Annotated in this window: 141 protein-coding genes and 5 pseudogenes (1 of these 146 running past the window's edge); 85 read left to right on the top strand and 61 right to left on the bottom strand. The window is 70.8% G+C overall.

The window, feature by feature from the left end; translation table 11 throughout:
• Nucleotides 1–190 precede the first annotated feature (190 nt).
• Nucleotides 191–1,585: a prolyl oligopeptidase family serine peptidase gene (locus tag OG734_RS42720; RefSeq protein WP_330292748.1), complete on the bottom strand. Its 1,395-nt coding sequence runs from the start codon at nucleotides 1,583–1,585 to the stop codon at nucleotides 191–193.
• Between the two features lie 175 nt (nucleotides 1,586–1,760).
• Nucleotides 1,761–3,206 (bottom strand): CitMHS family transporter, encoded by a 1,446-nt coding sequence (locus tag OG734_RS42715; protein WP_330292747.1) that lies wholly within the window; start codon nucleotides 3,204–3,206, stop codon nucleotides 1,761–1,763.
• A 183-nt stretch (nucleotides 3,207–3,389) separates the two neighbouring features.
• Here OG734_RS42715 and OG734_RS42710 point away from each other — a divergent pair, with 183 nt between their 5' ends.
• The 3 genes from OG734_RS42710 (at nucleotide 3,390) to OG734_RS42700 (ending at nucleotide 6,656) form a co-directional block, all read left to right on the top strand.
• Nucleotides 3,390–4,316 (top strand): LysR family transcriptional regulator, encoded by a 927-nt coding sequence (locus OG734_RS42710; protein WP_330292746.1) that lies wholly within the window; start codon nucleotides 3,390–3,392, stop codon nucleotides 4,314–4,316.
• A 140-nt stretch (nucleotides 4,317–4,456) separates the two neighbouring features.
• Nucleotides 4,457–5,674 (top strand): CaiB/BaiF CoA transferase family protein, encoded by a 1,218-nt coding sequence (locus OG734_RS42705; protein ID WP_330292745.1) that lies wholly within the window; start codon nucleotides 4,457–4,459, stop codon nucleotides 5,672–5,674.
• A gap of 40 nt (nucleotides 5,675–5,714) precedes the next feature.
• A complete protein-coding gene (locus OG734_RS42700; RefSeq protein WP_330292744.1) occupies nucleotides 5,715–6,656 on the top strand; it encodes an HpcH/HpaI aldolase/citrate lyase family protein in 942 nt (313 codons plus the stop codon).
• Nucleotides 6,657–6,894: 238 nt separating this feature from the next.
• Here OG734_RS42700 and OG734_RS42695 read toward each other — a convergent pair whose 3' ends face one another.
• The 3 genes from OG734_RS42695 to OG734_RS42685 all read right to left on the bottom strand — a co-directional run bounded on the left by OG734_RS42695 (nucleotide 6,895) and on the right by OG734_RS42685 (nucleotide 11,409).
• Nucleotides 6,895–8,199: a cellulose binding domain-containing protein gene (locus tag OG734_RS42695; RefSeq protein ID WP_443065023.1), complete on the bottom strand. Its 1,305-nt coding sequence runs from the start codon at nucleotides 8,197–8,199 to the stop codon at nucleotides 6,895–6,897.
• Nucleotides 8,200–8,252: 53 nt separating this feature from the next.
• On the bottom strand, nucleotides 8,253–9,683 hold the full coding sequence (locus OG734_RS42690) for a glycoside hydrolase family 43 protein (RefSeq protein WP_330293995.1): 1,431 nt from the start codon (nucleotides 9,681–9,683) through the stop codon (nucleotides 8,253–8,255).
• A 64-nt stretch (nucleotides 9,684–9,747) separates the two neighbouring features.
• Nucleotides 9,748–11,409 carry a glycoside hydrolase family 27 protein gene (locus tag OG734_RS42685; RefSeq protein ID WP_443065022.1) on the bottom strand — a complete coding sequence of 554 codons (1,662 nt, stop codon included), beginning with the start codon at nucleotides 11,407–11,409 and terminating at the stop codon, nucleotides 9,748–9,750.
• Nucleotides 11,410–11,864: 455 nt separating this feature from the next.
• Here OG734_RS42685 and OG734_RS42680 point away from each other — a divergent pair, with 455 nt between their 5' ends.
• From OG734_RS42680 to OG734_RS42670, 3 genes are all read left to right on the top strand, one after another.
• On the top strand, nucleotides 11,865–13,499 hold the full coding sequence (locus OG734_RS42680; RefSeq protein WP_330293994.1) for a glycoside hydrolase family 43 protein: 1,635 nt from the start codon (nucleotides 11,865–11,867) through the stop codon (nucleotides 13,497–13,499).
• Between the two features lie 53 nt (nucleotides 13,500–13,552).
• Entirely contained in the window at nucleotides 13,553–15,586 is a 2,034-nt protein-coding gene (locus OG734_RS42675) for a non-reducing end alpha-L-arabinofuranosidase family hydrolase (RefSeq protein ID WP_330292741.1), read from the top strand.
• 96 nt (nucleotides 15,587–15,682) lie between these two features.
• Nucleotides 15,683–16,648: a glycoside hydrolase family 6 protein gene (locus OG734_RS42670; protein ID WP_330292740.1), complete on the top strand. Its 966-nt coding sequence runs from the start codon at nucleotides 15,683–15,685 to the stop codon at nucleotides 16,646–16,648.
• 34 nt (nucleotides 16,649–16,682) lie between these two features.
• On the opposite strand, the gene OG734_RS42665 is transcribed toward OG734_RS42670, so the two are convergent.
• The 7 genes and pseudogenes from OG734_RS42665 to OG734_RS42635 all read right to left on the bottom strand — a co-directional run bounded on the left by OG734_RS42665 (nucleotide 16,683) and on the right by OG734_RS42635 (nucleotide 22,656).
• Nucleotides 16,683–16,958 (bottom strand): hypothetical protein, encoded by a 276-nt coding sequence (locus OG734_RS42665; RefSeq protein ID WP_330292739.1) that lies wholly within the window; start codon nucleotides 16,956–16,958, stop codon nucleotides 16,683–16,685.
• A complete protein-coding gene (locus tag OG734_RS42660; RefSeq protein ID WP_330292738.1) occupies nucleotides 16,955–17,773 on the bottom strand; it encodes a phytanoyl-CoA dioxygenase family protein in 819 nt (272 codons plus the stop codon). The genes OG734_RS42665 and OG734_RS42660 overlap by 4 nt, the downstream gene beginning before the upstream one ends.
• A gap of 147 nt (nucleotides 17,774–17,920) precedes the next feature.
• Entirely contained in the window at nucleotides 17,921–20,611 is a 2,691-nt protein-coding gene (locus tag OG734_RS42655) for an RICIN domain-containing protein (protein WP_330292737.1), read from the bottom strand.
• Between the two features lie 209 nt (nucleotides 20,612–20,820).
• Nucleotides 20,821–21,093 (bottom strand): annotated as a pseudogene (locus OG734_RS42650) (non-reducing end alpha-L-arabinofuranosidase family hydrolase); the annotation flags it as partial.
• 122 nt (nucleotides 21,094–21,215) lie between these two features.
• A pseudogene (locus OG734_RS42645) lies at nucleotides 21,216–21,344 on the bottom strand (non-reducing end alpha-L-arabinofuranosidase family hydrolase); the annotation flags it as partial.
• A gap of 86 nt (nucleotides 21,345–21,430) precedes the next feature.
• Nucleotides 21,431–21,994, bottom strand: a complete 564-nt coding sequence (locus OG734_RS42640) for an MBL fold metallo-hydrolase (protein WP_330292736.1) — start codon at nucleotides 21,992–21,994, stop codon at nucleotides 21,431–21,433.
• 47 nt (nucleotides 21,995–22,041) lie between these two features.
• Entirely contained in the window at nucleotides 22,042–22,656 is a 615-nt protein-coding gene (locus OG734_RS42635) for a TetR/AcrR family transcriptional regulator (RefSeq protein ID WP_330292735.1), read from the bottom strand.
• 168 nt (nucleotides 22,657–22,824) lie between these two features.
• On the opposite strand from OG734_RS42635, the gene OG734_RS42630 reads away from it, so the two are divergent.
• Both OG734_RS42630 and OG734_RS42625 read left to right on the top strand, forming a co-directional pair.
• Nucleotides 22,825–24,510 (top strand): amidohydrolase, encoded by a 1,686-nt coding sequence (locus tag OG734_RS42630; protein ID WP_330292734.1) that lies wholly within the window; start codon nucleotides 22,825–22,827, stop codon nucleotides 24,508–24,510.
• Between the two features lie 83 nt (nucleotides 24,511–24,593).
• Complete coding sequence (locus tag OG734_RS42625) at nucleotides 24,594–26,081, top strand: APC family permease (RefSeq protein WP_330292733.1); 1,488 nt, start codon at nucleotides 24,594–24,596, stop codon at nucleotides 26,079–26,081.
• A gap of 839 nt (nucleotides 26,082–26,920) precedes the next feature.
• Here the strand turns inward: OG734_RS42625 and OG734_RS42620 are convergent.
• The 11 genes from OG734_RS42620 to OG734_RS42570 all read right to left on the bottom strand — a co-directional run bounded on the left by OG734_RS42620 (nucleotide 26,921) and on the right by OG734_RS42570 (nucleotide 37,834).
• Nucleotides 26,921–27,637 (bottom strand): FadR/GntR family transcriptional regulator, encoded by a 717-nt coding sequence (locus OG734_RS42620; RefSeq protein ID WP_330292732.1) that lies wholly within the window; start codon nucleotides 27,635–27,637, stop codon nucleotides 26,921–26,923.
• Complete coding sequence (locus OG734_RS42615) at nucleotides 27,600–28,640, bottom strand: aldo/keto reductase (protein ID WP_330292731.1); 1,041 nt, start codon at nucleotides 28,638–28,640, stop codon at nucleotides 27,600–27,602. Before OG734_RS42615 ends, OG734_RS42620 begins: the two co-directional genes overlap by 38 nt.
• A gap of 36 nt (nucleotides 28,641–28,676) precedes the next feature.
• Nucleotides 28,677–29,714, bottom strand: coding sequence for a sugar kinase (locus OG734_RS42610; protein WP_330292730.1), 1,038 nt, complete (start codon nucleotides 29,712–29,714; stop codon nucleotides 28,677–28,679).
• On the bottom strand, nucleotides 29,711–30,343 hold the full coding sequence (locus OG734_RS42605; protein ID WP_330292729.1) for a bifunctional 4-hydroxy-2-oxoglutarate aldolase/2-dehydro-3-deoxy-phosphogluconate aldolase: 633 nt from the start codon (nucleotides 30,341–30,343) through the stop codon (nucleotides 29,711–29,713). Before OG734_RS42605 ends, OG734_RS42610 begins: the two co-directional genes overlap by 4 nt.
• A complete protein-coding gene (locus OG734_RS42600) occupies nucleotides 30,340–31,101 on the bottom strand; it encodes an SDR family oxidoreductase (RefSeq protein ID WP_330292728.1) in 762 nt (253 codons plus the stop codon). Before OG734_RS42600 ends, OG734_RS42605 begins: the two co-directional genes overlap by 4 nt.
• Complete coding sequence (locus OG734_RS42595) at nucleotides 31,098–32,213, bottom strand: zinc-dependent alcohol dehydrogenase (protein ID WP_330292727.1); 1,116 nt, start codon at nucleotides 32,211–32,213, stop codon at nucleotides 31,098–31,100. The genes OG734_RS42600 and OG734_RS42595 overlap by 4 nt, the downstream gene beginning before the upstream one ends.
• Entirely contained in the window at nucleotides 32,210–32,647 is a 438-nt protein-coding gene (locus tag OG734_RS42590; protein ID WP_330292726.1) for an RbsD/FucU domain-containing protein, read from the bottom strand. Before OG734_RS42590 ends, OG734_RS42595 begins: the two co-directional genes overlap by 4 nt.
• A gap of 54 nt (nucleotides 32,648–32,701) precedes the next feature.
• On the bottom strand, nucleotides 32,702–34,036 hold the full coding sequence (locus tag OG734_RS42585) for an L-fuconate dehydratase (protein WP_330292725.1): 1,335 nt from the start codon (nucleotides 34,034–34,036) through the stop codon (nucleotides 32,702–32,704).
• A 95-nt stretch (nucleotides 34,037–34,131) separates the two neighbouring features.
• Complete coding sequence (locus tag OG734_RS42580; protein ID WP_330292724.1) at nucleotides 34,132–35,175, bottom strand: ABC transporter permease; 1,044 nt, start codon at nucleotides 35,173–35,175, stop codon at nucleotides 34,132–34,134.
• Nucleotides 35,168–36,730 carry a sugar ABC transporter ATP-binding protein gene (locus tag OG734_RS42575; protein ID WP_330292723.1) on the bottom strand — a complete coding sequence of 521 codons (1,563 nt, stop codon included), beginning with the start codon at nucleotides 36,728–36,730 and terminating at the stop codon, nucleotides 35,168–35,170. Before OG734_RS42575 ends, OG734_RS42580 begins: the two co-directional genes overlap by 8 nt.
• 45 nt (nucleotides 36,731–36,775) lie before the next feature.
• Nucleotides 36,776–37,834, bottom strand: coding sequence for a sugar ABC transporter substrate-binding protein (locus OG734_RS42570; protein ID WP_330292722.1), 1,059 nt, complete (start codon nucleotides 37,832–37,834; stop codon nucleotides 36,776–36,778).
• A 422-nt stretch (nucleotides 37,835–38,256) separates the two neighbouring features.
• Here OG734_RS42570 and OG734_RS42565 point away from each other — a divergent pair, with 422 nt between their 5' ends.
• The 3 genes from OG734_RS42565 (at nucleotide 38,257) to OG734_RS42555 (ending at nucleotide 44,987) form a co-directional block, all read left to right on the top strand.
• The gene (locus OG734_RS42565) at nucleotides 38,257–40,488 is read left to right on the top strand and encodes an alpha-L-fucosidase (protein ID WP_330292721.1); all 2,232 of its coding nucleotides are present in this window, start codon (nucleotides 38,257–38,259) and stop codon (nucleotides 40,486–40,488) included.
• 149 nt (nucleotides 40,489–40,637) lie between these two features.
• Nucleotides 40,638–42,197, top strand: coding sequence for an RICIN domain-containing protein (locus tag OG734_RS42560; RefSeq protein WP_330292720.1), 1,560 nt, complete (start codon nucleotides 40,638–40,640; stop codon nucleotides 42,195–42,197).
• A 324-nt stretch (nucleotides 42,198–42,521) separates the two neighbouring features.
• Nucleotides 42,522–44,987, top strand: coding sequence for a SpoIIE family protein phosphatase (locus OG734_RS42555; RefSeq protein WP_330292719.1), 2,466 nt, complete (start codon nucleotides 42,522–42,524; stop codon nucleotides 44,985–44,987).
• Nucleotides 44,988–45,038: 51 nt separating this feature from the next.
• On the opposite strand, the gene trpC is transcribed toward OG734_RS42555, so the two are convergent.
• Both trpC and OG734_RS42545 read right to left on the bottom strand, forming a co-directional pair.
• Nucleotides 45,039–45,824, bottom strand: coding sequence for an indole-3-glycerol phosphate synthase TrpC (gene trpC, locus OG734_RS42550; RefSeq protein WP_330292718.1), 786 nt, complete (start codon nucleotides 45,822–45,824; stop codon nucleotides 45,039–45,041).
• Nucleotides 45,821–45,970 (bottom strand): hypothetical protein, encoded by a 150-nt coding sequence (locus OG734_RS42545; RefSeq protein ID WP_330292717.1) that lies wholly within the window; start codon nucleotides 45,968–45,970, stop codon nucleotides 45,821–45,823. The genes trpC and OG734_RS42545 overlap by 4 nt, the downstream gene beginning before the upstream one ends.
• A gap of 19 nt (nucleotides 45,971–45,989) precedes the next feature.
• Between OG734_RS42545 and OG734_RS48180 the strand changes: the two are divergent.
• Together OG734_RS48180 and OG734_RS42540 are read left to right on the top strand one after the other, a co-directional pair.
• A pseudogene (locus OG734_RS48180) lies at nucleotides 45,990–46,097 on the top strand (LysR family transcriptional regulator); the annotation flags it as partial.
• Nucleotides 46,071–46,283, top strand: a pseudogene (locus OG734_RS42540) (isocitrate/isopropylmalate family dehydrogenase); the annotation flags it as partial. The pseudogenes OG734_RS48180 and OG734_RS42540, both read left to right, overlap by 27 nt.
• A 90-nt stretch (nucleotides 46,284–46,373) precedes the next feature.
• Here OG734_RS42540 and OG734_RS42535 read toward each other — a convergent pair.
• Nucleotides 46,374–47,996, bottom strand: coding sequence for a PucR family transcriptional regulator (locus OG734_RS42535; protein WP_330292715.1), 1,623 nt, complete (start codon nucleotides 47,994–47,996; stop codon nucleotides 46,374–46,376).
• Nucleotides 47,997–48,275: 279 nt separating this feature from the next.
• On the opposite strand from OG734_RS42535, the gene solA reads away from it, so the two are divergent.
• The 9 genes from solA (at nucleotide 48,276) to OG734_RS42490 (ending at nucleotide 58,113) form a co-directional block, all read left to right on the top strand.
• Nucleotides 48,276–49,412 (top strand): N-methyl-L-tryptophan oxidase, encoded by a 1,137-nt coding sequence (gene solA, locus OG734_RS42530; protein WP_330292714.1) that lies wholly within the window; start codon nucleotides 48,276–48,278, stop codon nucleotides 49,410–49,412.
• 117 nt (nucleotides 49,413–49,529) lie between these two features.
• Nucleotides 49,530–50,204: a haloacid dehalogenase type II gene (locus OG734_RS42525; RefSeq protein ID WP_330292713.1), complete on the top strand. Its 675-nt coding sequence runs from the start codon at nucleotides 49,530–49,532 to the stop codon at nucleotides 50,202–50,204.
• A 115-nt stretch (nucleotides 50,205–50,319) separates the two neighbouring features.
• Nucleotides 50,320–51,417, top strand: a complete 1,098-nt coding sequence (locus OG734_RS42520; protein WP_330292712.1) for a polyamine ABC transporter substrate-binding protein — start codon at nucleotides 50,320–50,322, stop codon at nucleotides 51,415–51,417.
• 13 nt (nucleotides 51,418–51,430) lie between these two features.
• Entirely contained in the window at nucleotides 51,431–52,576 is a 1,146-nt protein-coding gene (locus OG734_RS42515; protein ID WP_330293993.1) for an ABC transporter ATP-binding protein, read from the top strand.
• Nucleotides 52,577–52,579: 3 nt separating this feature from the next.
• Nucleotides 52,580–53,482 carry an ABC transporter permease gene (locus tag OG734_RS42510; RefSeq protein ID WP_330292711.1) on the top strand — a complete coding sequence of 301 codons (903 nt, stop codon included), beginning with the start codon at nucleotides 52,580–52,582 and terminating at the stop codon, nucleotides 53,480–53,482.
• A complete protein-coding gene (locus OG734_RS42505; protein WP_330292710.1) occupies nucleotides 53,479–54,318 on the top strand; it encodes an ABC transporter permease in 840 nt (279 codons plus the stop codon). The genes OG734_RS42510 and OG734_RS42505 overlap by 4 nt, the downstream gene beginning before the upstream one ends.
• A gap of 32 nt (nucleotides 54,319–54,350) precedes the next feature.
• A complete protein-coding gene (locus tag OG734_RS42500) occupies nucleotides 54,351–55,631 on the top strand; it encodes an NAD(P)/FAD-dependent oxidoreductase (protein ID WP_330292709.1) in 1,281 nt (426 codons plus the stop codon).
• Nucleotides 55,632–55,676: 45 nt separating this feature from the next.
• Nucleotides 55,677–57,128 carry an NAD-dependent succinate-semialdehyde dehydrogenase gene (locus tag OG734_RS42495; RefSeq protein ID WP_330292708.1) on the top strand — a complete coding sequence of 484 codons (1,452 nt, stop codon included), beginning with the start codon at nucleotides 55,677–55,679 and terminating at the stop codon, nucleotides 57,126–57,128.
• 1 nt (nucleotide 57,129) lies between these two features.
• Nucleotides 57,130–58,113, top strand: coding sequence for a D-2-hydroxyacid dehydrogenase (locus tag OG734_RS42490; RefSeq protein ID WP_330292707.1), 984 nt, complete (start codon nucleotides 57,130–57,132; stop codon nucleotides 58,111–58,113).
• A gap of 1 nt (nucleotide 58,114) precedes the next feature.
• Here the strand turns inward: OG734_RS42490 and OG734_RS42485 are convergent.
• Nucleotides 58,115–58,303, bottom strand: a pseudogene (locus OG734_RS42485) (aldehyde dehydrogenase family protein); the annotation flags it as partial.
• A 594-nt stretch (nucleotides 58,304–58,897) separates the two neighbouring features.
• Between OG734_RS42485 and OG734_RS42480 the strand changes: the two are divergent.
• The 3 genes from OG734_RS42480 (at nucleotide 58,898) to OG734_RS42470 (ending at nucleotide 64,645) form a co-directional block, all read left to right on the top strand.
• Nucleotides 58,898–60,883, top strand: a complete 1,986-nt coding sequence (locus OG734_RS42480) for a beta-galactosidase (protein WP_330292706.1) — start codon at nucleotides 58,898–58,900, stop codon at nucleotides 60,881–60,883.
• 62 nt (nucleotides 60,884–60,945) lie between these two features.
• Nucleotides 60,946–63,087 (top strand): glycoside hydrolase family 36 protein, encoded by a 2,142-nt coding sequence (locus OG734_RS42475; RefSeq protein ID WP_330292705.1) that lies wholly within the window; start codon nucleotides 60,946–60,948, stop codon nucleotides 63,085–63,087.
• A gap of 43 nt (nucleotides 63,088–63,130) precedes the next feature.
• Nucleotides 63,131–64,645, top strand: a complete 1,515-nt coding sequence (locus OG734_RS42470; protein WP_330292704.1) for a glycoside hydrolase family 43 protein — start codon at nucleotides 63,131–63,133, stop codon at nucleotides 64,643–64,645.
• Between the two features lie 333 nt (nucleotides 64,646–64,978).
• Here the strand turns inward: OG734_RS42470 and OG734_RS42465 are convergent, their stop codons facing one another.
• The 3 genes from OG734_RS42465 to OG734_RS42455 all read right to left on the bottom strand — a co-directional run bounded on the left by OG734_RS42465 (nucleotide 64,979) and on the right by OG734_RS42455 (nucleotide 67,698).
• A complete protein-coding gene (locus OG734_RS42465) occupies nucleotides 64,979–66,619 on the bottom strand; it encodes a serine hydrolase (protein ID WP_330292703.1) in 1,641 nt (546 codons plus the stop codon).
• 72 nt (nucleotides 66,620–66,691) lie between these two features.
• Entirely contained in the window at nucleotides 66,692–67,369 is a 678-nt protein-coding gene (locus OG734_RS42460) for a flavodoxin (RefSeq protein WP_330292702.1), read from the bottom strand.
• A gap of 92 nt (nucleotides 67,370–67,461) precedes the next feature.
• Nucleotides 67,462–67,698, bottom strand: a complete 237-nt coding sequence (locus OG734_RS42455; RefSeq protein ID WP_330292701.1) for a hypothetical protein — start codon at nucleotides 67,696–67,698, stop codon at nucleotides 67,462–67,464.
• A gap of 402 nt (nucleotides 67,699–68,100) precedes the next feature.
• Here OG734_RS42455 and OG734_RS42450 point away from each other — a divergent pair, with 402 nt between their 5' ends.
• On the top strand, nucleotides 68,101–70,047 hold the full coding sequence (locus OG734_RS42450) for a glycoside hydrolase family 5 protein (protein ID WP_330293992.1): 1,947 nt from the start codon (nucleotides 68,101–68,103) through the stop codon (nucleotides 70,045–70,047).
• Between the two features lie 25 nt (nucleotides 70,048–70,072).
• Here the strand turns inward: OG734_RS42450 and OG734_RS42445 are convergent, their stop codons facing one another.
• Together OG734_RS42445 and OG734_RS42440 are read right to left on the bottom strand one after the other, a co-directional pair.
• The gene (locus OG734_RS42445) at nucleotides 70,073–71,401 is read right to left on the bottom strand and encodes an MFS transporter (RefSeq protein WP_330292700.1); all 1,329 of its coding nucleotides are present in this window, start codon (nucleotides 71,399–71,401) and stop codon (nucleotides 70,073–70,075) included.
• Between the two features lie 281 nt (nucleotides 71,402–71,682).
• Nucleotides 71,683–72,900, bottom strand: a complete 1,218-nt coding sequence (locus OG734_RS42440) for an acyl-CoA dehydrogenase family protein (protein ID WP_330292699.1) — start codon at nucleotides 72,898–72,900, stop codon at nucleotides 71,683–71,685.
• Between the two features lie 153 nt (nucleotides 72,901–73,053).
• On the opposite strand from OG734_RS42440, the gene OG734_RS42435 reads away from it, so the two are divergent.
• The 7 genes from OG734_RS42435 (at nucleotide 73,054) to OG734_RS42405 (ending at nucleotide 80,595) form a co-directional block, all read left to right on the top strand.
• Nucleotides 73,054–73,842 (top strand): enoyl-CoA hydratase/isomerase family protein, encoded by a 789-nt coding sequence (locus OG734_RS42435; RefSeq protein ID WP_330292698.1) that lies wholly within the window; start codon nucleotides 73,054–73,056, stop codon nucleotides 73,840–73,842.
• A 71-nt stretch (nucleotides 73,843–73,913) separates the two neighbouring features.
• Nucleotides 73,914–74,546, top strand: coding sequence for a hypothetical protein (locus tag OG734_RS42430; RefSeq protein ID WP_330292697.1), 633 nt, complete (start codon nucleotides 73,914–73,916; stop codon nucleotides 74,544–74,546).
• A complete protein-coding gene (locus OG734_RS42425; RefSeq protein WP_330292696.1) occupies nucleotides 74,543–77,143 on the top strand; it encodes a putative PEP-binding protein in 2,601 nt (866 codons plus the stop codon). The genes OG734_RS42430 and OG734_RS42425 overlap by 4 nt, the downstream gene beginning before the upstream one ends.
• Complete coding sequence (locus OG734_RS42420; RefSeq protein WP_330292695.1) at nucleotides 77,140–78,258, top strand: acyl-CoA dehydrogenase family protein; 1,119 nt, start codon at nucleotides 77,140–77,142, stop codon at nucleotides 78,256–78,258. The genes OG734_RS42425 and OG734_RS42420 overlap by 4 nt, the downstream gene beginning before the upstream one ends.
• A 20-nt stretch (nucleotides 78,259–78,278) precedes the next feature.
• On the top strand, nucleotides 78,279–78,722 hold the full coding sequence (locus OG734_RS42415; RefSeq protein WP_330292694.1) for a Zn-ribbon domain-containing OB-fold protein: 444 nt from the start codon (nucleotides 78,279–78,281) through the stop codon (nucleotides 78,720–78,722).
• The gene (locus OG734_RS42410; protein WP_330292693.1) at nucleotides 78,719–79,873 is read left to right on the top strand and encodes a thiolase family protein; all 1,155 of its coding nucleotides are present in this window, start codon (nucleotides 78,719–78,721) and stop codon (nucleotides 79,871–79,873) included. Before OG734_RS42415 ends, OG734_RS42410 begins: the two co-directional genes overlap by 4 nt.
• A 17-nt stretch (nucleotides 79,874–79,890) precedes the next feature.
• A complete protein-coding gene (locus tag OG734_RS42405; RefSeq protein ID WP_330292692.1) occupies nucleotides 79,891–80,595 on the top strand; it encodes an SDR family NAD(P)-dependent oxidoreductase in 705 nt (234 codons plus the stop codon).
• Between the two features lie 6 nt (nucleotides 80,596–80,601).
• Here the strand turns inward: OG734_RS42405 and OG734_RS42400 are convergent, their stop codons facing one another.
• On the bottom strand, nucleotides 80,602–81,285 hold the full coding sequence (locus tag OG734_RS42400; RefSeq protein WP_330292691.1) for a TetR/AcrR family transcriptional regulator: 684 nt from the start codon (nucleotides 81,283–81,285) through the stop codon (nucleotides 80,602–80,604).
• A 141-nt stretch (nucleotides 81,286–81,426) separates the two neighbouring features.
• Here OG734_RS42400 and OG734_RS42395 point away from each other — a divergent pair, with 141 nt between their 5' ends.
• The gene (locus OG734_RS42395; protein WP_330292690.1) at nucleotides 81,427–82,041 is read left to right on the top strand and encodes a TetR/AcrR family transcriptional regulator; all 615 of its coding nucleotides are present in this window, start codon (nucleotides 81,427–81,429) and stop codon (nucleotides 82,039–82,041) included.
• A 28-nt stretch (nucleotides 82,042–82,069) separates the two neighbouring features.
• Here the strand turns inward: OG734_RS42395 and OG734_RS42390 are convergent, their stop codons facing one another.
• From OG734_RS42390 to OG734_RS42375, 4 genes are all read right to left on the bottom strand, one after another.
• Entirely contained in the window at nucleotides 82,070–83,800 is a 1,731-nt protein-coding gene (locus OG734_RS42390) for a 2-oxo acid dehydrogenase subunit E2 (protein WP_330292689.1), read from the bottom strand.
• Entirely contained in the window at nucleotides 83,797–84,822 is a 1,026-nt protein-coding gene (locus OG734_RS42385; protein ID WP_330292688.1) for an alpha-ketoacid dehydrogenase subunit beta, read from the bottom strand. The genes OG734_RS42390 and OG734_RS42385 overlap by 4 nt, the downstream gene beginning before the upstream one ends.
• Before the next feature lie 5 nt (nucleotides 84,823–84,827).
• Nucleotides 84,828–85,844 (bottom strand): thiamine pyrophosphate-dependent dehydrogenase E1 component subunit alpha, encoded by a 1,017-nt coding sequence (locus tag OG734_RS42380; protein WP_330292687.1) that lies wholly within the window; start codon nucleotides 85,842–85,844, stop codon nucleotides 84,828–84,830.
• A 96-nt stretch (nucleotides 85,845–85,940) separates the two neighbouring features.
• Complete coding sequence (locus OG734_RS42375) at nucleotides 85,941–86,396, bottom strand: VOC family protein (RefSeq protein ID WP_330292686.1); 456 nt, start codon at nucleotides 86,394–86,396, stop codon at nucleotides 85,941–85,943.
• Between the two features lie 155 nt (nucleotides 86,397–86,551).
• Between OG734_RS42375 and OG734_RS42370 the strand changes: the two genes are divergently transcribed.
• The 4 genes from OG734_RS42370 (at nucleotide 86,552) to OG734_RS42355 (ending at nucleotide 90,872) form a co-directional block, all read left to right on the top strand.
• Nucleotides 86,552–87,868 carry an aromatic ring-hydroxylating oxygenase subunit alpha gene (locus tag OG734_RS42370; RefSeq protein ID WP_330292685.1) on the top strand — a complete coding sequence of 439 codons (1,317 nt, stop codon included), beginning with the start codon at nucleotides 86,552–86,554 and terminating at the stop codon, nucleotides 87,866–87,868.
• On the top strand, nucleotides 87,865–88,689 hold the full coding sequence (locus tag OG734_RS42365; RefSeq protein WP_330292684.1) for an SDR family NAD(P)-dependent oxidoreductase: 825 nt from the start codon (nucleotides 87,865–87,867) through the stop codon (nucleotides 88,687–88,689). Before OG734_RS42370 ends, OG734_RS42365 begins: the two co-directional genes overlap by 4 nt.
• Before the next feature lie 52 nt (nucleotides 88,690–88,741).
• Nucleotides 88,742–90,478, top strand: a complete 1,737-nt coding sequence (locus OG734_RS42360) for a PEP-utilizing enzyme (RefSeq protein ID WP_330292683.1) — start codon at nucleotides 88,742–88,744, stop codon at nucleotides 90,476–90,478.
• Nucleotides 90,479–90,557: 79 nt separating this feature from the next.
• Nucleotides 90,558–90,872, top strand: a complete 315-nt coding sequence (locus OG734_RS42355; protein ID WP_330292682.1) for a putative quinol monooxygenase — start codon at nucleotides 90,558–90,560, stop codon at nucleotides 90,870–90,872.
• Nucleotides 90,873–90,940: 68 nt separating this feature from the next.
• On the opposite strand, the gene OG734_RS42350 is transcribed toward OG734_RS42355, so the two are convergent.
• The 4 genes from OG734_RS42350 to OG734_RS42335 are packed head-to-tail and all read right to left on the bottom strand — an operon-like array spanning nucleotide 90,941 to nucleotide 93,917.
• Entirely contained in the window at nucleotides 90,941–91,969 is a 1,029-nt protein-coding gene (locus OG734_RS42350; RefSeq protein ID WP_330292681.1) for an NADP-dependent oxidoreductase, read from the bottom strand.
• A 4-nt stretch (nucleotides 91,970–91,973) separates the two neighbouring features.
• Nucleotides 91,974–92,189, bottom strand: coding sequence for a transposase (locus OG734_RS42345; RefSeq protein ID WP_330292680.1), 216 nt, complete (start codon nucleotides 92,187–92,189; stop codon nucleotides 91,974–91,976).
• 7 nt (nucleotides 92,190–92,196) lie between these two features.
• Nucleotides 92,197–92,499 carry a 2Fe-2S iron-sulfur cluster-binding protein gene (locus OG734_RS42340; RefSeq protein ID WP_330292679.1) on the bottom strand — a complete coding sequence of 101 codons (303 nt, stop codon included), beginning with the start codon at nucleotides 92,497–92,499 and terminating at the stop codon, nucleotides 92,197–92,199.
• 8 nt (nucleotides 92,500–92,507) lie between these two features.
• The gene (locus OG734_RS42335) at nucleotides 92,508–93,917 is read right to left on the bottom strand and encodes an aromatic ring-hydroxylating oxygenase subunit alpha (RefSeq protein WP_330292678.1); all 1,410 of its coding nucleotides are present in this window, start codon (nucleotides 93,915–93,917) and stop codon (nucleotides 92,508–92,510) included.
• 374 nt (nucleotides 93,918–94,291) lie between these two features.
• On the opposite strand from OG734_RS42335, the gene OG734_RS42330 reads away from it, so the two are divergent.
• The 4 genes from OG734_RS42330 to OG734_RS42315 are packed head-to-tail and all read left to right on the top strand — an operon-like array spanning nucleotide 94,292 to nucleotide 99,149.
• Nucleotides 94,292–95,434, top strand: coding sequence for a substrate-binding domain-containing protein (locus OG734_RS42330; RefSeq protein WP_330292677.1), 1,143 nt, complete (start codon nucleotides 94,292–94,294; stop codon nucleotides 95,432–95,434).
• Nucleotides 95,431–96,960 (top strand): sugar ABC transporter ATP-binding protein, encoded by a 1,530-nt coding sequence (locus OG734_RS42325; RefSeq protein ID WP_330292676.1) that lies wholly within the window; start codon nucleotides 95,431–95,433, stop codon nucleotides 96,958–96,960. The genes OG734_RS42330 and OG734_RS42325 overlap by 4 nt, the downstream gene beginning before the upstream one ends.
• 27 nt (nucleotides 96,961–96,987) lie before the next feature.
• Nucleotides 96,988–98,106: an ABC transporter permease gene (locus OG734_RS42320; RefSeq protein WP_330292675.1), complete on the top strand. Its 1,119-nt coding sequence runs from the start codon at nucleotides 96,988–96,990 to the stop codon at nucleotides 98,104–98,106.
• A 2-nt stretch (nucleotides 98,107–98,108) separates the two neighbouring features.
• On the top strand, nucleotides 98,109–99,149 hold the full coding sequence (locus tag OG734_RS42315; RefSeq protein ID WP_330292674.1) for an NAD(P)-dependent alcohol dehydrogenase: 1,041 nt from the start codon (nucleotides 98,109–98,111) through the stop codon (nucleotides 99,147–99,149).
• Between the two features lie 58 nt (nucleotides 99,150–99,207).
• Here OG734_RS42315 and OG734_RS42310 read toward each other — a convergent pair whose 3' ends face one another.
• The 3 genes from OG734_RS42310 to OG734_RS42300 all read right to left on the bottom strand — a co-directional run bounded on the left by OG734_RS42310 (nucleotide 99,208) and on the right by OG734_RS42300 (nucleotide 102,087).
• Nucleotides 99,208–100,005 carry a ThuA domain-containing protein gene (locus tag OG734_RS42310; protein WP_330292673.1) on the bottom strand — a complete coding sequence of 266 codons (798 nt, stop codon included), beginning with the start codon at nucleotides 100,003–100,005 and terminating at the stop codon, nucleotides 99,208–99,210.
• 3 nt (nucleotides 100,006–100,008) lie between these two features.
• Nucleotides 100,009–100,773 carry an SDR family NAD(P)-dependent oxidoreductase gene (locus tag OG734_RS42305; RefSeq protein ID WP_330292672.1) on the bottom strand — a complete coding sequence of 255 codons (765 nt, stop codon included), beginning with the start codon at nucleotides 100,771–100,773 and terminating at the stop codon, nucleotides 100,009–100,011.
• A gap of 69 nt (nucleotides 100,774–100,842) precedes the next feature.
• Nucleotides 100,843–102,087: an acyl-CoA dehydrogenase family protein gene (locus OG734_RS42300; protein WP_330292671.1), complete on the bottom strand. Its 1,245-nt coding sequence runs from the start codon at nucleotides 102,085–102,087 to the stop codon at nucleotides 100,843–100,845.
• Nucleotides 102,088–102,281: 194 nt separating this feature from the next.
• Here OG734_RS42300 and OG734_RS42295 point away from each other — a divergent pair, with 194 nt between their 5' ends.
• The 4 genes from OG734_RS42295 to OG734_RS42280 all read left to right on the top strand — a co-directional run bounded on the left by OG734_RS42295 (nucleotide 102,282) and on the right by OG734_RS42280 (nucleotide 106,730).
• Nucleotides 102,282–103,820: an AMP-binding protein gene (locus OG734_RS42295; protein WP_330292670.1), complete on the top strand. Its 1,539-nt coding sequence runs from the start codon at nucleotides 102,282–102,284 to the stop codon at nucleotides 103,818–103,820.
• Between the two features lie 70 nt (nucleotides 103,821–103,890).
• Entirely contained in the window at nucleotides 103,891–104,505 is a 615-nt protein-coding gene (locus OG734_RS42290; RefSeq protein WP_330292669.1) for a histidine phosphatase family protein, read from the top strand.
• Nucleotides 104,506–104,539: 34 nt separating this feature from the next.
• Nucleotides 104,540–105,730, top strand: a complete 1,191-nt coding sequence (locus OG734_RS42285) for an acetyl-CoA C-acyltransferase (protein WP_330292668.1) — start codon at nucleotides 104,540–104,542, stop codon at nucleotides 105,728–105,730.
• A 19-nt stretch (nucleotides 105,731–105,749) separates the two neighbouring features.
• On the top strand, nucleotides 105,750–106,730 hold the full coding sequence (locus OG734_RS42280) for a PDR/VanB family oxidoreductase (protein ID WP_330292667.1): 981 nt from the start codon (nucleotides 105,750–105,752) through the stop codon (nucleotides 106,728–106,730).
• Between the two features lie 52 nt (nucleotides 106,731–106,782).
• Here the strand turns inward: OG734_RS42280 and fabD are convergent, their stop codons facing one another.
• The 4 genes from fabD to OG734_RS42260 form a co-directional block, all read right to left on the bottom strand.
• Nucleotides 106,783–110,094, bottom strand: coding sequence for an ACP S-malonyltransferase (gene fabD / locus OG734_RS42275; RefSeq protein WP_330292666.1), 3,312 nt, complete (start codon nucleotides 110,092–110,094; stop codon nucleotides 106,783–106,785).
• A 5-nt stretch (nucleotides 110,095–110,099) separates the two neighbouring features.
• On the bottom strand, nucleotides 110,100–128,312 hold the full coding sequence (locus OG734_RS42270; protein ID WP_330292665.1) for an amino acid adenylation domain-containing protein: 18,213 nt from the start codon (nucleotides 128,310–128,312) through the stop codon (nucleotides 110,100–110,102).
• Between the two features lie 85 nt (nucleotides 128,313–128,397).
• On the bottom strand, nucleotides 128,398–137,601 hold the full coding sequence (locus tag OG734_RS42265; RefSeq protein ID WP_330292664.1) for an amino acid adenylation domain-containing protein: 9,204 nt from the start codon (nucleotides 137,599–137,601) through the stop codon (nucleotides 128,398–128,400).
• Between the two features lie 15 nt (nucleotides 137,602–137,616).
• Nucleotides 137,617–146,265: an SDR family NAD(P)-dependent oxidoreductase gene (locus OG734_RS42260; protein ID WP_330292663.1), complete on the bottom strand. Its 8,649-nt coding sequence runs from the start codon at nucleotides 146,263–146,265 to the stop codon at nucleotides 137,617–137,619.
• Between the two features lie 460 nt (nucleotides 146,266–146,725).
• On the opposite strand from OG734_RS42260, the gene OG734_RS42255 reads away from it, so the two are divergent.
• Nucleotides 146,726–147,487, top strand: a complete 762-nt coding sequence (locus tag OG734_RS42255) for a thioesterase II family protein (protein ID WP_443065020.1) — start codon at nucleotides 146,726–146,728, stop codon at nucleotides 147,485–147,487.
• A 281-nt stretch (nucleotides 147,488–147,768) separates the two neighbouring features.
• On the opposite strand, the gene OG734_RS42250 is transcribed toward OG734_RS42255, so the two are convergent.
• A complete protein-coding gene (locus OG734_RS42250) occupies nucleotides 147,769–165,318 on the bottom strand; it encodes an SDR family NAD(P)-dependent oxidoreductase (protein WP_330292661.1) in 17,550 nt (5,849 codons plus the stop codon).
• Nucleotides 165,319–165,674: 356 nt separating this feature from the next.
• Between OG734_RS42250 and OG734_RS42245 the strand changes: the two genes are divergently transcribed.
• From OG734_RS42245 to OG734_RS42190, 12 genes are all read left to right on the top strand, one after another.
• Nucleotides 165,675–167,306, top strand: a complete 1,632-nt coding sequence (locus OG734_RS42245) for an MFS transporter (protein ID WP_330293991.1) — start codon at nucleotides 165,675–165,677, stop codon at nucleotides 167,304–167,306.
• Between the two features lie 235 nt (nucleotides 167,307–167,541).
• The gene (locus OG734_RS42240) at nucleotides 167,542–168,513 is read left to right on the top strand and encodes an Lrp/AsnC family transcriptional regulator (RefSeq protein ID WP_330292660.1); all 972 of its coding nucleotides are present in this window, start codon (nucleotides 167,542–167,544) and stop codon (nucleotides 168,511–168,513) included.
• A 127-nt stretch (nucleotides 168,514–168,640) separates the two neighbouring features.
• The gene (locus OG734_RS42235; RefSeq protein WP_330292659.1) at nucleotides 168,641–169,576 is read left to right on the top strand and encodes a metal ABC transporter solute-binding protein, Zn/Mn family; all 936 of its coding nucleotides are present in this window, start codon (nucleotides 168,641–168,643) and stop codon (nucleotides 169,574–169,576) included.
• Between the two features lie 74 nt (nucleotides 169,577–169,650).
• Complete coding sequence (locus OG734_RS42230) at nucleotides 169,651–170,469, top strand: metal ABC transporter ATP-binding protein (protein ID WP_330293990.1); 819 nt, start codon at nucleotides 169,651–169,653, stop codon at nucleotides 170,467–170,469.
• Nucleotides 170,466–171,362 carry a metal ABC transporter permease gene (locus tag OG734_RS42225; protein ID WP_330292658.1) on the top strand — a complete coding sequence of 299 codons (897 nt, stop codon included), beginning with the start codon at nucleotides 170,466–170,468 and terminating at the stop codon, nucleotides 171,360–171,362. The genes OG734_RS42230 and OG734_RS42225 overlap by 4 nt, the downstream gene beginning before the upstream one ends.
• 140 nt (nucleotides 171,363–171,502) lie before the next feature.
• Nucleotides 171,503–173,065 carry an acyl-CoA carboxylase subunit beta gene (locus OG734_RS42220; protein WP_330293989.1) on the top strand — a complete coding sequence of 521 codons (1,563 nt, stop codon included), beginning with the start codon at nucleotides 171,503–171,505 and terminating at the stop codon, nucleotides 173,063–173,065.
• A gap of 102 nt (nucleotides 173,066–173,167) precedes the next feature.
• Complete coding sequence (locus OG734_RS42215; RefSeq protein WP_330292657.1) at nucleotides 173,168–174,913, top strand: fatty acyl-AMP ligase; 1,746 nt, start codon at nucleotides 173,168–173,170, stop codon at nucleotides 174,911–174,913.
• On the top strand, nucleotides 174,910–178,908 hold the full coding sequence (locus tag OG734_RS42210) for a type I polyketide synthase (protein WP_330292656.1): 3,999 nt from the start codon (nucleotides 174,910–174,912) through the stop codon (nucleotides 178,906–178,908). The genes OG734_RS42215 and OG734_RS42210 overlap by 4 nt, the downstream gene beginning before the upstream one ends.
• A 21-nt stretch (nucleotides 178,909–178,929) precedes the next feature.
• Nucleotides 178,930–179,871 (top strand): alpha/beta hydrolase, encoded by a 942-nt coding sequence (locus OG734_RS42205; protein ID WP_330292655.1) that lies wholly within the window; start codon nucleotides 178,930–178,932, stop codon nucleotides 179,869–179,871.
• A gap of 122 nt (nucleotides 179,872–179,993) precedes the next feature.
• Nucleotides 179,994–181,232: a PucR family transcriptional regulator gene (locus OG734_RS42200; RefSeq protein WP_330292654.1), complete on the top strand. Its 1,239-nt coding sequence runs from the start codon at nucleotides 179,994–179,996 to the stop codon at nucleotides 181,230–181,232.
• An 82-nt stretch (nucleotides 181,233–181,314) separates the two neighbouring features.
• Nucleotides 181,315–181,968: a cutinase family protein gene (locus OG734_RS42195; RefSeq protein WP_330292653.1), complete on the top strand. Its 654-nt coding sequence runs from the start codon at nucleotides 181,315–181,317 to the stop codon at nucleotides 181,966–181,968.
• Nucleotides 181,969–182,070: 102 nt separating this feature from the next.
• Nucleotides 182,071–183,285, top strand: a complete 1,215-nt coding sequence (locus OG734_RS42190) for an IS30 family transposase (RefSeq protein WP_330287939.1) — start codon at nucleotides 182,071–182,073, stop codon at nucleotides 183,283–183,285.
• A gap of 83 nt (nucleotides 183,286–183,368) precedes the next feature.
• On the opposite strand, the gene OG734_RS42185 is transcribed toward OG734_RS42190, so the two are convergent.
• Together OG734_RS42185 and OG734_RS42180 are read right to left on the bottom strand one after the other, a co-directional pair.
• Nucleotides 183,369–185,102 carry a hypothetical protein gene (locus tag OG734_RS42185; RefSeq protein WP_330292652.1) on the bottom strand — a complete coding sequence of 578 codons (1,734 nt, stop codon included), beginning with the start codon at nucleotides 185,100–185,102 and terminating at the stop codon, nucleotides 183,369–183,371.
• A gap of 102 nt (nucleotides 185,103–185,204) precedes the next feature.
• Nucleotides 185,205–185,819: a hypothetical protein gene (locus OG734_RS42180; protein ID WP_330292651.1), complete on the bottom strand. Its 615-nt coding sequence runs from the start codon at nucleotides 185,817–185,819 to the stop codon at nucleotides 185,205–185,207.
• A 250-nt stretch (nucleotides 185,820–186,069) separates the two neighbouring features.
• Here OG734_RS42180 and OG734_RS42175 point away from each other — a divergent pair, with 250 nt between their 5' ends.
• Complete coding sequence (locus OG734_RS42175; protein ID WP_330292650.1) at nucleotides 186,070–189,267, top strand: glycoside hydrolase; 3,198 nt, start codon at nucleotides 186,070–186,072, stop codon at nucleotides 189,265–189,267.
• Between the two features lie 50 nt (nucleotides 189,268–189,317).
• Here OG734_RS42175 and OG734_RS42170 read toward each other — a convergent pair whose 3' ends face one another.
• From OG734_RS42170 to OG734_RS42150, 5 genes are all read right to left on the bottom strand, one after another.
• Nucleotides 189,318–191,477, bottom strand: coding sequence for a beta-L-arabinofuranosidase domain-containing protein (locus OG734_RS42170; RefSeq protein ID WP_330292649.1), 2,160 nt, complete (start codon nucleotides 191,475–191,477; stop codon nucleotides 189,318–189,320).
• Nucleotides 191,478–191,528: 51 nt separating this feature from the next.
• Entirely contained in the window at nucleotides 191,529–193,493 is a 1,965-nt protein-coding gene (locus OG734_RS42165) for a glycoside hydrolase family 127 protein (protein WP_330292648.1), read from the bottom strand.
• Nucleotides 193,494–193,518: 25 nt separating this feature from the next.
• Complete coding sequence (locus OG734_RS42160) at nucleotides 193,519–194,340, bottom strand: carbohydrate ABC transporter permease (protein ID WP_330293988.1); 822 nt, start codon at nucleotides 194,338–194,340, stop codon at nucleotides 193,519–193,521.
• A 14-nt stretch (nucleotides 194,341–194,354) separates the two neighbouring features.
• Nucleotides 194,355–195,317, bottom strand: coding sequence for a carbohydrate ABC transporter permease (locus OG734_RS42155; protein ID WP_330292647.1), 963 nt, complete (start codon nucleotides 195,315–195,317; stop codon nucleotides 194,355–194,357).
• 104 nt (nucleotides 195,318–195,421) lie between these two features.
• A complete protein-coding gene (locus OG734_RS42150; protein WP_330292646.1) occupies nucleotides 195,422–196,759 on the bottom strand; it encodes an ABC transporter substrate-binding protein in 1,338 nt (445 codons plus the stop codon).
• A 228-nt stretch (nucleotides 196,760–196,987) separates the two neighbouring features.
• On the opposite strand from OG734_RS42150, the gene OG734_RS42145 reads away from it, so the two are divergent.
• The 3 genes from OG734_RS42145 to OG734_RS42135 all read left to right on the top strand — a co-directional run bounded on the left by OG734_RS42145 (nucleotide 196,988) and on the right by OG734_RS42135 (nucleotide 203,005).
• Complete coding sequence (locus tag OG734_RS42145) at nucleotides 196,988–198,016, top strand: LacI family DNA-binding transcriptional regulator (RefSeq protein WP_330292645.1); 1,029 nt, start codon at nucleotides 196,988–196,990, stop codon at nucleotides 198,014–198,016.
• A 174-nt stretch (nucleotides 198,017–198,190) separates the two neighbouring features.
• The gene (locus OG734_RS42140) at nucleotides 198,191–201,490 is read left to right on the top strand and encodes a discoidin domain-containing protein (RefSeq protein WP_330292644.1); all 3,300 of its coding nucleotides are present in this window, start codon (nucleotides 198,191–198,193) and stop codon (nucleotides 201,488–201,490) included.
• A gap of 15 nt (nucleotides 201,491–201,505) precedes the next feature.
• Nucleotides 201,506–203,005: a family 43 glycosylhydrolase gene (locus OG734_RS42135; RefSeq protein ID WP_330292643.1), complete on the top strand. Its 1,500-nt coding sequence runs from the start codon at nucleotides 201,506–201,508 to the stop codon at nucleotides 203,003–203,005.
• On the opposite strand, the gene OG734_RS42130 is transcribed toward OG734_RS42135, so the two are convergent.
• The 4 genes from OG734_RS42130 to OG734_RS42115 all read right to left on the bottom strand — a co-directional run bounded on the left by OG734_RS42130 (nucleotide 202,977) and on the right by OG734_RS42115 (nucleotide 207,599).
• Nucleotides 202,977–204,116 (bottom strand): PP2C family protein-serine/threonine phosphatase, encoded by a 1,140-nt coding sequence (locus tag OG734_RS42130; RefSeq protein ID WP_330293987.1) that lies wholly within the window; start codon nucleotides 204,114–204,116, stop codon nucleotides 202,977–202,979. The genes OG734_RS42135 and OG734_RS42130 overlap by 29 nt on opposite strands.
• A gap of 169 nt (nucleotides 204,117–204,285) precedes the next feature.
• Nucleotides 204,286–205,044 carry an IclR family transcriptional regulator gene (locus tag OG734_RS42125; protein WP_330292642.1) on the bottom strand — a complete coding sequence of 253 codons (759 nt, stop codon included), beginning with the start codon at nucleotides 205,042–205,044 and terminating at the stop codon, nucleotides 204,286–204,288.
• A gap of 73 nt (nucleotides 205,045–205,117) precedes the next feature.
• Nucleotides 205,118–206,671: a phenylacetic acid degradation bifunctional protein PaaZ gene (gene paaZ, locus OG734_RS42120; protein WP_330292641.1), complete on the bottom strand. Its 1,554-nt coding sequence runs from the start codon at nucleotides 206,669–206,671 to the stop codon at nucleotides 205,118–205,120.
• Nucleotides 206,672–206,738: 67 nt separating this feature from the next.
• Nucleotides 206,739–207,599: a VOC family protein gene (locus OG734_RS42115; RefSeq protein WP_330292640.1), complete on the bottom strand. Its 861-nt coding sequence runs from the start codon at nucleotides 207,597–207,599 to the stop codon at nucleotides 206,739–206,741.
• 80 nt (nucleotides 207,600–207,679) lie between these two features.
• On the opposite strand from OG734_RS42115, the gene OG734_RS42110 reads away from it, so the two are divergent.
• From OG734_RS42110 to OG734_RS42055, 12 genes are all read left to right on the top strand, one after another.
• The gene (locus OG734_RS42110) at nucleotides 207,680–208,261 is read left to right on the top strand and encodes a carboxymuconolactone decarboxylase family protein (RefSeq protein ID WP_330292639.1); all 582 of its coding nucleotides are present in this window, start codon (nucleotides 207,680–207,682) and stop codon (nucleotides 208,259–208,261) included.
• Entirely contained in the window at nucleotides 208,258–209,106 is an 849-nt protein-coding gene (locus OG734_RS42105; protein WP_330292638.1) for a fumarylacetoacetate hydrolase family protein, read from the top strand. Before OG734_RS42110 ends, OG734_RS42105 begins: the two co-directional genes overlap by 4 nt.
• Nucleotides 209,107–209,142: 36 nt before the next feature.
• Nucleotides 209,143–209,688, top strand: a complete 546-nt coding sequence (locus OG734_RS42100) for a MarR family winged helix-turn-helix transcriptional regulator (RefSeq protein WP_330292637.1) — start codon at nucleotides 209,143–209,145, stop codon at nucleotides 209,686–209,688.
• A gap of 144 nt (nucleotides 209,689–209,832) precedes the next feature.
• Complete coding sequence (locus tag OG734_RS42095; RefSeq protein ID WP_330292636.1) at nucleotides 209,833–210,363, top strand: cupin domain-containing protein; 531 nt, start codon at nucleotides 209,833–209,835, stop codon at nucleotides 210,361–210,363.
• Nucleotides 210,360–211,559 carry a cytochrome P450 gene (locus OG734_RS42090; RefSeq protein WP_330292635.1) on the top strand — a complete coding sequence of 400 codons (1,200 nt, stop codon included), beginning with the start codon at nucleotides 210,360–210,362 and terminating at the stop codon, nucleotides 211,557–211,559. The genes OG734_RS42095 and OG734_RS42090 overlap by 4 nt, the downstream gene beginning before the upstream one ends.
• Nucleotides 211,560–211,600: 41 nt before the next feature.
• Nucleotides 211,601–211,924 (top strand): 2Fe-2S iron-sulfur cluster-binding protein, encoded by a 324-nt coding sequence (locus tag OG734_RS42085; protein WP_330292634.1) that lies wholly within the window; start codon nucleotides 211,601–211,603, stop codon nucleotides 211,922–211,924.
• A complete protein-coding gene (locus OG734_RS42080) occupies nucleotides 211,921–213,198 on the top strand; it encodes an NAD(P)/FAD-dependent oxidoreductase (protein WP_330292633.1) in 1,278 nt (425 codons plus the stop codon). The genes OG734_RS42085 and OG734_RS42080 overlap by 4 nt, the downstream gene beginning before the upstream one ends.
• Nucleotides 213,195–213,494, top strand: a complete 300-nt coding sequence (locus OG734_RS42075; RefSeq protein WP_330292632.1) for a hypothetical protein — start codon at nucleotides 213,195–213,197, stop codon at nucleotides 213,492–213,494. Before OG734_RS42080 ends, OG734_RS42075 begins: the two co-directional genes overlap by 4 nt.
• Entirely contained in the window at nucleotides 213,491–214,981 is a 1,491-nt protein-coding gene (locus OG734_RS42070; protein WP_330292631.1) for a class I adenylate-forming enzyme family protein, read from the top strand. Before OG734_RS42075 ends, OG734_RS42070 begins: the two co-directional genes overlap by 4 nt.
• Nucleotides 214,982–215,117: 136 nt before the next feature.
• Nucleotides 215,118–216,236 (top strand): alcohol dehydrogenase catalytic domain-containing protein, encoded by a 1,119-nt coding sequence (locus OG734_RS42065; RefSeq protein ID WP_330292630.1) that lies wholly within the window; start codon nucleotides 215,118–215,120, stop codon nucleotides 216,234–216,236.
• 106 nt (nucleotides 216,237–216,342) lie between these two features.
• The gene (locus OG734_RS42060) at nucleotides 216,343–217,533 is read left to right on the top strand and encodes an acyl-CoA dehydrogenase family protein (protein ID WP_330292629.1); all 1,191 of its coding nucleotides are present in this window, start codon (nucleotides 216,343–216,345) and stop codon (nucleotides 217,531–217,533) included.
• Nucleotides 217,534–217,622: 89 nt separating this feature from the next.
• Nucleotides 217,623–217,853, top strand: coding sequence for a hypothetical protein (locus OG734_RS42055; RefSeq protein ID WP_330292628.1), 231 nt, complete (start codon nucleotides 217,623–217,625; stop codon nucleotides 217,851–217,853).
• Between the two features lie 171 nt (nucleotides 217,854–218,024).
• On the opposite strand, the gene OG734_RS42050 is transcribed toward OG734_RS42055, so the two are convergent.
• Nucleotides 218,025–219,056, bottom strand: a complete 1,032-nt coding sequence (locus OG734_RS42050; RefSeq protein WP_330293986.1) for a LacI family DNA-binding transcriptional regulator — start codon at nucleotides 219,054–219,056, stop codon at nucleotides 218,025–218,027.
• Between the two features lie 231 nt (nucleotides 219,057–219,287).
• On the opposite strand from OG734_RS42050, the gene OG734_RS42045 reads away from it, so the two are divergent.
• From OG734_RS42045 to OG734_RS42000, 10 genes are all read left to right on the top strand, one after another.
• Nucleotides 219,288–220,307: a sugar ABC transporter substrate-binding protein gene (locus tag OG734_RS42045; protein WP_330292627.1), complete on the top strand. Its 1,020-nt coding sequence runs from the start codon at nucleotides 219,288–219,290 to the stop codon at nucleotides 220,305–220,307.
• Between the two features lie 5 nt (nucleotides 220,308–220,312).
• Nucleotides 220,313–221,386, top strand: a complete 1,074-nt coding sequence (locus tag OG734_RS42040) for an ABC transporter permease (protein WP_330292626.1) — start codon at nucleotides 220,313–220,315, stop codon at nucleotides 221,384–221,386.
• A gap of 4 nt (nucleotides 221,387–221,390) precedes the next feature.
• Nucleotides 221,391–222,320, top strand: a complete 930-nt coding sequence (locus tag OG734_RS42035; protein ID WP_330286283.1) for an ATP-binding cassette domain-containing protein — start codon at nucleotides 221,391–221,393, stop codon at nucleotides 222,318–222,320.
• A gap of 52 nt (nucleotides 222,321–222,372) precedes the next feature.
• Nucleotides 222,373–223,230, top strand: coding sequence for a sugar phosphate isomerase/epimerase family protein (locus OG734_RS42030; protein WP_330292625.1), 858 nt, complete (start codon nucleotides 222,373–222,375; stop codon nucleotides 223,228–223,230).
• A 193-nt stretch (nucleotides 223,231–223,423) separates the two neighbouring features.
• On the top strand, nucleotides 223,424–224,398 hold the full coding sequence (iolC, locus tag OG734_RS42025; protein ID WP_330292624.1) for a 5-dehydro-2-deoxygluconokinase: 975 nt from the start codon (nucleotides 223,424–223,426) through the stop codon (nucleotides 224,396–224,398).
• Nucleotides 224,399–224,402: 4 nt separating this feature from the next.
• Nucleotides 224,403–225,275, top strand: coding sequence for a Cgl0159 family (beta/alpha)8-fold protein (locus OG734_RS42020; protein WP_330292623.1), 873 nt, complete (start codon nucleotides 224,403–224,405; stop codon nucleotides 225,273–225,275).
• Nucleotides 225,272–226,168: a 5-deoxy-glucuronate isomerase gene (gene iolB, locus OG734_RS42015; RefSeq protein WP_330292622.1), complete on the top strand. Its 897-nt coding sequence runs from the start codon at nucleotides 225,272–225,274 to the stop codon at nucleotides 226,166–226,168. The genes OG734_RS42020 and iolB overlap by 4 nt, the downstream gene beginning before the upstream one ends.
• Nucleotides 226,168–228,051, top strand: a complete 1,884-nt coding sequence (iolD, locus tag OG734_RS42010) for a 3D-(3,5/4)-trihydroxycyclohexane-1,2-dione acylhydrolase (decyclizing) (RefSeq protein ID WP_330292621.1) — start codon at nucleotides 226,168–226,170, stop codon at nucleotides 228,049–228,051. The genes iolB and iolD overlap by 1 nt, the downstream gene beginning before the upstream one ends.
• 12 nt (nucleotides 228,052–228,063) lie before the next feature.
• Nucleotides 228,064–229,560, top strand: coding sequence for a CoA-acylating methylmalonate-semialdehyde dehydrogenase (locus OG734_RS42005; RefSeq protein WP_330292620.1), 1,497 nt, complete (start codon nucleotides 228,064–228,066; stop codon nucleotides 229,558–229,560).
• 36 nt (nucleotides 229,561–229,596) lie between these two features.
• On the top strand, nucleotides 229,597–230,686 hold the 5' portion of the coding sequence (locus OG734_RS42000) for a Gfo/Idh/MocA family protein (protein ID WP_330292619.1). Its footprint extends 107 nt past the window's final position; the window shows 1,090 of its 1,197 coding nt (coding positions 1–1,090); the start codon lies at nucleotides 229,597–229,599; its stop codon lies off the right edge, out of view.

The following is a 230,686-nucleotide window of genomic DNA, read 5'->3' as shown; positions in this document are numbered from 1 at the left end:
GGATCGGGTCCGTAACGGCATGGCCGGGTGAGTCGAACGACTTGATGGACGCATTGCGTTACCTCCGGATAGCGGGGAGAGCGCGGTAACCGGACAGCGGGGTGCGCCGGCGCTGTGAGAACTGCCGGATTCGCCGGTAGGTGGTCTCTCACAGTGCGGAAGGAAAAGGAAGGGGTGCCGCGTGCGGCGGCTACCGGGACTGATCGAAGAGCCAGTCGATGACCACGTCGTTCTCATACGTCTGGGCCCACGCGAGGTGTGGGTTCACCGGCGTCGTTCCGGGCGTGTAGCTCGTGAACAGTACGTGACTGCGCGTGGCCCGGGCCTGCCGTAGGAGCGCCCGGGACCGGGCCTCGAACTGCGCCTTCGGCAGATCGTTGGCCCACTCCCCACGAGTGACCCGGACGCCGGCGGTCTCCAGCGCGTTCATCAGTGTCCAGGTGCCCGGCTTGCCGAACCGGCCCTCCCGGTAGGGGACGATCGGGTCGTCGACGGAGTGGTCGGCCCACATCGGGATGTGCGTGATCCTGTCCATGGTGGCCGCGTCGCCCCAGCCGGCCGTGGGCAGGGCGGCCGCGAACACGTCGGGGCACTTCGCCAGCAGGCTGTAGATACCGCGTCCGCCCGAGGACAGGCCCACAAGATAGAGCCGGGCTGTGTCCACGTTCCGGGAGTGGTCGCTCACGAAGGTGTCGATGAGTTCGATCAGCGCGGCCTGGACCCTGGCGTCGGTCCAGTCCGTGCCGTCGGATCCGTCCATGGGACGGGGTAAGGGAATCTGCGGAGAGAGGACGAACGCGGGGTCGCGGCGCTGTCGTTCCGGTTTGGCGAACGTGACCGCGATCCGGTTGGAGGTGAGCTGGGTCATGTTGTTGTCCGCGACTTCGCCACCGCCGTGCAGGGTGACGACGAGTGGGTACCGCTTGCGCGTCTGCGGTTTCCGTACGAATCCCTCGGGCCGGTACAGCCGGAAGTCCAGTTCGAAACCTGCGGAGTCAGTGAAGGAGCCGGCGGCGAAGTCGTCGACCACGGGAGTGATGACGTCATCGTTCCGGCTCGCGAACGGACCAGCCCTGAGCACTGGTTCGCCTGCCGGGGTGTGCACATCCGCCACCTGTCTGACGGAGTAGGCGCGGTCGAGCGGAAGGGGGTCGGTGCCCGCGGCCCGCGCGTTGGAGTCGTTCGGGTCGAGTTCGATGATCAGGTGGTCCCCCGGCCGTCCGGGGTGAGATCGGTCGTCCACTTCGGCGGTGGCGCTGGAGTAGACCCGGGTCACCGTGCGAGCCGCTGTCTGCCCGCCCACAGTGGCCTTCACCTGGAAGGCCGAGGGCGGGATCACCCCGCCGCGCAGGTCAATGGGATGCGCGTACTGGAGGGCGACCGCTGTCACCAGCCAGTTGTTCCTCGGCGTCACCCGCGTGACGAGGTCCGTTCGCAGGACCGGATTGCGCCCGAAGGCCGTTTGTCGTCCTGGGGATGCGGCTGTCGTGGTGTCGGCTGCCGAGGCGGTTGCCGTGCTCACGGCCGGCGCCGCGACCGCACCTGCTGTGACTGCGAGCGCCGTACGTCTGGTGATCCGTCTCATGCGTCCTCGTCTCGGTCTTGTGGGGCACCCGGACCGGGTGCCTGGTGTGTGTGGAGGTGATCGCCCTGCTCCGAACTCCCGGAAGCGGGCGGCACGTTGGAGGTCCGAGCGGCATGTGCGGTGGCTGCCGGGAGCCCACGGCCGGCGGGGTCTCCGCTCAGGCCCGGGTCACCGGTCACAGGGGGAACGCACCGGTCAGCAGGGCGCCGACGGTCATGACCAGGGTGGTGGCGAAGGCCCAGCGGAAGATGAAGCGCTGGTGTTCGCCGAGCGACACACCGCTCATGCCGACCAGGATGAACGTGGACGCGGTGAGCGGACTGAGCGGGAACCCCGTTGTCATCTGGCCGAGAATGGCGGCCCTGGCGACCTCGGCCGGGTCCGTGCCGAAGCCCTGTGCGGTCTCGGCGAGTACGGGCAGTACGCCGAAGTAGTAGGCGTCCGGCGTGAAGACCAGGCTCAGCGGCATACCGGTGACAGCCACCGCGACGGGCAGGTGCGAGCCGAAGGAGTCGGGAACGACGGAGACGAGCGCCTCGGCCATCTCGTCGATCATCCTGGTGCCGGTGAGGATCCCGGTGAGGACGCCGGCCGCGAAGATCATCGTGGTGACCAGGACCACGCTCTTGGCGTGCTTGTCGAGCAGCGCCTGTTGCTGTTCCCAGGTGGGGTGGTTGACCAGCACCGCGATCGCGAACCCGAGGACGAACAGCACCGGAAGCGGCAGCACTTCCTGGATCAGGCAGACCACGAGAGCGATGGTGAGCAGGAGATTGAAGATGCTCAACCAGGTCCGCGGCAGCGGCGGGATCCGGACGGTACCGGGCCCGTCCCCAGGAGCCCGGAGGGCCTGAAGCTCCCCGTCAGCCGTCACGGGAGTGGCGTGCCGCATCGACTCGGGTTCCGTGGTCGCCGTGACCGTCGCCGAAGCGGCGGGTTCACGGTCGTCGCGCTCCTCCTCATCCTCGCCCTCGCGCACGTCCCTGGCCGGACCCTGCGGAGACAGCGCGGCAAGACGGTTGCGCTCCCGGCGGCCGAGCAGGTAGGAGGCCACCAGCACCCAGGCGACGCCGAGGCCCATCGCGGGCAGCACGGGGTTGAAGACCTCGGAACTGTCCAGCTTCAGTGCCGCCATGGCTCGTACCGTCGGGCCACCCCAGGGGACCATGTTCATCACGCCCGCGCCCAGGCAGACCACTCCGGACAGCACCAGAGGGTTCATACCGAGCCTCTTGTAGACCGGCAGCAGCGCGGAGACGGTGATGAGGAAGGTGGAGGCACCGTCTCCGTCCAGGGCCACACACAGCGTGAGGACGGCTGTGGCGACGGTGATCCGCAACGGGTCGCCACGCGCCACGCGCAACAGGCCGCGGATCAGGGGGTCGAAGAGCCCGGCGTCCACCATCAGGCTGAAGTACAGGACCGCGAAGGCGATCATGATGCCGGTGGGGGCCACCTTGGACAGCCCACCGAGAATCAGCTCGCCCAGATCGCCCGCGAAACCGCCGATGAGTGCCGCCAGCACCGGAAGCAGGATCAGAGCGACCAGTACCGAGGCGCGTTTGGTCATGGTGAGCAGCAGGAGGACAGCGATCGTGGCGAAGCCCAGGGCTGCCAGCATGGCGGCGCTCGCTTTCTCGGGGACGGCCCTCGGCGGCGGTGGACGGGGCTGGGCGGGGGAGGCAGACCGAGGTGTTACGCGAGAGTTTCGAAGCACCGGCGGATCGGTGTCCAGCATCAAACCGAGATCTGTCCATGCGTTAAGCGCATCAATCCAAGCGGGGGCGCTCTATGCTCGTCGGCCATGGAGGCCACCACCTTGCGTCAACTGGCGGCGTATACGGCCGTAGCACGGGCCGCGAGCTTCACCGCGGCCGCAGCGGAGATGCACGTGTCCCAGTCCTCGCTCAGCCGCGCGGTCGCGGATCTGGAGCGACACCTAGGCGTCCAGCTCCTGGAACGGGACACCCGCAACGTGCAGTTGACCGCGGCGGGCGTCGAGGCCCTGCGTGTCGCCGAACAGATCGTCAACGCTCACCGGGCGGGCATGAAGGAGCTCAGGCGATACCTGCTCGGCGAGTCGGGAACGGTCGCCGTGGCCACTCTTCCCTCCGTCGCCGCGGTGCTCCTGCCGCGGGTGATCTCCGACTTCCGTGAGCGGCGGCCACAGGTGGCGGTACGACTCCTCGACGGCCTGGAGCGGTCGGTACTGGACCGGGTCCTGACCGGCGACGCCGATTTCGCGATCACCACCGTCGGTAACCCGCCGGACCAGTTGGAGCACCGCCCCCTGGTCAGGGACCGCTTCGTCGCGGTGCTCCCGGAAGGCCATCCGCTCGCCGACCGCCACGAGATCACCTGGGACGACCTGGCTCGTCAGCCGTTCCTGGCCGTCGGGCGCGACTCGAGCGTGCGCCGGCTCACCGACGCGGCGTTCGCCCAGATCGACGCGCACGCGCCACCGGCGGCCGAGGCGGGCAGTATCGCGACCGTGGGGGGACTGGTGACCGCCGGCCTCGGGGTGTCGGCGATGCCCGCCCTCGTGCTCCCGCTGATGGGTGCCGGACCCGTCGTCTGCCGTCCTCTGGTGGACCCCGTGGTGCACCGGCGCCTGGACGTCGCGCTGCGCGCTCGCCGAACGCTCCCGACCGTGACGGAGCGGTTCCTGGAGACGCTCGAAGAGTTCCGCCTCCAGGCGCGTCCACTTCCGCCCGGGGTTACGTGGGCCTGAGGCCGCGTACCGTGCCGACCTTCCTCTATTCATGCGTTTTTCGCATTGATTGATGGCTGTCTGTTGCTCGACAGGCATTTCTGCGCTCCGGCAGTCTGAAGACAACGGCGACGGAAACGGCAGGGCAAGGGAGCTCAGCGGTGTCGGATGACGAGCGGAACACCACCGGAAGCGGGCAGTTGCACGGGCTGAGAGTGGTCGAGTTCGCCCATGTGGTGGCCGGTCCGCTGGCGGGCTCGATGCTCGCCGACCAAGGGGCTGACGTCGTACACGTGGAACCCCCCGGCGCCGGAGACGCGGCCCGCGCCATGGGGCCCCAACGTGACGGTGTTCCCCTGTGGTTCAAGGTCGCCGGCCGCAACAAACGCTCGGTCACCCTCGATCTGCACCACGAGGCCGGCCGACTCGTCGCCCACCGGCTCGTCGCCTGGGCGGATGTCGTCATCGTCACCCTGCGCGCGGGACGCCTGCGCAGCTGGGGACTCGACTGGGACTCCGTGCACCGGATCAACCCCCGGGCCGTGCTGCTGCAGATCTCCGGCTTCGGCGCCACCTCGTCACAGGCGGACGCCCCCGGATTCGGCAAGGTGGGTGAGGCGCGCAGCGGAGTCGTCCACCTGACCGGCTTTCCCGACGGCCCGCCCGTGCACACCGGCTTCTCGCACGGCGACGCCGTGACCGGCCTGATGGGCGCCTACGCCGTCCTCGCCGCCCTCCACCGCCGCGACCACGACCCCGGGTTCGACGGCGAGTGGATCGACCTCGCTCTCTTCGAGTCCCTGTTCCGTCTGGTCGAGTGGCAGGTCATCGTCCACGACCAGTTGGGACGAGTACCCGAACGCTCCGGCAACCAGTTGGCGGTCGCCCCGGGGGCCGTGATCAACACCTACCGCTCCCGCGACGGCGAGTGGATCACGGTGACCTCCGCGACGCTGCGATCGGTCCGCAACATCGCCCGCCTGCTGGGGCTCCCCGAGGAGGAGTTCACCACGGCTCAGCAACAGCACGACCGACGCGAGCAGTTGGACGAGAAGCTGCGGCACTGGGTGGCGGAGCGCGTCACTGGCGAGTGCCTGGAGGAGTTCGCCCGTGCCGAAGTCGTGGCCTCACGGGTGTTCGACGCAGCGGACATCGCCGCCGACCCCGTGTACGCCGAACGCGAGGACATCGTCACCGTCGACGACCCCGATCTCGGTCCGGTGCGTATGCAGGCGGTGATCCCGCATTTCCGGCAGCGCCCCGGGCGGATCTGGCGGACAGGGCCCGCTCTCGGGCAGGACAACCACTTGGTCTACGGGCAGTGGCTCGGACTCAGCGCGGACGAGCTGGCCGACCTGGAGAAGAGCGATGTCATCTAGGGATTCTTCGACGAGCCCTGCCGAAGTGGCCGCGGGAGCGATGGACCGGCCCCAGCTGCGTTCCCTGCTCTTCGTCCCCGGCACCAGAACCGACTGGCTGCCCAAGGCCCGGGCGGCGGGCGCCGACGCGGCCATCCTCGACCTGGAGGACGCGGTGCCCGCCTCCGGCAAGCTCGCCGCCCGTGCACAGGTGGCCGACGCCGTCGCACAGGCCGCCGCGCCACCCGAGCAGGCGGGACGGATGGCGCTGTTCGTCCGGGTCAACCCGCTGGACGACTGGGCTGGAGCCGAGGAACTGCGGGCGGTCGTACGGCCCGGGCTCGCCGGTGTCGTCCTCCCCAAGGTCCGCTCCGCCCAGGACGTGCGGCTTGCCGACCGGTTGCTGGGCTGGTGCGAACAGGAACAGGACCTGCCGCCGGGACGGGTCGCTTTGGTTCCTCTGCTGGAGACGGCGCGCGGCCTGCGCGAGGCCTACGACATCGCCCAAGCCGCCTCGCGTATCGCCTACTTGGGCGCTCTCAGCGCCCCCGGCGGCGACGTGGAACGCACCGTCGGCTACCGCTGGAGCCCTGAGGGAACCGAAACGGTGGCACTGCGCGCCCGCGTTCTGCTGGACGCCAGGGCAGCCGGAGTGCCGTGCCCGGTCAGCGGACTGTGGACGCGCATCGGCGACCTGCCGGGATTGCGCGCCTTCGCCGAACAGAATCGTTCCCTCGGCTACGAGGGCATGATGGCGATCCACCCTTCCCATGTCCCCGTGATCAACGAGGTGTTCTCTCCCGGCTCCGCCGAACTCGCCCGCTGCGCAGAGCTGATCGCGGCAGTCGAAGCGGCGCAGAAAGAAGGGACGGGCGCCGTGACTTTCCACGGTGAGATGGTCGACGAGGCCATGGCACGTACGGCCCGCCTTGTGCTCGAACGGCAAGGGGCGCAGGTTCGCGTGGCCCGTACGAGTTCCTCGTCGAAGCCGCGGACCCGCTAGGTTCAGCGTCCCCTGACGGACACTCACCCTCGCCCGGCATGAGCCGGTGGACGGGCCAAGGGCCCGCCCTCCGGTGCATTCAGCCGATCTTGGTCCAGAGCGGTGGCCGTCCACTGCTGCGGGGAGCCGTCGTTCTGCGTCCACTGGACGACGGAGTTGCCCCCGGCAGTGGTGTTCCCGTTGTTGCTCGGCTACGACGCGGCGGAGAGCGCCAGGTCGGGCTTCGACGGACCGTGGGTCACTTCGGCGCGCTCACCGTCATGGCGCAGGCCGTGCCGTTGAGGGTGTAGGAGCTCGGCGGAGCGGTGTTGCCGGTGTGGGTCGCCTGGAATCCGATGTCGACGGACGCGCCTGGAGCGATCGTTGCGTTGTGGGCGACGTTCCTGGCCGTCACCTGGCCGGCGGCGGGCGAGTAGTCCGCGTTCCAGCCGGAGGTGACGGTCTGGCCGGCGGGCAGGGTGAAGACGAGGGACCAGCCGTCGATCGCGGTGGTGCCGGTGTTGGCGATGGTGATGTTCGACGTCAGGCCGGTGTTCCAGGTGCTGACGGCGGCGGCGACCCGGCAGGTCGCCGTCCCCGGCGACGGGTCGGAGGTCTGGAACTGTGTGAAGAACTTCCACACCTCCGCCGGCAGCCAGGTCCTGGATCCGCTGTCACCTGCGGCCCCGTCCTGCGGAGCGGCGATGTGTCCTTCGTCGAAGGCGGCCCAGGCGACCGGGTGCCCGGCCGAGCAGCCCGAGTAGGTGGTGACCCGGTGCGTCAGGCTGCCCTGGGCCGGCTCCGGCGGGTTCTGGGCGGTGCAGCCGTTGTTCCTGACGAATCTGTCCCGCAACGACCGTCCGCCGGAGATGCCGAGGACGTTGTCCCTGAGGCCGTGCACCCCGAGGTAGGCGATGGGCTGGGTGCCGCCACTGCATCCGCTGAGCTGCCCGCCGCTCTGGACCGCGACCGCGCGGAAGACCGTCGCCCGGGAACAGGCGAGTGCGTACGACATGGCGGCGCCGTAGCTGAATCCCAGGGCGAAGCGCTGTGTCGTGTCGACGCACAGGTCCGTCTCGATGCGCCTGAGTATGTCGTCGACGAGGGTGACGTCCTCCCCACCGGCATTGGCCCAGCCGTTGTTGAGGCCTTGGGGTGCGACGAAGATGGTGCTGTTGTTCGCCAGTCGCTGGAGCCCGTAGTAGGCCCAGGTGCCCGTCTCCACGGTGCGGCCGGTGGCGACGTCGGTGGAGGTGCCGCCCAGCCAGTGGAGCCCGAGGACCAGCCGGTACGCGTGGTTGCGGTCATAGCCGTCCGGGACCCGCAGGATGAAGGTCCGGCTCTTGCCGCCGCTCTGGATCGTGTACGTTCCGCTCGTCAGGGCGGGGGCCTTGCCGCATCCCGCGGTCGGGGCAGCGGCGTCGGCGCGCGCGGTGACCGTGTCGGGGGACGTGAGCAACGCGTCCGCGCCGTGAGCGCTGCTGCCCAGTGCCGTTCCCCCCGTGGTCAGGCCGAGCAGTACCGCCAGCACGGCGCCCCATAAGGGAAATCTTGTCCCTCTCATGTCAAATTCCCTTTCTCTGTCGGATCATCGCCATGTGCAGACAGGGGCCCGGGTCACCGTCGTGCGGTCACAGCGCCGACGGGGGTGAACTGCCACCAGTTCATGTTGAGCAGATAGCCACTGCCGCCGGTGAACCGAAGGTGGAGGTCCTGGGTCCCCGTGGCGCCGCTGACCGGACAGGTCACCGTCGTCCAGGCCTGCCAGCCACCGGTGTTCGGCACACCGCACCGCCCCGCGACCGGCCCGCTCGGACCGCCCAGGCGCACTTCGACGGTGCCGCCGCCATTGGCCGAGGCGACGCGTGCGGCGAAGGATGAGGCACCGGCCCCGAAGGCCACGCCCTTGACCTTGATGGAGTCGCCGTTGTCGATCCAGCCGACGTTCATTCCGCCTTCGCCGGCCGGTTCGGTCTCGATCCCGGAACCCCAGGCGATCGTCTCGGCTTCCTGGCGTACGTACGGATCGAGCGTGCCGGCCTGCGGAGCACCCGTGCTCGTCATGGTGATCGTGGGGATGGTGCCGTCGGCGTTGTAGGCGAACCTCTCCACCGCGACGGAACGGGTGTAGCCGCCTCCGCCCGCGAGCGCGCCGTTGTGGTAGAAGAAGTACGAATTGCCCTTGAAGTCCACGACCCCCGGGTGGTTGGTGAAGCTGCCGCCCTGTGTGGGCATGACCGTTCCCCGGTAGGTCCACGGGCCGGTCGGACCGGGGGCCGTGGAGTAGGCGATGAACTCCGAGCAGCACTTGGCCGCGAACACCAGGTAGTACAGGCCGCCCCGTTTGTAGACCCACGGCCCTTCCTCGAACAGCGTCGGGCGGTTGGCGTCGCCGGTACGGGTGCCGAACCCCGCGGTGGTGAGCGGAATCCTGGTGGGGCTGCCCGAGTAGGAGGTCATGTCGGTGTTCAGCTTGACGTACCACAGGTTCGGGTTGCCCCAGTACAGGTAGGCCTGGCCGTCGTCGTCGATGAAGACGGTCGGGTCGAACTCGCCGTTCTCCACCAGCGGGTGGCCGAGGGCGTCCCGGAACGGTCCGGTGGGGCTGTCCGACACCGCCACGCCGATTGCCATCCGGCCGGTCGCCCGGGTCTTCACCGGCACGTACCAGTAGAACTTGCCGCCCCGTTGGACGGCCTGGCCCGCCCACGCGTCGGCGGACGCCCAACTGAAGGTGGCCAGGCTGAGCGGCGAGCCGTGGTCGGTCCAGTTGACCATGTCGGCGGAGGACCACACCCGCCAGTCCTTCATGGTGAAGTAGGTGGAGCCGTCCTCGTCGTGTCCGGTGTAGAGGTAGACGCGCCCGTTGTACACCAGCGGGGCCGGGTCGGCGGTGTAGACGTGCTGCACGATCGGGTTGTCGGCCCTGGCCGCCGTGGGCTGCACAGCGGCGGGGACGACGGCGAACGCCAGCACGAGGGCCACGGTCCAGGCGATCGCCCGGGCGAGCCTCGTGCCGGTGGCGGGTGAGGTCCGGACCGGGATCATCATCGCCTCCGTGAGGTCGTGGCCGACGGGTGATCGCCGCCGGTCGGAGAGGAACCCGACTGCCTCACGACCGGCTCCACTTCTGGCCTGCCCGGCCGTCGCAGGCCCACAGGACCAGCGGGGTGCCGTTGGCGGTGCCGGCCCGGTCGACGTCGAGGCACAGCCCGGCGTGGACGTTGCGGATCGACCCGTCGGAGCCGACGGTCCACTTCTGGTTGTCCTGGCCGTTGCAGGACCAGGTGATGACCCGGGTGCCGTTGGCTGTGCCCTGGTTGTAGGCGTCCAGGCACTTGTCGCCGAACACGCGGATCTCGCCGCCGGCCCATGTGGTCCACAGCTGGTTGGCAGCCGTGTGGCAGTCCCAGACCAGTGCCGTGGCCCCGGCCGCGGTGGAGGCGTTGTCCACGTCCAGGCAGCGGCCGGACGCGTTGCCGCGCAGCCGCGAGGTGGCGGCGGCCAGCGGGCTGCCACCGGTCGCCTTGAACACAGCCACGCCGTGCGCCGGCACGCTCGCGGAGATCTGTCCGGACGTGCTCGACGTGCCGCCGGTCCACAGGTCCGTGAGGGTGAACGACCCGCCCGCCAGGCCGACTTGTGCCGCTGTCGTGGTGACCGTCGCGGTGCTGCCTCCCCGGTTGAACAGGCCCACCGCGACCGAGCCGTCGGACAGGGGCTTGGCGAACACCTCGGTGCTGCCGTCGTCGCGCACCCTGCGCCCGCCCGCCCCCAGCGAATCCTGGTTCACCGCCAGCAGACGCGGGTTGCGCAGGATCGCGCTCACGTCGGCGGACATGGTGCGGATGTCGTTGCCGGCCATGAGCGGGGCACCCATCAGCGACCACAGGGCGAAGTGGGAGCGGGACTCGGTCAGTGTCAGGCCGGGACGGCCCACGACCAGCATGTCCGGGTCGTTCCAGTGTCCGGGACCGGACTGCGCCGCCAGCGGTGCGGTGACGTCCAGGACGTTGCCGACGCCCATCGGATAGCTGTTGGTGTTGCCGTTCTGCCAGATGTCGAGCAGGTCCTCGGTCGTCCGCCACAGGTCGGCGACCTCACCCCAGTTGTAGGTGGAGCCGGTGATGGCGTGGAAGCTGTTGGGGTTGATGCTGTAGACGATCGGCCGCCCGGTGGCACGCAGGGCGTCGCGCATCAGCGTGAACCGCGCGACCTGCTCGTCGCGGGTACCGCTGGAGGAACACCAGTCGTACTTGAGATAGTCGACGCCCCACGAGGCGAACGTGGCGGCGTCCTGGGCCTCGTGCCCCCTGCTGCCCGTCGACCCGGGATAGCCGCCGCTGGTCTGCGCGCAGGTGCGTTCGCCCGGCACCTGGTAGATGCCGAACTTCAGCCCCTTGCTGTGGATGTAGTCCCCGAGCGCCTTCATCCCACCCGGGAACTTGGTCGGGTTGGACCGTAGGTTGCCTGCCGCGTCGCGCTGCGGGTCGAACCAGCAGTCGTCGACCACCAGGTACCGGTAGCCGACGTCGCGCATGCCCGAGGACACCATCGCGTCGGCGGCCTGGCGAACCTGCGCCTCCGTGATCCCGCACCCGAAGCTGTTCCAGCTGTTCCAGCCGAGTGGTGGCGTGAGCGCCGGGCTGCCTGGCGCGGCCGAGGCGGTGGAGTGCACGGAAGCCGTCACGGAAGCGGTGACCGTCAGCACGATGGTCGCGAGGAGGCGGAGCAGTCGTCCGCCTGACCTTCTGGGCACCAAGGGCTCCTTCATGGAAGGGCGCCATGGGCGGGTGACACGAAAGATCAATGTCACGTCCATGACACTGAAAAGACAGAGAGATGATGGTTCGAAATTTCGTGAGCCATTCGGAAACTACGGCTCCACGGATACTAGGGAGACCGTCGAACATGTCAACACCCATCACCGCACTGCCTCCACGATCCGGCCATACACACTCATGGAAGGTGGCGCATCCACATCATCCGGGCAACTGGGCTGCGGTGACATGGGATCAAATATCTTCGAATGTTTCGAAGCCGTCTTCGATTCATGCGAGAGGTATTGACGAGATTCACCGGCCCTCTATCATCCAGAATGCTCGACAAGCCGATCCGCGTTCGACATCTCGTATACAGAGCAGCCGCTCCGAGCGAACCAGCAGGGCACCTCCGGACACCTCCAGCCACCAACGGCTGGGCCACAGAAGGAGAACGCCACCCGTGCAGATGTCATGGACCCATCACGTCCTCTCCCGTCGCCGTGCACTGACGGCCGCCACCGGCCTGACCGCCGGCGCCCTGCTCCCTCCGACAGCGGCCGCCGGCACCACCTCCGCCCGGGGGCCGGCTCTCGCTGCCGCGGCGACCTTCACGAACCCCGTGATCTGGCAGGACTTCGCGGACATCGACGTCATCCGCGTCGGTGACACCTTCTACGCCTCGGCCTCGACCATGCACTACTCACCGGGCGCGCCTGTCCTGCGGTCGTACGACCTGGTCAACTGGGAGATCGCCGGTCACTCGGTGCCCGCGCTCGACTTCGGCGCCAAGTACGACCTGAACGGTGCCCGCGGCTACGTCCGGGGTATCTGGGCGTCGTCGCTGGCCTACCGGCCGAGCAACAGGACGTTCTACTGGCTCGGCCAGATCGACTTCGCCCGGACGTACGTCTACACCGCCACCGCCGCCGAGGGTCCGTGGAACAGACTGACGACGATCAGCACGCCTTACTACGACGCCGGGCTGCTCGTCGACACCGACGACACCCTTTACGTGGCGTACGGGAACAGCACGATCAGCGTGGCCCAGCTCTCGCCCGACGGCCGCAACCAGGTCCGCACCCAGCAGGTGTTCACGACACCGTCGAGCGTGGGCACCCTGGAGGGCTCCCGCTTCTACAAGATCAACGGGCAGTACTACATCTTCCTGACCCGCCCCGCGAACGGCCAGTACATCCTGAAGTCGTCGAGCGGCCCCTTCGGTCCCTACACGATGCGGCAGGTCCTCCTCGACCTTCGCGGACCGATCCCCGGCGGTGGCGTCCCGCACCAGGGCGGGCTGGTGCAGACGCAGAACGGCGCCTGGTACTACCTGGCCTTCGTCGACGCGTACCCCGGTGGCCGGATGCCCGCCCTGGCGCCGGTCACCTGGACCGCGGACGGCTGGCCGGTCGTGCAGCTCGTCAACGGCGCGTGGGGCACCACGTATCCCAGCCCGGCCGTGCCCCCTCCGCCCCGCCAGGTCACCCCCATGACCGGCGTCGACACCTTCGACGGCACAGCCCTCAAGCCGAGATGGGAGTGGAACCACAACCCGGACAACACCAAATGGTCGGTGAACAACGGCCTGACCCTGCGCACCGCGACCGTCACCAACGACCTCTACTGGGCCCGCAACACCCTCACCCACCGGATCCAGGGCCCCACCTCGACCGCCACCGTCCAGCTCGACTTCTCGGCGATGCGGGACGGCGACCGGGCCGGACTCGCGCTGCTGCGTGATTCCTCCGCCTGGATCGGCGTCAAACGCGACGGCGGAACGACGCGGGTGGTGATGGTCAACGGGCTGACCATGGACACCAACTGGAACACCACCGGCACCGGCACCGAGGTCGCGAGCGCGGCCGTCTCGGGCAGCCGCGTCTGGCTGCGCGCGAACGCGGACATCCGACCCGGCGCCGGACGCCCCGGAACCTTCTCCTACAGCACCGACGGGACCACCTTCACCCGCCTCGGACCCGCCTTCTCGTTGGGCAACGACTGGCGGTTCTTCATGGGCTACCGATTCGCCCTCTTCAACCACGCCACGCAAGCACTCGGCGGTGCGGTCCGCTGCACACGGTTCGAGCTGGCCACGCCATGAATAGGTCCACCGATCGCACCACGCAACCCCCCACCCACCCGAATAGGAGAAACATGAACCCGCTCAAACGCCTCGGCCGTCGCCGAGCCTCGATCCTGGGGCTGCTGGCCGCGACCGCTCTGGCGACACCCGGGACCGCGACCGGCGCGGCGGGCACGACCGCCTCGCCCGCCGCGACCGACACCGTTCGGGCCTCCACCCTGGGCGCCCAAGCGGCGCAGTCCGGACGGTACTTCGGAACCGCCGTGGCCGCAGGCCGGCTCGGCGACCGCACGTACACCGGCATCCTGGACCGTGAGTTCAACATGGTCACGCCCGAGAACGAGATGAAGTGGGACGCCACCGAGCCGTCCCGCGGCTCGTTCAACTTCGGCCCCGGCGACCAGATCGTCAACCGCGCGCTGTCCCACGGTCAGCGCATGCGTGGCCACACCCTGGTGTGGCACTCCCAACTACCCGGCTGGGTCAGCTCCATCAGGGACGCGAACACCCTGCGATCCGTGATGAACAACCACATCAACACCGTGGCGAACCACTACAGGGGAAAGATCCACACCTGGGACGTGGTGAACGAGGCGTTCGCCGACGGCGGCAGCGGCCAGCTCCGCAGCTCGGTCTTCCGGGACGTGCTGGGCAACGGCTTCCTGGAAGAGGCGTTCCGCACGGCCCGGGCGGCCGACCCGGGGGCCAAGCTCTGCTACAACGACTACAGCATCGACGACTGGAACGCCGCCAAGACCCAGGGCGTCTACCGCATGGTGCGCGACTTCAAGGCACGCGGCGTACCCATCGACTGCGTCGGCCTCCAGGCCCACCTCGGCGCCGGTGGTCCCCCCGGCAGCTTCCAGACGACGATTTCGAGCTTCGCAGCACTCGGCGTGGACGTCCAGATCACCGAACTGGACATCGCGCAGGCGTCGCCGAACGCGTACGCGAACGCGGTCAGGGCCTGTATGAACGTGGCGCGCTGCACCGGCATCACGGTCTGGGGCATCCGTGACAGCGACTCCTGGCGCAGCAACGAGAACCCGCTGCTGTTCGACCGTAACGGCAACAAGAAGTCGGCGTACAACGCGGCGCTGACGACGCTGGGCGGCACTCCCGCCGCCACCCGCAGCGCCGCCGACGCCGCCGCCCTGCCCAACAGGTACTCGTGGAGTTCCAGCGGCGCCCTGATCGGGCCGAAGTCCGACGCGTCGCACAACATCGCCGGCCTCAAGGACCCGACGGTCGTCCAGTACAACGGCAAGTACCACGTGTTCGCCAGTACCGCGAGCTCCTCCGGCTACAACCTGGTCTACCTGAACTTCAGCGACTGGTCCCAGGCCGGCTCGGCCACCCATCACTACCTGGACCGCACCGCCATCGGGTCCGGCTACCGGGCCGCGCCGGAGGTCTTCTACAACGCGCCGCAACGCCTGTGGTACCTCGTCTACCAGACCGGCAACGCCTCGTACTCAACCAACCCCGACATCAGCAACCCCAACGGGTGGAGCGCCCCGCGCAACTTCTACTCGTCGATGCCGGACATCATCCGGCAGAACATCGGCAACGGCTACTGGGTCGACATGTGGGTGATCTGCGACAGCGCCAACTGCTACCTGTTCTCCTCCGACGACAACGGCCACCTGTACCGCTCGCAGACGACCGTCGGCCAGTTCCCGAACGGGTTCACGAACACCGTCATCGCGATGCAGGACTCCAAGAACGCGTTGTTCGAAGCGAGCAACGTGTACAAGGTGCAGGGCAGCAACCAGTACCTGCTCCTCGTCGAGGCCATAGGTTCCGACGGGCGGCGCTACTTCCGTTCCTGGACCGCAACCGGCCTCGGCGGCTCCTGGACGCAGCTCGCCGCATCCGAAGGCAATCCGTTCGCCCGGGCGAACAACGTCAGCTTCCCCGCGGGCGCCTGGACCCGGGATGTCAGCCACGGCGAGATGATCCGCGCGGGCTACGACCAGACACTCACCATCCCCTCCTGCCGACTCCAGTACCTCTATCAGGGCCTGAATCCCAACGCGGGCGGCGACTACAACCTCCTCCCGTGGCGGCTCGGTCTCCTGACCCAGACCAACTCGACCTGCTGACCGACTGAGCCGTGGGGAGCGCTTCCGATGGGAGCGCTCCTCACCCATACCTCCGACCACCGGACACCTCCCTGTCAGAGAACCGAGGTACACGTCATGCGCCGCAGACTGCTCGCCCTCATAGCAGCGCTCTCCTCGCTGCCGCTGGCGCTCGCCGCCGCACCGTCCGCCCACGCGGCGGACCCGACGACCATGACCAACGGGTTCTATGTGGACCCCGACTCCAGCGCGAAGCGGTGGGCCGCCGCCAACCCCGGCGACGGCCGGACGTCCGCGATCAACGCCTCCATCGCCAACACCCCGACGGCCCGCTGGTTCGGCTCGTGGAGCGGCACCATCGGCAGCGCCACCGGCGCGTATGCGGGCGCAGCGGACGCCCGCGACAAGCTGCCCATCCTGGTCGCCTACAACATCTACAACCGCGACTACTGCGGCGGGCACTCCGCGGGCGGAGCCTCCTCGGCGTCCGCCTACGCGAACTGGATCGCCCAGTTCGCGGGCGGGATCGCCAATCGCCCAGCCGTCGTCGTCCTCGAACCGGACTCCCTCGGGGACTACGGCTGTATGAACCAGGCCCAGATCAACGAACGCAGGGCCATGCTCACCGGCGCCCTCGGCGAGTTCAACCGCCAGGCCCCCAACACCTGGGTGTATCTGGACTCCGGCAACCCGGCCTGGGCGAGCGCGGCGACCATGGCACAGCGCCTCCACGAAGCAGGCCTCCGGCAGGCCCACGGCTTCTCGCTCAACATCTCCAACTACCTGACCACGGGCGAGAACACCGCGTACGGCAACGCCGTCAACAATGAACTGCGTGCACGGTACGGCTACACCAAGCCGTTCGTCGTGGACACCAGCCGCAACGGAAACGGCTCCAACGGCCAGTGGTGCAACCCGTCGGGCCGCAGGATCGGCACCCCCACCCAGCTGGGCGGTGGCGCCGAAATGCTCCTGTGGATCAAGGTCCCGGGTGAGTCGGACGGCAACTGCGGCGCCGGCAGCGGCTCCTCGGCCGGGCAGTTCCTCCCCGAGGTCGCCTACAAGATGATCTACGGCTACTGATCCGGGACCGCACCGCCGCAGTTCCGGTACCGGGTCAGGGACGAGGGTCTTCCTCCAGCTTCTCGAAGAAGAACTCGTGCTTGAGGAAGGAGACGTCGTACTCGTGGCCGGACTGCGGCGGCAGCAACTGGGACGCCTGGAACAGACGCCACCCGTCGTGCAGCGCGGCGAGCCCGGTGTCGTAGGGCGGTTCGTCGCTGTCACCGGTCGTCGGACGGGACCGGCCGGTCCCGTCGTACCGGGACCAGCCCACCACGTGGGAGTCGAGTGCCGACGTCGAGAGGTAGAGGACCAGAACCTGCTGTCTCATGCGTGACTCCTGAGGGCCGGCCGGTTGCTGACGCGCGTGACCCAGTACTCGACGTCGAACGACTCGTCGCCGGTCAGGGCCCGCCACAGCAGGACCCGGTTGTAGATCTCCAGTCGGGCGGTGGCCTGTTCGGCCCACGGGAAGTACGTGTTGAGTTCCGCGGTCACCGCCGGGTCGTGCAGGTCGGCGGTGTCCCAGAGCCGCACCTGCGGCACGGTCGGGTTGAGGCGGAGTTTGTACATGTAGCGGCGGCGCGCGGTGTCGTTGCGGCGACCGCCGTGCCAGATGCCGTGGTGCAGGAGGACGACCGTGCCCGCCGGGCAGGTCAGACGCGTCTGACCCCTGAGGTTCTGGACGCGGCCGACATCCGTCTCGTTGATCCTGCGCAGATGGCTGCCGGGCACGCTGAGCGTGCCGCCCATCTCGGCGGTCACCTCGTGCGGGTAGTACATGAGCTGGATGTCGAACGCGTCCGGTCGTACGTCGATGATCGCGTCCGCGTGCAGAGGCTGCGCGTGTCCCTCGTGCGGTTCGCGCACATGTACCGCATGGTGATCGACGGTCGGCTCGGAGCCGACCAGGCTCTCGACCGCGCCCGCGACGACCGGCAGAGCGAGCAGCTCATGGACGAAGGTGTCCTGGGCGAACGCCTTGCTCAGCGGAGTGCCGTAGGGCACGTCCGGCAGGCCCTCGGCCAGGGTGGCGACGGCCCGTTCATTGATCTCCTGCGGAACCACTGCGTCCAGGCGCAGAAACCCCTGCGTGACGAAGCGCGCCGCCTGAACCGATGTCAGGAGTTGCTTGCTGGTTGGCATGCGACGAACGTACGTGCCTTGCCTGGCTCGGTCGTGGGCTGAAATCCTCGGGTGCTGGTGATTTTTCACCGTACAGGTGAGGCCGGAAAGCCATCGCTTTCCGGCCTCACCGCCTACTGCCCTACTGCCTTACGTGGGTTGGCCCTGTCACTGGATCGTCCAGGCCTGGTTGGACTGGTTCAGGGCCATCCACTGTGCGATGGCGGCTCCGTTCGCCGTCGATCCGCTGCTCACCTCCAGGACCTGCCTGCTCTCGAAGTTGCGGATGAGGTACCCGCCGCTGGTCGGCTCGAAGTACCACAGCTGGTTGTTGCCACCGCCGTAGGTCCACTGCCGCACCGCGGTCCCCTTCCAGTGGCTGGAGAAGTCCATGTCGAGTGCCTTGCCGCTGTTCCTGTTCACGATCTTGTAGAGCTGCCCGGTGACCGGAACGATGGTCCACTGCTGGTTGGCGCCACCGTTGCTCGGCCACTGGACGACGCTGCCGCCGTCGGCGGTGGACCCTTCGTAGACGTCCATCATCTGACCGCTGTTGACGTTCTTGATCGTGTAGAACGTCGACGGGTTGACGGTCGGTGTACCGGTCGCGTCCTCCAGTGCCCCGCCGGCCCGCTGCACACTGAAGTCCGTGATGTAGAAGTACGCGCCGTCGGTCTTGGCGACCCGCACGTAGCGGAACTGCTGGCGGACGTCGACGTTGCTCGTGAGCGTCGCGGCGAGCGGCAGGGTGCTCGTCTGACGTCCCAGGACGGTGTAGCTGCCGAAGGACGGGTCGTTGGAGGCCCGGATCTCGAAGTTGCCGCGGGTCTCCGACTGGTCCAGGTTCTGGCGGGTCGTCAGTGAGAACTGTCCGAGCTGGTAGGCCTGCCCCAGGTCGACCTGCCACCACGCCGAGGAGTCACTTCCGGTGGGCGACCAGCCGGTCGAGTTGTTGTTGTCGACGGCGTTCGCGGCCGGCGTGCCGGAATCGTAGACCGACGAGGAGGACGCCGACTTGTTGTAGGCGAGGTTGAGCTTCGTCGCCAGGCCCTGGTAAGCGGACTCAAGACCGGAGGCCTTGATCACCGAGTCGCCGGACGTCGTGTTGTTGGTGAGCGTGACGTTGGAGCCGTTGCGATTCTGGTTGATGAATCCGTCGGTACGCGACAGCACGTTGTTCGAGAGGGTCATGTTGTCCGACCCCTCGTCCAGGTAGACGCCGTGCACGGCGCTGCCGCAGGCGGCCGGCATGCGTATCGCGTCGTGGACGTAGTTGCCGTTGATGACCGTGTTCGGGTCGTTCGAGAGGTGGTAGATACCGGCGGAGTCGCACAGCCGGTTCATCACGTTGCCGATGCGGTTGTAGCTGACGCTGTTGTTGCCTGCGGCGTTGGCCGCCGACTGCCAGCCCCAGCCGAGCGAGATGCCGGCCCACGGAGTGTCGGAGATGTCGTTGTGGTCGATGGTGGTGCTGTTGACGAAGCCCGCGTTGATGCCCGCGGTTCCCAGGTAGTCCTCCCCGATCCGGGTGATCAGGTTGTTCTTGACGGTGACGTTCTTGACCACCTCCCGGACGTCCTCACCAGGCGGTGAGGTGGGCGGGTTGTAGACGGTGTGGTACTCCACGGTCGGGTCGGAGAACTTGCCGACCATGATTCCGTTGCCGGAGATGTCGTGGATCAGGTTGCCGGTCACGCTGCTGTCGTGCACGCCGTGGTGCAGGTCGAGGGCGCTGGCACCCATCTGCGTGAACGTGTTGCCGGTGAAGGAGAGGCGGTCGGCGTACGAGGCCTGGACGCCGGCCGGGGGTCGGCCGACGTACTGGTTGTTGGAGAAGTCGGCCGAGAGGTTGTAGTTGCCGCCCTGGGCGTTGAGGTAGCCGTTGTCGGTCGCTTCCATCCAGGTGGTCTGGGCGAAGGTGATCCCGGAAAAGCGCAGGTCGTGGACGGGACTGCCGAGGTTCGTGCCCTTGATGTCGAACAGCGTCTTGAGCGTCGGCGCCTGCACGGTGGCCGTGGACATGTCCTCGCCGGGACGGGGTTTGTAGTAGACGGTCTGCGCGGCCATGTCGACGTAGAACTCGCCCGGCTCGTTGAGGAACTCGTGGGCGTTCTCGAAGTGCAGGGGAGAGCCGTCGCCGAGCCACGGGTAGGGGCGCTGGAAGAGGATGCCCGCCTCGTGGTCCTGGATGGACACGTTGGCGGTGCCGTTGCTGGAGCTGATCGACTTCAGCCGCAGGAAGCTCTCGCCCCACGACGTCTCGAGCATCATCTCGACCTGGCTCAGGTGGTCCCAGTTGGAGACCTGCGAACTGAGCACCTTCAGCAGCTTGTTGGAACCGTCACTGCCCTGCAGCTGGAAGTCCGAGCCGATGTCGGGGAAGCGGGACCGGGTGGCGCGGACCCCGTTGACGTACAACTGCCGGAAGTTGAGGGCGCCCACGGACGCCTTGTACTCCCCATTGGCAGCCGCGGTCCAGCCGGTGACGGCCTTGCCACTGGTGATCACGGGTGTCTCACCGTTGTACGCCTGGTAGACGACCGTGTGGCCGTTCGTGCCCGAGTCACTGGTGCCGAAGCTGATCGGGGCGGTGAGGGGGTAGGTGCCTCCGCGCAGGTTCACGACGATGTCGTCGGCCATGTTCGTGTTGACGGCTCGGACCGCGGTCTCGGCGGCCTGGACGGTTTTGAACGCCGCGGTGGTGCTGGTTCCCGAGTTGCTGTCACTGCCGTTGACAGGGTCGACGTAGAAGTTCGTCGTGGCCGCGTAGGCGGGTTGAACGGGCAGTACGGCCGCGAAGACGACAGTCGCCGCCGCAAGCGCCTTGACCGTCCCCGCGCCGATGCGTGTGGGTCTCATCTGTGGTGCCCCTCCTCCACGCCCCGTTGCATATGAGTTGCATTTATCGGTGCAAGAGAGCGTCCGAGTCAAGACGATAGACATACTTATTTTTCACTGGCGCAACACCGGTGACATGATGGACGCCTCAGACTCGGCACCCGCATGTGTCGCCGACAGCAAGAAATAGGTGCAGGTAGGAGCACAACAGCCTTTTGCAATCAACTTACTTACCGGCTTGCGGGGCGACTGTCACTCGAAAAATGAGTACTACTCATATTGGCCGCCGCTTGATGCAAACGGGGCGGCAACGCCGTCACCCCGCCAGGTGAGTACCCGGCGGGGTGCATGGATGATCGAGGTTCGGCGGTCAGCAGGTGGAGTTGGTCTGGGTGAGCGTCACGGACCATCTCGCCGTGACTGATGTACTCGGTCCAGACGCCGCCGGGGAAGGTGACGTTGTCACGGCTGGCGAAGGGCTGGCTCTCCGAGGCGGCCAGGGATGTCCGGTTGCCGGTGAGGCCGGTGGAGGTGAAGGCCTTGAAGTAGCACCGCCCTGTGGCGTGTTGATGGCCTCCTGGAGCAGCACGTACTGGTTGCTGCCGGAGACCTTGTACACGTTGGTCGCCTCGAACAGGTTGTTCTTGGCATCCGACATCACCAGCTGGGTGTTCCCGAAACCGTTCGGGAAGTCCGCCAGGCTGGTCTGGGCGCGGTAGATGTGGCCGTTGTCGTCACTCAGGACACCAGGCACCTGTCCGGCCGCGGTCGTCCGGCGCCGGGCCGCGATCCGAAAGGAACACGGCTCAAGCGGCGACGGGAGTCCTCGAAACCGGCTCACTAGACAGGCGTCGACGCCGACGGCACGAAGGGTGCCCCGTGTCCCGGCACAATCAGCGCCGGGCCGAGGGCCAGGACCTTCTCCCTGGCCGCCCGCAGTTGCTCGCGGTCGGGCGCGAAGGGGTCGTCGGCGGGTCCCTCGGCGGTCCACCACAGGTGGGTCAGGACCACCAGGCCCTCGGTGGCCGTGACCAGGGTGCTGACGTCCTCGGCGGTGTGGCCGGGGGTCGTCATGAGCGTGATCGACGGCGACAGCTGGTACCCGTCGGCATCGCGGTCCTCCCAGATGTCGTTCTGGTAGATCGCCATGTGATCGTGGAAGCGGGCCCGGGGGAACAGGGCCGCATTCAGGGTGTGGTCCGGGTGGTGGTGGCTGAAGATCACGTCGGTGACGTCTTCGGGGTTCAGTCCGTGGTGCGCGAGCGGGTCCAGGATGAGTCGGCGGTCCGCGACCATGCCGGGATCCGCGATCGCGACCGTCTGGCCGTCGACAAGCAGGGTGACGGTGCCGGCCACGCGCGTGTCGGCGTAGCCGGTGGTCAGGACGTGGAAGGCAGCGGTCATGAGGGGCTCCTCGGGTGACGGGTGTGGTGTGGGGCCGTACCAGCCGGTCAACGGGGAAAGAGTGCCCGGAAGCCGGTGAGCATGGCCCGGAGACCGATGTCGAACGCGAGCTCGGCGCGGCGGTGGTCGGTGGGGGTGTCGTCGAGTACGGCGCTGAGGTGGGGGGCTGTCTCGCGGGTCACGTCGGAGACCATCACCGGCGGCGCGACGAGGTCGAGGGCCGAACCGAGGATGAAGCTCTCCAGCGCGTTGATCAGTGGCATGACCTGGCCGGTGGTGAAGCCGGCGGCCAGCAGGAGTTCGGCGACCCTTTCGTACATCGCGTGCATGAAGGGCTCGGCCAGCGGGGCCGTCGCAAGCAGGGGTACCGCCCCGGGGTGGGCCACGAAGGCCGTGCGATAGGAGCGGGCCCAGGCCTCCAGCGCCTGCTCCCACGGCTGTGACGAGTCCCAGTCGTCAGGGCTGGTCTCCAGGGCCAGCTCCTCCCGCATGAGCGAGATGATCTCCTCACGGCCCGACACATGGTGGTAGAGCGCGGAGGGAGCGACCCCGAGCTCCCTGGCCAGCGCTGGAATGGTGAGGGCGCCCTGCTCGTCGGCGATTCTCAGCGCTGCCGCGCCGATGCGCCGGCGGTCCAGCAGAGGGGTGCGCGGCCTTGCCACGTGGGCTCCTGTTCGTACGTCTCCCCCGCTGGGCGGCGGCACGGCCACCCGCGGCTGTCACCCGAACTTTACCGAATGACTTTCAGTAAAACGCTTCCCGGCCGTTCGAGTGACGCCTACATTACCGAAACCGAATCAGTTTCAGTTCGGGTTTCGGTTCCAGTTCGGTTGTCGTACGACGGGAAGGGCGCCGCCGCCATGCAGGCCGACATCGTGTTCACCGGAGGGATCGTCAGGACCGGGGCCGCCGAAGGCCCGGTGCTCGACGCCCTCGCCGTCACGGACGGAAAGATCAGCGCGCTCGGGGCAGAGGCGCTCTCCGCCCGCGGCAGCAGTACTGTCGTGGTCGATCTGCGAGGAGGCGCTCTGCTGCCCGCATTCGGCGACGGGCACGTGCACCCCGTGATGGGCGGCTTGGGCCTGCTCGGAGCACCCGTCCGCGAGTGCACCTCCGTACAGGAGGTCGTCGAGGCCGTACGGCTCTGGGCCCACGAGCATCCCGAGGCCGCGTGGGTCACCGGCGACGGTTTCGACGCCTGGCTCGCCCCTGACGGCCGGTTCGACGCGCGCTGGCTGGACGCGGCCGTCCCCGACCGGCCCGTGGTGCTGCGCACCATGGACCACCACACCGCGTGGGTGAACAGCGAGACACTGCACCGGGCCGGGTTCACCGCCGCCACGCCCGACCCGGCCGGCGGGGAGATCGTGCGCCGGGAAGGCTCCGCCGAGCCGCTGGGCACGCTGCGCGAGTTCGGCGCCCTGCTTCCCGTTCTCGACCTCGTCCCCCCGCAGTCGCACCAAGTGCAGGTGGACGCGCTGCGCGCAACCGCCGCCCGATTCGCCGCCGCCGGGATCACCTGGGTGCAGGACGCCTGGGTGGAAATGCACCACGCCGACGTCTGGATCAGCGCGGCGGCCAACAGCCCGGGGCTACCGATCCGTGCCGACCTCGGCTTCTTCCTGGGACCCGAGCAGTGGCGCGAGCAGCTCCCCCGGCTCGCCGCCAAGCGTGAACGGGTGGAAGGTGCTGCCCCCGGGCTGCTGACCGCGCACACCGTGAAGTTCTTCGCCGACGGGGTCATCGAGTCCGGCACGGCCGCCCTCCTGGAGCCCTACACCGACTGCCCGCACTCCCACGGCATCGCCAACTGGACACCGGACGAACTGGCGGCCGCCGTCACCGCGATCGACGCCCTCGGCTTCCAGCCGCACATCCACGCGCTCGGCGACGGCGGCGTCCGGGTCGCCCTCGACGCCATCGAGGCCGCGGCCCGCGTCAACGGCCCCCGCGACCGCCGTCCTGTCATCGCCCACGCGCAGCTGATCGACCCCGCCGACCTGCCCCGCTTCGCCGAACTCGGGGTGATCGCCAACCTCCAGCCGCTGTGGGCCCAGCCCGACCGGCTGATGACCGACCTCATCCTGCCGAAGATCGGCCCGGAACGCGGCGCACGGCAGTACCAGATCGCCGCCCTGCTCGCCTTGGGCGCACCCATCGCGTTCGGCAGCGACTGGCCGTGCACCGACTACGAACCGCTGCGGGGCATCGCCACCGCCGTGACCCGCCAGACCCCCGACGGAATTCCCGAGGGCGGCTGGCTTCCCCAGGAGCGGATCGACATCGCGACCGCCCTGGCCGCCTACTCCGCCGGGTGCGCCCACCAGGCGTTCGAGGAGAAGGAATGGGGCGTCCTGCGCCCCGGAATGCGCGCGGACCTGGTGCATCTCGCCGTCGACCCGGTCGAGACCGCTCCACACGACCTCGCGGACCTGCCGGTCCTGGGCACCTGGCTCGCCGGCCGGCGCACGCACGGTTTCTACTCCCTCTTCCCCGTTTCTCCCGGCGGACGGTAGCCGCCCGGCGCCTTCCGCGGCCGAACCGCTCCACCAGGTCAGCAACATCCACCTGTCACCTCACGCAGCACGCGGAGACCCCCATGACCGAGCCTCAGACTTCCAACGCGCCCCAAAGACCCCCAGCGGCTGCCGGTACGGAGCCGGCCGGCCACCTTCAGCGGGCCACGCTCGGCGTCACCGACATCGTCTTCTTCGTCGTGGCGGCCGCCGCCCCGCTCACCGTGATGGCGGGTATCGCCCCGCTCGCCATCCTCTTCGGCGGCATCGGCGCCCCGGTCGCCTACCTGACGGTCGGCGTCGTCCTGTGCCTGTTCGCGTTCGGTTTCACCGCCATGACGCCCCACATCCGCAACGCGGGCGCCTTCTACTCGTACATCGCCCGGGGCCTGGGTCGGCCTGCCGGACTGGGCGCGGCGCTGCTGGCGGTGTTCTCCTACAACGCCCTGCAGATCGGCACCTACGGCGCCTTCGGCTTCTTCGCCGCCGGCACCGCGAGCGACCTCCTGGGCGTCGACCTGCCCTGGCCGGTCTACGCCTTCGCCGGGATCGCCGTGGTGTGGTTCCTCGGCTTCCGGTCGATCCACGTGGGCGCCAAGGTCCTCGCCGTCCTGCTGATAGCGGAGACCGCCATCCTTGTGCTGCTGGCCGGCGCGATCCTCGTCAAGGGCGGCGCGGACGGCCTGAGCCTGGCCTCCTTCGCCCCCGCCAACGTCTTCACCTCGAAGATGAGCGCACCGCTCGGCCTCGCCGTCGCCGCCTTCATCGGCTTCGAGTCCACCGTCCTCTACCGCGAGGAGGCCCGCGATCCCGACCGCACAGTGCCCCGCGCCACCTACCTGGCCGTCGGCTTCCTCGGCCTCTTCTACACGTTCGTCGTCTGGGTCATCGTTCAGGCCTTCGGTGACGACAAAGTCGTAGGGACCGCGGCACAGAACCCGGCAGAGATGTTCTTCACCGCCATGACCCGCTACGTGGGCGGCTGGGCCACCGATTTCCAGCGGGTCCTGATCGTCAGCAGCCTCCTGGCCTCCCTGCTCGCCTTCCACAACGCCATCACCCGCTACGGCTACGCGCTTTCCGTCGAGGGCGCCGCCCCCGCCCGCCTGGGCCGCGTCCACCCCCGGCACGGCTCGCCCTGGATCTCCGGCATCGCACAGACCGTGCTGGCGGCCGTCGTCACCGCCGTCTTCGCCGCGATCGGCGCACACCCGTACAACGAGTTCCTGCTGTGGGTGAACACCCCCGGAGTGGTCGGCATCCTCGCGCTGCAGACGCTGGCCGCCTGTGCCGTGGTCGCCTTCTTCCGCCGTAATCCCGGAATCGGCGGGGCGGGACGCGTGCGCACGGTCGTCGCACCCGCGACCGCCGCACTCCTCCTGGCCGTGATCACGGGGCTGGTCTGCACCCGCCTCAATCTCTTCACCGGCGCTCCGCCCGCCGTCAACTGGACACTCGCCGCGCTCACCCCGATCGTCTTCTCGATCGGCGCGGTCCTCGCGATGCGGCTCCGCCGCAAGCAGCCGGAGGTCTACGCGAAACTCGCCACCACCGACGTCGAGTCCGTGTGACCGACGGCGGGCCCCGTCGCGGGACGAGAGATCCGCGGCGGGGCCGCCGTGCCGACCGGTACGACGGTCACCGTGTCGCGAGCGCCCCGTCAGCCCCGCGCCTCGGACGCTCGCGCCCTTTCCGCTGCGAACAGCGTCGTGAACGCCGAGTGACTCGCGGACCGCTACCGCGTCCTGGCCCCGGACGCACTGAGGCCGGGTGACAGCGACCGGGATCCGCAGGGCGCGTACTGCACGGATCCTACGTCGCCGATTTGGAGAAGTTCGCCGACCGCCTCGGCCCTCGATGCCCGTCACGGAAGGAGAGGCGTCGTGATCATCGAGCAGCTGAGCCCCAGGTACGGATCCTCGGCAACCTGCTCGGCACGTATGTCAGGGGCTGTCGGCCTGCCCCTGCCTCTGCCTCTGCGCGTCGTGAGCGGGGCGGGTCCGTCCTCGGGTGGTGCGCCGTCGATACGGATCTGCGGCGCCGCCCGTCACTTCCGCGCCGTCGTCCCCAAGGGAAGGGTTGTTAGCTGCTCGCCATGGAGTGCGTTCGAGGTCGAATTAGCTCGATCGTGTGATCGTCCGCTTGCGGGATTGCGGTGCCCTGGGCCGTTTGGGTTAGCGTGGCCGTGCGACCTGGGACACCGGGTACGGCGTCAGCGTGCGGGGCTCCTGCTCCACCAGAGGATGGTTCAGGGCCTCCCCGTCGCCTCCGGCCGTATCCAACTGGCCAGGTCGTGAGGAAACTGGCCTCCCGGACATGGACCGCGCACAGGATGCGTGTCGCCACCCGGGGTCGAGAACGCCGGGGACCAGCTCGCCCAAGACCGTTCGGGGCGCGCGGCTGAACAGGCTCACGCCCGCTCAGTCTTTAGGAACGGTTCACCGGAGCGCAAATGTTCCCTCAGCCACTGCTCCGTGTTGCTCACGTGCAGCAGTGCGGCGGCCTGGCTGAGGGCGGAGTCACGGGTGGACAGCGCGTTGAAGATGGCCTCGTGCTCGGCGAGAGTACGGCCCGCGGCCTTGTCGTCGACCAGACCGCGCCAGATGCGGGCGCGCAGGGTGCGGCCGGAGATGCCTTCGAGCAGGGTGAGGAGGGTCTCGTTGCCCGTGGCCGCGACGACGGCGCGGTGGAAGGCGGCGTCGTGGGCGTTGAGCTGTGCGACGTCCTCGCGGGCCTCACGCATGGCGTCCAAGTGCCGCTTCACCTCGGCCAGTTGGACGTCGGAGATCCGGGTCGCGGCAAGGGCCGTGGCGATCGGTTCGAGGAGTCGGCGTACCTCCATGAGGTCCTGCAGAGCGACCGAGTCGCCCTGCAGGAGTTCCACCGCACCGCCGAGTCCCTCCAGGAGCAGGCTCGGCTGAAGGCTGGTCACATACGTGCCGTCGCCCCGCCGGACCTCCAGGACCCGCGCTACGGCCAGTGCCTTGACCGCTTCGCGGGCGAGGTTGCGGGACAGGCCCAGCTGCGCGGCCAGGTCCGGCTCCGGAGGGAGCTTCGAGCCGGGAGGCAGGGCACCGGTCCGGATCAGCTCACGAATGTCCTCGATGGCCTTGTCCGTCAGAGACACCGCTCATCCCTCCCCCACCGTGCCCCGTGAGCACGTCCGACCTGATCAGCCCCTGAGTGCGGAGATCGTCCCAGAGGCCGTCCGGGACTTGCCGATCATGGAGTTCAACGTTTCGTCCGACCTGTTCCGGAGTCCGCATTCCGAGGGTGACGTTGATGATAGTGGGATGCGTGTGCGGGAAGGCGATGGCGGCGGCGGGCAGGGTGGTGCCGTGCGCCGCGCAGACCTCGGCGATCGCCCGTGCGCGGGCGACCAGTTCCGGCGGGGCGTCCTGGTAGTCGTACTTCATCCCCTCTGCGGGCCGGTCGCGGGAGAGCAGTCCCGAGTTGAACACACCCACCGCCACCACGCTCTTGCCGAGTTCGTACGCGGCGGGCAGGACGTCGTCCAGCGCCGACTGGTCCAGGAGCGTGTAGCGGCCGGCGAGCATCACCACGTCGGCGGCGGTCTCGCGCAGGAAGCGGGCCAGCATCGCCGACTGGTTCATGCCGGCGCCGATCGCGCCGATCACGCCCTGGTCGCGCAGCTCCGCGAGCGTGGGCATGGCCTCCTCGGCTGCCTGCCGCCAGTGGTCGTCCGGATCGTGCAGGTAGACGATGTCCAGCCGGTCCAGGCCGGTGCGCTCCAGTGTGTCCTCGATGGAGCGGAGCACGCCGTCGCGGCTGAAGTCCCACTGGCGGCGCAGGTCGTCCCGTACGACGAAGCCCTCGGAGTCCACGCCTCGTGGCTCCTCGTTGGGCACCAGCAGCCGGCCCGCCTTGGAGGAGATGACGTACTCGTCGCGCGGGCGGCCTCGCAGCGCGGCACCCAGACGGCGCTCGGAGAGGCCGAGACCATAGTGCGGGGCGGTGTCGAAGTACCGGATGCCGGCCTCCCACGCCGCGTCGACGGCGGCTGCCGCCTCACCGGCCGGGACGACCCGGTAGAGATTGCCGATCACGGACGCCCCGAAGCCGAGCTCGGTAAGTGGGACGGCCGTGTCCTGGATCTTCTGCTGGTGCAAGACGTGCTCCTGGGATACGGGTGAGGGGGCCGCCGGTCAGCGACTGACGTGGGCTGATCCGCCCGCGACGAGCGCCTCGACCTCGGCGAGCGAGGCCATGGAGACGTCTCCTGGCGTGGTCATGGTGAGCGCGCCGTGGGCGGTGCCGTAGGCCAGGGCGTGCTCCAGGCCGGTGTCGCTGAGCAGTCCGTAGATCAGGCCGGCGGCGAAGCCGTCGCCGGAGCCGATGCGGTCCAGGACCTGCAGGGCGGGCATCCGAGGGCCGGTGACGAAGCCCGACTCGGCGGACCAGGCGGCTGAGGACCAGTCGTTGATGCCGGCCGAGGGCACCTCGCGCAGAGTCGTCGCCAGTACTTTCGCCCCGGGCAGCAGTCCGGCCACCTCGGCGAGCGCGTCCGCCACCTCGTCGGCCCCGACGCGCGCCTGTCCCGGATACGCCCCGGTCAGGCCCAGGGCGCCCACCACGATGTCTGCCTGCCGGGCGAGCCGTAGATCGACCTCGCGGGCGGCGTCGGCGCCGCCCCGGCCGGCCCAGAGGCTGGGACGGTAGTTGGGGTCGTAGGAGACCGTGACGCCATGGCGGCGCGCCACTGCCATGGCCTCGTCCGCGACCTCCACCGTGGTGTCCGACAGGCCGGCAAGGATGCCGCCGGTGTGGAACCAGCGCACCCCTGTCGAGAACACGTTGTCCCAGTCGACGTCCCCCTTGCGGAGCTGGGACACGGCGGTGTTCGCGCGGTCGCTGACGCCCAGCGCGCCGCGGATGCCGTAGCCGCGTTCGACGAAGTTCAGCCCGTTGCGGGCGGAGCGGCCGATGCCGTCCTCGGGCACCCAGCGGATCAGCGAGGTGTCGACGCCGCCCTGGAGGACCAGGTCCTCGACGAGCCGGCCCACCGCGTTGTCGGCGAGAGCGGTCACCACGGCCGTGCGCAGGCCGAAGCAACGCCGCAGTCCCCGGACGACGTTGTACTCGCCGCCTCCCTCCCAGACCTGGAAGGAGCGGGCGGTGCGGATTCGTCCCTCGCCCGGGTCGAAGCGCAGCATCACCTCGCCGAGGGCCACCACGTCGATCACGACATGCTCCTCTCCACCGCATCGGCCGTCAGCCGGCGGATCTCGTCGTAGTCGCCGCGCTCCAGGTGGGCGGGGGTGGCCAGCCAACTTCCGCCCACGGCAAGGACCGCCGGGTCGGCGAGGTAGGCGGCCATGCGGGACGCGTCGATCCCGCCGGTCGGTACGAAGCGCGTCCCGGGGAAGGGGGCCGCGAGCGCTCGCAGGGTCCGCAGGCCGCCGAGCGCCTCGGCGGGGAAGAGCTTGACGGTGTCGAGGCCGGCGCGCAGGGCGCGCATCAGCTCGGTGGCGGTGGCGATGCCTGGCACCACGGGCACCCCCAGCTCCCGGCACTTCGCGACGACCTCCTCGTCGAAGCCGGGTGAGACCACGAAACGAGCCCCGGCCGCCACCGCCCGCTCCGCCTGCTCGGCGGTGAGTACCGTGCCGGCGCCGACGGTGAGTTCCCCGTGGGCGGCCATCGTCTTGAGCACCTGCTCGGCGCCCGGGGTGCGGAAGGTGACCTCGGCGCAGCGGGCGCCGCCCGCGGCGAGCGCGTCGGCCAGCGGACCGGCGGTCGCCGTGGACGGCACGGTCAGTACCGGCAGGAGACGGGCCCCGCCCAGCACGGAGGCCAGGCTGGTGTCGTTCATCGGCCGAGCCAGCCGCCGTCGACGGGCAGGACGACGCCGTGGATGTAGGCGGCGGCGTCGGAGGCGAGGAAGACGGTGGCGCCGGCGAGGTCGTCGGCGCTGCCCCAGCGGCCGGCGGGGATGCGGTCGAGGATGGCCTTGCTGCGGACGGGGTCGGCCTGCAGGGCCTGGGTGTTGTCGGTGGCGATGTAGCCGGGTGCGATGGCGTTGACGTTGACGCCATGCGGGGCCCACTCGTTGGCCAGTGCCTTGGTCAGGCCGGCGATGCCGTGTTTGGCGACGGTGTAGCCGGGGACGGTGATACCGCCCTGGAAGCTGAGCAGCGACGCGGTGAAGACGATCTTTCCCTGGCCTCGGGCGACCATTGCCGCGCCGACGGCACGGGTGAGGGCGAACTGGGCGGTGAGGTTGACCTGGAGGACCAAATCCCAGTCGGCGTCGGTGTGTTCGGCGGCCGGGGCGCGGCGGATGGTGCCCGCGTTGTTGACGAGGATGTCCACCGGCCGTGCGCGTCCGGCGAGGTCGGCGCCCAGCGCCCGTACGGCCGCCGGGTCGGCGAAGTCGGTGCGGACCGCCTCGAAGGTACGCCCCGCGGCACGCACGTCCTTGTCGACCGCGCTGCCGGATTCCTCCAGGGTGGCGCTGACGCCGATGATGTCCGCGCCGGCCTCGGCGAGTGCGCGGGCCATGGCCCGGCCGATGCCACGCCGGGCCCCGGTGACGACGGCGAGTTTCCCGGTGAGGTCGAAGGCGGTCATACGGCGACTCCCTGAGCGGCGTCGGCGTCGGCGTCGGCGTCGGTGGTGGTGTCGGCGTTGGTGGTGGTGTCGGTGGTGGTGGTGTCGGTGGTGGTGGTGCAGTCCACGAGGATCTTCATCACGTTGCCGCCGCCTTCCAGGGCCTCGAACGCGGCGGGCGCCTGGGTGAGGGGGACGATCTTGCTGATCAGCCGTTCGGCGGGGATGGTGCCGTCGGCGACCAGGGTCACGGCTTTTTCGAAGTCGGTGCGGTCGTACAAGCGGGCGCCCACCAGGGTGAGTTCGCGCCAGAAGAAGCGGTGCAGGTTGATCTCGCGGGGCCGGGGGTGGATGGCGACCAGGCACAGCCGCCCGCGCACACCCAGCACGTCGACCGCGCTGTCCACACCGCCCGCCGCGCCGGACACCTCGAAGGCGACGTCCGCGCCCGCGTCCCCGGTCCACTCACCGGCCAACGAGGGTACGTCTGCGGTGGCCGGGTTCCAGGTGGTCAGGCCCAGCTCCTCGGCGAGCAGGCGCCGGTGGGCGTTCAGCTCCACGACCCGGACGTCGGCGCCCGCGGCCCGCGCGACCAGTGCGATGAGGATGCCGACCGGGCCGCCGCCGACCACGACGACCTTCTCGCCCTCGACGACCCCGGCCCGGCCCACGTCGTGCACGGCCACCGCGGTGGGTTCGACGAGCGCGGCCCGGTCCAGGGGGAGGGTGTCGGGCAGCCGGATCAGGGTGGAGGCGGGTACGGTCCAGCGCTGCTGCATCGCGCCGGGGGAGTCGATGCCGATGAAGTCGAGGTGCTGGCAGATGTGCTGGTGGCCCTTGAGACAGGCCGGGCAGGTGTCGTCCCAGCGCAGTGGCATCACCGTGACCGCGTCACCGGGCGCCCAGCCCTCGACGTCCGGGCCGACGCGGACGACACGGCCGGACATCTCGTGTCCCAGGACGGCGGGCGTGGACACCCGGGCGTCCATGTCGCCGTGGAAGATGTGCAGGTCGGTGCCGCAGATACCGACATAGGCGGGCGCCAGCTCCACCTCACCCGGACCGGGCGGGGAGAGCTTGGCGGGAGCCGTGTCCAGGGTGCGGGCGGACGTGTAACGGACGGCGAGAGTCATCGTGTCGTCAGGGTCCCTTCAGCGCGGACGCCGATGGTCAGCAGCAGGTTGGCGTAGGTACGGGTGTCGCCAGTGACGATCGCCAGCGCCAGGTCGGGCGAGCGGGCGGCCTCGTAGAACTCGAAGCGGCCGAGCGTGGCGACCGGAACGGGCGCCAGCATGGAGCGGTACTCGGCGATGGCCGGCGGCTCCGGTTCGCCCTCCGGCGGCACCATCACGTGGGCCGACTCGACCGGCAGGGCGCGCAACAGGACGTCGAGCACGGTGGTGACGTCCAACAGGCCGGGCGCCAGGTTGAGATGGACGGTCCTGGCGCGCTCACCGGTGGCGGTGCTTGCCGGGTAGTGGCCGTCCGCGAGCAGGACGCGGGCGCCGTGACCGGCGCCGGCCAGGGCTTCGAGGATGCCGGGATGGAGTAGTTCGGTCAGCAGCACGGAAGTGGGCTCTCCTTCTTCATTCCGACGGCGGCGGCGTGGCGGTCCGGCACCTCAGACACGGACGGACCAGACGGGGCCGTCGGGGTACGTGTACTCCTTGACGGAGTCCGCGTGCATCTGCGCGCCCAGTCCCGGGAGTGTCGGCGCGAGGTAGTGGCCGTCGGCGATGCGCACCGGGTCGACGAAGTGCTCGTGCAGGTGGTCGACGTACTCGATGACGCGGTCCTCGGTGGTGCCGGTGACGGCGACGTAGTCGAACATCGACAGGTGCTGGACCATCTCGCACAGGCCCACCCCGCCGGCGTGCGGGCAGACCGGCACGCCGAACTTCGCGGCGAGCAGCAGGATGGCGATGTTCTCGTTGACGCCGCCGACCCGGGCGGAGTCGATCTGGACGATGTCCACCGCGCAGGCCTGGAGGAGCTGCTTGAAGACGACCCGGTTGGCGATGTGTTCGCCGGTGGCGACCTTGATGGGGGCGAGGGCCTTGCGGACGGCCGCGTGGCCGAGGATGTCGTCGGGGGAGGTGGGCTCCTCGATCCAGTACGGGTCGTAGGGGGCCAGTTCGCGCATCCAGTCGATCGCGGGCTGGACGTCCCATCGCTGGTTGGCGTCCACGGCGATGCGGATGGAGTCGCCGACCGTCTCGCGGGCGGTGCGCATACGGCGTACGTCGTCCTCCAGGTCCGCGCCGACCTTCAGCTTGATCTGGGTGAAGCCGTCGGCGACGGCCTCGCGGGCCAGGCGGGCCAGTTTCTCGTCGGAGTAGCCGAGCCAGCCGGGGGTGGTGGTGTAGGCGGGGTAACCGCGCTCCAGGAGGCGGGCGATGCGTTCCTGGCGGCCGGGTTCGGCGCGGCGCAGGATCTCCAGGGCGTCCTCGGGGGTGAGGGCGTCGCTGAGCCAGCGGAAGTCGACCTGGGCGACCAGGTCTTCCGGCGACATCTCGCCGAGGAAGCGCCAGACGGGCTTGCCTGCGCGCTTGGCGGCGAGGTCCCACGCGGCGTTGACGACCGCGCCGGTGGCCATGTGGATGGCACCCTTCTCCGGGCCGAGCCAGCGCAGTTGGGGGTCGTGGACGAGGGAGCGGGAGAACGCGCCGAGGTCGCCGCAAACCTCCTCCACCGAGAGGCCGACCACGTGTGGGGCGAGGGCCGCGATGGCGGCGGCCTGGACGTCGTTGCCGCGGCCGGTGGTGAAGGCCAGGGCGTGGCCCTCCAGGCCGTCGCCGGCGTCGGTGCGCAGGACGACGTAGGCGGCGGAGTAGTCGGGTTCGGGGTTCATCGCGTCCGACCCGTCCAGGTGCTCGGACGTCGGGAAGCGTACGTCGAGGACGTCCAGGGCGGTGATGCGGGCAGATGCCGATAGGGGGGACACGGTGGAGGACATTGCGGCAACTCCTGAGGGGCAGGCGGGGCACACGGGCCCGCTGCGACGGAAAGGTGCGGTGGTGGTGAGAGGTCCGGCGGCGACGGCCGCGCGGATCACTCCTGGACCTTGCCGCCTGTGATGCGGGAGATGGCGAGGGCGACCAGGATGATCAGACCGTTGAGGGCTCCGATCCACTGCGCGGGTACACCGCCCAGGGTGAGCACGTTCTGGATCATGAAGAGCAGCAGGATGCCGCAGAACGCCCCGAACATGGTGCCCTTGCCGCCGTTGAGGCTGATCCCGCCGATGACGGCGGCGGCGAACACGGTGAAGATGTAGCCGTTGCCCTGAGCGGAGGCGACCGAGGCCAGGCGTCCGGAGAGCATCAGTCCGGCGAGCGCGGCGAGCACACTGCCGGTGACGATGACGACCCACAGCACCCGGTCGGTGCGGATGCCTGCCGCCTTCGCCGCGTCGACGTTCCCGCCGATCGCGTAGAGCGAGCGGCCGAAGCTGGTCCAGCCGAGGACGACGATGGCGACGGCGAACAGGGTGAGGCAGAGCCAGATGGAGGCCGGCATCCCGAACCACTGCACCGTGCCCAGGTAGAGCATCGACTCCGGCAGCTGGAAGAAGGTCTGGCCGCCCGAGATGCCGGTCAGGACACCGCGCAGGACGATGAGCATGCCGAGGGTGACGATGAAGCCGTTGAGGCCGAAGCGGATGATCAGCAGGGAGTTGACCACGCCGACGAGTACGCCCACGGCGAGCGTGACGGGAATCGCCCAGGCGCCGGGCAGCAGGCCGAGGCCGTGTCCCGCGCCGGTCGGCACCACCAGCCAGGCGGCCACACCGGGCGCGAGACCCATGGTGGACTCCAGCGACAGGTCCATCTTCTTGACGATCAGGATCATCGTCTGGGCGAGGACCAGCAGGGCCATCTCGGACATGGTCTGCAGGACGTTGATGAGGTTGTCCGCCTGCAGGAAGACCGGGTTGACGATCTGGCCGACGACCGCGATGACCACGATGGCCGGGACGAGCGCGAGGTCGCGCAGGCGCGCCAGGGGTATCCGGCCGCCGAGCAGCACGGTCCGCTTGGCCTCGGGTTCCGTGCCCTTGGCCGCGGCGGTGTCCGCGAGGACGGTTTCAGGCATTGAGGTCCACTCCTTCCATCGCGGCCACGAGGTCGTGGTCGTGCCAGCCGCGGGCGATCTCTGTCGTCACTCGGCCCTGGAACATCACCAGGACCCGGTCGCACATGCGCAGGTCGTCGAGTTCGTCGGAGGCGATGAGCACTCCGGTGCCGGTCTGCGCGGTCTCCTCGACCTTGCCGAGGAGGAACTCCTTGGAGCGCACGTCCACGCCCGCGGTCGGGTTGATCAGGACCAGCAGCTTCGGATCGTCGGCCAGGGCGCGGGCCATGACGACCTTCTGCTGGTTGCCTCCGGACAGGGCGGAGACCGGCAGTCCGGGGCCGGGGGTCTTGATCGCCAGGTTCTCGATCATGCCCTCGGCGAGCCGGTCCCGGTGGCTGCGGCTCAGGAACCCGTGGGAGCCGAGCCGCTTGGGGATGGACAGGGTGGCGTTGTCCGCGATCGACATGTCGGGAACGAAGCCCTGGTGATGCCGGTCCTGGGGCACGAACCCGGCGCCGGCGGCGAGCGCCGCGGGCACGCTGCCCGGCCGGGGCCGCCGCCCGGCGATCTCCACCTCGCCCGCCGCTGCCGCCCGCAGCCCTACGACGGTCTCGGCGACCTCGGTACGTCCGCTGCCCGCGGCGCCCGCGAGGCCGACGATCTCGCCGGTCCCGATCCGGAAGCTGACGTCGTCGTACGCGTCGCCGCGCAGAGCGCTGACGTTCAGTGCGGCCGTGGCAGCGGGGTCGAGGGTGCTCGCCCGTTCCCCTTGCCGGTCGGCCGCAGCCTCCCCCGTCATGGCGGCGACGAGTTCGGTGCGGGGGAGCTCCGCGACCGGCGCGGTCAGGATGTGCCGCGCGTCGCGGAACACCGTCACCATGTCGCAGATCTCGTAGACCTCCTGCAGATGGTGACTGATGAACAGGAACGTCACGCCCTGGCGTTGCAGGTCGCGGATGCGGTCGAAGAGCCGGTTGATCGCCGTCCCGTCGAGCTGGGCGGTCGGCTCGTCGAGGATGATGAACCGCGCCCCGAAGGACAGCGCCCGGGCGATCTCGACGAACTGCCGCTGCTCGACGCTCAGTTCACCGGCAGGGGTCTGCGGGTCGACGTCCACCGACCACGTCGACAGCAGGTCCTGTGCGCGGCGGCGGGTGGCCTGCCAGCTGATCAGCCGGTTGCGTCCGTGGTCGTGCCGGTTCAGGAAGAGGTTCTCCGCGACGGTCAGCGTGGGGATGATCGTCGACTTCTGGTAGACGCAGGCCGCGCGTTGCCGCCAGGCGTCGCGGTCGGCGGGCCGGGGGGCCGGCCGGCCGCCGAACGTCACCGTTCCCTCGTCGGGGGCCTGAAGGCCGGTGAGGACCGACACCAGGGTCGACTTGCCGGCCCCGTTGCGGCCCACGAGCGCGTGGGTCTCACCGGGCCGGATGGTGATCCGGGCGCCGTTCAGGGCCACTGTCGGACCGAATCGTTTGACTATGCCCGTCGCCTCGACGACGGGCGGGCCTGCCGGGACCCGCCCGCCGTCCGCCGGGGCGGGCGCGGGGGTGACTGCTCGCTCCCCGTCGCTCATCTCAACCGCCTTGTACTCGTGAGCCGTTGCATGCCGGACGGGGGATCAGCCGAGGTTGTTGCCCCACAGCGACTTGTCGTCGCTCTTGACGCTGGGGACGCCGCCGTAGGTGCCGCCGTCGGCGGTGACCAGCGGGGCGGAGAGCTGGTCCTCCAGGAGGCCCTCACGAACCTGGATGATCGTGCTGTCGTGGTCGGTCTCGCCGGGCTTGAACGTCTTTCCGTCGATCGCGGCCTTGAGGTAGTACAGGGCGTACTTGGCGTAGAGGTCGGCAGGCTGGGAGACGGTGGCGTCGATCTTGCCCTCGCCTATGGACTTCAGTTCCTCGGGGATGCCGTCGTTGGACACGACGAACACATGCTTCTTGTCCGACGGGTCGACCAACAGGCCCTTCTGCTTGAGCACTTGGAGCGTGCCGGCCAGCGCGAAACTGGACTGCATGTAGACGCCCTTGATGTCCGGGTTGGCCGTCAGGTCCGTCTGGAGCTTCTGCGCGGCGACGGCGCCGTCCCAGTTGGTGGCCTCGCCGAGCACCTTGATGCCGGGGTAGTTCTTCTTCATGCAGTCGTTGAACGCCTCGGTGCGGTCACGGCCGTTGATGGAGTCCAGGCCGCCCTGGAGCATGACGACCTTGCCCTTGCCGCCGAGTTTGGTGCCCAGGTACTGGCACGCCTTCTCGCCGTACGCGCGGTTGTCGGCGCGGACGACCATGTAGACCTTGCCGGTGTCGGGGCGGGTGTCCACGGTGACGACCGGGATCTTCTTCGCCTCCAGCTGCGCCAGCGTCGGCGCGATGGCGGCGGTGTCCTGCGGGGCCATCGCCAGGCCCTTGACGCCCTGACTGATGAACGTCTGCGCGTTGGCGGTCAACTTGGCGACGTCGTTCTGCGAGTTGGTGGTCTTGAGGGAGAGGCCGAGCTCCTTGGCGTACTCCGGCGTGTACTTGATGTACGAATTCCAGAAGTCGGTGTCGGAGCGCGGGTAGTCGACGCCGATCAGCGGCTTGCCGTCCGACGAGGTGGTGGAAGCGTTGCTGCACGCGCTGAGCAGCGCCAGTGCGGACAGGGCGGAAACGGCGGAACAGAGGGCGGTTCTGAGTCTCATCGGTACTTCCTCGCGCTGGTCCCGTTAGCGGTGGATGTTTCGCCTCGGCGACAGCCGTGTGTCGCCGCAGTAGAGATGGGATGTTTATAGAGGGCTATCGGTGACATGTCCAGCCCCCTTGCATGCATCACAGCAAAAGGCCAGTTCACAGGCATCCACGCAGAGGGGTGGCGCTCTCCGGCGAAAGATCCATCCCATCAATGATCGACCCTTGATGGGATGCACTGATCATGAAGCACCCACAAGACATGCCATGTTTACGTGTTCGCAATGCGCCTCAGAACACATCACACCAGGCAATTCACCCAAGGTGATGGGCACTTTCATCCCTGCACGCTGGTTGACATCCCATGGCGACATGACCGACCTTCATGCGTGGCCCTGCAATTCGCCCAGCCCTCTTCCGCTTTAGGGATGTGTACATGTCGAGTTCGATCCACAGGCGCAGTTTCCTGGCCGGCGCCACCTGTGTGGCTGCGGCGGCCGTTGCCGGAGGTGTGTTCAGCGCCGGCGTCGCCCAGGCGGCGCCCAGCACGTATACGCCCGACTGGAACTCGGTCGACCAGCACCCGCCGGCTCCGGAGTGGTTCCAGGACGCGAAGTTCGGGATCTACTTCCACTGGGGCGTCTTCAGCGTCCCCGCCTTCGGCAACGAGTGGTACCCGCGCAACATGTACGAGAGCGGGAACAACGCCAACCAGCACCACATCGCGACCTACGGCCAGCCCTCGGCATGGCCGTACCACAACTTCATCAACGGGGCACAGGACCTGGCGGGCAACTTCGTTAAGTTCGCGCCGAAGCTGAAGTCGGCCGGCGGGAAGTTCGACCCCGACGAGTGGGTGCAGCTGTTCGTCGACGCGGGCGCGAGGTTCGCCGGTCCGGTCGCCGAGCACCATGACGGCTTCTCGATGTGGGACAGCCAGGTCAACGAGTGGAACTCGGTGGACAAGGGCCCCGGTCTTGACCTGCTGCGGCTGTTCTCCACGGCCATCCGCGCCAGGGGCCTGAAGCTACTGGTGGCCATGCACCACGCCTACCACTTCAACGGCTTCTACGAATTCGCCCCCGCCCAGACGGACCCCACCCTCAAGAAGCTCTACGGGCAGCTGGGCCCGGCCGCGGAGAACCAGCTCTGGTACGACAAACTAAAGGAGGTCATCGACCGCTCCCAGCCCGACATCCTGTGGCAGGACTTCAAGCTGGACGCCGTCGACGAGACCCAGCGCCTGAACTTCCTGTCCTACTACTACAACCAGGCCAACAGCTGGGGCCGTGAAGTCGTCGCCACCTACAAGGACGGCATGAACGGCAAGGGCGAGGTCTTCGACTACGAGCGCGGCGGCCCGGCCGACCTCACCACGCCGTACTGGCTGACCGACGACAGCATCTCCAGCAGCAGCTGGTGCTACACCCAGGGCATCGGCTACTACACGGTCCAGCAGATGCTGCACTCGTTCATCGACCGGGTCAGCAAGAACGGCAACGTGCTGCTGAACATCGCACCGATGGCCGACGGCACCATCCCCCAGGCGCAGAAGGACATCCTGCTCGGTATCGGAGACCACCTGAAGCGCTTCGGCGAGTCGGTGTACGCGACCCGCGCCTGGACGGCGTACGGCGAGGGCCCGACGAAGATGGGCGGCGGTGCGTTCACCAGGCCGACGGCCGGCACCGCGCAGGACATCCGCTTCACCCGCAACAAGGCGAACAACGTCCTGTACGCCACCGTCCTGGGCTGGCCCGGCAGCTCGCTGACGATCAAGACCCTCAGCTCGGACCGGATCAACCTCTCCTCGTTGACCTCGGTGAAGCTCCTCGGCACCACCGCCGACACCTACATCGACCTGCCCACCCCGGCCCAGAACGCCTCCGGCCTCACGGTCACCCTGCCGTCCTCCGCGCCGTACAGCGCCAACGCCTACGTCCTGAAGCTCAACTTCTCCGGCACCATCCCCGGCCTGCGGCCGCTGGCCGACGCCCTCGCATTCAAGGACGTCAACTACACCGGCGGCTACGCCGTGCTCGCCCTCGGCGACTACACCGCGACCGACCTGACCGCGGCCGGGCTGGCCACGCGCACCCTTTCCTCCCTCCGGCTGGCCCCCGGCTACCAGGTGATCGGCTACACCGGAGACAACTTCACCGGCACCTCCTGGACGTTCACCGCCGACAACCCCGACCTCAGGGTCACCGGCAACAATGACCAGATCACCTCACTGAAGGTCCAGTTCAACCCGGCGACGTACTTCCGGATCACCAACGCCACCAACGGCCTCGCCCTGGACAGCGGCGGCAACGTCGACTCCGGCTCCAACCTCAAGCAGTGGTCCTGGGACGGCAGTTCGAACCTGCAGTGGCATGCGGAGGCTGTCAGCGGCGGCTACTACAGGCTGGTCAACCGCACGAACGGCATGGTCGCCGACGGCTGGGGCGCCACCGCCGACGGCTCCCCGGCCAGACAGGCCGCCTGGAACGGCAGCAGCAACCAGCAGTGGACCATCACCCACCGCGGCGGGGAGCGCTACTCGATCGCCAACCGCACCACCGGCCTGGTCCTCGACGGCGGCGGCAACGTCGACTCCGGCTCCAACACCAAGCAGTGGACCTACGGCAGCAGCACCAACCTGCTGTGGGCCTTCACCGCGCAGTAGCCGACGGAGCCCGCTGCCGCTGACGGACCTGCAACAGCGACGACGGCCCAACGGTTCGGACTTCGACGCGAATGTGCCTGTCGCGGGGCTCGTGTCCCGGGGGACGGGTGGCCACACTCGGTGAAGGGACACGAATTCAGGGAGATGGCATGCATATGACATTAGGTGCGTCCCGGTGGGGCCGTGGGAGGCGTACGGGGGTGCTGCTCACGGTGACCGCCTTACTGGTGGCGCTCCTGACCGGGCTCGGTGCCGCCGGGAGGGCGCAGGCGGCCACCGTGGACACGAACGCGTCATACGTGCTGGTCAACCGTGGCAGCGGCAAGGCGCTCGACGTGTCGGGAGGAAGCACCGGCGATGGGGCGGCCCTGTCGCAGTGGACCCGCCATGACGGAGCCAACCAGCGGTTCCGGTTCGTCGACTCGGGTGGTGGCTACTACCGGCTGAAGGCGCAGCACTCCGGCAAGGTGCTGGACGTCCTGAACTACTCCAGCGCCGACCACGCGGACATCGTCCAGTGGAGTGATGCGGGCGGCACCAACCAGCAGTTCCGGCTGGCCGATGCCCCGGACGGTTACGTCCGTCTGCTCAACCGCAACAGCGGCAAGGCCGTCGAGGTCGACAACGCCTCGACCGCGGACGGAGCCAAGGTCGTACAGTTCACCGACCGGGGCGCGGCCAACCAGCAGTGGCAACTGGTCCGCACGACAGGAGTGCTCGCGCAGGTGCACACCGCGGGGCGGGTCAAGGACGCCGGGAACACCGTGCAGTACGGCTGGCCCGGCGTGTACTTCGAGGGCCGCGTCAGCGGCACCGGCGTGGGCATCGTGCTGGGCGACTCGGCCGCCGACTACGACGTCCAGATCGACGGAGCCACCGTCGCCACGCTCGTCACGCCCGGCAACACCACGCACTGGATCAACGGCCTGTCGAACAGCGCGCACACCGTCCGGCTCGTCAAGCGCAACGACACCCCGGGCGACACCAGCACCTTCGGAGGCTTCGTCGCCGCGCCCGGCGGTGCCGTACTGAGCAAACCGGCCGCCCGCAACCGCCAGATCGAGTTCATCGGCGACTCACTCACGGTGGGCTACGGCAACCTCTCGACCTCGCGCACCTGCACCTGGGACCAGCTCAAGCGGAACACCAACTCCGACGTGAGCTACGGCGCCCTCACCGCCCGGCAGCTGAACGCCGACTACCAGATCAACGGCTACTCGGGCCTTGGCATGGTGCGCAACTACAACGGAGGTTCGTCGGACGTCACGTACCGGACCTTCTACGACCGTGCCCTGCTGAACGTGTCCGGCGACGTCTGGCAGAACCCGGGCACCTGGCGGCCCCGGCTCGTGGTGATCAACCTCGGCACCAACGACTTCTCGACCGCCGTCAACCCCGGGGAGCCGTGGACGCCGGAGAGCCTCGCTGCCGCCTACCGCAGCGCCTACGGCGACTTCATCCAGAAGTTGCGCACGCGCTACGGGGCCGGCACGACCATCGTGGCGATAGGCGCCAGCCAGTACGCCGGCCATGTCCAGCAGGTGGTCAAGGCGCGCAACGACGCCGGCGACAGCCGGGTCCGCTACTGGTCCCTCGACGACTCGGGCCTGGACTTCCTCGGCTGCGACTGGCACTACTCGGCCCACGACGACCGGCTCATCGCCGACCGGCTCACCTCGTTCATCGCCGGTCTGCCGATGAGCTGGTGACGCCACCGGCCGCCAAGGAGCACCACAGACCCGGCTACGGGACATCCGGCTCCTGATGTGGTGCGGCTCGACCCCGACTCAGCGTCGGAGAGCTGGTACGCGGCCTTGTCGACCAGGCCGTGCGGCGGACCGGGGTTGGCGAACCCCGGTCCGCCGGTCTCTTGGGCGCAGGCGCAGGCGCCCGCCCCGCTCGGTCCCGCACCCGGCGGCCGGGCACGCACCGGCCGGAGCGCCGTGAAGCAGATGCGGACCTAGGCTGGAATTCGCGGCTGGAAACCAGCCCTGGCGGGCACAGCTGTCCGGACGGAGGCGAGGCGCGTGGACATGGCCGGCAAGCACGATGCCCGCGCTGCCGCGCTTGTGGTGGACCCGGACGGCGTAGTGAGCGGCTGGAGCGAGAGCGGGCGGCTGCTGCTGGGCTGGACGGCGGAGGACACCGTCGGGCGCCCCGTGACCGACCTGCTGGCCGCTCCCCCACCACCCGGCTTCCCCGAGAGCTACGGGAGCGGCGCCGACGACACGGGGCTCATCCCCTTGCGTCACCGGGACGGCTCCACGGTGGACGCCATGGTGTCGGCTCACCCTCTGTTCGGCGCCGACGGCCGGGCGCTGGGCCATGCGGTGACCGTCCAGTGCTGGGAATGCCGCCCGGTGATCGCCGACCTGGCCTTCGAACAGTGCCCCTTCGCTCTGGGCGTCTACGACCCTGAGCTGCGGTTTCTATGGATCAACGCCTCCTCGGGCCGGGTGATAGCGCACTCCGAGGAGCAAGTGCTCGGTAAGAAGTACCGCGAGCTGTTTCCCGAATTCGACCGCGAGCTGTTTCCCGAAAGGGACGACAAGCCCTACACCGACCAGCTCTCCGAAGTGGCAAGGACGGGCAAGCCCGCACGTCTCATCACCGTCTTCCGCCCGCTCGGCAGTGACTACGCCAACGCCTGGGCCACCAGCATCTGGCCCGTCCGGGATGCGGAGGGCAGGGTCCGCGGGGTCGCCAACTGGGGATTCGACATGAGCGCCGAGTACTGGGCCAGGCAGCGCCTGCTCATGCTCAACGAGGCCAGTCGTGGCATCGGCCGGACACTCGACGTGATCGGCACCGCCCAGGAACTGGCCAGGACCCCCGTACCGGGATTCGTCGACCTCGTCACCGTGGACCTCTTCGACGAGGTGCTGCGCGGAGAGGAACCGCCTCTTTCTCCCACCTCCGTCTCCGGCGAAGGCATCGTGTTCAGTCGCGCCGCCCAGCACAGCGCGACGGGTGACACCGACCGGGCTCCCGGGCTCCCGGTGCCGGTCAGTCACGCTCCCGGTTCCGTCGCCGTCCGCTGCATGGCCAGCGGCAGATCCACGGTTCAGCTCGCAACCGAACCGGGCGAGGGTGGCGAATGGGCCTTCGGGCCCGGGCTCGCCGCCGACCCGGCCCACTGGCCGCCGGGCAACCCGCTGGTCGACGCGTCCATCGCCGCGGACGGACTGACCGGCCGGATCACCGTGCCGCTCCGGGCCCGCGGCGCGCTGCTCGGCGTCGTCGCGTTCTCCCGCAGCGACCGGCCCGAGGCCTTCACCGCCGACGACCTGATCCTCGCCGAAGAGCTGACCGCCAAGGCAGCCGTCGCCATCGACAACGCCCGCCGGTACTCGCGCGAGCGCACGACCGCGCTGACCCTGCAACGCAGCCTGCTTCCGCAGGGGCCGCCGATCCAGGAGGCGGTCGACGTGGCGTCCCGCTACCTGCCCGCCGGGACCGACGCGGAGGTGGGCGGTGACTGGTTCGACATCATTCCGCTCTCCGGTGCCCGGGTCGCCCTGGTCGTCGGCGACGTGGTCGGTCACGGCCTGCACGCCGCGGCCAGCATGGGCCGGTTGCGTACGGCGGTCCGCACGCTCGCCGACGTGGACCTGCCGCCGGACGAGCTGCTGACCCACCTGGACGACCTGGTCATCCACCTCGCCAGCGACCTGCAGCCCGCCGGCCACTTCCAGCCGACCGGCGAGTTCGGGGCCACCTGCCTGTTCACCGTCTACGACCCGGTCTCCCGCCGCTTCACGCTGGCCAGCGCAGGTCATCCGCTGCCGCTGATCATCTCCCCGGACGGCACCAGGACCCCGGCACCCGCACAGCCGGGACCACCGCTCGGCATTGGCGGGCTGCCTTTCGAGGCCACCGAACTCGAACTGCCCGAGGGCAGCCTCCTCGCCCTCTACACCGACGGACTGCTGGAAAACCGCGAGCGCGACGTCGACGAGGGGATCGCCGAACTGCTGCGGGTCCTCAACCATGCGGCAACCTCACTGGAGGGCCTCTGCGACACGGTGATGGACGCCATGCTTCTCGAACGCCGCACCGACGACGCCGCCCTGCTGCTCGCTCGCACTCACGCGCTGGATCCCCAGCATGTCGCCGACTGGGCCGTCGAACCCGACCCCGCGCAGGTGCCGCGCGCCAGGAAGTTCTCCCTCGACCAGTTGGAGGCCTGGGGCCTGGAGGAGGCGTCGTTCGTCACCGAACTGGTCGTCAGCGAGCTGGTCACCAACGCCATCAGATACGGCGAGCCCCCGATCAGGCTGCGGCTGATTCGCGACACCTCCCTGATCTGCGAGGTGTCCGACGCCAGCAACACCGCACCGCACCTACGCCGGGCGCGCGCCTTCGACGAGGGCGGCCGGGGCCTGCTGCTCGTCGCCCAGCTCACCCAGGGGTGGGGTACCCGGCACACCACCGACGGCAAGACGATCTGGTGCGCACAGACCCTCACCGAGCCCGAGCCCGAGCCCGAGCCGCGATGAGATCCGAGCCCGGCCGGCTGTCGCCGGGCTCCCGGATCTCACACGAGGTGATCACGCCCCGGCGGCCCCGATGAACTCGCGCACGGCGGTGCTCGGGTCCCCCGAGCGGACCAGTGCCTCGCCGACCAGCACCACGTCGGCTCCCCAACCGCGGTACTCCGCGACGTCCTTCGGGCCCGTCACTCCTGATTCCGCGACCCTGACCGTGCCTTCGGGGATGCCCGTCACGAGGTCGGCGAACACGGTGCGATTCACGTCCAGCGTTGTCAGGTCCCGCGCGTTGATGCCGAGAAGCTCAGCTCCCGCGGCGGCAGCGCGCCGCACTTCGTCGGCCGTGTGCGCCTCCACGAGCGGCGTGAGACCCAACTCTTCGCAGAGCCCCATCAAGTCCTTGAGCTGGCTGTCGTCCAGCGACACGACCATGAGAAGCGCAAGATCGGCGCCGTGTGCGCGAGCTTCCCACAGCTGGTAGGGGTCGACGATGAAGTCCTTGCGCAGGACGGGCACATCGACCCGGGCACGTACGGCGTCCAGATCGGCGAGAGAGCCGCCGAACCGCCTGTTCTCGGTGAGCACGCTGATCGCTGCGGCACCGCCGGCCGCGTACTGGGCCGCGAGGGACGCAGGGTCGGGGATGTCCGCCAGCGCGCCCTTGCTGGGGCTCTTTCGCTTCACCTCGGCGATGATGGACACCCCGGGCGCGCGGAAAGCGGGCAAGGGGTCAAGCGCTGGTGCCGCGTCCGCTGCCCGGGAGCGCAACTCCGCCAACGGCGTCGCGCTCTTGCGTTGTTCCAGGTCTTCGCGAACTCCCGCGAGGATCCCGTCGAGAACGGTCACTGCACTCTCCCTGTCGAATGGTCTGATCCATCACCCACGTCCGAGCCGGCCTCAGAACGCAGGTTGTCCGGATCGATCATGGCGAGCGTATCGGCCTGGCTCTGGGCGCGGGAACTGACCTGCTGCGGATACTCGGTGAAGTGCATTGAGGGACAGAGGGCGCGTATGGACATTCGGCAGCTGGAGTACTTCCTTGCGATTGTCGATCGTGGGGGGTTCAACCGTGCGGCCTCGGCTCTGTACGTCGCGCCCGACATCGCGGGCCAGGGCATCGCCAACCCGCTGGGCGCGATCTGGTCCGCAGCCATGATGCTCGACCACCTCGGCCATCCCGCCGCGGCCAGGGACATCACGGACACGATCGCCTCGGTCCTGGCCAAGACCGATATCCGCACCCGTGACCTGGGCGGAACCGCGAGCACCGCCGAATTCACCGACAAGCTGATCGGGCTTCTCTGAGCCGTCTCCCCCTCGGTGGGCGGCAGGGACGACGCCGCCCACCGCTCACCGGGCACTCCCGCGCCCTCTCTCTGACGACCGGCGTGCCCGTCACGCGCCGGGAACAGCTGCTTCGCGCGCGTCCAGGACCAGTACCGCGACGTGCAGGGACGTGCGCTGCAGACCTGATTCCAGGTCGCAGCCGAGGAGCCGTTCGATGGTGTGGAGGCGCTGGTAGTACGCCTGCCGGGACATGCCGGCGAGTTTCGCCGCAACCGACTTGTTCCCGGCCGCCGCCAGATAGGCGCGCAGTGCCTGGAGCAGATCGCCACTGTTGCGATCGTCGTGCTCGATGAGGCGGGTCAGTTGCCGTTCCGCGTACCGCTGAAGACGGGTGTCCTCCCGCAGGACGCCCAGCAACTCCGGCAGCCGGACGTCGGCGGGGACGTAGAACCACCGCTCCGGGGAGGCCGGTGTGATGGCCTCGGCCGTCTGCTCGGCCTCCTGCCACGACCGGGCGATCCCGGCGAGGTCGGTCACCCCGGGACCGACGGCGACGACGGCCTCCGGTCCAAGCTCCTCCCGGGTCAGACGGCCGATCCGCTCGGCGACCGGCTGCCAGGCGCTCGCCTGTGCCAGTGCCAGAAGTACGCCGATCCGGCCAGGGGCCGTCTCGCCGATCAGAGCGCGGACGCCGGTATGCGCCAGCGCCTTCGCGATACGTTCGTCGAGGTGCTCACCCTCGGTGCCGGTGCACGTGTGGCGGATGACCACGGCGAAGAGCCGGTGCCCGAGGGCCGGGAGCCCCAGTGCCTCGGCGCGGGCGCGCGCGTCCGCGGGGGAGCGGAAGCGCCGTTCGTACAGGTCCCGCAGTACGGAGCGGTGGGCCCGGCGCTCCCACCAGGCCGGCCCGGCCAGGCGCGCCATGGTCAGCGCGACCGCCGCACGCTCCAGCACCAGGACGTGTTCCGGGTCGGGCTCGGCGTTCAGCCGGCCCTCCAGCAGGACCAGCCGCCCCCACAGCCCGTGGTGGTCCTGCACCGGCGCGATCAGCCACCCTTCCGGGCCGCTCGGCGTGATCCTCTCCGGCGTCGGGGCGGCCCGCGAGCGCCGCGACCAGGCCGACACCACCGGCTCGTACGGCCGGCCGAGCAGCTCGCACATCAGGACCCGGTGGTTGAGATCCTCCAGCACCACGGGGGCTCCGGTGAGCTCCGCGGTGGTGTGCACCAGTTCCTCGGGATCCGCGCCCCGCAGTGTCAGGGCGGTGAAGACGTCCTGGATGTCCCTCCCGCGCCGCAGCAGGGCTCCCTGGGCGTCAAGGATGAGCGCGTGCACCGTCTGCGTGACGTCGATGAACCGGACGCCACGGGCCAGCTCGACCAGCGGCACTTCACGGGCACGGCACGCCGCCACCAGCTCGTCGGGCACCTTCCGGTACCGGTAACCGAGCTCCACGATCAGACCGGCCGCGCCGACGTCGGCGAGCTGGTCGACGTAGTCCCGCAGCTCGGAGGGGTCCTCGGGGTACGGCATGCCGGTCGTCAGCACCAGCTCGCCGCCCTCCAGGAAGTCGGCGGGGTTGAGCAGCTCGGTGACATGTACCCAGCGCACCGCCCTGTCCAGCTGTGCCTCACCGGCCAGCACGCGCGGCATCCCTTCGGCAAGCACGGGCAGGCGCAGTACCTCCGCGATGGTGGGGAAGTGCCCGGTTGCGGGACGTCTGGGCGGCATAGGGAGTGCTTTCAGCCGAGGGGATCGGGCTCACCCTCGCACCGGCCACTCACCGTTACAAGAGGGTGCCGGCATTTTGTGGAGTCCGGCCGTCCGCAGTGACAGACCGTCTCAAGAAGGCCCCAAGGTGGAACACAGTGTGGGTTGACCTGCAGGTTCCCCCGGGACGAAAGTGAACGCCATCCCCACCGGAACCCGAACCGGAAGGGTCCACACGGTGTCCGCACCGTTCTGGGGCCCTACTGCCACCCGGGCCACACCATCGAAAGGAGCGACCTCATGCGTATCCCGAAGCGCGTCGCCGTGATCGGTGCCGGCAGCATGGGCAGCCAGGCCATGTGGCGACTGGCGGCCCGCGGAGCCGAGGTCATCGGCTACGACCGGTACGCGCCGGGTCATGACCGCGGCGCGGCCGGAGGCGAGAGCCGTATCTTCCGAGCCGTCCATCTCGGCGACCCCGGGTACATTCCGCTGCTGCGGCTCGCGGACGGGCTGTGGGAGCAACTCCAGGCGGAGACGGGCCGGTCGCTGCGACGCCGCAGCGGCTGCCTCGTGATGGGAGAGACCGCCTCACTGTCCATGCGCCTCCTCCTCTCCTCCAGCGCCACCCATCGTCTGGATCACGAGGTACTGGACCGGGACACCCTCGCCCGTCGCTACCCGCAGCATCGTCTCCCGGAGGGGCACACCGCCGTACTCGACCGGATGGGCGCCATCATCAGGCCCGAGGCTTCGGTCCAGGCGGCCGCCACCCGCGCCGAACAGCTGGGCGCCCGGCTGAACCGCTACACCCCGGTGCGGGAGGTCGTTCCCGCGGCGGGAGGCGGCGTGCAGATCGTCACCGACCACGGCACGGACCACGTGGACGCCGCGGTGGTGACCGTGGGCCCCTGGATCAACACACTGCTCCCGGACCTCCCACGAACCGTCGACGTCCGCCGGGTGATCTGCTCCTGGCACCTGCCCACCCGCCACGACTGGTTCGCGGGCGGGGCTCCCTCCTTCGTGCGCGCCACACCCCACGACTGCTTCGGGCTCCCGTCGCCCGACGGCATCTCCGTCAAGCTCGGTCTCTCCTTCGCACGCCATCTGCCGGTGCCCGAGCCCGAACGGCTCGACCGTACCGTCCGCCCCGAAGAACTCGGCACCTTCCACGAGCTCATCAGCGAACTCATGCCCGACCTGAACCCCGACCCCATCAGGGTGTCGGCCTACATGGAGGGCTACACGGAGTCCGGAAACCCGCTCGTCGGTCATCTCCCCGGCGAGGACGACATCATCGTCATGGCCGGTTTCTCCGGCAGCGGCTTCAAGCTCTCGCCCGCGATGGGAGAGATCGCCGCCGACCTGGCGCTCGACGGCACCACTGATCACCCCGTCGGCTTCCTCGCTCCGGCAGGAGTCGGCGCCGCCTGATCCCCGGCGATGTCGACGGCATCGCCCCCTCCACCTCGACACCTCTGTCATGGGCATGCCCAAAAAGGCACGCACCGGCCATATCCAGTTCCCCGAAGCAAAGAGTGGAGCACCCTCATGAGTAATCCCTCCTTCCGCCCGAAGTACGTCTCGTTCGACTGCTACGGCACGTTGATCGAGTGGCCGATGACCCCCATCACGCGTGAGCTCGTCGGCGACCAGATCCCCGCCGAACAGTGGGACCAGTTCGTCCGGGAGTTCCGCGGCTACCGCTACGACCAGGTCTGCGGCGAGTACTACCCCTACGAGCAGGTGCTCCAGGACTCCTTCGAGCGGGTCTGCCGCAAGTGGGGTGTGAAGGCGGCGCCGGACGCGGGCAAGCGGTTCGCGGAAGGCGTGCGCAGCTGGGGCCCGCACGCCGACGTGCCGGAACCGCTGAAGAAGATGGGCGAGAACTACAAGCTGGTGATCTTCTCCAACGCCGAGGACTCCTTCCTGGAGCAGAGCGTGCCCCGGCTCGGGGCGGACTTCCACGCGGTCTACACCGCGGAACAGGCCGGCTACTACAAGCCCCGGTACGCCGCGTTCGAGTACATGCTCGACCAGCTCGACGCGTCCCCCGAGGACTTCGTGCACGTCTCCTCGCACACCCGCTACGACCTGATGCCGATGCACGACATGGGCTTCCGCAACCTGATCCTCCTGGACCGCGGCTACGACCCGGTCACCGACGGCTACGGCTATGTGCCGGTGAAGTCCCTGGACGAGCTCAACCTGATGCTCGGCATCTGACTCGCGACGCACCCCGTCCCGCACGGACAGCCCCAAAGGACCCTCACACCCCCACCCCCCCCACCCCAGCGTTTTCCGTTCCCCCGAATCCACACCCATCACCAGGAGGCGCCCGATGGAAGCCAACCGGATAGGCCGCAGAACCGTACTTCGCACCGCAGGCGCGCTGGCCGCCGCCACCGCGGTGACCGGCTGCGGCACCCTCATGGGCACCGGCGACAGCCGCGGTTCGTCGGGCGGCGGTAAGAAGAAGCTCGTCGTCAGCAACAGCGGCGGCGCCTACAACGACGCTCTGACCAAGGCGATCTACGAGCCGTTCGCCAAGGAGACCGGCATCACGGTCACGACGGTCAACTACCAGTCGGCGCAGATCATCGCCCAGGTCAAGCAGGGCCGCCCGCAGGTGGACCTGCTGGACAACACACTGCTGAACTTCCAGAAGATGGCGGGGCTGGAGTGTCTGGAGCCGGTGGACCATGACCGGCTGAAAAGTGTCAAGGGCGCCGGGATCGCGGAGCACAACCTGCCGGAACACGCGGTCGGCAAGAACGTGTGGGCGAGTGTGATGGCCTACCGCACCGACAGCCTCAAGCGGGTCCCGAAGAGCTGGGCCGACTTCTGGAACACGGACGCCTTCAGCGGCCCCCGCTCGCTGCAGAGCGCGGACGCCGACCTGCCGGAGCTGGAGTTCGCGCTGCTGGCCGACGGTGTGCCGCTGGACAGGCTGTACCCGCTGGATGTGGACCGGGCGTTCGCGTCGATGTCGCGGATCCGCGGCGATGTGAAGAAGTTCTGGAACACCGGCGCCCTGCCGGCCGTCCTGCTCGGCCGCAAGGAGGTCGTCATGACCTCCATGTGGGGTGGCCGCGCGGATGAACTGATCAAGCAGGGCCAGCCGGTCGCCTACCAGTGGAACGGCGCCCGCAGGATGACCAACGGCTGGGGCATCCCGAAGGGCGCGGACAACACGGACGCGGCCTACAAGCTGATCGACTTCTCGCTGCGTCCCGAGGTGCAGGCGGCGTTCGCCAAGCTCAGCCCCACCGGCGGCCCGGTCGTCCCGGCGGCAACCAAACTGATCTCGGACGACGTCCTGGCCACACTGCCGACCTCGCCGCAGAACCTCAAGACCGGGTTCGATGCCGATGCCACCTGGTGGGACAAGAACCGTGACGCCGTCACCAAGCGCTGGCAGGAGTGGGCCGATGCCTGAGCGGACCCAGAGCATGACCGCCGGAAAGCTGTCCGCCGACGACCTCGCCGCTGCCCTGGCCCCTCACTCCTCCTCACCGACGGGCAAGTCGCTGTCGGTGACGGGGCTGCGCAAGTCCTACGCCGGGACGACGGTGGTCGACGGCGTGGACATGGAGATCGCGGCCGGTGAGTTCGTCACCTTCCTCGGCTCGTCGGGCTCCGGCAAGACGACCACCCTGATGATGCTGGCCGGGTTCACCGAACCCGACTCCGGCTCCGTCGCAGTGGACGGCCATGACATCACCCGGCTCAATCCGGGCAAGCGTGACTTCGGTTTCGTCTTCCAGCAGTACCTGCTCTTCCCCCATATGACGGTCGCCGAGAACGTCGCCTTCCCCCTGCAACTGCGGGGGGTGGACAAGGCGGAGATCCGCCGCCGGGTCGGGGAGACGCTGGAGGCGGCAGGCCTGTCGAAGTTCGCCGGCCGCAAGCCCCGTGAGCTCTCCGGTGGCCAGCAGCAGCGCGTCGCCCTGTGCCGGGTCCTGGTCTATCGCCCCCCGATCGTCCTGATGGACGAACCGCTGGGTGCGCTGGACAAGAGGCTCCGCGACCAGATGCAGACCGAGATCAAGTCCATCCAGCGCGAACTCGGCCTGACCGTCATCTACGTCACGCACGATCAGGAGGAAGCGCTGGTCCTGTCGGACCGGATCGCCATCATGAAGGACGGCCGTATCGAGCAGTTCGACACCCCACGCGGCCTGTTCGAACGCCCCCGTACCCCGTTCGTCGCCGACTTCCTGGGCGCCGCCAACTTCCTCACCGGCAAGGTCGAGGACGGTGGAGCAGACGACTGCACCCAGGTGCGGCTGGACACCGGCGGCGTCCTCACGGCCCGCGCCCATCCCTGCGTGCCCGGACAGAGCGTGCGCGCCGCGGTACGGCCGGGCAAGCTGCGCCTGGTCGGTGCCGAGGAGGGCTGCTGTACCGGCACGGTCGAGACGGCCGTCTATGTCGGCTCGCTCACCCGGATCACCGTCCGCCTGGACGGTGCCGCTCCGGGGACGCCGCCGCTGCGGATCGAGACCGCCGCCGTCCCGCCGCGCACCGGCGAACGGGTGTGTGTCACCGCCGACCGGGACGACGTCAGCGTCTTCGACGCCACGGACGGAGGGTGAGTCGTGGCCGACACCGCTCTCGCACCCACCAAGGTGCGTGTGAAAACTTCCGCGATGCGCGGGCACCGCTCCCGGATCGCCCTGGTCAACGCCGTCCCCGTCACGGTGTTCCTGCTGGTGCTGTTCGTGTACCCGATCATCGGGGTGCTCTCCCTCAGTCTCAAGGGTGACAGTGGCGGATTCACCCTGCACTGGTACGCCGACGCGCTCAGCGGCGTGAACCTGTCCGTGCTGCTCTCCACCCTCCGGATCTCCGCGGAGACCGCCGTACTCAGTCTCCTGGTGGGTTTCGTCCTGGCGCACGCCATCGCCCGGATGCGGCCCGTCTTCGCCGCGCTGGCCATGCTGATCGTGGTCGTGCCGCACTTCATCAGTGCCCTGGTACGCACCTACGGCTGGATCATCATGCTCGGTGAACACGGCCTCATCAACACGCTGTTGACTTCCCTGCACGTGCCCGGAGCCCCGTTCTCGCTGCTCTACAACGAGACCGGTGTCGTCATCGGGACCACTTCGGTGATGCTGCCCTACACCGTCCTCGTCCTGCAGGGCGTGATGCGGGGCGTCGACGGCCGGCTCCTGGCCGCGGCGGCAGGCTTCGGCGCGAGCCGGTTCACCATCTTCCGCAGGATCTACCTGCCGCTGGTCGCGGCCGGGATCGGCACCGCGGGGCTGCTCAGCTTCATCCTCTGCCTGGGCTACTACATCACCCCCGCGCTGATGGGCGGCGCCAAACAGACCGTCGTCGCGGCGCTGATCGACCAGCAGGTGATGAAGCAGGACCAGTGGAACTCGGCCGCCGCCTTCGGCGTCATCCTGCTCCTGCTCACCTTCGCCGGGCTGGGCGTGCTCGGCCTGGCCAAGCTCCGCCGCGCCAAGGCACACGCACGAAGGAGCAGCTCATGATGGAACTGCCCGCCACCCGGGCCGGACACATCGGCCGCGCGATCAGCGCCACCGCGATCCTGCTCTTCCTGGCGATGCCCATCGTCATCATCCTGGTCACGTCCTTCGGCGCCGACGGCATCGGCACCTTCCCGCCCAAGGAGTACAGCACCCACTGGTACGAGCAGATGGCCGCGCCCGGCGGCAACTGGGCCACCTCCATCGCCCTGTCCAGCCTCATCGCCGCCCTCACCACCGTGTTCTCCCTCATCCTGGGCGCCACCGCCGCCACCGCCCTGGCCCGCGGCCGACTGCCCCTGCACGCAGCCGTCTACGGTCTCGTCCTCGCCCCGCTGCTCATCCCCCAAGTAGTCATCGCCCTCGGCCTGTTCCTCTTCTTCGAACCCGTCGGCATGCTCGGCAGCCCGCTGGCAATCGCCCTCGGCCACACCGTGCTCGCCGCGCCCATCGCCATCCTCATCATGATCTCCACGCTGAGGGGCATCGACGAACGGCTGGAGGACGCGGCGGCCAGCATGGGCGCCAGCCGCCTCACCATCGCCCGGCGCATCACCTTCCCCCTGGCCACACCCGGGTTGATCGCCGCCGCGGTGTTCTCGTTCATCACCAGCTTCGACGAGTTCTTCATCGCCCAGTTCATGTCGACCCCCGACACCCGCACCCTGCCGGTCCTGGTCTTCAACGCGCTGCAGTTCGACGTCGACCCGACCGTCACCGCGGTCAGCGCGGTCCTCATCGCCCTGGCCATCCTCGCCCTCGCCCTGGTCGCCCTCGTCCGCAAACTCGGCGGCCACCGAGGCGGCCAGAACGTCCTCCCCGTCGAACCCCTCACCTGAGCCACCTCGAAACTCCCCGCAGAGGACCCGAAATGAAGACGATTCCCTACTGGATCGAAACCGCTGGGGTGTTTCCCGACCGGTCCGGCAAGCCGCTGACCGAGGACACCGACCTGGTGGTCGTCGGCGCCGGCCTGACGGGTCTGTCCACCGCCCTCCACTCCGCCCGCAAGGGCGCCCGCGTCACCCTTGTCGAGAAGGGCCAGATCGGCTCCGGTGCCTCCGCCCGCAACGGCGGCATGGCCAACCTGGGCTTCACCATCGGTGTACGCCAGGCCATCCGCCGGTACGGACTCGAACGGGCCCGCGAGATGTACAACTCCTACGGCGAGGCCGTGGACACCGTCGAGCGGCTCGTGAACGAGGAGTCCATCGACTGTCAGTTCCGCCGCGTCGGACGCCTGGGCCTCGCGTCCCGCCCCGCGCACTTCGAGAGCAAGAAGGCCCAACAGCGCGACCTGGCCAAGTACTTCGGACACGAGACCACCCTGATCGGTAAGTCCGAGCTGCGTTCCGAGATCGGATCCGACGCCTACCACGGCGGCCTGCTCGACCCGTTCAGCGCCGCACTGCACGTCGGCCGCTTCGTACGCGGTATGGCCGAGGCGTGCGAGCGCACCGGTGTCGAGATCCACGAGCGCAACGCGGCCATCGGCGTGCGCCGTACCGCCGCCGACCGGTTCGAGGTCAGCACCGAGCGCGGTGTGATCCGCGCCGGGCAGGTCATGATGGCCACCGACGCCTACACCGACAAGAACTTCCCGTGGCTGCGCCGCCAGCAGGTCAGCGTGGGCAGCTTCATCATCGTGACCGAGCCGCTCGGTGAGGAGCTCGCCCGGGAGATCATCCCGAAGGGCCGCCTCCTCGTCGACTCCAACCAGGTCTGCCACTACTTCCGGCTCACCCCGGACAACCGGCTGCTGTTCGGCGGCCGTGCCCGTTTCGCGCCGTCCGACCCCACCTCGGACAAGAAGAGCGGGGCCGTTCTGTTCCGTGAGATGTGCGAGATCTTCCCCCAACTCGCCCGGACGAAGGTCGAGTACGTGTGGGGCGGCTCCGTCGGTTTCGCGATGGACCGCATCGTGCACGCCGGGCAGACCGAGGACGGCGTCCACTACTCCATGGGATACGCGGGCCACGGCGTGCAGATGGCCACGCACATGGGGCAGGTCATGGCCGAGGTGATGGACGGCCACCCCGAGGTCAGCCCCGTCCGCGACCTGGCCCCGCCCCGCATCCCCCTCTACAACGGCACTGCCTGGTTCCTGCCCTTCGCGGGCGCCTACTACAAGACGCTGGACCGCATCCGCTGACCGGTCGGCAGCCCCTCCACCAGTACATACAAGGAGATACCCACGATGACTGTCGTCCGTGATGTTCCCAAGCAGCTGTTCATAGGCGGCGGTTGGCAGGACGCCGAGTCCGGCCGGACCCTGTCCGTCGACAACCCGGCCACCGGCGAGGAACTGTGCCAGGTCGCCGACGCCTCACCCGCCGACGGCCGGCGTGCCGTCGAGGCGGCGGTCGCCGCACAGGCCGCCTGGGCCGCCACCGCGCCCCGGGTGCGCAGCGAGATCCTGCGCCGCGCCTACGACATCATCATCGCGCGCACCGAGGACCTCGCGCTGCTGATGACCCTGGAGATGGGCAAGCCCCTGGCCGAGGCACGTGCCGAAGTCGCCTACGCGGCGGAGTTCTTCCGCTGGTTCTCCGAGGAAGCCGTCCGTATCGACGGCGGGTTGACCACCGCCCCCGACGGCAGGAACCGCCTGCTGGTCAGCCGCCAGCCCGTCGGCCCCTGCCTGCTCATCACCCCCTGGAACTTCCCTCTGGCGATGGGCACCCGCAAGATCGGCCCCGCAATCGCCGCCGGCTGCACCATCATTCTCAAACCCGCCCCCCAGACCCCCCTGGCCAGCCTCGCCCTGGCGGAGATCCTCACCGAAGCGGGTCTGCCTGCCGGTGTGCTGAACATCGTCACCACCACCGACGCCGCCGGCGTCGTCGAACCCCTGCTGCGCGGCGGGAAGATCCGCAAGCTCTCCTTCACCGGCTCCACCCAGGTCGGCCGGATCCTGCTGGCCCAGTGCGCCGACGCCGTCATCCGCACCTCCATGGAACTCGGCGGCAACGCCCCTCTCATCGTCTTCGACGACGCCGACCTCGACGTGGCCATCGAAGGCACCATGGTCGCCAAGATGCGCAACATGGGCGAATCCTGCTGCGCGGCCAACCGCATCTACGTCCACACCTCCATCGCCGAGGAGTTCGCCACCCGCCTCGCCGCCCGCATGGCCGCTCTGAAGGTCGGGCCCGGCACCGAACCCGGCACCGACGTGGGCCCGCTCATCGACGCCGCCGGCCGCAGCAAGGCCCATGACCTGGTGCGGGACGCCGTCAAGCGCGGCGCCACCGTCCTGACCGGCGGTGAACTCCCCGAGGGGCCGGGGTGCTTCTACCCGCCCACCGTCCTCACCGGCATCGCCCCCGACTCCGCGATCACCGACACGGAGATCTTCGGCCCGGTCGCCGCGATCCGTACCTTCGACACCGAGGACGAGGCCACAGCCGCCGCCAACGACACCGAATTCGGCCTGGCGGCCTACCTGTTCACCCAGAACCTCGACCGCGCCCTGCGCGTCGCCGAACGCCTCGAAAGCGGCATGATCGGCCTCAACACCGGGCTGGTCTCCAACCCAGCCGCCCCCTTCGGCGGCGTCAAGCAGTCCGGTCTGGGCCGCGAAGGCGGACGCGTCGGCATCGACGAGTTCCTCGAGTACAAGTACATCGCCGTCCCCACCGGAGCCTGACATGGCCGACCGCCTCGTCGTCCTCTACCGGGGCAACCGGCCTCCCGCCACAGGACTCATCGAGCGGCTCGCGGACACCGTCTACGCCACCGAGGAGGAACTCCCCTATCTCCTCCCCGGTGCCGACGCCCTCCTGGCCTGGGTGACCATCACCCCGGCCATCCGCGAAGCCTGGCCCGACAATCCCGATAAGGCACCCCGGTGGGTCCACGCGTCCTCCGCGGGAGTGGACTCGTTTCTCTTCCCGGCCCTGGTGGACGATCCGGGCGTCGTTCTCACCAACGCCCGCGGCGTCTACGACCAGCCGACCGCCGAGTACGTCCTCGGTCTGATCCTCGCCCTCGCCAAGGACTTCCCCGGCACCTGGGAGCACCAGCGGCGCCGGGAGTGGCGTCCACGTCCCAGTGACGGCATCACCGGCCGCACCGCGCTGGTCTGGGGCACGGGTCCGATCGGCCGGGCCGTCGCCCGGCTGCTGCGGGCCGCCGGCATGCGGGTCTGCGGCGCGGGGCGCAGGGCCCGCACGGACCACCCGGACTTCGGCACGGTCCACGCCTCCGCCACCCTGCACGCAGCCCTGGCGGAGGCGGACTACGTCGTCCTGGCCGCCCCACTCACCCAGGACACCCGGGGCATGGTCGACGCCCCCGTGCTGGCCGCGATGAAGCCGGGGGCCCGGCTGGTCAACGTCGGCCGGGGCGGACTCGTCGACGAGGAGGCGCTGGTCGACCACCTCGCCGCCGGACGGCTCGCCGGCGCAGCCCTGGACGTGTTCGCCCAGGAACCGCTGCCTGCCGAGTCACCCCTGTGGGACATGCCCGGCGTGATGATCTCCCCGCACACGGCGGGCGAGACCACCAGCGAGCGGGAGGCCCTCGTCGAGGTGTTCCTCGACAACCTCACCCGGCACATCGAGGGCCGGCCGCTGCGCAACGTGGTGGACAAGCGGCGCGGGTACGTGATCGACGAGACGCACCCCGCCTGAAAGGCGGGTAGAAGCAGCCCGGGCCCTCCGGTCTACGACCGCCGACGAGGACCCGGGCGCCACGCTCCACCGCGTCGGACACCAGTTCCTCGACCGCGGCGACTCCGGCCCTGTCGATCAGCGGGCCGACGTCGACACCGTCCCGGGTGCCGGGTCCCACCACGAGCGCGCCCATACGCTCGGGCAAGCGCCGGTCGCTGGGTTGTCGACGGGCATGGTGGCGCCGTCCGCGGCGTCCACCCGGGCGCCGCAGGCGACCCGCGTCGCCGAGGCCACTCCACCCGGCCAGCCCCTACCCCCGGACCGGTCCTTCCACGAGGCGGTGCTCTGACCCGCCGATGCCCTCAAGCCCGCGCCCGGCCGAGCGGCTGAGCGACCGAGGAAAGCTTCGTGGACATCCCGCGCCAGGCAGCCCCCTGCGGCGGCCCGCCGGCACCGGGAGCACAGCATGTCGATCAGGCGCGGCGACGGCCGGATCGTACGGGTGCGGTATCACGCCGGTCAGTGGCGGAAAGGCCGCCGAGCCCACGGCGCACGCCCCGCGGAAACCAAGTGTGGAGCTGGCTCCCGGCATAGATGTCGAAGCGCTTCGACGATGCCATTCGTCCTGACAGGCTGTCAATGGACCTGCAAAGGAAAGTATCGGCGCGGCAGAGGCCCTTGTTTCCCACGAAAGTTGCCCGTTAACTTACGCCTGAAGTGAAGCGCTTCGACAGCCGCCGCAGGAAGGCCGCAGGGGTCGATGGCCCAGCAGGACTCGCCTCTCCGTACCCGAGGAACCGTCATGACGACTCGTAGCATCACCGACCGCCTGGGTGGCCTGGCCTTCGGCGGGGACTACAACCCCGAGCAGTGGGACGAGCCGGTGTGGCAGGAGGACGACGAGCTGATGCGCAGGGCCAGGGTCAATCTGGCCACCGTCGGCGTCTTCTCCTGGGCGCTGCTGGAACCGGAGGAGGGCCGCTACGACTTCGCCTGGCTGGACGCCCACCTGGAGCGCCTGCACGCGAACGACGTGGCCGTCGACCTGGCCACCCCCACCGCCTCTCCGCCCCCCTGGTTCACTCTGGCCCACCCGGACGCGCTGATGGTCGGGCCCGACGGCACGCGTCTCATCCACGGCAGCCGGGACACGTACTGCCTCACCGCACCGGCGTACCGCAACGCGGCCCGCCGGATCGCCGGGGCGCTCGCCGAACGCTACGGCGACCATCCCGCTCTCGCGCTGTGGCACGTGCACAACGAGTACGCCACCCTGTGCTACTGCGACCACACCGCTGCCTCCTTCCGGGTGTGGCTGCGCGCCCGCCACGGCTCGCTGGACGTCCTCAACGAGGCGTGGGGAACGGCCTTCTGGAGTCAGCGCTACACCTCGTGGGAACAGGTGCTGCCGCCGCGTGCGACGAACTGGCACCAGAACCCCGGCCAGGAGCTGGACTTCCGCCGCTTCTGGGCCGACGAGGTCACCGCCGCCTACTGCGAGCAGCGTGACGCGATCCGCGCGCACAGCGACCGGCCGGTGACCACCAACCTGATGCTGCCCGCGTACCAGAACACCGACGTGTGGGGCCTCGCCCGGGAACTCGACGTGGTCACTGTCGACCAGTACCCCGGATCGCCCGGCCTGGCCGCCGCCGCCGACGTCGCCTTCCATGCGGATCGCGCCCGTTCACTGGGCGGCGGCCGTCCCTGGCTGCTGATGGAGCAGGGCACCAGCACCGTCTACGACGGTGACCGGGTCCTCGCCAAGGACCCCGGTGACATCATGCGCCACACCCTCGGCCACATCGCCCGCGGCTCCGAGGGCGCCCTCTTCTTCCAGTGGCGGCAGTCCCGGGCCGGCGCCGAGACCTGGCACTCGGGGATGGTGCCGCACGCGGGACCCGACAGCCGGATCTTCCGCGAGGTCACGCAGACCGGGGAGGCGGTCGCTCGCCTCGGCGAGTTGGCGGGATCGACGGTGTCCGCGCAGGTGGCCGTCCTGCACGACCCGGATGCGTGGTGGGCACTCGGCGTGGACGGCCTGCCATCCCCGGAACTCGACTACCACGCGACACTCGGCAGGGCGCACCGCATCCTGTGGGACGCCGGCGTCACGGCCGACTTCGCCCACCCCGAACACGAGTTGAGCCACTACCCGCTCGTCGTCGCACCGGCCCTGTTCCTCCTCTCCGACTCGGCGTCCGAGAAGCTGCGCCGATACGTCGCCGGCGGCGGGACCCTTCTCGTCCAGCATGCGAGCGGTTACACCGACGAGCGCCTCCACGCCCGCCTCGGCGGCTACCCGGCCGCTCCCCTGCGCGAGGCGCTGGGCATCCGCGTCGAGGAGTACCGGCCGCTGCGGCGCGGCGAGCTGATCACCCTGTCGGACGGAACACAGGGCACCGCCTGGAGCGAGTCCCTGCGCGCCGAGGGCGCCGAGTCGCTCGCCGCCTACACCCACGGGATGCTCACCGGCAGCCCGGCGCTGACCCGTCATCGCTTCGGCACCGGGCAGGGGTGGTATCTCTCGACCCATCTCACCGACGCCGGTTACGGCGCCCTGTTCGCCCGGCTGCTCGACGAGGCCGGAGTGGGCCCCGAGACGCCGGGCCTGCCCCCGCAGGTCGAGGCCGTCACCCGACACAGCCCGGACGGCCGCCGCTGGCGCTTCCTGATCAATCACCGCGCTGAACCCGTGCCCTTGCCAGAGCCCGCCCACGACCTCCTCACGGGCGGCCCGGTGTCCGAGCTGCCCGCCGGCGGCTGCGCCGTACTCCGTATCGCCTGAGCAGAGAACACCGGGCACGGAGCCCAGAGCCCAGTCCCCCTCTGCCCCACAGAAAGGCAGCCATGACCAGCGCACCGCAGATTCTCCGCTGGGGTCACCACGCCCTGGAAGTCGAGATCGGTGTCGGCGAAGACGGCACCGCCCGCCTCACATATGTCGGCCTCCCCGGCGGGACACCTCCCGAGCGGCACTCCCGGTCCGCGCTGCCACTGGTGGAGGTGACGGCCGCGGGCCACGGCCGCTACTGGTCGGGCAGTCGCCTCATTCACACGTCCCTCGGCGGACGGCTGCGGTACCGCGCGCACCAGGCAACCCGCGACGCCGACTGGCACGTGCTCACCGTCGAACTCCACGACCCCGAGACCGGGCTGGTCGCGGAGGTGTCCTACCGATCACCGGACGGCATCGCTGTGCTCCGCGGTGAGGTGACCCTGCGCAACGAAGGGCAGACCGCGCTGCACCTCGAGTCGGTCAGCTCGCTCGCGGTGGGCGGCCTCACCCCGCAGGACCCGGCGGCCATCGACGCCGCGGACCTGCTGTGGGCGGAGAACGACTGGCTCACCGAATGCCGCTGGCAGCGACAGCCGATGCGCCTCACCACACCGGTCCACAGCGGACGCGTGAGCAACGGGCACGGCAAAGCCGGCTTCGCCCTGAACGGACAGGGCACCTGGTCCAGTTGCGGACACCTCCCCATGGGCGGCCTGACGGACCGGCGTACCGGCCGCACCTGGGTGTGGCAGATCGAGCACAACGGCGGGGGCTGGCGCTGGGAATGCGAAGAGCAGGACAAGGCGGCCTACGCGGCCCTGTTCGGACCCACCGACAGCCACCACGGCTGGCGGCACTCCCTTGAACCCGGCGCCGTCTTCCGTACCGTGCCCGCCGCGCTCGCCTTCAGCGACGGCGGCGGCCCGGACGAGGCGTTCGCCGCGCTCACCCGCTACCGCCGCGCCCATCGCCGCCCGCATGGCGACCACCAGCGGCTGCCCGTCATCTTCAACGACTACATGAACTGCCTGATGGGCGACCCCACGACAGAGAAACTGCTGCCGCACATCGACGCGGCGGCCGACGCGGGCGCGGAGTACTTCGTCATCGACGCCGGCTGGTACGACGGCGAGAACGGCGGCTGGTGGGACAGCGTCGGCGTCTGGGAGCCGGCCTCCTCCCGTTTCCCCGGGGAACGCGGGATCCACGAGGTGCTGGACCGGATCCGGGAGCGCGGCATGGTTCCCGGGCTGTGGCTGGAGCCGGAGGTGATCGGCGTACGCAGCCCCATGGCCGAGTCCCTGCCCGACGAGGCGTTCTTCCGCCGCGACGGCATCCGCGTCACCGAGACCGGCCGTCACCACCTGGATCTGCGCCACCCCGCCGCCCGTGCGCACCTGGACCAGGTCGTGGACCGCCTGGTCGGCGAGTGGGGCGTCGGCTACCTCAAACTCGACCACAACATCGACCCCGGCTCCGGCACCAGCGCCCACCCCGGCGAGACGCCGGCCGCCGGACTGCTCGGCCACAACCGCGCCCAACTCGACTGGCTCGACGGCGTCCTGGACCGCTACCCGCACCTGGTGCTGGAGAACTGCTCCTCCGGCGGCATGCGCTGGGACCACGCGCTGCTGTCCCGGATGCAGTTGCAGTCCACCAGCGACCAGCAGAACCTCCAGCTGTACGCGCCCATCGCGGCCTCCGCTCCCGCTGCCGTCACCCCCGAACAGGGCGCCGTCTGGGCCTACCCCGAGCCGGAGGACTCTCTCGACGAGGTGGCCTTCACCATGGCCAACGCCCTCCTCGGCCGGATCCATCTCTCCGGTCGCATTCCCGAACTCGAGCCGGAGGCCCGCGCCCTGGTCCACGAGGCGGTAGCGGTGTACAAGGCCATCCGCGCAGACCTGCCGCAAGCCGTGCCGTCCTGGCCGCTGGGTCTTCCCGGCTGGGACGCCCCCTGGATCGCCCTGGCCCTGCGCACCCCCGCTGCCACCTACCTCACCGTCTGGCGCCGCCCCGGAGCCGACGCCACGGCGACCCTTCACCTGCCCCACCTGCGGGACATCGCCGCCGGTGTCGACCTGCTCTATCCCTCGGCCAGCCGGGCTGTTTCCGCCTGGACGCCCGACACGGCCGAGCTGAGCCTGACCCTGCCCACCGCGCCGTCCGCCGTTCTGCTCCGCATCACTCCCACGGACGCCGATGCCTCCTGACCACCCCACACCCGCAGCACGAATCGACGAGAGGACCTATCGGGTGCCCCCTCTGCGCCTGCCGGACGAACGCCCCGCCAACCCCGTGATCCCCGGCTTCCATCCCGACCCCAGCGTCTGCCGCGTCGGCGACGACTACTACCTTGCCTGCTCCAGCTTCGAGTACTTCCCCGGAGTGCCGCTCTTCCACAGCCGTGACCTGGTGCACTGGACGCAGATCGGCAACGCCCTGGACCGGCCGGAGCAGCTGCGGCTGCCCGCCTCCATGCCGTCCTCCGGCGGGATCTACGCCCCCACCCTGCGCCAGCACGACGGCCGCTTCTGGCTGATCGTCACCAACTGCAGCGAGGGGGGCGGCAACCTGATCGTCACGGCCACCGACCCCGCCGGACCGTGGTCGGACCCGATCTGGGCGCCGGGCGTGCCCGGCATCGATCCCGACCTGGTCTGGGACGAGGACGGCACCTGCTGGTGCACGGTCGCCGGCGTCTCGCAGGTCCGTATCGACCCGTCCACCGGGCAGACGTACGGAGCACCGCACAGGCTCTGGTCCGGCGGGCCCGGCGCCAAGGCCCCGGAGGCGCCGCACCTGTACCGGATCGGCGACTACTGGTACCTGCTTATCGCCGAGGGCGGCACCGAGCGCTGCCACGGCGTCTCGATCGCCCGCGGCCGTACACCCGCCGGCCCGTTCGAGGCGTGCCCGGCCAACCCGATCCTCACCCACCGCGGCACCGACCACCCCGTCCAGAACACCGGCCACGCCGACCTGGTCCAAGGCCCCGACGGCTCCTGGTGGATGGTGTTCCTCGGCGTACGGCCGCACGGCGGCACCCCGGGCTGGCACGTGCTCGGGCGGGAGACCTTCCTGGCCCCCGTGACCTGGGTGGACGACTGGCCGGTCGTCGGCGAGGTCGCCCTGGACCTGCCCGAGCTCCCGTGGCCGCTCTCCCCCAGCCCTGTCGAGGAGCAGCGGGACGACTTCGAGCGCGCCGAACTGCGGCCGTCCTGGATCTCCCTGCGCGACCGGCCCGCCCAACACTGCACCACCAAGGAGCGCCCCGGATGGCTGACGCTCCGCGCGCGGAGCGCCTCCCTGGACGAGCCCGACGTGGTGTTCACCGGCCGGCGCCAGCAGCACCTGTCGTGCCGAGCGCGCACGCTGGTCGATGCCACAGAGGGAAGCGGTGGCCTCGCCGTGCGGCTCGACGAGCAGCACCACTACGAGATCGAGGTGTCCGGCACGCGGGTGCGGGTGGTCGCGCGCGTCGGCTCCCTGCGCACGGTCGTGGCCGAACAGTCCGTGCCCGCCGGGCCGGTGGTCCTCGCCGTCACGATCACGGAACCGTCGACTCCGCACGGGCCGTGCACCGGACCCGACGTCGTCTCCCTCGGCGTAGAGCAGTCCGACGGCACCCTCACGGAGCTCGCGACCCTCGACGGCCGCTACCTGTCGACCGAGGTCGCCGGCGGCTTCACGGGCCGGGTCATCGGCATGTACGCCGCGACCGGCACCGTGCACTTCGACTGGTTCGACTACGAGCCCCTCGACGGCTGAACCAGGCCCTCCTCCCGCTGCTGACCGAGCCGCAGGACGCTCCGTCATGTGGCGACGAGAGCCGGCAACCGTGGCCGGCGGTGGCAACTGGTCGCTGCCGGCCACGGCACGTCAAGAAGTCCGGAGACTCGGTCACCGGCACTCACGTCCCCCCTCTCCTGACCCACCCGCCCCTCCCCCTGGTTGCCACCGCCCCGGCAACCAGGGCACGCCTGTTGCTGAGCCGCTACGGCCTTGGCCCGCGCCGACGTCGAGGACGCCTTCGCGGGCCGGAACGTACTGAGGCCAAGCCCTCGCCGAACCCACAGCCCCGCGGCCTGAGTTCACTGAGGCTCATTCCCGGGTGAAGGTGCCGAGGCCGGTCGTGTCGAGGTTCTCGACCCGGACCTTGTCGGCGTGTCCGTCGGACCCGACAGTGAACGTCACGCCGGACAGGCCGACGGCGTTCTCGCCCGTGGTGCGGTAGCTGAAGGTGTCGGCGTCGTAGTGCCGCAGGGTGAACCGCTGTTTCTTCGGCCCCAGTTGCATGACGAGGTCGTCGCCCCGCGCGCTCACGCTCATCGGGCCGTAGAAGTCGTTGGCGTACATTCCGGTGTAGGCGCCGTCCGCTCCGGCCGGTGCGGACCGTGGCGGAGGCTTGGTGTAGTCGGTCTCGGAGTGGTCGCCCTCCGCCGCCTGTTGGATGATCGGGCCGATGAACGTCAGCCAGTCGACCGTGGGCCCGCCCGTCTGCGCGGTGTCGAGGAAAGTAGTGGCGATCGCTTCGGGTACGCCGATGGGCTCGCCGTTGGTGAGGACGACGATGCCGAGGTTTTCCGAGGGCAGCAGCGTGACGTTGGTGGCCGCGCCCATCGCGAAGGCGCCGGAGTGGCCGAGCTTCAGCCTGCCCTGGTCGTCGTAACTGACGTTCCAGCCGAGCCCGTAGAACCCGGTCCTGCCCGCCGGCGCGTGCGGCGGCTCGGAGACGATGTGCGGCAGGTGGGTCTCGTCCAGCGCGTCGCCGTCGATGACCTGGCGCCCCTCGAACTTGCCGTTGCCGAGCTGCAGCCGCAGCCACTTCGCCATGTCCCGGACAGTGGAGCTGGCCCCGCCCGCCGGGCTCTGGGCATCCGCGTCCCGTACGAACTCGGCGCGCCAGGTGCTGCCCTGCTTCACATGGGTGACGGCCTTGTTCTTGGCCTTCTCGTAGTCGGTGAAGGATGAGCTGGTGGAGTCCATGCCCAGCGGCCGGTACAGCTTGTCGGCGGACAGATTCTCCCAGTTGGTGCCCGACGCCCGCGCGACGGCGGCCGCGGCTTCGGTCGGCCCGAAGTTGGTGTACGCGTAGCTGGCACGGAACGGATCCAGCGGTTCGTACCGCAGACGTTCCAGGATGTACGAGCGGTCGTAGCCGAGGTCCTCCAAAAGGTCCCCGGCGTGGTCGGGCAGCCCGCTGCGGTGTGAGAACAGGTCGGCGATCGTGACATGACCGGTGACCCAGGGGTCCTTGAGGGCGAAGCCGGGACTGTGCTTGACGACCGGGTCGTCCCAGGCGACGGTCTTCTCGCCCACGGCCGCGGCGACCACGGTCGATGCGATCGGCTTGGAGACCGAGGCGAGCTGGAAGACGGTGTCGGGGCCGACCCGGCCCTCCGCGCCGGCCTTCCGTTGGCCGAAGCCCTTCAGATACAGCACCTCGTCGTCATGAACCACGCCGACAGCGACCCCCGGCACACCGGTCCTGCGCATGGCGTCCCGTACGACTCCGTCGAGCCGGTCCACCGCGGCATCGACCTTGGCGCGCGTGAGTCGCGGCGGGGGCTGGGCCGGCGGGACGGTGGGCAGCGGCGACGTCTGGGCGGCCGCCCTGTGCACGGCGGCGGCGGAGGAGGAGGTGTCGGGACCGGTGCAGCCGCCGCCGGCCAGGGCCGCGATCAGGCCCAGTGCCGCAGCGGAGCGAAGGCGCCGGGTGCGCGCCCGGTCAAGGCGAGACATGTTCTCCAGTGAAGGCCCTGCCCCGACACCTGTCGCATCGGCGAGCCATTCGGGGGACCCGGCGCCTCGCGATCACGTGAGAGTGCCGCTCACTTGCGACAGAGGCCGCCCTTGGCGAACCTCGTCAGTCCCGGAGAGCCCCGATGCGCCGCAGCCACGACCCGACCTGGGCATCGGCATCGGCCTTCCGGACTTCCTCGCCGCGCACCGCGAGCCCTTCCCCGATGACCGCCCCGGGCAGACCGCCGCGTAGTCGCGCTCGGTCGTGCCAAGGCCGCTCATCGCGTGCGTCGTGACCGGATGGACCGTCTTGCCGCGGAAGTCGTATGTCTCGGCGAAGGTCGACATGATCATGGGTGCTCGGACGTTCCAGATGGGGCTGCCCAACAGCACCACGCCGTAACGGTCGATCGCGGACAAGGAGTTGGCGATGGCCGGCCGCGCATCGGCCTCCTGTTCGCGGACGTTGCGGGCGACCGTCTCGTCGTAGTCGTCGGAGTAGGCATCGACGGCCTCGATACGGTGCACGTCGCACTCGATGTACTCGCTGATCAAGCGGGCGAGGACTTCCGCGTTTCCGATCTTGAGGTCGGTACGTCCGCCGTTGAAGTAGTTCTCCCCAGGCCTGGAGAAGTAGGCCAGCAGGACCCGATTCCCGGACGAGGGCGCCGCCGCCGAACGCTCACCGGCCTCCGGTGCCGCCCCGCTCGACTGCGACGTGGAACAGCTTGTGATCTGGACACCGGTCATGACGGTGGCTCCTCCCAGAAGTACGCCGCGGAGGAGCGTGCGTCGCCCCGGCGCGGCAGGTTCGTCCTGTCGCGCGGCGAATCCGTCCGCTGTCATCCGCTGGTTCCACGGAGGGAACGGACCCCATCGAGATCCGCGCGCACTGCCTGCGGCTCGGCTCCGACGGGAAGGTCGGACGGGTCCAACACGCCGTCCACGGAACCGGATTCATCGGTCTTCAGGGCGCCGAAGCGCTCCGCCCAGTCGGACGGTTCCTCCCCCTCGGTGGCGATCAGCTCGAACGTCTTGCCCAACGCGGTGTTCGTCAGCAGGCTTCGGACAAGCGTCACGGTTACGGGGACCCAGTCACACCCTGGAACGCAGATCCCCGCCATGGGGCGGCCTGCCGTGGTGCGAGAACAATGATCAGGCTCGATGCTCGTTGAAGATCCTCTTGCACCCAGAGGAGTCCACCTCTTCGCGGCCCCTTGCCCACCCAGCCGAGTCTGGCGGCTGCCGCGGGGGCGGGGGCGGGCAACGCGTCCTGATCCAGGATGCCTTCCGAACGAACCCGCACCGATACCTCGGTGCCGGTTCGGAGCTGCCTGCCACCGCGCACCGCACGCACCATGGTCATACCGCCCGGCGTGCCTCGCGCGGCACCGCCGTGGGACGGGGGCCCTGCACGCAGGCCTGGACCAATGCCGCACGATCCCCCATGATGTCGGTGCCATGACAATGTGCGCCTCAGGATGGTGACCGTGCGCGGAATCTTCATCAGGTCCAGGGCCGCACTGGCCGCCGTACTCCTCGTGGTTGCCCTGGCGCCCGTCGCCGAGGCAGCGGTCGGACGAGAGCCCGCCCCCGAGGCGGGTGCCCGGCCCGGGATCGCCGCGACCGCGGCGGACTGGACGCCGCCGCTCAGCACGCGGGGTCGGTGGATCGTCGACGCGGACGGCGACCGCTTCAAGCTGCGGTCCGGCAACTGGCACGGAGCCAGCGGCACCTGGAACGGCTCGGGAAGCCCGGACGAGGACGCCGACCACCACGCCGGGGAGAACTCCGGCAGGATGCCGCTCGGCCTGGACCGGGCCCCCATGGCCGAGATCATCGCCGGTTTCCAGGAGATCGGGATCAACAGCATCCGGCTGCCCTTCTCCAACGAGATGATCCACGACAGTCGTCCCGTCACGGATGATTCCGTGGCCGCCAATCCCTCCCTGCGCGGCAGGACCCCGCTGCAGGTGTACGACGTCGTGGTGCGGGAACTCACCGCCGCCGGGCTCGCGGTGATCCTGAACAACCACACCAACACCACCCGCTGGTGCTGCGGGGTCGACGGCAACGAACGCTGGAACGCGAGCCAGTCCGCCGGGACCTGGGAGAACGACTGGCTCTTCATGGCCCGCCGCTACCGGGACAACCAGCGCGTCGTCGGCGCCGACCTCTACAACGAGGTGCGCCGCAATGTCCTGGACGACCCCAACTGGGGCCTCGGCGACGACCACGACTGGTTCGCCGCCTCCCAGCGCGTGGGTGACCGCATCCTGACGGAGGCCGATCCCGATCTCCTGATCATCGTCGAGGGCATCAACTGGACCGGCATCCCCGTCGACGGTCTCGCCCACGAACGCCCCACGCTGGAGCCCGTACGCCGTCTCTCGCACACCCTCGTCGACTCCGGCAAGCTCGTCTACTCCGCCCACTTCTACGACTACACCGGCCCGAATCACAGCGGCGCCACCGGCACGGGTGAGACCACCGACCCCCGCTACCGCGACTTCAGCCCCGCCGAACTGATCGACGTACTCAACCGTCAGGCCTTCTTCGTCACCGCCGAACAGGACCGGCACTTCACCGCCCCCGTCTGGATCAGCGAGTTCGGCGTCGGCGGCCGTGCCGAGACGGGCGTCAAGCAGCGTGCCTGGTTCGAGAACTTCGTCAGCCAACTGATCCGTACCGACGCCGACTTCGCGTACTGGCCGCTCGTCGGGTGGCACGAGAACCGCGAAGGCAACGGCTGGGCGCTGCTGCACTGGGACTCGTCGGGCCGTCGCATGGGCCTCTACGACGGCGACGACTGGCGGGCCGCCGCCTGGACCCGGCTCATCGGGGCCCCCGGCCGGACCGGTCGGGTCTCCCCGGTGACGGAGTGGTCGATGCTCAGCCCCGACCACGGCGACTTCGTGGCCTCGCGACGCATGCGCGCGCTCCCCGACTGGGACCCCGGTGCCCGTAAGGCCGCATGCCCCGACGGACAGCGCCTTCTCGGCCTCAGTCACACGGGCAACCGGGGCCTGTGCTCCGACGTGACCGCCGGGCTTCTGCGGGACCCGGCCGGCGGGCACGAGGTGGTCACCGACGAGCGCCACGTCAGGCCGGGCGGCGACTGGGCGTCCGGATACACCAAACTCCAGTGCCCAGACGGCCGCTTCCTCACCGGTTACAGCGTCCGCGGCTCCGCCGTCTCGGCCGCCCTGTGCGCGGCTGCTCCGGCGGGCAGGCTCGGCACGGACGCCCGTACGGTCTGGTTCGACCGGGCCGACAACCGGGGCGCGGCACCCAAGGGCGGCGACTTCGCGAACGGCCGTTACAAGGGCCAGTGCGCGGACGACGAGTACGCGGCCGGGATCGCGTACACGGGCCGGGTGGGCTCGGCACGGACTCCGGACGCGCTGTACTGCCGAAAACTGAGCTGACCGGCCGCGGCCACCGAGGTGGAGCTCACCCGGCACGCCCACCGGCAGCCGGTCGTCGTCCGCCGGCTTCGGTGTCGTCCCGTGTCATCCCCCGCTGTACGGCGGTCCGTTCCGGGTGGCGCTGTCGGATGGGGGTGAAGGCGGCGGCCACGGCAACGGCCAGGAAGACGACGGCCACCGCGGTCAGCGGTCCGCGGGCCCCCAGCCTGCCGACCAGGGCGGTGAGCAGAGCCGCGCCGAGGGGCGCGAGGCTGCCGTGGATCGTCCAGAACGCGGAGGTGACCCGGCCGAGCAGATGGTCCGGTGTGACCTGTTGCCGCAGGGACATCGAGCAGATGCCCCCCAGTGCCATGCCGAAGGAGTACAGGCAGATCGTCACGGCCGCCACGGGCACCTGCCCGGTGCCGCCCAGCGCCAGTACCGACACCGAGCACAGACTCATCGCACCGAGCCAGCAGCGGCCGAACCCCCAGGAGCGGCGCAGCCTGGCGGTCGCGGCGGCGGCCACGCAGGTGCCGAGCCCGCCCAGCGCGAGGACATAGCCCACCGTGCGTTCGTCCTGCCCCAGACCGTGCCGCAGGTGGTAGATGAACACGTCGGTCATGCCCAGGCTGAGGAAGGTGGTGACGGTCAGCAGCACGGTGAGCGCCCGCAACACCGGCGTACGCCACAAGAAGGCGGCGCCGACCCGGAAACCGGAGCGCCGGTCCTGTGCCCGGACCGCCCTGCTCTCGGCGTCGTCGGCCGACGACCGCGTGGCGGGCCTGAGCCTGATGAACGCCAGGCCCACGAGAGAGATCCCGAAGCTGCCCGCGTTGATGGCGACGGCGGCCGTAGGCCCGAAGAACCCGGCCACCACACCGGCCAGGGCCGGGCCGGCGATGTACGCGATCGCGTTGGTCGCCTCCAGCCGGCCGTTCGCCGCGACGATCTGCTCCCTGTCGACGAGGTTCGGCACGGCGGTGACATAGGTGATCCGGAACAACGTCTCGAAGACCGAGGCCAGCGCCATGACCACGTACAGCAGCCAGATCTGCGGGTTCAGGGCCCAGCAGACCGGGATCGCGCCGTACAGCACCAGCCGGGCGGCATCGCACAGCATCAGCAGACGCCGCCGGTCGAAGCGGTCGGCCCAGGAGCCGCCCACCAGACCGGTGAGGAGCGAGGCGGCGCCCGCGACCGCCGTGAGCAATCCCATCTGCGCCGCCGACCCGGTGGTGTGCAGCACCAGCAGGGGAAGCGCCACCAGTGAGAAGGCGTTGCCGACCTCGGACAGTGCCTGGACCGCCCAGAAGACGGAGAAGTCCCGGTTGGACCGGAGCGAACGCGCGAACATGCCAGGGTCTTCGGTCATGCGGTCGGCGGTTACGGGGTTGGCGGTCGAGGGTGTACGGCTCTGCCCTGGCACCCGCGATCTGCCCTCAACGTCTGCGTCCTGTCGGTCGGTTGCCGGCGTACGGCCTCCGGTGCTGCCGCGGCCGACCGGTTGGGTGAGCCTGCGATGTCCGAGGCCCTTCAGGAGCCCCACCGGTTCGAGTATGGCGCTGCACGGGACGACCGCGGGCCGGGAGGCCGAAAAACGTCGCGTCCTTCGAAGTCGTCCCGCCCGGAACGCCTCCCGCGTCGCCACCGTCATCAGCCGTCGGCGACACCGGTGCGCGGCTGCCGGTAGGGCCGCACAGCGCGGCGCGCGATGGCGAAACGGTGTGTCTCCGACGGGCCGTCGTAGATCCGGAAGGGCCGTACCTCCCGGTACAGGCGGGCCAGCGGGGCGTCGGCGGTCGAGATACCGAGGGCTCCGCAGATCTGCACCGCCCGGTCGACCACCCGGTTCACCGCCTCGGCCACGAAGGTCTTGGACACGGACGTGAGCTGCGAGGCGGCGGCGGAGCCGGTGTCCAACTCCCAGGCGGTACGCAGGATCAGGGCGCGGCTCGCCTCGATGTCGATCTCGGAGTCGGCCAGCATCTGCTGGACCATGCCGAGGTCACCAAGCGCCGAGCCGAACGCCATCCGGCTCCCCGCCCGCTCCAGCGCGACGTGCTGGGCCCGGCGGGCTGCTCCCAGCCAGCGCATGCAGTGGGTCATCCGGGCGGGACCGAGCCTGACCTGGGCGCCCTCGAAGCCGTGGTCCACGGCGCCGAGCACCTGCTCCTCCCCCACCACGCACTCCTCGAAGACGATCTCGCTGTGCCCGGCGAAGAGCGACTCGTCGAGGGTCTCGATGTTCCGGACGATGCGCATGCCGGGAGTGCCGGCGTCGACCAGGAACATGGTGGCGCCGCCCGGGTCGCCTGGGCTGCCGGAGGTGCGGGCCATGACGATGGCGAAGCCGGCTCCGTCGGCGCCGGTGATGAACCACTTGTGGCCGTCGATACGCCAGCCGCCGGGAACCCGGGTCGCGGTGGTCCGCAGGGAGCGGGGATCGGCGCCGGCTCCCGGGGCCGGTTCGGTCATGGCGAAGCAGGAGCGTGCGTCGCCCGCGGCGAGCGGACGCAGATACTTCTCCTTCTGTTCTTCGGTGGCCACCTTCTCCAGCAGATGCATGTTGCCCTCGTCCGGGGCCGCACAGTTCAGCGCCAGCGGTCCGAGCAGCGAGTAGCCCGCCGCTTCGAACACCACCGCCTGCCCACGCAGGTCCAGCCCGTGGCCGCCCCACCGCGTCGGTACGTGCGGAGCGAACACGCCCGCCGCACGGGCGGCTTTCTGCAGGGTCTGGCGGAGGTCCTCGGGGGCGTCGTGCACAGACCCGCCGCACTCACGCTCGGCCGGAATGACCACCTCGCGCACGAACTCGGCCGTCGACGCGGCGAGTTGAGCGACAGTCGGATCGACATCGAACTGGATGGGCACGGGGCCTCCCGCCGACGGGCGTACGGGCATCGGCTCCCGTCGCGTTCTAGAAACTGTATAGCGTCTTTAGTATCTTGCCGGGAAGCGCCTGGAACGAAAAGCGCGCGGAGACGAGAAACACCCGGAGACGGGAAGACGGCAGGAGAAACACCCATGAGCCTTCCCGTGAGCACCGAACCGGTCCGGGTCGTCCGCCACCACGACGGGGTCGTCGAGCTGAGGCTGGACGCCCCCGGGCGGGGCAACGCCCTGGATCTGAGCACGGCCGAGGCATTGCGGGACAGAGCCTCCGAGGTGGCCGCGGACCCGGGCGGCGCGGTCCTGCTGCGGTCGACGGGCGGCAACTTCTGTGTGGGCGGTGACCTGCGCTCATTCACCGGCCGTGGCGCGGAGACCGGCGCCTATGTGCACGCCGTGGCGAGCGCCGCGCACGTCGCGATACAGGCCCTGTACGAACTGCCGGTGCCGTTGGTGACCGCCGTGCGCGGCGCGGCCGCGGGCGGCGGGATCGGGCTGGCGCTCGTGGGGGACGTCGTTCTGGCGGCGCCCTCCGCACGCTTCCGGCTGGCGTACACGGCGATCGGGCTCACGCCGGACTGCGGGGCCTCATGGTTCCTGCCGCGACTGGTGGGCCCCCGTCGGGCGGCGGACCTGATCCTGACCAATCGGGTCCTGACCGGCGACGATGCCGAACAGTGGGGCTTGGTCTCGCGGTGCGTGGACGACGGGGAACTGGACGAAACGGCGCACCGGACGGCGGCCGGTCTGGCCGCCGGCGCCACTGACGCCCTGCGCGCCGCGAAGGGCCTGCTACACCTCGGCGCCGGTGACGATCTGCGCCGGCACCTCGCCGAGGAGGCGCGGTCGATCGCCGCCCTGGCGGACGGCCGGGAGGCCCAGAACCGCATGGCGTCATTCCTCGCCCCGAAAAGTGTTTCTTGAGTCCCTCTTCACTAACCTGCCTGTCGGGGCGTAACCTCCGGGCAACACAGAACCGAGCAAAAGGTGTGGCGATGCAATCTGCTGCCGTGGACCTTCCGGACGCGTCCGACGAGCCCCTCACCGAAGCCGTCGTGGACCTCGTCCTGCGGGGTATGTGGCGCGGCCGGCCGGAGTCCGAGCACCGTCCGCTGGTCGACGCCGGGCTGGCGATGGTGAAGGGCCCCGTGGTGCTGCCGACCGAGCGTGCCAAGGCCGCCGCCGCGCAGCTCCTGCGGGTTCCCGCCGGTTCCGAACAGGAGGAGCGGATCACCGCGGCGTACGAGGCGTTCCTGCCGGTCAACCGGAAGATCCGCGATGTGTGCACGGCATGGCAGTGCCGCCCCGACGGCACCGTCAACGACCACTCCGACGACGTCTACGACGCCGGGGTGCGCGAGTCGCTGGAAGACGTGCACGAGGCCATCCAGCCCGTGCTGCGCCGACTGGACCAGGTGCTCGCGGGCAGCGGAAAGTACCTGACGTCCCTGGAGGAAGCCCTCGACCGCTTCGACGACGGCGCGCCGGCCTGGCTGGCCTCGCCGCTGTGCGACTCGTACCACACCGTGTGGATGCGGCTGCACCAGGAGCTGCTGCTCGTACTGGGCATCAGCCGGGCCGAGGACGAGGCCCGCGAAGAGGAACTGGTCAAGAGGAGCCGGGGTTGAGCGTCACCGACCGCGAGGCGGGTCCTCTCGCGCAGTCCGCGGCGGGCTCCGCGGCGGGCTCCGCGGCCCCCGGCCGGATCCTGGTGCCCTACGGGCAGGGACGGATCCGGGGCCTGGACGCCGACGAGCTGGGCGCGCACGGCGCGGCGATGGACCGGCTGGTGGCCCTCGGGCTGCCGGTCGTGCCGGGGCTCACCGTGCCCGCCGGCGCCGCCGCGTCGCTGTGCGGGACCGACACCGCCGAAGCCGCCGTGGAACTGGTCGAACAACTCTCGGGGCGGCACATCGGCGACCCGGCCCGGCCGCTGCTGCTGCGGCTGTCGGCGAGCGCGCCCACCGAGATCGCCGGACTGCCGCCCGACCTGGCCTGCCTCGGCGTCACCCCCGCCGGTGCCGACGACCTGTGCGCCGTCATCGGGCGCGCGGACGCCCTGTACGACGTATGGGCCACCACCGTCCGCATGATCGCCGAGTACGCCCTCGACGTACCCGGGGCAGTGCTCGACGACGCCCTCCTGGACACGCCCGGGCCACAGGAACGGGTGGCGGCGCTGCTGTCGCTGGTGGCGGAGCACGGCTCCCGGCCCTTCCCCGACGACCCGGCGCAGCAGCTCGCGCTGGCCGCCCGTGCCCTCCTCGCCCGATGGGACTCGCCGCGTGCGCGAAGGTCCCGCCGCTCCCAGCGGCTGCCCGCCGAGCTGGCCGTCGCCCTGCATGTGCAGGCTCTGCGCATCGGCCCGGCGGACCACTCGGGCTACGGCACGGCCGTGAGCCGCGATCCGGAGACCGGGCGCCTGTCCCCGCAGGGCTTCTTCTTCCGGGGTGTGCGCCGCAGCGCTCCGCCGCCGCACACCGGTGGTGAACCGCTGGACCGGCTCGCGGGCGGCACCGCACTCCTTGAGCACTCCCTGCTCACCCTGGAGCGCCATCTGCGGGCGCCCGTGTCGGTCGACTTCGAGGTGCGCGACGACGAGATCTCCCTGCTCGCTGCCTCGGCGCAGCTCCGGCCGCCGCTGCGGGCCTCGGTGTGTCTGGCCGCGGACCTGGCCCGGGACGGGGCGATCGGCCGCGACGAGGCCGTACGGCGGATCACGCCCGCGCAGGTGCAGGAACTCCTGCACCCCCAACTGCGGTTGACCGGCGGGGAGGAGCTCCTGGTGAAGGGGCTGCCCGCATCGCCGGGGGCGGCGACCGGAGCGGTCGTGCTGTCCAGTGAACGTGCCCTCGAACTGGCCGCGGACGGTACGCAAGTGGTGCTCGTGGCCGCCGAGACGACCCCGGCGGATGTCCCCGGGATGCTGGCCTCCGTCGCCGTACTGACCGGCAGCGGTGGCATCGCCTCGCACGCCGCTGTGGTGGCGCGCGGCGCCGGCAAGCCCGCGGTGTGCGGCGCCGAGGGACTGCGCGTGGACGTGGCCGCCGGGACGGTCCGCTTCGGGGAGCGGGTGGTCCGCGAGGGCGACCCGGTCTCGCTGGACGGCCGTACCGGCGCCGTCTACGCGGGGACGCTCAGCGTCAGTGTCGCCGGACCGCCGCCCGAGCTGTCCACCCTGCTGGAGTGGGCGGACGGCACGCGCCGGCTGGGCGTACGCGTCAACGCCGACACGGCCGCCGAGGTGGACACTGCCCTCGCCCTGGGCGCGGAGGGTGTCGGGCTGTGCCGTACGGAGCACCAGTTCCTCGGCGAGCGACTGCCGCTGATCCGCCGGGTGCTCCTGGCCGCCGACCCGGCCGCCCGCGACGAGGCGCTGTCGGCGCTGGAGCGCGCCCAGCACGAGGACTTCAGCGCGCTGCTGGCCGCCGTGGGCAGCCGCCCGGTGACCGTGCGGCTACTGGACGCCCCGCTGCACGAGTTCCTGCCCGCGCCCGGGCAGGCTCTGGACGCGGCCGAGGAACACCGGGCCGCCGCACTGCGCGAGGCGAACCCGATGCTCGGGCTGCGCGGGGTGCGGCTGGCGCTGCTGCACGAGAGGCTCTACCCGGCGCAGGCCGAGGCGCTGTTCACCGCGTGGGCCGAGATCGCCGCCACCGGATTCCGCCCGGAGCTGGAAGTAATGATCCCGCTGGTCAGCCTGCCGGAGGAACTGGCCGCCGCGGCCGCGTACGTACGTGGTGCCGCCGACGCGGTCGCCGCCCGTACCGGGGTGGAGGTCCCGTACCGGCTCGGCACGATGATCGAGACCCCCCGGGCCGCGCTACTGGCCGGCGAACTCGCCGAGCACGCAGAGTTCTTCTCCTTCGGCACCAACGACCTCACTCAGCTCACCTACGGATTCTCCCGGGACGACGTCGAGCGCCAGGTGCTCGCCAACTACCAGGAGCGCGGATTCCTGACCGCCAGCCCGTTCGCGCGGCTCGATCCGCACGGGGTGGGTGCGCTGATCGCCCTGGCGGTCGAGCGGGCACGGGAGGTGCGGCCCGGCATCAAGCTGGGCGTGTGCGGTGAGCACGGCGGGGATCCCGAGTCGATCGCGTTCTGCGACGGACTCGGCCTCGACTACGTCTCCTGTTCCGCGCACCGCGTGCCGGTGGCCCGGATGGCGGCCGCGCACAGTGCCCTGCGGGAGCGGTACGACGACAGCGGGAGCGCACGATGACAAGCACCGTCACCGACGGCACAGCTCTGTCGGACACCGAGCTGGAGGACCTGCGCGAGACCGTTCGGTCGGTGTGCGCGGACGCCGGCGGCACCGCCGCGGTACGCCGACTGTCCGAGGAGGCGCCCGGTATCGACGCCGGCCTGTGGGACGCCCTCGGCCGGCAGGTCGGTCTCGCGGCCCTGGGCCTGCCCGAGGCGGCGGGAGGCATCGGTGGTCTCGCCGAGATCGCCGTGGTCTGCGAGGAGTTGGGCAAAACGCTGGCACCGGTACCGCTGCTGTCCTCCACCGTGCTGGCCGGGCAGGTGCTGGCCGCCTGCGGTACGGCCGACCAGGCGCTGGCCAGGCTGGCCGAGGGCGCCGTGCACGCTCTGGCGGTCACCTCGCCCGACGGGACGTGGCGGTCCGACGCCGTGCCGGTGGCCGTCTCCTGGCAGGGCGGCGTACCGCTGCTGGACGGCACCGCGCCGTTCGTCCTCGACGGCGCCGACGCCCAGGCGCTGGTGGTGGCCGCGGCCGGGACCGACGGTGTCGACCTCTTCCTGGCCGACCCGCGCGAGCCGGGGGTCACGGTGCGCCGGGTGCCGACCCTGGACCTCAGCCGGGGCCAGGCAGTGGTCACCTTCTCCGGTGCCCGGGTCCGGGCACTGACCGCCGGCGGCGAGGGGACGGACATCGTCTCCCGCGCCCTGGATGTGGCCCTGGTGGCACTGGCCGCCGAGCAACTCGGCGGCGCACAGGCCGCGTTGGACATGACGGTGGCCCATGTGCGCGACCGTACCCAGTTCGGCCGGGCGATCGGCGGCTTCCAGGCCGTCAAGCACGCCTGCGCCGACATGCTGCTCCAGGTCGAGGCCGCACGGTCGGCCGTCGTGCGCGCGGTCCGGACGGACGGCTCGCCACAGGCACTGGCCGAGGCGGCGGCGGTGGCACAGGCGTGGTGCGGGGAGGCTTTCGTCTCCGTCGCCGCCGAGTGCGTGCAACTCCACGGTGGGATGGGCTTCACCTGGGAACACGACGCACATCTCTACTTCCGGCGCGCCCAGTCCGACGCGGTGCTGCTGGGCGGCGCCGCACACCATCGGGAACGGCTGGCCGGTCTGTTGGGCTGGTGACTTGGAAGAAGGAAGGGACCATGACCACCAGGCTGATCGACGAGTCGTTGTTCGAGAACCGGGAGAGTCCGGAGTTCGACGACGGGGAGCCACCGCGTCTCGCCGGCGTCCGCTGCTCCGGTTGCGGCACCGTCGTCTTCCCCCGGCAGAACTCGTGCCCCCGGTGTTCGGACGGGGCGATGTCCACACAGGTACTGCCGGTACGCGGGCGCGTGTGGTCGTGGACGCTCCAGGTGTTCCCGCCGAAACCGCCGTACCGGCCGCCGGCCGACGGCCACCGGCCGTATCACGTGGGCTATGTGGATCTCGGTGAGGTGCTGGTGGAGGCGCTACTGACGGTTGACCGCGCGGAGATCCGGATCGGTCTGCCGGTGCGGCTGACCACGGTGCCCGCGTACCGGGACGAGGACGGGACCGAGGTCGTGACGTTCGCGTTCCGCCCTGAGCGGGAGGGGGAGCGATGAGCCGGCCCGACGACGTGTATGTGGTCGGATGCGGCATGCGTCCCTTCGGCCGCGACGAGAGCGTCACCGGCATGGACATGGCCGAGCGGGCGATACGCGAGGCGCTGGCCGACGCAGGTGTCGGCTGGGAGGACATCGGCTTCGCGGCCGGCGGCTCCGACGTGTCCGGCAAGCCCGACACGCTGGTGGGCCGGCTGGGCCTGACCGGTGTGCCGTTCGTCAACGTGCAGAACGGCTGTGCCACCGGCGCCTCGACCGTGCTCGCGGTGGCCAACGCCCTGCGCGCGGGCGAGGCCTCCCTGGGACTGGCGGTGGGTTTCGACAAGCACGAGCGGGGCGCGTTCCACGTCTCCGCGGCCCGCTACGGCCTGGGCGACTGGTACGCCGAGACCGGCATGATGCTCACGACGCAGTTCTTCGCGCTGAAGACCCAGCGGTATCTGTACGAGCACGGCATCTCGGAGCGCGCTCTGGCGATGGTCGCCGCGCGGGCCTTCCGCAACGGCTCGCAGCACCCGCTTGCCTGGCGGCGCAAGCCGCTGACGGAGCAGGAGATCCTCGACTCCGCCGAGGTCAGCCCCCCGCTCACCCAGTACATGTTCTGTTCGCCCGGACAGGGCGCGGCGGCCTTGGTGCTGGCGCTCGGCGACCGTGCGTTCGACCTGTGCGAACGACCGGTCAAACTGGCGTCGTTGGCCTTCCGGACCCGGCGGTTCGGCTCGTTCGAGGTGTTCTCGCCCTGGCTGCCGCCCGGACCGCACCACAGTCCGAGCATCGACGCCGCGGAGGCGGCCTTCCGTACGGCCGGGGTGCGGCCCGCCGACGTACAGGTCGCCCAGTTGCAGGACACCGACAGCGGTTCGGAGCTGATCCACCTGGCGGAGACCGGGCTGTGCGGCCACGGCGAGCAGGAGGAACTGCTGGTCGCCGGCGCCACCGATCCCACGGGCCGGATACCGGTCAACACCGACGGCGGCTGTCTGGCCGGCGGGGAACCGGTGGGCGCCTCCGGGCTGCGCCAGTTCCACGAGGTCGTACGGCAGTTGCAGGGCCGGGCGCCGGGTGTGCAGGTGCCGGACGCTCCCCGGGTGGGCTTCACCCATGTGTACGGGGCGCCCGGGATCAGCGCGTGCTCGGTCCTGACGGTGTGAGAGGCGAGGGGCGGGCCATGCGGCACGGCGACAGAACCGCGCTGGTGACGGGCGGGGCGAGCGGGATCGGCCTGGAGATCGGCCGGCAGCTCGCGGACCGGGGCCTGAGGGTCCTGGTCGGGGCGCGAAAGCGGGAGGCCGCCGAGGAGGCGTGCCGCGCCATCGGCCCGGCGGCACTGCCGCTCACCCTGGACGTGACCTCCGCGACAAGTGTCGGCGAAGCGGTCCGTGAGGCACGGGAGCTGACCGGCGGGATCGATGTCCTGGTGAACAACGCGGGGGTGTCCATGGACGGGGAACTGCGGCCCCCGTACCTCGACGAGGAGATCCTGCGCGCGACCCTGGACACGAACCTCACCGGCGCCTGGCGCGTGGCGGAGGCCGTCGTACCTGGCATGGTGGAAGCCGGTTACGGCCGGGTCGTGAACGTCACCAGCTCGTACGGTTCGCTGTCGCTGATGAATTCCGGGCGGCGCCCTGCCTACCGGATCTCCAAGGCTGCGCTCAACGCGCTCACCCGGATGCTCGCGGCCGAACTGGCCGGCACAGGCGTCCTGGTCAACGCCGCCGACCCCGGCTGGACCCGCAGCGGTATGGGCGGCCCGTCCGCCCCGCGCGGGCCGGAGGAGGGTGCGGACACCCCGGTCTGGCTGGCGACCCTGCCCGAGGGCGACGGGACGACGGGCGGGCTGTTCGCCGACCGCAGGCCACTGCCCTGGTGAACCGTCTCAGGTACGTGACGTGGCCTGCTTCTTCGGCTGCGCGGGCTGCGTCTGCTCCTGCTCGGTGGCGACGATGCGCAGCGCCAGCTCCCTGACCGCCTCCAGCACGGACTGGGAGGGCAGCTGGGACAGCGGTCCTCCTTCCGCCCGCAGCGCGGTGACCAGCATGGTCGTACTGATCAGCGTGCGGACCGCGAGCGCCTGCGCCGCGTGCCGGGCCTTCGCCGCCCGGGGGCTGCGCGTGGTGCCCTCGGGCAGATAGTCGTAGCCACGCTGGATGTGCCGCTGCTCGAACTCGTCCCGCAGCACCTTGACGCTGCCGTTGGCGGAGGCCACCTGGACCTGGTAGAGCCGAGCCTCGTCCGGGTTCTGTTCCACCCACTCCCACACGGCGTCGATGACGCGGACCAGGCCCTCCGCGTCACCCGGCTCGGACTCCGGCCTAGCCGCCTCCACGACCGCGTTGAGCTGGTCGAAAACCCGGCGCATGGCGAGTTCGAGCAGTTCCTCCTTGCCGTCGAAGTGGTAGTAGACAGCGGTGGGGACCACCTGGGCCTCGTCGGCGATGTCCTGGATGCTGGTCTCCGCGAAGCCGCTGCGGCCGAACACCCGCACGGCGGCGGTGATGATGTGCAGCCGCCGCGAGGGGCGGTGGGCGGGCTGCTTGCCGTTCTTCGTCGTGGCCATCATGCTCCCTGCCGGCTGGCGTGAGCCCCGTGTCCGTGGGCCCTGCGTACTGATCAGTGTATCCAGTAACTCCGACCGTTGATCCGCACAATTCCTGCTGCGTATTGGCCTCTGGAGCACCGAGATCCCGGCATACTTGACAGTATGACGACATCCGGAACCCGCGCTGCTCACCGCCCCTCGCGCAAGCAGTGGGTGATCGAGGCGGCCACGGAGTTGTTCGCCACCCAATCGCCGGACGAGGTGACGGTGGCCGACATCGCCGCTCGTGCCGAGATGACGTCGGCGGCGGTCTACTACCACTTCTCCTCCAAGGACCAGGTCCTGGCGGAGGCCATGCGAGCGTTCGCCGCCGCGCTGCGTGAGCAGTTGCAGGCGATCACGGAGGGCCACGAGCCCGGCTCGGACATCGGAGCGTCCGTCACCACGCTGCTGTCCTGGATGGGCGAGCACCGGTCGGCCGCCACCGTGTTCTTCGTGTCGTCGGCCGGGATGAGCCAGGATGCGGAGGCGCTGCGCCAGCAGAGCCGTACGGAGTTGCTGGAGGAGCTGGTGCGGTTGATCCGTAAAGCCCGCGGGGCGGTCTCCGACGCCGAGGCGGCGGTGGTCGGCCTGGGTCTGCTGGCGTTGCTGGAGACCGCTGCGATCTCGCAGGTCCGGGGCGACGACGTCTACCGGTCGCTGGGGCACCGCTCCTTCGTCCGCGAGGTCGGCGATCTCGCGGAGCGGATCGCCGACCCGGCCACCCGGGCCTCGTAGACCTCATAGGTCACATGGAGCGCCCGGTTCACACCAGCAGGCGGAGGGGTTTGCTCAGCAACTCACCGACCGTGCGCAGATATTCGGCGGCGGGCGCCCCGTCGACGGCACGGTGGTCGAAGGTGAGGCTCAGGGTGAGCACCCGGGTCCGCAGCGGTCGGTCGTCCACCCACTCGACCCCGTCCCTGAGCCGGCCCACCCCGAGGATCGCGACATTGCCGGGGTTGACCACAGGGGTGAAGAAGTCGACGCCGTATCCGCCGAGCGAGGTGACGGTGAAGGTAGCCCCTTCCAGTTGGGTTGGAGAGATCCGCCCCTCGCGCGCGGCCTGGGCCAGGGCCCTCGACCGGCGGGCGATCTCGGGCAGCGGAAGCGCCACCGCGTCCTCGATCACGGGGACCATGAGGCCGCCCGGAACGGCCACCGCGAAGCCCAGGTGGATGCCTTCGAGCAGATGGACGCCGTCCTCGCGCACCGTCGCGTTGAGCAGTGGGTGCGCACGCAGGGCCAGGGCGGCGGCCTTCAGGAGGAAGTCGTTGAGACTGGGCACCGGCAACTCGCTGTCGGCCCACTCCTCCTTGAGCCGGTCCCGAAGGGACACCACGGCGTCCATCCGCACCTCGTAGCCGTGCGTCAGCTGGGCCATCTCCTGGAGGCTGGCGTGCATCCTGCGGGCGATGGTGCCGCGCATCCCGGTGAGCGGGAGGACGTCGCCGGGCTGAGGAGCCGCCGCGTGGGTGCGGCGGACAGGCGCTGGGGTGACGGGTTCGAGGTCGGAGCGGCGGATGCGGCCGCCGGGCCCGGTGCCGTTGACGCCGGAGAGGTCGATGCCCCGTTCCTTCGCCAGCTTGCGGACCAGCGGCGAGTAGGAGGCGCCGCCCGGCGGAACCGGTGCGGTGAGGTCGCCGGGGAGAGCCGCGAGGAACTCCTCCACGTCCTCGGAGACGATCCGGCCACCCGGCCCCGTGCCGCGTACGGCGGCGAGGTCGACGTCGGCGACCACGGCGACGCGCCGGGCGTTCGGCGAGGCCAGCAGGCGGCCATCGGTGCCGTTGACGGAGGGCGCCGCGAAAGCAGCGCCGGCGACGGGGGCCGCACCGGTGCCGGTGAGGGTCGGCGGGGCGCCCGTACCCGCGGCGCCGCCGGGGGCGGTCACGCCAGTCGTACCCGCACCGCCGCCACTCAGGGCAGGCACGGCGCTCGTACCCGCACCGCCACTCAGGGCAGGAGCGGCACTCGCACCCGCAGCACCGCCGTTCAGGGCAGACGCGGCACTCGCACCTGCACCGCCGCCGTTCAGAGCAGGCACGGCACTCGCACCCGCAGCACCGCCGTTCAGGGCAGGCACGGCAGTCGTCGTACCCGCGCCGCTGACGGGGGCGGACGGCGCGCCCAGGCCCGCAAGACCGCCGGCCAAGGCGGACCCGGCGGCCGTACCCGCACCGGCCCCTGCCCCTGCCCCTGCCCCTGCCCCTGTGGGCGTCTGCGCGCCCGCCGCCCCCGGAGGTTGCTCGCCCTCGGCCAGCAGCCAGCCGATGAGAGCCCCGGCCGGCACGGTGGCCCCCGCCGGGACCACCGGGTGGAACAGTCCCCCGGCCTCCGCCTCGACGTCCACGTCGACCTTGTCGGTGGCCAGCCGCAGGAGTGCGTCGCCCTCCGCGACGGCCGCGCCGGTGGGCACCAGCCATTCGTCGATCGTGCCTTCCTGCATGGTCAGGCCGATCTTCGGCAGCAGAATCTCGACCGCCACGTCGGTCACGACCTTTCGAGGAGACGCCGGCAGCCCTGGGCGATGCGGGCGCGATCGGGCACGTACGCCTTCTCCAGGACGGGAGAGAAGGGCACCGGGGAGAAGGGGGCGCCGATGCGCAGGACCGGTGCGTCGAGGTAGTCGAAGACGACGTCCTGGATCTGGGCGGCGATCTCCGCTCCGAGCCCGCCGAAGGTGACTGCCTCGTGCACCACGAGCACCCGGTTGGTGCGGCGGACGGAGGCGAACATCGTCTCGGTGTCCAGGGGCTGCACGGTGCGGGGGTCGATCACCTCGATCTCCACACCCTCGGCGGCGAGTTCGTCCGCCGCCGCGAGCGCCTCCCCCACCATGCGGCCGAGGGCGATCACGGTGATGTCGGAGCCGTGCCGTGCGGTGTGCGCCTGGCCCAGCGGGATGCCGTAGATCTCCTCGGGCACCTCACTGGTGCTGCCGAGCAGGACCTTGTTGAGCATCACGACCACCGGGTTGTTGTCCCGGATGGCCGAGACGGTCAGGCCCTTGGCGGTGTACGCGTCGCTCGGCATCACCACCTTGAGGCCGGGCACATGGGCCAGCCAGGCCTCCAGGCTCTGACTGTGCTGGGCCGCGGCGCCGAGGCCGGCGCCGGAGGCGGTGGTGATGGTCAGCGGCACGGACAACCCGCCGCCGAACATGTACTTCATCTTCGCCGCCTGGTTGACGATCTGGTCGAGACAGACACCGATGAAGTCCATGAACATCAGGTCGACGACGGGTCGCAGGCCCCGGGCGGCGGCTCCCACACCCAGGCCGACCAGGGCGGCCTCGGAGATCGGGGTGTCGATCATGCGGCGGGGCCCGAACTCGTCGAGCAGGTTGTCGAACATGCGGAACACGCCGCCGTATCCGGCGACGTCCTCGCCGGCGACGAAGACGTTCTCGTCCTCGCGCATGGCCTGCGCGAGACCCTCGTTGAAGGCCTTGACGTAGCTGAGTCTGCGCGCGGCGGGCGCGGAGGCGACGGCGGGTGCTTCGGTGGTGGTGGTCATGGCGGTCATCCCGAGTAGACGTTGAGCAGCAGGTCGGCTGGGTCGGGCAGCGGGCTCGACTCGGCGTACGCGATGGCCTCGGCGATCTCGTCGCGCGTGCGCTGCCATACGTCGTCCAGCTCCGCACGGGTCGCGATGCCGTCGGCGACCGCCCCGGCCTCGATCAGGTCGATGGGGTCGCGGGTCTTCCACTCGGCGACCTCCTCGTCCGAACGGTAGGGGTGCCGCAGGCCCTTGACGCCCTGGTGGTCGAAGAAGCGGTAGGTCTTGGCCTCGATCATCATCGGACCCTCGCCCCGCCTGGCCCGTTCGACGGCTTCGGTGGCGGCGCGGTGGACGGCGACCGCGTCCATGCCGTCGACGATGACACTGGGCATGCCGTAGGCGGCGGCCCGGTCGGCGACGTCGGTGATCAGCATGTGCGCGGACTGCGGGGTGAACTCGGCGTAGCCGTTGTTCTCGCAGACGAAGACCACGGGCAGGCCGAGGATCGCGGCCATGTTGGCGCCCTCGTGCCAGGCGCCGATGTTGGTGGCGCCGTCCCCGAAGAAGGTCACGGCGACGCTGTCCTCACCCTTGTAGCGGGCGGCGAAGGCCGCGCCCACGGCGATCGGGACGCCGGCCCCGACGATGCCGTTGGCGCCGAGCATGCCGCGGGTGAGGTCGTTGATGTGCATGCTGCCGCCGCGGCCGAGGCAGGCGCCGGTGACCCGGCCGTACAGCTCGGAGTACATCGCGCGGAAGCCGACGCCCTTGGCGACGGCGTGCCCGTGGCCGCGGTGCGTGGAGGTGATCTGGTCGTCGTCGCGCAGGGCGGTCATCACTCCGGCGGCCACGGCTTCCTGGCCGACATAGAGGTGCAGGAAGCCGGGCAGTTTGCCCGCCTCCATGAGTTTGCCCGCCTCGGTCTCGAACAGCCGGATGCGCACCATGCGCTCGTGCAGATCCTTGATGACCTGCGGGATGACCTGCGGGCTTACCTGCGGGGATTTCTTCGACGCCGTCGACGCTCGTTGAGCCATCGTCCGCCCCTTCGTCCGAGGGAGGTTGCCAAGCAAACGGACTTACTTGTGCCGGTCTACAGTAACCAGCACGGGGCACCTTACTGAACAGCGTCTCTAATTACTATGCCCCGAGCCCGGGTCACCGCCGCGCGCGTCCACCAACTCCACGACGTTGCCCTCCGGATCCGACCAGAAGCTGATCCGCCGGCCGCGCGCGAGGACGACGACAGGGTCCGACAGAGGCCGGGCACCCGCGGTCGGCAGCACCTCCACCACCGGGTCCAAGTCGTCGACGTGGAAGGTGAGATACGACAGCCCCGAACACTCCGTCGGCAAGGGCGCCACTCCTACCGACACGGCTCCCGACCGGGGAAGGATCAACTTGACGCACCCCCCGGAGGGCACCCTCAGCCAGACGACCACGAGCTCGCCGCCGAGCCCCGCGGGGCCACCGATCGACTCCGGCACACGCGAGCGGTGCTCGACGCGACAGCCGATGACGTCGCAGTAGAAGCGCTCCATCAGCTCCAGATCCCGCACCACCACACCCACCTCGAACGGCCGGGTCATGACCATCGCACCCACCCCCACGGGACACCGAGCGGCGACTTCACCACTTTCTATTGACAGAGCACACTAAGTCCTGTTGTCGTTTCGGACACAACCCAGCTGTCGCATTCAGAAGCCGGTCACCGGCTCGCGGCTGGGAGGATTGTGAGGACATTGTGGTCCAGACCAGTTCGCCGGAGATTCAGGAAGCAGGCGCCGAGCGCAGGTCGCCGGTCCCGGCGCCCTCCGCCCCGTCCGCGCCCTCGACCCCCGAATACTCGTCGTGGATCAGCCAGGACCGATCCACCGACGCGGCATCCGAAACGATGCGGCGGGAGGCGGCGGAACTCGTCGAGCGGGTGATGGCGCACTACCGCGACAACACCACACACCAGGCGGACGGCCAGTGGACGGAACCCGTGGCCAACTACCTCGACGCCGATCGCTGGCAGCGCGAGACGGACGCCGTCCACCGGAGCGTCCCGTTGCCGCTCGCCATGTCCTGCGAGCTGCCCGGGCCGAACACCTACAAGGCGATCGACGTGCTCGGCATCCCCGTGCTGATCACCCGTGACCGACAGGGCACTGTGCACGCGATGATCAACGCCTGCCGGCACCGGGGAGCCAAGCTCCTCGAACCCGGCTGCGGGGTGTCGAAGCGGCTCACCTGCCCGTACCACTCCTGGTCGTACGATCTGGCCGGCGAGCTGCGGGGCGTGCACGCCGAGAAGACCTTCGGTGAGGTTCCGCGCGAAGGCCGCAGTCTCGTCAGGCTTCCCGCCGGGGAGCGGGCGGGCATCGTCTTCGTCTCGCTGGACCCGGCGGCCGAGCCCGACCTGGACGGCTGGCTGGGCGATCTGCTGCCACTGCTGGAGGGTCTGCGGCTGGCGGAGTGCCATCACTACTCCACCAGCGCACTGACCAGTCCCAACTGGAAGGTCACCCTCGACGGGTATCTGGAGACGTACCACTTCGCCACGCTGCACCCGAAGACGGTGTTCGAGACGAACCTCTCCAACATGATGGCCCACGACACCTGGGGCCCTCACCAGCGCATCGCACCGGCCCTGCGCCCCATCGCGCAGGCGGTCGAGCTGCCGCCGGACCAGCGTGACCCCGGGGAGTGTGTCGGCCCCATCTACTGGCTCTTCCCGGGCCTCGCCATCGCCGGCGGCTGGCGCCAGAAGATCGCCGTGTCCCTGGTACTCCCCCGGACGGTGACCGAGTCGGTGACCCAGCAGATCATCCTGCTGCGGGAACCGGCGGTCACCGACGAGGAACGCCAGGTCGCCGACCGGTTCGGCGAGTGGTTCCACGAGGTGGTCCGCGACGAGGACTACGCGACCACCTACGGAGTCCAGCAGGGTCTGAAGGCCCTCGACGGGACCGACTTCGTCTTCGGACGCAACGAGCCCGGACTCCAGCACCTGCACCGCACCATTCACCGACACCTGGACAAGGGCGCAACAACAGCCCCCAGGGCCGCCAGGTGAGCAACCAACAAGACTCGCGGGAGAACACCATGGTGGCTACGGGCAGCCTCGACGGACGTGTCGCGGTGATCACGGGCAGCACGCGCAGTATCGGCCGCGCCATCGCCGAGGCCTTCCTCGCCGACGGCGCCACGGTCGTCGTCAGCGGCCGTTCCGAGATCAAGGGCAAGCAGGCCCTGGAGGAGATGGGCGCCGGGGACCGGGCCGTCTTCCACCCCTGCGACGCCAACAGCCAGGAGGACATCGAGGGCCTCGCCGACTTCGCCGCCGAGCGCTTCGGCAGACTCGACATCTGGGTCAACAACGTGGGCGGCAGCTCCGGCTTCGCCCCCATCCACCAGCTCAGCGACGAGGCGTGGCACGAAGCCCTCAACCTGAACATCAACGGCTACTTCTACGGCACCCGCCGGGCGCTGCCGAAGATGCTGGCGGGCGGCTGGGGCCGCATCATCAACATCTCGTCGGTGGAGGGCAAGCAGGCCAACAAGCCCGCCATCAGCCACTACATCACCAACAAGCACGCCATCCACGGCCTGACCAAGGCGACCGCCTTCGAGTACGGCACCCAGGGCATCACCTGCAACGCCATCTGCCCCGGCGCCGTCGACACCGACCTCATGCGGGCCGCGGGTCCCGCCGCGGCGGAGGCCGAGGGCATCTCGTACGAGGAGTGGCTGGGCCGGTTCGCCGAGCATGCCGCCACCAAGACGATCACCACCGTGGAGCAGGTCGCGGCGGTCGCCTCGCTGCTCGCGAGCGAGGCCGGGGCGGGTATCACCGGCACGCTGATCAGCGTCGACGGCGGTACGGCGCAGTGGTAGGCCGGGGACGGGCAGGGGCGGGCACAGGCACGGACAGCGGGAGATGTCGGTCATGAAGAGCTGGATCACGGACTGGCAGCGCAGTGAGCGGCTGCCGCACTACACCCGGGCCAACGCGGGCGAAACCCTGCCGGAGCCCGCGAGCCCGCTGGGCTGGACCCTCGTCTGGGGGCGCGGCCTCCAGGGCTGGCGGCGCGGCTTCGTCGGGTTCGGGATCTACCGCGAGGAGGAGGTGGCCGGGCCCCGACCGCCGTTCGTCGGCATGTTCGGCGGCTACTTCTACCTGAATCTGTCCCACATGCGGCTGTTCGGCATCCGTATGGGCCAGACGGCGGACCAGATCGACGCGGCCTTCGTCGGTCAGCGCTCCGATACGCCCGTGTACGTGGCGCACCCGGACGACCAGGACGAGGAGCTGACCGGCAAGGCGGGCGGGACGCTTCAGCGGATGCTCGGCCAGGCCGGTTTCCCGGAGGCCGACGCCGACCGGGTCCGGCTGCGTGCCCTGCGTCACTCGCGTCCCGACCTGACACAGCTGTCCGACACCGAACTGGTGGCGCACGCACGGTCGTTGCTGGACGAGGTGGAGACGACGTTCCAGCGGCACGTCGAGTCGTCACTGCCCGCGTCCGTCGGGCCGGCGATCCTCGGCCCGCTGTGCGCGAGCGTGGACCGTCCCGGCGACATGCTCGATCTGATCGGCGGTCTCGGTGACGTCGACTCCGCCTCCCCCTCGACCGGGCTGTGGACGCTGTCCCGGCAGGTGGCGGCCTCGACGGAGCTGACCGCACTGTTCGACCGGGGTCCGGCCGCGGTGGAGCAGGCGCTCGACGCCGCGACCGGGGACGTGAAGGCGTTCCGTGACTCCTTCGAGGAGTTCCTGGCGGAGTCCGGCGACCGCGGCCCCAACGAGTGGGACATCCACGCGCTGTCCTGGGAGGCGGCGCCCGTCCAGGTGCTGGCCCTGGTCGACCGGATCAGGCACAGCCCCGACGACGACTCCCCGGCCGACCGCCGCACGCGGCTGACCGAGGGGCGTGAGCGGACGGCACGGGAGATCCGGGCCGCGCTGCCCGAGGAGACGCAGCCCCTGTTCGACGCCGGCATGCACGCCTCCCAGGTGTGGATCCCGGCCCGCGAACGCACCAAGGCGAACTGCGTCACCGTCGTCAACGAGATCCGCATGGCCGTACGGGAACTCGGTCGCCGCGGCGTCGAGGCGGGGCTCTTCGCCCGGCCCGAGGACGTGATGATGCTGCTGGACACCGAACTCGACGACTATGTCGCCGCCCCGGAGATCTTCGGCCCCGTGATCGCGCAGCGGCTGGAAGAGTACGCGGGCCTGCACGAGCTGGAGCCGCCCTTCTTCGTCGCCGACGACGCGCGGACCGAGATCGACACCTGGCCCCGCCGCGCCGAGGAGCGGACCCCGGCAGCCGTCGAGGGTGATGTGCTCGGGGGTGTGGGCGGCAGCCACGGCACGTACACCGGCAAGGTGCGGGTGGTCACCGACCCGGCCTCGTGTGAGGCGCTGGAGCCCGGGGAGGTGCTGGTCGCACCGATCACGGACGCGGCCTGGACCCCGCTGTTTCTGGTCGCCGGTGCGGCCGTGGTGGACGTGGGCGCGCTCAACAGTCACGCCGTGGTGGTCTGCCGTGAGCTGGGCATCCCGGCCGTGATCTCCGTGGAGAGCGGGACGCGGCGGCTGCGGGACGGCATGGTGATCACGGTCGACGGTGAGCGGGGCACGGTCACCGTGGACAGTGTCCCGGCGTCGCTCGGCAGTTGAATACGCCGTGGGCCCGTCGCTGACTCCCCATCAGCGGCGGGCCCGCGGTCACGAACGCGAAAGGAAACGCGTGACTGGCATGGCTGAGGAAATCATCGTCGCCGGCTGGATGGACTACGAGCCCGGCGACCGCGACACGATGCTGGGGCATCTCGTCGCACTGGGCCACCGGACCCGCGAGGAGGAGCCCGGCTGTCTCGACTACGCCATGACGGCGGACCCCGGCGACGAGCGGCGCATCCGGGTGTATGAGCGGTGGGTCTCGCAGCAGGCCCTCGACGAGCACTTCGGCACCCCGCACATCAAGGAGTTCAGGGCGGCCTCGGCCGGACTGACCCGGGTGGGCGTCTCGCTGGAGGTCCACACGGTCGCCGGGACCCGGCCCATGCGGTGAACCATGTGCTGAAGCCTGACACTGAAATGGCGCCCCCCGTCGGGGGGGCGCCATTTCAGTGTCAGGTCTCAGTCACCCAGCCGCACCAGCATCTTGCCGACGTTGCCCCCGCCGAGCAGGGACAACAGTGCCCCCGCGGCGTTGTCCAGGCCGTCCACGACCGTCTCACGCGCGGTGATCCGGCCCTCGGCAAGCCAGCCCGTGACCCGCTGCTCGAACTCCGGCCGCAGGTCGTCGTGGTCGCGGACGATGAACCCGCGCAGGGTCAGCCGTTTGAGGACCGCCTGGATCAGCTGGTTGATGTCGGCGGGCCGTCGGTCGCCGCCGAACTGCGACATCATGCCGCACAGGGCGACCCGCCCGCCGGTGCGCAACGCGTGCAGGGCGGCGGCCAGTTGCTCACCGCCGACGTTGTCGAAGTACACGTCTACGCCGTCCGGTGCCAGCCGGGCCAGCGCGTCACGCACCGGCTCGGCACGATAGTCGGCGGCCGCGTCATAGCCGAACTCCTTCACCAGCAGGGCGCACTTGTCCGGCCCTCCGGCGGTCCCGATGACGCGGTCCGCGCCCAGCAGACGCGCGAACTGGCCGGCGGCGGTGCCGACGGCGCCGGCCGCCGCCGAGACGAGAACGGTGTCGCCGGGGCGTAGTTCCGCAACGCGCGTCAGGCCCACGTACGCGGTGAACCCGGTCTGGCCGAGCAGCCCCAACCAGGTGGGCAGCGGGGCGAGTTCGGGGTCGATGCGATCGGCGCCGTCGGTGTCCGCCGCGTCCAGCACGGCCCGTTCCCGCCAGCCGAGCTGGTGGCGTACGTATGTGCCTGGCGGCACTGTGGCGCAGCGGCTCTCCTCCACGACGCCGAGGGCACGGCCGTCGAGGGGTGAGCCCGGGGTGAAGTTGTGCGTGTAGTGCTTCTCGGTGCTCTCCAGCCGCCCGCGCATGGACGGGTCGACGCTCATGTAGAGGTTGCGCACGAGCAGTTGCCCCTCTTCCAGGGGCGGCAGCGGGCGTTCCTCGACGGCGAAGTCGGTGGGGAGCGGTTCTCCGTCGGGGCGGCGCACCAGACAGACCACCCGGGTCGTACGAGGCGGCGTCACGGGTTCAGTGCTCCGGCTGCGGGGGCGTACGCCGCTGGGCGAGGCGGCCGACCCAGCCGGCCATCTGAAGGTCGGCGTGGCGCAGTTCGCCCGACTGCCACCGGGCCTGGAAGTCGAAGACGCCCTGTGCCCCGGTCCTGGGGTCGGTCACCTCGACCAGTCCGTCCTCGGTGAGCCGGTACACATGCCCGGTCAGTGGGTGGGTCACTTGCTTGGGCACGGGGGCCTCACTCCTGCACTCGGCGGCGCACGCCGCGCTTGGTCACGGTCACCGGGCCCTCGACCCGGAGCCGGCAGGCGAGCCGGGTCAGGCCGTCCACGGGCCTGCGCAGGGACTCGATGCCCTCGCGTTCCAGCGGGCCCACCGGGGAACAGTTCTCGGCGCCCTCCTCCACCTGGACGAAGCAGGTACGGCAGGTGCCCTTGCCGCCGCAGACGGTGGGCCAGCGGTAGCCGAGCCGCTGGGCGGCGGTGAACAGGTCCTCGCCGTCGAGGACTTCGAGCTCGACGCCGGAGGGTCTGACCGCCACCCGGTGGGTCACTTCTCCATCCACTGGTCGAGGGTCTGGTTGAAGTGTCGGATGCGGCTCTCCTGGTAGTTGGCCAGCGTGATGCCCGGCTTGCGCATCGCCTTGAGGCCCTGCTGGACGTACGGCAGGTTCTCGCAGTCCTGGTCGAAGACGGGCCCGAGCACGCCCAGTTCGGGGATGTCGGCGAAGAGCATGTCCTCGGGCACCCAGCGGATCTTCGCCGGGGGCGGGACCTCGCCGGGCTGCTTCGGGGACGACATGAAGATGATCTCGGCGGTGCAGGAGTCGGGGTCGAGCCCGTTGGGCCGGAACCGGTAGATGATGTTCGACTTGGCGCCGCCCCAGGGGTTGAAGTTGGGGAACAGCAGGTAGTTGATGGCATCCAGCAGTTCGGTGTCCGGGGTCTTCGAGAAGTCCTGCGTCGAGGTGGCCGCCAGCTGCGCGCGCATCCGCTCGGCGAGGACCTGACGGGCGGTGCCGCCGGGCGGGATCGCCGGCAGTTCGTCGCCCTCCTGGATCACCAGGTCACGGCCCTGTGCGGCAGCGTAGAAGGCGCGCGAGTCGTAGAAGGTCTCCAGGACGTCCTCCTCCGTGACGGAGTCCGCCACGTGGGGGCTCGGCGCGCCCTGGATGTTGATCATCCGGTTCCAGTTGGGCTGGTCCGCCATGACGTCGTACTGGGAGTTGGCGTCGGCGAGCCACGGCAGCATCTGCGGATGGGTGGCGATCACATGGAAGGACTCGATGAACGCGTCCTGCGCGACCTTCCAGTTGCAGGGCAGCACCTTGGCGATGTGCAGCGACTTGTAGCGGTTCTCCAGCGGCCAGATGTAGTAGTCGTCGAAGGTGCCGCGGTAGCTGTCGAAGGACTCGGCATACGGGTCCATGTTGATGAAGACGAAGCCGCGCCAGGTGGCCACCCGGGCCTCGGGGAGGGCGAACTTCTCCGGGGTGACGTGCGGGAAGTCCCAGGCGCAGGGCGGGGTCTGCATGCTGCCGTCGAGGTTCCAGGCGAAGCCGTGGAACGAGCAGCGGAACTCGCTGACGTTGCCGCCGCCGGTGCGCAGTTTGCGGCCCCGGTGCAGGCAGACGTTGACGTAGGCACGGATCTCGTCGGGGGCCGTGCGGACGACGATGAGGGAGTCGTCGCCGATCTCGTAGACCTCGTGGTCGCCGACCTCGGGGATCTCGCTCTCCAGGCACGCGAACTGCCAGACCCGCCGCCAGACCTGTCGCATCTCGCGTTCGGCCCACTCGCGGGACGTGAAGCGGGCGTGGTCGATGTCCTCGCTGCCGATGTGGTCGTTCCGCTCGTACCGCAGGGCGGGGGGAACAGGGCGGCTGTCCTGGTCGAGGTAGTCCTGGACGGTGGGCCCGGGGCACCGCGCAGTGGCCGGCTCCGATGTTTCGTCCATCATTTCTCCTCCGGCAGAAACTTTAGAGTGAGTGTAGTTACCAGTCACGGCCAGGAGCAACACTCATACCGGTGACGGAGCCCGAACCTTCCGAGGTCACCATGTGATTCCACCGTAATCCTGGAATTTCTTGCGGCGACCCTCTCCCCAACCTCGCCGGGGCATGTCACACTCCGACCCACTTGAGGCTGTAGTGCCTCATAAGTTTCTTGTCTCGGGACGATCTTTTCCCGTCCTGGCCCAGCACCGCGGCGTTCCCGCCCCGGAGCACCACAGAACCGGTCCGCCTGACCGAGCCGACCGCCGCGAACGCGGAAGCATCGCCAAACGACGCGGGTCTCGGCAGCGCAGGCGACACACCTCGGGAGTACTCAAAGATGAGTTCCAGACCCCGTCGCGCGGTTCGCCGCGCCCTCACCGCCGTCGTCCCCGTCACCGCCCTGCTCACCCTGGCGGCGTGCGGCACCGGCACCACTCCCGCCGCCGACTCGACACAGGCCGCGGCGCCCGGCTCCCCCGGCCTGTCGGCGGCCCGCGCGGCCCTGGCGAAGTACTCGGAGCGCCCGGCCGCGATCTCCGTGACCCAGCCCGTCGGCAAGCCGATCCCCAAGGGCAAGAAGATCGACTTCATCCTCTGCGGCGTCCAGTCCTGCAAGGACCTCGCCGACTTCTTCACCGAGGCCGCCGGGGAACTCGGCTGGCAGGTGAAGCAGATCGCCACCCAGGGCACCCCGGAGTCCGTCCAGGCCGCCTACGAGCAGGCCCTGCGCGACAAGCCGGACGCCGTCATCGCCTCCGGCTTCCCGCGCGCCGTCTACGCCAAGCAGCTGGCGCAGCTGAACGCGGCAGAGATCCCCGTCATCCAGTCGAACGCCGACGACGTGCTGGGCGACGGCATCTCCCTGTTGAAGAACGGGCCGGACGACGTCGGCATCCAGGGCGAGATGCTCGCCTCATGGGTGGTGTCGAACAGCGGCGCGAAGGCGGACACCGTCTACTTCGATCTGCCGGCCTACACGATCCTCAAGCCCGTCAAGGACGCCTTCGCGGCCAAGTACAAGGAATGGTGCGACGGCTGCGCACTGGACAACGTCGACGTGCCGATCACCTCGGTGGGCAAGGACATGCCGGACCGTGTGGTGTCGTACCTCCGCTCGCACCCGAAGGTGACCCATGTCGTGTTCTCCCTCGGCCTGCTCAATGTGGGCGTGCCGACCGCGCTGAAGACCGCCGGCGTCACCGGCAAGCACATCGTCGTGAACGTCGGTGACGCGCAGAACTACCAGTACATCCAGAGCGGTCTCACCGACGGCGCGATGGCACTGAACTCCCATGAGACGGCCTGGATCCAGGCCGACGCGCTCGCCCGGCGCTTCACCGGACAGCCCATGGACGTGGACCAGCAGGCCGCACTGCCCAACATGCTCGTCACCAAGGACAACCTGCCCTCGGCCGACGGCGACTTCCCGATCGTCGAGGACTACCAGGCGCAGTTCAAGGCGCTGTGGGGGCTGAGTTGACCGGGCCGGTGCCGACCGGTCCGGTGCTGCGGGTGGCCGCCCTGTCGAAGAGATTCGGCGGCACCCAGGCCCTCAAGGACGTCGACCTGGAGGTCGCGCCCGGCGAGATCCACGCCCTGATCGGGCCCAACGGCTCCGGCAAGTCCACCCTCATCAAGATCCTCGCGGGCTACCACCACGCGGAGCCGGGCGCGGTGGCCGAACTCGACGGCGAGCCCTTCGACCTCGGCCAGGTCACCGCCTCCCGCCACGACCGGCTCCGCTTCGTCCACCAGGAGCTGGGCCTGGTGGGCGAGTTGAGCGCCATCGACAACCTGGCCCTCAGTCACGGCTTCGCCCGCACCGCCTTCGGCAACATCCGCTGGCCGGAGATGGAGAAGCGGACGAGCGCCCTCGTCGAACGGTTCGGCCTCGGCATCGACGTGCGCCGGCCGCTGGCGACGGCGACCCCCGTCCAGCGCACGGTGGTGGCCATCGCCGCCGCGCTGCAGGGCTGGGAGGGCCGCCGCGGCGTCCTGGTGCTCGACGAGCCGACCGCCGTCCTCCCGCCCGGCGAGGTGGCCCGCCTGTTCGACATCGTGCGGGAGGTCCGCGACGCGGGCGCCGGCGTGCTGTACGTGTCGCACCGGATGGACGAGATCTTCGCGCTCGCCGACCGGGTCACCGTGATCCGCGGCGGCCGCCGGATCGCCACCCGCGCGGTCGCCGACCTGACCCCGCGTTCGCTGGCGGAGCTGATGGCGGGCGAGGAGATGGAGACCGACCACCGTCCGGCGGCGTCTCCTTCCGGCCCCGCCGACCCCGTACTGCAGGTCCGCGACCTGCGGGCCGGCCCGCTGCGGGGGGTCGGCTTCGACCTGGCCAGGGGTGAACGCCTGGGCATCACCGGTCTGGTCGGCTCCGGCCACGAGATCGTGCCGTACGCGGTGTGCGGCGCCCACGCCGGAAGGGTCAGCGGCAGGCTGCGGCTGCCGGAACGCTCGGAGCGGTGGACCGAGGCGCGGGACGCCCACGGCCTGGGCCTTCCCCTGGTCCCGGCGGACCGGGCGGGCGAGGGAGTGATCGGCGACTTCTCGGTCGGCGAGAACCTCACCCTGCCGCTCCTGGACCGGCTGCGCGCCCGTTCCGGACGGCTGCGCCGAGGCCGCGAGTCCACCCTCGCGGAGGACTGGATCCGGCGGGTCGACGTGCGTACGGCAGGGCGCGGGGCCAGGATCACCACGCTGAGCGGCGGCAACCAGCAGAAGGTCGTCATGGCCCGCTGTCTCGCCCAGCACCCACCCGTACTGACGCTGTGCGAGCCCACTGCGGGCGTGGACATCGCCACCCGCCTCCAGCTGTACGACCTGATAGAGCGTCAGGCGGACGAGGGCATGGGCGTCATCGTGTCCTCGTCCGACACACAGGACCTGCTCGCGCTGTGCACCCGCGTGCTGGTGGTACGGGACGGCAGGATCGCACGGGAGATCAGCGGCCGGGACATCACCGAGTCCGCTCTCGTGCACGCCATGGAAGGAACCGAGTGACATGAGCCCTGGAAGGAACCGGCTGACATGACGTCCACCCCGACCCGGGCGGCGGAAGTCCCGCCGTCCGCACAGGAGAGTTCCGCGGCGCCGCTACCGGGGACAGCGGTCCGACGGGCGGTAGCCGCACTGTCGTTCCTGTCGTTCCGCAACATCGGCGCCGTGTACGTGTGGCTGGGCATCGTGGTGCTCTTCTCCGTGTGGGCGCCGGACACGTTCCCGACCGCCATCACGGTCAAGCAGGTGCTGAACGGCAACGCCGTCGCAGGGCTGGTGGCACTGAGCGTCGTGCCGCCGCTGGCCGCGCGGGTCTTCGACCTCTCGATCGCCTACACCATGTCGCTCACCAGCGTGCTCACCGCGCACTTCATGGTCTCCTCCGGGCTCGGTCCGGGCGCGGCCATCGCCCTGGCGATGTCCGCCGCGCTGCTGATCGGAGTCGTCAACGGCATCGTGGTGGTGGTGCTGCGCGTCGACTCGTTCATCGCCACCCTGGCCACCGGCGCGCTGATCCAGTCCCTGATCACCATGGTCACCAACGACAGCTCGATCACCGGTGTGCAACTGCTCGCCAAGCCGTTCGCGAGCATCGCCCAGCTGGACGTCGGCGGCATCACCCTGCCGGTGCTCTATCTGCTGCTCGCCGCCCTCGCCATCTGGTTCCTGCTGGAACACACCGCCACCGGGCGCCGGTTGTACGCGACCGGTTTCAACGCCGACGCGGCCCGGTTGCAGGGCGTGCGCACCGACCGGCTGCGCTTCCTGACCCTGGTGGCCTCCGCGCTGCTCTCCGGTTTCGCCGGTGTCGTCTTCGCGTCCTCGGTCGGCTCCGGATCGCCGACCGCGGGCACCCCGTATCTGCTGTCGGCGTACGCCGCCGCGTTCGTCGGGGCGACCCAGTTGCGTGCCGGCCGTTTCAACGCCTGGGGCACGGTCCTCGCGGTGCTCCTGCTCGGCACAGGCATCACGGGACTCGGCCTCGCCACCAGCGCGCAGTGGGCCACGAGTCTGTTCACCGGCTCGGTCCTCATCGTGGCGCTGGTCCTCACGGGCGGCCGGATAGCCCTGCCCGCGGTTCTGCGCCGCCGGACGGTGACCCGGCCGGACACGACCAGCACCAGCACCCCAGCCGGCAAGGAGAGTTGAGGATGAAGGCCGTTCAGTACCGACGGGTGGGGCACGCCCCCGAGGTCGTGGAGGTACCGGTGCCCGAACCCGGCCCGGGCCAGGTGCTGTTGAAGGTGACGGCGGCCGGGATCTGCCACTCCGATCTGGCGGTCATGGGCTGGCCCGAGGAGCAGTTCCCCTACGCGCTGCCGATGACACTCGGTCACGAGGGTGTCGGGACGGTGGCGGCGCTGGGCGCCGGTGTCACCGGCGTGGCCGAGGGCGAGGCGGTGGCGGTGTACGGCCCGGCGGGCTGCGGCCGCTGCCCCAAGTGCGCCGAGGGCAAGGAGAACTGCTGTCCGCATGCCGCCGGACTCGGCATCATGCCGCCGGGGCTCGGCTCCCCCGGCGCCCTGGCGGAGTACATGCTCGTGGACTCGCCCCGCCACCTGATTCCGCTGAACGGACTCGACCCCGTGCAGGCCGCGCCCCTCACCGACGCCGGGCTGACCCCGTATCACGCGATCCGCAGATCGCTGCCGAAGCTGCTGCCCGGCAGCACGGCGGTGGTGATCGGCGTCGGCGGCCTCGGGCACATCGCCGTGCAGCTGCTCCGCGCGCTGACCCCGGCCCGGGTCGTCGCCCTCGACGTGAGCGAGGAGAAGCTGGAGCTGGCCGGCAAGGTGGGCGCCCACGAGACACTGCTGTCGGACGGCGCGGCGGTCGCCCGGCTGCGGGAACTCACCGGCGGTACGGGAGCGGAGGTCGTCCTGGACTTCGTCGGAGCCGAGTCGACGCTGGCCATCGCCGCCGCGTCGGTGGTCGTGGAGGGCGATGTCACCATCGTCGGCCTCGGCGGGGGCACGCTGGCCGTCGGCTTCGGAGGCGGGCTGCCGTTCGAGGTGTCGGCCTCCTTCCCCTACTGGGGCAGCCGACCGGAACTCATGGCCGTCCTCGAACTCGCCAGGCAGGGACTCGTGTCCGCCCACGTCGAGACCTTCTCGATCGACGAGGCGCCTGAGGCCTACGAACGCCTGCACGCGGGGGACATCAACGGCCGCGCGGTGGTACTGCCGCACTGATTCAGCCCCTCCGGCGTTTGAGGAGCGGGGGTCCAGGGGGCAGAGCCCTCTGGTGGCGTCAGCGGCCGGCCGGATCTCCGGCCGGCCCGGTCCCGTACACCGCCCGCTCCACGCACCGCCTCAGCACCGTCAGGAACTCCGGTGTCTGCCACGGCCCCTCGTCCACGCGCCCGGTGTCGGCCACGCCGAGGTCCTGCATGTCGTAGCGGCCCCGGCAGTGGCCGAGGGTGAAGTAGCAGACCTCCCCGAGCCCGTGCCGCTTGAGATACAGCACCGGTCGGGGCGCGCGGTCGAGAGCCGCCGTGTCCCCCTCGGCGAAACCCCGGCACGGCCCCGTGTACTCGGCGTGCAGCAGCACCTCCAGCTCGCCGTGCAGCTCGCACACGTACAGCTCGTCGGTGACCGTGAACGGTCCGATCCCGGCGACCAGCGGATGGTCCGGCCGGGTCACCACCACCTCGTACGGCTCGATCGGCGGATGGGCCAGGAACTGGCTGCCGAGCACCTCGGCCAGCTCCCCGAGGAGCCTCGGAGTCGTGAAGACCCGCGACCCCTCACTCGTGGACGGCTCGATCACCGAGTTGGTGCCGTGCAGCGCGAGCCAGCGCCCGCCCCGCTCGACGAACCGGGCCAGCGCGGCCCGCTGCGCCGGGCGGGGCCGGACGTCACAGGTGTAGGTGATCAGCAGGTCGGCCTGGTCGAGGGCGGCCACGCAGTCGTAGTCCCCGTACACCGTCGTGCGCACCCGCGGATGCTCGCCGAGCAGCTCCAGCAGCCGCAGCCGCGCGTGGTCGAAGTCGTGCCAGCGGCCGCCGCAGACGAGCACGGCGTCCAGGCGGCCGGCCGGGCCCGCCACGGCTCAGTACTGGACGCGGGTGAGCAGCCCGCCGTCCACCACGAGGTTGACGCCGACGCAGAACGAGCCGGTCCGCCCGAGCAGGAACGCCACCGCCGCGGCCACGTCCTCCGCGGTGCCGTAGCGGCCGATGGGCAGCTTGGCGAGCACCTCCTCGTAGACCTCCGGACGGCTGGTGCGGATGGTCTCCCAGGCGCCGCCGGGGAAGTCGATCGGGCCGGGCGAGACGGTGTTGACGCGGATGCCCTTGGGCGCGAGGGAGTGCGCGAGGGCCGAGGCGTGCTGGACGACGGCCGCCTTGAGCGCGGAGTACGAGTTCGCGCCGGCCGGGCGCGCGGTGTCGGAGGCGTTGGTGGTGCCGATGGCCACGACGGCGGCCCGGTCGGAGGCCTCCAGGTGGGGAAGGGCCGCCTCGACGAGTCCCGCGAAGGGGATCAGGTCGCCGCGCAGGCTGGCCTCCCAGGACTCGGCGCCCTTCACGTTGCCCGCCGACACGTTGGACACCAGCAGGTCGAGCCCGCCGAGTTCACCGGCCGCCCGCTCCACGAAGCCCGCGAGGGCGGCCGGGTCGGTGACGTCGACCGCTTCCGCGAAGACGGTGGCCCCCTCGCCGCGCAGTTCGGCGGCTGCCTTGGCCAGCCCTTCCTCGCCCCGGGCGCACAGGGCCAGCGAGCAGCCCTCGGCGGCCAGTGTTCCGGCGATCGCCCGGCCGATGCCCCGGCTCGCGCCGGTCACCAGCGCCTTCGCGCCTGTCAGTCCCAGATCCATCGTCGTCACTCCTTTGTGCGGGGGTGTATCGGCTGTGCGGGGGTGTGTCGGCGAAACGGTCCCGGTCGCTCAGTTCCCGGGAAGCTGTGAGAAGGGCGCCCGGTCGACCCGCGGCTCCGGCGGCAGCTTCAGCACTCGTTCGCCGATCAGGTTGCGCTGGATCTGGTCGGTGCCTCCGGCCAGCCGGTAGCCGGGCGCGCCGAGCAGATGCTGGGTCCAGGCGAAGGTGCCGGGGTCCCCGGTGTCGGCGCTGATGCGCGCCCCCATCAGCTCGGCGGCGGCCTGTCCCGTGCGGGTGAGCAGGTCGGAGGCCATGAGCTTGGTCAACGACGCCTCCGGACCCGGCCGGCCGCCGGCTGCGCTCGTCCGGGCGACGCGGTCGACGGTGGCCGCGCGCAGGGCGGCACGTACGTAGAGGTCGGCGAGGCGCTGGCGGACCAGCGGGTCTGCGGTGCGGTCGAGGGAGCGGGCGAGCGCCAGTACGTCCGAGAAGGTGCCGCCCTTGCGGCGGTTGCCGCTTCCGGAGGCGGTCCGCTCGAAGGCGAGGGTGGTGGTGGCGACCTCCCAGCCCTGGCCCGGGCGCCCGATCCGGAGCCGGTCCGGGACGCGTACGCCGCTGAGGAACACCTCGTTGAAGGAGGCGCCGCCGCTCATCTGACGGATGGGGCGCACCTCCACTCCGGGGGCGTCCATCGGGACCAGGAAGGCGGTGATGCCGGCCTGTTTGACGACGTCCGGGTCGGTACGGGCGAGCAGCAGGCCGTAGTCGGCGAACTGGGCACCCGAGGTCCACACCTTCTGACCGTCGATCACCCATTCGCCGCCGTCCTGGTCCTGCCGGGCACGAGTACGCACAGCAGCGAGGTCGGATCCGGCACCGGGCTCGCTGAACAGCTGGCAGGCCAGCAGGTCGGTGCGCAGGAACGCGCGTGCGTGCTCTCGGAGTTGCTCGTCCGTCCCGAAGAGGGAGACGGCCATCGCGACCAGCCGCACGGTGACGCTGATCAGTTCGGTGGACGGCGGCACCTCGAAGGCGGACTCCTCCTGGGCGAAGACGGCCACGTGGGCGGCGGTGAGGCCCGCGCCGCCCTTGTCCACGGGGAGGGTCAGCGCCTGGTAGCCGGCCTCGAAGCGGGCCCGGTGGTAGGCGCGGCAGCGCTCCAGCAGCAGGCGTTCCTCGTCCTCGGGGAGGTTGTGGAACACGGCGAGGTCGGCGGCCTCCAGGGTGGACTCCGGCGCCCGCGCCGGTTCGAGCACGGTGGCCAGCCACTGCCGGACCTGTGTGCGCCATGCGTCCGGATCGGGCTGGGACATGGCTCCTCCTCGGTCACTTACCAGACGACAGATTCAGTAACGGTTGGCAGGGATGTGCGTCCATCCCGCTGAAACATGCGGGAATGCCTCCGTCTGGGACCAGAGTGTTCCGTACTTTCTTGATAAACGCTACAGTCTCCGCATCTCCTCTCCCCTCCAATCGGGAGAGGCCTCAGGAGCCGCCCGGAGGAGCCATGTCGCTGCTGCCACTCGACCGTCGCGCCCAGGAGACACCGGACGAGCCCGCCCTGGCGGACGACCTGGGTGTGCTGTCCTGGTCCGCCCTCGCCGACCAGGTGGCGCGGGCGGCGGTCCGGCTGCTGGAGTTCGCGCCCGGCCCCGACGACCGCGTCGCCGTCCTCGGTGACAACGCGATTCCGACGCTGGTCGCCCATCTGGCGGGCCTGCGCGCCGGTGTGGGGACCGTGGCCACGTCACGGAACCTCACGTCGGGCGAGCTGGTCGACCAGATCATCGACGCGGGCGTGACCGGGATCATCGCCGGGCCCGTCGGCGCGGGTGCGGCCCTCGACGCGGCCCGGGAACTGGGGCTGCCGGTCGTGACACACGGAACCCCGGAGACCGGGCACGCCTTCGACTGGGACCTGTGGCTGGCGTCCACGCCCGCCGGGCGCACCCTCCCGACGGACCGGCCGGCCCGGCCTCCGCTCGTCTACACCTCGGGAACCACCGGGCGGGCGCGCGGCACCGAGGTGCGCTGGGTGAGCGGGCCGGTCGCCGACAGCACCGCCTACCTCGCCGCGATGTCCGCCCGGCCCGGATTCCCGCCGGGGGCGCACCTGGTGTGCGGCCCTCTGCAGCACAACGCGCCGCTGACCTCACTACGCCATCTGGCGGCCGGTCAGCCGGTGATCGTCCTCGGCAGATACGACGCGGAGACGTTCCTCAGCCGGGTGCAGAGGTGGCGGGTCTCCTCGACGGTGATGGTGCCCACCCACTTCCAACGGCTGCTCGCCCTCCCGGACGAGGTCCGCGCCCGGTACGACGTCTCCAGCCTGCGGCAGGTGTCCCACACCGGCTCCGCGTGCCCGCCGGACGTGAAGCGAGCCATGATCGACTGGTTCGGCCCGGTGCTGACCGAGTCGTACGGCGCCAGTGAAGCGGGCACCGTGGCCCGCATCAGCAGCGACGAGTGGCTGGCACACCCGGGCTCGGTCGGACGGGTCAGGCCCCCGTTCGACGTACTGGTCACGGACGACGACGGCAGGCAACTGCCGTCCGGGGAACAGGGGTTGCTGGCCTTCCGGGCACCCGACGACCAGGGCGTCCGCTATCACGCGGACCCGGACAAGACCAAGGCCGCCTATCTCTCTCCGGGCATCTTCACGCTCGGCGACATCGGCTATGTCGACGCGGACGGCTACATATTCATCACCGACCGGGCCGCGGACGTCGTGGTCTCCGGCGGCGTCAATCTGTACCCCGCCGAGAGCGAGGCGGTCCTGCGGCAGCACCCGGCGGTCGTCGAGCTCGCGGTGATCGGTGTGCCCGACCCGGACTTCGGCGAGGCGCTGCGGGCGCTGGTCGTGGTGGCGGGGGACGAGCCTCCGGCCGACGAGCTGGACCGGTTCTGCCGCGAGCGCCTCGCCGCCTACAAGTGCCCGAAGTCGTACGAGTTCGTGCCCGAGCTCCTGCGCAACGCGATGGGCAAGCTCGACAAGCGCGCGATGCGCCGCCCCTACTGGAGCTCGGAACGGACCATCGCCGGCTGAGCCGACCCGGCCCTCCCTCTCCCTCCCCCATTTCCCCTCCCCTCCCTTTCCCGTGTACGAAGGATCGTCCATGACCGAACTCCTCCTCATCCGGCACGGCCTTCCCATGGGGGGCGTGTTCGATCCGGGGCTGTCGCCCGAAGGCACCGCTCAGGCCGAACGCCTCGCCGCCTGGCTCGCGCACGAGGACGTCGACGCCCTGTACGTCAGCCCGTACCAGCGGGCGCGTGAGACGGCGGCGCCCCTGGAGCGCCGCACCGGCATGACCGCCACCGTCCTCGACGACCTGCGCGAGTGGGACACGGACGTGTCCCAGCCCTACATGCCACCGGAGCAGATCGGTGCGGCCGATCCCCGGGCTGCTGCGCTCGCCGAGGGACGCTACGAGGACTTCGTGCCCGATCTCGACTGGGACGCCTTTCGGGAGCGTGCCGTACGGGCCATGGACACCGTCTTCGACGCCCATCCCGGCGGACGGGTGGCGGTCGTGTGCCACGGCGGCATCACCAACACCTATCTGGCGACGGTGCTCGGCCTGCCCACGATGTTCTGGTTCCACCCCGGCTACACGTCGGTCAGCCGGGTGCGGCGCATGCCCGGCGGCCGGATCGTTCTGCACTCGGTGAACGAGACGGCCCACATGGTCGCCGAACGTGCCGAACGTGCCGTCGACGCGGTCGCCTGACCCTCGATCCACACCCACCCAGGAGGTCCCGGTCATGCCCGGATCCGTCATCGTCGCCGGCGCCAGGACGCCCATCGGGAAACTGATGGGCGCCCTGAGCACCCTGTCCGCGGTCGACCTCGGCGCCCATGCCATCGGCGCGGCCCTGGCCGCCGTCCGCCTGGACCCGGCGGCCGTGGAAGCCGTCGTCATGGGTCATGTCGTGCAGGCCGGGGCCGGTCCCAACTCGGCCCGGCAGGCCGCGGTCCGGGCCGGCATTCCGTTCTCCGTCCCCGCGAGCACCGTCAACAAGCTCTGTCTGTCCGGTCTGCACGCCATCGCCCTGGCCGACCTCATGATCGCCTCCGGCCGTCACGAGGTGGTCGTCGCCGGTGGCATGGAGTCCATGTCGGGCGCCCCGCACCTGCTGCGCGGATCGCGCACAGGCTGGAAGTACGGTTCGGCGGCGCTGGAGGATGCCCTCGACCGCGACGCCCTCGTCTGCGCGTTCGACGGCGTTTCCATGGGCGCGGCCACCGAGCGCTACCAGCAGCCGTTCGCCCTGACCCGCGAGGAACAGGACGAGTACAGCGCGCTCTCCCATCAACGGGCCGCCCACGCCCAGGAGTCGGGCGCGTTGTCCGACGAGATCACCCCTGTCACCGTGGCCGGGCGCCGGGGCGAGACGGTGGTCGACACCGACGAGGGCGTACGGCCGGGGAGCACCCCCGAGAGCCTGGGGCGCCTGAGGCCGGCCTTCTCCGGTGCGGGCACCATCACCGCCGGCAACTCGTCACAGCTCTCCGACGGCGCCGCGGCCGTCGTCGTGATGAGCGCGGAGCGCGCCCGGCGGGAGGGCCTGACACCGCTCGCCGAGATCGGCGCCTACGGCACGGTCGCCGGCCCCGACCCCTCGCTGCTCGTCCAGCCGGCCGGCGCGGTCCGCGACGCCCTGTCCCGGGACGGCCGGCTGAAGGCCGCCGACCTGGACCTGTTCGAGATCAACGAGGCGTTCGCCGGAGTGGCCCTGGCTTCTGTGCGGGAACTGGACATCCCCCTGGACAGGGTGAACGTCAACGGCGGGGCGATCGCGCTCGGGCACCCGGTCGGTATGACCGGAGCCCGACTGGTGCTGACCCTCGCGGCCGAACTGCGGCGACGCGGAGGCGGCAGCGGAGCGGCTGCCCTGTGCGGGGGCGGCGGCCAGGGCGACGCGCTGTTGCTGCACATACCGACGCAGGCCTGAACCCCGGAGCTGAACCACCATGAACGACCAGTTGCCCCCGGCCCCGACGACCCTCACGGTGGCCTCCCGCACCCTCGCCGCGGACGGCGTCGTCTCCCTCACCCTGCGCCGCCCCGACGGCGGTGCGCTGCCCGTCTGGACACCGGGCGCCCACATCGACGTACTGCTGACCGGCGAGAACGGCGACGAGGGCGAGCTGATCCGTCAGTACTCCCTGTGCGGGCACCCGGCCGACCGCGAGGTCTGGCAGATCGCCGTACTGCGCGAGCCGCAGGGCCGCGGCGGCTCGGCGTACGTCCACGACCGGCTGCACGAGGGCGCCACCGTGCGGGTCCGCGGACCGCGGAACAACTTCCCGTTGCGGCCCGCCGCCCGCCATCTGTTCATCGCCGGGGGCGTCGGTATCACCCCCGTCCTTCCCATGGTCGAGGCCGCCGAGGCCGCGGGCGCCGACTGGAGTCTGCTGTACGGCGGGCGCACCCGGACCTCCATGGCGTTTCTGGACCGCCTCGCCCCGTACGGGGACCGGGTACTCATCCGTCCGCAGGACGAGTACGGGCTGCTGGATCTCGCCGGCCACCTCGGCGTGCCGAAGGAGGGCACCCTGGTGCACGCCTGCGGTCCCGAACCTCTGTTGCAGGCGGTGCAGGAGCGGTGCGCGGGCTGGCCCCCGGGCACGCTGGGCGTGGAGCGGTTCGCCCCGGTCCGGACGGCCGGGGCCGGCGCCCCGGCCGAGGCGTTCGAGGTGGAACTCGCCCGTTCCGGGCTCACCCTCACCGTGCCGGCGGGCCGCTCGGTGCTCGAAACCGTGGAGGCGGCCGGGATCGCGGTCGACTTCTCCTGCCGGGAAGGCACGTGCGGCACCTGTGAGACCGACGTACTCGACGGCGAGCCCGACCACCGCGACTCGCTGCTGACCGAGGACGAGCGGGCCGCCGGCGACACCATGCTCATCTGCGTCTCCCGCTCGTGCGGACCCCGCCTGGTCCTCGACCTGTGACGGCACACGCCAGGCGCGAGGGCGGCCCCGGGATCCTGGCGTAGCGGTCAGGTCAACGGAACGAGCTCAGGCGGGTGGCGATGTGGGCGGCGGCACCCTCCATCAGTGTGTCGGCGATGGTTTCCACCGTGCGGGCCTGCCAGGGGTGCAGAGCGGTGTCGGCGACCACCTGGTTGAAGGCGCCCATCGAGGGGCCGCAGTGGACCAGGTAGTCGACCTTGGACCGCTGACCGCCCGTCACCGCGAGACGGAAGCCCCGCTCGAAGTATCCGCGGAACAGGGCCGCCAGTTCCGCCTTCCCGTCCACACCGGGCGCCGCGACCGCTGAGGGCTCCGTGTCCCCGCAGCGTTCGAGCACCTGGGTCCTCACGCCGTCGTCGAGTTCGTCGAGCGACGCGTGCCTGCGCCAGAGCTCGTGCAGTCCGGACGCGCGGGCCGGGAAGAACAGCCCGCGCTTCAGATAGCGTGCCCGCACCCCGAACTCGAACATCTCTCCCCAAGGGGCGGTGTCCACGTCGTACTCGCGCGCCTCCCGGAGGAGGTCCTTCACCTCGGCACTGGTGGCCGCCTCGACCGAGCACTGGTTGACCGATCCTGTCAGCACGAACTCGGCTCCGAGCAGGAACGCCGCGGCGGCCGCGTCCGGGGTGCCGATCCCACCGGCGCATCCGACGTGGACCCGGTCACCGGGCAGGGCAGCCTCGTCGCGTTGCCGGAGCACAGCCGGAAGCAGGGTCAGCAGATCGGCCGTGCTGCTCAGCCAGCCTCCGTCCGCTTCCACGCACAGGTCGTCCGCCATGGGTCGCACCGCAGCCGCGCGGGCTTCCTCCTCGGTCACCTCTCCCGCTGCGAGCAGCCGCGTGACCAGGCGTTCCGGCGGTGGCGCAAGGAACGCGGCGGCGACATCGGTCCTGGACACCTTGGCAATGATGCGGCCCCCCTTGACCCGGTAGCGGACCAGCGCCGGTGTGATCAGAGGGAAGCCCGAAGCTTCGACCAGGTCCACCTCGTGCCGTAGGAGCAGGTCCACCAGCGCGGATTCCTGTTCCGGTGCGCCGTGCCGGTAGAGCAGGTTGGCCCCGAAGGCGCCGCCCAGGCCCAGGACACCGGTCAGGCCGCGCAGTTGCTGCTCCACCTCGGTCAGGGGCAGACCGCCGGTGCCAAGGAAGCCGAGGAGCCCCGCCTTGGCTGACGAGCGCAGCATCTCCTGCCCGGAGATGCCGCCGTACAGCGAGCCCACCAGGTAGGCGTACCGCAGCCCGTACCGTTCGCGGAAACTCCTGGCTCCGAGGCTTTCGGCGCCGACCACGGCCTTGCCCGGGCCCGTCCCGGGGCCGCCGGCCGGGGCCGGCGATTCGGTACGGGGCGCAGGCTCCGGCGAGGGCGCCGGGAGCGGCTCGGCCGCCGACCTGATACGGGCGACCAGTTTGGTGAGCACCTGACCGGGGCCGAGCTCGACGAACTCGAAGTCCCCGTACCCCATGAGCCTGCGCACTGTCTCGGACCACCGCACCGGGGACGCGATCTGCGCCGTCAGGGTCTCCTTGAGTGCGCCGGGCGAATAGGGCAGGGCGTCCACGTTCGCGAGCACCGGGACGGTCGGCGGGCGCAGGGCGAACCCGTCGAGGAAGCGGGCGAACTCCTCGGCCACGCCCCGCATGTAGCGGGAATGGAAGGGTGCGCTGACGTTGAGTCGGACCGCCCGGGCACCGACGGCCTCGAAGGCGGTACAGGCCGCGTCGAGCTGCTCCCCCGGGCCGGACAGGACGAACTGGTCCAGTGCGTTGTGGTTGGCCAGGTCGACACCGCCGAGACCGGAGTCCGCGAGCACGCGGGTGATGGTCACCTCGTCGGCTCCGACCACCGCGGCCATCGTGCCGCCACCCGCGGCGGCCATCAGCTCGCCACGTCGCCGTACCAGCCGGAGCCCGGTCTCGAAGTCGAAGGCCCCGGCTGCGAACAGCGCACCGTACTCGCCGAGGCTGTGACCGACCAGGCAGTCCGCAGGCTCGGGGTCCCGGCCTATCCGGTCCAGGTAGGCCAGGGCGCTCACCACGTACAGCGCGGGCTGGGTGAACTCCGTACGGTTGAGCCGGCGTTCCGGGTCCGAGACGCACAGCTCCTCGATCGAGTAGCCGAGTACGCGGTCCGCGACCGCGACCTGGTCGGGGAACCTCTCGAACAGCTCCGCACCCATCCCGCGCTGCTGAGACCCCTGGCCCGGGAAACCGTAGACCTTCATGCCGTGTGCCTTCCTCGGTGCCGTCGGTGCCGTCGGTGCCGTCGGTGCCGTCGGTGTCTGCGTCTTCGGATTGCTGGGCGCCCTGGGCGCCTTCGGGGCTGCGAGCGTCCTTGCCTCGGCCGGCAGCCGCGGGTCGTACCCGAACGGGCTGAGCAGCGGCAGCGACCGGGAACGCGTCTGTGCCGGGAGGATGTTGCGCACGAAGTTGTGGAGGGTGCCCGAGGGGCCGAGGTCGAGGTAGAGGAACTCACCACGGTCCCGCATACCGGCCATGGCGCGCTCGAATTCGATGGGCCGGCGGGCGACCTGCCAGAAGTGCTCGGCGGTCGGGCGCTCGACCGGCCGGCCGTCGACACACGACACCCAGGGGATGCGCGGGGCCGCGAACTCCACTCCGTCGAAGGCGTCCCGGCATCCCGCGAGCACGTGTTCCATCAGGTCGGAGTGGTAGCCGTATTCGACCGGCACACGCTGGTGCGGCACCTCGGCGGCGCGAAGACCGGACTCGGCCCGGGACAGGGCCTCCTCCGTACCCGCGACGACGAAGTGGCCCGGGTAGTTGCGGGCGGCGATCTGGCAGCCGTGCAGCGCGGGCACCCGGTCCAGCACCTCCGTCCCGGCGAGCACGGCGAGCATGCCTCCGCGGGGGCCGCCCCGCAGGGCGTCGGCCTGCCGGACCAGCAGCCGCAGACAGTCGGGCGGGTCGAGGCTGCCCGCCACGGTGGCCGCCGCGTACTCACCGAGGCTGGAGCCGAGCAGGTAGGTGGGCTCGATGCCTGCCGCCCGCAGCATCTCCGCCAGCGCGAGTTCGATCATGATGATCGCCGGATGGGTGATACGGGTGTCGGTGAAGGGCTCGTGTTTCTGCTTCGCCGGGTCGAAGATCCGCGCGAGCACGGACTCTCCGAGGTCCTCGGCGACCGCGGCGTCATGGCGCAGCAGCGCCGTGCGGAACACTTCGTCGGCGTCGAAGAGTTCCTTGCCCATCCGGTAGTACTGCGAGCCCTGGCCGGAGAACATGAAGACGACGGGCAGGGAGCCGGTGGGAGCCTCACCGGCCAGCGGCTGAGTCTCCTCGATCGGTGGTTCGTCCATCTCGTCTCGGGTGTCCCGCTTCCTCATCGGCCTCATCGGTAGGTGTCCCAGAACAGCCCGTTGTCGGGCACAGCCGGTACGGGCACCTGGAGGTTGTCCCAGAACAGGGCCACGTCGGGCTCGGCCGGTGCGGTGGTCCCCCGAAGGACGACCCTCCGGTTCAGCGCGGGTTCCGGCAGTGGGACTCGGGTGCCCTGGTGGCCTGCGGGGGCAGGGGCGATCAGCAGATGCACGTTCGTGCCGCCGTCGGCGAAGCAGTTGAGCGCGGCGACCTCGGCCGAGTCCGGCCACGGCTGGGGCTCCCTGGGGAAGTACAGCGGCGAGGAGTCCAGATCGAAGTGCTCCAGCGGTTCCTGCCCGGAGCCGAACGGCACCTGCTCCCCGTGGTGCAGCATCAGAACCACCTTGATGAACGCGGCGATCCCCTCCGCGGCCAGCGGGTGACCGATGTTCGGCTTGATCGAGCCGAGGGCCACCGGCTGCGCCGAGCCGGTGCGGTACACCGCCTCCACCCCTTTGAGTTCGAGCAGGTCGGTGACGGTCGATCCGGAGCCGTTGGCCTCCACCCAGCCGACGTCCTGAGGACGGTGCCCACTGCGCGCCAGCGCCTCGGCCATCACCTCCTTCTGCGCCTGGAGGTTCGGGGTGGCCGGACCGGCGGTCCGGCCGTCGTTGTTGACCGCGATGCCCTTGAGGACCGCGAGCACCCGGTCCCCGTCGGCCCGGGCCCCGGCCAGCGGCTTGAGCACGACCGCGCCGACCCCCTCGCCCAGCACCACGCCGGCCGCTCTGCGATCGAACACATGGAACTCGGCGCCCTCGTTGAGCAGTCCGCGGCGCCCGAAGACCTGGTGCGCCCGGTCGTCGGCGAGCAGGTTCACCCCGGCGACCACGGCCGACTCGATGTCGCCCGCGCGCAGCGCCCGTACGGCCATGTCCATAGCCACCAAGGCGGACGAGCAGGCGGTGTCGACCACCACGCCGGGCCCCCGGAAGTCGAAGAACTGCGAGACGTTGGCGGAGAGGTAGTTCTGACCGGTGACCACCACCGGGTTCTTCGCCAGCTCAAGCCGTGCGGCGTCCGGATTGTGGGTGGCCCGGCCTCCCACGTACACACCGATCCGACGGCCCTTGAGCTCGGCCGGGCGGTACCCGGCGTCGTGCAGGGCACTGTTCACGCCCTCCAGCAGCAACAGCGCCTGCGGGTCCATTGCCGTGACATCCGGCTCGGACAGCAGGAAGAACTCCGGATCGAAGCGCAGCACGTCCGGCAGCAGCCCCGCGTGGTGGCCGACCTGCCGGCCGAAGCGCTCTTCGGGGATGGGGCGCAGCGCCGAGCGGCCCTGCCTCAGCAACTCCCAGTACTCGGTCGCGGATCCCGCGTCGGCGAACCTGCAGGACAGCCCGACCACCACGATGTCCTCCGTGGCGGGCTGCGGTTGTGGCGCGGGCTGTACAGGAGCTTGGGCCACGTCGGTGGCTGAAGCCGCCTCGCCCGCGGAAGCGGGCGGTACGCCGAAGGCGGCGAGGAACTCCTGTTGGTGCTCGCCGGCAAGGTACGCCGCGAACGCGTCGGCCGTCGGGTGCTCAAGCAGCGCCGAGGGGTCCATCGACACGTCGAGCTGCTTGGCGACGGACTGGACCAGCTGGGCGACCATGATCGAGTCGATGCCGTAGTCGTGGATCGGCACGTCACCGGCCAGCTTGGCCCGGTCGAAGCGGAGTTCCGACGCAAGCCGGTCAAGCAGCCACGAGGCCGCCGCACCGACCGCGCCCCGGACCGCCGCGACCCCGGTCTCGACCCCCGACCCGGTCTCGACCCCGGTGCCGGTGCCAGTCTTGGCCTCGGTGCCGGTGCCGGTCTTGGCCTCGGTGCCGGTCTTGGCCTCGATGTTGGCCCCGGTATCGGCCCCGGTATCGGTGTCGAACCTGGCCCCCGCGCCGGTGCCGGGTTCGACCCTGGCCCCGGTCTCGGTCTCGAACCTGGCACTGGCCCCGGTCTCGGCCCCGGTGCCGGTGCCGGTGCCGGTGTCGGTGCCGGACCTTGCCCCGGCGTCGGCCTCGATGTCCATGGTGGCTGCGGACGCGGTGGACGCCGGCGTCGTCGGGACGGCGTCGAGGCGACGGGCCGTCAACCGCTGTGGACGCCAGTCGGCATCCGGCCGGACCATCGCCGGCAGAACCACCCGGGCACCGCTCGCGAGTGCTCGCTCCAGCAGAGCGAGCCCCTGCTCGTCGGAGAGCGCGGCCAGCCCGGAGGCCCGGTAGGCGGCGCTGCGCGCCTCCCCCATGCCGGTGTTCTTCCAGCTCGGCCACTGCACGCTGACCAGCGGCAGCTCATACGGGCGGGCCTCGGCAACCGTGTCCAGGTAGGCGTTGGCCAGGGCGTAGTCGCTCTGGCCGACCGCGAGCGCGGGAACCGCGGCGGCGACCGAGGAGTACAGCACGAACAGGCTCAGTGGCTCGTCACGGAAACACTCCACGAGTGCGTCGAGACCGAACACCTTCGGACTGATCACCCGGTCCATGCCGGCCTGCGGCTTCCGTACGAACGCGGGGTTCTCGAAGTCGGTGAAGCCGGCGCTGTGGACCACGCCGCCGACCGGGCCCAGCCTCAGTTTGACCTCCGCCAGCGTCTTGGCCAAGGCCTCCTTCTCCTCCAGCGGTACGGCGAGGACCTCCAACTCCACTCCCTGGTCCGCCAGTTCGGCCAGCGGACGCAGCTTGCGCCCGAGCGCGCCGGCCTCGGCGATGTGCCCGGCCCACTCGGCCCGTGGCGGCAGTTCCTCGCGGCCGGTGAGGACCAGTTTGCGGACACCGTGCCGGGCGACGAAGTGCCGGGCGGTCAGCAGTCCGATTCCGCGCGTGCCACCGGTCACCCAGAGCACCTGGCCTGGCGGGAACGGCGGCGCGCTCTTCGACCCGTCGTCCGGCAACTCGCGCAGCTCCACCCGGTGCCGGACGCCGTCCCGGTAGGCGATCTCGGCCGGCTCCCCGTCGGCGCCGAGTTCGTCGGTCACCCATCGGCACAGCTGGTCGTCCGAGGGGTCGGGTCCCAGGTCGACATGGCGAGAACGTACATGGCGGTACTCACTCTGGAGCATTCGGTACAGGCCCGCCCGGTCGGCGCCGCCGAGGCCCGGGCCCCGGGAAACCAGCAGGACGCTCAGCTCGCGGCGGCCGTGGTCGACCAGATGTTGCATCCAGCGCAGCCAGGTGGGCAGCAGGGAGTGGTCGGGCGGCAGGGCCGGGTCGGTGCAGCCGGCCAGGTCGACCACGGCGTCGAAGCGTTCCCAGCGAGTGTCGGGGCCGGCCAGGTCGACCGCGAGCTGATCAGGGGCGAGCACCTCGGCGGCGGGCAGTACCGCGGCGAGCCGGGCGGCCGTCGCCTCGGTTCCGGGCGCGGCCAGGATGGCGGTCCGGCCGGGCGGAACGCCGTGGCCCACGGGCTCGGCGGGGACCCGGTGCCTGGTCAGCAGCAGTCCTTCGACGGCTCCGCCGACCGCCGGGGTGGCCAGTTCGGCGTCCGCCGCCGCCAGCCGGATCCGGTCTCCGCCGAAGGGATAGCCGGGCAACGCCACCCGGGCGGGCCTGCCGCCGGGGTGCAGTGCCGACCAGTCCACTTGCCGGCCCGAGGTCCAGGCGACAGCGCAGGCCGCGGGGTCGGCCGACAGCACCTGGTCCGCGGCCGGCCGGCGCAGGTCGACCACCCCGGTCCAGCTTTCGGCCGGCCTGCCGCCCGCGACGAACTCGTCCAGACGCGCGGCCAGTTCGGGAAGATCGTGGAAGAGCACCGCGAGCCGGTTTTCCATGGCCTCGCGGCCCCACTGCAGGGTCCACGCGACCTCCTCCGACGCCGACTCGGCGCCCTCGGCCCGCAGATGTGCCGCGAGGCGGCGGGCCTGGGCGGCCAGGCGGTCGGTGTCCCGGGCGGAGAACACGGCCAGCTGCGGACCGGTGGCGGGGATCCGCGTCTCCGGCTCGCCGAGGTGTTCCTGCAGGATGATGTGCGCGTTGGTGCCGCCCGCGCCGAAGGAGCTCACCCCCGCGGTCCTGGGGCCCACCGTGCCGCCCGCGAGGACACGCCGTGGCCACGGCGCGAGTTCACGCTGGACCCGGAACGGGGTCGCCCCGAAGTCGATGTTCGGGTTGATCCGGTCCGCGTGCAGCGAGGGAGCCAGCTCGCCGTGGCGCATCTGCAGCAGTACCTTCGTGATCGCCGCGATCCCGGCCGCCGACTCGGCGTGCCCGATCGCGGACTTCACCGAGCCGATCGGCAGCCGCTCCGGCAGGTCGTCCTGGAAGGCCCGCAGCATGCCGGTGACCTCGATCGGGTCACCGAGCGCGGTACCGGTGCCGTGCGCCTCCAGGTAGTCCAGGTCGGCGGGGCGCAGTCCTGCCCGGTCGAGCGCGGCCCGGACGAGTTCGCCCTGCGCTCTCGGGTTGGGCACGCTGAATCCCTTGCCCGCCCCGCCGTGGTTGACGGCGGAGGCCCTGACCACGGCAAGAATCCGGTCCCCGTCGGCCAGCGCCGCATCGAGCCGCTTGAGCAGGACCGCGCCGGAGCCCTCGGCCGGGACGTACCCGGTGCCGCCCTCGCCGAAGCTGCGGCAGCGGCCGTCCTCGGAGAGAAAGCCGCGCTGCGCGAGCTGCAGGAACTTCACCGGGTGGCTGGAGATGTTGACGCCGCCGGCGACCGCGACCTCGCAGTCGCCGGCGCGGATGGCCAGGCACGCCTGGTGGATGGTGACCAGCGAGGAGGAGCACATGGTGTCCAGGGCGACACTGGGCCCGCTGAAGTCGAAGAAGTACGACACCCGGTTGGCCACCGAGGCGTACGACGACGAGGTGGCGAAGCCCGTGCCGTGCAGCGCCTCCCGCACGCCGTACAGCTGGTAGTGGCCGTACATCATGCCCACGAACACACCGGTGCGGGCGCCGCGCAGCCGCTCACGGGTGTAGCCGGCGTCCTCCAGCAGGTGCCAGACGGTCTCCAGGAACACCCGTTCCTGGGGGTCGATGTGCTCGGCCTCGAGCTGCGACATACGGAAGAACAGCGGGTCGAAGCGGTCGGCGCCGCGGACGAAACCGCCCCATTTTCCGTAGGTCTTCCCGGAGACGGACCTGTCCGCGTCGTAGAACCTGCCGTGGTCCCAGCGGTCCCCCGGTACCTCCTCGACGCTGTCCCGGCCGGCCCGCAGATTGCGCCAGAACTCGTCCACGTCGTCGGCCTGCGGATAGCGGCCCGCGACGCCGATGATCGCGATGTCGTCGCCGCCGGTGGCGGGCCGGACGGGGGTGACCGCAGTGGGCTGCTCGGCCGGCGAAACCTCCGCAGGTCGAGGGACGGGCGCGGTGAACGCGTCGGGGTGCGCCGTGGCCAGATGGTCCGCCAGCTCATGGACCGTCACATATTCGAACAGCAGGGTTTTCGACAGCGGTCCGAGGTGCTCTTCGAGCCGCCTCACCAGACTCATGGTGATCAGCGAGTCCACGCCCTGGTGGTCGAAGGGCTCCATGACGGCGATCTCCGCCTCGGGGAGCTTCAGCTCCTCTGCCAGCAGCCGCACCACCAGTTGCTCCGCCTGCGCCCGCGCGTCGGCCGAGGGCCGCGGTGCGGCGGCGGTGACCGTGGCGGGGCCTGTCCCGGGAAGCGCCGGGCCACCGTCGAGAGCGGCCAGTACGCGCGCCCGGTCGCCCGGGGCGAGCAGCAGCCTCGGCGCGGTGCCGGCCAGCGCGCGCTCCAGTGCTTCCAGCGCCTGTCCGGTACGCACCGGACGCATGCCGAGCACACGGCGCATGTCCTCCTCGGCCGCGGCGGCGATCCGCATGCCGCCCTCGGCCCAGACCGGCCAGGCGGCGGCGAGCGTGCGGCCCTGCCGCTCCCCCTGGCGGCGTTGGTGCTCCCGCCGTTCGGCGAAGTGGTCGAGGAACGCGTTGGCGAAGGCGTAGTCGGTCTGGCCCATGTTGCCGAACGCCGCGGCCGCGGAGGAGAAGGCCACGAAGTAGTCCAGCGGATCGTCGCGGGTCGCCTCGTCCAGCAGCGCCGTCCCGCGCACCTTGGCGGCCAGGACGGCGTCCGCGTCCACCCGGTCCTTGCGCCTGAGCAGTCCGTCTCTGAGCACTCCGGCGGCGTGCAGGACACCGCTGAGGGACCCGTGGTCCCGCCGGGCGTCGGCGAGCAGTGCGCGCACCTGCGCGGCGTCGGTGACATCGGCCCGCACCACGCGGGCGCCGGCGGCCTCGATCCGGGCGCGTGCCTCGGGGCCGGGAGCATTCCGGGTGGCGAGCACGATCCCGCCGCCGGACACTCCCGCGGCGCGCCGTACGGCGGCGATGTGCTCCGCGAGCAGCAGGCCCAGAGCACCGGTGCCGCCGGTGATCACATGGGCGCCCGAGCCGAGGAACGCGGACCCCGTGGCAGCCGGCAGGGCCACCTGGCGCCAGGAGCGGCGGGTCCTGCCCTCCGCTGCGGTCCGCACCTCGGGCAGGCCATCGGCGCGGAGTTCGGCGACCACCGCGTCGGGGAGGGAGCCGACCGCCACGGCCAGCACGCCGAAGTCGACCGACGGGTGTTCCAGACGCGCCGAGCGAGCGAACGCGGCCATTGCGGGGTGCGCCGGCGAGGCGGCCGACTCCCGGTACGCGTACAGGTAGCGCAGCGCGCCGCCCTGCCTCCGCTGCCAGGCCTGGAGGAACGCCATGGCGGCGTGGAAGCCGTGCTCCACCGCGTCCTCGAGCCCAGCGTGCTCGTCGGCGAGGTGCACCACCTGTACGGGTCCGGGCTGCCTGGCGCGGACTGCCGCCTCGGCGTCGAAGCCGGCGCCCAGTTCGATGCGCCGGCAGGTCACGCCCGCCGCCGTCAGTGCGGCGCTCACCGCGGGTCCCTGGGAGCCGGCGTCCAGCAGCAGAACCGTCCCCTCCAGCCCGTGCGGGGCAGGCGGGGCGGGCTGCCAGACCGGTTCGAACGCGGCCACCATGTCGAACGCGGGCACCGTGTCCGCCGTCGGCACCGCTCGGAGCGTGAAGGCGTCGATCACGGCGACCACCTCGCCGGCCGGGTCCAGCAGCGCGACGTCGAAGAGGAGCGTTCCGGCCGGGACCGGACGCGCCGACGGGGTGGCGTAGGCGTACACCCGCTCCGGCAGTTCGGCGTACAGCCGGACCGAGCCCAGCGAGAAGGGCAGGTACGGCACCGGGCTCGTGGGGTCGCCCGCGCCGGGCGCGAGCCTGCCCGCCGTCTGCAGGGCCGCGTCGAGCAGCGACGGGTGGAACACATACGCACCCGCCTGCGCGCGATGTTCGGCGGGAAGCCGCAGGGTCGCCAGCGCCTCGTGCTCCCCCTCGGCGATTTCCTCGATCACCCGGAAGCCCGGACCGTAGTCGAAGCCGAGCCTGGAGAAGGTCTCGTACGTCGTGGCGTCGTCGTGGACCCGTGGGCAGCGCGAGCGCACGTCCGCCAGGTCGAACCGGGCGGGGCGGGCGCCGGGCTCGCCGTACAGCAGGGTGCCGTGGGCGTGTACCTGGGGGCTGTCCCCGGCGCCGAGCACCTCGAAGGAGGCTCCGGCGGGGCCGCGGGTGACCCGTACCGCGAGCCGGTACTCGTCCGTGCCGGCCGGGAGACGGACCGGAGCGGCCCACACCAGTCCCTCGACACCGCGGACAGGGATGCCGTCGAAGGCCAGTTCGCCGGCCAGTCGGGCCATCTCCAGGTATGCCACGCCGGGCAGCACCCGCTCGCCTCCGACGATGTGGTCCCGCAGGAAGAACTCCTCCCCTGTGAGCGTCTTGGCGAAGGTCTGCCCGCCCGAGGAAGGCACCTCGGCGTCCAGCAGGGTCGGGTGGAGCCGGGCAGTCCGCGGCTCGGTCACCGCCGGGGCCGGTACCGGGGCCACCCAGTGCCTGGTCCTCGCGAACGGGTAGGAGGGCAGATGCACCCGGCGGCGGGTGACGTCCCCGTGCAGGACCGCCCAGTCGACCTCGGCGCCCTCCAGCCAGTCGGTCGCTACGACGGTCAGGTCCACGGGCGCGGTGACGGCACGCGGGGCAGGACGCCGTTCGGCCCGGCCGGTGCGCACCGCTGACGGGTGGCCGGCGAGGTACGCGGCCAGTTCGGCACGCAGCCCGGCGGTGCCGTCGGCGACCACGGCGAGCCGGTGGGCCATCGGCTCCCGGCCCACCTGCAGGGTGTACGCGAGGTCTCCCGGCGGGACCTCCCGTTCCTGAAGGTGGTCGGCGAGCCGCTGGGTGGAGCGCCGCAGCGCCTCGGGGTCGCGGGCGGAGAGCACGAACAGTTGCTCTTCCGCAGGCTCCTCGCGGATGTCCGGCATGTTCGGTTCCTCCAGGACGATGTGCGCGCCCGCTCCGCCGAAGCCGAACGAGCTGACCCCTCCGCGACGAGGCAGTTCCCTTCCGGAGGCGTCACGCGGGCGCGGCCAGGGTCGGGCGGTCGCGGCGATCTCGAACGGCCCGCCGTCGAGTTCCAGGTGCGGGTTGCGCTCCTGGAAGTGCAGGCTGGCCGGGATGGTGCCGTGCCGGAGCGCGAGCACGACCTTGAACAGGCCAGCGATGCCCGCGGCGGCTTCCAGGTGGCCGATGTTGGTCTTGACCGACCCGAGGGCGCAGCCGGGAGCCGCTTCCGTGCCGCGCTCCGCGCGCAGCCGGCGAAAGGCGCTGCTGAGGCCTGCGGTCTCGATCGGGTCGCCCAGCGCGGTGCCGGTGCCGTGCGCCTCGATGTAACCGACGGTCTCCGGCGCCACGTCGGCGGCGCGGTAGGCCTCGACCAGCAGTTCGGCCTGGGCGTCCGGGTTGGGGGCGGTGAGCGAGGTGGTCCGGCCGCCGTGGTTGATCGCGACCGCCCTGATCACCGCGTGCGGTGCGTCACCGTCGTGCTCCGCCCGGTCGTTGCGCTTGAGCAGCACCGCGCCGGCGCCCTCGCCCCGGACATAGCCGTCGGCCCGGCTGTCGAAGGCCTTGCAGCGGCCGTCGGGGCTGAGCATCTCCCCCTGGCTCAGCGCCTCGTACACGGTCGGCGAGAGCATGAGGCTGACCCCGCCGGCGATCGCCAGGTCGCAGGTGCCGTCGCGCAGCGCGGCGCAGGCCTGGTGGACGGCGGTGAGGGAACCGGAACAGGCCGTGTCCACGGCGATGCTGGGGCCGCGCAGGTCCAGCAGGTAGGAGATCCGGTTGGGGATGATCGACAGGGCCGCACCGGTGAGGGTGTGGCCCTCGGTGCCGCGTCCGGCGGCCCGCTGCACCTCCAGGTAGTCGGAGTTGGTGACCGCGACGAACACGCCGACGCGTTTTCCGGCCAGCTCGGACGGGCGGTAGCCGGCGTCCTCGACGGCCGACCAGACCACCTCCAGCATCAGGCGCTGCTGGGGGTCCATCAGTTCCGCCTCGCGCGGGGAGATCCCGAAGAACGCGGCGTCGAAGCGGTCCACGTCGGGGGCGAAGCCGCCCCAGCGCGACCGGGATCGGGCCTGCTCGCGCCAGTCCCAGCGGTCGGCCGGGATCTCCAGGACCAGGTCGTCCCCGGCGGCGAGGTGATCCCAGAACTCCTTGAGATCGGCCGAGCCCGGAAGACGCCCAGCCATGCCGAGGACCGCGATGTCACCGCCACGCCGCTGCCCGTCCGGTGCTCCGTCGACCTGCCCCACGACAGCCTGCCCCACGACGGCGGACGCCGGGGCGACCGCGGACGCGGGGGCGGGGGCTGCCGCAGGCACCGGGGATGGCGCAGGCACCGGGGCGGGCGCAAGCGCCGGGGCGGGCACTGGAGCTGCCGCAGGCGCCGGGGCGGGCGCAAGCGCCGGGGCGGGGGCTGCCGCAAGCGCCGGGGATGGCGCAGGCGCCGGGGATGGTGCAGGCGCCGGGGATGGTGCAGGCGCCGAACTGGGCGCACCGAAGCGCGTGCCCAGTTCGGCGGAGTGGTGCTCCCACAGGTGCTCGGCCAGCGCGAGCAGGGTGCCCCGCCGGTAGAACAGCGTGGGGTACACCTCGATGCCGTAGGACTTGCGCAACTCCGTGCTGAGCGCGGTGAAACCGACCGAGTTCATGCCCGCCTCGCCCAGCGGGACGCGCGGCTCTATGTCCTCGGGACGCAGCCCTGTCAGGCCGGCCACCATCCCTGCCAGCTCGGCCACCAGCGCCTCGACGTGGCCCGTCGGCCCGGCCGGGGCTTGCGGCAGGCCGGTCGTGGCGGGACCGTAGCGGGACCGCAGCTCGGCCGGGGGCAGCGCGGCGAGCGTGGCCCGGTCCACTTTCTCGTTGAGCGTGCGTGGGAAGCCGGTCACCCGGATCAGCGCGTCCGGGACCATGTGGTCCGGCAGCCAGGCCGCCAACTGCTCCCTGGTCGGTTCGGCGGCTCCGTCGTCGAGCAGATAGCAGGCGAGCAGCGAGTGACCGACGCCCTGCCCGCGGGCCACCACGACGGCCTCGCGGACACCGGCCAGTCGGCGCAGGGTCGCCTCGATCTCCTCCAGTTCCACGCGGAAGCCGCGCACCTTGACCTGGGAGTCGATCCGTCCCAGGTACTCGATCCGCCCGTCGGTGAGCCGGCGCGCCAGGTCACCCGTGCGGTACATCCGTGCGCCCGGCTCGGCCGCGAACGGGTCGGGCAGAAAACGCTCGGCGGTCAGCTCGGGGCGGTGCAGATAGCCTTCGGCCACCCCGTGCCCACCGATGTGGAGCTCGCCGGCCACGCCGGTCAGGACAGGCCTGCGGGTGCTGTCCAGCACGTACAGCCGGGTGTTGGCGATCGGGGTGCCGATGGTGACCCGCTCGTCCTTGCGGAGTCGGCTCGCCGCCGACCAGACCGTGGTCTCGGTGGGGCCGTAGAGATTCCACACCTCGCGGTTGCCGGCGAGCAGCGCCTGCGCCGTGTCACCGGGCAGGGCCTCGCCGCCGCACAGCACGGTGAGGCCGGGATCGCCTTGCCACCCGGCGGCGAGCAGCATGCTCCAGGTCGCCGGGGTGGCCTGGATCACCGTGGCCGTGCCGCGCTCGACCGCCTCCCGCAGGCGCAGTCCGTCACGGGCCGTCTCCGTCTCCAGCACCTCCACCGTGCCGCCGGTGATCAACGGCAGATACAGCTCCAGGGCAGAGATGTCGAAGCAGACCGTGGTCAGGGCCAGCAGCGTGTCTCCCGGTCCGAAGCCGGGCTCGCGCGCCATCGACCACAGGAAATTCGTGAGCGCGCGGTGCGGGACCTGGACGCCTTTGGGCCGGCCGGTCGAGCCGGAGGTGTAGATGAGGTACGCGGTGTCCGACGGCCCGGCGGGGCCGGGCGAGGGGGCGGCGGGCGGTCCCTCGTCGCCGTCGACGAGCAGCCGGGGCACCGCACCGTAGGCGCTGTGCACGGCGGAGTGGGTGAGCATCAGATGCAGCCCGGCGTCCTCGGCCATGTAGGCGAGCCGCTGCTCCGGGTACGAGGGGTCGAGCGGGACGTACGCCCCTCCGGCGGCCTGTACGGCGAGCAGGGCCACCGGAAGGCCGGCGTCGCGCGGGAGCAGGACGCCGACGGTGCGGCCGCGGCCGACCCCGGCGGCGCGGAGGCGGGCCGCGAGGGCCTCCACCCGCTCCGTCAGCCGGCGGTACGTCAGCTCGGTGCCCTGGTGGCGGACGGCCACCGCCTCCGGGCGCGCGTCGGCCTGACGCCTGACCAGCTCCCAGACAAGGGTGTCTGCGGGGTAGTCCGCGGCTGCGGGCGGAGCCAGCGCCGCCCGTTCGTCCGCGGTCAGGAGATCCAGGTCGCCGACCGCGGTGTCGGGCAGGTCCACTGCGGCGGCGAGGAGGAGAGCGAAGTGGGCTCCGAGACGCTCCACCGTGGCGGCGTCGAACAGGTCGGGGTCGTATTTGAGGGAGTAGCGGCAGCCCTCGGTCTCCTCCACCACCTCCAGGGTCAGGTCGAACTCGCCCTCCTGGTGGACGCCCTCGACCGGGCCGAGCACCACGGAGCCGTCGCCGACACCGCGCGTCCAGTTCTGGAAGTAGAAGGCCACGTTGAACGGCGCGGCCGAGGAGGCGGGGTCCTCGCGTCTCAGCTCCTCGGCGAGGGTGATGAGCGGGTACGCGCTGTGCTCCAGGGCGTCCAGAACCGTTCGGTGGACCCGGCGGGCCAAGGCGCGGAAGGCCTCCCGACCGTCGACCCGCTCGGCCAGCACCACCATGTTCATGAAGTAGCCGAGCACGTCCTCGTAGCCGCTGGGCGGGCGGCCCGCGGTCGGCGTGCCGACCGCGATGTCATCCTGGTCGCTGTAGCGGTGCAGCAGAGCGAACCAGCCCGCGAGCATGACACCGAACAGCGACGTCCGCTCCGCCGAGGCGAGGGCGCGAGCCCGTTCGGCCACCACCGCCGGGATACGCCCGTCCACACTCGCGCCCCGGAAGCCGGGTACGGGCGGGCGTGGGCGGTCCAGCGGCAGGGGCACGGTGGTGTTCCGGCCCCGGAGCCGTTCGACCCAGTACGCGCGCAGGCGCCGGCCCTGGGGGCCCGCGAGCAGTTCGCGCTGCCAGGCCGTGAAGTCGGCGTAGCCGCGGGCGGGCCGCTCGGAGGGCAGTGGGTGACCCTCACGGACCGTGCGGTATCCGCGCTCCAGCCCGGCCAGCAGCAGGGCGATGGACTCCCCGTCGAACACCAGGTGGTGGAAGGTCAGGAGCAGCGCATGGCGGCCGTCGCCGAGGGTGTACAGCGTGGCGCGCACCAGCGGGCCCTCGGCGAGGTCGAAGGGGTGCCTCAGGTCGGCGCGCATCCGGTCGCGGAGGTCGTCCTCGGCCACGGAGGTGAGGAAGACCTGCTGGAACGGCAGTTCGGGCTCGGTGGCGATGCGTACCAGTGGTCCGTCCGCATCGGTACGGACACTCGCGCGGAGTTCCTCGTGTCGGTCGAGCAGGTCCTGCAGGACCACGCGCAGGGCCAGGATGTCGAGATCGCGGTCGAGCCAGAGGGCAAGGGGCAGGTTGTAGGCGTAGGTGCCGGGCGCGATCTGCTCGATCACCCACAGCGCGCGTTGCCCCTGCGAGAGTTGGTGGGTGGCGGCCTCCGCGTCGGTGCGGGGACGCAGAACCAGTTCCGCCGCCCGCGCCGCCGGAGGTGCTGTGCTTTCGGCGGTTCCGGCGGTTCCGGCGGTTCCGGCGGTTTGGGCGGTTCCGGCGACGGTGGGGGGTGCGGCTGCGTCGGCGAGCCAGCTCGAGGCCAGATGTGCGGACAGCTCGCGCAGGGTCGGACGTTCGAAGAAGTCGCCGAGCGGCACCGTGACACCGAAGGCTTCGTCCACGGCGGACACGATCTTCATACCGCTGAGCGAGTCGAAGCCGTAGTCGGCCAGTGGGCGGTCCGGGTCGATCCGTTCGTCCAGCTTGAGGACCCGCTCCACCAGCTCGCGGAGGCGGTCGCCGACCGCGTCGGCGGCGTCCGTCGGCACGGCGGTGCTCACACTGCCGAGTGCCGTGGCCGGCACCGCGCCCAGCACCACCCCGTCGCTCTCCGCGACCAGCACGGTCTGGCCGAGGCCGGCACCCTCGGCGCCGAGCGCCCTGACCGGTGTGTAGCCCTCCTCGTGGAGCAGTCTGGTCCAGCTCTCCGGGGAGGCCAGTGGCGAGTCGGGCAGCCGCAGTTCGGCGTCGTCGAACAGCCACCAGCCGTCCAGCGGACCGCCGCCGATGGTGAGCAGCGGCCGTACGGAGGTCAGTTCGTTGAGCACCAGCCAGCCGCCCGGCCTGAGCAGCGCCTTGGCCTTGCGCAGGGTGGCCCGAAGATTGCTGGTGGCGTGCACCACGTTGGTGGCCAGGACCAGGTCGGCCGAGGCCGGTGAGAAGTCCTGCTCGGCCAGTCGGCGCTCCAGGTTGAGCACCTGGAACCGGGCGAAGGGGTAACGGGTGGCGAAGCGTTCGCGGCCGTGCTCCAGGAAGCGCGGTGAGATGTCGGTGAACGTGTAGCCGACACGTCCCGGGTGGTCGGCCAGCGCGGGCAGCACCCACTCACTGGTGGCACCCGTGCCGGCGCCGAGCTCCACCACCTGGATCGTCCCGGCATCCGGCAGTTGCGGCAGCCGGACGTCCAGGAAGCACCGGACGGTCTCGCGCACATGGCGATTGAAGGAGTCGGTGAGCGGGTTGCCCTTGTAGAAGTTCTGGACGAGCTTCATGGAGGAGCCGGGGAACATGATCTCGGTGGCGCCCACCTCTCCGCGCAGGATCCGCGGGTACTCCCGCAGGAACAGCCGGTTGAGGGTGACGGTCGGCTCGATGTCCGGGTACGCACGGGCGATCCGGTCGAACTCCGCCTCCCAGCGCGGCGCCGCTTCCGCCTGGTCCACCGCGTCGACCGCGGCCGAGGTGACGACCCGGTCCCCGTCACGGGTCAGGAACCCCTCCCCGGCGAGGATGTTGAGCAGTGCCTCGTGGAGCCGCCGGTACTTGTCGAGGACGCGGAGCCTGCCGCCCAGCTCCTCGGCGTGGTGGCGCTCGCCGGAGCGCCGGAAGACTCCCATCCGCTGGTAGACGCCGAGGAGCATGGGCGCGGAGACCGCCTCCAGTTCCCCGTACCCGGCGGACACCCGGGCGGCGGCGGGATCGGTGTCCGCCCCGGCGTCCAGGCGCGTGGCCGCATCCGCCAGCGTGGGCGGGTGGCCGCCGCCGAACGCCTCGCCGTCGTACGCCGGGTCGTGGCCCATGGCCTCCAGCGCGCGGTGGTTGGCCCGGATCGGCATGACCTGCGGCAGGCCGCTGCCGAGGATGCGCCGCACGGCGGCGATGCCCCCGGCGGCGCTGAAGGCGCTGATGCCCAGACCGGTGAAGATCTCCGCGAGGCCGGGCCTGTCACCGGAGCCGACGTGGCCCCAGTAGCCCTGGTTGATCACGGTGACCGGGAAGGCCAGCCGCTCGCGCAGGAACAGTGCGTAGGCGTCCTCGGTCGCCGAGGCACAGATGTACGCGCCGTTCCCGGCGAAGCCGCCGAAGGAGCCGGCCGAGGAGAAGAAGGCAAGGAAGTCGAGCGGCTCCTCGGCGACGGCCGCGGCCAGCGCGGCCGCGCCTTCGGTCTTCACCCTGGTCACCGAGGTGAAGGCGGCCTCGTCGAGTTCGGTGAGCGGGTGGTCGTCGAAGACCATGGCCGCGTGTACGACACCGTGCAGCGCGCCGAACCGGCGGTGGGCCTCGGCCACCGCCGCGGCCAGGTCCTCGGCGGAGCAGGCGTCGCCCCTGACATGGGCGACGTCCCCTCCGTGCGCCCGGACCACGTCGATGGTGTCCTGCTGCTCGGGCCCCGGCTCGCCGCGGCTGAACCAGACCAGGCGGGACCGGTGGGTCCGCGCCAGATGCGTGCTCAGCTCGCGGGCGATACCTCCGGTGCCGCCGATCAGCAGGTAGACGCCGTCGTCCCGGAACACCGGCCCGGCCTCGGGCAGGCCGACCCTGCCGAGCCGGCGGAGATAGCGGATGCCGCCGCGCAGGGCCACGGTGCGGCCCGTACCGTCGAGCGGCTCGGCCAGGATCGCGTCCGCCAAGGCCCAGGCCCCGGCATCCCCGGTCACGTCGGCCGCGGCGAAGTCGACTCCCAGCACCTCGAGCCCGGGCCGTTCCTTCGGCCCTACCTGGAGCAGTCCGTGCATACCGGCGGAGAACGGATTCTCCACGGCGCTTCCGGCCACCGCGTACACATCGCTGGTGACCACGGCCACCCGGTCGGCGCGCCCTGTCCGCAGCAGGTGGAACAGAGACAGCGAGCCGTACCGCATCTGGTCCGCGGCCTGGCCCGCGCCGGTCCCTGCCACCCGGGGCCCCACCCCGCCGAGATGGAACACCAGGCCGGCGCCGGCGGTCCGGGTGAGCCAGTCCTCCACGGACAGCTGATCCAGCCGGACCAGCTCCACCCGGGACTCCGGGTGGCGGGCGGCGATCGCCTCACCGAGCCAGACCGAGGCCTCGGTCACCAGGGCGACGACCCGGTCCGCGCGGAGCGCGGACGTCATGGCCGGCTCGGCCGGCGGCCGGGCACGCACCCACAGTGGCCGGTAGAAGTCCGGCAGGTCCCCGTCGGATGCCGTCGGCGCGGGAGCGTCGGGCTGCCGGGGGGCGACGGCGGGCGGCTGGGGAATCCAGTAGCGCCGGCGGGCGAACGGGTAGGTGGGCAGCTCGATCCTGCGGGCGGCGGAGGGCACGACCCGCGACCAGTCGATCTCGTCCCCAGCCGCCCAGCGCTCGGCGACCACCACCAGGTCACGCCGCGTCAGCGCCTGCTCCAGGTCGGCGGTTTCGTCCTCGGAGCGCGGTACTCGGGCGCGGGCAGCTCGCCCCGTGGCGACCCCGCCCGTGGCGCCGCTCTCGGCGTACGCCTCCAGGAGTCCGGCGGCCTCGGTGGCCGAACGGGCGGCCAGGGCCAGCCGGAACTCGTGGGCGGTACGGCCCGACTGCAGGGTGTGGGCGACGTCGGCGAGCCGCAGCGTCCCCTCGTCGCCGGCCTCCGCGCGCGGCCGGGTGATGACGGCCACTGCCTGCGCCACCGCCGCGGCGGTGTCCGCCGCCGCAGCCGCCGGAGGCAGCTCGATGCCCAGCTCCGCGGCCAGCAGCGCGTGGTAGCGGGCGCGTTCCGCCACGCCGAACCCGTAGTCGGCCAGATCGGTCCCGAGGTCGAGGAACTCCGGCTCCACGCCGACCGTCTCGGCGGCCAGCCGGAGGCTGAGACGCTGGGCGTCCGCCAGCGCGTCAGCGCCGACGGACACCGCGCTCTCCTCGGCGGCGCCGCGCCGCAGGAAGGCGGCCAGGTCGGACGCGTAGGCCCGCAGCCGCTCCTCGCTCTTGGCGGAGAGCACCAGCAGCTGTTCCGTCCCGTCGTCCACCGGCTCCGGCGGGCCGGCCGGCAGATGCTCCTCCACGATCACGCAGGCGTTGGCGCCGCCTCCGCCGAAGGAGCTGACGAGGGCGCGCAGCGGCAGCCGCGGGCCGGGGGCGCCCTCGGTGTCGGGCTGTTCCAGCCTCGTCCAGGCGCTGAGAGTCTGCTGCACCTCGAAGGGCGTGGTGGTGAAGTCGATCTCCGGGTTACGGCGCGCCGAGTGCAGCGACGGCACCAACTTCCCGTGCCGGAACTGCATCAGCACCTTGGTCAGGCCCGCGACACCCGCCGCCGACTCCAGGTGGCCGATGTTGGACTTCACCGAGCCGACCACGATGTTCGGCTGTTCCGCGCGGCGTGCCGGGTCGATCCGCCCGCCGAAGGCATCGACCAGGCCCGCGATCTCGATCGGGTCACCGAGTGGGGTCCCGGTGCCGTGTGCCTCCACGTAGCCGATGGTGTCCGCCGCCACCCCGGCGCGCCCCAGCGCCGTGCGGATCAGCTCGGCCTGGGCGGCCGCGCTCGGCACGGTGTAACCGCCGGTCTTCCCGTTCGCGTTGACCGCCGAGCCGCGAATCACGCCGAGGACGCGGTCCCCGTCGGCGACCGCCGCGGCCAGCGGCTTGAGCAGGACGGCGCCCACTCCCTCGCCGTCGACGAAGCCGTCCGCGTCCGCACCGAAGGCCTTGAGCCGGTCGCCACGCGAGATCATGCCGCGCTGCGCCAGCGTGCGCAGGTGCATGGGGTGCAGGATCAGGTTGACCCCGCCCGCGATCGCGGCGGCACACTCGCCGCTCCTGATGCTCTCGCAAGCCAGGTGGATCGCGGTGAGCGAGGCCGAGCAGGCGGTGTCCACGGCCAGGCTCGGCCCGGTGAAGTCGAAGACGTAGGACACCCGGTTGGCTATCGACCAGTGGTTGGAATGGGCGTCGGTCCGCACGCCGAGCGCGCCGGCCTCCCCGCTCATCCACTCGTAGTTGCTGTTCATCACTCCGGCGAACACCCCGACCGGCCCCTGGGCCGCGAGCCGGGCCGCCGGGTAGCCGGCGTCCTCCAGTGCCGCCGCCGCGGTCTGGAGGAACAGACGCTCCTGGGGGTCCATCGCTTCGGCTTCGGCAGGCGCGATCCGGAAGAACAACGGATCGAACTTGTCTACATCGTCGATGAAGCCGGCCCACTTGCTGTAGCCGCCGCGTTCCCCGCTCGGATCGTGGTGCGCGTCCGCGTCCCAGCGGTCGGCGGGTACCTCCCGGACGCAGTGCCGGCCCGCGGCCAGGTTCTCCCACAGCTCGCCGACCGTCTCGGCCAGCGGGTAGCGGCCGGCGACGCCGACGATCGCCACGCCCTCGCTCGCCGGGGCCGGTGCGGAGGCCCGGGCCAGCAGGCTCAGCAGCAGCTTTCGCTTGTCGTCCACAGTTGCTCTCTCTCACAGCTCATCGGGCCGGCCTCTGCACGGGCCGGATACGTACCGCCGCTGGGGCGCCGGGCCAGGGACCGGATCAGGTCTTAGTCCGGTCCGCCCGGGCCCGCAGCCGGACGAGGCCGGTCTCCGGGGCCGCGACGATCTCCTGGAGCAGTCGCTCGTAGGACCGGGCCATGCGTTCGGCGGTCCTCCGGGTGAACAGGTCGGTGCTGTACTCGAGGGAGCAGCGCAGCCCGGACGCCGTTTCCTGAGCCGTCAGGCTGAGGTCGTACCGCGCGGTCCCGGGGTGTGAGGGCATGGGGACCACGGTGAGGTCCGCGGGCCCCGCGTCGCTCCCCGCCTCGGGCTCGGGTGCCGGGAGCAGGTTGAACATCGCCTGGAACAGCGGGGAGTACGCGGGGTCGGGTTCGGGCACGAGGGCGCGGACGAGTTCGGCGAAGGGCAGGTCCTTGTGCTCATGGGCCTCGGCCGTGACCTGCCTGGTCTGGGCCAGCACCTCGGTGAAGGCGTGGTCCGGGTTCACGTCGAGACGCATCACCAGCAGGTTGACGAAGTAGCCGACGACCTGTTCCAGCTCGGCCCTGGGCCGGTTCGTGACCGGTGTGCCGATCGCCAACTCATGGTCCGCCGAGTGGCCGCCCAGCAGTACGGCGAACGCGGACAGCAGCGTCATGTACAGCGTGACCCCGCGGTCCTGGCTCAACTGCCTGATCTCGGTGAGCAGTTCGAGCGGGATCCCGAACTCCGCTGTGGACCCCAGGTAGGTCTTGACCGGGCACCGCGCGTGGTCGGTGCGCAGCGACAGACAGGCGGGCAGGCCGGTCAGTCGCCGTCGCCAGTACTCCCGCTGACGGTCGAGTTCCGCGGCGTCGAGCGCGCGGCTCTGCCAGCGGGCGAAGTCCGCGTACTGGAGCGGCAGGGGCGGCAGGCCGGGCTCCCGGCCCTGGGCCAGTTCGCGGTACAGGGCGAACAGGTCCGTCAGCAGGATGCGTACCGACCATCCGTCGAAGACGCCCCAGGGCCGGGTGATGACGAGGATGTGCTCGCCCTCCGACAGGGACACCAGGTGGACCCGGAGCAGATGACGGTCGCCCGGAGCGAAGGGGCGTACGCGTTCGGCCCTTAGCCACTCGGCGACAGCCTCCTCTCCGGCCTCGTCGGCGTCCATGACGTGCGCCTCGAAGTCGGTGCCGTCGTTCACGCGTTGGGTGACGGTGCCGTCGTCGTGCACTGCATAACTGGTGCGCAGCACCGCGTGACGTTCGACGAGGGCCCGGACGGCGCGGGTGCAGGCGTCGCGGTCGAGATGGCCCCCGATACGGAAGGCGATCTGGGCGTTGTCGTGTGCCGTGCCCAGGTGTGCGCGCCGGTCGAGGAACCACAGGTCGCTCTGCTGCCGGGCCGCAGGCGCCGCCGGGACCGTGGCGACGGCGGAGACCGGCAGCAGCGGCTCGGGCTCCCGGGCGGTTGCCTCCCGCTCCATGGTCAGGGCCAGTTCCGCCACAGTGGCACCGGTCAGGATCAGTTGGAGCGGCAGGGAGACGTCCGTCTCCTGTTTGACCCGCATGGCCAGGCGGACGGCCAGCAGGGAGTGTCCGCCCAGGCCGATGAAGCCGTCCTGGATGCCGACACGGCTGAGGCCGAGCACCTCCCCGACGAGGCGGCAGAGCGTGCGCTCCGCCTCGGTGCGTGGTGCGACGTAGGCCTCCTTGGCCACGTCGTCCTCGTCCGGTGCGGGCAGGGCCCGCTTGTCGACCTTGCCGTTGGGGGTGAGGGGAAGTTCTTCGAGGAGGACGAATCCACCCGGGACCATGTATCCGGGCAGCGTCGCGGACAGGTGTTCCTTGAGCGTCCGGGCCATCGAAGGGCCCAGGTCCCCGATCCGCGGGTAGTTCGCGAGATGCGCGGCCCGGTACGGGGCGCGCGCCTGGACGCGGGGCAGCTCTCCTCGGCCGAACACCAGGTCCAGCCCGTCGGGCCGGTCCTGGGACCAGGTGGCGGCGGCCCGGTAGCCGAGTTCTTCCGCGTGGTGCAGTACGGCTTCGAGTTCCCGTACGTCGTCGGCGGCCCGCGCGGAGAGCCGGGTGCCGTGCGGCAGGGGCTCGACCTCGCGGGTGGGTGACCAGTGGGTGAGTGCCTCGCAGACCCGCACGTCGTCCGCGACGCGGGGATTGGTCAGTCCGCTGACGCCGAACCGGTCGGGGACACCCCCGTCCAGCAGCGCACGCAGTTCCGCCGGGTCGGCGGCCTCACGCCACTCCATGGGCTCCTCGGCCGGAACGGCCGCCCCCTTCGTCAGGACGACGTCGTAGCGGTGGGCGACCATCTCGTTGTCGCCCAGGCCGCGCTTGACCATGAGGTCGACGGCGCCCAGTTCGGGGAAACGCGCGCTCAGCCGGGTGAAGTAGGTGGGGCTCAGGAGGAGTTCGGTCTCCTGCCGGCGGTTGCGCCGCACCCGCTCGGCCAGTGCCCCGGCCGTGGTACGGCCCCGCGCACGGCTGCGTTCGACCGCGCAGACATGGGCCGGCAGCAGGTCCAGATTCCTGACGTCGCCGATGAGGATGCGGCCACCCTCCTCGACGAGTGGCAGCAGTTCCTCGATGGCCTGCTCCAGGTAGAGCCGGTTCGGGAAGTACTGCACCACCGAGTTGATCACGACGGTGTCGAACGTGAGGCCGGAGAGTTCCGCCACGGCCAGGGCGTCGCCCTGGCCGAGGGTGACGTGCGTCCAGCCACGGCGTTCCGCGCCCCGCCGGACGCCGTCCAGCGCCGAGGCCGACAGGTCGAGGGCGTGCACCGATTCGCAGGCCGCCGCGTAGCGGAAGAGCAGCAGCCCGGTGCCGCAGCCCACCTCCAGCAGGCGCTTCGGCCGCAGTTCCGCGATACGCCGTACAGTGCCGTCGACCCACTCCTTCATGTCGGACTCGGGGATGGGCTCGCCGGTGTAACTGCTGTCCCAGCCCGCCAGGTTCAGGTCGTCGTCGCGGTCGGCGGGGTGGTCCTTCTCCGCGTCGGCGTACTGGTCCTCGAAGACCCGCGCCCACTGTTCGAGGAGCGCGGCGTTCTCCTCCTGCGCTGCGGCGTCCAGCCACCGCTGCGTAGGGCTGACGTAGGCGACCAGGGCGGGAGAGTCGCCGGACGCCTTCGGGACGACCACGGAGTGGGCCACGGCCTCGTGCCGGGTCAGGGTCGCCTCGATCTCGCCGAGTTCGATGCGGAAGCCACGGATCTTGACCTGGTCGTCGTTGCGGCCCAGATACTCCATGGAACCGTCCGGGAGCAGACGGACCAGGTCCCCACTCCTGTACATCCGGGCGTCCGGCTCATCGGCGAAGGGGTCCGTCAGGAAGCGCTCGGCAGTCAGTTCGGGACGGTTCAGATAACCCCGGGCCACACCCTCCCCACCGACATACAGCTCCCCCACCACGCCGATGGGCACCGGCCGGCCCCGGTCGTCGAGGACGTAGGTGCGCAGGTCGGGGATGCGGTGCCCGATGGGACTGGCGGAGGTGTCGGTGTCGGCCCCCGTCAGCTCCCGGTAGGTCACATGAACCGTGGTCTCGGTGATCCCGTACATGTTGACCAGCCGCGTCCCACGATTGACCCCACGCCCCAGCCACGGCCCCAACGCCGCGACATCCAACGCCTCCCCACCGAACACCACCGCCCGGACACTGTGCGGCGCACCATCCTCACCCTGCGCCGCGATCAACTGCCGAAACGCACTGGGCGTCTGATTGAGAACCGTCACCCCCGCCGTCCGCAGCAGCCCGTAGAACGCCTCCGGATCCCGCGTCACCGCCTGCGGCACCACAACCAAGCGGCCACCATGCAACAACGCACCCCAGATCTCCCACACCGAGAAATCGAAGGCAAAGGAGTGGAACAACGTCCACACATCATCACGGCCGAAACCGAACCACCCATCCGTCGCCGTGAACAAACGCGCAACATGACGGTGCTCGACCATCACCCCCTTCGGCACACCCGTCGAACCCGACGTATAGATGACATACGCCAGATCCGCCGCCGACGACCCCACCTCCACCAGGTCCAGATCCCCGGCCGACCGACCGGCCCACCGTGCCGCATCGGCCCGCACATCCACCACCGGAATGCCCGACGTGTCCAAGCCCTCCGGAACCGGCCCGTCCACCAACAACACCGCCGGCGCACTGTCCCCCAGCACGAACCTCAGCCGCTCCACCGGCACCGCCGGATCCAACGGCACATATCCGCCACCCGCCTTCAACACGGCGAGCACGCTGATCAGGATGTGCTCACTGCGGGGCAGACACAGCGCCACCAGCACCTCCGGCCCCACCCCCAGCTCACGCAAATGACGAGCCAGCCGATTCGCCCGCGCATTCAACTCCCCATAAGACAGCTCGGTGCCCTCGTACGACACCGCCACCGCATCCGGCGCCCCCGCCACCACCTCCTCGAACCACGAATGCAGACACCGCACCGGCGAACGCAGACCCACCGGCCGCTCGTTCCACTCCACCAGCAAGCGCCGTTGTTCGGACGTCGGCAGGACGTCCACGCCGAGGGCCTCGGTCTCGGCGCCGTCGTCCGTGGCAAGCGCGCGGACGATCCCGGCCAGCGCGGTCTCGACGTAGTCGGCGACGGCTTCGCAGGCCACCACGTCCTCGACCCGGACATGGAGCGAGAGCTCGCCTCCGAAGTCGTCGAGCGACACCGTGAGGGGATAGTTGATCGCGTCCGCCTCCCCCAGCCAGCGGACTCCCTGTTCCTCCAGGCGCGTCGCCTGATCGTCGCCCAGCTCGAAGTGCCGGAAGTTGATCACCGAGCTGAACAGCGGGACGTCGGCGTCCAGGCCGCTGCAGCCCTGGGCCAGGCTGAGCGGACTCTGTTCGCGGGCGATCAGCTCCCGCAGCCCGGAGTCGACATCGGCGATCAGGTCCCGCACGGTCCGGCCGGCCAGCCGTACGCGCAGCGGCAGGGTGTTGATGAAGTTGCCGAGCATCCGTTCCACTCCGGGCACGCCTTGCAGGCGGCCCGACATCACCGTGCCGAACACGACATCGTCCTGTCCGGTCGCGGCGGCCACGACGCAGGCCCAGGCCGCGTGGAAGAGACAGGCCGGGCTGATACGCAGCCGCTGCGCCTGTTTCCGCAGGTCGCCGGTGAGGGCCTCGGGCAGGGAGCGGCGCAGCTGCGGGTAGTGGTGGGCGTCGCCGAGCACGTTGGCCAGCCCGAACGGCGTGGTCGGCTCGTTGACATCCCCGAGGGCGGCCCGGAAGTGGGCTTCGGCATCGTCCGACGTCAGCTGGTGCAGGGTGTGGCCGACGAAGTCGCGGTACGGCGGCGGCGGCGCGAGCACGTTTGCCTGGTCCGCCATGTGGGTGGCGAGCTCTTCAAGGGCGAGGCGGAGCGAGGTGGCGTCCTCGATGAGGTGGTGGGCGGTCAAAAGGAGGTAGCGGCGGCCGGACTCGGGGTCCTCGGCGACGACGAGCCGCAGCATGGGTGCCTGGTCCACCACCATGCGGTCGAGCCGGCTCAGCAGGGTCCGCGCCTGCCTCTCGGCGTCCTGGCCCCGTGTGAGACGTATCCGCTCCACAGACAGGCGGGCCGTGCGGTGCACGACCTGGACGGGCTCGGGCAGCCCGGCGGTGAGGACCGCCGTGCGCAGGACGTCGTGCCGGTCGATCAGCGCCTGCACCGCCTGCACGAACGCGGCGCAGGCGGCCTCGTCGGTGGCGACGAGGAGGATGGAGACCAGGTACGGGTCGTTGTCCGGGTCAAGCAGGTGGTGGAAGAGGATGCCCTCCTGCGCGGAGGCCAGCGGGTAGATGTCCTGGACGGCGGGTGCGCCGCCGGGCACCGTGGCCACGATCGCGTCGATCTGCTCCTGGCTCAGGGCGACCAGGGGAAGCATCGACGGTGTGATGCGCTCGCAGCCCGGTGGGATCGCGTTCGGCGGCACGCTGTGGCCGGGGCCGGTGCGGTCCGCGTCGATGTCCGCCGCCAGGGCCGCGAGGGTGGGGGCGCTGAACACGGCACGCACGGTGGCGTGCAGGCCCAGTGCCTGCAGCCGGGCCACCAGCACGGTGATGAGCAGGGAGTGACCGCCCAGCGCGAAGAAGTTGTCCTCGACACTGACGCGCTCCTCGTCGAAGCCCAGCAACTCGGCGCACAGGGACGTCAGGGCGCGTTCGGTGGCGGTGGTCGGGGCGGCGTAGGCACGCTGGACGAACGACTCGATACCAGGCAACGGCAGGGCCCTGCGATCGAGCTTGCCGTTGGCTGTGAGGGGCAGGGTGTCCAGCGCGACATAGGCGCTGGGCACCATGTAGTCGGGGAGCGTGCGCTCCGCGTGCCGGGTGAGTTCGGTGCGATGGTCTGCGCCCGGCTCGCGCTCCGCCAGGACCACGTACGCCACGAGCTGCCTGCTGCCCGGCTGGTCCTCGCGCGCCAGGACCGCGCACGCCCGTACACCGGGGTGGCTGCCGAGAGCGGCCTCGATCTCGCCGAGTTCGATGCGGAAGCCACGGATCTTGACCTGGTCGTCGTTGCGGCCCAGATACTCCATGGAACCGTCCGGGAGCAGGCGGACCAGGTCCCCGCTCCTGTACATCCGGGCGTCCGGCTCGGTGCGGAACGGGTCGCGCAGGAAGCGCTCGGAGGTCAGTTCGGGGCGGTTGAGGTATCCGCGGGCCACGCCCTCGCCACCGACGTGGAGTTCACCGACGGCACCGATGGGCACCGGACCGCCGTGCTCGTCGAGGACGTAGGTGCGCAGGTCGGGGATGCGGTGCCCGATGGGACTGGCGGAGGTGTCGGTGTCGGCCCCCGTCAGCTCCCGGTAGGTCACATGAACCGTGGTCTCGGTGATCCCGTACATGTTGACCAGCCGCGTCCCACGATTGACCCCACGCCCCAGCCACGGCCCCAACGCCGCGACATCCAACGCCTCCCCACCGAACACCACCGCCCGGACACTGTGCGGCGCACCGTCCTCACCCTGCGCCGCGATCAACTGCCGAAACGCACTGGGCGTCTGATTGAGAACCGTCACCCCCGCCGTCCGCAGCAGCCCGTAGAACGCCTCCGGATCCCGCGTCACCGCCTGCGGCACCACAACCAAGCGGCCACCATGCAACAACGCACCCCAGATCTCCCACACCGAGAAATCGAAAGCAAAGGAGTGGAACAACGTCCACACATCATCACGGCCGAAACCGAACCACCCATCCGTCGCCGTGAACAAACGCGCAACATGACGGTGCTCGACCATCACCCCCTTCGGCACACCCGTCGAACCCGACGTATAGATGACATACGCCAGATCCGCCGCCGACGACCCCACCTCCACCAGGTCCAGATCCCCGGCCGACCGACCCGCCCACCGTGCCGCATCGGCCCGCACATCCACCACCGGAACGCCCGACGTGTCCAAGCCCTCCGGAACCGGCCCGTCCACCAGCAGCACCTTCGGCGCACTGTCCCCCAGCACATGCGCGAGCCGCTCAGCAGGGACCGCCGGATCCAACGGCACGTACGCGCCGCCCGCCTTCAGCACCGCGAGCAGACTCACGACGATGTGCTCACTGCGGGGCAGGCACAGCGCCACCAGCACCTCAGGGCCCACGCCCAGCTCACGCAAATGACGAGCCAGCCGATTCGCCCGCGCATTCAACTCCCCATAAGACAGCTCGGTGCCCTCGTACGACACCGCCACCGCATCCGGCGCCCCCGCCACCACCTCCTCGAACCACGAATGCAGACACCGCACCGGCGAACGCAGACCCACCGGCCGCTCGTTCCACTCCACCAGCACCTGCCGGCGCTCGGTCTCGTCGAGCAGTGGCAGTTGGGAGATCCGCTCCGACGGATCGGCCACGACGGCGTCCAGGAGGGTGGTGTAGTGACGGACGAAGCGCCGGATCGTTTCGCGGTCGAACAGGTCGGTGTTGTATTCGACGGTTCCGGTGACGCCGTCCGGTGTCTCCTGGAGCTCCAGGGTGAGGTCGAACTTGGTGAGGTCGAGGTCGGAATCGACCGGGGTCACCAGGAGGCCGCCCGCCTTGTACTCGCGCTCGGTGCGGGCCTCCTGGAGCACGAACATCGTCTGGAAGACGGGCGAGTGGCCCAGACTGCGCTCCGTCTGCAGGGCGTCCGCCACGGCCTCGAACGGCACGTCCTGATGGTCGTACGCCTCCAGCGCGGTCTTCTTCACCCGCGCCAGCAGGTCGTGGAAGGCCGGGTCGCCCGACAGGTCGGTACGCATCACGAGGGTGTTGGCGAAGAAGCCGATGAGCTGCTCCACCTCCAGCCGGTTGCGGTTCGCCACGACCGTGCCGACGGCGATGTCGGTCTGGCTCGTGCAGCGGTGCAGCACGACCTGGTAGGCCGCCAGCAGCGTCATGTAGAGGGTGACGTCGTACCGCGCGCCGAGCTCCCGCAGCCGGGCCAGCTGTCCGGTCGAGCAGCGGAAGCGCTCGCGCGCGCCGTGGTACGTCTTGACCGGCGGGCGCTCCCGGTCCGGGGGGAGCGTGAGTTTCGGGTCGATCCCGGCGAGTTGCCTGCTCCAGTACTCCACCTGGCGCGCTCGCGCCTCGTCACCGAGCCATTGGCGCTGCCAGTGCGCGTAGTCCGCGTACTGGACGGGCAGGGGTGCGAGCGGGGAGGGCTGTCCCTCGCGGAACGCCTCGTAGAGGGCGGCCACTTCACGGACGAAGACGCCGACCGACCAGCCGTCGGACACGCTGTGGTGCATCGTCACCAGCAGGACGTGCTCGTGTTCGGCCTCGCGCAGCAGCCGCATGCGGATCAGCTGGTCGCGTTCCAGGTCGAAGGGGGCAGCCGCCTCCCGGGCACAGATCAGGGGGAGTTCCGCGGGGTCGGCGAGTTGCTCCTCGCGCACCCCGCAGTCCCGGCCGTCGCCGACCTGTTGGTACGGAACGCCGTCGCGGGCCACGAAGCGGGTGCGCAGCACCTCGTGGCGTCGCACCACCTCTTCCAGCGCGCGCAGCAACGCGGGACGGTCGAGGCGGCCGCTGAACCGCATCGCCATGGGGATGTTGTACGCCGCGCTGGGCCCGTCCAACTGCGCCAGGAACCAGAGGCGCTGCTGCGTGAAGGACAACGGGACCGGCTCGTCCGAGGACCGGGGCACGGCCGGGATGGTGTCGAGCGCTGAGAGGTCGACGCCCTGCTTCCTGAGCAACGCGACCAGGGCGCGCTGCTGTTTGGCCGGCAGGGAGCGGATCTTCCGGATCAGCTCAAGACCGCCGTCCTGATGGGTGGTGCTCATCGTCGGCTCCTCTGCCTAGTTCTCGGCCACCAGGGCGTCCAGCTCTTCATCGCTCATGTGCTCGATGAGGCCGATGCTCTGGGAGATCAGGTCTGCATGGCTCCGGGCGGCGTCCGCGCCACAGGCGTCCTGGCGCTCCAGTTCGGTGGCCATGTCGGCAAGTCGCGGCGCGTCGAAGACGGCCTGTACGGGCAGTTCCACGCCGACCTGCTGCTTGAGCAGGTTGATCAGGCGGTTCGCCAGGATCGAGGTGCCACCGAGCGAGAAGAAGTGGCTTCTCGCGCCCAGCAGTCCGGGTTCGACACCCAGCAGTTCCGCCCATACGGAGGCCAGGATCCGCTCGGTGCCGGTGAGCGTCGGATCCTGCGGGGGGTTGATGGAGTCCTGCCGGGCAGTGCTCGTGGTCTCGCCGGCTGCGGGTGTCGAAGTTCCCGCCGTGACCGGTGTCCCGGCCGCGCCGCCGATCCAGTAGCTCCCCGGTTCGAAGGCGGTCGACGGGAGGGCCGCCAGGCGTCGGGGGCCACGGTGGAGTCCGCTCCACGGCACCTTGGCTCCGCACACCCACAGCCTGCCGATCTGTTCCAGGTCACCGTCCTCGACCAGGCCGTCGAGGAAGGCCTTGCCGCGGGTGCCGCCGAGCGACGCGACCAGCGGTGCGGGGTCGTCCTCCGCATTGCCGAGGACGACCACCGGCACAGCGGTGGCGGTGTCGCCTCCGACCGGGTCCGCGGCCCCGGAGCCGTTCGCCAGGTGGTGGGCGAGGGCTCGACACAGTTCTTCCGGGGTGCCTGCCACCACCGCGAGCCGTTCGGACTGCGGCTCGCGGCCCACTTGTGTGGTGTATGCGAGGTCGGCGAGGTTCGTCGGGCCGTCGGTCTCCAGGAAGTCGTGCAGCCGCCGCACGGCCGTCCGCAGCCGCTCGGGTGTGCGGCCGGATAGCACCACCAGCTGGGGTCCCTTGTCCTCGGGATCCGTGGTGTCGGTCCGGGTCGGGGGCGGTTCCTCGATGACCAGGCCGACGTGGCTGCCGCCGGCGGCCACCGAGTTGATGAGCGCGCGGCGGGGCACCGGCCGGCCCTCCTCACCGGTCGCCCCACGAGGCTCCCAGCGCGTCAGCCGGTCGCCGAGGCACACCGATGTGCCGTCGACGTGCAGGTTGGGGTTGGGGGACCCGGCCTCGGCCAGGGGCGTCAGTTCCCCGTGCCTCAACTGCAGGACCACCTTGGTGATCTGGGCGATGCCCGAGGCCGCCTCGGGGTGACCGAGGTTCGACTTGACGGTGCCGACCGTCACGGGCTGGGGCACGCCCCGGAACACCTCCTTCAGGGCGCTGATCTCGACCTCGTCGGCAAGCGCCGCCCCGCTGGCCGAGGCCTCGACGTATCCGATGGAGTCCGGCTCGGCGCCCGCTCGCTCCAGGGCCCGCCGCATGACCTCGACCTGGGTCCGGTGACTCGGCGTCATGAAGCCGTTGGAGCGGCCGCCGTGCGAGGAAGCGGTGCCCTTGATGACGGCGTGGATGGTGTCACCGTCGCGGATCGCCGCGTCCAGCGGCTTGAGCAGGAGGGCACCGACGGCCTCGGCGGGCAGATAGCCGTCCCCGTCGCGGAAACTGCGGCTGCCCGGGTGGCTGCCGAGCAGCTGCATCTCGGACAGTGCCAGGAACTTCTCCGGATGGACCGTCAGGTTCACGCCTCCGGCGATCGCCAGTTCACTCTCCCCGCGCTGCAGATCCGCGCAGGCGAGGTGCACGGCCATGCTCGACGACGTGCACATGCTGTCCACGGCCAGACTGGGTCCTTCCAGACCGAAGAAGTGCGAGACGCTGTTGGCGATCAGGTTGTACGAGGCCGCCGAGGTGAGCGCCGAGAGGGCGGGGTCCGAGGCGTCCGCCCGGTACATCTGGTAGGCCGCACCGACGTACACGCCCACGCGTCGCCGGTAGCGGCGCTCGATGACCTCCTGGGTCACGCCGCTCTGCTCCAGCAGGTGCCACGCGGTCTCCAGGAAGAGTCGCTGTTGCGGGTCCATCGCCGCGGCCTCACGGGGTGCGATGCCGAAGTGCAGCGGGTCGAACCGGTCGATCCCGTCGAGGAACGCCCCCCACGGGCCGCGACCCGTGCCGGCCGTGTCCGGGTCGGCGCCGTACAGGCGCTTCCAGCGGTCGGCCGGGATCTCCGTGACGCAGTCCTTGCCGTCCCGGAGGTTGCTCCAGAATGCGCCGAGGCCCTCCGCCTGCGGGTACCGTCCGCTGATGCCGACGATCGCGATGTCCTGGTCGCGGCCGTACCGGTGCGCGCCCGGACCCGAGCCCGCGCCGTCGTCGCGGACGCCGCCACGTGTGGTCTCCTCGGTCCGCTTCCCGGAGTCCTCGCGGTGCGGCGCGGGAGCGGGGGCCTCGGGTGCGGGCGGGACGGCGGGCGTCTCCGCGACGGGCCGGGACGGTGCCGGTTCGGTGGGTTCGCCGAGCAGGGCCCGCAGGGCCGGCGTGTGGTCGGCCACGAAGTAGCGGGCCAGCTCACGGACGGTCGGCGCCTCGAACAGGAGGGTGCGGGACAGTGGGCCGAATGACTCCTCCAAGCGGGAGACCACGGTCACCGCGATGACGGAGTCCATCCCGTACCGCTCCAGGGGCGTACTCGTGTCCAGACGCTCGGGGGCGAGTTTCAGCGTCCTGGCCAGCAGCCTCCGCAGGTGGTCCATCGCCCTGTCCTCCAGGGCCCGGGCCGTGTCCCCCGAGGGTTCGGCCTGGCCGGGTGCGGAAGCCCGTCCGGGGGGCGGTTCGGTGGCGGCTCGGCCGAGCGGCTCGCGGTGAACCTGGGTGCCGGGCTCGCCCTGTTCCGTCCGCGCCCCGCCGTCGGGGTCGGTGAGCCGGGACAGCAGAGTGCTGCGTCGGCCCACGAGAACGAGCAGCCTGCCGTCCTCAAGGCCGTTCTCCTCCACCGCCCGGGCGCAACGCAGTGCCCTCAGCCCGCGGACAGTGTCCAGGGGTGCGAGCCCCAGGCTCCGCAGGTGCTCCCTGACTGCGCCGTCGGCTCCCATGGAACCCTCGTCCCAGAGCGGCCAGTTGACGGACACGGTCCTGCCGCTGCGCAGCCCCGTGTCGACAAGCCGGTTGCGATAGGCCGCGTACGCGTCCATGAACGCGTTGGCGGCGGCGTAGTCGGCCTGCCCCGGGTTGCCGAAGGCCCCGCTGGTGGACGAGAAGCACAGGAACGTCTCCAGCGGCTGGTCCCCGGTCAGCTCGTCGAGGTTGACGAGCCCGGCGACCTTCGGCGCGAGGACGCCCTCCAGTTCCTCGACGGTCTTGCGGATGACGAAACCGTCGTTGACGATTCCGGCGCTGTGCAGGATGCCCGTCAGCGTCCCGTGGTTGTCCGCCACATGGGCCAGCAGGCGGGCGACCGCGGCCCGGTCGGCCACATCGGCACGCTGGTAGTCCACGGTCAGCCCGACGGCGCGCAGGTCCTCCAGGGAACTCCGCCGCGCCTCGGTCAGCGGCGACCGTCCGGTGAGCACGACGGTGGCGTGGCCGACCGAGGCGGCGATCTCCCTCGCCACGATCATGCCGAGACCCCCGGCGCCTCCGGTGATGAGGTAGACCCCGCCCTCCCTCCACGGTGCGGCCGCGGCCCGGGCGGAGGGGATTTCCTCCAGCCGTTCGACGTACCGTCGACCGTCGCGGTGGCGTACCTCCGGTTCAGGACCGTGCGCTGCCTCGGACACCAGACGGGCGGCGACGGTGGCCGGCGACGCCCCGTCGAGGCATTCCACGTACTGCGTGTGGAGGAGAGGATTCTCCGCGTGGGCCGTCTTCAGCAGACCGGCCAGCCCGCCGAAGCAGGCGAGGCGCTCCCGCCGGGTATCCGCGTCCACGTCCGTGTCCGTGTCCGTGTCCGCAGCGCCGGCCAGCACGACCTGGAGCAGTACCGGTCGTCGTACGCCGCCTTCGAGGATCGCCCGCGTCAGGGTGAACACCTGTCGTGTCACCTCGGTGTACTGGAGGTCCAGCGGGCCGTCCGGAAGCTCCACGAACCGGCAGACCGCGTCGGCGGGCAGCGCGGCCCGGAGAGCGTCGCGCTCCCCTGCGGTAAACCGGCCGACGACCACGACGTGGTGCTCGGCGAATGTCTCCCCCGTGGGGGCCGGCGCGGGTCCGGCGTCCCGCGCCGTCCAGACGGGGCGCAGCAGCACCATCTCACCGGGCTCTGCCATCGGCTCGCCTGGCCGGGAGGCTTCCGGCTCAGCCCGGTCCGCCGCACGTGGGGCGGGCAGGGTGTCCGGTGCGCCGGTGTCCTGGGCCGGGTCCAAGTCCAGCCAGCAGCGGTCACGGGCGAAGGGGTATCCGGGCAGGCTGACACGCCTCGCGGGCGGGACCGAGGGGTGCGCCTTCTCCCACTCCACCGGGGCTCCCTCGGCCCACAGGCCCAACAGGTTCCCGTACGCGCCCGCGTCGGTCCAGTCACGCAGGGCGGCCCTCAGTTCCCCGTCGTCCGGGTGGGCGGCCGGCGTCTCCCGCTCCGGGCGGACGGTGTTCCGTGTCCACGCTCCGGGCCGTGACGGATCGGAGACGAACGCTTCCAGCCGCGATCTGGCGGCCTGGAGCGAGGTCGCGGCGAGGGCGAACCGCTCCTGCAGGGCCATGCGTCCGGTCTGCAGCGTCCAGGCGACGCCGGGAAGGTCGTCGTCGGTCAGCTCGGCCAGACGGGCGTGCAGCCGCCGGGCCTGCTCCACGAGCTGGACCTCGCTCCTGGCGGAGAGCACCAGCAGCGCCGGCCGGCCTTCGGAGGGGGCGGGCGCGGGGTGGGGTGCCTGCGGCTCGTACTCGGCGATGACGACATGGGCGTTGGAGCCGCCCGCGCCGAAGTTGGACACTCCGGCGATCCGGGGGGATGTCCGCGGTTGCCCACCGGTCTCCAGTGTGGGCCGCCGCCACGGCTCCAGGCGCTGCTGCACCCGCAGTGGGATGCGGTCGAAGTCGATGTGCGGATTGAGCGTGCCGGAGTGCAGGCTCGGGACCAGCTCGCCGTGGCGCATCTGGAGGAGCACCTTGGTGACTCCGGCGATGCCGGCCGCGCTCTCGCCGTGGCCGATGTTGGACTTGACCGAGCCGATCGCGCAGTCGCGCGGCAGGCCGTCCGCCCGCTCGAAGGCCTTGGCCAGACCGGCGATTTCGATCGGGTCGCCGAGGGCGGTTCCGGTGCCGTGCGCTTCGAGATAGCTGAGTGCGCGCGAGTCGACGCCCGCAGCCGCGAGCGCGTCGGCGATGACCTCTCCCTGGGCCACCGGGTCGGGCACCGAGTAGCCGGGGCTCCGTCCGCCGTGGTTCACCGCGGTGCCCTTGATCACACCGTGGATGTGGTCCCCGTCGGCTACGGCCCGCTCCAGCGGTTTGAGGAGGACCGCGCCCACCCCCTCGCCGGGCACATAGCCGTCGCCGCCCTCCCCGAAGCTGCGGCAGCGCCCGTCACTGGAGAGGAACCGGCGCTGGCTCAGCATCAGGTACTTGTTCGGGTGGGGGCTGAGATTCACTCCGCCGGCGAGCGCCGCCTCGCACTGGCCGCTGTTGATGGCTTCGCAGGCCAGGTGTATGGCCGTCAGCGAGGAGGAGCACATGGTGTCCACGGCCATGCTCGGCCCGTGGAAGTCGTAGAAGTACGACACCCGGTTGGCGATGGTGGAGGCACTGCCCGACAGCGCGACCGGCAGGCCGCGCTCCTGTGCCTGCGCGCCGAAGAGCTGGTACTCCTGGTACATCACTCCGGCGAACACACCGACCCGGCCCGCGCGGGACAGCAGTTCGCCGGTGTATCCGGCGTCTTCGAGCACATGGTGGGCGCACTCGAGGAACAGCCGCTCCTGGGGATCGAGGTAGTCGGCCTCCAGCAGGGAGATCTGGAAGAACAGCGGATCGAACCGGTCGATGTCGTCGAGGAAGCCGCCCCACCACGTACGCGGGGACGCCCCCGCGGAGGAGGCTTCGGCGCGGGTGTGTCCGCGATGGTCCCAGCGCTCCGCCGGAACCTCCCGTACGCAGTCGCGGCCGGAGCGGATGTTGTCCCAGAACTCGTCCAGGTCCGCTGCCTGCGGGTAGCGGCCGGCGACGCCGACGATGGCGATGTCGGTGTCGGTGCGGGTGCGCGCGGGCCGGCCGGGGGCCGTCGGGTTCGGGGCGGGGCGGCGTTCGGCCCGCCCGGTGAGCGGCTCGGTCCGCGGGACTTCTGGGATGCCGGGATTGTTCGGCACGTTCTGCGTGTCCGGCAGGGCGCGGGTGCTCAGGCCGATCAGGTCCGCGCACACCCGGCCGTGCTCGTCGAACACCGTCACGTCCAGACGCGGCACCGCGGACTCGGGCCCGCTCCCCTGCTGGTGCCGGATCCAGGCATATGCCCTGGCGGGGGTGGCGCCGGGCGCCTCCATGTGCCGCAGTGCGAACGGCAGGGCGGGCCCGGCAGGCCGGCCGCCGGACCGTGCCGCCGTCAGCCACAGGCCGATGGTGGCCTGCAGCGCGCCGTCGGCGATGCCGGGGTGCAGTCGGCACCCGTCCAGCGGCTCGGCCGCCGTCGGCAGGTGCAGCTCCGCCAGCACCTGGGGCTGTCCCGCGTCGTCCTTGCCCACGCGCACGTCGACCAGGGAGCGCTGCGCGGGGCCGTAGTCCATGCCCACGCGGGCGTACGACTCATAGATGTGCGCGGCGGGGAAGACCGCCTCCGCGCAAGCCGCCCGCAGCTCGTCCAGGGACGGCTGACTCCGGTCGCCGCCTTCCGGCAGGCTTCCCCGGCCCTGGCCGCACAGCACGCGTTCACCGTTGTCGTCCACGCTGTGGATCGCGTACTCGCAGCCGCCCCCGGGCGCGGTACTCACACTCACGCGCAGATCCAGCCCGTCCGGTCCGCAGACGGCGGGCTGTAGCCACACGATGTCGTACAGCCGCACGTGGCCGGTGTGTTCCTCGCCCAGGGCGCGGGCGACCGCCGCGCGGGCCATCTCCAACTGTGCGACTCCGGGCAGTACCCGGCCGCCGCGCACCTGATGGTCCCGCAGGTACGGCTCGCTGCCGTCGAAGTGCGTCTTGTACACGATGTCCGCGCCGTCCCGCGCGAAGCGGTGCAGCATCGGATGAGGGCGCTCCTGCACCTGGCGGGGCTCCGCGGAGGGGACATGGCCGGGTGCGACGCGTGCACGGTGGGTCTCGACGAGGTACTCCGCCATGGCCCGCACGGTCCGGTGTTCAAGGAAGACGGTGGAGGCGAGGGCGAGCCCGTAGCGGTCGTTCAGCCGGTCGGTCAGCTGGGCCAGGGCGGTCCAGTCGAGTCCGAACTCCGTGAGTTCGCTGTCCCGGTCCACCTCTCCGACGGGCACCCTCAGCAGCGCGGAGACCTCGTCGAGCAGCGCGGCGCCGACGGCGGGCAGGTCCGCGGACAGGGTCCCCTCCGGTGCGGAGCGGACCGGCGAAGGTGGCGCTGCGGCGACGGGCGCGGTCTCGCCGGGCAGCTCCGCGAGAGACGTCTCCAGCCAGGCCGCGAGGTCGGCGATGGTCTTGTGCTCGAACATGATCGTCGGGGAGAGCGGGAGGGACAGCCGGTCCTCCAGATCGGTCACCAGCGACAGCAGGTCGGCCGAGGCGAGCCCCAACTCGTAGAAGCCGGCGCGGACATCGACCCGTTCGGAGGGCCGCTCCAGGCGCGCCGCGACCAGGTCCCGCACGAGGAGCACCAGGGTCCGGCCGACGGGGGCCGAGGCGGGGGCCGGGGCGGGGGCCGCACCGGCTGCCGGACGCTCCGCGGGGATGGTGGGCACCGCGTCCCCGGCCGGCTCGTCCCGGACGTCGAGCGCCACCGCGGCCCTGACCCGCTTGGCCACGAACCGACCGACCTCGGCGACCTTCACCCCGCTCTCGTCGTAGAACTCCACGGCCAGCTTGATGAGCTCGTCGTCCCTTCGCACCGAATCGGCCGGGACCCTGACGAAGCAGCGCTTGCCCAGGGAGGCCGTCGCCCGGAACGATTCGAACACCAGTGGCAGGTAGAGTCCGGGGCCGTCGTCCCCCTCGTGCAGCAGTCCGGTGGCCACTCCCCCGCCGAGCAGCCCCGACTCGAACAGCGCGGGGTGGAAGAGGAAGGCGTCCGCGCTGCCGTGGTGTGCCGGGGCGAGCTCCAACTCGGCGATCCAGTCGCCGGGACGCTGGTGCACCGTACCGCCGACCTTCATCAGGCCCGAGTGGACCAGTTCGTGCTCCTTGCACCACGCGTAGATGTCGGCGAGCGGGGTGAGCCGGTCCGCCCCGGTGACCGGCAGCGGCAAACGCTCCTGGAACGGGGACGGGGCACGGCGGTGTGCGGTCACGACCGCGTGCACGACATCCTCGGTGTCCCGCGCACGCCGGCTGCGGACCTCCGTCCGCCACCCGCCCGTCGGCGCGGGACGTCCCTCGACGGTGGCCACGACCTGCTCCCCGGGGGAGGCGACGAGCGGCGCGAGGATGGTGAGGTTCCGCAGTTCGACGTCCGGCATGGGATGGCCGTGCCGTGCCAGGACCTGTAGCACCAGGTCCACATAGCCGACACCGGGGAGGAGACTTCGTCCATATACCACGTGCCCCCTCAGCAGAGGGTTCTCGGCGGTGACGGTGAAAGTCTCGGCGAATGTGAGCGATTCGGTCATCGGTATCCATCCAAGAACAGCATCGAACCGGCGGCGAAGCCCAGCAGAAGCACGACCGCGGGAAATTCCGGATCAATCGGAGAATAGTTTCGGGTGACGACACCCGGATTCACTGTCAAGCCCACAGAAGACACCGGCTGCCATAACGGCGACACAGCCTTAAGGATTTCTGCCGGACACGCGGAAGGTTTATCGTCGGCGACTCGCGGGACGCACCGGTCGGCCACACGGTCCGGCGTCGACAACGAAAGGCGTGAATGCCTGATGAGGCTCCGCAGGAAATAGGGAGCAATCCGGTCGACATATTGCGCCGATAACGATTTGACCCTACGGCGGGCCGATACTCGGCGTCAACCTGTGACGACACCGATATCCGGTGACGGAAGGCGGGGGGTTGTGGGACCGTGGAGAGAAATGACATCTTCCACTGAAGCGACAAATGACCGAGCGAAGAGGATGCATGAAGTTGGGCGAAACAAATCGGCGACCTGCGGACTGGATCCGCCTCTTTCATCCTGCGCCGGAGCCCTTCAGCCGATTGGCCTGTTTCCCGCACGCCGGCGGAACGGCGAACCACTATCACGGCGTTTCCGCCGCGCTGTCGCCCGAGGTGGAGGCCCTGGCGATCCAGTACCCCGGCCGCCAGGATCGCTGGGCGGCCCCCCATCCGGGGAGTATCCAGGGACTGGCGCAGCAGGCCGTGAGTGCGCTGGCACCGTGGACGGACCGGCCGTTGGCCCTGTTCGGTCACAGCATGGGTGCCTTGGTGGCCTTCGAGGCGGCTCGCCTGCTGGCGGACGAAGGCACCGTGCCGCACCGGCTGATCGTCTCCGGCTGCCGGGCACCTTCCCGTCCCCGGGAGGGGAGTGTTCACCGTCTGGACGACGCCGGGATCATCGCCCATCTCAAGGAGCTGGGCGGCACGGCGTCGGAAGTGCTGGACAACGAGGAGCTTCGGGCCATGTTCCTGCCCGCGATGCGTGCGGACTACCGGGCGGTGGAAAGCTACCGCTACGTTCCCGGCCCACCACTGAGCTGCCCCGTCCTCATTCTGACCGGTGACTCCGACCCCGCCACCACGCTCGACGAGGCGAACGCCTGGGGTGAGCACACGTCGGCCGGATCGGAGCTGAGGGTCTACTCCGGAGGGCATTTCTTCCTCGACGAACACGCCGCGGGGGTGACGGAGTTGATCCGCACCCGTTGCACACCGACGGGCTGATCGCCATACGGGGTCCGCGGCCGTGGCCCGGTCCCCGACCGGTCGGGCGGTGCCTCGAAGGGCACTGCCCGACAGCTCGTATCGGCCGGTCTCTGCCAGGGTCCCGCGCCGGGCGTCCCCGCGGAGGCGGGCTCGGCCTCCGCGGCTGCCCGGTGTGCCGCCAGCATCGCGTTCCGCCCTGCCGTCCCGACGACCGCGCACGGACACGCCCTCCGTCTGCCGTCCGTCGATCACACTGCCCCCTGTCGTGCCGGACCGTTCCGTCCCGGCCTTCCGCGCCGTCATTCCGCCGCCTCCCGGCCGTCCGCCGTGCGACCGACGGGATCGAGCAGCCGCAGCAGGTCGTCGACCTGCCCGTCGGACAGCGCGCCGATCATGCGTGCCAGCTCGGGTCCGGCCATGCCTGCCGGAACCGGTTCCGGGCCCGGAACCGCCACATGCTCGGTCGGCCCGGCCGGCCGAGGTCGCTGTTCCTCCGTGCCGGTCGGCGTGGGCGCCTTCGCACGGAGCGACGGCGCGCCGGAGGCCGAAGCGGGCACGCCACGGTCCAGGGCGTCCGGGCGCTCCGCGAGCAGCCAGCGAGCGAGTCGGCCCATGGTGATCTGCTCGAACAGGAGCGTTGCCGGTACCCGGCCCACGCGCTCCTGCAGGGCCTTGTTGAGCTGAAGCACCACCAGGGAGTCGATGCCGTAGTTCTCGAAGGTGGCGTCCGGGTCGAGCCGGTCCGGTGACATCTCCAGCACCTTGGCGAAGATCTGCCGTACGAACGTTTCGGCGGCCTCGTAGCGGTCCTCGGCCGGCTGCCGCTCACGCGGACGCCCGCCGCTCGTCTCCCCGGCCGTCTCCGGGCCGGGCAGCTGGTCGGCGGTGTCGGCCGCGTCGGCTTCCGGTGCGGCCGGGTGGACGACGAGGCCGTCGCTCTCGGCGACGATCAGGCTCTGGGTGACCTCGCCGTCCTGGGGCAGTCCGTGGGTGACGACCCTCCGGAAGCCACCGTCGTACAGCACGTCGCGCCACGACCGCTCGCTGAGCAGCGGGGTGCCCGGGATCCGGTGTTCCGGGTCCTGGTGCGCCCACCAGCCGTCGGTCAGGCCGAATATGAGGGTCATCGCATGATCGAACCGGGTCCCCTCGCTGGCCAGCAGCAGCCCGTTCGCCCGGAGCAGGAGTTTGACCCGCTCGACGGTCCGGTGAATGTCCCGGGTGGCGTGGAAGACGTTCGTGCCCAGCACGATGTCGTACTCACCGGGCGCGAACCCCTGCCCTGCGAGGTCGCCCTCGACGTCCAGGGCACGGAAGTCGGTGAACGGGTAGGCGTCGCCGAACCACTTGCGGCCGTGCCGTACGAACCCGGCGGAGATGTCCGTGTACGTGTACCGGACCTGCCCGGCGAAGGGCTCGAGCGCCGCCAGCACCTCACGGGTGGTGCTTCCGGTACCGGCGCCCACCTCCAGCACCCGGATCCGGGCTGCGGGGTCGGCGGACAGCCGCTCCTCGACGTACCCGCGCACCACAGCCGCCAGCTGCACGCCCAGCCGGTCGGTGATCGGATTGCCCTGGTAGACGGCGGTCACCGCGTCCAGGGATCCGCCGGGGAAGAGCACCTCCGTCGCCGCGGTCGTCCCGGCCAGTACCCCCGGCAGTTCCCGCGTGCAGCGCAGCAACAGGTCGGCCACCGCCGCGGTCCACGGCTGCCCGGCAGGCAGCCGCCCGCGTGCCGCATCGGGATCGGCGACGGTGCGCCGGGCCTCCTCGCTCTCCACCGCGGGCAGTGCGAGCACCTCGTCGCCCTCGCGCCGCAGGAGTCCACCCACCACCAGCATGTCCAGCAGCACCTCGTACAGCCCGTGGTGACGGGGCACCACGCCGAGTGCGCGGCGCAGTTCCGCCACGGAGCGGCGCTCGCCCGCGCGGCGGAGGGTACCCGCCTTCTGGAAGGCACCCAGCAGCAGGAGTCGGCCCAGCTGGTCCAGCGCACGCGAGGCGGCGCGCTGCTCCCCGATCCGTACCTGGTCCGCGGCGCTGATCCGGGGCGGCTCCGCGCCCGCCGTGGCGGCCGACGACCGGGACTGCCCGGGGTTCGGCCGCACCCGCAACGACAGGTCGACGCCCAGGACTTCGAGGATGGTCGCAGAGGCGCGGGTCGCCAGGGTCTGGGGGAGCCCGGAGGCGAGGAAGCGCTCCACGGTCTCCATTCCCTCGCGGGCGCCGATCGGGTGGATGCCTGCCTCGACGAGCCGGCGCAGAGCCTCCTGTCGCTCCTGGTCCCCGCCGGAGTGCCAGTAGCCCCAGTTCAGGGTGCGGACGGGGAAGCGGGCGCTGCGGCCGAGGTGCCGGGCGAGCGCGTCGGCGAAGGCGCAGCCGGCCGCGTACCCGGCCTGGCCCGTGTTGCCCGAGAAGGAGACGCCGGAGGAGTACAGCAGAAGGAAGTCGAGGGGTTCCTCCCACACCGCCCGGGCCAGGTTCCAGGTGGTGTCGGTCTTGCCGGCAAGGATTTCGTGCAGGGCGGCGTCGTCCAGCTCCCGGACCGGCGCGGCTCCCAGCACCATCGCGGAGTGGATGACGCCGTGCAGCGCTCCGAACCGCCCTTTGGCCCGGGCCACGGCGTCCTGGAGGGCCACCGGGTCCGTCGCGTCGCACACGAGGTGCAGGACCTCTCCCCCGCAGCGCTCGATCTCGGCGAGGCTGGCCGCGTTCCTCGCGTCGAGGGGCGTACGGCCGAGCAGCACCAGCTTCGCCCGGTAGGTGCGCGCCAGGTGGAGTGCGGTGTCGTGACCGACCGTGCCCAGCCCGCCGAGGATGAGGTACACGCCGTTGTCCCGGAAGGGGACGCCGACGTCCGCCGGTGGCAGTTCCACCGGCTCCAGCCGCAGGGTGCGGCGGACTCCGCCGCGCAGGGACACCGCCCGGACCCGGCCCTGGAACGGCTCGGCCACCACCCGCTCGATCGCACCGGCGGCGTCCTCGCCGCGCAGGTCCACGTATGCGGCTCTGAGCGCCGGGAACTCCTTGTCCAGCACTGAGCAGTAGCCCCACAGGCCGGCCGCCCAGGGCCGTGACCGCTCGTCCTCGCAGAAGGGCAGGGCGTCGGTGGTGACGACCTTCAGCCGGAGGCCCTCGGGCAGTGCTCCGGGCCGGGCGTCGGCCGTGTCGTGCCGCAGCAGGCCATGGACCAGGCGGTGCAGCGCCACGACCTCCTCCCGGGCCTGCCGGGCCGGGCCGCCGTGCACGGCCGCGTCGTACGACGGGACGTCATCGCTTGCGCCGAGGAAGTACACCAGGCCGGGCGCCGACCGTCCCGCCAGGCCCCGGTCGACGCCGTCCGCGGACGCCCCGTCCTGCGCCAACCACAGGTGGCGGACCTCGTCGCCCCGGCCCAGATGCGCGCGGCCGAGCGCCAGCGCGAGGTCGCGTGCCGACTCGGGGGCGGCGATCAGCACGGTCTCCCGGTCCGTGGCGGTGTCCGCACCTGACAGCGGGGCGGGCACCCAGCGGGGCCGGTACGAGAAGGGCTCTTTTCCTCCGTCCACGGGCACCACGCGTTTTCCGGGCCGCACGGGCTCGGGCAGCCCGGGCAGCGGGCGGCAGGCCACGTCGTGGAAGCGCACGCACACCCGGCCCGCCTCGTCGAGCAGCGCGATGTCGTACCGGTGCCCGCCCAGTGCCGTCACGTGCGACCAGCCCTCCGCCGGGACCGGCCGCAGCAACTCCACCGCTTCGGCGGCGAAGGGGAGCAGCACGCCGTCGTCGGGGGCGAGCAGCGCGGCGATGGTGTGCAGTGCCGCGTCCGCCATGCCGGGGTGCAGAGCGTGCCGTCCGTCGCCGGGGCGGTGTTCCGCGGGCGCGCTGAGCCGGGCCAGCGCCTCGCCGTCACCGGTCCACACCCGCTCCACGGCCCGGAAGTACGCGCCGTACGCCAGGCCCCGGCCGGCCAGTGACGCGTACAGCTCGCCACCGCTGCGGACATCCGGGCAGCGGTTCTGGACGGCTTCGACGGAGAGTACGTCGGCGCCGGGCAGCCGTGTGCCGTCCAGGACGCCCTGGGAGCACAGGACATCCCCGCTGCGGATCTCGTAACGGACGGTGGCGCCGTGCTCCTCCGTGTGCAGGGCGAGTTCGACGTCCTCGTCGCCCACCGTCACCGGCGACAGCCAGCGGACGTCGAGCAGTGTCCGCGGCCGTCCTGCGGGTCCTCGGGCCGCGGAGAGCGCCAGGTCCAGATGCGCGACCCCGGGCAGGATGCGGTGGCCCTGGACGAGGTGGTCGCGCAGCACCGGCTCTTCAGGGTGCAGCGTCCGGCGATACACGCCGGACGCCCCCTCTCCACTCCCGGCGGGGGCCGGCTCTGCCGGACGCCGGACGATCCAGTGCCGTTCCGGGGCGAACTGATAGGTCGGCAGCGACATCCTGCGGGCGGGGCGGGGCCGGACCCGCTGGAGCACGTCCGCGTCCAGTGAGAGGCCTGAGGCCCACAGTCGGCCGAGCCGGTCGTAGTCACCGGCCGCGGCCAGCGCCAACGCCAGGTCCCTGCCCTCCGGCACCCCGGTGAGCAGGTCGCTCACGGCCGCGTTCGTCTTGGCGCCGCCCCGGACCACACGGTCCCCCGCCTCCCCCCGGGCGAACGCCTCCAGCACCTCGACAGCCTCGTCCAGCCCGTACACGGTGGCCGCCATGCGTTCGGTCATCGCCTCCCGGCCCGCCTGCAGGGTGTGCGCCACGTCGGCGAGCACCGGCGGGCGGCCTGCGACGCGTTCGCGGCTGAGGAAGGCGGCCAGCCTCGCCGCGTAGGCCGTCAGCCGTTCCTCGGAACGGGCGGACAGGGTCAGCAGCTCCGGCCGTCCGGTCTCCGGCTCGGCCGGGTGCCGGTCCCGCGCCCCGAGGTACTCCTCGACGATGACGTGGGCGTTGGTGCCCCCGGCGCCGAAGGCGCTGACGCCGGCCCGGCGCGGCTGCTCCACGGCGCCGTCGTCCTCGCCGGACCGGGTGCGGGACCAGTCGGCGAGTTCACGCTGCACCCGGAACGGCGACTGCTCGAAGTCGATGACCGGGTTGAGCTGCCGCGCGTGCAGTGACGGTACGAGCTGTCCGTGCCGCAGCTGCAGGACCGCCTTGGTGAGGCCGGCGATTCCCGCCGCGCCCTCCAGATGGCCGATCGCCGACTTGACCGAACCGAGAGCGCAGAATCCCCGGTCCTCGGTGTGGGAGCGGAAGGCCCGTTCCAGACCGGTGTGTTCGATGGGGTCGCCCAGTGCGGTGCCGGTCCCGTGGGCCTCGATGCAGCCGATGGTGCGCGCGTCGGCCCCGGCCCGGTACAGGGCCTCCTCGATCAGCGCCTGCTGGGCGCGCGGGTTGGGCACGGTGATCCCGCTGGTGCGGCCGCCGTGGTTGACCGCGCTGGCCTTGATCACGGCATGAATGCGGTCTCCGTCCGCCTCGGCCTGCGACAGCCGCTTGAGCAGCACCGCACCCACGCCCTCGCCGGGTACGTAGCCGCTGCCGCCATCGCCGAACGACCGGCACCGGCCGTCCCGGGCGAGCATGGTCATCCGGCTGAGGTGGACGTATTTGGCCGGGTGCGCGGCGATGTTCACGCCTCCCGCGATCGCTTGGGCGCACTCCCCGCGGCGGATGCTCTCGCAGGCCATGTGGAGCGCCACCAGGGAGGAGGAACAGGCGGTGTCCACCACGACGCTGGGGCCACGGAAGTCTCCGAAGTACGACACATGGTTGGCGATCGAGGAGCGGTTGGCCGGGACGGCGACGTGGTTGCCGCGGAAGGACTCCTCCGCGGCCAGGACCGCGTAGTCGCCCCACATCACCCCGACGAACACGCCGATGTCGCGTCCCTCGTCCGAGAAGCGCGGCCGGGGCAGGGCTTCGAGCGGATATCCGGCGTCCTCCAGAGCGGCCCAGGCGGTCTCCAGGAAGAGCCGCTCCTGCGGGTCCATGGTCCTGGCCTGAGCCGGGGAGATCCGGAAGAACAACGAGTCGAAGGCGTCGACGTCGTCCAGGAAGCCGCCCCAACGGCTGTAGCTGCGACCCGCCGCGGACGGATCCGGGTCGAACAGCGCCTGCGCGTCCCAGCGGTCCGCGGGCACCTCCGTGACGCAGTCCCGCCCGGCCTTCAGGTTCTCCCAGAACTCGTCCAGGTCGCGCGCCTTGGGGTAGCGCCCGCTGATGCCGACGATCGCGATGTCCTCGTCACGGGCGCCCCCGGACGGCTGCGGTGCGACAGGGGCAGGGGCCGTCCCGGAACGGGGCGCCGCGGGAAGCGCCGGCAGCGCCGGACCGACCGGCAGGGGATGGGGCGGCTGCTTGCCGAACAGCTGCGTCACGGCCCCGGAATGCTCCTGGAGCAGATACCCGGCGACCTCCTCCACGGTGCCGTACTCGAAGAACAGGGTGCCGGGCAGGCCGGGGAAGTCCCTGCCGAGCAGGGCGTTGGCCTCCATCACCAGCACCGAGTCCAGGCCGTAGGAAGCCAGCGCGGTACGGCTGTCGAGCCTGGCCTCCGGGAGCTTCAGCACCTCGGCGAGCCGCGCCCGGACGTGCTGTACCACCCGTGACCGCACCCGGACGTCCGGGGAGCCGACGAGGGCCGGAGCCGGCTCCGGATCGGGAGCGGCCTCACCCTCGGCGCCGAGCGCGCGTTCGATCGCGGCGCGGTCGCCGACGGCCGGGAGGAGAAGGGGGGCTCCATGAGCCCAGGCCCGTTCGAACATCTCCAGTCCCTCGTCCGCCGTCACCAGTCGCATCCCCGTGGCGGCCTGGTAGCGGCGCAGTTCGGCCTCGCCCAGCGAGGAGTCGACGCCTCCGACCGACCACAGCGGCCAGTCGAGCGACAGAGTGCGGCCGTGGCGGCGCCCCTCGCGGACCCGCTGGTCCCGTCGCACGGCGTAGGCGTCCAGGTAGCGGTTGGCGGCTGCGTAGCTGCCGGCGCCGAAGTCACCGAGGACGGTGGAGACCGATGAGAAGAGCACGAACAGGTCGAGCCGCTCGTCCTTGGTGAGCACATCGAGGTTGACCGTGCCGTGGGTCTTCGCGGCCAGCACCCGCTCGAACCGCTCACGGTCCGTGCCGGGCAGCGGCGTCGGGTCGTATGTCCCGGCGGCGTGGAAGACGCCGTCGAGCCGTCCGAAGCGCTCCTTCGCCTCGCCCAGTGCCCGCCGTACGTCACCGGGCACCGCGACATCTCCACGGACCGCCAGCAGCTCGGCGCCCAGCGCCGTCAGCCGCTCCACCTCGGCCCGGGCGGCCTCCCCCAGCGGGGAGCGGGCCAGCAGCACCAGCCGTGCCTGGTGCCGCTCGGCCAAGTACCGGGCGAAGACCAGCCCGATCCCGCCGGTCCCGCCGGTGATCAGGTACACGCCGCCTTTCCTCAGGGGCACGCCCGGGAGGCCGGCGCCTTGGGTGGGTGCCTGCGTGTGTGCGGGTCGTACGACGCGCATCAGGCGCCGGCCGTCCTCGCCGTAGCGGATCTCCGCGGTCCTCGGTGCCGAGCCGGCCGGGGCCGCGAACTCGTCCAGTACCGTCCGGGCGAGCCGCTCCGCCGCCGGCGCGGCGCCGTCGTACCGGACGGCACGGAACCACAGACGTGGCGGTCCGCTCTCGGCGGCACGGGCCAGACCGGGCAGGGCCTCCTGCTCGGGCCGCACCGATCCCGCCGGCCCCGCGTGCGCGTGCAGCAGCCGGACGGCGCCGTGGCTGTCCTGCGCCGCCTGGAGCAGGTGCAGCACCGCGAACAGCCCGGTGTCGAACGCCGCGTCCAGCCGGGCGAGTTCCCCCGCGAGTTCACCGGCGGACTCGTCTGCGGGGCCAGGACTGCCGGGCAGGTCCCACAGGTGGACGACATCCAGTCCGGGACGCACCCCGCCGTCGGCCACCGCGGCCAGCAGACGCCGGTGGTGTTCGGTGTCCAGGGGGTCGATGGTGTAGTCGTCCGGGCCGTCGGCGTGAAACCGCTCGCCGACCGCCACCCGTACCACCCGGGGCCACCGGCCGGACCGTGCCAGCAGGCGGACCGGCTCCGGCTCCATGGACAGAACCAGCAGCGTGCCCGGGGCGTGCTGCTCCTGTCCGGTGGGCCCGGGGACGTCCCGGGGCGACCAGTCGAACTCGTAGAACAGCGGTCCGTCGGCGCCCTCTTCCGCCGTGAGCCGCTGCACGTCCGGCCCGGGCTCCGCCGGACCGGTCAGGACGCGTCCGGCGAAGTCGCGCACCCGGACCAGTTCCGTTCCCTGCGCATCGACGATCACCACGTCGAACCGCTGGACGGCCGTGGACCTCGGGCCGGAGCCGGCGGACGGCACCGCGCGGGCGAAGCAGACCGGCGGCAGCGGCGCGAGGATCTCGATCTCCCCCAGTGAGAACGGCACCACCAGGTCGTCGGGACCGGGCGCCGTGTGACGGTTCATCCAGTGCACGGCCCTCAGCAGGCCGTCCAGCAGGGCGGGGTGCAGGGTGTAGCCGGAGACGGACTCCCGCTGTGCGGGCAGCCCGGCCTCCACGAGGACCTCGTCCGCCCCGATGCGTACCTCCCGCATCACCTGGAAGGACGGGCCGTAGACGAAGCCGGCCCGCCGGTAGTCGCCGTAGACCTCGGCTCCGGTGCGCGAGTCGGTACAACGGCGGCGCGCCCCGGACAGGTCGAGCGGCCGCCCGGCCGGCCCGGGCGGGCCGGTGACCGCCACGCCGCGTACATGGGTGACTCGTCCGGCGTCTCCCGCCTCGCTGAACACCTCGAACGCCACGGTGTCGGGCTCCCTACCGTCCGGTCCCCCGGCTCCGTCCGCCCGCAGCGCGACGAAGACGTCGAGCGTGTCGTCCACCACGTCGACCGGCCGTCCCCACACCACGTCGCACAACCGCCCAGGTGTCCGGCCCACCGCCTGCTCGACCGCCGCCCGGGCCATCTCCAGCAGCGCGGTGCCTGCCAGCAGCCGCCGCCCGGCGACCTGGTGGTCGCTCAGCAGCGAGTCGCCGCGGCGCAGCGTGCTGCGGAACCGGGTCTCGGCGAGCGTGGACTCGTTGGCGTGCAGCAGCGGGTGGAGCCGCGCCGCGCCGGGCGCGCCCCGCTCCTCGTCGTCGGGGCCGGCCAGCCAGTACCGCTCCCGGGCGAAGGGGTAGCCCGGGAGCGGTACGCGGCGCGGCGGGCCGCCCGCGGTGCCGGAACCGGCGTGCGTGGCGAGCGCCGCCTCGTCCGGGCCGGCTCCGGCGACCCAGCGGCGGGCCGCCGTCACCTGGCCGGTGTCCGGTGCGGCGGTGTCCTGTCCGGCAGAGGGCCGCACGTCCCCGCCCACGGCGGGCTGCTCCGCCCCGACGCGCCCGTGCCACAGGTACGCCGGTGCGGCACCGCCCTCGGAGAAGGCGAGCAGCGCCTCGGTGAGGGCCGCTCCGTCGGCGGTGACCACGGCCAGCCGCTCGGTCATCGGCTCGCGCCCGCGGCGGAGCGTGTGGGCGACGTCCGTGAGCTCGACCCGCGCGGTGCGCAGGAAGCGGCCGAGCCGCCCGGCGTATTCGCGGAGCCGTTCCTCGTCCCGCGCGGACACCACGTACACCAGCGGCTCCGGCGTGCGCTGCCCCGCGGCCGGGACCGCCGGGGCGGCCGGGACCGCCGGTCCTTCGGCCAGGATCAGGTGGGCGTTGGAGCCCCCGGCACCGAACGAGCTGAGCGCGGCCCGGCGTGGTGCGCTCCCGCCGGGCGGCCGCCAGTCCGCGAGTTCGCGCTGCACCCGGAACGGGGAACCGGCGAAGTCGATGTTCGGGTTGAGCCGTTCGGCATGCAGGGAGGGTACGAGCTTGCCATGCCGGAACTGCAGCAGCACCTTGCTGAGTCCCGCGATGCCCGCGGCCGCCTCCAGGTGGCCGGTGTTCGACTTCAGCGAGCCGATGGGGCAGTACTGCCGCTCCTGCCCGTCGGCCACCCGCCGGTCACTCACCTGCTCGTCGGCGTCGACGGCTTCGAAGGCCTTGCGCAGCCCGGTGATCTCGATCGGGTCGCCGAGCGCGGTGCCGGTGCCATGGGCCTCGACGCACCCGATGTCGCGCGGTGAGACTCCGGCCCGGCGCAGGGCCTGCTCGATCACCCGCTGCTGCGCGTTGGGGTTGGGCACGGTGTAGCCGTTGGTCCGGCCACCATGGTTGACGGCGTCGCCGAGGATGACGCCGTGGATGTGGTCGCCGTCGGCCATGGCCTGCCGCAACGGCTTGAGCAGGACCGCTCCGACGCCCTCGCCCGGTACGTAGCCGGTTCCGCCGTCGCCGAAGGACCGGCAGCGGCCGTCGGCCGACGCGAACCGGCCCTGGCTGAGGTAGACGTACTTGTGCGGGTGGAGGGAGAGGTTGACGCCTCCGGCGATCGCCAGTTCGCTCTCGCCCTCGCGCAGACTCTGGCAGGCCAGGTGGATCGCGGTGAGCGAGGAGGAACACATGGTGTCGACGGCCAGGCTGGGCCCGGTCAGATTCAGCACGTACGACACCCGGTTGGCGATGGAGGCGTGCAGCGAAGCCGCCACCGGCCGGCCGGCGTCGCGCAGCAGACTTTCAGCCCCGTAGAGCTGGTACTCGGCGTACATGGCGCCGACGAAGACCCCGACCGGCCGACCCGCGAGGTCCGCGGGCCGGTATCCGGAGTCCTCCAGGGTGTGCCACGCGGTCTGGAGGAACAGCCTCTCCTGGGGGTCCATCAGTTCGGCTTCGCGCGGGGAGATGCCGAAGAACAGCGGATCGAACCGGTCGACGTCGTCGAGGAACCCGCCCCACTTGGCGTAGGCGCGGCCGGGAACGGGCGGGCCCTCCTGGAAGAAACGGCTGTGGTCCCAGCGCTCCGGCGGCACCTCGGTGACGCAGTCACGGCCCCGGACCAGGTTCTGCCAGAACTCCTCCAGGTCCGCGGCCTTCGGATAGCGGCCGCTCAGACCGATCACGGCGATGGCCCCTTCCGGCCGGCCGCCGTCGGCGTCGCCGTAGCCGCCGCCGTCGTCGCGGAGCGCCACGGTGGCCGGCCGTGCGGTGGTGCCGTGGGCGGCCGGTTCGGCAGGGACAGGTGCCGCTGCCCGCGTGGCGCCACTCAGCTCGCGGAGCCGTTCCGTGTGGTGGTCGGCGAAATAGCCGGCCAGCTCACCGAGGGTCACGTACTCGAAGAAGAGGGTCTTCGACAGTTCCCCGAAGCTCTCCTCCAACGCACTGTTGAGCTTGACGATCAGCAGCGAGTCGATGCCGTACCGGTCCAGTGGTGCCTCGGGGTCGATCGCGTCGGGATCGAGCTTGGTCTGCGCCGCGAGGAGTTCGCGCAGGAGCTCCTCGGCGACAGCCCGCGGGTCCGGCATCGGCTCCACCTCGGCGGGAGTGCCCGGCGCCGGATGCCTGTCGCGGTCCGCCTCGTTCGGGGACGGCGCGGGGGCCGGGGCCGGCGAGAGCGCGGCCTGTACGGTCTCGGGGTCGCCGAGCGCCACCACTACCGCCCCGCCCGGCAGGCCAAGGGCGGTCTCGAAGGCCGCGAGGCCGACCGGGGTGGGCAGGGGTGCTGAGCCCAGGGTCTTTTCGAGGAGGGCTGCCGACGACGCGTCGGGCATCATCCCGCCGTCCCGCCACAGGGGCCAGGCGACCGACAGTGACCTGCCGCTGCGCTGTCCGGCCGCGCCCATCCGCTCGCGGGAGACCATGCAGGCGTCCATGAAGGCGTTGGCGAAGGCGTAGTCGGACTGGCCCACATTGCCCAGCGGCGCGGCGACCGACGAGAACGTCACGAAGAAGTCCAGGGCGTGGTCGGCGGTCAGCCGGTCGAGGTGGACCGTTCCGTGGACCTTGGGCGCGAGGACGGCCCACAGGTCCTCCGGGGCCTTGCCGGCCAGGAAGGAGTCCCGCAGTACGCCGGCGGCGTGGATCACACCGTGCAGCGTGCCGTGCTCGGCCTCCACCGCCGCCAGTACGGCACGGACGTCGTCCTCACGGGAGACGTCCGCCCGCAGATGACGGACCGTACCGCCGGCCGCGGCCAGTGCCTCGATCCGGGCCCGGGTACGGGCGTCCGGCTCGGAACGGCTGACCAGGAAGAGATGCGCCCGGGCCCGGGCGGCCAGGTGCTCGGCGAGCAGCAGCCCAAGTCCCCCGGTCCCGCCGGTGATCAGGTAGACGCCCCGGTCCCGCAGCCGTGTCCGGCCGCCGGACCCGTCGGCGGCTTCACGGCCGTCCGGGCCGGCCGGGTCCACCACCCGGTACCGGCGGGCCAGACGGACGTCGCGCTCGTACCGGATCTCGGGCTCCCGGCCGGTGGCGGTGTCGAACTCCCGCAGCAGCAGGGCCATCCGCTCGGTGAGGCCGTCCGCCGCGATGCCCGACACCCGGTAGTCCAGCGCGGGGTTCTCCAGCCGGGCGGTCCGTGCGAACGCGGCGACCGCCTCGTACGCCGGCAGCCCCTCGTCGTGGCCGAGCGGGGCGAGGCCCAGCGGGTGGACGAACAGCAGCCGCACCCCCGTCACCGGCCGCCGCGCCAGCAGTGCCCTGGTGAGGTGGAACAGCGAGCCGACACCCACGTCGAGCATGTCGGCGCCGAAGGTGTCGGACGGCCGGGCCGCGACGCTCCAGGCGTGCAGGATCCGCTGGGGGACCATCCCGTCGGTGTGCAGAGCCGTCAGCAGGTCGGCGAAGTCGCCGGGCCGCCCGGGATCCAGCTGGTACGTGTCCGAGTCGGTGCGCCGGAATCCGGGTCCCGGCGTCACCAGGACCACCGTGGTGTCCTGCTCGCCGATGTCCCGCAGTGCCCCGCGCAGGGCCTGGCGGGGCTCTTCTCCGTCCGCCAGCAGCAGGAACGGACCACTGCCCGTGCCGCCGGACGGGCTGAGCGGCGCGGGCGACCAGTGGCCGCGCAGAAAGACGGGGTCCGTCGCGTCCGCGTGGGTGTGGGCGGGCTCGGCGGCCGCGCCCACCGTCTCCTCCTGCCCGGTGCCGGACGGGAGGCGGCGCAGGACCAGATCGGACAACCGGACGGCAACGGTTCCGTCGTCCCCTGTCAACGCCACGTCCAGCCGTACGACTTGGCCACCGCCGTGGACGCCGCCGATGGAGCGGGTGACGTGCACCGCGCACCGGTCGCCCGGGGTGGCATGCACATGGAGTGCGCCGAGTCGCATCGGCAGGTAGGTGGCTCCGTGATCCTCACCCGAGGCGGCGAGCAGGCACACCGCCGCCTGGAGGGCACCGTCCAGCAGCGCCGGATGCAGCACCAGGGTGCCGGGCCCGGCGAAGCCACCGCCCGCCACGGACTCGACGGCGGTCTCCGGCACCTCGACGACGGCCACGGCCTCCTGGGCCGCGCGGTGCCTGAACTCGCGCAGCGCGCGCAGGCTGGGGCCGTGCCGCACACCACGTTCCCGCAACAGGTCGTAACACGTGCCGGGCTCGACCCGGCTCGGGCAGCGGAGCCGGGCGGCGTCGAGATCGATCCGCTCCGGGTCCCGTGCCGCACCGGCCGGGGCTCCGTCGGGGAGGACCAGCTCGCCGCGTGCGTACACCGGATCGCCCACGGGCTCGGCGCCGCCCGCCGCCACCACGTCCGTGCCGTCCGCCGTCACGGTGCAGCGCAGCGCGGCACCCCGGGGTTCCAGAAGGATCCGAAGGGTGCGGGCGTCGCCGCCCTCGAAGGAGAGCATCCGCTCGAAACCGATGTCCCGGATCGTGCCGGTCCTCGCGCCGGTCACCATCTCCCCGGTGACACGTGCCAGTTCCAGGTGCACGGCCGCCGGCAGCACGGGCACACCGCGCACGGCGTGGTCCTCGACGTACGGCTCGGTGCCGGTGAGGGTGACCGCCTGGCAGGTCCGGCCCGCCCCGGCCGGGTCCGGGACCGTACGCAGCCGGGGCTGTGCCTCCCCGCTGCCTGGCGGGCGCGCGGCAGCCGGGGACGGCGTGGCGGGTTCGAGCCAGTACCGCCGGCCTTCGAAGGGGTAGGTCGGCAGCGGCACCCGATGGCGTCGCTGGCCGTGGTAGAGCCGTTCCCAGTCGATCTCCGCGCCGGCCAGCCAGGCGTCCCGCACCGCGGCCAGCGGGGACTCCGCCCGGGCGGTGAGAACGACCAGCCCCTCGGCGGCGCCGATGTCGCCGTACGGCAGGATCCGCGGCCCCTGCCCGTCTCCGGCCGGCCCTGCCTCTCCCGCCTGCGAGGTGGGTGCGGCGGACGGCATGAGCCCGGCCAGTGCCTGGTCGATCCGCAGGGCGCCGGTCAGGCAGCCGGCCACCAGTTCCCCGGTGCCCTCGGCGAACAGCACCTCCGGATCCAGTCCCCAGTCCTGCCAGAGCCCGGCCAGGGCGTACTGGAACGCGAACGCCCGGCCTCGCGGGCCGCGCGTCAGGGCGCCGGCCGCGGCGCACACCTCGTACCGCTCGGCGAACGCCGGCTCGGTCACCGCGAGTCCGGCTGCCGACTGCCCGTCCTCGTCGGTGCCGCACCCGGGAAACGCGAAGGCGACGGAGGGCGGGGCGTAACCGGTCCGCGCGCTGCGGCACCCGGCCTCGGCGCGGTTCTCCAGCAGCCGCGCCGCTTCCTCGGTGTCCCGGCACAGCACTGCCAGCCGGTGTCGGTGGGCCGCGCGGCCCACCGACAGGGTGTAGGCGACATCCGCCGGCGGTACGTCGGGATGGCGTCGCAGGTGCTCCGCGAGCCGTGCGGCGGCCACGTCCAGGGCGGACGGTGTGGCGGCCGACAGCAGCAGGAGCTGTTCGGGGCGGGAGGGGCCGGACGGTTCCCGCTCGGGCGCCTCCTCCAGCACCGCGTGGGCGTTGGTTCCGCCGACGCCGAAGGAGCTGACCCCGGCCCGGCGCGGCACCCCCCGCACCGCCCACGGACGAAGTTCCGTGGCGACCTGGAAGGGGGTGCTGTCGAACTCGATGGCTGGGTTCGGGCTCCGGTAGTTGATGCTCGGCACGATGGTTCGGTGACGCAACATCAGCGCCACTTTGATCATGCCCGCCACACCGGAGGCGGCGTCCAGATGGCCGATGTTCGGCTTGACCGAGCCTATGGCGCAGTACCCCGTCGCCGCGGTGGTGTGCCGGAACGCCTGGGTGAGCGCCGCCACCTCGACGGGGTCGCCCAGCGTGGTTCCCGTACCGTGCGCCTCCAGGTAGGTGATCGTCCCGGCGTCGACCCCGGCCGCGGCCTGGGCCCGGGCGATCACCGCCGCCTGCCCGTCCCTGGCGGGCGCCGCGTAACTGACCTTCTGCGCGCCGTCGTTGTTGGTGGCCGTCCCGCGGATCACCGCGTGCACCGTGTCACCGTCCGCCACGGCGTCGGTGAGCCGCTTCAGCGCGAGGACGCCGGCGCCGTTGCCGAAGACGGTGCCGCTGGCCTCGGCGTCGAAGGCGCGCACGTGCCCGTCGGCCGACAGGATCGCGCCTTCCTCGTGCAGATGGCCCGCCGACTGGGGCACCCGGAGCGACACCCCGCCCGCGAGCGCCAGGTCGCAATCGCCCGCCCGCAGCGCCTGGCAGGCCAGATGGACGGCCACCAGTGAGGTCGAGCAGGCGGTCTGGACGGTGTAGGAGGGGCCCGTCAGGCCCAGTTTGTAGGCGACGCGGGTGGCCAGGTAGTCCTTGTCGTTCCCGAACAGGACGCGGAAGTACTGGGAGGTGGTGGTCCGGTCGGTCGCGGGGAGCACGTTGTTCTGAAGGTAGGTGTTGTTGGCGGCGCCGCCGAAGACGCTGATCTCCGCCTGGCTGCGGCCCGGGTCGTAGCCGGCGTGCTCCAGAGCGGCGTGGCAGGACTGGAGGAACAGCCGGTGCTGGGGGTCGGTCAGTTCGGCCTCGGCGGGGGTGAGTCCGAAGAAGGCCGCGTCGAACAGCTCCGCTTCGGGCAGCGCTCCGAACGCCTTCACATAGCGCGGGTCCCGGATCAGCTCGTCCGGCACCCCGGCCGCCGCGAGTTCCTCGTCGTCGAAGCGGGTTATCGCCTCCCGGCCGCCGCTCAGCAGTTCCCAGTACTCCTCCAGGTGCCTGGCCCCGGGAAGCTGGGCCGCCATGCCCACGATGGCGATGGCCTCGTCCGCCCGGGCTGCCGAGGGGGCCAAGGCCTCCGGGGCAGGGCGGGACGACGACTCGGCGCCCGCCGCGCCGCGGAGCCCGGCGGCGAGGAAGCGGGCCAGTGACTGGGGGACGGGGTGGTCGAACACCAGAGTGCGCGGCAGGCGCAGGCCGGTGTCCTGCACCAGCCGGTCCCGCAGTTCCACCGCCAGCACCGAGGTGAAGCCCAGGTCACCGAGCGACTTGGCGGCCCACTCCGGATCCGCCGCGTCGGGCGAGTCCACGTCGAGCAGGGCAGCCACATGGGCACCCACCAGGTCCAGGAGCGTGCGCTCCGCCGCGGCCCGCGACACCCCGACCGGCAGGTCGGCCGGCAGGTCGGCCAGGCCCTCGGGCCGTGGGCTCTGGGCCGACGGCCGTGTGCCGCCGGGCACCGCGCCCACGGGGACGGCCGGCGGGGCGGGGGTGCGGGAGGTTTCAGCGCGCTCCGCGACCGGGCCGGGGCGCGGGCTCCGGCCGAAGGGCCCGGCCCAGTCCACCGGCACACCTCGCACATACAGCTCGGCGAGGGCGGACAGCATGGCGGCCCGCCCGCTCCGGTCACGCCGGAGTGAGCCCACGGCCACGCTGTCCGCCTCGGCTCCGGCGTCCTCCAGGGCGCCCTTGACACCCATGACCAGAGCCGGGTGGGGACTGAGTTCGACGAACGTCCTGAACCCGTGCTCCGCCTGGGCGCGGACGGTACGCGCGAACTCCACCGTGCTCCGCAGATTGCGGCACCAGTACTCGGCGCCGAGTTCGGTGCCCCGCAGCAGTTCGCCGGTGACCGAGGAGCGGAAGGGGACGCTGAGCGGACGCGGTGCGAGGGTGGCCAGGTCCCGCATCATGCGGTCGGTGATCGAGTCGATGTGCGCCGAGTGAGCGGCCAGGCCCACATTGATCAGCCTGGCTCGTACGCCCTCGGCCCGGAGCTCCTCGACGAAGCCCACGACCTCCTCCCGGTCACCGGAGACCAGCACCCAGTCGGGTCCGTTCACCGCGGCCAGCCCGAGGCGGCCACCACGGCCGGCCAGCCGCTCGCGTACCGCCTCCGGGGTCAGGTCGACCGACGCCATGTCCCCGGTGCCGACGAGCGTCGCCTGGGCCTTGCTCCACTGCGCGGCCACCATCGCCGCGTCCCGGAGCGACAGCGCCCCGCAGACGTGCGCGGCGGCCACCTCGCCGAGACTGTGCCCGATCACCGCGTCCGGCCGCACACCCCAGGACCGCCACAGCGCGTCGAGCGACACCATCACCGCGAACAGCGCGGGCTGCACCACGTCCACCCGTTCCGACGACGCCGCCCCGGGCCGGTCGCACAGCACGTCCATCAGTGACCAGTCGAGGTACGGCGCGAAAGCCTCGGCGCAGCGCTCGGCCTGTTCCCGGAAGACCGGGCTGGATTCGACCAGGTCGGCCGCCATGCCCTGCCACTGGGAGCCCTGGCCGGGGAAGACGAAGACGATCCGGTCGTCGGTCACCGTGGCCGAGCCGCGGATCACACCGGCGGACGGCCGACCGGAGCCGACCGCGGCGAGCCCGCGCAGGAAGTCCTCGTGGCCGCGGCCCAGCACCACCGCGCGGTGGGCGGAGTCCGCGGCGGTGGCTCCGTCGGCCACCAACGACCAGCCGACCTCGGCGGAGGGCCGCTCCGGGGCACGCTCGGCGGCGGCCTTCAGCTCGGCGGCGCGTTCCCTGAGCGCGGCCGTCGACGGGCCGGAGAGCACCCAGGGCACCTCCTGCCCCGTCTGGCTTCCGTCCGCGGCAGTCGATCCCACCCTCAGCACCTCCCACGTCAACGGCACACCATGGCAATCACCTGTGATCGCAAACCAAGGATTCGTTGCCCATGCTTCGGACGTCACCACCCGAACGGGTAGACCGCGCCCTTATTTCCTCAACCGGGGCTACCTATCCGGGTGGTTCCCGCCAGGTCTGTACCTGCGGTTTCGACGCCGCTCCGGTCGGCCTCCGCGATGTCGGAAGTTCGCCGGACAGAGCGACCGGATGTCGGGTTTCCGGGCTTTCGGTGGGCGTGGCTGGAGTCGGGTCCCCGGTCGGGCGGAAAGTGACGGCGAAGTCAGCCGAACCCGGTGCCCGACGGCGCCGCAAAGGGAGAGTTTCCGTGAACCCCATGACCAAGGCGAACGCGCCGCAGGAACGGCGGGCGGCCACGCTCGTCATGGCCTGCCTGGGAGTGTTCGTCGCCTATCTGCCGGTGACCACCGTCTCGGTGAGTCTGCCCGCGATCCAGCGGGCCCTGGACGCCTCGACATCCCAACTGTCCTGGGTGTCCGACGCGTTCGTCCTGCCCATGGCCGCTCTGATCCTCACGGCGGGCGTCTTCGGTGACGTCCACGGCCGCAAGAAGGTCTATCTGGCCGGACTCGCCCTCAGCGGGCTGGGCTCGTTCGTCGCCCTGTGCGCCCAGAACATCCAGACCGTCTGGGCGGGCCAGGCCCTGGCCGGGCTGGGCTCGGCCGCGCTGCTGCCCACCACGCTCGCCCTCATCAGCCACGCCGTGCCCGACCCGCGCGAACGCGGCAAGTACATCGGCCTGTGGGCCACCGCACTGAGCGCCGCCCTGGCGGTCGGTCCCGTCATCGCCGGCACCGTCCTGGACCACTTCGCCTGGCGCTGGATCTATCTCCTGTCCGTCCCGGTCTCGCTGGTCGCCGTCGGCATCGGCGCGAAGGTCCTGACCGACTCCCGGGCACCGGGTTCGCGCCGCCTCGACTGGCCCGGCCAGATCACCGCCGCGCTGGCGATCACCGCTCTCGTGTACGGAATCATCGAAGGCGGAGCCACGTCGTTCACCGACGTCAAGGTGATGGTCGCCCTGTTCACCGCCGCGGTCGGCGCCGTCGCCTTCGTCCTGGTGGAACGCCACAGTCCCAGCCCCATGCTGGACCTGACCCTGTTCCGCAGCCCGGCCTTCACCGCCACCACCCTGATCGCCATGATCAGCTTCCTGGGTCTGATCGGCTTCTTCTTCGCCCTCAGCCTCTACCTCGGCATGGTCCAGCAGTTGTCTACCCTCGACGCGGCCTGGCGTCTGTTGATGGTGTCCCTGAGCACCCTGGTGCTCGGTGCCCCCGTCGGCCGTCTCGTCCACCGCGTCTCGCCACGGGTGCTCATCCCCGGCGGTCTGCTGATCAGTTCGGCCGCCCTGCTGTCTCTCACGGACATCGGCGTGGACACCTCGTTCGGGTCGCTGGCCTGGCGGCTGGCGCTGCTCGGCCTCGGGATGGCCTTCGTCATCACTCCGATGACCGCCATCGCGGTCAGTTCGGTCCCCTTCCACCAGGCCGGAATGGCCGCCGCGGGCAACAACGCCTTCCGCCAGGTCGGCGCGGCCCTGGGCCCGGCCGTCCTCGGCACTCTGCTGACCGCCAAGGCCGTCGACTCCCTGCAGGGCCACCTCACCGACGCCGGTCTGACCGGTCAGACGGTCCGTCAGGTCACGGCGGTCGCCGACCACGACGGCATCGGTGCGGTCGCCGGACTGGACCTCGGCGCGGACATGCCCCGGGTGCTGGGCGCCGTGTCCCAGGCGTTCCTGGACGGCCTGCACCTCTGCCTGATCGTGTCCGCCGTACTGACCCTGTTCGCCGCCGTCCTCGGAGCGCTCCTGCTGCGCCGCCCGCAGCACGCGTCGCCCGTGGCCGAGCCCCGCGACGCGGCTGCTGTCACGGGCCCCGTCGCCGCCGGCGTCCCGCAGCAGCAGGAAGTCGCCTCCCTGGCCGGCAACCGCGTCAGGGAGTGACACCAGCCGTACCGGTCGGCGCGGGCATGTCGAGCGGGCGCCCGACCGGTACCGGCGTCACCCGTGGGGACGGGGTACGGCGCCGAAACGGGCCCGGGAACCGGACACATCGGTCCCGGGCCCGCCGGCGACACAGCGGTGACCGCCCCCGCCCCTGACGAGCACCTGCACGCCTTCCGGATACCTTCCCCACACTTCCCCGGACCGCATCCCGACCCGACCCAGGAGGGCCGCCGTGGACTCCCGCCCGCTCGACCCGCTCGACCTGAAGCTGCTGCAAGCACTGCAACTCGACGGACGGGCACCCTTCAGCCGTCTCGGCGAGGTTCTCGGGGTGTCCGACCAGACCGTCGCGCGGCGCTTCCGGCGGCTGCGCACCACCGCGGGTCTGCGGGTGCTCGGCATGATCGACGAGGGCCGGCTCGGCCGCGTCGGCTGGATCGTCCGGCTGCGCTGCACCCCCGACGTCGCCGAGCAGTTGGCGAACGCGCTGGCGCGCCGTCCCGACACCTCGTACATCAACCTCGTCTCCGGTGGCACCGAGGTCCTGTGCGCGATGAGACCGCGCAGTCGGCAGGACCGCGACGAGCTCCTCTTCGACCGTCTTCAGCGCACCCCCCGCGTCATCTCGGTCAGCGCCCACTGTCTCCTCCACGTCTTCTACGGCGGCCCGCTCGGCTGGCTCAACAAGGTCCAGGCACTCGATCCGGAGCAGGTGAACGCGCTGCGCCTGCCCCAGATCGACCCAGTCGGCACCGTCACACCCGACAAGGACGACGAGGTCCTGCTCGCGGTGCTCCGCCGTGACGGGCGGGCGACGTTCAGCGAACTCCAGTCCGCCACCGGCCAGTCGGAGTCCGTCGTCAGGCGACGTATGGATCGCCTGCGCTCCTCGGGCACCCTCTACTTCGACGTGCAGCACACCGCCGAGTCCGTCGGCCACGGTGTCGGGGCGTTGCTCTGGCTCACCGTCTCCCCCTCCGCGCTGAGCGAGGTGGGACGCGCTCTCGCGGAGCATCCCGAGGTGTCCTTCGCCGCGGCCATCACCGGCCAGGCCAATCTCATCGCCTCCGTGGGCACCCCCAGCACGGGTGATCTGTACACGTATCTGAGCGAGAGGATCGGCGCCCTCGACGGTGTCCAGGCCGTCGAGACCGTTCTCACCCTGCGCCAGATCAAACAACTCGCCTACGAACCGACGCGCTGACCACCGGAGCGACGCGTCAAGTGTTGGCAATGGTTTCCATATAGATCGGATTCAGCCATGCTTTTGACATTCATTTCCATCTACTGTGGCGTGCACACCCTTTCTGACCCCCTGTCGTGGAGGATCCATGTCCCCGTCCCCGTCCCGGCGCCTCGCCCTGATCACCGGCGCCTCGCTGGCCCTCCTTACGGGGTGCGGCAGTTCGTCGGACTCCGGCGGTGACGGGAGCGGTGCGCAGGAACCGGTCGCCTCGGCCAAGGTCGCCGTGGTCGCCTCCACCAACGTCTACGGCGACATCGTCGAGCAGATAGGCGGCGCGAAGGTCGACGTCACGTCGATCATCAGCGACCCCGACCAGGACCCGCACTCCTACGAGGCCAACACCCAGAACCAGCTGGCGCTGTCGAAGGCGAAGGTCGTCGTCGAGAACGGCGGCGGCTACGACGACTTCGTCGACCGGATGCTGAAGAGCGGCGGGTCCTCCGCCGAGGTCATCAACGCCGTCAAGGTCTCCGGGAAGACCGCCCCGAAGGGCGGCGAGCTCAACGAGCACGTCTGGTACGACTTCCCGACCGTCGCCAAGATCGCCGACCGTATCGCCGCCGCCCTGGGCAAGGCCGATACCGACGACGCCGCCGTCTTCACCAAGAACGCCGAGGCCTTCAAGATGAAGCTCACGGCGCTGGAGGCGAAGGAAGCCCAGATCAAGAAGGAGCACGCCGGGGATGGCATCGCCATCACCGAGCCCGTGCCGCTCTACCTGACCACCGCGAGCGGTCTGGTGAACAGGACGCCGGAGGAGTTCAGCGAGGCCATCGAGGAGGGTGACGACGTCTCCCCCAGGATCCTTCAGGCCACGCTGGCCGTGTTCGGCGACAAGCAGGTCAAGGCGCTGGTCTACAACGAGCAGACCTCCGGCCCGCAGACCGAGAAGTCCAAGGCCGCGGCCAAGGCGGCCGGCATCCCCGTCGTACCGGTGACCGAGACCCTGCCCGCCGGCCAGGACTACCTCGGCTGGATGACCTCGAACGTCGACGCGCTCGCGAGCGCGCTCGCCAAGTGAGGCAGCCCGCCCCGGTCGCCGTGCCCCAACCCCGCCAGGGTGAGGGGCCCGCCGGGGGCAGCGACCTGGGTGCGGTGCTCAGCCTGCGCGGCGCCGAACTGTCGTACGGCGCGCGTGTGGTGTGGCAGGGCCTCGACCTCGATGTGCGGCCGGGAGAGTTCCTGGCCGTGCTCGGGCCGAACGGCTCGGGCAAGACCAGTTTCGTACGGGCCCTGCTGGGCCGGCAGCCCCTGTCCGCCGGGACCCTGACCGTCCTCGGCGGCCCCCCGCGCGAGGCCGGCCGGCACCTCGGGTACGTCCCTCAGCAGGCGGAACTGTCCGCACAGGCGATGCTGCGGGCCCGCGATCTCGTGCGCTTCGGCATCGACGGGCACCGCTTCGGACCCCGGCTGCGCACGGGCGCCGTCCGCCGCCGGGTGGACGAGATCCTCGCCTCGGTCGGAGCGACGGCGTACGCCGACGTCCCCCTCGGTATGTTGTCGGGCGGCGAACGGCAGCGCGTCCGCATCGGCCAGGCCCTGGCGACCGATCCGCGCATCCTGCTCTGCGACGAGCCCCTGCTCTCCCTCGACCTGAACCACCAGCGGGCCGTCACCGAACTCGTCGACGCCCGCCGCCGGTCCCAGGGCACGTCCGTGGTCTTCGTGACCCACGAGATCAACCCGGTGCTCGGCCTGGTCGACCGTGTGCTCTACCTGGCGCCGGGCGGTCACCGGATCGGGACACCGGAGGAGGTGCTGACCTCCGAGTCGCTGTCACGGCTGTACGGCACCCGCGTCGACGTCGTCCGGGTCCAGGGGCGGGTCGTGGTCGTCGGCGCCCCCGACGGACCGGCCGCACCACCGCATCACGCCCCCCAGACCGTTCCTGAGACCGAGGAAGTGCGCCCATGACGCTCGCCGAGGGAGTCTGGCACCAGATCTTCAGCTTCGACAACTACGGCGAACTCCTAGCGCTGGTCCGCAACTCCCTCATCGCCGGTGCCGCGCTCGGCCTCGTCGGCGGTCTGGCCGGGGTCTTCGTCATCATGCGCGACCTGCCCTTCGCGGTGCACGGCATCAGCGAGCTGTCGTTCGCGGGCGCGTCGGCGGCGCTGCTGCTGGGGGTGAACATCGTCGGGGGCTCGATCGTGGGTTCGCTGCTCGCGGCCGGCGCGATCGGTCTCCTGGGCGCGCGGGCCCGCGACCGCAACTCGGCGATCGGCATCCTCATGCCGTTCGGTCTCGGGCTCGGTGTGCTCTTCCTCGCTCTCTACAAGGGCCGGGCGGCCAACAAGTTCGGGCTGCTCACCGGGCAGATCGTCGCCGTCGACACCCCGCAGATGACCTGGCTCCTGGGCACCTCCGCACTGGTGCTGGTCGCGCTGGCCGTCATCTGGCGGCCGTTGACGTTCGCCAGCGCGGACCCGGACGTCGCCGCGGCCCGTGGCGTTCCGGTGCGTGGACTGTCCTTCGTCTTCATGATCGTGCTCGGGCTCACCGTCGCCCTGTCGGTCCAGGTCGTCGGCGCTCTGCTCGTCCTGACCCTCGTCGTCACGCCCGCCGCCGCCGCCTCCCGCGTCACCGCGTCCCCGGTGCTGCTGCCGCTGCTCAGCGTGGTCTTCGCCGTGCTCTCCATCGAGGGCGGCATCCTGCTCGCGCTGGGCGGTTCCATCCCCATCAGCCCGTACGTCACGACGATCTCGTTCACGATCTACGCGCTGTGCCGCCTGGCCGGCACCTACCGCACCCGGCGGTGGGGAGACCGGAGGACAGCCCCGCAGCCCGCCCTACACCAAGTCTCCTGAAGCGGTCCGCCCGACACCGGCTCTTGTCACTCACGGACGAACCCGGATCCCGCGGGACTCACCTCGCGCACACAGAACGGTGATTGACCCGGCCCTCTCCTTCGGCGCTGCCATATTCGAAAACCACTTCGGAGGTGGCTGTGACCGTAGAGGCGACAACAGACTGGGCGACACCCCTGCCCGACCGCACCGCCGACCGCATCACCGTTCTGGAGAGCCGCCAATCGCTGGCGCTGGCGGAGGGCGGGCCGAGAAGACGTGGGGAGTTCGGCGCCCGGGAGCGGATCGACCTGCTGCTGGACGCGGGCTCGTTCACCGAGACCGGGCTGTACGTCCGGGCGCGGCCCACCGCAGACGGCGCGCGTCGCCCGTACGGGGACGGGGTGATCACCGGTTACGGCACCGTCGACAGTCGTCCCGTCTGTGTCTTCGCCCAGGATTCCACGGTCTTCGGCGGGAGCATGGGCGAGGCCTTCGGGGAGAAGACGATCGCCCTGATGGACCTCGCGATGAAGACCGGCTGTCCGGTGATCGGGCTCAACGACGGCGGTGGCGCCCGTATCCAGGAGGGCGTCGCCTCGCTCGCGCTGTACGCCGAGCTGGTGCGCCGCAACGTGCAGGCGTCCGGGGTGATCCCCCAGCTCTCGGTCGTGCTGGGGCCGTGTGCCGGTGGGGCCGCGTACTCGCCTGCCATCACCGACTTCACCGTGATGGTGGACGGTGCCTCGCACATGTTCGTCACCGGGCCCGACGTCATCGAGGCGGTCACCGGGGAGCGCACCAGCGCCGAGGAGCTCGGCGGCGCACGCACCAGCAACTCCGTCAACGGCAACGCCCACTTCCTCGCGGCGGACGAGGTGGAAGCCCTCGACACCGTACGGGACCTGCTGTCGTACCTGCCCGCCAACAACCTGGAGCGGCCCCCGCAGTACGCGCCCGCGGCGCCGCTCGACGACGTGTGTCTCGACGAGGTCGTGCCGGACCGGCTCGGGCAGGTCTACGACATGCGGGACATCCTGCGTGCGGTCGTCGACGGTGGTGAACTGCTGGAGATCCAGCAGCTGTTCGCGCCGAACATCATCTGCGCGCTGTCTCTGGTTGAGGGCTCACCCGTCGGGGTCGTCGCCAACCAGCCGCTGCACAGTGCCGGTGTCCTCGACATCGACGCCTCGGAGAAGGCCGCGCGCTTCGTGCGGTTCTGCGACGCGTTCGGCATTCCGTTGCTGACCTTCGCCGACGTTCCCGGCTATCTGTCCGGTGTCCGTCAGGAGCAGGCCGGGATCATCCGGCGCGGCGCCAAACTGCTGTACGCGTACGCCGAGGCGACCGTCCCGAAGGTCACGGTGGTGGTGCGCAAGGCGTACGGCGGCGGGTACGCGGTGATGGGCTCCAAGCATCTGGGCGCCGACATCAACCTCGCGTGGCCCACCGCCCGTATCGCCGTCATGGGCGCCGAGGGCGCAGTGGGCGTCCTGCACCGGCGTGAACTGGCCGCCGCGGACGACCCGGAGGCGCTGCGGGCCAACCTCGTCGCCGCGTACGAGAGCACGCACGGGACGCCCTATCCGGCCGCCGAGCGCGGATACGTGGACGCCGTCATCGCCCCGCGCGACACCCGTACCCACATCGTCCGCGCCTTGCGCGCACTGCGCGGCAAGCGCGCCCCGATGCCGTCGCGCAGGCACGGCAACATCCCCCTCTGAGTCCCCGAGTCCCTGGCTCACTGGGTCACTGAGCCGCCCGAGACCTCCGAGCCGACTGAATGCCGCCGTTCCCGCGTTCCGCGATGTGAGGAGCCATGCCCGATGGACAGCCGCCTCCCCCCGCTCGCCCCCGCCCACCGGAGTCTGCCGGAGTACGTACGGCACTGGGCCGAAACCACCCCCGACCGCCGGGCGTTCACGTTCGTCGACCACCCCGCCCCGCGCTCGCGCGGTGTCCACCGCACCCTGACCTGGCGCCGACTGGACCTGCGCGTACGGGCGTTGGCCGCCCGGCTCGCCGAGGAGGCCGAGCCCGGCACCCGGGTCGCGCTGCTGTGCCCGCAGGGTACGGAGTACGTCACCGCCTTCCTGGCGACGCTCGCGTCCGGTCTTGTCGCCGTGCCGTTGTATCCGCCCGGTCTGCCCGGGCACGGCGACCGGCTCGCGGGAGTACTGGACGACGCGAGTCCGGCCGTGATTCTGACGACCAGTCACATTCTTGATGAGGTACGGGACTTCTGCGCCGGCCGGGCGGTACGGATCGTCGCCGTGGATCAAGTGCCCGACGCTGCGGCCGACTTGCGGGCGGTCACACCGGACGACGACGCCATCGCCTACCTCCAGTACACGTCCGGTTCGACCCGTTCCCCCGCGGGTGTGGAGATCAGTCACGGCAATGTCGTCGCCAACGCCCGGCAGGCGCTGGCCGCTTACGGCCTGGACGAGCGTCCGGCGACCTGTGTGGGCTGGCTGCCGCTGTACCACGACATGGGGCTCGTCCTGAGTGTCGCCGCTCCGGTCGTACGGGGGATGGTGTCGGTGCTCATGGATCCGGTCGCGTTCCTGCACGAACCGGTGCGCTGGTTGCGGCTGCTCGCCGCGCATCCGCGTGCACTGAGCGCGGCGCCCAACTTCGCCTACGACTACTGTGCTTCGACCGTCACCGATGCCCAGAAGAGGGACCTGCGGCTGGACGGGGTCGCCGCGCTGCTCAACGGCAGCGAACCTGTCCGCCCCGCCACAGTCGACCGCTTCCACGCCGCCTTCGCCGCCCAGGGACTGGCGCCGGACGCCCACTGTCCGTCGTACGGGCTCGCCGAGGCCACCGTCTTTGTCAGCGCCGCCCGGCCCGGGGAACCGCTCAGACGGTTCGCGCTCGACCGCGATGCCCTCACCGCCGGGAAGGCGCTGCCCGCGCAGGACGGTGCCCCCAGAGCCCTGACGCTGGTCGGCTGCGGGACTCCGGCGGGCCAGCGGGTCCGTATCGCCGACCCCGTGTCCCGCGTCAGGTTGTCCGAAGGTGAGGTCGGCGAGATCTGGGTGCAGGGTCCCAACGTGGGGCGCGGCTACCGGAATCGGGAGGAGCAGACCCAGCACGTCTTCGGTGCCGTGTTCGCCGACGACACGGACGGCGCAGGTCACTGGCTGCGCACCGGCGACCTGGGGACGTTCCTGGACGGGCAGTTGATCGTCACCGGACGGCTGAAGGACCTCATCGTCGTCGACGGCCGCAACCACTACCCGCAGGACGTGGAGGCCTCTGTCCAGGACGCGGACCCCGCGGTGCGGCGCGATCGGCTGGCCGCGTTCGAGGTGCCGGGTGACGCGGGCGAGCGGGTGGTAGTCGTCGCCGAGCATGTACGGAGCATCAGCCTCGCGGAGATCGACGTACCGGGACTGGTGCGTGCCGTGCGCGCCACCGTCTCGGTACGGCACGGGCTGCGGCTCGCCGACGTCGTCCTCGTGCCGCCGGGCACCGTGCCCCGTACGTCCAGCGGCAAGGTGGCCCGGGCGCTGACCCGGCGACGCTATCTGGAGGGTGCCTACACGCCGGAGCCGACCGCATGAGGGGCGCCGACGAGGTCCGGATACGCCGGTTGGTCGCCGAGCGGGTGGCGGCGTGGAACGGTACGGCTGGCGAGGACGCGCCCATGGACCGGCCGCTGGCGGACCTCGGCATGTCGTCGCGGGACGCGGTCGTGCTGGCCGGGGAGCTCTCGCGGGCGACAGGCCGTGAACTGTCGGCGACGCTGCTGTGGGAGGCGCCCACCGGGGATGCCCTGGTGGCGTACCTGTGCCGCGCGGAAACGGGGACGCGGACGGAGACCTGGACCGCTCCGGTGGGCACGCCGACACCTCCCCCGGCTGCGTCCGACGAGCCCGTCGCGGTCATCGGGGTCGGCTGTCGGCTGCCCGGCGGTGTGCACGGGCCGCGCGACTACTGGCGGCTGCTGACCGACGGCGTCGACGCCGTCCGCCGGGTTCCCGAGGACCGGTGGCGCGACTTCGGCCCGTTCCCGCCCAACGACGCGCCCCTGTACGGCGGTTATCTCGACGACATCGCCGGGTTCGACGCGGACTTCTTCCGCATCACCCCGCGCGAGGCCGCCGTGATGGACCCGCAGCAGCGGATCCTCCTGGAGGTCGTCCACGAGACCCTCGACCATGCCGCCGTCCCCGCCGTGTCCCTCGCCGGCAGCGCCACCGGTGTCTTCGTCGGCGTCTCCGCCGCCGAGTACGGCTCGCTCACCGGCGCCGACCCTGCGGCTGTCGACCCGTGGGCGCCCGCGGGCGCGGCGCTCAGCGTGACGGCGGGGCGGCTGGCGTACGTGCTGGACACCCGGGGGCCGAGCATGGCCGTCGACACCGCCTGCTCGTCCTCGCTGGTCGCCGTGCACCACGCCTGTGTCAGCCTGCGCACCGGTGAGAGCGACACGGCGATCGCCGCCGGGGTCAATTTGCTGCTCTCGCCCACCGTCGGTGTGGCGTTCCGGCGGGCCGGGGCCCTCGCGCCGGACGGGCGGTGCAAGCCGTTCGCCGCGGCGGCCGACGGCATCGGCCGCGGCGAGGGATGTGCGGCCGTGCTGCTGAAGCGGCTGTCCGACGCCGAGCGGGACGGCGACCGTGTCCTCGCCGTCATCCGCGCCACGGCCGTCAACTCCGACGGCCGTTCCAACGGTCTCCTGGCGCCCAATCCCGCTGCCCAGAAAGCCCTGTTGGCCACTGCCTACGCCCGGGCCGGGCTCGCCCCGGCGCACATCGACCATGTCGAGGCCCACGGCACCGGTACCCCGCTCGGCGACCCGATCGAGGCGGGCGCGCTGGGTGGGGTACTCGGTGCGGGCCGCGACCCCGACCAGCCGCTGCTGCTCGGCTCCGTCAAGGGCAACCTCGCCCATCTGGAGTCCGCCGCGGGCATCGCCGGGCTGGTGAAGACGGTCCTCGCCCTGCACCACGACACCGTTCCACCGTCCCTGCACTGCGCGGACGGGAGCGCCCTGGACGATGTACGGCTGCGCGTGGTCACCGAGTGCGAGCCGTGGCCGCGCTATGGCGGTACGGCCACCGCCGGGGTGTCCGGGTTCGGGTTCGGTGGCACCAACGCCCATGCGGTACTGGAGGAATGGCGGCCCGCCGACATCCTCCCGCCGCCCCGGGAAGAGGCTCCGGCCACCCGCCTCCATCTCCTCTCCGACGTCGACACAGCACGCCTCCGGGACACCGCGACCCGGCTCACCGACTGGCTCGGTACACCCGAAGGGAACGCGGCTCACCCCGCCGACGTGGCGCGCACCCTTGCCGGGCGCGCCGGGCGAGGGGCTGTGCGTGCCGCGGTCGTGGCCCAGGACGGAGCCGAACTCGCGGACGGCTTGCGGGCGTTGGGGCAGGGGCTCCCCCACGCGCGGGTCGTGACCGGCGAGCGGGATCTCGTCGGACGCGGGCCGGTGTGGGTGTTCTCCGGGTACGGCAGCCAGTGGGCCGGGATGGGGCGTCGGCTACTGGCCGAGGAACCCGCCTTCGCCGCCGCCGTGGAGAAGCTCGACGCACAGATCGCCCCGGAGTGCGGGCTGTCCCTGTACGAGCACCTGGCGTACGGCGGCGACCTCGACCGTCTGGAGGTCGCCCAACCCGTGTTGTTCGGGCTCCAGTTGGCCCTTGCCGAGCTATGGCGCTCGTACGGTGTCGAGCCCGTCGCCGTCATCGGCCATTCCGTGGGCGAGGTGGCCGCCGCGGTGTGCGCGGGCGCACTGGACGTCTCGGAGGCCGCCCGGGTGGTTGCCGTACGGGCCCGGCTGCTCAGCGGGCTGCGGGGCGGCGCCATGGCGGTCGTCGACCTCGATGACGATGAACTCGACTTCCTGGAACGGGACTTCCCCGGTGTCTGTGTCGCCGTGCACTCCTCGCCCGGGCAGAAGATCGTCGCCGGGGAGGAGCCGGCGGTGGCCCGGCTTGTGCACCGGCTGGAGCAGCAGGGGCGGACCGCTCGCTCCCTGCACGTCGTCGGCGCCGGGCATTCACCTCAAGTCGATCCGCTGCTGCCGGAGTTGACCGACTCCCTTGCCGACATCCGGGGCGGCCGGCCCCGCGTCCCCGTCTACTCCACCGTCCTGGACGACCCACGCGACGACTCCCTCTTCGACGCCGCCCACTGGGCCGCGAACCTACGGCGGCCCGTCCGCCTGGACCGGGCAGTCGGGGCGGCTGTCGCCGACGGTCACACGGCCTTCGTCGAGATCTCTCCCCACCCGGTCCTGACCCGGGCCGTCCTCGACACCGCGCCCGGCGCCCTCGCCATCGGCACCCTGCGCCGTGACGCCGACAGCTCCGCCGGGTTCCTGACCCAGGTGGGTGCCCTGTACTGCGCGGGCGGGCGCCTGCCGTTGCCGCCGGGCCGCGTCATCGACCTGCCCGCACCGCGCTGGCGGCACGTCCGGCACTGGTGGACGGACGGGCGGGCGACGGCCACGCCGGCGGCGGTGACCGAAGAGGCTCACGTGCCGGACACGTCTCTCTCCGGCCGGTTGCGTCATCACATCGCCGCCGTCACCGGCCACCCGGCGACCCGCCTCACGCCCTCCACCGCCCTGGCCGACCTCGGCCTGGACTCCCTGATGGCCGTGCGCATCCGCACCGCCCTGGAAGGCGAGTTCGGGATCGAACTGCCCCTGCGCGAGCTGCTCGGCGGCGGCTCCACCACCGTCCGGTCGCTGACCGACCACCTACAACAGGCGCTCCCCAAAGGCGAGTTGAGCGCCCCCATCCGCACCCTGCGTGCCACCGGCTCCCGGACCCCCCTTTTCCTCGTCCACGCCGCCGGCGGCACAACCGACGTCTACCGGGAACTCGCCGAACGGCTCGGCGACGAGCGGCCGGTGTACGGACTGGAACGGCTCCCGGAAGCCCGTACGGTGACCGAGAAGGCGCGCCGCTACGCCGAGGCAGTCATGACCACCCACCCCAACGGGCCCTTCCTGCTGGCTGGTTGGTCCTTCGGTGGCTTCGTCGCCCAGGAGACCGCACGACAACTCGCCGCCGCCAGGCGGGACGTGGGGCTCGTGGCGCTCCTCGACTCCGTACGGCCACTCCCCCGGCCCGGCGACACCCCGGCCGACCGGATCCGCGCCCACTTCACGGGCTTCGCCCGCCACGTCGCCGAGACGTACGGAGTTGAACTCAGGCTTTCGTACGACGAGTTGACAGCGATGGACGACGACGGCGACCGCATCGACACCGTGCTGCAAGCCCTGCGCGAGGTCGCCGACATACCGCCCGCCGCCCTGGAGCACCAGCGCTCCTCCTATCTGGACCTGCGGATCGGCGAGGCCCACCGACCCGGGCCCTACGGCGGGCGGGTGGTCCTGTACCGGGCCACCGAGCCCGCCCCGCACACCGTGCGCGACCCGGCGTACGAACGGGACGACGAGGCGCTCGGCTGGGACGAGGTGTGCCCGCGGCTGACGGTCGTACGGGTCGCGGGGCACCATCTGTCGCTGCTCGACCCGCCGTACGTCGACGAGATCGCCGCCCATCTGCGGCGCGCACTCGACGAGCAGAGCCGCTGAACCGGACGACGAGGAGCCACCATGTCCCACCACCGCACCACCGGAGTGTCGCGACGCACCGTCACCAAGGCCGCCACCGCTGTCGGGCTCACCGCTCTGCTCGGCGCCAGAACCGCCACCGCGCACGCCGTGACACGGCTCGGTCCACGCACCCTGGACGTCTCCGTGGCCTCCCCCGCCCTGGGCCGCACCGCGCCGGTACGGCTGATCCTGCCGTCGGGATTCGACACGCAGACCGGACGGACCTACCCCGTGCTGTATCTGCTGCACGGCGCCCACGACGACTACACGTCCTGGACCAGGGAGACCGACATCGAGGCCTTCACCGAGGGCCGGAACCTGATCGTGGCGATGCCGGACGCGGGGCCCACCGGCATTCCCACCGCCTGGCGGGGCGGCCCCGACTACGAAACCTTCCAGCTCACGGAGGTCCCCGCGCTGCTCGCCCGCGCATACCGTGCCTCCGGTGTCCGGGCCGTCGCCGGGGTCTCCACCGGCGGCTACGGCGCGATGGCGCACGCGGCACGCCATCCGCGCATGTTCGCGGCGGCGGCCTCGTACAGCGGCATCCTCGACACCATGGCACCCGGTGTGCCCCCGCTCGTGGACGCCATCGTGGCCCGCGAGAACCTGACACCCCGCTCCCTGTGGGGCAGTCCCTTCCTGAACCTCCTCACCTGGCGGGACTTCAACCCGCGATCCCGCGCCGAGGGGCTGCGGGGCACCCCCCTGTACGTCTCCAGCGGCAGCGGAGTCGTCGGCGGCAGCGGTGACTGGCTGCCCGAGGCGCTGGAGAGCGCCCTGTGGCTCTCCGCGCACGCCTTCACCGACACGCTCGCGCTGCTCCGCGTCCCCGTCACGACCCACTACTACTCGGGAGGAGGACACAACTGGGCTTACTGGAAGGGGGAGTTCAGGGCGTCATGGCCGATGCTCGCCAGTGCGCTGGGCGTGCCCGAGTGAGGCCGGTACCGTCGGGGCACGGAACGGAACGGTGGGGACGTCCGTCCAACCCAGGACTCGTCCCTCATCCCACGGGCAACGGCCCCCGGGTGAGCCGCTTCCGGGTGAAAGGAGGGCCCTCCGTGGCCGCCCCCGCCCCGCACGGCGCCCCGGAGGGTTCCGGAGCCACCCCGGTGCCACCCGAACTGGCCAAACTGCTGCGCGACCAGTTGGAGTCCGTCGCCGACGAGGTGGAGGAGGAGGTACGCGGACAGGTCCCGGAGTACGCCGCCCGGTCGGCCGACGAAAGGCACCGCGCACTCCTCAGATCGGGGGTCGTCCAGGCGCTCACCCTGTTCGTCGACCACATCGCCGATCCGCGCGCCCAGGGAGACTCGATCACCGCGATCTACTACGAGCTGGGGCGCGGCGAGGCGCTGGAGGGCCACAGCCTCGAAACGCTGCAGTCCGCGTTGCGGGTCGGGGGTCTGCACGCCTGGCGGCTGCTGGGCCGCACGACGGAGGAACTCGGGCTGGACTCCGCGGTCATGGCCGGACTGGGCGAGCTGGCGTTCCGGACCGTGCACGAGGTCGCCGAGGCCGCGGCGGCGGGGTACGCGGAGGGGCAGCTGCGCAGCACGGACGAGCTGGAACGGCGCCGGGGGCGACTGCTCGGCATGCTGCTGGGCGAGGGGCCGGTGTCTCCGGAGGCGGTGCGGGATCTGGCCCACGGCGCCCGGTGGACCGTACCGCCGTACGTGGCCGTGGTCGCCCTCGCGGCCTCGCCGGACCAGCGGGAGGAGGAGCGGCCGTTGGCGGCTGCCGGGGCGCTTGTGGACATGGACTCCCGGCCGCCGCGGATGCTGGTGCCCGACCCGGACGGTTCGGGCGGCTTCGGCGGCCGGGCGTTCGCTCTCGCACTGCGGGGTCGGCCGGCGGCGATCGGGCCGTCGGTCCCGCTCACCGCGGCGGCCAGGTCGCTGCGCTGGGCGACCCGGGCCCTCGGGCTGATGGGGCGCGGGATTCTCCCCAGGCAGGGGGTGGTGCGCTGCGCCGACCATCTGTCGACCCTGCTGCTGCACAGCGACGAGCCCATGCTCGACCTGCTCCGGGCGCGTGCCCTCGCTCCCCTGGACGCGGTCTCTGAGCAACAGCGCGGCAGGCTCGCGGAGACACTGCTCGCCTGGCTGCTCAGCGGCAGCAACGTGCCCGATGTCGCCGCCCGCCTCCATGTCCATCCGCAGACGGTCCGCTATCGCCTGCGCCAGTTGGAGAAGGTCTTCGGCCAGGCTGTCCTGCACGACCCGGGTACGCGCCTTGATCTGATCCTTGCACTCACGTCGGCACAAAAAGGCGAGGAATTCCTGAATTCCCGTCCATAACACTCAGTGCGGCAACACGAATACGTTCGGGACGTCCTTTCCCACAGGCGCTTGACCGCGCCCCACCCGCAAAGGATCCCCCATGCGTATCCGCTACTGTCTCGCCGCGCTCGCACTCGTCGGCGGGGCCGGACTGACCACCCTCTCGACCCCCGCCGCAACAGCCGCCGCTCCCGCCGCAGCCTGTTCGGACATCGACGTCGTCGCAGCTCGCGGCACGTTCGAGCCGGGCTCGCTCGGCGCGATCGTCGGCGACCCGGTGTTCTCCGCACTCCAGCGGAAACTGACGGGAAAAAGCCTTTCCAGCTACAAGGTGAACTATCCTGCGGACCTTTCCCTCACGTCGGCCGCACAGGGCAACTCTGATCTGGTGAACCACGTCAGGAGCCAGGCGAACTCGTGCCCGAACCAGCGTTTCGTTCTCGTCGGCTATTCGCAGGGCGCGAACGTCGTCGACAACTCCATCGGAATCAGCAGTGCCGGTGCGGTGGTCGGCAGCCCGATCGTGGCCACCATTCCGGCCGCGCTGGCGCCGAAGGTGGCCGCGGTGCTGCTGTTCGGCAACCCGATCCGGGCCATCGGCAAGAGCGTCACCGGCACCTACCAGAGCCGCACCATCGACTTCTGCGCCAAGGGCGACCCCATCTGTGAGAACGGCGGGGGCGACGTGCTGGCCCACCTCGGCTACACCGCGAACGCCGGCGCGGCCGCCGACTTCGCGGCGGGCAAGGTCTGAACCGGCTGAACCCGCAGCCGTCCGTACGGGACACGGGAAAGGGCCCGGAAGGAAAATCTTGGGTTCTAGTGGTTGTCGCAACACCCCAGTTCAGGGGATGCGATGGACTTCAAGGTCCGGGACCGGTCCGTTGTCCAGGGGCGCCGTCCCTTGTCCGAGGAACGGCGCCTCTACCTTCAGCTCATGCAGCAGGGGTACAGCAACACCGAGGCATGCCGGATCGTCGGCATCAACGAGAAGACCGGGCGGCGCTGGCGTAACGGCCGGGCGCCGTCCGGCAGGAACGTCGGGGCGTCACCGGTCACCGTGGTGGCGCCTCCTCCCGGTCCCTCGCGGTATCTGCGCGAGAGCGACCGCATTTACATCGCCGACCGGCTGCGGGAGAAGGCCACGGTCCGTGCGATAGCCGTCGAGCTGGGCCGCAGCCCGTCCACGGTCAGCCGGGAGATCCGCCGCAACCGCCACCCGGTCAGCGGCCACTACCGGCCGCACGCCGCGCAGGCCCGTGCCGATGCCCGCCGACCCCGACCCAAACCCGGGAAGATCGGCCAGAACCCCCAGCTGCGGGACTTCATCCAGGACCACCTGGCCATACGGTGGAGCCCTGAGCAGATCTGCCAGGCTCTGAGGGCCCAGTTCCCGCAGCGGCCGGAGATGCACGTGGTCCACGAAACGGTCTACCAGGCCCTCTACGTCCAGGGCCGGGGTGAGCTGCGCCGCGAACTGGCCCGCGCCCTGCGCACCGGCCGCGCCCACCGCAAACCCCGCCGCCAGGCCCAGCGGCGCCAACCCCGATACGCCACCCCCATGGTCATGATCAGCGAACGCCCCGCCGAAGCGGAGGACCGGGCCGTGCCCGGTCACTGGGAGGGCGACCTGATCATCGGCAAGGACGGGAAGTCGGCCATCGGCACCCTGGTCGAGCGCGCCACCCGCTACGTCATGCTGCTGCACCTGCCGGCAGACCATGGCGCCGAAAGCGTCCGGGACGCACTGGTCACAACCGTCCAGACTCTGCCCACCCACCTCCGACGGTCCCTGACCTGGGACCAGGGATCAGAGATGGCCGCCCACGGCTCCTTCACCGTCACCACGGACGTCCCGGTCTACTTCTGCGACCCGGCCAGCCCCTGGCAGCGCGGATCGAACGAGAACACCAACGGTCTGCTCCGGCAGTACTTCCCCAAAAGCACCGACCTGGCGGCCCACACCCGCGAACACCTCGACGCCGTCGCCACCGAGCTGAACGGCCGCCCACGCAAAACGCTCGGCTGGGAAACCCCAGCCGAGCGCCTGCATAAACTACTCACGGCCTGATCAACACGACCACGTGTTGCAACGACCCCTAGAAACCGCCAAATCCTTCCGGGCCCTTCTTCCATGGGAGGAAGCTGAAGGAACTATTGGAGGTCCCGCGCGAACTCCGTAAGGCTCGTGGAGACGGGTTCCGGACGACCGTTGTTCTGCGTGGGCGCGGCGGTCAGCACGTCGAGGTGCTGGTAGCCGTCGGCGACCACGGGATCGAGGTCGGCGGGGACGCGGCCCGCCAGCAGTCCGTCGCCCGCGAGGACGGTGAGCGTCGGGTGGGCCCCCAGCCCCTCGGGGTGCACGATGAGCCGCTTCACCTGCGGGGAGGTGGCCAGTTCGAGGTCGGTGATCAGCTTGGTCGGGAAGTACTGCTCGGTGAAGTCGAGCGGCTGCTCGGCGAGGCTGCGGGCCAGTTCCTGGATGTCGGTGACCTCCTTGCCCGCGCCGGTGAACGGCGTCCCGTCCGCCGACCGGTACCCGGGGTCGTCCGGATCGCCGACCCGGTCGTAGTTCCGCCAGTTGTAGAGCGGCCCGTGCGGCCGGTCAGGGATGGCCTTGTACGCGGTACCGAACAGCCCCGGCTGCTGGTCGCCGCCGTTGGCGACAGGGAAGGTCTTGTCCACGATCGGCCCGCCGTCGAAGAACCCCACGCTGCTCTGCAGGAACGCCAGCGGTACGGAGTTGTCGTCCAGCAGTGATCCGAGCACCGCCTCGTTGGTGAGCCGGAAGTCCTTCACCGCGGGTGAGCCCGTGAGGAAGGCGGCGGCGTCCTTGGAGAACAGGAAGCGGTTCGTCGCCTCGATGTTGACGTTGGCGGGCAGATAGGACGGCAGGTCGGCCTCGCCGCCCGGGTCCCGTATCGCGCCGAGGCCGGCGATGGCCAGCAGGGTCATCGTCTCGGCGTTGAGCAGGACCGGCGCGGACAGTGAGCGCGGCAGGACGCCGCTGTCGAGCCCGGCCTGCACGACGCCGTAACCGAGGCCGATGTCGGGCAGGTCGGTGTCGTCCGGGATGCTGCCGCTCAGGTCGGCGAGCGAGGTGGAGACGGTGGTGTCGAGGGCGAAGTAGCCCCCGCACTGGCGGTGTCCGGCGTCGGCGGTGGTGGCGGGGTTGCCGTCGAAGTCGGCGACCGCGAAGTACCCGGTGATCACCCCGCCCAGGGAGTGCCCGCCGCACAGCACCTTCCGCTCGCGCAGCCCCTGGTCGGGCAACTCGGCGGTGAGCAGGGTGTATTGGTCACGGACGGTCTGCTCGATGCCGAGCTTCGCCATCCACCCGAGCTTGCCGTTGCCGACGAACCCGCCGAACGTACGGCCCGCGACCTGCTTGCCCCGGTAGTAGTAGTCGACGGCAGCGTGCTGGTCGCCGGAGGTGATGCCGGTGTGGTCCTCCATGCAGTTGGAGCGCCGGTCGAGGGCCCAGAACTCGATGTGCAGGCCCCGTTCGGCGGCGCGCGCCACGGTGTTGCGGGCGACGCTGTCGAAGGCCCCGGCGCCCTCCAGGATGCCCGGCTGGGCGAGAAGGATCCGGTCGGCGTCGGCCGATTCCGTGGGCCCGCCCAAGGAGCGGTAGCGCAGGTACGACAGCCAGTCGCACGCCGCCGGCCGGGCCCCGAAGGACGCCGGCAGCGGTGCCTTCACCCGGACCACCGTCTCGGTCACCCCGGCGACCGCCGTGCTCGACGACGCCACGGGGGCCTCGGTGCGCACGTTCTCTCCGTGCGCCTCCGGGGCCACCGCGGTGAGCGTCCCGGTGGTCAGCAGCACCGCCAGCGCGGTGCCGCGCAGCCCCTTGAAGGGCGTCCCTCTGCTGCGACTCGTATCCATAGCGGGACCGTAGGACCGCGCGGACCACGCGATCAGGCGGTGCTCACAAGAACGCAGCTACCGGTGGCACCTTTGTCATCAGGCACCAACCGTTCTTGCCGCCTACAGCCCGTCGTTCTTCATGGCGGCGACGATCCGGACGTGCCGGTCGGCCGCGGTGCCGGAGAACTCGTTGTCGTAGTTCAGGCCGTAGGGCCAGAAGTGGCCGCCACCGGTGGACAGTTTGGCGCTCGAACCGTCGAACTGCCTTACCAGCGCCGTGGCTTGCGTGCCGGTCCAGGTGCCGCTGCCGCCCAGGGAGGACCAGCCCGAGCTGGTGCCCACGCCTATGGTGTGGGCGATCTCGTGCAGAGCGGTCCGCTCGTTCATGTAACTGCGGTTGCTGCCGAAGCGGATGGTCCCGTTGAGGCTGCCGTCGGCGGTGGGCACGCCGGGCTCGTAGCGGACGGTGATGCTCTTCCCGAGGTCGCTGAGGTTGTTGTAGCGGGACACGGCGGCGTTCATGGCCGTGGTGATCTGGTTGTAGGCACTCTGCTGGTCCGCCGTGGGGCTGCTCGCCCGGACCAGGGACCACGTGATGGTGGCCGCCGCGGCCCGCTCCCCGGCCACCGGGGCGGTCTGCGGGGCTGCTTGGGCGATGCCGGGTCCTGCCAGCATCGTCGCTGCCAGGGCGGCCACGACCGACTTGTTACGCCAAGGGGCTCGCTGTGAACTCATGGGGGCTCCTGTGGGGGGATGAGCCGTCGCGTAGGGGACGACGGCGTCCTGAAAGCGCTTTCCCAGGTTGCCGGGAGGCTAGCCAGATGTTTCGAGCACGTCAACGAACTGCACCAAGCTCCTCCCTCACGGCGGAACTTGGCGGAACTTGCGCACCATCTTGACGTGTTCATTTTTGTCATCAAGCATGCCGTCAGCGCGATTCCTTCTGTTCGGTTCTGTTCGCCTCCTTGTTGTGGAAGGGAGTGCCGTGTCCTCTCGGCACCGCCATCGCATCGCCCGGGTCCTGGCCCCGACGGTCCCCCTGGTTCTCGGCGCGGGTCTCCTGGTCCCACAGCCCGCGGCGGGCGCGGAGGCGGCGGCGCAGAGCTCCGTCACCGTGCGGATCGATCCGTCGTACCAGCAGCAGGAGTTCGAGGGCTGGGGGACGAGTCTCGTCTGGTTCGCCAACGCGACGGGCGGCTATCCGGAGCCCGTCCGAAGACGGCTGGTGGACATGCTGTTCGGCGAGGACGGGCTCGATCTGAACATCGCGCGCTACAACATCGGCGGCGGCAACGCCCCGGACGTGCGCACCGACTACATGAAGGCCGGCGCGACCATGGAGGGCTTCTGGAAGGCCCCCGCGGGCACCACCCAGAAGGACATGGACTGGTGGGACCCGAACAACCCGGACGACTGGAACTGGGACGCCGACGCGAACCAGCGCTGGTGGGTGGACCAGATCAAGGACAAGGTCACCACCTGGGAGGCGTTCAGCAACTCGCCGCCCTGGTTCCAGACGGTCAGCGGTTACGTCTCCGGGGGCTTCGACGCGAACACGGACCAGATCCGCGCGGACCGGGTCGACGAGTTCGCCGCCTATCTGGTGCGGGTGACCGAGGAGATGGAGAAGCGGCACGGCATCAAGTTCGACACCATCGATCCGCTGAACGAGCCCAACACCAACTACTGGGGTACCCAGTTGGGCGCCGACGGCCAGCCCACGGGCGGCCGCCAGGAAGGCGCGCACGCCGGGCCGGCGCTCCAGCAGAAGGTCGTTCTGGCCCTCGACAAGGCACTCGCCGGGGCGAAGACCGACGCGGCGATCTCCGCGATGGACGAGACCAACCCGAGCATCTTCACCCAGAACTGGAACGCCTACAGCGCCGAGGCCCGAGCGGCCGTCGACCAGCTCAACGTGCACACCTACGGCACCGGAATGCGCACCAGCGCCCGGGACATCGCCAAGGGCGCCGACCGGAAGCTGTGGATGAGCGAGGTCGAGGGCACGTGGGGCACGGGCACCGACTTCACGAGCATGGAACCGGGACTCGGCATCGCCACCCGGATGGTCGACGACATGCGTGAACTGGAGCCCTCCGCCTGGGTGTTCTGGCAGCCGGTCGAGGACTCGATCCCGCAGGCCGCGGCCGGCAAGAACTGGGGCAGCATCCACGTCCCGTTCAACTGCACGGCGACGGACACCTTGGAGACCTGCCCGGTCAAGGCCAACTCCAAGTTCCACACCATCCGCAACTTCACCCACTACATCCGCCCCGGCGACCACTTCGTGAAGACCGACGATCCCTCGACCGTCGCCGCGGTGAAGGCGTCCGGCCGTGCGGCGACGGCGGTGCATGTGAACAGCGGTACGTCCGCGCGTTCCGTGACCCTCGACCTCTCCCGCTTCGGCAGGATCTCGCGGAAGGCCTCCGTCACACCGGTCGTCACGAGTGCCGACGGCGCCCTCGTCCGGGGCACACCGGTTCGGGTGACCGACCGGTCGGCGACGCTCACCGTCCCCGCGAAGTCGGTCACGACCTTCCTGGTCGAGGGTGTCAGCGGTGTGGCGAAGGACGCCGCCCTCGTCCAGCCCGGGCACGTCTACCGGCTCCAGGGCGCCCAGAGCGGCAAGTCGCTGGCCCCCTCGGACGACGGCACCGGTGTCGTCATCCGCACGACCGACGCCGCCAGCCCCCAACAGCTCTGGTCCGTACGGCAGTTGACGCCCGGCACCGATAACCGCGAACGCTACGCCCTCACCAGCGCCACCAACGGCAGCCAACTCGCCGTACGCGACAACGTGGCCGTCCTGGAGAACGCCCCGGCGGCCGGTGAGCCCGACAGCGCCGCCCAGTGGATCCTGTCGACCACCGGCGACGGCACCTGGACCTTCGTCAACGCCGCCACCGGCCGCCTGCTCGACGTCACCGGGCAGTCCTCGACGGACGGCACGAAGGTGTCGACGTACACGCCGACCTCGGCGGCGAACCAGCGCTGGGCGGTGCCCGACGAAACGGTGCTGCGCACCGAGCCCGCGACGACGTTCACCGTCCCCGGGCTGCGGCCCGAGCTGCCGAAGACGGTGACGCCGGTGTTCCGGGACGGCGCCCGGGGTGCCCTCCCCGTCGTGTGGGATCTGCCCTCGGACCGGGCCTGGCGCAAGGCCGGGACCGTGCGGGTCCGGGGTGAGGCGACCGACGCGCTCGGGCGCACGATCCCCGCGAAGGCGGTCGTCACCGTCGACACGATCGCCTCGACCCTGCCCGGCCGTGCCAAGACGTATGTGGGCGGCCACCCGGAGCTGCCCGCAACAGTCGTCGGCGTCGGTAGGCACGGCGGCCGCACCGACCTTCCGGTCACCTGGGACCCGGCGCCCGACGGGGCGTTCGGCGCCACGGGGACCGTCACCCTGCACGGCGTCGCCCGGATCGTCGGCGGCACTACGGCCGACGCGAAGCTACGCGTCCAGGTCACAGAACCGGTGGCGAGCAACATCGCGCCCGACTCGGACGTCTCCGTCGGCGCCACGTTCACCGAGAGCGGGTACTCGGCGGAGCGGCTGCGCAACGGCGACCTGTCCGAGAAGGCATGGTCCAACTGGAAGCCGGGCAACACCAAGAACCCCTCCGACACCATCACGTTCACGCTCCCGAAGGCCCGCGACCTGAGCAGGGTCGTCGCGCACCTCTACCGGGACGGGTCCAGCGCGTCCTTCCCGGAGAGCCTCAAGGTGCAGGTACGGGCGACCGGCAGCGACACGTGGACCGACGCGAGCGGCCCGATCCCGGTCGGGACCGAGGGCACGCCGGTGATCGACGTACCGCTGGCGGCGGGGCCTGCGGCCGGGGTACGGGTGGTCATGACGGCGCGTCAGGGCGGCTACCTCACCATGAGTGAGATCGAGGTGTACGCCAAGTCGCCCGGCGTCGCATCGGACTCGGCCGCCGCGTCGATCGAGGTGGCCGGCGTTCCGGTCGCGGCGTTCGACCCGGGTACGACCGACTACCGGGTCGCGACCGGCGATCCGGCGCGGGCCGAGGTCACGGCGACGGCTCGCGACCCCTACGCGAACGTCACGGTCGAGAAGGTCCACGAACACGGCCGGACGCGGGCCGTCGTCACGGTGACCGGTGAGGACGGGACGCGGACCACGACGTACCGGATCGCACTCGTACGACGCTGAGGGCACGCTCCGGAGGGAGGGGAACCGCCTGGTTCCCCTCCCTCCGGCGTTCAGCGCCTCAGGTTCGCCCGGACCGCGGCGGCGACGACCGCGTCCCGCTCGGCCCGGCTGAACAGCCCCTGGGACAGCCAGGTGTCGGCGAGAGTCCGGACCGCGTCGACGAAGGCTCCCTGGGAGGCGAAGGGAGCCCGCGCCCAGAGCACGTCGAGGAAGGTCAGACCGTCCGTGCGGGCGCGGTTGGGTACGCCGGAGGTGACCGTGCCGAACACGACGACGGGCTCGGAGCGCTTGAAGTAGGCGTGGTAGCGGGCCGTGTCCGCGATGTGGAACGGGGCGAGGGTCAGGCCGTGCGTGGTGAAGTGCAGTGGGCGTCCCTCGGGTTTGACCGAGGCGGCCAGGTCGCCCTGCAGCGTGAAGTCCTTGTAGAAGGAGAACGTGCGGAAGGTCGTGGTCTGGCTCCGGGCCACCAGCAGGACCGGGCCGCAGAACACCGACTGGACCGTGGGGTCGTCCAAGGCTCGTTCGACGCGCAGACGGTAGGGGGCGGAGACGGTGATCCGGTCGCCGCGCTGCCAGTTCCTGCTCAGGGTGAGATAGCTGCCGGGTACGGCCCCGGCCGGCTGGGCGACCCCGTTGACCGTGACGGTGAAGCCTCCCGTGGCCCAGGACGGCACCCGGAGTTTCAGGTCGAGGCTGCCGCCGCCCTCGCGGAACGTCAGGGTGCGCACACCCTCGGACGGAAAGTCGCTCGTCTGGTCGATGACGAGGCCCCGCTCCGGCCAGCGCAGGGTGGAGGCGAGGTACAGGTTGACGTAGAGCGCGTTGCCGTCGGCGGAGCGGAAGTACACCGAGTCCTGGTACTTGGTGTGGTTCTCCATCCCGGTACCGCCGCAGCAGGTGCCGGTGTTGTCGTACTCCCGCACGACCCCGGGACCCATGCCGACGAAGTAGGTGACCTCCGGGCTGGTCGTGCTGCGGGCGTCCCTGCGGGAGGCGAGGATGTGGTTGGTCAGGCCCCGTTCGTAGTAGTCCATGTAAGCGGGGTCGGGGGTGTGGAAGAAGAGCTGCCGGCTCAGCTTCAGCATGTTGTACGTCGCACAGGTCTCGGCGTTGTTGTCCGCGAGGGTCGCCGCGATCGCGTTCCGTGCCCGGAACATCTCCCCCTGGCCGGTGCCGCCCAGGCTGTACGTCCGTGGGCCCGCGACCATGCCCCAGAAGTTGCGGGCGGCGGTGGCGTACTTCGCCTCTCCCGTGTGGTCGAAGAGCCGTATGTAGCCGGTGAATTGGGGGATGTGCTGGTTGGCGTGCCGGCCGTCGAGGATGTCCCGGTTGCCGACGCAGGCGTCCAGTAGCCCGGTGTTGTCGAAGCAACGGGCGGCAGCGAGATGTTCCGCCCGGCCCGTGAGGGCGTACAGGTCGGCCAGCACCTCGTTCATGCCGCCGTACTCTCCGGCGATGTAGATCGACCACATACGGTCCAACTGCGCCTGGGGCAGACGGCTGAGCCTGCTGTGCACCCAGTCACCCATCTTCGAGGCGATCGTCAGGGCCTGCTGGTTCCCGGTGAGGGTGTGGGCGTCGAGGAGGCCGCGCATGATCTTGTGGCAGGTGTAGTAGGGCGCCCAGATGGTGGGATACGTCGTGTAGCTCTCCAGCAGGATGAACTGTGTCTCCGGGTACGCGGCCAGGTATCCGGGGTGGCTGGGTCGGGGCGATCCGTGGTCCGCCAGAGCCAGTTGACACTCGCCGAGGGAACTGACCAGGTAGTCGAGCTTGGTCTTCAGCGCGGCCTCGCGTGTGTCGGCGTACGCCTGCGCCACGAGGGTGAGGAAGTGGCCGCCGAAGTGACCGCGCAGGTTGCCGTCGCCGGTCTCCCAGCCGCCGGGCGGCTGCGCGCCACGGGTGTCGAGACCCGCGTTGGCGCGGAAGACGGCCAGGATTCGGTCGGCCGGATAGGACCTGGCGTACTCCAGCATCAGGTCGCGCTTACGGCGGAACACGCCCTCGCCCAGGGTGACTTGGTCCAGGGGGAAGGGCTGTACGGACCAGGTGGCGGGCGGGGCGGGCACGGCGAGGGCGGTGCCTGACACGGGCGATGCCGGGAGGGCCGGGGCCGCGTGGGCCGCCGGGATCGCGGATGCGAGTGGTGTGGCGGCCACGCTTCCCGCAGCGAGCCCCAACAGGCGTCTACGGGTGGGAGGTCGGGTCATCTCGGGCTCCGATCGTGGGGTTCGGGGTGCCTGGTCTGCAGTGCGCCTGGGCTACGTTTCTGTGGTCGGCAGCCACACGCGCATCGTCGAAGGGCCGCGGTTGGCCCAGGAGTTGTAGGGGATCAGGACGATTCCCGTGCGTTCGGCGGCGGAAACGGTCGCCCGGTCCAGTGGGCGGTACGGCCAGCCGGGGTCGCCGGGACCGTCCTGTTCACCGTCCTGTTCCACGAGTTCGCCCGGCGCGACCACGGTGCCCTCCGGCCCGTCCTCCGGTTCGGCCGACGGATCCACCCGTACGGCGTCGGCCTCACGGCCGCCCGGCAGGTCCACGGACTCGGCGCAGTACACCAGCGGGCCGCGCTGGACGGCGACCGTGCCGCGTACGGCGTCGATGCGCGCGTCCGGTGCGATCCACCGTGGCGCCACGGGCAGTTCGAGGCGTATCTCGTCGCCGGGCCGGAAGACCCGGGTGACCTCCGCCGTGCCCGGGGGGACCGTACGGCACGTCCCGTCCGGGTCGACCAGGTATGCCGTGGCGTCCTCCGTCCAGGCGGGGACGCGCAGCGACAGGGCCAAGGGGCGGGCCGGGGACGAGCGGACGATGCGTACCGTCACCTTTCCGCCGGACGGGTAGTCGGTGCGGACGCTGAGGGCGACGTCGTGGCCGCCGGTCAGGGTCGTGGCGATCTCCGCGTCGGCGTACTGGTGGAGCTGGATGCCCTGGTCGTCGGCTGTCGCCAGATGGGCGGGGAGCTGGGCCAGGGTGCGTGCCACGTTCGTCGGGCAGCAGGACACCGCGAACCAGGGGGCGCGCATGCTCGATTCGGCGCGCGGGCTCACCGCGTCCGTGGCGGGGACGGCCCCTCGGTGTCGTCGGTGCAGGGTGTTGGCGTAGAAGAAGGACCGGCCGTCCTCGGACGGGGAGGTGGCGACCACGTTGAAGAGGGTCCGCTCGGCGAGGTCCGCGTAGCGCGGGTCGCCGGTCGCCAGGAGCAGCCGCCAGCTGAGCTGTACGGAGGCGACGCCGGCGCAGGTCTCCGAGTAGGCGCGGTCGGGCGGGAGGACGAAGTCGTCGCCGAAGGCCTCGTCCCGGTGGTGGGACCCCATGCCGCCGGTGAGGTAGGTGCGCCGGGCGGCCGTCGCCGCCCACTGACGTTCGACCGCCGCGAGCAGTTCCTCGTCGCCGGTCTCCACGGCCACGTCGACCGCGCCGGAAGCGAGGTACAGGGCGCGGACGGCGTGGCCGCGCAGCACCGTGGCCTCCCGTACCGGCTGGTCGTCCTGGTGGTAGACGCGGCCGAACTCGCCGTCGGCGAGGGTGCCGTGGCCTCGGCGGTCGATGAACAGGGCGGCCTGGTCGAGATAGCGCTCCTCGCCCGTCAGCCGGGCCAGTTCCACTAGGGCCGTCTCGATCTCCGCGTGGCCGCAGACGCTCTCGATGCCGCCCCGGCCGAAGGTGGCGCAGATGTGGTCGGCGGCACGTAGGGCGACCTTCGTCAGCTCGCCCTCGCCGCGGGTCCGGGCCTGGGCGATGCCCGCCTGGATCAAGAAGCCGTAGCAGTACAGTTCGTGACCCCATTCGAGGTCGCTGTAGCGGGGCTGCTGTCCGGGGTGGCCGAAGGCGGTGTTCAGGTAGCCGTCCGGTTCCTGGGCGGATGCGACGGCCTCGGTGAGCGCGGCGATGTCCGCGTCGAGCGCGGCACCGGTGTGGGTATTTGTGCCGGTGCCGGACTGCCAGGCCATCGCTTCGAGGAGTTTGTAGATCTCGGAGTCCGCGAACTCCCTTCCGCGCCGGTCCCGCCCGATGCGGCCCTCGGCGACGGCCCGGAAGTTGCCGGTCCAGCCGGTGCGTTCCATCCAGTCACGGCAGTGGGCGAGTGTGGCGGTGGCGTTGGTCTCCCGGCGCCGGGCCCAGAAACCGCCGGTGATCCTGACCTCGTCCAGGCCCAGCGGACGCAGTCGTCCCCGGGTCGGTGCCACGGGCAGCACAGTCGACAACTCTCGGTTCTCGGTCACCAATTGATGCCTTTCATCCGGTTCGTCAGCCTTTCAGCGCGCCCGACATGAAGCCCCGTACGTAGTGCCGCTGCAGCAGCAGGAAGAGGAGGAGGCAGGGCACCGCGAGGACCACCACGCCCGCCTCGGTGGCTCCGTAGTCGACGGCGCCCATGCTCTGCTGGCGCAGGTTCGCCACGGCCAGCGGCAGGGGTGCCTTCTCACTGTCGGAGATGAGGATCAGCGGGGCGATGAAGTCGTTCCAGGCCGCGAGGAACGCGAACAGGCCGACGGTGATCAACCCCGGTCGTACGGCGGGGAGCAGGACCCGGCGCAGTGCGCCCGCCGTACCGCAGCCGTCGACGAGCGCCGACTCCTCCAGTTCGCGCGGCACCGCCTCGAAGGAGATCCGCATCATGAAGGTGGCGAACGGCAGTTGGAACATGGCCAGGACGAGGCTCAGCCCGATGAGTGAGTTCTGGAGGTGGAGTCGGCCGAGCAGGACGTAGAGCGGAATGAGGAGGGTGGCGTACGGGACCATGAGGATGGCCAGGGTCAGCAGGAACAGCAGGTTCTTTCCGGGGAAGTCGAAGCGGGCGAAGGCGTAGCCGCCCAGCAGGGACACCCCGAGGGTCAGGACGACGGTCAGCACGGAGACGACGGTGCTGTTGAGGAAGTACTGCCACAGGCCCGCGTCGTAGTCGAGGAGTGTCCGGTAGTTGCCGAGGCCGTAGCCGGACTCCTGTCCGGTACCGGGCTGACCGCTGACCGAGGCCCAGGCGTTCCACACCATGGGGAAGAGGAAGATGACGGCCAGCCCTCCGGCGACGACGTAGTAGGGCGTACGGCCGAGGGCGCGGGTCAGCACGGTCGGGGCCCCTGTCATGACTCGTCGGCGCGGCGCAGGCCGCGGAACTGGAGGGCGTTGAGCAGGAGCAGCACGCCGAGGACGATGACCGAAAGGGCCGCCGCCGTACCGAGGTTCATCCGCTGGAAGGCCTCCCGGTAGATCAACTGGACGACGGTGACCGTGCTGTTGTCAGGACCGCCCTTGGTGAGGACGAAGAACTGGTCGAAGGCGAGCAGCGATCCGGTCACGCAGAGCAGCAGCGTCAACGCGAGGGAAGGGCGCAGCAGCGGCAGCGTGATGGAGCGGAAGATCTGGCCCCTGCTCGCGCCGTCCATCCGGGCCGCCTCGAACACCTCGTGGGGGATGCGCTGGAGGCCCACGAGGAGGATCAGCATGTAGAACCCGGCGAACTTCCAGACGATGAGGAAGACCGTCGACAGGAGGGCGGAGGTCGGGGTGCCGAGGAAGGACACCGGGTCGTCGACGAGGCCCAGGTTCTCGAGGATGCGGCTGAGGGGTCCGGTGGTGGGGCTGTACAGGCCCCAGAAGAGCAGGGACGCGGAGGCGAGTCCGAGGGCGCTGGGCAGGAAGTAGACGGTGCGGAAGAAACCCGCCGCCGGGCGGAACTCCTGCACCAGCAGGGCGAGCAGGAGGGCGAGGCCGAGGAGGACGACGGTGACGATCACGGTGTAGAGGAGCGTGAAGCGGACGGCCGGCCAGAAGAGGGTGGTGTCGGTGGCGTCGGTGTAGTTCTCGGGGGCGTTGATGCCTCGGTCGCCGGCCAGGAGCGGCCAGTCGCTGAGGGACATCTGCCCGACGAGCAGCAGTGGCAGCAGGAAGAAGACGGTGACGAACACTGCCGTGGGGGTGGCGTAGGCGAGGCCCTGTACTTTGCGGGACCTCCATCGGGGTGCGGCGGTACGAGGCGGGGGGACCCGGTTTTCCGGCCGGGTCCGGGGTTCGGCCGCCGTCTGGTCGGCCGCCTTCACCTGCATGGCGCTCCTCTGCCGTGCGCTGCGGGTAGTTGGGGGCTGGTCGCGCAGTTCCCCGCGCCCCTGGAAGACGGGGCTGCGCCCTCGTCTTCCAGGGGCGCGGTCGCTCAGTCCGCCAGGGACGCGCTCACCGCGTCGTTGTCCTTGTCCACGTCCGACCCGTCGCCGAAGGCGGCGTCGCGCATCAGGCTCAGCCAGGGGCCGTTGGGGTCGTTGAAGGTCTGGCCGAACTTCAGGGCGTACGGGGTCCGGCCGTCCGCCACCAGTTGGTTGATGGCCACCAGCCTCGGGTCCGCCTTGGAGTACTTGTTGGACGCGAGGTCGGTGCGTGCCACCACGTCCTTGTGGGCGGCGACCACGTCGACCTGGGCCTGGTCGCCCAGTGACCAGGCGAGGAAGTTCCAGGCCTGGTCGGCCGACTTGCTGGTGGCGGAGATACCGATGGCGTCGCCGCCGACGAAGGTGGACTTGCCGCCGTCGGGCCCGGGGATGGGTGCGACACCGAGGTCCAGGTCCTTGGGCATCAGCCCGAGGGTGGTCGAGGGCATCGGCATGACGCCGACCTTCCCCTTCGGGAAGACCCCGGTCCAGGTGGCGCCGGTCTCGTCGCGGGCGCCGGGGGCGACGATGTCGTCGTCGACCCAGCCACGGTAGGTGTCGTAGACCTTCTTGGCCGTCGCGGAGTCCAGGGTCGCCTCGGTGCCGTCCGCGTTCAGTACGTCCTCCCCTGCGGCCCAGATGGACGGCCACCAGGTGAAGACACCGCAGCCGCCGCAGTTGCCGCCGAAGAAGGTGCCGTTGACGCCGCCGCCGAGCGCGTCCACGGCGCGTGCCTGCTGGTCCCATTCGGCGAGGGTGGTGGGCGGCTTCTCCGGGTCGAGCTTCGCCTGCCGGTAGAGGTCCTTGTTGTAGAAGAGCACCGACAGGTCGAGGGTGTGCGGGACGACGTACTTGCGGTCCTCGTACGTGCCCGCCTTGATGTGCGACTGGGCGAGGCTCTCGGCGAAGGGCAGGCCGTCGATGCGTTCGGTGAGGTCGGCGAAGAGCCCGCTGGAGGTGTAGTTCGGGACGAACACCACGTCGGAGGCGAAGAGGTCGGGCAGGTCCTTCGAGCCGGCCGCCGCGCCCACCTTGGCCTGGTAGTCGTCGGTGGGGATGACGGTCAGCTCGATCTGGTTCTTGTGGCCCGCGTTGTACGCCTTGACGAGGGCCTCGCTCTGCGGCCGGGTCGCCGCCCTGGTCCACATCGTCAGCGTGGCGCCGTCGTCCGTACCCGTGGCGCCGGCCGCTCCCCCGCCACCGCCCCCTCCTCCGCCGTCCGAGCCGCCGTCCCCGGAGCCGCAGGCCGTGACCAGGCCGACGGCGGCGAGAAGCGCGACGGCGCCGGTGGCGAGTCTGTGCAGGCGTCCACGTCCGTGTCCACGTGGCCCGGTCGTGCTCCCCATGACGATCCCCCTCGTGTGGGTTCTGCTGGGTTCTGCGCCGGAAAGAAACCGAAAAGGCTTTCTGAAAGTAGGGACCCGGCTCACGACCCGTCAATCCCCTTGCACAGAAGGGAAGTCGGCAACTCTGACGTGATGACTGCCGAAACCTGTGAAACTGCGCAGGACACGCCCCGGCCGAAACAACTCGCGTACGGTTTACGCACGCAGGGCGAGAGAAGGAGTTCACCCATGGCACAGGCCACCGGCCACTCTCGTTCGCAACCCGCCACCCTCAGCGACGTGGCCCGGCTGGCGGGCGTGTCCATCGCCACCGCGTCCAAGGCTCTCAACGGCCGGAGCCAGGTGCGCGCCGAGACCCGCCAGCGGGTGGTCGACGCGGCCGAGCGGCTGTCGTTCCGCCCCAACCAGCTGGCCCGCGGCCTGCTCGCCGGGCGCACGGGCACGGTCGGGCTGCTCACCAGCGACCTGGAGGGCCGGTTCAGCATCCCGATCCTCATGGGCGCCGAGGACGCCTTCGGGGCGGGCGAGGTCGCCGTGTTCCTCTGCGACGCCCGCGGGGACGCTATCCGCGAACAGCACCATGTCCGGGCGCTGTTGGGCCGTCGGGTCGACGGTCTGATCGTGGTGGGCAGCCGTACCGATCCGCGTCCGTCCCTGGGCCGTGAGCTGCCGGTTCCGGTCGTCTACGCGTACGCCCCGTCGGACGATCCGGCCGATCTGTCCATCGTTCCCGACAGCGTCGACGCCGGCCGGATCGCCGTGGCACACCTGCTGGCGTGCGGCCGGACCCGGATCGCGCACATCACTGGTGACCCCGGGTATCTCGCGGCGCGCGAGCGGGCCGAGGGGGCGATGGCGGCGCTGGCGGACGCCGGTCTGACCCCGGTCGAGGAACCTCGGTTCGGGGCCTGGTCGGAGGGCTGGGGGCGGGCGGCCACCGCACTGCTGCTGGAGCGGCACCCGGAGGTCGACGCGGTGCTGTGCGGCAACGACCAGATCGCGCGCGGCGTCATGGACGTACTGCGTGAGCGCGGTCGGCTGGTGCCGGACGATGTGTCGGTCATGGGCTTCGACGACTGGCATGTCCTGACCTCCGGTGCCCGGCCGCCGCTGACGAGCGTCGACCTGACCCTGGAGGAGGTCGGCCGGGCGGCCGCGCACGCCCTGTTCAGCGCGATCGGCGGGGTGCGTCGCTCCGGGATCGAGGCGCTGCCCTGCCGGGTGGTCATCAGGGGTTCGACGGCACCGCTGTCCTGAACCGGGCGATCCACCCACTCGGCGAACTCGGGTCTCATCCATCCCTCTTGACACCTCGTCAGCCCGCTTCTACGTTGCGAAAACCTTTCAGGTCTGTTTTCTGTGCTCTTCGGTTCATGAACGTCGGCGCCATCGCGACCACACGTCTGTCAGCAACGGGACAGGGAGCCTCCGATGAGAAGACCGCACTCCTTACTGGTACGACGTCGGCGCACGAGGTACCTTCTCGTCGCCCTGCTGCTCACCCTCGCCTCCGTCCTCACCGCGCCCCCGGCCGCCGCCGCGCAGACCATCGGGTTCCCCACGTTCAGCGGCCCCGCGGTCCCGGCCCCGCCCGTCGCCCAGACGACCGGCGACATGATGAAGACCATTTACGACGCGGAGAGTTCCGGCACCGACTTCTGGATGGACCGCCTGCTGGCCCGCTCCGGCGACGACCCGGCCGGCCCCTGGCTGATGAGCCGTGGCCGCGCACTGTTCATGAAGACCCACGACCCGGCGATACTCGGTTTCGGCGGCCACGTCGCCTACTGGGAGAGCGTCAACGACCAGAACGCCTACAGCGTCGCGATCAGCCCGGGCACCTTCACCGAGCAGGTCTCGCAGCGCCGGCAGATGCCCAGCCACTGGAACAGTGTGCACACCAGCGGCTCGGTCACGGTGAACCAGACCAAGTTCATCACCGAGAACAACGTGGCCGTGACCAACCTGTCGATCAAGAACAACGGCAACGGGTCGACAACCCTGCAGCTCCGGGCGACTTCGCCGTACGCCACCACGGGCACCGGTAGCGAGCTGACCGGCCAGGCGAGCGCCTACAACAACCTGACCACGCTGCGCCCCCGCCTCACCGGCGACGGTTTCACGGTCACCAGCGGCGGCCTGAACCGCTCCGTGACGATCGCGGCCGGGGCCACGGTGACCGCCAAGGTGGTGATGGGCTTCGTCACCGACGAGATCCCCCAGTCGCTCACCGAGTACAACGCCTACGCGGGCTACTCGAACGCGACCGCCTTCGCGACGCACGTGAGGGCCTACAACCTGTGGTGGGCGCAGAACGTGCCCTACATCGACGTACCCGAACCGGCGATCAAGAAGAGCATCTACTACCGCTGGTGGCTGATGCGCTTCAACAACCTGGACGCCGACATCCCCGGGCAGACCTTCCAGTTCCCGACGTCGACCGAGGGCGTCCTCGGCTACAACAACGCGATCGCGCTGACCCAGCCCATGCACATCGACGACCTGAAGTATCTGCGCAACCCGGCCTACGCGTACGGGGACTGGCTCAGTGCCGGCCAGACCTCCAAGGGCGGACGGTTCCTCGACAACCCGGGTGACCCGGAGAACTGGTCCAACAGCTACACCCAGTACATCGCCGAGGCGGCCTGGAAGAGCTACCAGCTCCACGGCGGCCAGCCGGCCATCGCCGCCAACCTGGCGCGCTACGCGGAGGGCGACGTCAAGGGTCAACTCGCGTACTACGACCACGACAACAACAAGCTCATCGAGTACGACTGGGGCGCGCTGACCGGCAACGACGCCGACGCGGTGTCCTTCCACTGGAAGCCCGGCAACATGGACCGCGCCGAGTCCGCCTACCAGTACAGCGGCGCGCTGGCCGCGGCACAGGCCTACGAGGCGACCGGCAACACGGCCAAGGCGAACGAGATGCGCACGCTCGCGACGCAGATCAAGGACGCCATCGTCAACGTGCTGTGGAACCCGAACCGGCAGTTGTTCGAGCACCGGTTGAAGTCGACGAACGAGTGGGTGCCCTGGAAGGAGATCAACAACTACTACCCGTTCTCGGTCGGCGCCGTCCCCAACACGGCGACGTACAAGCAGGCCCTGCGGCTGTACGACGACCCGGCCCAGTACCCGATCTTCCCCTTCTACACGGCCAACCAGGTCGACAAGAAGGCAGCGGCCGACGCCGGCGAACCGGGCTCCAACAACTTCTCCACCATCAACTCCACGGTGCAGTTCCGGCTGTACTCCTCGGTGCTGCGCAACTACCCCAACTCGTGGATGAACGCCACCGACTACAAGAAGCTCCTGTACTGGAACACCTGGGCGCAGTACGTCGGCGGCAACACCCAGTGGCCCGACGCCAACGAGTTCTGGGCCGACTGGAACGGCAGCAGCATCAACTACCGTTCCTGGATCCACCACAACATCCTGGGCAGCAGCAACTGGACGGTGATCGAGGACGTCGCGGGGCTCCGGCCGCGCAACGACGCCAAGGTGGAGCTCTCGCCGATCGACATCGGCTGGAGCCACTTCACCGTCAACAACCTCCGCTACCGCAACGCGGACCTGTCGATCGTCTGGGACGACCCGGCCGACGGAGTGGTGCGCTACCCGGGCATCCCGGAGGGTTACTCGATCTACGTCAACGGCAACCGGGCCGCCACCGTCAACTCCCTGGTGCCCTTCACCTGGGACCCGGCCACCGGTGACGTCACCACGAGCGGCACGGTCACCCATCACACGGCGGTGGCCGGACTCCAGGCACCCAACCAGGTCGTCCAGAGCAGCCCCCGTATGGTCGACATGCTCGCCAAGGCCGGCGTCGACCTCACCGCCGACCTGACCAACATCGCCTCCGGGGCGACCACTTCGGCCTCCTACACCGGTGCCGGCAGCTCGGTCTCGGGCGCGGTCGACGGCTATCCCACCAACGAGCCGTTCTGGGGCGCCGGCGGCTCCCCCAACAGCCAGGACTGGTACGAGCTGAACCTCGGTACCGCGCGCACCCTCAACGAGGTGCGCCTCCACTTCAAGGACAGCCGCCCGGCCAGTACGACCTACCGGGCACCGTCCGCCTACAACATCCAGTACTACGACGGCAGTTCGTGGGTGAACGCCCCGAGCCAGACCAAGACCCCGACCGCGCCACGCGCCAACTACAACCTCGTCCAGTTCCCGGCGATCACCGCCCAGCGCATCCGCGTCCTGGCCACCAACGCGTCCGGCGCCAAGACGGGCCTGACCGAGGTCAAGGTGTTCAACCGGGGCGGCGTCCAGCCACCGCAGCCACCGGCCAACCAGGCGTCCTCCGCGACGGCCTCCGCGTCGTACACCTCCGCCTGGGAGAGCGTCGCCGCGGTCAACGACGGCGTCGACCCGCCCTCGTCCGACGACACGGTGAACCCGCGCTGGGGGACCTGGCCGGAGACGGGCCAGCAGTGGGCCGAGCTGACCTGGCCGGCCGCGAAGACCCTCAACAAGGCCGACGTGTACTTCTTCGACGACGACCAGGGCATCGACATGCCCTCCGCATGGAAGCTCCAGTACTGGAACGGCAGCGCCTACGTCGACGTGCCGGGCGCCGGCGCCTATCCGCTGGCCAAGAACCAGTACAACACCGTCTCCTTCACCGCCACCAGTACCACCCGGCTACGGGTACTGCTCACCAGCACGGGCAGCAGCTCCCTCGGTCTCCTCGAAGTCAAGGCATACGGACCCTGAAGGGATGTGCCTCAAATGACCCGCTCCAGATGTACGGCAGTACTCGTCGCCGTGCTCGCCATGGTGGTCGCCCTCCTGGTGGCGCCGCCCGCGTCCGCCGCCGTCACGTTCAGCTCGACGGGAGCGAACCAGAACGGCGGCAACTGCCTTGATCTGCCCGGCAGTTCAACCACAAATGCCACCCAGCTGCGCGCGTTCACATGCAGTTCCGGCGCCAACCAGAACTTCGGCTACGCCCCGGTCGCGGGGACGTCTGACACGTACACGATCACCACGCAGTCCGGTCAGTGCGTCGACGTCTACGGGGCGTCTACGGCGGACAACGCCACGATCATCCAGTGGCCCTGCCACAGCGGGACGAACCAGCAGTGGCGGCTCGTCCCGGTAACGGTCTCCGGAACCGACAAGACGTTCAACCTGGTCTCCGTCAGCTCGGGCAAGTGCGTGACGCCGAGCGGCGGTTCGTCGGCCTCGAACACCGGCCTGGTGCAACTGCCGTGTGCCACCGCCAACGGCAGGGTGTGGCGGCTGCCCGGCTTCACGAGCGGGGGCGGTACGGGCACGCACACGTTCACCAACCCGCTGTCCCAGCACGGGCCCGACCCCTGGCTGACGTACTACGACGGCTACTACTACCTCGCCACGACCACCTGGAACTCGACGGTCACCATGCGCAAGGCGAGCACCCTCGCCGGGCTCGCCACGGCCACCGACCAGGTGATCTTCAACCTCACCCGGCCCAACGGGGCCGGCACGATGTGGGCCCCGGAGTTCCATCTGCTCGACGGCCCGAACGGGAAGCGGTGGTACTTCTACTACACGGCCGGACGGGAGCCGTACGACCTGGGCACCCAGCGCATCCATGTGCTGGAGAGCGCCGGTCTGGACCCGATGGGGCCCTACAGCTTCAAGGCCGACCTGCTCGACCCGACCCAGGACAACACCTGGGAACTCGACCCGGGCATCCTCCAGTTGAACGGCCAGCTCTACCTCCTGGGCACCTTCTACAACGGTTCGCAGCCCATGTTCATCCGGCCGCTGTCCAACCCGTGGACCGCGAGCGGCACCCGCCGGGTGCTGTCCACCCCGACCCTCGGCTGGGAAACGGTCGGTGGCGCGGTCAACGAGGGCGCCGAGGTGCTTCAGCGGGGCGGGAAGACGTTCATCGTGTACTCGGCGAGCCACTGTTCAACGCCCGACTACAAGCTGGGGATGCTGACGTACAACGGAACCGGCGATCCACTCAACTCCTCCTCCTGGGTCAAGTCACCCAACCCGGTGTTCCAGCGGTCCAACGCCAACGGCGTCTACGGCCCCGGCCACAACGGGTTCTTCAAGTCGCCCGACGGGACCGAGGACTGGATCGTCTACCACGCCAACAACTCCACCTCCGGCGGCTGCGACATGAACCGCACCACCAGGGCACAGAAGTTCACCTGGAACGCCGACGGCACTCCGAACTTCGGTACGCCGGTGGCGCTCGGCGTCACACTGACCGCGCCTTCGGGCGAGTAGCGGCCGCTTCGCAACCCGTCGCACCGGAACTCGCCGTCCTGGGAGCCGACGGTTCGGGAACCACCACTTCCCGGACCGTCGGTTTGCGGATGAGGAGCAGCGCCGCGTCGTCGTGGAGCCGGCCGCCCACGTGTGCCAGCAGTTCGTCGTGGATCGCGTCGAGGGTGCGGGAGGGCTCGTCACAGGCGTTGCGGGCCAGTCCTTCGTGGAGCGGGTAGAAGGCGCGGCGCCGGTCGCGGGCCTCGGTGACTCCGTCGGTGTACAGCAGGAGCTGGTCGCCGTCGGTGAAGGGCAGTACCTGGAGGTCGGGGGTGTGCCCGGTGAGGGCGCGCAGCCCGAGCGGCGGGGCGGGGTGCGTGGGCTCCACGGCCGTGAGGGCACCCGAGGCGCGGACCAGCAGCGGGGGCGCGTGTCCGCAGTTCACCACTTCCAGCTGGCCCGACCTCGGGTATCCGGCGACGACCGCGGTGACGAAGTCGTCCGCGCCCAGGTTGCGGGCGAGGCTCCGCTCGATCCGGTCGACTACGGCGAGGAGATCGGGCTCGTCGTAGGCGGCCTCCCGGAAGACGCCGAGCACCAGCGCGGCGGTCCCCACGGCCGGCAGCCCCTTGCCGCGCACATCGCCGACGATCAGTCTCACCCCGTACGGCGTCGGTATCAGCGCGTACAGATCACCGCCGATACTGGCCTCGGCCGCCGCCGCGCTGTAGCGGACAGCCACCTGGAAGGGGCCGACCGTCGCAGGTACGGGGCTGAGCAGAGCGTGCTGGGCGGTCTCCGCGACCGAGCGGACGGCGTCGAGGACCCTTTCCCTGCGTCCGCGCAGGGCGCTGGCCAGACCGCTCGCCAGGGTGACGGCGACCAGGGCGGACAGTACGGCGGCCAGTTCCCGGGCCGGCATGTCGTCCCAGGTGCCGAGTGCCGCGCCGAGCGACCCGGCGAGGAGGCCGACGCCCAGAACACCGCGCGGACCGTTGGTGGTGGCGGCCAGCGCGGGCCCGGCGGCGAGCAGCGGCAGCCAGTTCGTCCCGGCTCCGCCGACGAGGTCGCCGAGGACGACCGCGGAGACGATCAGCACGGGCAATATGCGCAGGATGGGCAGTACGGCCATGCGGTTCCGGAACGTCCGCGCGGGCTTGTGGTCGCCACCATGATGTCGGGCCTGACTCATGTTCCGTCCGCAGTCCTCACCTGTGTACCGGGGGGATTCCCCGAAATGCCGGTTTCGTCCAGGCATCCAGGAAACGCGATCAACCGGGGCGGCTACAAGAAGCGGATTTTCAGATAGTGAGCGAGAGGCTCCTGGTCACACGGTCGGCGATCGGGATCAGCCGCTCCCGGATCTCCGGCAGCCGGGCGAGACGATCCGCCGGCATGGAGACGCCGAGGGAGCCGAGCGTGGCGCCCCGGTAGACGGGGACGGCGACACAGACCGTGCCGAGGGCGTACTCCTCCAGGTCCGTGACGGCCGGGGCCACAGGCGAGGAATCGATACGCCGGAGCAGTTCCGGGCGACTGGTGATCGTCCTCGGTGTGAGGTCGTTGAGGTGGTGGCGGGAGAGATAGTCGTTGCGGTGGTCCTCGTCCAGTTCCCGCAGTACGGATTTGCCCAGCGCGGTGGCGTGTCCCGCGTCCTCGAACCCCACCCAGAGGTCGACGCGGGGCGCCCGGGGACCGTCGACGATCTCGGCGACCCTGATCTCGCCCTCCTCGTAGAAGGTGAGGTAGGCGGCGGTCGCCAGTTCGTCCCGCAGCGCGGCCAGCGTGGGACGGACCCGGCTGAGCAGCGCCTGCCCGCCTCCCGCGACCTGCAACGACCCCAGCTTGTCCCCCAGGATGAACCCGCCGTCGTCCAGTTTCCGCAGGTAGCCGTCGTGGACCAGGGTTCGCAGCAGGTGGTAGGCGGTGGCCAGCGGCAGCTCCGTCTCGCGTGCCAGCTGCTTGGCCGGCGCCCCGTTCTCGTGCGCGCTCACCACCTCCAGCAGGCGGAAGGCCCGCTGGACGGAGGTGATCAGCGTGGGGCCGTCGTGCGCAGCCATACGACCAGCGTGCGCCCGGCGCGGAGCGCGGGCAAGGCGTGCGGGGTCCTGAGGGGCAGCGTGATGGCAGCGCTCACCGGAAGGCGCCGAGTATCCGGGGTGAGGCCTGGAGTGCCGTGCGCTGCATGAGGTCCAGTACGCCGCGGGTTCCCGCCAGCTCCGATCCCCCGCCGGCCCGGCCGGGACCCCCGTGGCGCAGGGCGGGCAGCGGCGAGCCGTGACCGGTGGTCTGCGTCATGTTCGTCGAGTCCATCAGGTGCAGTCGCCCGTGCCAGGGAGCGGCCTCCTGAACGAAGGCCGTGGTCCAGACCAGGTCGTCGCCGACCACGGAGGCGGCGAGGCTGCCCCGGCCCCGCGCGATCAGATCCGTGGCATGGGCCGTGTCGCGGTACGCCAGCACGGTCGCCGCCGGTCCGAACGGCTCGACCTCGTGGGGCGCGGCGGCGTCCGGGTCCGCGGAGACGAGGAGGGTGTCCAGGAAGGCTCCCCGCTCGGGATCGGCGTCGACCACCCGCACCTTGTCGGGGTCGCCGTGGACGAAGCGGCCGGACTCGGCGATCGCCCGCACGGCCCGCCGTACGTCGTCGCGCTGGGCGAGGCTGACCACCGCGCCCATCCGGACGCCCTCGGTGGCCGGGTTGCCGACGGTCACCTGGGCCAGCTCGGCCGAGATCGCTTCCAGGACGGTGTTCTCCTGTTCCCGGGGCACCAGGACCCGTCGGATCGCGGTGCACTTCTGGCCCGCCTTGACGGTCATCTCGGTGACGACCTCGCGGACGAACGCCGAGAACAGCGGGGTCCCGGGCCGTACGTCCGGGGCCAGGACCATGGCGTTGACGGAGTCGGCCTCCGCGTTGAAGCGGACGGAGCGGGCCACCAGGTTCGGGTGGGTGCGCAGGGTGCCGGCGGTGGTGGCCGAGCCGGTGAAGGAGAGGACGTCCTGTTCCCGGAGCAGGTCGAGCGCCGGCCGGGCGGAGCCGACGAGGAGTTGCAGGGCGCCGGGCGGCAGGACACCCGCGTCCGTGATGATCCGGACCAGCTGCGCGGTGAGGTACGCGGTCGGGGTGGCCGACTTCACCACGGTGGGCATTCCGGCGAGCAGCGCCTGGGCGAGCTTCTCCAGTGGGGCCCAGACCGGGAAGTTGAAGGCGTTCACCTGGAGCATCAGACCCGGCGAGGGAGACACGAGATGGACGCCCAGGAAGTCGTCGCCCCGCGCAAGGCGTTCGGCGGGGCCCTCCACCAGGAAGGGGGCGTCGGGCAGTTCGGTGCGCGCCCGCGCCGAGTAGTCCCGCAGGACGCGGATGCCTCCGTCGACGTCGTACCGGGCGTCCAGCAGGGTGGCGCCGGCGCGCGCCGACAGGACGTACAGCTCCTCGCGCCGGGCACGCACCGCCGCGCCGACCGCGTCCAGGAGATCTGCCCGCTGGTGGAAGGTGAGGGCACGCAGGGCGGGGCCGCCGAGGTGCCGTGCGTGGTCCAGGGCACCGACGACATCGAGGCCCTGGGAGGAGACATGGCAGACCAGGTCGCCGGTGACGGCGTCGTGGACGCCGGTCGCCGTGTCGGGGGTGGCGTCGGGGGTGACCCAGGTGCCCTGCAGCTGGCTCTGGAGCATGGGAGGCATGGATGCGGCTGCTTTCGTCGGAGGACGGGCGAGACGAGAGAGGTGAAGACCGAAGGCCGGGAAAGGGTCACTCCACAGGGTGGTGACCCCAGATGTCGGCGGTGTAGGTGCGGCTGACCCAGGTGCTCTCGTCGATCTGCACCCCGCCCGCGCCGATCTCGATGCCGAAGCCGGCCGGCGAGGTCATGTAGAAGGAGAACATCCCGTCGTTGGCATGCTTGCCGAGCGTCGCCATGAGCTTGACGTCGTGTTCGCGCGTCCGGTCCAGCGCGCGGCCGACCTCCTCCGGGGTGGTCACCTCGCACAGGATGTGATGGGTGCCCTCGTTCCGGTAGGAGCGGATGAAGGCGATGCTGTGGTGGCGCGGGTTGCAGCCCAGGAAGTAGAAGGTGCCCCAGGGGTAGTCGGCGGTGTCGCTGAGCCGGAAGCCCAGCACGTCGCAGTAGAAGTCGACGGCCTCCTGGACGTGCGGTGTCTTCAAAACGACGTGCCCGAGCCCCTGCTCCCCGGTCACGAAGTCGACGCCCAGCGGTGACACGAACTGGCTCGGGGCGAGGCGCCGGCCGCAGAACAGTTCCGTACGGATGCCCAGCGGGCCGGTGAAGTGCACCATCCGGGTCACCTCACGGTCCCGGCACTCCTCGTCGGTGCCGACGCCGACGTCGACCCCGGCTTCCTTGAGCCGCACGGTCAGTTCGTCGATCGCGGCCGGGTCGCGGACCTCCCAGCCGATGACGGTCACGCCACCGGTCTCCGCCTCCGTCAGCCACATCCGGAACGGATGCTGATCCATCCGCAGGCGGTGGCGCACCGGCTCGGCGGGGCCGGAGGTCTCGACCGCGAGGCCTATCACTGTCCGGGCGTACTCCGCCCACGCTGTCGGGTCGGGCGTACCGATACCCACGTAGCCAAGGCTCTGGATCGTCATGAGCAAGACGGTATTTGTCAGACCCTTGACGGTCAAGGGTCTGACGAATACGTTGACGCCATCGAGTCGAGGAGGCCCAAGTGCCCGAGAAAGCCCGCGTCCGGCCCGTCCACGAGGCCGATCTTCAGGAGAAGACGCTGACATCCCTGGCGCCCTACCGCGACAAGGACGGCCGGATCTACACGATCTGGGCCACCCTGGCCCACCACGAGGACGCACTGCGTCGCTATCTCGTCTTCAGCAACCATGTGCTGGGCAAGAACACCCTGCCGCTGACGTCACGGGAGCTGATGATCCTGCGGATCGCGGCCCGTGCGCAGGCCGCGTACGAGTGGGACCAGCACGTCCGGATCGCCCGCCGCGCCGGCCTCACCGACGAGACGATCCTCGCCGCCGCGGGCGGGGCGTGGGAGGGGCTCGACGAACTCGATCAGGTGTTGCTGACCGCCACCGACTCCCTCGTCGAACGCCAGGGTGTCGACGACGAGTTGTGGCAGCGGCTGGCGGCGCACCTGAGTGTCGAGCAGATCATCGACGTCCTCTACACCGTCGGCCAGTACCTCACCATCGCCTCCGTCATCAACACCCTCGGGGTCCAGACGGAGGGTGACCTCGCACTCCCGCTCCCCGAGCCCGTCGACCGCAAGGAAGTGTCCGCATGAAGCTCGCCCAACTCGCCGGCCGCCCCGTCGTCGTCCGCGACGACCTGGCCCTCGACATCGCCGACGCGAGCAAGGGAGCGATCGAACCGCGTCTGGAGGTACTGGCCGACCTCTCCCGCCACGACGAGCTGCGCACCCTCGCCGAGCGTGCCGCCGAGCCGGACTGGAAACCGTTCGACCCGCGTGACCTGGGGCGCGTCGCCAAGCCGTACAAGGCCATCGGGGTCGCCCTCAACTACCGCGCGCACGCCGAGGAGTCGGGCATTCCCGTCCCGGACGAGCCGTCGGTGTTCGCCAAGTTCGCCTCGTCCGTGGTCGGTCCGTACGACTCCGTCGTGGTGGAGCCGCAGTACGACAAGATCGACTTCGAGGCCGAACTCGTCGTGGTGATGGGCAGGACCGGCAAGAACATCGCCGAGGCCGACGCCTGGTCGTATGTCGCGGGGGTCACCGCCGGACAGGACATCAGCGACCGCCGCGAGCAGTGGCGCAAGCCGATCAACCAGTTCACGCTGCCCAAGTCGTACGACACGTTCAGTCCGATCGGCCCGTACCTGGTGACCGTCGACGAGTTCGCCGACCCCGACGACATCGAGGTCGCCGGCTGGGTCGACGAGCTGGAGGTGCAGCGGGGGCGTACGTCGGACCTGATCTTCAGTGTGCCCGCGCTGATCGCCTGGTTGTCGAAGCGGGTGACGTTCGAGCCGGGCGACCTGATCTTCACCGGCACCCCGGCCGGCTGCGGCGTCCGGCGCACCCCACGGCTGTATCTCAACGACGGTAAGGTCCTGCGGACCGAGGTCACGGGCGTCGGGACCATGATCAACCCTGTCGTCGCCGGCTGACTCGGCTCGTACAAGCGAACGGAAGGGCGGGAGATCGTGAGCGACACCGTGCGCGCACCGGAGACCGAGGGCGTGAGCCGGACCCGGGAGTTCTCGGAGCTCCTGCGCCATCACCATCGAGAGCTGGGCACGACCGATCCACGGGACCTCGACGCGATCGAGATGGTCACCGACCTCACCCGCCTCGAAGCCCGGCTCACCAAGGACTTCGAACGGCACGTCCACCGGCCGCTGGGTCTGACCTGGGCGGGCTTCCGCATCCTTAACGCCCTGTGGGCCTACGACGGGCTCGCCCAGCAGGACATCGGCCGGGTCTCCGGCTCCACGCGGGCCAGCATCTCGAGCGCGCTGGCGACCCTGGAGAAAAGCGGCCTGGTCACCCGCACACGGGTCGAGACGGACCGGCGTCAGCTGATCGTCGAGCTCACCCCGGAGGGCCGGGACACGCTGCGACGGGCCATCGCGGCCCAGACGGAGCGCGAGCGGGCCTGGACGGCCATTCTGCGCGACGACCAGCTCGGTGAGCTGGTGCATCTGCTGCGTACGCTGGTCAACCAGGAGACCCCGCCCGCCGTGGACTGACCGGCCGCGAGGTCGCACAGGCGCCTCGTACACGCGCCTTGCGACGCCAACAAGCTGAAAATCGTCAGCACCTTTACTGTCACATCTCTAACGTTTTCGGCGCTGTGCGCCTTACCGTCTCAGTGCTTCTCAAAGGAGAGAACCATGGTGCGTAGAGTCGTCACGGGTGTCAGCCCGAGTGGCAAGCCCGTGATCGTCAGCGACGGCGAACCGCCGCGCACCCTCAGCTACACCCACACCCCCGGCTTCGCCAGGTCCGTGGTGTGGAACACGGCGGCGCCCGCCGCACCCTCCGCCGACCCGACGGCCGCCCTGGAGTCCTTCGTCCCCGCTCCCGGCGAGACGATCGCCATGACCGTCACCTTCCCGCCGCGCAGTGTCTACGCCGATCCCGGCTGGGACCCCGCCGCCGCTGCGGCCGAGCAGCTGGAGGCCATACCCGGCCTCGCCGAGCTGTTCGAGCCGGACGCCCCGGGCATGCACACCACGCCCACGGTCGACTACGGCGTCGTCCTGAGCGGCGAAGTGGTCCTCGACCTCGACGGCGGCGAGACGACGATTCTGCGGCCCGGTGACATCGTCGTACAGAACGGCACCCGCCACGCCTGGCGGGCGAACGGCACCGAGCCCGCCACGCTGCTCTTCGTCCTGATCGGCGCGGGCGGAACCGCATGAACGCCGTCACGACCGCGGCGCCCGGCGCTCCGGTCGTCGAGCTGGACCTCGCCGAGCTGCGCCACGACCCGTACCCCGCCTACCGCGAGCTGCGCCGCACCGCACCGCTGGCCTGGGTGCCGTCGGTCGGACGGCATCTGCTCACCCGGTACGAGGACATCGTCCACGCGGAGAAGCTGCCCGAGGTGTTCAGTTCCCGGGAGGAGGGCTCGCTGCTGCTGCGCACGGTCGGCCCGAACCTCCTTCGCGAGGACGACCCGGACCACCGGCGCCTGCGGTCGGCGGCCGAACCGCCCACCCGCCCGCGCCAGGTCCGTGACCTGTGGGCCGGCGCCTTCGAGCGCACCGCGCACCAACTGCTCGACCGGATCGCCGGTCGCGGCGAGGCCGACCTGATCCGCGACTTCGCCGAACCGCTGGCCGCCGCCAACCTGGCCCTGGTCCTGGGACTGAGCAACGCGAGTGCCGACGACATCGCCGACTGGTCGCGGGCGATGATGGCCGGCAACAGCAACTACGCGGACGATCCCGACGTGTGGCTGCGCGCCGAAGGGGCCACCCGGGCCATCGAGGAAGCGGTGGCCGAGACGGCCGGGCGCGTTCGGCGCGAGCCCGACGGGTCGGTGATCTCGTCCATGGTCCACGCGGACGGGCCGGTGACGCTCGCCGAGATCCAGAACAACGTCAAGGTGATCATCGGCGGCGGCGTCAACGAGCCGCGTGACGTCTTCGGCGTGGGCGCCCAGGCACTGCTGCACCGCCCCGAGGTCCTCGACCGGGTGCTGAAGGACCCGGCGCTGTGGAAGCGGGTGTTCGAGGAGACCGCCCGCTGGATCTCCCCGATCGGCATGTACCCGCGCCAGCTCACCCAGGACCACGAGATCGCCGGGGTGCCCCTGCCCGCCGGCAGCCGGGTGGCGCTGGTGATCGCGTCGGGCAACCGCGACGAGTCGGTGTTCGAGCGCGCGGACGAGTTCGACGTCGACCGCCCGCACCACCCGCATCTCGCCTTCGGTGGCGGTCCGCACTTCTGCATGGGCGCCTGGGTCGCGCGCCACGAGGTCAGCGCCCTCGCCTGGCCCCTCGTGTTCGGCCGCCTCAAGGGCCTGCGCCCGACCGACAGCCCGGCGGACCACCTGGAGGGCTGGGTGTTCCGGGGGCTCACCTCGCTGAACGTCACCTGGCAGACCAGCTGAGCCTGGCCCACCGCCTGAGCCGTCCCCATCGGGAGGACTTCATGACCATCGTCATCTTCGAGTTGCCCGACGGCACTCAGCGCAAGGTCACCGCCGAGCCGGGGACCGTGCTCATGCAGGCGGCCGTGTCGAACGGCGTCGACGGCATCGTCGCGGAGTGCGGCGGCAACGCCTCCTGCGCCACCTGCCATGTCTACGTCGACGCCCGGCACACCGAACTGGTGGGCCCGCCGAACGACGTGGAGGACGAGATGCTGGACTTCACCGCCGCCGAACGCCGGCCCACCAGCCGTCTCAGCTGCCAGATCCAGCTCTCCGACGCACTCGACGGGCTCCTCGTCCACGTGCCCGAGGAGCAGGTGTGACGGGCGCGAGCGGAGCGGGCGTGGTGGTGGTCGGGGGCGGTCAGGCCGGGTTCAGTGTCGTCTCCGCGCTGCGCGGTTCGGGGTACGAGGGTCCGGTCATCGTCCTCACCGACGAACTCCATCTGCCGTACCAGCGCCCGCCGTTGTCCAAGAAGGCGCACACGGAGCGGGATGCGGTGAGCGTCGCGCTGGTGCCGGAGTCCTTCTACCGGGAGCGGGGCATCGAGCTGCGGCTCGGCGAGGAGGCGGCCGCGATCGACATCGCCGGCCGTACGGTGACCACCGGCACGGGCTCGCGTGTCCCCTACGACCACCTGGTCCTGGCGACTGGAGCGCGCAACCGGCCGCTGCCCGTCCCGGGGGCCACGCTGAACGGCGTCCACGCGCTCCGCTCGCTCGACGACGCCCTGCTGATCGGCCGGGCGCTGACGACGGCACGGGACGTGGTCGTGGTGGGCGGCGGGTTCATCGGCCTCGAGCTGGCCCAGGTGGCCGTGGCGCGCGGGGCGCGGGTGACGGTGGTCGAGCTGGCCGACCGACTGCTGAGCCGGGCGGTCTCCCCTCAACTGGCGGAACGACTAAGGGAGTTGCACGAGAGCAGCGGTGTCCGCGTCCTCACCGGGACGGCTGTACGGGCCATCGAGGGCACAGACGGCGGTGTACGGCGGGTGATCACCGACGGGGGTAAGCTCCCCGCCGACCTCGTCCTGTACGGCATCGGGGCCGTCCCCAGGGACGGACTGGCCCGGGACGCCGGTCTGGCCGTCGCAGACGGCGTGCTCGTGGACGAGGAGTTGCGCTCGGTCACCGATCCGCGCGTCTCGGCGGTGGGCGACTGCGCCCGCCATCCCCATCCCCACGCGGACGGTCCGGTCCGGCTGGAGTCCGTGCAGAACGCCACCGATCAGGGGACGCTCGTGGGCCGCCGTATCGCCGGTGCCGACAGTGCCGGCGATGTCGGCGGGTCCCCGACCTCGTACCGGAGTCTGCCGTGGTTCTGGAGCGACCAGGGAGCGGTCAAGCTCCAGATCGCCGGGCTGCGTACGAACACGGACGAGGTGCGTGTGGTACCGGGCGACTCGCCGGGCCGACTGGCCGCGTACGCCTTCCGGGAGGGCCGGCTGGTGGCCGTCGAGACACTGAACTGGCCGGCCGAACACCTGGCGGCCCGGCGGCTGTTGGAACGACGGACCGTGGTGACGGCGACCGACCTCGCGGGGTCCACTCTGGGCGCCCTCGCCCGGGCGGGACGAGCAGCGGAGGTGCGCGCATGACCGGAACACCTGCGGCCACGGACACCCGGCCCGGCGGACACCTCCCGTCGAACGCGGCCAAGACCGAGGCGCACCCCGCCCACGCCCACCCCGCCCGGCCACACCACGGCCGTGCGCACATGACCGGAACACCCACGGCCACGCACACCCGGAGCGGCCCACACCTCCCACCGAGCACGGCCACAACCGATGCCCTCCCCACCCCCGACGACCGCGCCAGACCCCCTACCGACCCCGCTCGACCCGAACTCGGCCCTCGCACCCGGGCCGGCCACACCGAGGAGGTGCGCGCATGACCGGAACGCCTGCGGCCACGGACGCGCCCACGAGCACCTGGTTCGGCGCACACCTCGTGGCAAGTGCCGCCGAGGCGGGGGCGCGTACCGCTCTAGTCTTCGGCGACCGGACCTGGACCTATGCCGAGTTGGACCTCGCCATCCGGCGCGCGGTCGCCCGGCTCGACAAGTTCGGGGTGCGCAGGGGGGATCGGGTCGTGATGCAGGGCGCCGCGCGGCCCGAGGCGCTCATCACTCTGTTCGCCGTGACCAGGATGGGGGCCGTGCTGGTCCCCGTACATCCGCAGGTTGCCGGCGGGGAGCTGACGGTCGTGTGCGAGGAGACCTCGCCACGGGCCGTCGTCGGGGACGCGGGGTTCCCGGGGAGCCGGCCGGGCGACGGGTCGTGGTTCCGGCTCGGCTGGGAGGACCTGCATCCCTGCGACGAGCTTTCCGCACCCGCCGCCGAGTGCGCCGCTCCGGCCGGCTCCGACCTCGCGGTCATCGCCTTCACCTCCGGAACCTCCGGACGCCCCAAGGGAGTTGCCCTCACCCACGACAACCTGCGGTGGAGCATGGTCAACGGGCTGTCGCTGCTGCCCGTCGGCCCGGACGACATCGCTCTCGTCTCCACACCGCTGGCCCATGTCGCCGTACTGGGCGGACTTCCGCAGTACACCCTGGCGCGGCGCGGGACGGTGGTCCTGGCGCCGAAGTTCAATCCGGACCTGTTCTTCGACCTGGTCCGCGACCACCGGGTGACCTGTGCTTTCGCGGTGCCCGCCATGGCGGCCCTGCTCGCCCGTCATCCCCGGTTCACCGGCGGCGACCTGGCGACGTTGCGGTGGATCCTGTCCGGCGGCGCACCGGCGCAGTCGGCGACCAGGGACCAGTTGACCGGGCGCGGTATCGGCGTCGTCGACTCCTACGGGTTGACGGAGACCTGCGCCGGCGTGACGTACTCCGAGCCCACGGACGCGGTGGGCCGGCCCGTCCCGCACGTCGAGTTGACGGTCGTGGACGGGCAGGGGGTGTCCGTGGTCGGTACGGCCGGTGAGATCTGGGTGCGCGGTCCGTCGGTCGCGGCGTCGTACTGGTCCGTCGGCGGATCATGGCCCGTCGCTGATTCCGGGGGCTGGTTCCACACCGGGGACCGGGGGCGCATCGACGTACGCGGGCGGCTGGAGGTCGTGGGGCGGGTCAAGGACACCATCATCACCGGTGGTGAGAACGTCGATCCCGCCGAGGTCGAGAATGCGTTGGCCGACCTTCCCGGTGTCGTCGAGGTCGCGGTGTCCGGGACACCCGATCAGGTCTGGGGCGAGGTCGTGACCGCCTTCCTCGTCCCGGACGCCGGTGAACCGACCCTCGACGACATCCGCGCCCACCTCGACGGCCGGCTCGCCCGGCACAAGTGGCCCCGGCGCCTGTGCGTCGTACCGGCACTGCCCCGCGGGGCGACCGGGAAGCTCCAGCGGCAGCGGCTGACGACCCTGCTCGACGACTGACACCGCACCTCCACCCACGGTTCTCCCCCACGCGCATCGCATCCCATCCCTCCCTCCCCCTCCCCCACGTCCCCGCACGCGAGAGAGGCGCCGGCGCCACCGGCGGCCTCTCCACCACCCACACCCAGGAGACACCATGAGTGCGACCATGCGAGCCGCGCGGATGCACCACGTCGGCGAGCCGATGCGGCTGGAGGAACTCCCCGTCCCCGAGCCGGGTCCCGGCGACGTCCGCGTGGCCGTCCACGCCGTCAACATCGTGCCGAATCTCGCCAACATCCTGAACATGTGGACCACTTGGTTCCCGCACAGCCCCCTGCCGACCCTCCCCGCGATCTTCGGGCTCGACCCCGCCGGTGTCGTCGAGGCGGTCGGTGACGGCGTCGAGGGGTTCGCCGTGGGCGACCGGGTGTACGTCAACCCGGGCCGCCACTGCGGGTCGTGCAAGTCGTGTCGCAACAACGACTCGATCAACTGCGCCAGTTACGCCTTCGCCGGGTACTTCGGCTTCTCCGCCACCGCCCTCGGCCTGCTCGACCGCTATCAGGGCGGCCTCGCCGAGTTCATGATCGCGCCCGGCTACTCCCTGGTGAAGCTGCCGGACGCACTGTCCTTCGAGGCCGCCGCCCGCTTCGGCTACCTCGGCACCATGTACTCCGCCCTCCGCAAGGCCGGCGCCGGACCGGGCAGATCGGTCCTGGTCAACGGCATCAGCGGCACCCTCGGCATCGGCGCCGCGCTCCTCGCCCCCGCCCTGGGCCTGACACACGTGTACGGCACCGGGCGCGACCAGGGGCTCCTCGACCAGGTCGGCAAGCTGGGGGCCGGCCGGCTGCGGCTGCACTCCCTGAACGACGGCCCGCTCGACGAGTGGATCCGCGACGAGACCGACGGGTACGGCGTCGACATCTACATCGACGCGCTCGGCCCGGGCGCCCCGCACGAGACGTTCCGCGCCGGAATGCGGGCGCTGGCGCGCGGCGGCACCGCGGTGGACATCGGTGCCATCGCCGGTGACGTGCCCGTCGACGTCCACCGGATGATGGACCAGCAGCTGAGTCTGATCGGATCGGCCTGGTTCACCTCCGGCGAGGGCCAGGCCATGGCCGACCTGGTGGAGGCGGGACTGCTCGACCTCGGCCCGCTGGAACACCATGTCTATCCGCTGGACCAGGTCAACGAGGCCATCAGCGGGATCGCCCAGCGCAACGGCGGCTTCAGCAACTTCGTCATCAGCCCGACGGCCGGCTCGTAGCGGCGAGCGGCCTGCGCCCAGCCGGAGGCCGCCGGTCCTACTCCCCCGACCGGCGGCCTCCTCCCTCCCCTTCTCCTGCCCCGCGCCTTCCGACTCTGGAGTTCCGATGCACGCACCGCACCCCGGCCGCCCGGCCGATCCGCTCGACCTCATCGAGATCGACAGCCTGCTGACCCCGGACGAGCGTGCCGTCCGCGACACCGTCCGCACCTTCTGCGACCGGCGCGTGGAGCCGTACATCGCCGAGTGGTTCGAACAGGGAGCCGTCGAGGACATTCGCGGGCTCACCAAGGAACTCGGTGAACTCGGCCTGCTGGGCATGCACTTGGAGGGCTACGGCTGTGCGGGGATGAGCGCCGTCGACTACGGCCTCGCCTGTCTCGAACTGGAGGCGACCGACTCCGGACTGCGGTCCCTGGTCTCCGTCCAGGGCTCGCTGGCCATGTACGCGATCCACGCCTTCGGGTCCGAGGAGCAGAAGGAGGAGTGGCTGCCCCGGCTCGCCGCCGGTACCGCCATCGGCTGCTTCGGCCTCACGGAGCCCGACTCCGGCTCCGACCCGGGAAGCATGCGGACCGCCGCCCGCCGCGACGGCGACGACTGGGTCCTGGACGGCCGCAAGATGTGGATCACCAACGGCTCGGTCGCCGACGTGGCGATGGTCTGGGCCCGCACCGGGGACGGGGTCCGCGGCTTTGTCGTACCCACCGACACCCCCGGATTCGCGGCGCATCCCATCAAGCACAAGATGTCGCTGCGCGCGTCGGTGACCAGCGAGCTGGTCCTCGACTCCGTACGGCTGCCCGGTACGGCCGTCCTGCCGGCGGTACGAGGGCTAAAGGGCCCCCTGTCCTGCCTCAACGAGGCCCGGTACGGCATCGCCTGGGGCGCGATGGGCGCCGCCCGCTCAGCCTTCCGGACGGCACTGGCCTATGCGGGCGACCGGGTCCAGTTCGACCGTCCGATCAGCTCCTTCCAGCTGACCCAGGCCAAACTGACCGACATGGCGCTGGAGTTGGCCAAGGGCACCCTGCTGGCGTTCCATCTCGGCCGGGCCAAGGACGACCGGGGCCTGCGCCCCGAACAGGTCAGCTTCGGCAAGCTCAACAACACCCGCGCCGCACTGGAGATCTGCCGCACCGCCCGTACGATCCTCGGCGCGAACGGCATCTCCCTGGAGTACCCGGTGATCCGGCACGCCAACAACCTGGAGTCGATCCTCACCTACGAGGGCACCGTCGAGATGCACACCCTGATGATCGGCCAGGCCCTGACGGGGCAGGCTGCGTTCCGGTAATCGGAGGTCCGCTGCCGCCACATCTTCGTCGCCCCCGCCGTACCAGCAGGTCGATCATGACAACCAGGGGCCAGATGTAGTCGTTCCAGATGCCGAGGAAGGCGAGGGTCGTCCGGAACAGCGGCATCCGGGCCATGGCGAGCGTGCGCCCGCCCTCCGTACACCGCGCCTCCCACCTCGCCGCAGGCGGCGCGGCGACGGGCGCCCGGGGCGCCGGTTCAGGGCGCCGACTCCCGGCCGGACCCACGCAGTTGTTGGCGTGCGGCCGCAAGGAGATCGCCGGTCCGTCGACGGAGCTGACACCGCCGAACACATGGTGATCGGGGAGTCCGAGCACCGCTTCGCACGAACGCCCGCGCAACCAGGTGTCCAGGACGGTCCGTTCCTCGATCGTGATCCGGTTCGCGGCGGTCGCCCCGACCGGGCCGCGGAGCGCAGCACGGCGACCCCTATTCGTCAGAAGTGCGACCGTCAAGATTCTGACACTTCAGTCAGCTGCGTTCGGCGGTCGTGCCCCGCAGGACGAGACGCGGATTCAGCACGACCTCACGGGACTCCGTACGGCCCTGGTCGAGGCGTTCGACGGCGGCGGTCACCGCGTGCCGGGCCTGCTCACGCGCATTCTGGCTGACGGTCGTCAGGTTGAAGCAGCTCAGCCGGGAGAGCGCGTCGTCGTCGTAACCGACCACCGATACCTCGCCCGGGACATCTACACCCGCCCGCGAGAGGGCGGCCAGGACGCCGATCGCGGACTGATCGTTGTACGCGACGACAGCGGTGGGCAGCGCATCGCCGTCAATGAGGTGGCGGGCCGCGCGCTCGCCCGCCGCTTCGGTGTGGTCGCCGCGCAGCACCTTGATGTGCGCGTCCAGGCCGTGCCGTCGCATGGCGGCACGGTAGCCGCGGCGCCGGTCGGTGGAGATCACGCCGCTGCCGCCGTCGACGTACGTGATCGCGCGGTGGCCGAGCGACACCAGGTGGTCGACTATCTGGCCGACGCCGGCCTCGTCGGCGCTGCGTACGACGTCCAGCTCGGCGCCGGCGATCCGGCGGCCGACGGCGATGACGGGCGCCTTGCGGTCGAGGGCGGCGAGTGTGTCAGCAGGGGCGGTCGGGCCGAGCAGGATCAGGGCCTCGCTACGGAAGGCGAGCAGCGTCTCGACGGCGGTGCGCTCGTCGCGGGTGCGGGTCTGGGTGCTGAGCACGAGGTCGTACCCCACATCCTCGGCGGCCGTGTGCAGATGCTCGACCAGTTCGGCGTGGAAGGGGCTGTGGATGTCGACCATGACGCCGAGCAGCCGGGTGCGCCTGCTGGCCAGGAGGCTGGCGGTGCGGTCGACCTGGTAGCCGAGGTCCGCAGCGGCCTTCAGGACGCGCTGCCGGGTGCGCTCGCTGGGGCCGGCCACTCCGCGCAGCACCAGGGAGACGGACGCGGTGGACACGCCCACGCGGGCGGCCACGTCCTCCAGCCGCGGGCGCTTGCTTGCGCCGTCCCGGCCGCGTGCCGAACCGGCCTCGTCCACTTGCGCCTCCCGGCAGATCTCCTTGCGCAACACCCTTGACACGTTCGTGAAACGAGCCGATAGTACCAGGACTTAAAGCGCTTTAAATTGTCCTGATGTTCTCACCGCGACCCTGACAAAGGCCCGTCGCGGCTCCCCGGCCCCATCCCCCAGCCGCGGATCGCTGCCCCACTCGCCCCCCACGCGTTTCCCACCCTCTCTCCCTCCCATTGCACAGCGAGGTGCAGAAGCATGAACCGCACATTTCTTCCGCGATCCAGCAGAATCGCTGCGGTCGTCGCCACGGCCGCGGCAGCCGCCCTGGTACTGACCGGCTGTTCCAGCAGTTCCGGCGGCAAGAAGTCCGAGGACGAAGGTGCTGATGCCTCGGCGGGCAAGGCCAGTACGCCGCGGATGACGATCGCGATGGTCACCCACGCACCCTCCGGTGACACCTTCTGGGACACCATCCGCAAGGGTGCCGAGGCCGCCGCAGCCAAGGACAACGTCAAGCTCATCTACTCGAACGACGAGACCGCCGGCGACCAGGCCAACCTGGTGCAGAACGCGATCGACCAGAAGGTCGACGGCATCGCGGTCACCCTCGCCAAGCCCGACGCCATGAAGGCCGTGGTCGCCAAGGCGGAGGCCGCCGGCATCCCCGTCGTCGGATTCAACGCCGGTCTGGGCGTGTGGAAGGAACAGGGCCTGCTGTCCTTCTTCGGCCAGGACGAGTCCGTGTCCGGGCAGGCGCTCGGCACCAAGCTCAACTCCACCGGCGCCAAGCACGCCGTGTGCGTCGTCCAGGCCCAGGGCGACGTCAATCTCGAAGAGCGCTGCGCCGGCGTGAAGAAGACGTTCACCGGCAAGACCGAGACCCTCTATGTCAACGGCACCGACATGCCGTCCGTGAAGTCGACGATCACCGCGAAGCTCAACCAGGACAAGGCCATCGACGAGGTCGTCACGCTCGGCGCTCCGTTCGCGCTCACGGCTGCCCAGTCGGTGTCCGAGGCCGGCAGCAAGGCAAAGGTCGCGACCTTCGACCTCAACAAGGACCTGATCACCGCCATCGAGTCGGGTGACATCCAGTTCGCGGTCGACCAGCAGCCCTACCTCCAGGGCTACTTGGCCGTCGACTCGATGTGGCTGTTCAAGAACAACGGCAACTACAGCGGTGGCGGTGAGCAGCCCGTGCTGACCGGCCCGGCGTTCGTCGACAAGTCCAATGTCGAGAAGATCGCCGCGTTCGCCGCGAAGGGCACTCGGTGATGTCGATGAGTCAGACAACGGCACCGGCGGCGAGTTCCTCGCCGCCGGCTCCGCCGGTCACTCACAAGGACGGCCGCACCAACCAGCGGTCCCTGGGGCGCAGGCTGCTCGCCCGCCCCGAGGTCGGCGCTCTCATCGCCGCGATCGGCGTGTACCTGTTCTTCTTCGCGGCGGCGCCTTCCTTCCGGGAGACCAGCGCGCTGGCCACCGTGCTCTACCAGGCGTCCGTGATGGGCATCATGGCGCTGCCGGTGGCCCTGCTGATGATCGGCGGGGAGTTCGACCTGTCCGCCGGCGTCGCGGTCACCACCTCCGCGCTGACCGCCGCGATCCTCAGCTTCCAGCTGTCCATGAACGTGTGGACCGGCGTGTTCCTCGCGCTGATCGTGTCGCTGGCGGTGGGCGCGTTCAACGGCTGGCTGCTGATCAAGACCAGGCTGCCGAGCTTCCTGGTCACCCTGGCCTCGTTCCTGATCCTGCAGGGCGCCAACCTCGCCGTCACGAAGATCTTCACCGGGAACGTGGCGTCCGACTCGATCGCCGACATGGACGGCTTCGACCAGGCCAAGAAGGTCTTCGCGTCCGAGTTCAGCATCGGCGGCGTCAACTTCAAGATCACCATCGTGTACTGGCTGATCTTCGCCGCGATCGCGACCTGGATCCTGCTGCGCACCAAGTTCGGCAACTGGATCTTCGCCGTCGGCGGCAGCAAGGACTCCGCCCGCGCGGTCGGTGTCCCGGTCAACTTCACGAAGATCGCCCTGTTCATGGGGGTGGGCGCGTGTGCCTGGTTCGTGGGCATGCACCTGCTGTTCTCGTTCAACACCGTGCAGTCCGGCGAGGGCGTCGGCAGCGAGTTCCTCTACATCATCGCCGCGGTCATCGGCGGCTGCCTGCTGACCGGCGGCTACGGCTCCGCCATCGGTTCGGTCATCGGTGCCTTCATCTTCGGCATGGTCTCCCAGGGCATCGTCTACGCCAACTGGAACCCGGACTGGTTCAAGGCGTTCCTCGGCGTGATGCTCCTGGTCGCCGCCCTCGTCAATCTGTGGGTCCGCCGCCAGGCGACCCGGAGGTGAACTGATGACAACCAACGAAACCTCCCCCGCCGAGTCTTCCCCCAACGGCACCCTCACCCAGGACAGTTCGCCCCAGGACGCCGCGCCGATCGTCGAGCTGCGCGCCACCGGCAAGGCCTACGGCAACGTCCGCGCCCTGCACGGCGTGAACCTCACCGTGCGCTCCGGCCAGGTCACCTGCGTCCTGGGCGACAACGGCGCCGGCAAGTCCACGCTGATCAAAATCATCTCCGGACTGCACCAGCACACCGAGGGCGAACTCCTCATCGACGGTGAGCCGGTCCACTTCAGCACGCCCCGCCAGGCGCTGGACGCCGGGATCGCCACCGTCTACCAGGACCTGGCCACCGTCCCGCTGATGCCGGTGTGGCGCAACTTCTTCCTCGGCTCCGAGATGACCAAGGGCCCCTGGCCCGTGCGCCGTCTCGACATCGAGAAGATGAAGCAGACCGCGGACACCGAACTGCGCGCCATGGGCATCGTCCTGGACGACCTCGACCAGGCCATCGGCACCCTCTCCGGCGGCCAGCGCCAGTCCGTGGCCATCGCCCGCGCCGTCTACTTCGGCGCCCGCGTCCTCATCCTCGACGAGCCCACCGCCGCCCTCGGCGTCAAACAGTCCGGCGTCGTCCTCAAATACATCGCCGCCGCCCGCGACAAGGGCCTGGGCGTCATCTTCATCACCCACAACCCCCACCACGCCTACATGGTCGGCGACCACTTCAGCGTCCTGCGCCTGGGCACCATGGAGTTGAGTGCGGCCCGCAGCGACGTCACCCTCGAAGAACTCACCAACCACATGGCCGGCGGCGCCGAACTCGCAGCCCTCAAACACGAACTGGCCCAAGTACGCGGCGTCGACGTCGAAAAGCTCCCCGAAGCCGAAGACCTCCAGACACCCGTCACCACCACCCCGGAAGGGAAGACGGCATGACGACCGCGAAAGCAACGCCCCACCGACTCCCCGTGACCGGAAGGCACACGCCGTGAAGATCGCCCTCGACCCCTATATGATCCGCGACGTCCCGCTCCTTGAACTGCCTGCTGTGGTCGCCGAGTTGGGCTACGAATGGATCGAGCTCTCCCCCCGGGAGGATTTCATCCCCTTCTTCCGGCACCCACGCGTCGATGACGCGACCGTGCGGAAGTTCCGCAAGGCGCTGGATGCGGCGGGCGTCGGCATCTCCTCCGTACTGCCCCTGTTCCGGTGGTCAGGGCCGGACGAGGACGCCCGGCAGGCCGCCGTACGGTACTGGAGGCGTGCCATCCAGATCGCCTCGGATCTCGGCGTGGACAGCATGATCTCCGAGTTCAACGGCCGCCCCGAGGACCCGGACCGCAGTGAGGCGCAGTTCTGGAAGTCGATGGACGACCTGCTGCCGGCGTTCGAGCGCGAGGGCATCAAGCTGACCCTGGAACCGCACCCGGACGACTTCATCGAGAACGGCTTCGACGCCGTCAACCTGATCCGGGGCATCAACCACCCCAACGTCAGTTTCCTCTACTGCGCCCCGCACACCTTCCACATCGGCAACGACGCCCCCGGGATCATCGAGTACGCGGGCGACCTGCTCACCCACGTCCACCTGGCGGACGTCTTCGACCACAACGCGTCGTCGGGCAACCGCTACATCCTCAACCCGCCCGGCACCACTGCCCGGGTCCACCAACACCTGGACATCGGGGAGGGCGAGGTCGACTTCGACGAACTCTTCGACGCCCTGCGCACGATCGGCTTCGACGGCACCCTCACTGCGTGCGTCTTCGCCTGGGAGGAACGGGCCAAGGAGTCCTCCGTCTTCATGCGGAAGAAGATCGACGAGTACCTGGCCGCCCGCTCCTGACGGGCCGCCACCACTGGGGCACGCACCTCCATCAGTCCGGCGGTGCGTGCCGTCCGGCCACGAGCGGTCACCCGTCACATTTTGTCGCGACAATCTATTGACATGACATTTCAGGGCAGGCATTGTCCTCAGTCGAAGGCATTTTTAAAGCGCTTTAAGTCCACCTCCGCCGCCTCAAGTAGGGAACCGTGTCATGCCGTTGGAAGTCCTGGCCATGGGCCGAGTGGGAGTGGACGTGTATCCGCTCCAGACGGGCGTGGGACTGGCGGACGTCACCTCGTTCGGCAAGTACCTCGGCGGCAGCCCCACCAACGTCGCCGTGGCCGCCGCCCGTTACGGACACTCCGCGGCCGTGATCACGAAGACGGGCCGGGACCCCTTCGGAGACTTCGTCCGCACCGCCCTGGAGGGCTACGGCGTCGACACCCGCTTCGTCGGTACGTCGGACATCGCGCCGACGCCGGTGACGTTCTGCGAGATCTTCCCGCCGGACGACTTCCCCCTGTACTTCTACCGCCTCCCCAAGGCCCCCGACCTGGACATCCGCCCGGACGAACTGGACCTGGAGGCCGTGCGCGACGCGCGGATCCTCTGGGTCACCGGGACCGGGTTGAGCGAGGAGCCGAGCCGCTCGGCCACCCTCGCCGCGCTGGCGCACCGGGAGAAGTCGGGGCCGACGGTGTTCGACCTGGACTGGCGGCCGATGTTCTGGAGCAACCCGGCCGACGCCCGTGCGTACTACGCCGAGGCCCTGCGCCACACCACCGTCGCGGTCGGCAACCTCGACGAATGCGAGGTCGCCACCGGCGAGCGCGAGCCGTACGCCGCCGCGAAGGCGCTGCTGGCGGCCGGCGTGGAGCTGGCCGTGGTCAAGCAGGGCCCCAAGGGCGTGCTGGCCATGGGGCGCGACGGCTCGGCCGCCGAGATCGCGCCGGTCCCGGTGGACGTCGTCAACGGACTCGGCGCCGGTGACGCCTTCGGCGGCGCCCTGTGTCACGGCCTGCTCTCCGGCTGGGACACCCGCCGCGCGGTCTCCTTCGCCAACGCGGCCGGCGCGATCGTGGCGGGCCGGCTGGCCTGCTCCGACGCCATGCCGACCCAGGCCGAGGTCGAGGCCAAGCTCCGCGAGGCGTCCATCACCGCCTCCGCCGTCCAAGGAAAGGTGTGACGACGTGCTGTCCGACAACGTGAACCGGATCGTGGCAGCCCGGGTCGGCGACCCCGGCGCCATCGCGGTGGCAGCCGAACGCCGGGTGAGGGCCGCCTCGCTGCTCGGCGAGCACGGCAGGGCGATGATCATCGCCGCCGACCATCCCGCGCGCGGCGCCAACGGCGTGGGCGGCGACCCCAACGCCATGGCCGACCGCTTCGAACTCCTCGACCGCCTGTGCACCGCCCTGGAACGGCCCGGAGTGACCGGGGTGCTGGCCACCGCCGACATCCTCGAAGACCTTCTTCTGCTCGGCGTACTGGATGGCAAGAGCGTCTTCGGTTCCATGAACCGCGCCGGACTGGCCGGGTCCGTCTACGAGATCGACGACCGGTTCACCGGCTACGACGCGTCGACGATCGCCGCGATGGGCTTCGACGGCGGCAAGATGCTCACCCGGATCGCACTCGACGACCCGGCGACGCCGTCCGCGCTGGAGAACACGGCGCGTGCCGTCAACGAGCTGAACGACCGTCAACTCATTGCCATGGTCGAGCCGTTCCTCAGTTCCTGGCAGGACGGGAAGGTCCGCAACGACCTCTCGACGGATGCTGTCGTCAAGTCGGTCAGTATCGCCTCGGGTCTGGGCCGGCGTACCGCCTACACCTGGCTGAAGCTGCCGGTCGTGGACGACATGGAGCGCGTGCTGTCCGCCTCCACGCTCCCCGCACTGCTGCTCGGCGGCGAGGTCAAGGATGCCGCCGCCGCGTTCGCGTCCTGGGGCAGGGCGCTCAAGCAACCGACCGCGCAGGGTCTGGTCGTGGGCCGTTCACTGCTCTACCCGTCCAATGGCGATGTCGCCGGGGCGGTGGACAAGGCGGTGAGCCTGCTGTGAGCGACACGGGCAAGTACCACCTCCCTGCGGGGAGTTCGGCCGACGGACCCTACGACCTCCTGGTGACGCCCGAGTCGGCGGGCTGGGGATACTCCGGCCTCAGGATCCTGACCCTGAGGCCGGGCGAGGCGCACGCCCTGTCCACCCGGGACTCCGAGTTCCTGGTCCTGCCGCTGACGGGCTCCTGCACCGTCACCACGGACGGCACGATCTTCGAACTCGCCGGGCGGACAGGCGTGTTCGCCACGACCACCGACTTCGCGTATCTCCCCCGCGAGTCGGAGGCCCTGATCGGCAGCGCGGACGGTGGGACGTTCGCGCTGCCCTCAGCCCGTACCGGGCGGAGCTCACTCTCCGCCCGGTACGGGCCCAAGGAAAACGTGCCCGTCGAACTGCGCGGCGCCGGCGCCTGTTCCCGCCAGGTCAACAACTACTGCCTGCCGGGCACCTTCGAGGCCGGGCAGCTCCTCGTCTGCGAGGTCCTCACGCCCGGCGGCAACTGGTCCTCCTACCCGCCCCACAAGCACGACGAGGCGCGTACGGACGAGGCGGGCAACCCGGTCGAGTCGGAGCTGGAGGAGATCTACTACTTCCAGGTCGACGGCGGTGAGCAGGCCTTCGGCTACCAGCGGGTGTACGGCACCGAGGACCGGCCGATCGACGTGCTCGCCGAGGTCCGCTCCGGCGACACCGTGCTGATCCCGCACGGCTGGCACGGCCCGTCGATCGCCGCACCCGGCTACGACCTCTACTACCTGAACGTCATGGCGGGTCCCGGTCAGGACCGCGCCTGGCTGATCTGCGACGACCCCGCCCACGGGTGGGTGCGCACGACCTGGGACGCGCAGGACATCGACGACCGGCTGCCGTTCGGCGCCGAGGGGAACGACTGATGCAAACGATCCGGCTTACCACCGCCCAGGCCCTGGTCCGCTTCCTGGCGAACCAGTACAGCGAACGCGACGGCCAGGAGCAGCGGCTGATCCCCGGTGTGTGGGGCATCTTCGGGCACGGCAACGTAGCCGGTCTCGGGCAGGCGCTGCTGCAGGCCGCCACCACGGGAGAGGCCGATCTCCCTTACTACCTGGCCCGCAACGAGCAGGGCATGGTGCACGCGTCGGTGGCCTACGCGAAGATGCGCGACCGGCTGGCCACCTTCGCCTGCTCGGCGTCGACAGGGCCCGGGTCCACCAACATGATCACCGGTGCCGCGCTGGCCACCACCAACCGCATCCCGGTGCTGCTGCTGCCGTCCGACATGTTCGCCTCCCGCGCCGCCGACCCCGTCCTCCAGCAGTTGGAGGACAGCCGGGGCGGGGACGTCACCGTCAACGACGCCTTTCGCGCCGTATCCAAGTACTTCGACCGCATATCCCGGCCCGAGCAGCTGATCCCGGCGGCGCTCGCCGCGATGCGGGTGCTCACCGACCCGGTGGAGACCGGCGCCGTCACCCTCGCCCTGCCGCAGGACGTGCAGGCGGAGGCCTACGACTGGCCCGCCGCGTTCTTCCGGCGGCGGGTCTGGCACGTGGGCCGTCCGGTGCCCGAGCCGGCGGCGGTCGAGCGGGCCGCACGTCTGCTGCGCGGCGCCCGCAGGCCGCTGATCGTCGCCGGTGGCGGGGCCGTCTACTCCGGCGCCGAGACCGCGCTGCGCGCCTTCTCCGAGGCCACCGGCATCCCCGTCGCCGACACCCATGCCGGCAAGGGTGCGGTGCCGTGGGACCACCCGTACGCGGTCGGGGGCCTCGGCTCTACCGGCTCGTACGCGGCCAACGAGCTGGCCCGCGATGCCGACGTCGTCCTCGGTATCGGCACCCGGTACTCCGACTTCACCACCGCCAGCCACACCGTCTTCGGTAACCCGGACGTCACGTTCGTCAACCTCAACGTGGCCCGCCTGGACGCCGTCAAGCACTCCGCCGAACCCCTCGTCGCGGACGCCCGCCTCGGCCTTCAGGCTCTCGCAGGCACGCTCACGGACTGGGAGGTGGACCCGGAGTACCGCAACCGGACACGTCAACTCGTCGCCCGTACCAGGGAGATCGAGGAGGAGTGCTTCGCACCGGAGCGCTCCACCGGCCACCTCCCCGCCCAGACCCAGATCCTGGGTGCCCTGAACGACGTCCTCGGCGACCGTGACGTCGTCATCAACGCGGCCGGCTCCATGCCCGGCGACCTGCAACAGCTGTGGCGGGCCCGGGATCCGAAGGCCTACCACGTCGAGTACGCGTACTCCTGCATGGGCTACGAGGTCGCCGCCGGCGTCGGCGCAAAGATGGCCGATCCGACGCGGGAGGTCGTCGTCCTCGTGGGCGACGGCTCGTACCTGATGATGGCTCAGGAGATCGTGACCATGGTCTCCGAGGGGCTGAAGGTCATCGTCGTCCTGGTGCAGAACCACGGTTTCGCGTCCATCGGGGCGCTCTCCGAGTCGCTCGGCTCGCAGCGGTTCGGCACCAAGTACCGCTACCGCAACGGCGATTCGGGCCGACTCGACGGCGACGTCCTCCCCGTCGACCTCGCCGCCAACGCCTCCTCGCTCGGTGCGGACGTCCTGCATGCCGCCTCTGTCGACGAGTTCCGTGCGGCGATGGAGAAGGCGAAGACGGCCACCCGCACCACCGTCGTACACGTCGAGACCGATCTGTACGGGCCGAACCCGCCCGGCCACGGCTGGTGGGACGTCCCCGTCGCCCAGACCTCGGCTCTGGACTCCACCCGCGCCGCGTACGAGACGTACGCCTCCCACAAGCTCGACCAGCGCCACTACCTGTAAGGACACCCTCACGTGACAACCATCCAGCACTGGATCAACGGGTCCCCGGTCACCGGGGCGAACCCCAGTACCGCGCCGGTGTTCAACCCGGCCACCGGCCAGGAGCAGGCGCGGGTCGTGCTCGGCGGCGCCGCCGAGGTCGATGCCGCCGTCGAAGCCGCCTCCGCCGCGTTCGAGACGTGGTCGCAGTCGTCGCTCGCACAGCGCACCCAAGTCATGTTCGCCTTCCGGCAGTTGCTCGTCGAGCACGAGGAGGAGCTGGGCCGGATCATCTCGGCCGAGCACGGCAAGACGGTCGACGACGCGCGCGGCGAGATCACCCGCGGCCGGGAGGTCGTCGAGTTCGCGTGCGGGCTGGGAGATGTACTGAAGGGGTCCTTCTCGGACCAGGTGTCGCGCGGTGTCGACGTGCACGACTTCCGGCAGCCGCTCGGTGTCGTCGCGGGCATCACGCCCTTCAACTTCCCCGCCATGGTGCCCCTTTGGATGCATCCCATCGCCATTGCCACCGGCAACACCTTCATCCTCAAACCGAGCGAGCGTGACCCGTCCGCCGCCAACTTCGTGGCCGAGCTGTACCGGAGGGCCGGGCTGCCCGACGGCGTCTTCAACGTCGTGCACGGCGGCAAGGACGCCGTCGACGCGATCCTCGCCCACCCCGGTATCGAGGCCGTGTCCTTCGTCGGCTCGACGCCGATCGCCAAGTACGTGCACGAGCAGGCGACTTCGCGCGGCAAGCGGGTCCAGGCTCTCGGCGGCGCCAAGAACCACGCCGTCGTCCTGCCCGACGCCGACCTGGAGTTCGCCGCCAACCACATCACCGCCGGCGCCTACGGCTCGGCCGGCGAACGCTGCATGGCCGTCTCGGTCGCCGTGGCCGTGGGCGACGTCGCCGACTCCCTCGTCGAGGTGCTGGAGCGCAAGGCCCGCGACGTCAGGGTCGGGCCCGGCGATGCGTCGGACACCGAGATGGGGCCGCTCGTGACCAGGGCGTCGCAGGAGCGCGTCGAGAACGCCGTCGGGGTCGCGGCCTCGCAGGGCGCCACCGTCGTCGTGGATGGACGCGGGCTGAAGGTCGACGGTCACGAGGAGGGCTTCTTCACCGGACCGTCCCTGCTCGACCGGGTCACCGTCGAGATGGACGCGTACAAGGAGGAGTTGTTCGGACCGGTGCTCGCCGTCGTCCGGGTCGACTCGCTCGACGAGGCCATCGACCTCGTCAACGCCAATCCGTACGGCAACGGCACCGCCCTGTTCACCGGCAGCGGTGAGGCGGCGCGCCGGTTCCAGCGCCGGGTCAGGGTCGGCATGATCGGCATCAACGTCCCGGTGCCGGTGCCCATGTCGTACTACTCCTTCGGCGGGTGGAAGGACTCCCTCATCGGCGACTCCCCCGTGCACGGCCCCGAGGGCATCCGCTTCTACACCCGCCCCAAGGTCGTCACCACGCGCTGGCCGCAGCCCGCCCAGCAGCTCGCCGCCGGCTTCAACTTCCCCACCTCCAGCTGACCTTCCCCCAGAGGGACTCTTCGAAAGGCACCCCCCATGACCACCTCGGGAAAGCCCATCTCCGTCGCGGTGATCGGCGCCGGTATGGCCGGCCGCAGCCACGCCGCCGGTTACCGCAACGTCAACACGGTCTTCGGCGCCGGTCTGCCGCCGGTCCGGCTGGCCGCGATAGCCGACGCCAACGTCGCACTCGCCGACGATGCCGCCCGCCGCTACGGATACGACAAGGCGCTCCCGAGCTGGGAGGCCGTCGCCGAGGACCCGACCATCGACGCCGTGAGCATCGTCGTGGGCAACTCCCTGCACCGCTCGATCGCGGAGGCGCTGGTCGCCGCGGGCAAGCACGTGCTGTGCGAGAAGCCGCTGGCAGGCTCGCTCGACGACGCCCGCGCGATGGTCGAGCTGGAGCGCACCGCCGACGTCGTGACCGCCGTCGGCTACACCTTCCGCCGCTCCCCCGGCATCGCCGCGATCCGCGAGCACGTCCGGCGCGGTGAGCTGGGTGATCTCTCGCTGTTCAGCGGGCGCTACTGGTGCGACTACGCGACCGACCCGAACGGTCCCCTGAGCTGGCGGTTCAAGGGCGGTCCCGGTTCGGGCGCGCTCGGGGACATCGGCTCGCACGTGATCGACGCCGCCGAGTACGTCGCCGGATCCATCACGGCGGTCTCCGGTGCCTCGCTGTCGACGCAGATCCCCAAGCGTCCGCTGCCGCTGGGTGCGGTCGTCGGGCACAACTCGGCTCCCGTCTCCGACGAGTTCGGCGAGGTCGACAACGAGGACACGGCGTCCTTCACCGCCCGCTTCGAGTCCGGGCTCGTCGGCACCTTCTCGGTGACACGCACCGGCTTCGGCCTGCCCAACGGGCTCGCCTTCGACATCCTTGGACTCGGCGGCCGGGCCGCGTTCGACCAGCACCGGCCCGCCGAGTACCTCTTCGACGACGCGCAGCCGGAGGCCCGTACGCGCGGTGCCCGGCAGGTCATCGCCGGTCCGCAGCTGCCGTACTTCGCGGGCGGGGTCCCGATGGAGGCGCCGGGCGTGGGTGCCAGCAACGCCGACAACTTCACCTACCAGGCCCGGGCGTTCCTCGACCAGGTCGCGGGAGTCGCCGACCCGCTGCCGG

The organism is Streptomyces sp. NBC_00576, from assembly GCF_036345175.1.
GTDB lineage: Bacteria > Actinomycetota > Actinomycetes > Streptomycetales > Streptomycetaceae > Streptomyces.
This window is presented reverse-complemented; position numbering and strand designations above follow the sequence as displayed.

Bases quoted from the DNA above. Each gene is read 5' to 3' on its own strand.
- OG734_RS42720 (WP_330292748.1), bottom strand. From the start codon at position 1,585: ATGAGACGGATCACCAGACGTACGGCGCTCGCAGTCACAGCAGGTGCG.
- OG734_RS42715 (WP_330292747.1), bottom strand. From the start codon at position 3,206: ATGCTGGCAGCCCTGGGCTTCGCCACGATCGCTGTCCTCCTGCTGCTC.
- OG734_RS42710 (WP_330292746.1), top strand. From the start codon at position 3,390: ATGGAGGCCACCACCTTGCGTCAACTGGCGGCGTATACGGCCGTAGCA.
- OG734_RS42700 (WP_330292744.1), top strand. From the start codon at position 5,715: ATGGACCGGCCCCAGCTGCGTTCCCTGCTCTTCGTCCCCGGCACCAGA.
- OG734_RS42695 (WP_443065023.1), bottom strand. From the start codon at position 8,199: ATGAGAGGGACAAGATTTCCCTTATGGGGCGCCGTGCTGGCGGTACTG.
- OG734_RS42690 (WP_330293995.1), bottom strand. From the start codon at position 9,683: ATGATCCCGGTCCGGACCTCACCCGCCACCGGCACGAGGCTCGCCCGG.
- OG734_RS42685 (WP_443065022.1), bottom strand. From the start codon at position 11,409: ATGAAGGAGCCCTTGGTGCCCAGAAGGTCAGGCGGACGACTGCTCCGC.
- OG734_RS42680 (WP_330293994.1), top strand. From the start codon at position 11,865: ATGTCATGGACCCATCACGTCCTCTCCCGTCGCCGTGCACTGACGGCC.
- OG734_RS42675 (WP_330292741.1), top strand. From the start codon at position 13,553: ATGAACCCGCTCAAACGCCTCGGCCGTCGCCGAGCCTCGATCCTGGGG.
- OG734_RS42670 (WP_330292740.1), top strand. From the start codon at position 15,683: ATGCGCCGCAGACTGCTCGCCCTCATAGCAGCGCTCTCCTCGCTGCCG.
- OG734_RS42665 (WP_330292739.1), bottom strand. From the start codon at position 16,958: ATGAGACAGCAGGTTCTGGTCCTCTACCTCTCGACGTCGGCACTCGAC.
- OG734_RS42660 (WP_330292738.1), bottom strand. From the start codon at position 17,773: ATGCCAACCAGCAAGCAACTCCTGACATCGGTTCAGGCGGCGCGCTTC.
- OG734_RS42655 (WP_330292737.1), bottom strand. From the start codon at position 20,611: ATGAGACCCACACGCATCGGCGCGGGGACGGTCAAGGCGCTTGCGGCG.
- OG734_RS42640 (WP_330292736.1), bottom strand. From the start codon at position 21,994: ATGACCGCTGCCTTCCACGTCCTGACCACCGGCTACGCCGACACGCGC.
- OG734_RS42625 (WP_330292733.1), top strand. From the start codon at position 24,594: ATGACCGAGCCTCAGACTTCCAACGCGCCCCAAAGACCCCCAGCGGCT.
- OG734_RS42605 (WP_330292729.1), bottom strand. From the start codon at position 30,343: ATGAACGACACCAGCCTGGCCTCCGTGCTGGGCGGGGCCCGTCTCCTG.
- OG734_RS42600 (WP_330292728.1), bottom strand. From the start codon at position 31,101: ATGACCGCCTTCGACCTCACCGGGAAACTCGCCGTCGTCACCGGGGCC.
- OG734_RS42595 (WP_330292727.1), bottom strand. From the start codon at position 32,213: ATGACTCTCGCCGTCCGTTACACGTCCGCCCGCACCCTGGACACGGCT.
- OG734_RS42585 (WP_330292725.1), bottom strand. From the start codon at position 34,036: ATGTCCTCCACCGTGTCCCCCCTATCGGCATCTGCCCGCATCACCGCC.
- OG734_RS42580 (WP_330292724.1), bottom strand. From the start codon at position 35,175: ATGCCTGAAACCGTCCTCGCGGACACCGCCGCGGCCAAGGGCACGGAA.
- OG734_RS42575 (WP_330292723.1), bottom strand. From the start codon at position 36,730: ATGAGCGACGGGGAGCGAGCAGTCACCCCCGCGCCCGCCCCGGCGGAC.
- OG734_RS42570 (WP_330292722.1), bottom strand. From the start codon at position 37,834: ATGAGACTCAGAACCGCCCTCTGTTCCGCCGTTTCCGCCCTGTCCGCA.
- OG734_RS42565 (WP_330292721.1), top strand. From the start codon at position 38,257: ATGTCGAGTTCGATCCACAGGCGCAGTTTCCTGGCCGGCGCCACCTGT.
- OG734_RS42560 (WP_330292720.1), top strand. From the start codon at position 40,638: ATGCATATGACATTAGGTGCGTCCCGGTGGGGCCGTGGGAGGCGTACG.
- OG734_RS42555 (WP_330292719.1), top strand. From the start codon at position 42,522: ATGGCCGGCAAGCACGATGCCCGCGCTGCCGCGCTTGTGGTGGACCCG.
- OG734_RS42545 (WP_330292717.1), bottom strand. From the start codon at position 45,970: ATGCACTTCACCGAGTATCCGCAGCAGGTCAGTTCCCGCGCCCAGAGC.
- OG734_RS42535 (WP_330292715.1), bottom strand. From the start codon at position 47,996: ATGCCGCCCAGACGTCCCGCAACCGGGCACTTCCCCACCATCGCGGAG.
- solA (WP_330292714.1), top strand. From the start codon at position 48,276: ATGCGTATCCCGAAGCGCGTCGCCGTGATCGGTGCCGGCAGCATGGGC.
- OG734_RS42525 (WP_330292713.1), top strand. From the start codon at position 49,530: ATGAGTAATCCCTCCTTCCGCCCGAAGTACGTCTCGTTCGACTGCTAC.
- OG734_RS42520 (WP_330292712.1), top strand. From the start codon at position 50,320: ATGGAAGCCAACCGGATAGGCCGCAGAACCGTACTTCGCACCGCAGGC.
- OG734_RS42515 (WP_330293993.1), top strand. From the start codon at position 51,431: ATGACCGCCGGAAAGCTGTCCGCCGACGACCTCGCCGCTGCCCTGGCC.
- OG734_RS42505 (WP_330292710.1), top strand. From the start codon at position 53,479: ATGATGGAACTGCCCGCCACCCGGGCCGGACACATCGGCCGCGCGATC.
- OG734_RS42500 (WP_330292709.1), top strand. From the start codon at position 54,351: ATGAAGACGATTCCCTACTGGATCGAAACCGCTGGGGTGTTTCCCGAC.
- OG734_RS42495 (WP_330292708.1), top strand. From the start codon at position 55,677: ATGACTGTCGTCCGTGATGTTCCCAAGCAGCTGTTCATAGGCGGCGGT.
- OG734_RS42490 (WP_330292707.1), top strand. From the start codon at position 57,130: ATGGCCGACCGCCTCGTCGTCCTCTACCGGGGCAACCGGCCTCCCGCC.
- OG734_RS42480 (WP_330292706.1), top strand. From the start codon at position 58,898: ATGACGACTCGTAGCATCACCGACCGCCTGGGTGGCCTGGCCTTCGGC.
- OG734_RS42475 (WP_330292705.1), top strand. From the start codon at position 60,946: ATGACCAGCGCACCGCAGATTCTCCGCTGGGGTCACCACGCCCTGGAA.
- OG734_RS42465 (WP_330292703.1), bottom strand. From the start codon at position 66,619: ATGTCTCGCCTTGACCGGGCGCGCACCCGGCGCCTTCGCTCCGCTGCG.
- OG734_RS42460 (WP_330292702.1), bottom strand. From the start codon at position 67,369: ATGACCGGTGTCCAGATCACAAGCTGTTCCACGTCGCAGTCGAGCGGG.
- OG734_RS42450 (WP_330293992.1), top strand. From the start codon at position 68,101: ATGGTGACCGTGCGCGGAATCTTCATCAGGTCCAGGGCCGCACTGGCC.
- OG734_RS42445 (WP_330292700.1), bottom strand. From the start codon at position 71,401: ATGACCGAAGACCCTGGCATGTTCGCGCGTTCGCTCCGGTCCAACCGG.
- OG734_RS42435 (WP_330292698.1), top strand. From the start codon at position 73,054: ATGAGCCTTCCCGTGAGCACCGAACCGGTCCGGGTCGTCCGCCACCAC.
- OG734_RS42430 (WP_330292697.1), top strand. From the start codon at position 73,914: ATGCAATCTGCTGCCGTGGACCTTCCGGACGCGTCCGACGAGCCCCTC.
- OG734_RS42420 (WP_330292695.1), top strand. From the start codon at position 77,140: ATGACAAGCACCGTCACCGACGGCACAGCTCTGTCGGACACCGAGCTG.
- OG734_RS42415 (WP_330292694.1), top strand. From the start codon at position 78,279: ATGACCACCAGGCTGATCGACGAGTCGTTGTTCGAGAACCGGGAGAGT.
- OG734_RS42410 (WP_330292693.1), top strand. From the start codon at position 78,719: ATGAGCCGGCCCGACGACGTGTATGTGGTCGGATGCGGCATGCGTCCC.
- OG734_RS42405 (WP_330292692.1), top strand. From the start codon at position 79,891: ATGCGGCACGGCGACAGAACCGCGCTGGTGACGGGCGGGGCGAGCGGG.
- OG734_RS42400 (WP_330292691.1), bottom strand. From the start codon at position 81,285: ATGATGGCCACGACGAAGAACGGCAAGCAGCCCGCCCACCGCCCCTCG.
- OG734_RS42395 (WP_330292690.1), top strand. From the start codon at position 81,427: ATGACGACATCCGGAACCCGCGCTGCTCACCGCCCCTCGCGCAAGCAG.
- OG734_RS42385 (WP_330292688.1), bottom strand. From the start codon at position 84,822: ATGACCACCACCACCGAAGCACCCGCCGTCGCCTCCGCGCCCGCCGCG.
- OG734_RS42380 (WP_330292687.1), bottom strand. From the start codon at position 85,844: ATGGCTCAACGAGCGTCGACGGCGTCGAAGAAATCCCCGCAGGTAAGC.
- OG734_RS42375 (WP_330292686.1), bottom strand. From the start codon at position 86,396: ATGACCCGGCCGTTCGAGGTGGGTGTGGTGGTGCGGGATCTGGAGCTG.
- OG734_RS42360 (WP_330292683.1), top strand. From the start codon at position 88,742: ATGAAGAGCTGGATCACGGACTGGCAGCGCAGTGAGCGGCTGCCGCAC.
- OG734_RS42355 (WP_330292682.1), top strand. From the start codon at position 90,558: ATGGCTGAGGAAATCATCGTCGCCGGCTGGATGGACTACGAGCCCGGC.
- OG734_RS42335 (WP_330292678.1), bottom strand. From the start codon at position 93,917: ATGATGGACGAAACATCGGAGCCGGCCACTGCGCGGTGCCCCGGGCCC.
- OG734_RS42330 (WP_330292677.1), top strand. From the start codon at position 94,292: ATGAGTTCCAGACCCCGTCGCGCGGTTCGCCGCGCCCTCACCGCCGTC.
- OG734_RS42320 (WP_330292675.1), top strand. From the start codon at position 96,988: ATGACGTCCACCCCGACCCGGGCGGCGGAAGTCCCGCCGTCCGCACAG.
- OG734_RS42315 (WP_330292674.1), top strand. From the start codon at position 98,109: ATGAAGGCCGTTCAGTACCGACGGGTGGGGCACGCCCCCGAGGTCGTG.
- OG734_RS42305 (WP_330292672.1), bottom strand. From the start codon at position 100,773: ATGGATCTGGGACTGACAGGCGCGAAGGCGCTGGTGACCGGCGCGAGC.
- OG734_RS42300 (WP_330292671.1), bottom strand. From the start codon at position 102,087: ATGTCCCAGCCCGATCCGGACGCATGGCGCACACAGGTCCGGCAGTGG.
- OG734_RS42295 (WP_330292670.1), top strand. From the start codon at position 102,282: ATGTCGCTGCTGCCACTCGACCGTCGCGCCCAGGAGACACCGGACGAG.
- OG734_RS42290 (WP_330292669.1), top strand. From the start codon at position 103,891: ATGACCGAACTCCTCCTCATCCGGCACGGCCTTCCCATGGGGGGCGTG.
- OG734_RS42285 (WP_330292668.1), top strand. From the start codon at position 104,540: ATGCCCGGATCCGTCATCGTCGCCGGCGCCAGGACGCCCATCGGGAAA.
- OG734_RS42280 (WP_330292667.1), top strand. From the start codon at position 105,750: ATGAACGACCAGTTGCCCCCGGCCCCGACGACCCTCACGGTGGCCTCC.
- fabD (WP_330292666.1), bottom strand. From the start codon at position 110,094: ATGAGGAAGCGGGACACCCGAGACGAGATGGACGAACCACCGATCGAG.
- OG734_RS42265 (WP_330292664.1), bottom strand. From the start codon at position 137,601: ATGAGCACCACCCATCAGGACGGCGGTCTTGAGCTGATCCGGAAGATC.
- OG734_RS42260 (WP_330292663.1), bottom strand. From the start codon at position 146,265: ATGACCGAATCGCTCACATTCGCCGAGACTTTCACCGTCACCGCCGAG.
- OG734_RS42255 (WP_443065020.1), top strand. From the start codon at position 146,726: ATGAAGTTGGGCGAAACAAATCGGCGACCTGCGGACTGGATCCGCCTC.
- OG734_RS42245 (WP_330293991.1), top strand. From the start codon at position 165,675: ATGACCAAGGCGAACGCGCCGCAGGAACGGCGGGCGGCCACGCTCGTC.
- OG734_RS42235 (WP_330292659.1), top strand. From the start codon at position 168,641: ATGTCCCCGTCCCCGTCCCGGCGCCTCGCCCTGATCACCGGCGCCTCG.
- OG734_RS42225 (WP_330292658.1), top strand. From the start codon at position 170,466: ATGACGCTCGCCGAGGGAGTCTGGCACCAGATCTTCAGCTTCGACAAC.
- OG734_RS42215 (WP_330292657.1), top strand. From the start codon at position 173,168: ATGGACAGCCGCCTCCCCCCGCTCGCCCCCGCCCACCGGAGTCTGCCG.
- OG734_RS42210 (WP_330292656.1), top strand. From the start codon at position 174,910: ATGAGGGGCGCCGACGAGGTCCGGATACGCCGGTTGGTCGCCGAGCGG.
- OG734_RS42205 (WP_330292655.1), top strand. From the start codon at position 178,930: ATGTCCCACCACCGCACCACCGGAGTGTCGCGACGCACCGTCACCAAG.
- OG734_RS42195 (WP_330292653.1), top strand. From the start codon at position 181,315: ATGCGTATCCGCTACTGTCTCGCCGCGCTCGCACTCGTCGGCGGGGCC.
- OG734_RS42190 (WP_330287939.1), top strand. From the start codon at position 182,071: ATGGACTTCAAGGTCCGGGACCGGTCCGTTGTCCAGGGGCGCCGTCCC.
- OG734_RS42185 (WP_330292652.1), bottom strand. From the start codon at position 185,102: ATGGATACGAGTCGCAGCAGAGGGACGCCCTTCAAGGGGCTGCGCGGC.
- OG734_RS42180 (WP_330292651.1), bottom strand. From the start codon at position 185,819: ATGAGTTCACAGCGAGCCCCTTGGCGTAACAAGTCGGTCGTGGCCGCC.
- OG734_RS42170 (WP_330292649.1), bottom strand. From the start codon at position 191,477: ATGACCCGACCTCCCACCCGTAGACGCCTGTTGGGGCTCGCTGCGGGA.
- OG734_RS42155 (WP_330292647.1), bottom strand. From the start codon at position 195,317: ATGCAGGTGAAGGCGGCCGACCAGACGGCGGCCGAACCCCGGACCCGG.
- OG734_RS42150 (WP_330292646.1), bottom strand. From the start codon at position 196,759: ATGGGGAGCACGACCGGGCCACGTGGACACGGACGTGGACGCCTGCAC.
- OG734_RS42145 (WP_330292645.1), top strand. From the start codon at position 196,988: ATGGCACAGGCCACCGGCCACTCTCGTTCGCAACCCGCCACCCTCAGC.
- OG734_RS42140 (WP_330292644.1), top strand. From the start codon at position 198,191: ATGAGAAGACCGCACTCCTTACTGGTACGACGTCGGCGCACGAGGTAC.
- OG734_RS42135 (WP_330292643.1), top strand. From the start codon at position 201,506: ATGACCCGCTCCAGATGTACGGCAGTACTCGTCGCCGTGCTCGCCATG.
- OG734_RS42130 (WP_330293987.1), bottom strand. From the start codon at position 204,116: ATGGCCGTACTGCCCATCCTGCGCATATTGCCCGTGCTGATCGTCTCC.
- OG734_RS42125 (WP_330292642.1), bottom strand. From the start codon at position 205,044: ATGGCTGCGCACGACGGCCCCACGCTGATCACCTCCGTCCAGCGGGCC.
- paaZ (WP_330292641.1), bottom strand. From the start codon at position 206,671: ATGCCTCCCATGCTCCAGAGCCAGCTGCAGGGCACCTGGGTCACCCCC.
- OG734_RS42115 (WP_330292640.1), bottom strand. From the start codon at position 207,599: ATGACGATCCAGAGCCTTGGCTACGTGGGTATCGGTACGCCCGACCCG.
- OG734_RS42105 (WP_330292638.1), top strand. From the start codon at position 208,258: ATGAAGCTCGCCCAACTCGCCGGCCGCCCCGTCGTCGTCCGCGACGAC.
- OG734_RS42095 (WP_330292636.1), top strand. From the start codon at position 209,833: ATGGTGCGTAGAGTCGTCACGGGTGTCAGCCCGAGTGGCAAGCCCGTG.
- OG734_RS42090 (WP_330292635.1), top strand. From the start codon at position 210,360: ATGAACGCCGTCACGACCGCGGCGCCCGGCGCTCCGGTCGTCGAGCTG.
- OG734_RS42085 (WP_330292634.1), top strand. From the start codon at position 211,601: ATGACCATCGTCATCTTCGAGTTGCCCGACGGCACTCAGCGCAAGGTC.
- OG734_RS42075 (WP_330292632.1), top strand. From the start codon at position 213,195: ATGACCGGAACACCTGCGGCCACGGACACCCGGCCCGGCGGACACCTC.
- OG734_RS42070 (WP_330292631.1), top strand. From the start codon at position 213,491: ATGACCGGAACGCCTGCGGCCACGGACGCGCCCACGAGCACCTGGTTC.
- OG734_RS42065 (WP_330292630.1), top strand. From the start codon at position 215,118: ATGAGTGCGACCATGCGAGCCGCGCGGATGCACCACGTCGGCGAGCCG.
- OG734_RS42060 (WP_330292629.1), top strand. From the start codon at position 216,343: ATGCACGCACCGCACCCCGGCCGCCCGGCCGATCCGCTCGACCTCATC.
- OG734_RS42055 (WP_330292628.1), top strand. From the start codon at position 217,623: ATGCCGAGGAAGGCGAGGGTCGTCCGGAACAGCGGCATCCGGGCCATG.
- OG734_RS42045 (WP_330292627.1), top strand. From the start codon at position 219,288: ATGAACCGCACATTTCTTCCGCGATCCAGCAGAATCGCTGCGGTCGTC.
- OG734_RS42040 (WP_330292626.1), top strand. From the start codon at position 220,313: ATGAGTCAGACAACGGCACCGGCGGCGAGTTCCTCGCCGCCGGCTCCG.
- OG734_RS42035 (WP_330286283.1), top strand. From the start codon at position 221,391: ATGACAACCAACGAAACCTCCCCCGCCGAGTCTTCCCCCAACGGCACC.
- iolC (WP_330292624.1), top strand. From the start codon at position 223,424: ATGCCGTTGGAAGTCCTGGCCATGGGCCGAGTGGGAGTGGACGTGTAT.
- iolD (WP_330292621.1), top strand. From the start codon at position 226,168: ATGCAAACGATCCGGCTTACCACCGCCCAGGCCCTGGTCCGCTTCCTG.